Here is a 225,090-nt window from a genome sequence, read left to right on the forward strand (position 1 = left end):
ACTTGATGGCTCCCTGCGTGACCCCGGCCATCACCCAGCGCTGCGTGAACAGGTAGACGATGATCGCCGGGGCCATCGCCATGAGGTACGAGGCGAACGACACGTTGTAGTTGTTGCTGAACTGCGTCTGGAACATCTGCTGGAGCACCGGGAGCGTCTGCAGCGCCGGGTTCGAGGTGATGAGCGAGGGCATCACGAAGTCGTTCCACGAGGCGAGGAACGCGAAGATGCCGACCGTGGCGCTCATCGGTGCCAGCAGCGGGAACACGAGCCGCCAGAACACCTGGCCGGTGCTCGCGCCGTCGATCCTGGCGCTCTCCTCGAGCTCCGCGGGGATCGAGCGGAGGAACGCGGTGAACAGCAGCACGCTGAACGACAGCTGGAACATGACGTGCAGGATCGCGACGCCGATCGGGTTGTCCAGGTGGGCCAGGCCGGTGAGCTTCACCTGCGAGAGCGCGAGCACCGGGAACGGCAGGAACATCGCGGCGAGCAGGTAGAAGAACGACCAGCGGAACAGCCGGCGCTCCCAGTTCCGTGCGATCGCGTACGCCGTGAACGACGCCAGCAGGATCGTGCCGACGACGGTGATCGCGGCGACGAGCACCGAGACGCCGAACGCGCGCGGGAAGTCGGTCAGCTGCCAGGCCTGCACGAAGCCGTCGACGCTGAACGGCGCCGGCAGCGAGAACGCGTTGCCGTCGACCGCCTGGCTCGTCGTCTTGAAGGCCATCGTGATCGTCACGTAGAGCGGCACGAGCACGGACAGGGCACAGAGGACGAGGACGACCGTGACCGGCCAGTTGAAGCGCTCGCCGCGGCGGCCGGCGTTCCGGTCGGCGTCGACGGATCGGATCGTGCCGGTCGCGGTGGTCCCCGGCTGGAGGGGTGCCTGGATGGTCATCAGAGCGCTGCCTTCCCGCGGGTCGCCCGCAGCTGGATCACGGCGATGACCACCGCGATGACGAAGAAGATCGTCGCGTTCGCCATCTGGTAGGCGTAGTCGCCGCCGTTGAAGCCCTTGAAGATCGACATCGCGACGCTGGTGGTCGAGGTGCCGGGGCCGCCGTCGGTGAGGCCGACGATGATGTCGTACGAGTTCAGGAAGTTCTTGAACCCGATGATGAGGTTGATGAGGATGTAGCCCGCGGTGAGCGGCGCCGTGATCGACACGAGCTGCCGCCAGGCGCTCGCGCCGTCGAGGGCCGACGCCTCGTACACCTCGGCCGGGATCGAGAGCACGCCGGCGATGTAGATGAGCAGCGTCGACGGGATCGCCTGCCACGCGGTCACGACGACGACCGCGACCCAGGCCAGGTCCGGGTTCGCGAGGATGCTCTGTTCGAGCGGGGCGAAGCCGAGCGTGGTCGCGAGCGCCGGCAGGCTGTTCGCGAACAGGAACGAGAACACGTAGGCGATGACGATGCCCGAGATCACCATGGGCAGGACGAACACGGCGCGGAGCGCGATCTTGCCGCGGATCTTCGAGGTCAGGGCGATCGCGAGCAGGAACGCGACCGCGTTGACGACGAGGACCGTGACGAGCGAGAACCCGATCGTGAACAGGTACGCCTGCAGGATCGCCGGGTCGCTGAACACGGCGACGTAGTTCGTCAGGCCGATGAACCGGAAGTCACCGAACCCGACGGAGTCGGTGAAGCTCAGCACGATGCCCATCACGGCGGGGAGCGTGATCGCCAGCGTGAAGAGCAGGAGGGTGGGGATCAGGAAGACGAGGAAGAGCGGGTCGGTCCGGCTGCGCTTCGTGCGCCCGGCGCCTCGTCCGGCCTGGAGGCGCGGTGCGGCGCCGCCCCGTCGGCGGCTGCCCGCCGTCGTGACGGATTCTGTGGTCGTGGTGGCCAAGGTCGTCTCCTTACGCGGCCGTGCGGAGCGCGAGACGCGCCCAGTCGCCGTCGAGGGTGCGGAGTTGGGGAGCGGGGGCACCGCCGAAGGCGATGGACTGCAGGTAGTTCGCCACCGGGATCTCTGCGGGGATCAGCTGCGAGGCACCCAGGTAGAAGTTCGCCTGGTCGTACGAGTCCTGCATGCCGCGGAGCGCCGGGTTCGACGCCGGCGGCGAGTCCTTCCGGACGCCGAAACCGTTGTTGTCGGCGTTGTACTCGTCGCTCACGGCGGGGCTCATCAGGAACGACAGGAACTCGCGCGCCGCCTCCTTCTTGCGGGACGCCTCCGGGATCCAGAGGCCCAGGTCGACGTTCACGCGCACCTTGTTGTCGGCGGCGTCGTCGGTCGCCGGGAACGGGAACGTGCCGAGCTCGATGTCCTTGTTCGACTTCGCGATCTCGCCGAGCGCCCACGGCCCCTGCAGGTACATCGCGGCCTTCCCCTGCGCGAACGCGAGGTTGCCGTCGCCGTACCCGCGGCTCGCCGCGCCCTTCTGGTGCCACTGCAGGAGATCCACCATGCGGTCGACCGGTCCGGCGAAGTCCTTCTCGAACGAGACGCTCGAACCCGAGCCGACCTTCGTGCCCTCGCGGTCGAGTGCCGCGAAGGTCTGCTGCAGGTCGAGCATCCCGCCCACCGAGTAGTCGAACATGCCCTGGGCGATCGTCCAGTTGTCCTTGTACGTGCCGTACATCGGCGTGATGCCGGCCTTGGTGAGCCGTTCGCAGACGTCGCGGAACTCGCTCCACGTGGTCGGCACGTCGATGCCCTGGTCGGCGAAGATCTGCTTGTTGTAGATCACCGACGCCGCGGTCACCGAGTACGGCAGCACGCTCGTCCGACCCGGGTAGTCCGCGGTCTGCTTCATGAGCGGCCACAGGTCGGGGTTGATCGTGTCCTTCTCCGGCAGGTCCGACAGGTCCGAGAGGGCGCCGTGCTCGACGAACGAGACCATCGCGTAGTTGTAGTTCAGGCAGCCGAGGTCCGGCGGTCGGTTCCGGACGAAGTTGGCGGACATGTTGGACGTCGAGTCGCGGATGACGCGGATCTTCGACTGGCTGTCGTGGAACTTGGCGATGACCTCGTCGAAGTAGCCGATGACCTCGGGCTTCGACACGTAGAAGGTGATCGTCTCGGGGCGGCTGCTCGAGGAACCGAGCGGGGCACAGCCGGCGAGGGCCAGGCCCGCACCGATGCCGCCCGCCCCGAGCAGGAACCCGCGGCGGCTGAGCGCGGCGGCGTTCCTGGTGGTGGCGTGTGTCTGCACGTCGTCTCCGTCCGTCCGGACCCGGCGTCCCTGCCGTTCCGGTTCGCGGTCCGGCTCCGGTGCCGCCCGCACGACTTAATCTAGCGAGAAAATCTAATTCCGCAAGGAACTGGTTCCGCGGTAGTGTGCGGACATGCCGCCACCCCGTGGAACGAGCGCAGAGACGCTGCTCGCGTACGCCTTCTCGGTGCGGGCGTTCACCGCGACCGAGGCGATCGACGCCACCGGGCTGACCCGCTCCACCGTCCTGGCCGCGTGCGAGGAACTCGTCCGCCTCGGCTGGGTCCGCGAGCTCGACGACGCCCGCGCCGCGGGGGAGTACCGCATCGGCCGGCCGGCCCGTCGGTACGAGCTCGACACCACCGCCGGCGTCGTGCTCGGGATCGACGCCGGGCAGCACCGCGTCACCGTGCTCGTGGCCGACGTGCGCGGCACGGTGCTCGGTCGCGCCGAAGGGTCCCTCGGTGACTCCGGTCTCGACGTGCCGGTCCGGCTCGGGGTCGTGGGTGAGACCGTCGCGGCCGCACTCCTCGACGCCCGGGTCGACCACGACCGGGTCCTCGTCTCGGTCGTCGGCATCCCCGCGCCCGTGGACGCCGGCGGTGCGTCCCCCGGCGACGGCGGGTTCTGGGACCGGATGAACCCGGGCTTCGTCGATGCCGTCCCGGGGCACCTGGTCGTGGTCGAGAACGACGCGAACCTCGCCGCGCTCGCCGAACGGCCGTCCTCGGGCGACGCCTCGTTCGCGGCGCTGCTCTCCGGCGAGCGGTTCGGCAGCGGGCTCGTCGTCGACGGCGTCCTGCTCCGCGGTGCCCACGGTGGCGCGGGGGAGATGCGCGTGCTCGACCTCGTCGACGGCGTCGGCTCGTCCGACGGCATCGGCGCCACCGCACGTCGACTCGTCGCCGAGGCGCTCGCCGCGGATGCGGTCCCGGCGGACAGCCCCCTCACGGCGGACGCCGATCCCGCTGTCCTCTTCCGCGCGGCACGGGCCGGCGACCCCGTCGCCCTCGACATCGTCGACCGCCTGGGGGACCGGCTGGCGCGGGTCTGCGTCCTGCTCGTGAGCCTGCTCGACATCGACCGCGTCGTCGTGGCCGGCGCCATCGCCGAACCCGCCGCCGCCGTCATCGAGCGGGCACGCGTCTGGCTCGACGGCGCGGGGTTCGACCCCGTCCCCGAGATCGTCGCGTCGACGCTCGGCGCCGACGTCGTGGTGATCGGTGCGGTGGCGCACGCAGTCGACGCGGTCCGGGCGGCGCCGCTGTCGTTCGCGCTCACGACACGCCCGGCGGCCGCCGTGCTGTGACGATCGGACCGGTCCGGACACTGCTGGGGTGAAGGGGGTGGTCATGGACCGATCACGAGAACCGGACGCCGAACTGGTCCGGGCAGCGGGGAACGGCGACCGGGTAGCGGGCGTCGCGCTCTTCGACCGCTACGTGGCGACGGTGACCCGGTACGCCTGGGCGCTCGTCCCGTCGCGCCAGGACGTCGAGGAGGTCGTCCAGGACACGTTCGTGACGCTCTGGCGACGGGCGGGCACCGTCGAGCTCCCCGACGAGTCGATCCTGCCGTGGTTGCTCGTGGTGAGCCGGAACCACGCGGCGAACCTCCGCCGCAGTCACCGCAGGCACCAGGGCGACGACCTGCCGGACGACCTGCCGGCTCCGGTGGAGGACGACGACGCCCGTGACCGGCTGCGCTGGGTCAGCACGGAGGAGGTCGACAACCTCTTCCTCGCGATGGGTTCGACCTCCGAGGCGACCCTCGACGAACGGCTCGGTGCGGACGAACAGGCGGGTTGGACGTGCACCGACCGGCTCGGTGGGCGGGCCTGTCAGCACAGCGAGTCGTCGGACCACTACGGCGACCGGTTGGAGACCACCCACACGTTCTTCGTCCGGGGGGACACGTGGATCTCGGTGACGCAGACCAACACGCCGACGGACGGGCTGCTCGACGTGCTGGTCCGACAGACGTGGCGGTGAGACCGGGACGGCCGGGCGGTGCTGACGGCGTCGAGGACCGCCGGCATCCGCTCGGGCGCCGGCCGGTCAGCCGGCGTCGTCCGCGCTGATCGTCACCGGCAGGCTCGCGCCGGACCCCTCGCCGTCGTGGCTGCTCACGTCGAGGACGGCGTCGCCGACCGGCAGGTCGTCGGGCAGGTCGAAGCGCCCGGCGACCGTGAACTGCTCGCCCGTCGGGGTCGGACGTCCGAGCAGCACCGGGGCGCCGGTCGACGCGGGCGTGATCGTCACCGTGACGTCGTCGGACGCGCGGAACGTGCCACCGGTGTCCTCGCAGTCGCGGTAGAGCCAGTCGACGTGCAGGTCGACCGTGCCGCCGGGGCGCAGGTCCGAGTCGCCGAGGTCGATCGAGGTCCCGGCGCAGGACGCGGCGGCCCCGTTCTGCGCGCCGCATCCCGAGAGCACCCCGCCGGCCAGCAGCACCACGACCGACCCCGTCACCGCACGACCCCACCGCATGTGGTCATCCCACCACGGCGGACCGGCCGACGAGGTCACGATCTCGTTGCGTCCGGGCACCCGCTCCGAGCCTCGCTGACCCCGCCGGAACGACACCTGCGCCGAACCACGGATCCGACGTCGAACCAGCGGCGGTGCCCGGTTCGACGTCGGATTCGTGGTTCGACATCCACGTCGGCCCCGTCCGCGGCCACGTCGGACGGGGCCGCCGCCCGACCGCCGCGCCGGTCAGCCCCGCGGGACCGGGATCAACCGCTGCAACTGCGTCACGTGGCCCGGTTCGAGTTCGTCGAGCGACGCCACCCCGAGCAGCCGCATCGTGCGCTCGATCTGCTCGGACAGGATCTGGATCATCCGGTCGACCCCGGCCTCGCCGCCGGCCATCAGGCCGTACAGGTACGCCCGACCGACCATCGTGAACCGCGCCCCGAGGGCCACGGCGGCGACGATGTCCGCGCCGGACATGATGCCCGTGTCGAGGTGCACCTCGGTGTCCATGCCGACCTCCTTGACCACGGAGGGGAGCAGGTGGAACGGGACGGGCGCGCGGTCGAGCTGCCGGCCGCCGTGGTTCGACAGCGTGATCCCGTCGACGCCCATCGACGCCAGGCGCTTCGCGTCCGCCAGGGACTGCACGCCCTTGACGACGACCTTCCCCTTCCACTGCGACCGGATCCACTCGAGGTCCTCGTACGTGACGGTCGGGTCGAACATGTGGTCGAGCAGCTCCCCGACGGTGCCCGACCAGCGGTCCAGGGACGCGAACGCGAGCGGCTCCGTGGTCAGGAAGTCGAACCACCACCACGGCCGGGGGATCGCGTTCAGCACGGTGCGGGCGCTCAGCTGCGGCGGGATGGAGAACCCGTTGCGCTTGTCCCGCAGGCGGGCCCCGGCGACCGGGACGTCGACCGTGACGAGCAGCGTGTCGAACCCGGCCTTCTCGGCGCGGGAGACCAGCGCCATGGACTTCTCGCGGTCCTTCCACATGTAGAGCTGGAACCAGTTCCGCCCGTGCGGGTTCGCGTCGCGGACGTCCTCGATCGCGGTGGTGCCCATCGTCGAGAGCGAGAACGGGATGCCCGCGCGTCCCGCGGCCCGGGCCCCGGCGCGCTCGCCCTCGGTCTGCATCATCCGGGTGAAGCCGGTCGGGGCGATGCCGAACGGGTACGCGGTGGGCGCGCCGAGCACGTCCCGCGTCGTGAAGACCCGTGACACGTCGCGGAGGATCGCCGGGGTGAACTCGATGTCCTCGAACGCCTGGCGGGCGCGGGCGAGGGAGATCTCGGCCTCGGCGGCGCCCTCGGTGTAGTCGAACGCGGCCTTCGGCGTGCGCCGGGCGGCGATGTCGCGCAGGTCCCAGATCGTCAACGCCGACTCGAGGCGCTGCCGCCGCCCCGGCAGCGAGGGCTTCTTGAACTGCATGAGCGGCGCGAGGTCGCGCACCGTCGGCAGCTGGCGCTTGATCGGTGTCCGCCGGTTCGACGGCGTCCCCGGGGTCGCCGCGGGGGCGCCCGTCGCGGGGTCGACTCGGTGCTGGTCGTCGATCGAGGTCATACAGACATCCTACGTCTCGGAGGGGATTGTGGGGTGGTGTGCGCGGACCGCGGGGAGTACCGCACCGGGTCGACGGATCGGGCGGCCATCGCGCGCAGGGCCTCGAGCGACGCCCCACCGAGACCGCCGAGCCCGACCGCCCGCGCCTGGACGAGGACGTTGCCGAGGGCGGTGGCCTCGACGGGGCCCGCCAGGACCGGGAGCCCGGTGCGGTCGGCCGTCAGCTGGCAGAGCAACCGGTTCTGCGATCCACCGCCGACGATGTGCACCTGTCGGATGTCTTTTCCGGTGATGCTGCGGATCGTGTCGAGCGTGTCCGCGTACGCGGTGGCCAGGGACTCGAGGATCGACCGCACTGTCTCGGCCCGCGACGCGGGCGCGGCGAGCCCGTGGTCGCCGCACCAGGCGGCGATCCGGGCCGGCATGTCGCCCGGCGCGGTGAACACGTCGTCCGCGACGTCGAAGACGGGGACCGGGGCGGTGACGGCCGCGGCGGCGGCGAGGAGCGCCTCCAGGTCGACGGCGTCGCCACCTCGCTCCCAGGTGCGCACGCTCTCGGAGAGCAACCACAGTCCGGACACGTTCTTCAGGAACCGGACGCGGCCGTCGACGCCGCCCTCGTTGGTGCAGTTGGCCTCGCGCGCCGCGTCCGACAGGACGGGCGCGTCGAGCTCGACGCCGACGAGCGACCAGGTGCCGGACGAGATGTACGCGAAGTCCGGATCCGTGGCGGGTACGGCCACGACGGCCGAGGCCGTGTCGTGTGACCCGACGAGCGTGACCGGCGCGGTGCCGCCGACAGCGTCGGCGACGGCGGGCAGCAGCGGACCGAGTCGGTCGCCCGGGTCGCGCAGCGTGGGCAGGAGTCCGCTCGGGAGGCCCGCTGCTGCCCGCAACGCCGGATCCCACCCACGGGTGGTCGCGTTCAGGACACCGGTCGTCGAGGCGTTCGTCCGCTCGGCCGCCTCGATGCCGGTCAGCCAGTACCCGAGGAGGTCCGGCACGAGCAGCGCGCGCTGCGCGAGGCGCAGGGACGGGTCGGCGGCGAACTGGAAGAGGGTGTTGAACGGCAGGTGCTGCAGGCCGTTCCGGGCGTACAGCGCGGTGGCGTCCAGCCGCTCGTGCACCGGTGCGACGCCCTGCTCGTGCCGTGCGTCGCGGTAGTGGGACGGCAGCCCGAGCAGCCGACCGCCGCGCAGGAGGCCGTAGTCCACCGCCCACGAATCGATGCCGATGCTCGCGATCGCCGGGTGCGCGGTGAACGCCCGCCGGAGTCCCTCGGTCACCTGCCGGTACAGCTCGACGACGTCCCAGTGCAGGGCCTCGCGGTCGTGCTCGTGCAGGGTGACCGGGCCGTTCGGGAACCGGGTGACGTGCTCCATCCGGACGCCGGTGGTGTCGACGTGCCCGAGGATCACCCGGCCGCTCGTCGCGCCGAGGTCGACCGCGGCGACGGTGCCGCTGTTCGTCATGTGACTACCTCAGGAACGCCGCGGCGACGCCGGCGTCGACGGGCACGTGCAGTCCGGTCGTGTGCGAGAAGTCGTCGGTGCAGATGGCGTAGACGGCGTTCGCGACGTTCTCGGGCACGACCTCGCGCTTCAGGATCGTGCGCTGCGCGTAGAACTTCCCGAGGTCCTGCTCGTCGATGCCGTACGTCTTCGCGCGGTTCGCACCCCAGCCCGACGCGAAGATGCCCGAGCCGCGGACGACGCCGTCGGGGTTGATGCCGTTGACGCGGATGCCGTGCTCGCCGAGCTCGGCCGCGAGCAGCCGGACCTGGTGCGCCTGGTCGGCCTTGGTGGCGGAGTAGGCGATGTTGTTCGGGCCGGCGAACACCGAGTTCTTCGACGAGATGTACACGATGTCGCCGCCGAGGCCCTGCTCGATGAGGACCTTCGCGGCGGCCTTGGACACCAGGAACGATCCCTTCGCCATGACGTCGTGCTGCAGGTCCCAGTCCTGCTCGGTGGTCTCGAGCAGGCTCTTGCTCAGCGAGAGTCCGGCGTTGTTGACGACGAGGTCGAGGCCGCCGAAGTGCAGGAGGGTCTGCTGGATCGCCCGCTCGATGTCCGCCGAGCTCGTCACGTTCGCGGCGACGCCGATGGCCTGGTCCGGGCCACCGATCTCGGCGGCCGCTTCCTGGGCCTTCGTCAGGTCGAGGTCCGCGATCACGACCGCCGCGCCCTCGGCCGCCAGGCGCTTCGCGATGGCCTTGCCGATGCCGCTCGCGGCACCGGTCACGAGTGCGATCCGGGTGCTCAGCTTCGCCGGGGCGGGCATGCGCTGCAGCTTGGCCTCCTCCAGTGCCCAGTACTCGATGCGGAACTTCTCGGCCTCGTCGATCGGGGCGTAGGAGCTGAGGGACTCCGCGCCGCGCATGACGTTGATGGCGTTGACGTAGAACTCGCCGGCGACCCGGGCGGTCTGGGCGTCCTTGCCGTACGAGAACATGCCGACGCCGGGGACCAGCACGATGAGCGGGTCGGCACCGCGGATCGCCGGGCTGTCCGGGGTGGCGTGCCGGTCGTAGTACGCCTGGTAGTCCGCGCGGTACTGCTCGTGGAGTTCGTGCAGGCGGGCGGTCTGCTCCTCGACCGTGGCCGTGGCGGGCAGGTCGAGGAGGAGGGGCTTCACCTTGGTGCGGAGGAAGTGGTCCGGGCAGCTCGTCCCGAGGGCTGCGAGCTCGGGTGCCCGCGACGACGCGAGGAAGTCGAGCACGACGTCACTGTCGGTGAAGGTGCCGACGACGGGCTTGTCGTGCCCGGCGATGCCGCGGATCGTCGGGGCGAGGGCGGCCGCGCGGACGCGGCGGTCGGACTCGGGCAGCGCGTCGAAGCCCGGACGGACGGGGCCGAAGGGCTGGTCCCGGCCGTGCTCGCGGATGAACGCCTCCGCGGTGTCGATGATCCAGCGGGAGTTCGCCTCGGCTTCTCCGGACGAGGAACCCCAGGCGGTGATGCCGTGGCCGCCGAGGACCGTGCCGATCGCCTCGGGGTGCTGCTCCTGGATCGCCGCGATGTCGAGTCCGAGCTGGAACCCCGGCCGGCGCCACGGCACCCACACGACCCTGTCGCCGAAGATCCGCTCGGTCAGCGCCGGGCCGTCCGCAGCGGTCGCGATCGCGATGCCGGCGTCGGGGTGGAGGTGGTCCACGTGCGCGGCGTCGACGAGTGCGTGCATCGCGGTGTCGATCGACGGTGCGGCACCGCCCTTGCCGAACAGGGTGTGGTCGAACGCCGCGACCATCTCGTCCTCGCGGTCGGCGCCGGGGTAGACGTTCCGCAACGCGCGGACCCGGTCGACCCGGAGGACCGCGAGGCCCGCCGGGGTGAGGGTGCCGAGGTCGCCCCCGGAGCCCTTCACCCACAGCAGCTCCACCGGTTCGCCCGTCACCGGGTCGGTGTCGGTGCCCTTCGCCGAGGTGTTGCCGCCGGCGTAGTTCGTGATCCGCGGATCCGAGCCGAGCGCGTTCGACCGCGCGATGAGCGCCGCGACCGTCTCGTCTGCGGACGTGGCGTGCGGTGCGGGGTCCACCCGTGCCTCCAGTCCTGTGCTTGTCATGGTGTCTACGCGCCCCAGCCGGCCTGCACGCCGCCGACCCGGTCCTCGGCGATCTGCCGCTGGTAGCCGGAGTCGAGGTAGGCGCGCATCGGGTTCGCCGGCAGGCCGCGGGATTCGCGCCACGCGGCGAGGTCCGCCCGGACGTCGGTCTGGTACGCGTCCATGAAGACCTCGTTCGCGCCGAGGACGTCGTGCGCTTCCTGTGCGGCGGTGAGCGCGACGCGGTCGAGCAGCAGCGCCCGGGCCGTCATCTCCTGCACGTTGAGCACGGAGCGGATCTGCCCGGGGATCTTGTCCTCGATGTTGTGGCACTGGTCGAGCATGAAGGCGACGTCCGGGTTGTCGTACCCGCCGCCGCGGATGACCTCGACCAGGATGCGGAACAGCTGGAACGGGTCCGCCGCACCGACGATGAGGTCGTCGTCGGCGTAGAAGCGCGAGTTGAAGTCGAACGACCCGAGCTTCCCGAGCCGGAGCAGCTGCATGACGATGAACTCGATGTTCGTGCCGGGGGCGTGGTGCCCGGTGTCGAGGCAGACCATGGCCTTGTCGCCGAGCGCGGCCGTCTGCACGTAGCTCGTGCCCCAGTCCGGGACGTCCGTGTGGTAGAACGACGGCTCGAAGAACTTGTACTCGAGGACGAGGCGCTGGTCCGGACCGAGCCGGTCGTAGATCGTCGACAGGCTCTCGTGCAGGCGGTCCTGCCGACTGCGCATGTCCTCCTGCCCGGGGTAGTTCGAGCCCTCGGCGAGCCAGATCTTCAGGTCGCGGCTGCCGGTGGCGTCCATCACGTCGATGCAGCGCAGGTGGTGGTCGATCGCCTTCTGCCGGATCGTCTCGTCGACGTGGGTCAGGGCGCCGAACTTGTAGTCGTCGTCCTGGAACGTGTTCGAGTTGACGGTGCCGAGGGCGACGCCGTGCTCTTCCGCGTGGCGCTTCAGGTCGGCGAAGTCGTCGACGAGGTCCCACGGGATGTGGAGTGCGACGGTCGGCGCGAGACCGGTGTACCGGTGGACCTGGGCGGCGTCGGCGATCTTCTCGTAGGGGTCGCGCGGGGTGCCCGGCGTCCCGAACACCTTGAAGCGGGTGCCGGAGTTGCCGAACGCCCAGCTGGGCAGCTCGATCGCCTGGCGCGCGAGCTGGTCGGCGATGCCGGTGAAGGTCGGGGTCGATGTCATCGTGCACTTCCTCGTGGCTGATTGAATCGTTTCATACGGTACGGCCTGCGCGGGGTTCGCGCAAGCCGCGGTGAGCGACGAACCACGATTCCGACATTGAACCGGCCGGTGCGGCTGGTTCGACGTCGGGAACGTGGTTCGGCACGGGGCGGAGCGGGACCGCCGCGCCCCCTGCCCATCGCTACGCGGCCGGCACGGCAGCGGGCGCACGCAGCTCGTGCGTGCCCGCCGACACCCGCTGCTCCTCGGCGCCCGGCAACCGGACCACGGCCGTGACGCCCTCCGGCACCGTCACCCGCACGAGGAGCTCCCCGTCGATGAGCTCCCACCGCACCGCGACGTGCCCGTGCACCGTGTCGAGCGAGGTCGACGCCCACGTCAGGCCACCGCCCGGCTGCGGCGCGACGAGCACCGACGCGTAGCCGGGCTCGAGCGGCGCGAGCCCGCCCACCACCCGGTGCATCCAGTCGGCTACGGCACCCAGGGCGTAGTGGTTGAACGAGGTCATCTGCCCCGGGTTGATGGTGCCGTCCGGCAGCATCGAGTCCCACCGCTCCCACACCGTCGTCGCGCCCATCGTCACCGGGTACAGCCACGAGGGGCACTCGGTCTGCAGCAGCAGCCGGTACGCGTCGTCGACGTGTCCGGTCTGCGTCAGCGCGTCGGTGATGAACGGCGTCCCGGCGAAGCCCGTCGAGATCCGGTAGCCGGACTGCTCGACGAGCGCAGACAGACGGTCGCCGGCCGAGGCCCGCTCCTGCTCGGTCAGGATCCCGAAGACGATCGCCAGCGTGTAGACGGTCGTGCAGTCGGACAGGATCCGACCGTCGTCCTGCAGGTAGTGGGTCCGGAAGCCGGCCTGGAGGCGCGACGCGAGTTCCCGGAACTCGCCCGCTTCCGCCTCGTGGCCGCCCAGGAGCTCGGCCGCGTCCGCCGCGATGGTGGCGGACCGGTAGGCGCAGATCGTCGCGACGACGCCCTTGTCGGCCTTCGCCGCCGCGGGGTCCTCCGGCGGGGCGTCCGGGTCCAGCCAGTCGCCGAACTGGAACACGGTGTCCCACAGGTCCTCGGGGGAGAGGTGGTCGCGGATCCGCCGGAGGTGTGCGGCCATCGACGGGAACTGCTCCTCGAGCACCGCGGTGTCGCCGTACGCCTGGTAGAGCGTCCACGGCACCCACACCCCGGCGTCCGACCAGACGGCGGTGGCGTCGGGCGTGCCGAAGTCCTCGGCGGGGGAGTACTTCAGCACGTCCGGGACGACGAACGGGATGACGCCGTCGGCGTGCTGCTGCTCGAGCCAGACGTCCCGGAGCCAGTCGCCGAGGAAGGCCCTCGTGTCGAACAGGTACGACGCCGTCGGGGCGAACGCAGCGATGTCGCCGGTCCACCCGAGGCGTTCGTCGCGCTGCGGGCAGTCCGTCGGCACGCTGAGGAAGTTCCCCTGCATGCCGCGCACCACGTTGTCGTGGAACGTGTTGAGCAGCTCGTGGCTCGACGCGAAGGTGCCCGTCCTCGGCAGGTCCGACCCGACCTGCACCGCGGTGAGGGCGGTCCGGAGTTCGTCGAGCGTGCCGGGCCACCCGTCGACCTGGGCGTACCGGAAGCCGTGGAACGTGAAGCGCGGCTCGAAGACATCCTCGCCGTCCCCGCTGAGGGTGAAGTGGTCGGTGGCCTTCGCGGTGCGCAGGGGGCGCGTGCCGAGCTCGTCGTGCTCGAGGACCTCGGCGTGCTGCAGGGTCAGGACCGTCCCCGCCGGGCCGGACGCGGTCACCCGGACCCAGCCGACCAGGTTCACGCCGAAGTCGACCAGCGTGGCGCCGCCGGGGCTCGTCCAGACCTCGACCGGGGCGATCTCGGCGAGCGGGCGGACGGGCGGCACGGTGTCCGCGACGAGTTCGCGCTCCCCGAGGTCCACCGTGTGCACCCCGCTGGCGTGCTCGGGTGCCCCGGGGTGCTTCCACGCGGTGTCGTCGATCCGGGCGTCGACGTCCTCGCCGTCGTAGAGCTGGTCGGCCGTGATCGCGCTCGAGAGCGCCTGCCAGTCGGTGTCGGTCGCGACGCGCTGCTCGTGGCCGTCGGCGAAGGTGACGCGGAGTTCGGCGAACCCGGCGACCTCGTCGGCGTACCAGCCGCCGCCACCGCCCCACGCGAGGCGTCCGGCGGCCCAGCCCTTGCCGAGCACGAGCGCGAGGACGGCGGCGCCACCCGGCTCGGCATCGGTGAGGTGTGCCGTGACGTCGTGCGAGACGACGCGGACGCGCCACTCGTAGCTCGTCCACCCCGGTTCGAGCAGGTGGTCGGAGACGCGCTGCCCGCCGAGCCACGCCTCGACGACGCCGAGGGCGCTGACGTCGAGCGCCGCGCTCGTCACGGCACCGTGGCCGTCGTCGAGGGTGAACTCGCGGCGCAGGATCGGCGCGCTGGCGAGGTCGGCGTCGCTCGCGATGAACGGTGCGGTCCAGTCGGTCATGTGGTGTGTCCTTTCACGCGACCGGTCGTCGTCGACCGGTGCGGGGTCTGGGGTCCGGCCGCCCCGCCCGGGTGGGCGGGGCGGCGGAGGCAGGTCGCGCCTCCAGGCCGGTGGGCGTCAGCCCTTGACGGCGCCGCTGGTCATGCCGGCGACGATCTGACGGTTGAAGAAGACGTAGAGGATCAGCGGCGGGATCGTGATGAGCAGCACGTCCGTGAAGAGCAGGTTCAGCTGACTGACCGACTGGCTCTGGAACGCGTACAGGGTCTGCTGCACCGTGGCGTTCTCGGAGCCGGGCAGGAAGTACAGCGGGTTGGCGAAGTCGTTGAACACGGCCACCGACTGCACGAGCACGACCGTGATGATGACGGGCTTGAGCAGCGGCAGGACGACCCCGAAGAACAGGCGGATCGGGCCGGCGCCGTCGAGCACCGCGGCCTCGTCGAGCTCCTTCGGGATCGTCGCGACGAAGGCCCGGAAGAGCAGGATGCAGAACGACAGGCCGAAGGTCGCCTCGATGAGGATCATCCCGCCCATCGTCTTGAACAGGTTGAGTCCCTGCAAGACCCAGATCGTCGGGACGATCGCGGGCGGGACGATGAGGCCGGCGAGCACGAAGAAGCTGATCACGCCGTTCCACCTGCTCGGACGACGCTGCAGCACGTAGCCGACCATGGCGGAGAAGACCACCATGATGACCACGCTGCCGACGGTGAGGACGGCACTGTTCAGGAACGCCCGGACGATCCCGCTCTCCCCGGTGGCGAACACGGCCTGCAGGTTCTGCCACAGCTGCCACTGGGTCGGCAGCGTGAAGCCGAGCTGGTTCGCCTCGGCCGGGCTCTTCGCGGCCTGCAGGAAGACGAAGACGAACGGCACGAGGAACACGACGAAGCTGACGACGATCGCGATGATGCCGATGACCCACTTGCGGGTCGTCTGGCGGTTCCGTCGGCGGGCGACGGGGGTCGGTGCGGAGCCGGTGCGCCGGCTGGTGGTGATCGCGGTCACAGGTCCGCCTCCTTGCGGTTGAGCAGCCACGAGATGGGCACCATGATCGCGGTCACGACGACGAACAACACGACGTTGCCCGCGGTCGACAACCCGTAGAACCCGGCCTGGTACTGCTTGTAGATCACACTCGCGATGACGTCGCTCGTGAACCCGGGGCCACCGCCGGTCATCGCCCAGATGAGGTCGAACGACCGCAGGCCGCCGATGAGCGACAGGATGATGACCGTCCCCATCGCCGGACGCGACAGCGGCAGCGTGATGTTCCGGAAGATCGACCACGAGCTCGCGCCGTCGACCCGGGCGGCTTCGAAGTACTCCTGCGGGATCGCCACGATGCCCGCGATGAAGATGAGCGTGGCGATGCCGACGCCCTTCCAGACGTCCACCGCGGCGACGCTCCAGAGGGCGAGGGCCGGGTCGGTCAGCCACCCGGGGGTGGGGAGGCCGACCGCGCCGAGCGCGCCGTTGATGATGCCGTGGAAGGGGTCCATCAGCGCCTTGAACGTGATGCCGATGCCGATGGTCGACACCAGCACGGGGAAGAACACCACCGCTCGGAGGTAGCCGCGCCCGAGTACCGGGCTCGTGAGGAGCAGGGCGAGGGCGAGTCCGAGGACCACCTTCGCCGCGCTCGTCACGAACCCGTACTCGAACGTGTGCACGAACCCGGAGACGAGCTGCGGGTCCTGGAAGAACCGGACGAAGTTGTCGAAGCCGATGAAGGTCTGGTCGAACAGCGTCCAGCGGGTGAGCGAGAAGTAGAACCCCGCGAAGGTCGGGACCGCGAAGAACACGACGTACAGCGCGATCGCCGGGATGAAGAACCACGCCGGGTAGAACGAGCGCATGCGTCGGCGTGCCGGTCCGGGGCCCGCCTTCGTGGTCTCGGGCGGGGCGACCGCCGTCGTGAGCGTCGCGGTCACGCCGGTCACCAGCCCTTCAGTCCGAGCTGCTGCGCCTGCTGCACGACGTCCTGGTCGTACTGCTTCGCACCGACGGCCGCGCTGGAGATCCCGGAGCCGACCTGCACGCAGATCTTCTCGAGGTTCGGGCCCTTGATCGGCGAGAGGAACTCGAGCGCCGGCGTGGCCTTGCCGTCGTCGATGTACTTCTGCAGGTCGCTCAGCATCGGCGGCACCGAACTCGGAAGGGTGCAGGTGGAGATCACGTACGGGCCACCGGGGGTGCCGGTGTCGTTCTGCACCTTGCAGCCCTCGGACGAGTTCGCGAAGGCGACGAACTTCTTCGCGGCCGCGAGCTTGTCGCCCGTGGTCGTCTTGGGGATGTAGAGGCCGTTCGGCTCCCAGATGGTGAGGTTCGTGTCGTCGGCGTTCTGCGCGGGGAGGGCGAAGGCGCCGATGTCGTCGACGGCGTCCGGGTTGTCCTGCTGCAGCGTCGAGATGGCGTTGGTGAGCATCGGGTACTGCGCCCCGGTGCCCTCGGCGAGCATCTTCAGACCGTTCGCCTGGGTGGCGGAGGCGAAGTCCTTGTTGACCAGGCCCTTGTCCTGTACCTCGGCCAGGTGCTCGAAGCCGGCGAGGGCCGGCTCCTTGGCGTAGGACTCCTTGTTCTTCGTGTACTGCGTCGCCCAGTTGCTCTGCTGCGCGGTGATGTTCGCGAAGTCGCCGAGCACGAAGAGCTGGCTCGTCCAGGTGTCGCCGTAGGTCTGGATGATCGGGGCGACCTTGCCGGCGTCCTTGATCTTCTCGCTGTTGCTGATGAACTCGTCCCAGGTGGTGGGGACGCTCAGGCCGAGGTCCTCGTAGACCTTCTTGTTGTACATCACGGCGCCGCCGAAGCTCGTGCCGAACGGGGCGCCGTACATGCCCTTGTCGGTGCTCACCACCTTGACGAACTGCTTGTCGACGTCCTTCGCCCAGCTCTCCTTCGACAGGTCGACGAGGGTGTTGTCCGGGTTCAGGGCCTGCAGCAGCGAGCCGGAGTTGTAGTTGAAGACGTCGTCCATCTCACCGGTCGACAGCTGGGTCTTGACCAGGTTGTCGCCGTCGGTGCCCTGCGGCTTCGTGTCCACCTTGACGGTGATGTCCGGGTTGGCCTTCTCGAATGCCGACACGAGTGCCTTGGTGGTCACCGCGGTGGCGGTGGAGTTGTCGACCAGGTAGCTGATCTGCACCTTGCCGCCGCTGCTGCCGGTGTCGGCCGAGCCGCCGGACGAACAGGCGGCCAGGCTGCCGATGAGGACCGTGGCGCCGCCGATGGCGAGCAACCTGGTGGTCAGGGAACGAGCTGACATTCCTTACCTCCTCGTAAGGCCGGGGCGGGGTACCCCGGGTGAAACGGTGCCGGTCGCCGCGCCGGTGCGGCTTCCGGTGGTGCTGTTTAGAACGTTTCAATCGGAATGGAACCATGCGGATTGAAGCGTGTCAATCACCGATTCGGTTTCGTTACGCACGCACGGACCCCGTGCCCGGTGCGATGGCCAGGAGGCGCGGCCCGGCCCCGGTGGGCGGGCGTGCGGGCGGGGTGGTGGCGCGAGTCTCGGCTCGGCGGACTGTTTCGCGGCTGCGGGCCCGCGAAACAGTCCGCCCACGCGAGACTCGGGGTGCGCCGGGGCCGCCCAGGGGCGGGGCTCGCGGGGTTTCGCGCTGGCCGACACTTCACGGGGTCGCCGGCGCGTGAGGTGTCGCTCAGCGCGAAACGCGCGCGCGGAGTGGCTGCGCGAGACTCGGCTCGGCGGACTGTTTCGCGGCTGCGGACCCGCGAGGGTGTCCGCCCGGGCGAGACTCGGGGTGCCGGGGCTGCGCGATGGTGGGGCTCGCGGAGTTTCGCGCTGGCCGACACTTCACGGGGTCGCCGGCACGTGAGGTGTCGCTCAGCGCGAAACGCGTGCGCGGAGTGGCTGCGCGAGACTCGGCTCGGCGGACTGTTTCGCGGCTGCGGGCCCGCGAACGTGTCCGCCCACGCGAGACTCGGGATCGCGACGGCCGCGACGGCCGCGACGGCCACGACGGCCGCGACGGCCGCCCGGCCCCCGCCGCTCAGGCCTCGGTGCGCCGGGGGTCGCTCGGCGCCGTCCGGGCGGCCACCTCGGCGGCCCGCGCACGCCCGAGCGTGCTCTCCCGCGGGACCAGCTCGCTCCCGAGCATCACCGTCCGGTGCACGTGCTCCGCCGGGTCCTCGTCGAGCTCGGCCAGCAGCAGGTCGACCGCGACCGAGCCCATCTCGGAGCCGTGCATCGTCACCGAGGTGAGCGGGACCGCGCCGCCCCACGCGATCGAGTTGTGGTCGCAGCCGGTCACCGGGATGTCCTCCGGCACGCGGAGTCCAGCCGCCCGCAGCTCCGTCACCACGGCCATCGCGAGGAGATCGGTCACCCCGAGCACCCCGTCCGGCCGCGCGTCGGCGGGCATCGCGGCGATCCGGGCCCCCGCGTCCGTGCCACCCGGCGGGTCGATGTCGCCCGCGTCGACGTCCACGAGCTCGACTCCCGGGTGCTCCGCGATCGCCCGGAGCAGCCCCTGCCGACGCCGTGCCACGGGCTGCAGATCCGGACGCGCACTCACGAACCCGATCCGCCGGCACCCCTGCTCGATGAGGTGCGTCGTGGCGACGTAGCCGGCCTGCTCGTTGTCGACGATGACCGAGCAGGCATCGACCTCGGCGGGTTCGTAGTTGACGTACACGACGGGGAGCCCGTGCTTCCGGACGGTCTCGACCTGGTCCTTCGAGGCGGTCATCGACGCCAACAGGATCCCGGACACCCTGGTGCTCTCGAGGAACGCGAGGTGCTCGGCCTGCGCCTCCAGGTCGTTGTCGCTGTTCGTCACGAGCAGGGTGTTGCCCCGGGCCCGCGCGGTGGTCTGGGCGCCGCTGACCATGTCCGTGAACAGGGAGTTCCGGAGCGACGTCACCACCAGGCCGATCGCCCGGTTGCTCCCCGACGCGAGCGCACGCGCGTTGCGGTTCGGCGTGTAGCCGAGGTCGCTGATCGCGGACCGGACGCGGTCGGCCGTCGCGTCCGCCACGCGTTCCGGGTGGTTCAGGACGTTCGAGACCGTCGCGAGCGAGACGCCCGCCCGAGCGGCGACGTGGTGCACGCTCGGCGGTCCGTCGCGCCTGGGGACATGCACCATGCTCCGATCGTAGGCGGAGCGGGGTTCCGGGCCGGCCACCGTCGGACGGGAGGCGCGGTGCGGCGCCGACCCGCCCCTCCCGTCCGACGCGGCGCACCACCGGATCCGCGAGCGCGACCGCGGTCGACGCGCACCGCGCACCGCGCCTCAGCGCTCGACGACCGTGGACTGCCGCACGACGAGCTCGGGCGTGAACTCCACGTGCAGCTGGTCCGTGCCCTGCCCCGGGTCGACCTGGGCCGCGAGCAGCTCGATCGCCCTCCGGCCGAGGTCCTGCGCCGGCTGCCGCACCGAGGTGAGCGGGACGACCGCGGCCTCGGCGAAGGCGATGTCGTCGTACCCGACGATCGCGATCTCCTCCGGCACCCGGATCGACCCGCGCATGATGAAGGCCTGCTCGAGGCCGACGGCGAGCAGGTCGTTCGCGGCGAACACCGCGTCCGGACGTTCGGCGGCCGGTCGGGCCTGGATCTCCTCGCCGACGCGCCGGCCCTCGAGGACGGAGAGCGACGTGGTCGGTATCACCTCGAGTGCCGCACCCGCCGCCTCGGCGGCCGCGACCGCGCCGGTGTGGCGGTCGGTGACCTGCCGGATGCCGAACGGGCCACCGACGAAGGCGATCCGACGGCGCCCGACGGCGGTGAGGTGCTCGACGGCGATGCGGCCCCCGGCGACGTCGTCGACCGACACCGAGGCGAAGTGCTCGTCGTCGGCCCGGCGGTCCACGAGCACCACGGCGGTGCCCTGGTCGCGCAGCCGTTCGAGCCGGCTGAGGTCGTCGCCGGCGGGGGAGATGAGGAGTCCGGCGACGCGACGCTCCTCGAACAGCTCGACGTAGGTGTGTTCGCGGTCGACCGACTCGTCGGAGTTGCCGACGAGGACCGCGAGGCCACGCTGCATCGCCGCGTCCTCGGCCCCGCGGGCGACGTCGGTGAAGAACGGGTTGCCGCCGTCAAGGACGATGAGCCCGACGGTCGAACTGCGGCCGGCCCGGAGCTGCCGCGCGGAGTCGTTGCGGACGAAGCCGAGCTCGGCGATCGCGGACTGCACGCGTTCGACGGTCCCGGGGGCGACCTTGTCGGGGCGGTTGAGCACGTTCGAGACGGTGCCGAGGGACACACCGGCGAGCGCTGCGACGTCCCGAACGCTCACTGCCATGGGGCCATCCTGACATCGGGGCAGGCGTTCCGGTGGAGCGACTTGCCCTCCGGCCGAACGGCGAGTACCGTCTCCGCAGCACCGTTGAAACGATTCACAGTCGAACACGCGAACGGAGGACCAATGGCGGTCCGCATCGGAGCCCGGAACACCACGGGCTGGAAGGCGACCATCTCGGTCGCCATGTCGAACTACATCGAGTCCGGGTCGATCATCGCGATCGCCACGAGCCTCAGCCTCTGGCAGGCGCAGTTCCACGTCGGCGACCTGCAGGTCGGGCTCCTCGCGAGCCTGTCCGCGAACGCGTTCGGCGCCGCTGCCGGCGCGATCATCGGCGGCCCGCTGTGCGACCGCTACGGCCGGAAGTTCATCTACACCTACGACTTGCTGCTCTACATGCTCGGCATCCTGCTCGCCGTGTTCGCCGGCAGCTACGGGATGCTCCTCGTCGGCTTCATCCTCACCGGCATCGCCGTCGGCGCCGGAGTCCCCGCGAGCTGGACCTACATCGCCGAGCAGGCGCCCGCCGACAAGCGCGCCGCCCACGTCGGCACGGCGCAGCTCGCGTGGTCGATCGGCCCGATGGTCGGGTTCGCCCTCGCCATCGCCGCGGCCCCGCTCGGACTGCTCGGCAGCCGCTTGATCTTCGCGCACCTGTTCGTCGTCGCCGCGATCGTGTGGTGGCTGCGACGCGGCCTGCCCGAGTCCACGATCTGGAAGGACGAGCGCGCGGCCACCGGCTCCGCGAACTTCTTCCACGGCTTCGGCCAGCTGTTCAGCCGGCGCGGGAACCTCACCGCGATGCTGTTCCTGTTCGGCGTCTACGCGCTCTGGAACACCGTCGCCGGACAGGCCGGGATCTTCCAGCCTCGCGTCTACTCGGCCACCGGCGTGACGAGCGTCACCGAGCAGTACGGGCTGCAGATCCTCGTGTGGGGCTGCACCGTCGCCGCGACGTACTTCGGCTTCATGCGCTTCGCCGACCGGATGAGCCGTCGGCTGCTCTACGCGATCGGAGCCGCGCTCGCGGTCGTCGCCTGGGCCGTCCTCATCTACGCCCCCGCGACCCTCGGCACGCTGCTGTTCTTCGCGATCGCCTGGGGCATCTCCTCGGGCATCGGCGCGCAGGCGTTCTACGGCCTCTGGACGAGCGAGCTGTTCGCCACCCGGTACCGTGCGAGTGCGCAGGGCGTCCTGTTCCTGGCCGCCCGCGTCATGGTCGGCCTGCTGAGCATCTGGTTCCCGCTCCTGCTCGCCGACATCGGGCTCCGCGCGCTCGGCGGGCTCATCCTCGGACTGCTCGCGCTGTCGTTCCTGGTCGGCACGATCTGGGCGCCGAGGACGCAGGGCAAGACCCTCGAGGAGATCGAGGCCGAACGGTACGGCACCGTCACCAGCGCGACCGGCACGGTCCGCACCCCCGAGGAGCACGCCGCGCGCCAGCAGGCGCTGCGGGGGGCGCGAGCCGAGCGGACGCCCCGGTGAGCGACGCGGACCAGCGTGATCCGCGCCTCCTGGACGGTCCTGGAGGCGCGGATCACGTGACCCGCGTCTGCTTCCGCCTGCAGGTGGGGACCGCGCACCTCGACGCCTACCGCGAGCGGCACGCCGCGGTCTGGCCCGCGATGCTCCGGGCGATCGCGACCGCGGGACGGCGGAACTACTCGCTGTTCCTCGACGACGACGGCCTGCTCATCGGCTACTACGAGACGGACTCGGTGGCCGATGCCGACGCGTCGCTCGCCGCGTCCGAGGTGGCGGCCGCGTGGGAGGCGCACATGCAGCAGCTGTTCGACGGCACCACCGGTCGGGCGGACCAGACGGCGCGGGTCCTGCCCGAGGTCTTCAACCTCGAGGACCAGCTCGCGGCCGCCGCCGACTGAACGCTCCGCGAACGTCCACGGACCGTCCAGTCGCCTGATCGACGCCGTGGCTAGCGTGGGGCCATGCAGCCGCCCGCAGCCGGGACCCTCCGCGTCCTCCACCTCTCCGACACCCACCTCACGGGCGACGGCTCCCTGCACCAGGGGTCCGTCGACACGACCGCCGCGCTCGAGGGGGTGCTCGCACGCGCCGACGGCGTCCCGGGGGTCGGGCTCGTGGTGGTCTCCGGCGACGTCTCCGAGGACGGGTCGCCGGAGTCGTACGCCGCCGTCGTCGAACGCGTCGGCGGCTGGGCGGGGCGCCACGGTGCGGCGCTCGTCACCGTGCCGGGCAACCACGACCTCCGTGAGGGGTTCCGCCAGGTCCTCGCGAACGGGCACGTGCTCGGCGAGGGCGGCCGGCCGCTCATGCACACGATGGAACACCACCCGCCGACCGTGCCGGTCGCCGGGCAGTCCCTCGTCGCCGGGCGCCGGATCGTCACCGTGGACACGAGTATCCCCGGTGCCGGGTACGGCGAGATCGCCGAGGCGTCGCTCGAGCGACTCCGCGCCGCCCTCGCCGGCGACCACGCTCCGCACGGCACCGTCGTCGTCCTGCACCACCCGCCGCTGCCGGCACCGACCGCACTGCACGACGCCCTGCGGCTCCGCAACCCCGGGGCGCTCGCCGACGTGATCCGCGGCTCGGACGTCCGGGTCGTGCTCGCCGGGCACTACCACCACCACTTCGCCGGGTCCCTCGCGGGCGTCCCGGTGCTCGTGGCCCCCGGCGTCGCGAACGACACCGACGTCACCGGCCCCTACGAGGAGGAGTCGGCGTACGTCGACGCCGGCGCGCTCGTCGTCGACCTCGCCGAGGACGGGTCCGTCTGGTCGACGCCGATCCGGGTGCCGCGGCCCGACGCCGACCCGCTCGCCTTCGCGCTCGACGCGGACACCGTGACGCGCGTCATCGAGGCGTCCACCGGGCGGTAGGCGCACCGGCCGACGCACGGGGGACGTCCAGCGACCTCGCATTCGGGTCGCAGTCGGGAACTCCGAGTAGGAGAGGTGTCACACCTGGAGTGAAGGAGTACCCATGCGGATCGGCAGCGCAGTGCAGTACGACCGGTACGGCGACTTCGACGTCGTCGAACTCGTCCCGCAGGAGCGACCAGACGCGGGTCCCGGCGAGGTCGTCGTCGAGATCGTCGCGGCGGGGCTCAACCACATCGAGCGGTTCCTCCGCGAGGGCAAGCTCCGCGACCACATCGAGCTCGACTTCCCGGCACGACAGGGCGTCGACTTCGCCGGTATCGTCCGGGCCCGCGGTGAAGGGGTCAAGGACCTCCGGGTCGGCGACGAGGTGATGGGGCACGCGCCGAACGGCGGGTCGCACGCCACCTGGCTCGCCGTGCCGCGCAGCGCCGTCATCAAGAAGCCGGAGCACGTCGGCTGGGAGGTCGCCGGCGGCCTCTACCTCGCCGGCTGCACCGCGGTCTCGGTCGTCCGCGGCCTGAAGCTCGGCCCCCAGGACACCGTGGTGATCACCGCGGCGGCCGGCGGCGTCGGACACATCGAGTGCCAGCTCGCGCACGACGCCGGTGCCACCGTCATCTCGCTCGGCAGCGCGCGCAACCACGACTACCTGCGCCAGATCGGCACCCTCCCCGTCGTGTACGGCGAGGGCGAGGAGGAGCGCATCCGCGCCATCGCCGACGGCCGTCCGATCACGGCGTTCATCGACAACCACGGCGAGAGCCGGGCCGAGGAACTCGCGGAGCGTCTCGGCGTCGCACCGGGGCGGTTCGTGTCGTCCGAGGCGCGACGTGACATCGAGATCCGGTTCCTGCGGGCCCCGGCCGACGACGAGGAGCCGCGCGAGCTCCTGACGCTCCTGGCCAAGGCCGTGCAGGACCGACGCGTGCAGGTGCTCATCTCGGGGTTCTACCCGTTCGAGTACATCGTCGAGGCCTACGAGGACCTCGCCGAGATGAAGTCCCGCGGCAAGGTGGTCATCGGCATGCAGACCGTCGAGACCGGCGCACGGATGGACTGGTACCGGTCGGAGAAGGCCCGGGACCTGCGCGACCGGTACGCCGACGCGCGGGGGAGCGACACGGAGACCATGGCGGGCGGCTCCACGAGCTGACCCAGCCATCGACGAGCGGAGCGGCCGCGGCGCAGTGCGCCGCGGCCGTCGTCAGCTCAGGACGTCCTTCGTGGCGAAGCGGCTGTACGCCAGCGCGCCGAAGACCACGACGTAGCCGAGCTGCAGCAGGGCGTTCGAGCCGAAGGAGTCGAACGCGATCGGGTCGCGCAGCAGGTCCCCGAAGCCGAGCCACTGGTGCGAGAACAGGTACGGGTGCAGCCAGTCGAGCTGCGGCAGCTGGTCGAGCACCTGGGACGCGCCGGCGAGCACGACCGTCGCCGCCATCGCGCCGACGGGCACGGTGGTCAGGGTGGACGCGAAGAGCCCGATCGCCGACAACCCGAGCATCGACAGCGTCACGTACAGCGCCAGCAGCAGCGCGCGTCCGGCGTAGGACCAGCCGTCCACCTGCGTGCCCGACAGCAGCGTGACCGGACCGATCGGGAACAGCACGGCACCGATCGCGGCGCCGACCACCACGATGAGGAGCGTCGCCGCGAGGCAGAAGGCCACCGCGCCGACGTACTTGACGAGGATGAAGCGCACCCGGCCGGTCGGGGCCACGAGCAGGTAGCGGATGGTGCCGTGGCTCGCCTCGCCCGCGACGGTGTCGCCCGCGACGACCCCCACGGTGAGCGGCAGGAACAGTGGGATCGACACGGTCAGGGCCGTGAACGCCACGAACAGTCCGTTGTTCGTGATGTCGCCGAGGAACGCCGGACCGCCCGAGTCCCGCCCGGTCGTGATCCTGACCGCGACCGCGATGAGGATCGGCACGAGTGCGAGCGCCCCGAGCATCGCCCAGGTGCGACGGCGTCGGAAGACCAGGGCGAGTTCGGACCCGAGCAGCGCGAACGGGCGCTGGCGGGGACGCGGGGTGTCGCGCGCGTCGGGGGTCGCTGACCCGGCGGTGGACACGGTGACGGCGTCAGGCAGCGACATCGAAGCCCTCTCCGGTGAGGGCGACGAACAGGTCCTCGAGGGTGCCGCCGCCGACGGTCAGCCCGCGGACCCGGACGTCCGCGCGGACGAGCTCGGTCGTGATGGTCTCCGGCAGGACCTCGTGCGGCATGTCGGCGACGAGGACGTCGGCTCCGCCCTCGTGCCGCGGGGTCAGGCCGAGGCGGATCAGCACGGTGCCGGCCTGCCCGAGGTCCGGCGTGCGGACCGTGACCGTCCGGGCTCCGGCGGCGCGGAGTTCGTCGAGCGGACCCTGCGCGACGATCTTCCCGGTGCGCATCACCGCGGCGTGGGTGCAGACCTGCTCGATCTCAGCCAGCAGGTGGCTCGACACGAACACCGTCGTGCCGTCGTCCGCGAGGGACCGGATGAGGTTCCGGACCTCGCGCGTGCCCTGCGGGTCGAGGCCGTTCGTGGGCTCGTCGAGCACGAGCAGGTCGCGCGGGGCGAGCAGCGCGTTCGCGAGGCCGAGACGCTGCTTCATGCCGAGCGAGTACGCGTGTGCCTTCTTGCCCGCGGCGTGCGCGAGCCCGACGCGGTCGAGTGCGCTCGCGACGCGGTCCTTCCGGGTCCGCGGGTCCGACGTGGGGTCGGCCGCGTCGAACCGGAACAGGTTCGCGCGCCCGGACAGGTACGGGTAGAACGCCGGTCCCTCGACGAGCGCGCCGACCCGCGGCAGGACGTCGTGCAGGGCCCCCGGCATCGGTTGGCCGAGCAGCTCGATCGTGCCGTCCGTCGCGCTCGAGAGGCCGAGGAGCATGCGGATCGTCGTCGTCTTGCCGGAGCCGTTCGGCCCGAGGAAGCCGAACACCGAACCGCGCGGCACGGCGAGGTCGATCCCGTCCACCGCCCGCTGCCTGCGGAAGACCTTCGCCAGCCCGGTGGTGCGGATGGCGAGGGCCGCGTCGGACGTGCTCACTCGGCTGCGGCGACCAGTGCCGACACCGGGACCGCGCCCGCGAGGACCCGGCCGTCGTCGGTGAGGTAGACCGACACGAGTGAGGTCTGCACCGCGCGGCCGCCGTCGACCGATCGGGTCAGCTGGTCGAGCAGACCGGCCTGGTCGGCACCGAGCGCGGACTCGTCGACCGTGCCCTTCGGCAGCTCGGCGATGGCGCTCCAGCCCGTGCCGGTGACCGTCGGCTCGTCGCCCGGACGCCCGTGCCGGTGCTGCGCGCCCTCGTCGTGGGCTGTGGCGTCGGAGAGGTCCTTCGTCTCGACGGTCGCGTTCGCCGGCGGCGTGAAGTCGAACAGCCGCGCGGCCGGTGCGCCGTACTGCAGGCTCGTGAAGCCGACCTCGACGGCGGGGTCGCTCTGGCCCTTCGCCGCGATCGTGGCGCGGAGCGGCAGCCCGGTCTGCTGGTCGACCGCCAGGCGGACGGACCCGACGAGCGTGCCGGACGACTTCGGCGTGAGGGTGATCTGCCACGCGTCGTGCCCGGCGACCCGGACCTCGGTCGGCTTCGAGACGGTGGTGCTCGGCGTGATCGCGTCGATCGCCTGCTTCGCGACGTCGGCCGGCGTCATCGTGCCGGACTGCGGCGCCTGGGCGTCCTTCGGCAGGGTGACGTGCGTCGCCGTGCGCTCCTTCGAGTCCCAGGTCCAGACGTCGGTCCCGTTCCGGACGAGGTCCTGCTCGGCGAGCTGCTGCGTCAGCTGGACGCGCTGCTTGGACGCGCCGTCGACGTAGACGCGGGCGGTGTGCGACGAGGTCAGGAGTCCGAGGGCGTCCGAGGCGTCGCCCTCGAGCGAGGAACCGCCGGACCCGGTGGGGAGCTCGGGCAGCCCGAGGTCGCTCGTCTGCACGAGCTTGCCGGAGTACTTCGCGTCGGAGGACCCCGCGATGCTGGCGATGACGTCCGCCGCGCTCGGGTTCGTCCCCGCGACCGGGTCGCTCGACGCGTTCGCGATCATCGGTGCGGCGACGGCGCCGGCGACGACGACCGGTGCGATGACGGCGGGCAGCCAGGCTGACTTCTTCATCGGTTTCCCCTCGGTGGTTCGTGTGGGACGGCAGCACCGTACGTCCGGCAACCGACAGAACCCTGGGGGCGCTGCGACCTCCCTAGAATCGGTGCGCGGACGCGGTTCCGTGCGCGACGGCGAAGGAGACGGCATGCGGGCGGTGCTCGGACTGGACATCGGCACGTCGAGCACGAAGGCACTGCTCGCCCGGCTGGACGGGACGGTCCTCGCCGAAGCGAGCCGACGGCACGACGTCGACCGCCCGGAGCAGGGACTCGTCGAGATGGACGGCGACTCGTGGTGGACGGAGTCCACGACGCTGACACGCGAACTGCTCGCTGCGGTGCCCGACGCCGAGGTCGCGGCCGTCGGCGTGAGCGGGATCGGACCGTGCGTCCTGCTGACCGACGAGGACGACCGTCCGCTGCGGCCCGCAGTCCTGTACGGCGTGGACACGCGCACTGCGGACATGCTCCCCGGCGTGACGGCGGAGCTCGGTGGCGTCGACGTCGTGCGGGCACGGTGCGGCAGCGCCCTGAGCACCCAGGCGGCCGGTGTGAAGCTCGCCTGGCTGGCGCGGAACGAGCCGTCCACGTGGTCACGGGCCGCCCGGTTCACGATGCCGTCCTCCCGCGTGGTCGGACTGCTGACCGGCGAGTACGTGCTCGACCACCACTCGGCGAGCCAGACCACGCCGCTGTACGACGTGCACGAGAACCGCTGGATCCCCGAGTGGTGCGAGCAGCTCGCGCCAGGGCTCTCGATGCCACGCCTGGTGTGGTCGGGTGACCGGGCCGGAGTCGTGACGGCCGAGGCGGCCGCGGCCACGGGCCTCCCGGCCGGCATCCCGGTGACCGCTGGTGCGATCGACGCATGGGCCGAGGGCGTGAGCGTCGGCGAGACCGTGCCCGGGCGCATGTTCCTGCAGTACGGGACCACCATGTTCATGATCGCGCCGACGGCCGAGGCGATCGCGGTGCCCGGGATGTGGACGACGGTCGGAACGCACCCGGGGCAGCCGTGTGTGGCGGGCGGTACGGCGACGTCCGGGGCGATCACCGACTGGTTGCGGCGGCTCGTCGACGGTGACTGGGCGACGATGCTCGACGAGGCCGCGGTGTCCGGGCCGGGCGCCAACGGACTGCTCATGCTGCCGTACTTCGCGGGGGAGCGGACCCCGATCGCCGACCCGCACGCCCGCGGCGTCGTCGCCGGTCTGACCGTGCGGCACACACGGGGCGACCTGTACCGTGCGGCGCTCGAGGCCACGGCGTACGCGGTCCGGCACAACCTCGAGGCGCTCCAGGCCGCTGGCGTCGAGGTACGGGAGCTCGTCGGCGCGGGAGGGGGCCTGCGCGGTGCGCTCTGGCCGACGATCGTCACGGACGTCACCGGGCTGCCCCAGACCGTGCCGAGCGTGACCGTGGGTGCCTCGTACGGGTCGGCGTTCCTCGCGGCCGGCCTGGTGGCGGACGTCGACATCGCGACCTGGAACCCGCCGTCCGAGGTCATCCGTCCGGACCCGGATGCGCACCGGGCGTACGAGGAGGGGTACCGGGACTACCGCGATCTGTACGAGGCCACCGCCGCGGTGGTCCATCGGCTGGCGGAGCGGACGACGCGGTCGGCACAGCACCCCTGAGTGGGCCGACCGCGTCGGTCGTTCAAGCCCGTCGGGACGGGATGATCGAGACCTTGACGCTCGCACCGGCCGAGTCGCCGACCAGGTCGAGTGCTTCCTGGAAGTCCTCCAGCGCGAACTGGTGCGTGCAGATCTCCGACATCGGCAGGGTCTCCGACTCGAGGAGCTTGATGGCCGCCGGCCAGGTGTGCGGACCGAGGTGTGCCCCACGGACGTCGAGCTCCTTGTCGTCGGAGATGATCGACCAGTCCACCGAGACGTTGTCCTTGAAGACCGAGTACTCGACGAAGGTGCCGAGCTTGCGCAGCAGGTTCAGGCCCTGCGGCACGGCCGACGGGTGTCCGGTCGCCTCGATGTAGACGTCGGCACCGTAGCCGTCGGTGAGCTCCTTGACCCGCGCGACGGCGTCCTCCTGGGCGATGTTGATGGTGATGTCCGCGCCGACCTTACGGGCGAGTTCGAGCTTCGCGTCGACGACGTCGAGCGCGATGATCCGGAGCGGGTTCTTCTGGCGGGTCCCCGCGATCGCGGAGAGGCCGATCGGACCGGCGCCGGCGATGACGACCGTGTCGCCGAACTTGACGTCACCGCGCTCGACCGCGTGGAACGCGCAGGACAGCGGCTCGGCGAACGCCGCGACCTGGCCGGGCAGCTCGCTCGAGACCGGGTGCGTCAGGGCCTTGGTCGGGACGAGGACGAACTCGGCCATGGCGCCGTCGTATCCCTTGAACCCGAACATGTCGTGCACGTTGCACATCCAGTAGCTGCCTTCGAGGCAGTACCGGCACTCCCAGCACGGCACGATCTGCTCGCAGGCGACCCGGTCGCCGATGGACACCTTGCGGGCGGCGAGCGCTGCGTCGTCACCGGCGACCACCGTGCCGACGAACTCGTGGCCGGGGATGCGGTTCGTCTCGGCCCAAGCGGCGCGGTTCTCGTCGCCCCAGAACTTGGCTGCGCCGTGGTAGCACTTCAGGTCCGAGGCGCAGATGCCGACCGCGTCCGTACGGAGCAACAGCTCGCCGGGTCCCGGAGTCGGGACGGGTCGCTCCTCGAGTCGGTAGTCGCCAGGGCCGTGGACCACGACGGCGCGCATGGTCGCCGGGAAGGGCTCGGAGCCGGTGCTCGTGGGGGTCGCGGTCGTCGTGGACATGAGTTCTCCATCGGTCGTCGTCCTGCCGCGTCCTCGCGGCGAGGGCGACACTACGCGACGCAGAACAAAAGTCAAGAACAAGATTTCTGATGCGTCGGAACCGTCGCGCGGCCGGACGGATTCGGCGCGTCCACTTGCAGAAATTTCGTTACGCACATAATTTCTGCTTTGCGCCACATTCATGGAGCCGGTCCGCGCCAGCGGAACGACGCAACGGAGCGAACCACGAGGAGCACGCGATGACGCGAGCCGACCACAGCACGCGGCGACCCACGGTCGTCGGAGCCGTCACGGGTGACCGGACGGGGCGGACCGTCCGGGACGGAGCTGAGCGATGAGCGCTTCGGCCACCGTCCGCCGACCCGCCGCGAAGCGCAGGCCGACCAGGAGGATCGTGCTCGTCGCGGTCGTCATCGTCGTGGTCGTCGCGATGGCGCTCTCGACGAAGGTCGTCGGCAAGGGGTCGAGCGTCGGGGCGGGCCCAGCGGCGTTCTCCGCATCGGCCTGGGGCAAGACGAACTTCCCGAAGGTGCAGCAGGCGATCGCGAAGCGGGCCGTCCCCGCCACCGAGCTGGCCCCGGCCGTGCTCGCCGACTCCACCTCTGCTGCGAAGCGGTACGGCGTCGACGCCGGGACCGGTCCGGAGTTCTCCACGACCTTCACCGGGACGGTCGGGAAAGCCCAGGACGGCGTCTACCCCGTGACGGTCGACGGCGTCCCCAGCGGTCTGTTCATCCGGATCCAGACCGGCCCCGCCATCAACGGCACCGACCTCCGCGACGCCCCCGGCACGGTCGAGTTCGGCCAGTTCACGAACCAGATCGACTACCAGAACGCCGGCGCTGCCCTCAACGACCAGCTGAAGAAGCAGGTGCTGGCGAAGGTGGACACCACCGCGCTCGAGGGCAAGGAGGTCACCGTGACGGGTGCATTCCAGCTGATCAACCCGAAGGGCTGGCTCGTCACCCCGTCCGAGCTGGAGGTGCGCGGATGAGCGGCGACGACGCGATCGGGACGGTCGTCCTCGAGGCCGCCGACGTCGTGAAGACGTACGGTGCGACCCGGGCGCTCAAGGGGGTGGCGTTCGCGGTGCACCGCGGGCAGGTGACGACCCTGTTCGGCGAGAACGGCGCGGGCAAATCGACGCTCATGAAGATCCTGTCCGGCGTCGAGCAGCCCACCTCCGGGACCCTCACACTGCGCGGCGAGGCCGTGACGTTCGCCGACACCGTGGACGCCCGCGAGCACGGGATCTCGATCATCCACCAGGAGCTGAGCCTGGCACCGAACCTCACGGTGCGCGACAACATCTTCATGGGCCGTGAGCTGCGTGGACCGACCGGGGTCGACTACGCGGAGGAGGCCCGGCAGGCCGCAGTCGTCCTCGCCGAGCTGGGCGAGGACATCGACCCCGGGACACTCGTGTCCGACCTGCGCCTCGGGCAGCAGCAGCTGGTGGAGATCGCTCGGGCACTCTCCGTGGACGCGCGGATCCTCATCATGGACGAGCCGACGAGCGCGCTCTCGGCGTCCGAGGTCGAGGTGCTCTTCACGGTCGTGCGCGACCTGAAGGCCCGAGGTGTGTCGATCGTCTACATCTCGCACCACCTCGAGGAGGCCCTGGAGATCACCGACCATGCCGTGGTGCTCCGCGACGGTTCGGTCACCGCGACGGCCCGACGTGCGGACATCGACCTCGAGTGGGTCGTCCGCGCGATGGTCGGTGACGGTTTCGACCTCGGGTCACCGCCCAGCGGCTACGACTTCGGTGCGCCTGCGCTCACCGTCGAGGACGTCGTCGTCGCCGACCCGGACGTGCCCGGACGGAACGTCGTCGACCACGTCTCGCTCGAGGTCCGCGCCGGCGAGGTCGTCTGCATCTACGGCCTGATGGGCGCCGGTCGCACCGAGCTGCTCGAGGCGGTCGCCGGGCGGACGCCGATCGACGGCGGAGCGGTCCGGAAGGGCGACCGCGACCTTGCTCGACTGTCCATCGCCGAGCGCATCGATGCCGGCCTCGGGCTCGTGCCGGAAGACCGGCAGCGGGACGGCCTCGTCCAGACGATGACCGTCGGGTCGAACATGTCGCTGGCGTCCATCGGTGCCTTCGTTCGTGGGCTCTTCCTGTCCGGCCGGCGTGAGGTGGACCTCGTCACCGACTCGATCCGGACCGTGCACGTGAAGACGGCCGGCGGCGGCGCGATGATCGGCTCACTGAGCGGCGGGAACCAGCAGAAGGTCGTCATCGGCAAGATGCTCGCGACCGATCCGGACGTGATCCTGCTCGACGAACCCAGTCGCGGCATCGACATCGGGGCGAAGGCCGAGGTGTTCCGGCTCCTCGCAGAACGTGCCCGGCAGGGCCTCGCCGTCGTCTACACCACCTCAGAGGTCGGCGAGTGCCTGAGCATCGCCCACCGCATCGTCGTCATGAGCCGTGGGCGGATCGCCGCCGAGTTCGGCTCGGACGTGACCAAGGAAGCGATCATGGCCGCCTCGGGCGAAGCCGTGGTCGCATGACCGCCAGGAACGGAACAACCATGACCACCACGACCGCCGATCGACGGCGTCTCGCCCTCCCCGCCGAGGGCTTCAGCCTGGGACGGATCCTGCTGCAGGGCCGCGCCTACTTCGCCCTCGTCGTCATCATCGTCGTCTTCTCGATCCTGTCGCCGAACTACTTCACGGTGAGCAACCTGCTCACCATGTCGTCGCACGTCGCGGTGTACGCGATCCTCGCGCTCGGCATGCTCCTGGTCATCCTCAACGGCGGCATCGACCTGTCCGTCGGCTCCACCCTGGGCTTCTCGGGGGTGATCGCCGGCTTCCTCATGAAGGGTGTGGCGATCGGTGGGGTGACCCTGTACCCGAAGGTCTGGGTCGTCGTCGTGCTCGCCTGCGCCGCCGGAGCGCTCATCGGCCTCGTCAACGGTGTCCTCGTGGCACGGTTCCGGGTCGCACCGTTCGTCGCCACCCTCGGCATGCTCTACGTCGTCCGCGGCATCGGACTGCTGATGACCAACGGCTTGACCTACAACAACCTCGAGGGCAACGCGGAGCTCGGCAACACCGGGTTCGACTGGCTCGGCTTCAACCGGCTGCTCGGGCTCCCGATCGGTGTGATCGTGATGATCGTCGCCGCCGTCGTCGGATCGCTCCTCCTCAACCGGACCGTCTTCGGCCGCTGGCTGTACGCGTCCGGTGGCAACGAGCGCGCTGCGGAGCTGTCCGGTGTCCCGGTGAAGCGGGTGAAGATCCGTGTCTACGTGCTGTCCGGCCTGTGCGCCGCGATCGCCGGCCTCATCCTGTCGTCCGAGCTCACGAGTGCGAGCCCGACGGCCGGCAGCTCCTACGAGCTGACCGCGATCGCGGCGGTCGTCATCGGCGGTGCGGCGCTGTCCGGCGGCGTCGGCAACGTCCGCGGCACGCTGCTCGGTGCGTTCGTCATCGGCTTCCTGTCGGACGGGCTCGTCATCATCGGCGTCTCCGCCTACTGGCAGACCGTCTTCACCGGTGCCGTGATCGTGTTCGCCGTCCTCCTCAACGCGGTCCAGTACAAGCGTCGCCCCGCCAAGGCCGGCGGCGCGTCCGGACCCGACCAGACCTCTCCCACCGGCACGCAGCCCCCGGCAGCCGTCGGTGAGAAGACCGCCGTCTGACTCCTCCGTCACACGGTCCACAGCGAAAGGAAACCCACCATGAACCGCAAGCTCGCAACGGTGCTCGCAGCGGGAGTCGGACTCAGCCTGGCCCTGACCGGCTGCTCCGCCGGCGGTGCCGCATCCGGCGGCGACGGCTCGTCCAAGAAGGGCGGCCTCATCTCGATCATCGTCAACGACCCGTCGAACCCGTACTGGAAGACGGAGGGCGACGTCGCGTCGGCCGAGGCGAAGTCGCTCGGCTACAAGTCGAACGTCTCGGCGTCGAAGGGTGACACGAACACCGAGAGCAACCTCATCGACACCGCCATCACGAACAAGTCGGTCGCGATCATCCTCGACCCGGCCAACGCCAGCGGGTCCATCGGCGCCGTGAAGAAGGCCGACGCCGCCGGGATCCCGGTCTTCCTCGTGAACGCGGAGATCAACCAGGCGGGTCTCGCCAAGGCGCAGCTCGTCTCGAACAACGCACAGGGTGCCGCGATCGGCGCGCAGCAGTGGGTGAAGTCGGTCGGGGACTCGGGCAAGTACGCGGAGCTGTTCGGGGCGCCGTCGGACAACAACGCGCAGACTCGATCGAACGGCTACAAGACCGTCCTGACGCAGTACCCGGACCTCAAGGAGGTCGCCAAGCAGGTCGCGAACTGGGACCGGACGCAGGGCCACGACAAGACCCAGTCGATCCTGCAGGCGAACCCGGACATCAAGGGCATCATCTCCGGCAACGACGAGATGGCGCTGGGCGCGATCGCGGCGCTCAAGGAGGCCGGCAAGCTCGACCAGGTCAAGGTGGGCGGCTTCGACGGATCCCCGGACGCCGTCGACGCGGTGAAGGCTGGCGAGCTCCAGTACACCGTGCTCCAGCCCGTCGCGACCTTCGCGAAGAAGGCCGTCCAGGAAGCCGACGAGTACCTCCGCACCGGCAAGACGGGTGCGGCCCAGGAGAAGCAGGCGTTCGACTGCGTGCTCATCACGAAGGAGAACGCGGACAAGGTCACGCAGCCCTTCACCCTCGCGGAGTGACGCGGCCCTGACCGCGGGCGACGGCCCCGGTCCTGCACCTCGGTACAGGACCGGGGCTGTCCGTCGTCCCGCCGCTGCACGGGAACGGGCGGCGGGAGCGGGGACGGACAGCATCAGCGCCAGCGTCAGCGTCGGTGTTCTGGCAGGTCCGCAACCGACGCCAGGTCCGCGACCGACTCCGCGTCCGCGCACCCGTCCGCCCGCGCGTACCCGTCTGTCGGCGACCGCACGGAGGACCTGCCGGGACGACGAAGGACCGGAAGGGACGACGAAGGACCGACCGGGACGACGCTTCGTCGTCCCGGTCGGTCCTGGTGCGGGCGAGCCGCGGGCAGCCGCGTCCCGGCTACTCCGCCTCCGCCGTCGCGTCGGTCCCCACCGGAGCGGACCCGTCGTAGGAGCAGATCGCGGCGACCTTCTCGGCGCTCGCCGACGACGGGTCGAACTCGTACCCGAGCCACTCCTTCGCGAGTCGACGTGCCAGCTCGACACCGATGACCCGCTGGCCCATGCAGAGCACCTGCGCGTCGTTCGAGAGCACCGACCGCTCGACACTGAAGGAGTCGTGCGCGGTCACTGCCCGGATGCCCGGGACCTTGTTCGCGCTGATCGCCACCCCGAGCCCGGTGCCGCAGATCAGGATCGCCCGGTCCGCCCTGCCGTCGGCGACCATCCGTGCGGCGTCGACGGCCACGTGCGGGTAGGCGGTGTGTCCGTCGGCATCGACCCCGACGTCCTCGACCGAGGCCACCCGGTCGTCGGCGAGCAGATCGCGCTTGATGACCTCCTTGTAGTCGAAGCCGGCGTCGTCCGAGCCGATCACGAGTCGGTACGTCATGCGTGTGTTCCTTCCAGTCGGTCAGCACGGGTGGCGAGGACCTCGCCGACCCGGGTGAGGATCATCCCCATCGACGTGGCACCCGCGTCGGGGGTGCCCACGCTCTTCTCCGCGAGCGGTCGCGCGCGGCCGATCTTCGGACGCAGCTCGGCGGTCGCGGCCGCCTCGGTGACGGCGATCGCGGCGGCGGCGCGCCATGCGGTCGCGGTGTCCTGGCCGCCCTCGACCCCGGCGCGCAGCGCGTCGACGAAGGGGAGGAGGGCGTCGAGCAGCGTCTTGTCGCCGCGGGAGGCTCGTCCGAGGTGCACGATCGAATCGGCGAAGGCCTGCGCTGCGTCGACGACGTCCGCGGCCCGGTAGGTCTCGCGGTCGTCGCGGAGCGATCGACCGAACGCCTCGAGGGCTGCACCCCAGAGGACACCGGAGGTGCCGCCCGCGAACTCGGCCCACGCGTCACCGGCGCGTCCGATGACGAACGCGACTCCTGCCTCCCGGTCGAGACGGTCGACGGCCCTGCGGGCCGCGCTCGCGCCCTTGACCATGCCGCGGCCGTGGTCGCCGTCACCGGCGACGGCGTCGATGCGGCCGAGTTCCTCCTCGTGCTCGCGCAGCAGCGCCTCGACCGCGACGAGCGCGTCGCGCGCCGTGTCGGCGGCCTGCCGGGAGGCGGTGGTCGCGTCCGGCACCTCCATCGCCTCCGCCGCGGCGTCCTCCACCGCGTCGGCCGGCACGAGCGCTGCGACCGGCGCTGCCACCTTGCGGTACGCGGGCGTGTAGGCGTCGGCACGCCAGTAGCGCTCGAGCTCGTCGTCGAGCCACTGCAGCGTCAGCGAGCACCCGCCCATGTCCAGGCTGGTGACGAGTTCGCCGACCTCGGGCTCGACGACCTCGAGGCCGGCCTCGGTCAGCAGCGGGAGCACACGCCCCCACAGGAGGAAGAGTTCCTCGTACTTCGTGTCGCCGAGTCCGTTGAGGATCGGGGCCACCCGTGTGGCCCCCGCCGGGCGCTCGGCCAGCAGCCGGTCGACGAGGAGCGATGCGAGCTCGCGCGCCGGCAGCAGCGGGACGTCCTCGATGCCGGGCTCACCGTGGATGCCGAGTCCGAGTCCGAGGTGGCCCTCGGGGACGGAGAACAGCGGCTCGGCGGCGCCGGGCATGGTGCAGCCGGAGAACGCGACGCCGATGGTCCGGGTGGCGGCGTTCGCGGCGTTGCCGACGCGCTCGACGTCGTCCAACGATGCTCCCGCCGCGGCCGCGGCACCCATCGCCTTGAAGACCGAGAAGTCGCCCGCGATACCACGACGACGCGCGGGTTCTTCGGCACTCGCGACGTCGTCGGTGACGATGACGACCCGGGTCGGGATGCCCTCGGCGTTCAGCCGTTCTGCGGCGATCCCGAAGTTCATCACGTCACCGGCGTAGTTCCCGAACGTGAGCACGACGCCCCGGCCTTGGTCGGCGGCCTTCGCCACCGAGTACACCTGCGCGGTCGACGGCGAGGTGAAGACGTTGCCGACGACGGCACCGGTCGCGAACCCCGGTCCGACGATCCCGCAGAACGCGGGGTAGTGTCCCGACCCGCCGCCGACGACGACGGCGACCTGGGGCTCGGCTGCGGCGGTGGGGAGCGCCACCACGCCACCGTGGACACCGCGCACGCGGTCGGCGTAGAGCGCGGTCCAACCGGCGAACTGGTCGTCGGCGAAGTCCTCGGGATCGTCGTGGATGGTCGTCATGCTGGTCCTCCGGTGGTGGTGGGTCGTGGGGCCGGGCGGCGTCGGGACGGCCGACACCGCCCGGGGTCGTGCACCGGGTGGCGGCGGGACGGCCGCTGCCACCCGGGAGCTCAGTGGGCCTTGGTGCCCTGCGGGACACGCAGGAAGTGGACCATCACGAACGCGCAGGCGTACAGGCCGACGAAGGTCCACGTGACCGCCTGGCCACCGCCGCCGAGCGCGAACACCGCCGCGACGACACCGGTGCCGAGGAACGCGGCCCCGCCGGCCGCGGTGGTGTACATCGCCATCGCGGCGCCCTTGTGGTCGGGTGCCAGCGCCGGCATGATCGCGCCCATCGGCACGAAGCCGGCGAGCAGGCAGCCGAAGACGCATCCCGCCACGACCGAGAGCACGTACCCCCAGTCCGATCCGGCGGGGACGAGCTGCGGCACGTACCACCAGGCCACGAGTCCGGTCGCCGATCCGACGATGCCGAACCACTTGACGGTGCGCTGCCAGCCGATGCGGTCGCCGACCCAGCCGAACAGGGCGTTGACGAGGATGTTCGTCGCGTACACGCACACCGTCATCAGGAGCCAGCGACCCTGCCCCCACCCGCGGTCGTCGGCGATCACGGCGGGCAGGACGACGAACATGCCGAACTCGGGTGCCGTGTTGATCAGTCGGACGAGGAATCCCATCAGGACCTTCGGGCGGGTGAGGGTGAGGCGGATGCCGCTCGTCAGGACCCGCCAGGCGGTCTCGCCCTCGGGCGCGATCCGGCGGAACCCGTTCGGCAGGCGGACGCCGAAGAACATGACGAGGAAGCCGATCAGGACGAGGCCGATCGAGGCGATCATGGCGCCGGTCTCCCCGCCCGTACCGCCGCCGAACGCCGGGATCGCGCCGATGGCGAAGAGCGAGCCGAGCGTGGGGAGTCCGCCGGTGAACGCCACGTAGAACCAGCCGACGGCCGAGCCGTTCCGCTCGACGGGCGTGGTGATGTTCACCCACACGAGGAACGCGAACGCGAAGAGCGGGTAGCCGAATCCGCGCAGCGCGTACGACACTGCCGCGAACGGGACGCTGCCGAGCGCGAGGGCGACGAGGAACAGCACCTCGAAGACGACCCACACGCCGAAGCCGAGCACCATGACGCGGCGCGGACCGACCAGGTCGGACAGGGCACCGGACACGTACGAGCCGATGAGCGCAGCGAGGCTGTAGAAGGTCACGATCGTCGCGACGGTGGCCTCAGGGCTACCGAGCACGGCGACCATGTGCGGTGTGATGAAGTTCGACTCGACGCCGTTCCCGGTCATGAAGACCAGCACGGCGACGAACCCGAGCGCGAGCGGCTTCGGGATCCCCATCCGGTCCAGTCGCCCCTCTGGGGGGGTTGCTGGCGCAGTGGTCGGGCGTTGGGTCGTCGTCGACATCCTTGACTCCTGTGTCCTGGTGGTCTGCGAACTGCTGATGACTCTACACTGTTGGAACGTTTGTCCAGAACACAATTTCAACCGACGGTCACGGGATCTGCGAGCACGTCGCCGGGCGTGCGCTCCGGTCGGCACTCCACGCGGCGATACGATCGACGTGTCCGCGCGAACCGATCGCTCGTCGACCGGTGTCGGCGACGTCCCGAAAGGCAGTGCCACATGTCCTCCGACATCACCGCGCCGACGGAGGCCGGGCGCACGCGGTTCCCGCTCGACACCGTCTACCAGGCGGCAAGGATGTACTACCTCGAGGACGCCACCCAGGTGGAGATCGCGTCCAGGCTCGGTGTTTCACGGCCGACCGTGAGCCGGCTCGTCGCGGAGGCCCGCCGGGCTGGACTGGTCCGGATCGAGGTCGTCGACCCCTTCCAGGACGAGACCGTCGCGCTCGCCGAACGACTGCAGGTGGTGCTCGGGCTGCACGCCGTCCACCTCGCTGCGGTCACCCATCCGGCCACGCTCGGCGTCGACCTCGCGGGGGCGGTCGCCACGGCCTTCGAGGGCATGGGGCTCACGGCGGGGGACGCCGTGCTGATGTCGTCCGGCCGGACCGTCTACGACGTCGCGCGCGCCGGGATGCCGCGTCTGTCCGGTGTCCAGCTCGTCCCGACCGTCGGTGGTCAGGCCGACCCGATGCCGTGGTTCCAGACCAACGAGATCACGAGGACGGCCGCTGAGCACTCCGGTGCGATCCCCGCCTTCCTCTTCGCGCAGGCGATACCGTCCCCGGCCATGCGGGCCACACTCGACGAGGACCCTGCGTTCCAGCACGTCGTCGGTCTGTGGAGCAGTGCGAAGGGCGCCGTGCTCGGGATCGGCGCGCCGACCGCGACGCGGGACGCGATCGCACGGGGCGTCCCGGTGGAGGATGCTGCGTTCCAGTACGCGGCTGGTGACGTGTGTCTCAACTTCTTCGCGGCCGACGGCTCGGCGATCGAGTTCCCCGGGAGCGATCGGATGGTCAGGACGTCTCGCGAGGTCCTCGCCGGCATCCCGCACGCCGTCGGCGTCGCGGTCGGTGAGGCGAAGGTGGCGAGCATCATCGGCGCAGTCCGGGGTCGGCTGGTCAACGAGCTCGTGACGGACGCCGCCACGGCGCGAGCCCTCCTCGACGCGCTCGCCTGACGGCGGACCACGCCGGGGTCGGGTGGCGGCGGGCGACGGCACTGCCGTGGCGACCTGTCACGCGTCGCTCGGCGGTCCCGACGTGTGGGACGGGAGGCGCGGTGCGGGCCCGCACCGCGCCTCCCGTCCGCCGGGTGGTGCGTCTACCGCGTGCGCCGCACGTCCCACAGGTGGTGCACCGGGTCGTGCGCGTAGTAGGTGGCGAGCGTGGCGACGGTGAAGGCGCTGCCGTCGGACCGGAGGCCGGTGCGTCCCAACTGGTCGTCCCGCACGTCGTCGAAGGCGCGGGCAGCACGGTGCGCCGCCTCGCCGAGCTCCCGCACGACGGTGGCGGGGTCCTGCTCGCCGTAGCGGTCCTGGACGGCCGTGGCGTCCTGGTCCCAGTTCGGGAAGGTCGGGGCGTCCTCGGTGAGCATGAGCGCCAACCGCTCGGCCATCTTGCGGTGCACGTCGCGCACGTGCGCGGCGTACTCGAGCGGTGACCAGGTGTTCTCGTCGGGGCGGTCGCGCACGTCGTCACGGTCGAGGATCGCCGGCCACGCCGAGGTGTTCGCGTCGATGATCCCCGGGACGTCGCGGATCGTGACCGTGCTGCCGTCGTAGCCGCACTCGGGGCACGCGGACTCGATGACCCACGTCCAGTTCTTCGTCTCGGGTTCGATCGCCATGGCTGGATGGTACGGCCTGTCACCGTCCGCTCCGATCCGCGTGCCCGAGGCGATCGACGCCGACCCCCGTCCGGGGGACACGCCGGTCCCTGTGAATCACCGGTCAGTGATGTTCCGGTCGCTCGGTATCGTCGACGGCTGTTCCCGGGCCGGTACCCGTCGGCCCGCCGATCCTCCGAGGAGAAACGCATGGGTTCCGACCCCAGCAGTACCCCGACCCGACCGCACCGACGGCTCCGCGAGAGCGACGTCACCGTGGTCGACAAGAGCATGATGCGACGAGCCGTCAGTGGCATGGTCGTCGGCAACACCATGGAGTGGTACGACGTCGGCGTCTACGGCTACCTGGCCGTCACGATGGGGAAGGTCTTCCTCCCGACGGCCGAACCCGCGGTCCAGATCCTGTTCAGCCTCGGTGTCTTCGCGGCCACGTACATCGCCCGGCCGCTCGGCGGCATCGTGTTCGGTCGTCTCGGCGACCGCATCGGGCGGCAGAAGGTCCTCGCGACGACGCTCATCATGATGGCGACGTCGACGTTCCTCATCGGCGCGCTGCCCGCCTACGCCACGATCGGCGTGTTCGCGCCGGTCGTCCTGGTCGTGCTGAAGCTCGCGCAGGGCTTCTCGACCGGTGGCGAGTACGCCGGGGCGACGACGTTCGTGACCGAGTACGCGCCGGACCGTCGCCGCGGGTTCTTCGCGAGCATCCTCGACTTCGGCAGCTACTTCGGCTTCGCGCTCGGCGCGACGGTCGTCTCCGTCCTGCAGATCACCCTCGGCGACGAGGCTATGACCGCGTACGGCTGGCGCTTCCCGTTCCTCGCCGCCGGGGTCATCGGCGTCGTCGCGATCTGGTTCCGCCTGCGCATCGAGGAGTCCCCGGTCTTCCAGGCCACCCAGGCCGCGCAGGAGGCCGCGACCGAGACCCGCGCGTCCTTCGAGGGCGAGCGCCCCGCGAACGTGTTCGCCATGGTCCGCGACCACTGGCGGCCGATCGTCATCGCCGTGATGCTCGTCGCCGCGTCGAACACCGTCGGGTACGCCCTGACCTCGTACATGCCGACGTACCTCACCGACTCGCTCGGCTACTCGGCGCTCGACGGCACGCTGCTCACGATCCCGGTGCTCCTGCTCCTCGCGGTGATGCTCCCGCTCACGGGCAAGCTGTCCGACACGCTCGGCCGTCGCGTCGTGATGTGGATCGGGGCCGCGACGACCGTCGTGCTCGTCGTGCCGGCGTTCCTGCTGATCGGGCACGGCGCGCAGTGGTCGACGCTCGCGGGTCTCGGGCTCCTCGCGCTCATGACCGCGCTGTGGGTGTCGAACCAGGCGGCCTCGCTGCCGGCGCTGTTCCCCACGTCGACGCGCTACGGCGGCATGGGGTTCGCCTACAACATCGCGATCGCGGTGTTCGGCGGGACGACGCCCCTCATCGTGCAGGCCCTGCTCACGGCGACGGGCGACGAACTCGCGCCGGCCTACTTCCTGATGGCGACGAGCGTCGTCGGGGCGATCGGGGTGTTCTGCATGAAGGAGTCCTCGCGCCGCCCGCTGCCCGGGTCGATGCCGGCGGTGGAGACCGCGGAGGAAGCCCGCGAGCTCGTGCTGACGCAGGACACGAACCCGCACCTCGACCTGGGGGACCTGCCGTTCGCCGCCGAGGACGCCGCCCGCCGTGCCCGCGAGGCCGCGGGCGAGGGCGAGGTGGCCGCGGCGCGCTGACGCCGGGGTGACCGATCGCTCGACTCGGAACGACGAGGTCGATGTCGTACGACATCGACCTCGTCGTTCGTTGCACCCGCGGGTTGTTGCACGGCGGCGGGAACGACATCGCGGTCGTCGTACGACGTCGAGGATGTCGTTCGGCGTCGGGCAGCGCCCGCGTCGCTCGGCGTCGGGCAGCGCCCGCGTCGCTCCGCGTCGGGCAGCGCCCGCGACGGGCAGCCCCCGCGTCACTCGTGCCGGTGCTCCCCGGACGCGTCGAGCGCCGGCCACACCGGGAACGGGTCCGCCCACGCGCGCCAGACGTCCGGCCCCGCGAGGAGTTCGTCCGGCGTGAGGAGCGCCCCGTCCAGCGCGCGCTCGATCGCCGGCACGTCGAGTCGCTCGCCGACGAACCAGAGCGCCTGCCCGATCGGGGCGTCGGCGTCCCACGACGGATTCGCGGTGGGGTCGAGCGCGAGCATCGCCCCGAGGCTCGACCACGACCCGACGTGGTCCGGGCGCGAGGCCAGTCGGAAGAACCCCCGTGACCGCAGCACCCGGCCGTTCCGCCCCGCCGCGAGGTCCCGCTCGATGACCGACGCCAGCCGCCCGGGGTGGAACGGCAGCGGCTCGCGGTAGCGCATGGCGACGAGGCCGTCCCGGGGGTCCCGTCCGCCCGAGCCCGACAGCGCCCGCATCCAGCCCGCTCCGTGCGCGAGGACCCGTGCCGCACCGCCGTTCGACGCGGGCAGGTCGGCGGCGCCCCGGATCGACGATCCGGCCACGACGACCGCCTGCGGGGCGAGTCGGTGCAGCAGCGCGAGGAGGCTGCGACGCCGTCCCACCGGCACCGGGCCGACCCGGTCGAGGACGACGACCGTGGCGTACTCGACGAGGGCCGCCACGCGGTCGGCCGCGACGAACGCGTCGTCGACGTCGGACCAGAGCAGATGGGCGACGTCGTCCGCGCGCAGGACGCTGACGACGTGCCGGAGCACCCGGTCGTCGCCGGTCTCCGCGCGCGCGGCGTTCGCGAGCATCATCCCCACGGCGCGGGTGTCGGCACCGGGCGGCAGTGTGACGACGAGGCCGTGGTCGGCGTCCGGTCCGCACACCCGGTCGAGGTGCTCGGCGCGCTCGGCGACGGACCGGGCCGCGGCGACGGCACTCCCGGTGGCGTGCATCCGGTGGCCGACCGAGAGCCGTGCGGCCACCCGGTCGGCGTCGACGTCGTGCATGGCGGAGACGAGGGTGATGGCGGCGGGACGCATGTGGGCTAATCTACATGATCATCGTTCTCAACAACTAAGACGTCGACGAAGGAGAACCCCGTGAAGGTCCGCAACTCGCTCAAGGCACTCAAGAAGATCCCCGGGTCGCAGGTGGTCCGCCGCCGGGGCCGCGTGTACGTCATCAACAAGCAGAACCCGCGGTGGAACACCCGGCAGGGGTGACGTCACCGGCGTTCCGTAGGGTGGCTCCATGCGACTGCTGCTCATCCGCCACGGCCAGACCCCTGCGAACGTGAACGGTGTCCTCGACGCCGTCGTCCCCGGGCCGGGACTCACCGAACTCGGGCAGCAGCAGGCCGACGCCCTGCCGGCGGCGCTCGCCGACCGGGGGATCGAGCGGCTCTTCGCGTCGACGATGGTCCGGACGCAGATCACCGCGGCACCGCTCGCCGCGTCGCTCGGCCTCGAGCCGGTGGTGCTGCCGGGGCTCCGCGAGATCGAGGCCGGCGACACCCAGGGCAAGCGCGACCAGGTGTCCGTCCAGACGTACATCTCGACCGTGCACGGCTGGTCGCTCGGGGACCGCACGACCCGGATGCCCGGCGGCGAGAGCGGCACCGAGTTCTTCGCGCGCTACGACGACGCGGTCCGGCAGATCCTCGCGACCGGCGCCGAGGTGGCGGCCGCGGTCAGCCACGGTGCCGCGATCCGGACGTGGGCGAGTGCCGCCGCCGACAACACCCCGGACCACTTCGGCACGAAGCGCCACCTGGAGAACACCGGGATCGTCGAGCTCGAGGGCTCCTTCGACGACGGCTGGCGCCTCGTCGACTGGGAGGGCGAGCCCGTCGGCGGCGAGCAGCTCATCGACCGGACGGCGCAGGACCCGACCGGCGAGCGGTTCTGACGCGACCAGCAGACAGCGCGACCAGCAGGCGGACGGGAGGCGCGGTGCCAGCCGGCACCGCGCCTCCCGTTCCGTGGTCGGTCGCGTGGACTACGCGAGCTGCGACGCGGACGTCAGCGGCACGATCACCCGGTGCGCCTCGCGCAGGACGTCGAGCGTGTGCTGGACCTCGTCCGCACGCTCCTCGGGCGTCCAGCCGAGCGACCCGGCGAGCACGTCCGCCAGCTCGTCGAGCAGGTCGATCGTGACCCCGCCGACGAAGGCGAGGTTCGTGCGCCGGAGGACCACGTCGACCAGGTGCACGGCCTGCTCGCGCTCGGCGAAGTACGCGACCTCGGCGCGGGTGAGGCCCGGGTCGGACTCGAGGGGCTCGACGGGGCCGTCGACCAGGACGTCCACGACCTCGGCGGCACGGGTGCCGTAGCGCTCGAGCAGTCCCTCGACGACGGAGGCGTCGAGGCCGTCGCGGTGCGACTTGATCCACAGGGCACGCTGGGCGTCCGTGGTCGGGAAGTCCTTGCCGCCGCCGATCGGCATGCCGGTGGTGTCGACCGTGCGGGTCACGCCGAGCTTGGTCGTGACGTCGGTGGACAGGTGCGCGGCGAGGGCGCGGAAGGTCGTCCACTTGCCGCCCACGAGCGACAGCACGGTCGAGTGCGGCAGCCCGGCGATCGGGGTGTCGACGATCCGGTAGTCGCGCGAGACGAAGCCGGGCGCGGTGTCCTCGTGGCGGGGCAGCGGCCGGATGCCGGAGTAGCTGTAGACGATGTGGTCGCGGGTGAGCGCGATCTGCGGGAAGACGTGCTGCACCAGGCCGAAGAAGTAGTCGATCTCCTCGTCGGTGGTGACGACCGGCTTCGACGGGTCGGCGTCGATGTCCGTCGTGCCGATGAGGACCCGGCCCTTGAGCGGGTAGATGAGCACGATGCGGCCGTCGTTGTTCTCGAAGAACAGCTCGCGGCCCTTCGTCGCCTCGAGCAGCTCGGGGTTGTCGACGACGATGTGGGAGCCCTTCGTGCCGCCCATGAACGCCGTCTCGCCGCCGAACGCCTGGTTCGTCAGGTCGGTCCAGGGGCCGGATGCGTTCACGACGACGTCGGCGGTGAAGACGAACTCCTCGCCGGTCTCCTGGTCGCGGAGCAGGACGCCACCGTCGCGGGTGCCGGCGGCCTCGACGTAGTTGACGGCGCGGGCGGTCGACGCCGAGCCCTCGCCCTTCCCCGCGGCGAGCCCGTCCTTGAGCACGTCGAGCGCGAGGCGCTCCGGCTCGTGCACCGACGCGTCGTAGTAGGTGCCCGTGTACTTGAGGTCCTTGTTGAGCGCCGGCATGTCCTCGAGCGCCGCCTTCTTCGTGAGGAAGCGGTGCTTCGGGACGGAGCCGCCGTCGCGCGAGAAGGAGTCGTAGATCGTCATGCCGATCTTGATGAGCGCGGCGCCGCGCTCCTTCGTCGAGCGCTGCTTGTGCGTGAGCATCCGCAGCGGGGCGTTCATGATGCCCGAGAACGTCGAGAAGATCGGCATCGTCGTCTGCAGCGGCTTGACGTAGTGCGGAGCGATCCGGATGAGGCCGTTGCGCTCCTGCACGCTCTCGCGGACGAGACGGAACTCGCCGTTCTCGAGGTAGCGGATGCCGCCGTGGATCATGTGGCTCGAGGCGGCGGACGCACCCGAGGCGTAGTCGCCGCGCTCGACGAGGGCGACGTCGACGCCCTGCAGGGCGAGGTCGCGGAAGGTGGCGATGCCGTTGATGCCGCCACCGACCACGAGGACCTGTGCGTTCGGGCGCTCCGTGAGCGCGTTCACCGTGTTCCGGGGCTGCGTCTTCTTCGACATTGGTGCGTCGCTTCCTTCATGGGTTCCGTGGTGGTTCGTCATCGATCGTGCGCCTCCGTGAGAGGGCGGGCAACTTGCGTGCACGAACGTGCAGCACACGTGTCCGGAGTGGCCGGAGGAGGGCCGGGAGGCGCGACAGGGGTTGCAGAGGCCGTGCACGTCCGTGCATGCTCAGTTCCCATGAGTGACGCAGCGCAGCCCATGCGCACGCAGCAGGCGCTGCGCGCCGCGCACCTGTACTACCTGCAGGACCTGACGATGGACGCGATCGCCGACGAGCTCGGCACCTCGCGGTCCTCGGTCTCCCGCCTGCTCAAGTACGCCAGGGACACCGGGCTCGTCGACATCCAGATCCGATCGCCGCTCGACCAGGCCGCGGCGCTCAGCCGGAGCATCCGCTCCCGCTTCGGGGTGCACGCGCACGTCGTCCCGGTGCCGGACCACACGAGCGACGTCGACCGGCTCGAACGCGTCGCCCTGTCCGCTGCGCGCATCCTGACGCAGTACGTCGAGTCGAACATGGTGATCGGGATCTCGTGGGGTTCGACCGTGAGCGCGGTGAGCCGGTACCTCGTGCCGAAGACCACCCACGGCTCGACGGTCGTCCAGATCAACGGCGCCGCGAACACCCGGACGACCGGCATCGTCTACGCGTCCGAGATCCTCCGCCGGTTCGGCGAGGCGTACGGCGCGTTCGTGCAGCAGTTCCCCGTCCCGGCGTTCTTCGACGACCCCGCCACGAAGCAGGCGCTCTTCCGCGAGCGGTCGATCCGCCGGGTGCTCGACCTGCACGAGCGGATGGACCTGGTGGTCTTCGGCGTCGGGGCGCCCCAGGCGCCCGTGCCCTCGCACGTCTACTCCGGCGGGTACCTCGACCCGTCCGACCGCGACGAGCTCACGAAGGCGCAGGTCGTCGGCGACGTCTCGACGGTGTTCTACCGGGCGGACGGGTCGTGGAAGGACATCGGGGTGAACGCCCGCGCCGGTGCCCCGGACCTCGACACGATCAAGCGCGCGCCGCGCCGGGTCTGCGTCGTCGCCGGACGCTCGAAGGCCGCGTCGCTGAAGGGTGCGCTCGCCGCCGGGCTGATCACGGACCTCATCCTCGACGAGAGCGTCGGACAGGCGATCCTGCAGCCCTGACCGGTCCGGGGCCTCCGGACCGCGGGTCCGGATTGTCGGTGGTGCCCCGTAGGTTGCTCGACATGGTCGCCACGATGGACACCCGCCACGCCGCCGGCGTTCGCCGGTCCGGGGACACGCGGTACTCCCGGCGCATCGCCGGCACCGACGTCGACCAGGCGCTCGCCTTCTTCGCCGGTGACTACGCCTTCCGTTCGCCCGCCGTCCGCCGCACCCGCACCGACACACGCTGGGAGTTCGCGGGCGTCGGCGACGACCGGCTGTCCCTCCGCTCGTCGCGGTTCCTCGTCGATCTGCGGAGCGACAGCCGTGTCGACGACGCGTTCCTCGTCGCCTGGCTGCGGAGCGGGGCGAGCACGATCTCGTACGACGGCGCGGACGTCCACCTCGAGCCGGGCGTGCCGGTCGTGCTGCCCTTCGCCGACACCTACGCGCTCCACCACCGCGACATCGGGCTGAACCTCGTGCACCTCGACGCCGGGTTCGTGCGCTCGGTCGTCGGCGACGACGACTTCGCCTTCGAGCCGCTCCGCCGTCCGACGGTCGAGGGCATGCGCGCGTGGCAGTCGGTCGTGCGGGCCCACTCGGCGACGTGGCTCGACGTCGGGAACGAACTGACCGCCCTCGCCCAGCGGGACATCGCCGAGGCGTTCGCGCGCGCGGCCGTCTCGGCCTTCCCGGAACGGAGCCGCTGGCGCACGTCGGTCACCGGCAGCGGGCCCGAGCACGCCCGGCTCCGTCGTGCCCTCGAGTACGTGCACGAGCACGCCCGCGAGCCGATCGGCACGCCGGAGATCGCCGCCGCGGCCGGCCTGAGTCCGCGCGGCCTGCAGCAGTCGCTCCGGCGGCACCTCGACCAGACGCCGGGCGACCTGCTCCGCAGCGTCCGGCTCGACGGCGCCCGCGCGGACCTGGTGCGCGGCGACCGCGACGCGACCTCGGTGGCCGACATCGCGCGGGCGTGGGGGTTCGGACACCTCGGACGCTTCTCGGCGACGTACCGGGCGCGGTTCGGCGAGCTGCCGAGCGAGTCGCTGCGCGCGCACTGACCGCGGCGTCCGCCGCGCTGTCGTAGCGTGGCCGGATGGACACCGTCGTCACCGCCCTCCGCTCCGCCCTCGCCGATCCGGACGGCGCCCTCGTCCGCACCGAGCGGGACGTGCTCGACGCCGCGCGGACCGACAAGTCCGGCTGGGTCGCCCCGGGTGGCCCCGTCGCGGTCGTCGAGGCTCGGACAGTCGAGCACGTGCAGGCCACGCTCCGCACGTGCTCGGCGCTCGGGGTCCCCGTGGTCCCGCGCGGTGCGGGCACCGGCCTCGCCGGCGGCGCGAACGGCACCGAGGGCACGGTCGTGCTCAGCGTCGCCCGGATGGACCGCATCGTGCGGGTCTCGGTCGACGACGAGTACGCGGTGGTGGAGCCCGGGGTGCTGAACGGCGACCTCAACGCCGCGGTGGCCGAGCACGGGCTGCGGTTCGCCCCGGACCCGGCGAGTGCGGCCATCGCGAGCGTCGGCGGCAACATCGCCACCAACGCCGGCGGGCTGCGGTGCGTCAAGTACGGCGTCACGCGGGAAGCGGTGCTCGGGCTCGACGTCGTGCTCGCGGACGGACGACTCGTCTCGACCGGACACCGCACCGTCAAGGGCGTCACCGGACTCGACCTCACGGCGCTGCTCGTCGGGTCCGAGGGCACGCTCGGGGTGATCGTCGGCGCGACCGTCCGGCTCGTGCCGATCCCGGCGGGCGAGCCGGCCACCCTCGGCGCCGTCTACCCGAGCGTCGAGGCGGCGGCGCGTGCCGCGGCGTCCGTCGTGGCGGGAGCGGACCGGCCGTCCACGGTCGAGTTGCTCGACGCCGCCGCGCTCGAGGGGATCGCGGCCCACCTCGGGCCGCAGGTGATCGCCGAGACGGTGGGGAGCAGCGCGGCGGGCGGGGTGTTCCTCCTCGTGGAGTACGACGGACCGGGCGCGACCGAGGCCGCCCTGGGTGCCGTGCCGCGCCTCCAGGCCGAAGGCGGGACCGTGCACCTGGCCGGCTCCGCGGCGGAACGCGACCGCCTGCTGACGATCCGGCGGGCGTTCCACCCGGCCATGGAGGCGCGGGGCCGCGTCCTCATCGAGGACGTCGCGGTGCCGCGCAGCCGGCTGGCCGAGATGTTCGCGCGCGTCGAGGCGATCGGGCAGCAGTACGGCGTCGCGATCCCGACCGTCGCGCACGCCGGCGACGGCAACCTGCACCCGAACTTCGTGTTCGCGGGCGACGAGGTGCCGCAGCACGTGTGGGACGCCGCCGACGCGATGTTCCGCGCGGCGATCGAGCTCGGCGGGACGCTGACGGGGGAGCACGGGGTGGGCGTCCTCAAACGGCGGTGGATCGGCGACGAGCTCGGGGACGACGTGCTCGAGCTGCAGCGCGGGATCCGACGGGTGTTCGACCCCGCGGGGATCCTGAACCCGGGCAAGGTGTTCTGAGCGTTTCGCCGAATCCTGTCGGACGATTTCGCGCTCGATCGCTCGGATGTTCGGAGGAAACGTCGTCGTAACGAATCCGTCGCTCAATGGTGAGGACGTACGCACCGCCCACGAAGGAGTCCGCAATGCTCATCGGCGTCCCCACCGAGATCAAGAACAACGAGTTCCGCGTCGCCGCCACCCCGGCCGGCGTCGCCGAGCTGGCACTGCACGGCCACGAGGTGCTCGTGCAGTCGGGAGCCGGGGACGGGTCCTCGTTCCCCGACGCCGAGTACGCGGCCGCCGGCGCGACGATCGTCCCGACGGCCGCCGAGGTCTGGGCGCGTGCCGAGATGATCCTCAAGGTCAAGGAGCCGGTCGCCGCCGAGTACGCGTCGATCCGCCCGGGCCAGGTCCTGTTCACGTACCTGCACCTCGCTGCGGACCGACCGCTGACCGACGCGTTGATCGACTCCGGTGCGACGGCCATCGCGTACGAGACCGTCCAACTGCCGGACCGGTCGTTGCCGCTGCTGTCGCCGATGTCCGAGATCGCCGGTCGGCTGTCGGCGCAGGTCGGTGCGAACCACCTCATGCGAGCGCACGGCGGGCGCGGGCTGCTGCTCGGCGGCGTCCCCGGTACCCCGAAGGGCCGTGTCGTCGTCATCGGCGGCGGGGTCGCGGGGGAGCACGCCGCGACGATGGCGCTCGGCCTCGGCGCCGAGGTCACCGTGTTCGACATCAGCCTGCCGCGCCTGCGTGCCCTCGACGCCCGGTTCGACGGACGCATCACGACGCTGCGCTCCTCGGCGCACGCGATCGCCTCGGCCCTGCGCGACGCCGACCTCGTGATCGGGTCGGTGCTCATCCCCGGGGCCTCGGCGCCGAAGCTCGTGACCGACGCCATGGTGGCGGACATGCAGCCCGGGTCGGTGCTCGTCGACATCGCGATCGACCAGGGCGGCTGCTTCGAGGGCTCGCACCCGACCACCCACGACGACCCGACGTTCGCCGTGCACGACACCGTGTTCTACTGCGTGGCGAACATGCCGGGAGCGGTGCCGCGCACCTCGACGATCTCGCTGACGAACGCGACGCTGCCGTACGCCGTCGCGATCGCGAACCAGGGGTGGGAGGCGGCGACGGCGGCGGACCCGGCCCTGGCGCTCGGGGTGAACGTGCACGCGGGGCGGGTCGTGAACGCCGCCGTGGCCGAAGCGCACGGCCTGGCGGCCGCGGCGCGCTAGCCGCGCGGGCGCTGCGCGCCGCGCGCCGCGCTGCGCGCCGGCCGCGAGGCCGAGACTCGGCCCCGCGGACAGTTTCGCGGCTCCCGAGCCACGAAACTGTCCGCTCAGCCGAGTCTCGGCGCGCGCCGCGGGCGCGGCTGGCCGCACGCCGGGGCGTCGGCGCGCGGGTTTCGCGCTGAACGACAGTTCACGCGGCCCGCGGGCCGTGAACTGTCGCTCAGCGCGAAACCGTCAGCGGGTGGCCCGGTGGCAGCCGGCCGGCTGGCCGGCCGCCGGCCGCGCCGCCGCGTCAGGCGGCCGCGACGCGCGCCGGCGCAGCCGCGCCGCGCCACCCGGCACGGGCCCGCACCACGAGCGTCACGACGACGGCCGCAGCCGCCGCCACCACCGCCGCGACGGCGGTCGGCGTCGACACCAGCGGCCCGTCGAGCCGCGCCACCGCGACCCACGCCAGCCCCCACGCGAGCGACGCCGTCGGAGCCAGGCGCCCGCGACCCCACACGGCGAGGAGCACCCCGACCAGCCCGGCCACGAGTGCGACCACCACGCCCCACACGTCCTGCGACAGCCCGAAGCCCCGGAAGCCCGCGGCGGTCAGCACCGCGGCCGTGTTCGCCGCCGTGGCGACGCACACCCACCCGAGGTAGAGCCCGAACGTGCCGTCGGTGACGATCGCCTCGACGATGCCGGACGGCCGCGAGCGACGCAGCAGCACAAACGTCCAGACGAGCACGGCGAGCAGCGCGACGATGATCGGTTCGCTCAGCCACAGGAACCCGAACTGCACCGACAGGATCCACGCGGCGTTGAGCAGCAGTGACAGCACCGCCGGCACGGTCAGGCGGGCGTGACGCTCGTCGTCGGCGGTGCGGAAGCACTGCCGGACGGCGTAGGCGAGCAGCCCGACGTAGATGACGCTCCAGATCGAGAACGCCGGCCCGTCCGGCGCGATCGCCGTCGACGAGGCCGACAGTGCTCCGCCGGCAGCGTCCTGGATCGGCGTCCCGCCAGCGGCTCCCGAGCCGACGAACGCGCCGACCACCGCGACGACCGCGCTCACCGCGACCGCGATCCGCTTCCAGATCCTCTTCATGACAGTCCCTTTCGTCAGCATGCTGATGACCTGCACCGTAGGCGCGTGGCCGCGACCGGCGCGCAGCGCACGTCCAGCCGGCGGGGGACGGACCGGACTGGAGGCGCGGTGCGGGCCCGACCCGCGCCTCCAGGCCCGCACGTCGGTCGCGTCCGACCCCCGCGCGCTCACCCTGCGTACGGTGGTGTCGTGTCTGTCGAGCTGAACACCGTCTACGTCGACCGGATCGCCCCGATCGCGAGTCCGTCGCTCGACGACACCTTCCGGATGCTCGAGGACCAGGGCGCCAGCGCGTGCATCGTGCTGCACCAGCCCGACGCCCAGGAGCTCGGCGACGTCGCCGTGGCCCTCGGCCTGCACGAACTCGCGGTCGAGGACTCCGCCGAGGGGCACCAGCGCCCGAAGCTCGAGCGCTACGGCTCGACGCTGTTCGTCGTCCTGAAGCCCGCCCTGTACAACGACCAGCAGGAGGAGGTCGCGTTCGGCGAGGTGCACGCCTTCGTCGGCGAGGAGTTCTTCCTGGTGGTCGTGAAGGCCGATCCGCGCGGCAGGCAGACCGTCCCGCGGGCACTGCAGCGGATGAGCGGCAAGCCGGGCCTCGTGACCGTGGGGCCGCAGGCGCAGCTCTGGGCGCTGATGGACTCGATCGTCGACGGCTACCTGCCGGTGATCGACGGCCTCGAGGAGGACATCAACCAGATCGAGGACCAGCTGTTCGCGGGCGAGGCGGGGGTCTCGCGCCGCATCTACGAGCTGTTCGGCGAGGTGGTGGACTTCCAGCGCGCGGCCCGGCCGCTCATCCACATCATCGAGAACCTGCACCGCGGGGCCGAGAAGTACCACCTGCCGGTGGAGATGCAGCGCCGGTTCCGCGACGTCCTCGACCACGCAATCCGCACGGTCGAGCGGCTGGACACCTTCCGGCAGCTGCTGCAGAACGCGTTGACGGTCGACTCGACCCTCGCGGCGCAGAAGCAGAACGACGACACGAAGAAGATCTCGGGCTGGGCGGCGATCCTGTTCGCCCCGACGCTCATCGCGGCGATCTACGGCATGAACTTCACGCACATGCCCGAGCTGCAGTGGCGGTGGGGGTACCCGCTGGCGATCGTGGCGATGGTCGTGTTCGCGGCGGCCCTCTACGTCGCGTTCAAGGTGAAGCGCTGGTTCTGACGCGCATCCGTGTGCGACTCCTGGTCCAGTTCGTGTGCGCGCCCGGGGCATCTGCGCGCGTCGTGTTGCTGGGAGCGCTCCCAGAGCGCGAGACTGCTGGAGCCGTCACCGTCGCCGACTGGAGCCCACATGCCGAACGACCTCGTCCACCTCTCTGCCGGGGGCGTCTCGCTCATCCTCGACTGCCGTGACCACGCGCTGCCGGCCGTCGTGCACTGGGGTGCCGCGCTCGGGCCGCTCGACGCCACCGAGCTCGCGGCCCTCGCGGACGCCGACGTCCTGCCGCTCGCGGGCAGCGAGCCGGACCACCCCGTCCGCGTGGCCGTCCTGCCGGAGCCGCACCGCGGCTGGACGGGACGGCCGGGCCTTACCGGGCACCGGGACGGCCGGGACTGGTCACCGGCGTTCACCGTCATCGCGCTCGAGGTGACCGACACGACGGCGGACCCGGCCGGCTCCGCCGCCCGGGACACGACCGGCGCGTCGGACCCGGCCCGCCCCGCGGCCCGGGTCGGTACGGACGCCGAGGCCTCGGTCGGCCCCGCCGCCGGCGTCGTCGCCGACGCCGAGGACACCACCGCCGGGCTCCGCCTGCGCCTGACGATCGAGCTGCTCGCATCCGGACTCGTCCGCACGCGTGCCGCCGTCACGAACACCGCGGACGGCGTGTACACGCTCGACGACCTCACCGTCGCGCTGCCGGTCCCGTCCCGTGCCCGCGAGGTCCTCGACTTCGCCGGACGCTGGGGCAAGGAGCGCACCCCGCAGCGCCGCGAACTCGTCGTGGGCACGCACGAACGCGAGAGCCGCAAGGGGCGCACCGGCCACGACGCCGCGACCGTCCTGAGCGTCGGCGTCCCCGGGTTCGGCTTCGCCCGCGGCGAGGTCTGGGGCGTCCACACGGCCTGGAGCGGCAACCACCGGCACGCGGCCGAGCGCCTGGCCACCGGACGGCAGGTCCTCGGCGGCGGTGAGCTGCTGCTGCCCGGCGAGGTCCGGCTCGGGCGCGACGAGACGTACGAGGGCCCCTGGGTCTACGCCGCGTACGGGGACGGCCTCGACGACCAGGCCGCCCGCTTCCACCGCTGGCTCCGGAGCCGCCCGCAGCACCCGACGACCCCGCGCCCGACGACCCTCAACGTCTGGGAGGCCGTCTACTTCGACCACGACCTCGCCCGCCTGACCGATCTCGCCGAACGTGCCGCCCGGATCGGGGTGGAGCGGTACGTGCTCGACGACGGCTGGTTCCGGGGCCGCCGTGACGACCACGCCGGCCTCGGCGACTGGTACGTCGACGACGAGGTGTGGCCGGACGGGCTCGGCCCGATCGTCGACCGCGTGCGGGCGCTCGGCATGCAGTTCGGCCTCTGGTTCGAACCCGAGATGGTCAACGAGGACAGCGACCTCGCCCGGGCGCACCCGGAGTGGATCCTGCAGGCCGACGGGCGGCTGCCCGTGCGTGCCCGCGACCAGCAGGTCCTCGACCTCGCGGTCCCCGAGGCCTTCGCGTACGTGCTCGAACGGATGACCGCGATCATCGGCGAGTACGGCATCGAGTACGTCAAGTGGGACCACAACCGGGACCTCGTCGAGGCCGGGCACGCGGGCGGGGGCGCGGCCGTGCACGAGCAGACGCTGGCCGCCTACCGGCTCATGGCGACGCTCAAGGAACGGTTCCCGACGCTCGAGATCGAGTCCTGCGCGTCGGGCGGCGGGCGCGTCGACCTCGGCGTGATCGAGCACACCGACCGGGTGTGGGTGTCCGACGACATCGACCCGCTCGAACGACAGCAGATGCACCGGTGGACCCAGCAGCTCCTGCCGCCGGAGCTGCTCGGCGCGCACGTCGCCAGCGGGCGGAACCACTCCACCGGCCGCGTGCACGACCTGGCGTTCCGCGCCGGCACCGCGATCACGGGCCACTTCGGCATCGAGTGGGACCTCGTCGAGGCCACCCCGGAGGAGGAGTCGGCGCTCGCCGAGTGGATCGCCCTCCACCGCGAGTGGCGCCCGCTGCTGCACGGCGGGGACCTCGTGCGGATGGACGAGGTCGACGACTCCCGCCTCGTGTACGGCACCGTCGCCCCGGACCGGCAGCGTGCGGTCTTCTTCCTCGCGAGCGTCGGCCGGTCCGAGGTGTCCGGCTCCGGGCGCCTGACGTTCCGCGGGCTCGACCCGGACACCTCGTACCGGGTCGACCCGGTCGTCGTCGGCGCGGGGTTCGGCATCGTCGCACCGCCGTGGTGGTCGGGGGACCGGGTCTTCCGCGGCCGCACGCTCGAGACCGTGGGCGTGCAGCCACCGCTCGTCCCGGCGGACTGCGTGGTGCCGTTCCGACTCACGGCCGTCTGAGCAGCGGCCAGGAGGCGCGGTGCGGCCGGGCGGTGCGGGTCGCCTCGGCCGCGTGGCGCGCCCGGTAGGCTTCCGGTCATGCCGCACCCCGGACACGCGACACGTGCCACGCCGGTCTGGGCCCTGAAGCTCGCGGTCGTCACGGGACTCGTCGGGGTGGCCGGCGGGATCGCCGGCGTCTCGGTGTGGCTCGCGCTGCAGCTCATCCAGTTCGTCGCGTTCGGCTACCCGTTCGGCGGCCACCTCGAGGCGGCGGACGCCCCGAGCGCGCTGAACCGCTTCCTGGCGCTCCTCGCCGCCGGCGTCCTGACCGGTGTCGCCTGGTGGGCACTCCGACGCTGGGGCCGTCCGGTGGTCTCGGTGCCCGCTGCCGTCGGCGGGAAGCGGATGCCCGCCCTCGCGACGGTGGCGAACGCGGGCGTCCAGATCCTCGCCGTGGGGCTCGGAGCGTCGATCGGAAAAGAGGTGGCGCCGCGCGAGATCGGGGCGTGGCTGTCCCAGCTCGTCACCGCCCGGGCCGGACTGACCGCCCGCGAGACCAAGATCCTCGTCGCGTGCGGCGCCGCTGCCGGCCTGGCGGCGGTGTACGACGTCCCGCTCGGCGGTGCCCTGTTCGCGGTCGAGGTGCTGCTCGGCGAGCTCACGTTCGCGACCGCCCTGCCGGCCTTCGCGACGAGCGCGATCGCGGCCTTCGTGGCGCGCCTCGTGATCCCGGACGAGGTGCTCTACCACGTGCCCTCGATGCACCTCTCGTCGTCCCTGCTCGTCTGGGCCGTGCTCGTCGGACCGGTGCTCGGGTTCGCCGGCGTCGGCTTCGTGAAGCTCACGAACCGGTTGCAGGGGATCGCGCCGAAGGGGTGGCGGCTGCTCGTGGTGCTGCCGGTCGTGTTCGCGATGGTCGGCCTCATCGCCGTCCCCTTCCCGGAGATCCTCGGCAACGGCCGGGCGCTCGGCGTCCTCGCGATGAACACCTCGCTCGACGACGGATCGGTCGCGGGGCTGTCCCCGATCCTGTTCCTGCTCGCGCTCGGTGTCGTCCGGACCATCACGACCTCGGCGACCATCGGGGCGGGTGCGGTCGGCGGCACGCTCACCCCGTCCATCGCGATCGGTTCGGCCGTCGGCGGCGGCCTCGGCGGCCTGTGGCTCCTGCTCTGGCCGACCGACGGACCGAGCCTCACCGCGTTCGCGTTCATCGGCGCGGCGGCGTTCCTCGCGACGACCATGCGGGCGCCCTTCACCGCGCTCGTGCTCGTCGTCGAGTTCACCCAGCAGGGCACCGACATCCTCATCCCGTCGCTCCTGGCGGTCTCGGGCTCGGTCGCGGTCGGCTACGTGCTCGCCCGTCGTCGCAGCGCGCAGATGGTCTGAACAGTTCGTCACGATCCGGTGCGCGGCTCGTCCGGCGCGCCTACGATCGGCCGCACGACGGGGCGTCCGGTTCCGTCCCCGAGACGAGGAGTGACCGATGGCGGGGTTCGACGACATCACCAAGAAGGCCCAGGAGTTCCTGAAGGACGGCAAGGTCCAGGACGCCCTGAAGAGCGAGAAGGCCGAGGGGATCAGCGACAAGGTGCTCGACGGTGTCGCCGACGCCGTGAAGAAGGCGACCGGCGGCAAGTTCGACGACAAGATCGACGGCGCCCGCGACGCCGCGGACAAGCAGGTCGGCAACGAGTGACGCGCTTCCCGCGCACCGTGCGGACGGCCCCGGACCACGTGTCCGGGGCCGTTCGCCGTCAGCGGTGCCCGTCCGACTGGACTCCTGGCCGCGAGCAGACCACCATTGACGGGTGACTGTCGTGGCGCCGAACCAACCGCTCACCGAGTCCGAGGTCGAGGCGATCAAACAGGACTTCCCGATCCTCCAGCAGGAGGTCAACGGGTTCCCGCTCGCCTACCTCGACTCCGGGGCCACCGCCGAACGACCCCGGCAGGTCCTCGACGCCGAACGTCGGTTCCTCGAGCACGACAACGCCGCCGTCCACCGCGGTGCGCACACCCTCGCCGCCCTGAGCACCGACGCGTACGAGGACGCCCGTGCCACGGTCGCCGGGTTCATCGGTGCCGCGACGCCGTCCGAGGTCGTCTGGACCGCGAACGCCACCGACGCCCTGAACCTGGTCGCCTACGGCATGGCGAACGCCAGCCGTGGTCGCGGCGGCGTCGACGCCGAGCGGTTCCGGCTGGCAGCCGGTGACGAGATCCTCGTCACCGAGGCCGAGCACCACGCGAACCTCGTGCCGTGGCAGGAGCTCGCCGCGCTGACCGGCGCGACCCTCCGCTGGGTCCCGGTCGCCGACGACGGCACCTGGACGGCCGAGGCCGCAGCCGCACTGATCTCCGACCGGACGAAGGTCGTCGCCTTCGCCCACGTCTCGAACGTGACCGGCATGATCGCCCCGGTGTCGGCCGTCGTTGCCGCCGCCCACGCACACGGTGCGCTCGTGGTGCTCGACGCGTGCCAGTCGGCCCCGCACCGACCGCTCGACGTGCAGGAGCTCGGCGTCGACTTCGCGGCGTTCTCCGGCCACAAGATGCTCGGGCCGAACGGCATCGGCGTGCTCTGGGGCCGCCACGAGCTGCTCGACGCCCTGCCGCCGTTCCGCACCGGTGGCTCGATGATCACCACGGTGACGATGGAGGGCTCCGAGTACATGCCGGCGCCCGAGCGGTTCGAGGCCGGCACACAGCCCGTCTCGCAGGCCGTCGCCCTCGCCGAGGCCGTGCGGTACCTGCAGGGCATCGGCACGGAGCGGATCCGCGCGCACGAGGAGCACCTCGCGGAACGCATGCTGACCGGACTCGCCGCCGTGCCGGGGGTCCGCGTCGTCGGTCCGCCGGCCGGTGTGCCGCGCTCGGGACTCGTGTCGTTCGACGTCGACGGCGTGCACGCCCACGACGTCTCCCAGTACCTCGACGCCCAGGGAATCGCCGTGCGCTCCGGCCACCACTGCGCCCAGCCGCTGCACCGCCGCCTCGGCCTCGTCGCCACGAGCCGCGCGAGCACGTACGTCTACACGACCGAGCAGGACGTCGACCGGTTCCTCGCCGCCGTCGGCGAGGTCCGCCACTACTTCGGAGCCACCGCGTGAACGCCCTCGACTCGCTCTACCAGCAGGTCATCCTCGACCACGCGAAGGCCCGGCACGGCGACGGCGAGCTGCCCGACGCCGACGCCGAGCACTTCGAGCGCAACCCCACCTGCGGCGACGAGATCACCGTGCGCGTCCGGCTCGAGCCGGGGACCGAGCGCATCGCCGCACTCGCGTGGCAGGGGGACGGCTGCTCGATCTCGATGGCCTCGGCGTCGGTCCTCACGGACATGGCGGTCGGCCGCACGGTGCCCGAGCTCCTCGCCCTCACCGAGGAGTTCCGCACCATGATGCGGTCCCGGGGTGCCGGCGAGCCGGACGAGGACGTGCTCGAGGACCTCATCGCCTTCCACGGCGTCTCGAAGTTCGTCATGCGGGTCAAGTGCGGGATGCTCGCGTGGGTGGCGGCCGAGGCCGCCGCGCGCGAGGCGACCACGCGCTCCTGACGCGACCGGTCTGCGGTCCGGGAGGCGCGGGTCGGGCCCGCACCGTCCCTCCTGGACCGCAGTCCGCACGTCACGGTTCGTCACCATGCGTGACGCACGGGGGAACGAGCCGTAGCGTCACGGCCGTGAGCACGAACAGCGAGCACCGCCAGATCCGGTTCAACGCCTTCGACATGAACTGCGTGGCGCACCAGTCCTCCGGGCTCTGGCGCCACCCGCGCGACCGGTCCCGTCACTACAACGACCTGTCCTACTGGACCGGCCTCGCGCAGCTCCTCGAACGCGGGAACTTCGACGGCATCTTCATCGCCGACGTCCTCGGCACCTACGACGTGTACGGCGACTCGAACGAGGCCGCGCTCCGCACCGGGTCGCAGGTCCCGGTGAACGACCCGATCCTGCTCGTCTCCGCGATGGCGTCCGTGACCGAGCACCTCGGCTTCGGGATCACCGCCGGGACCGCCTACGAGCACCCGTACCCGTTCGCCCGGCGCATGTCGACGCTCGACCACCTCACGAAGGGCCGCGTCGGCTGGAACGTGGTGACGGGCTACCTGCCGAGCGCCGCGCGGAACATGGGCCAGACCGACCAGCTCTCGCACGACGACCGCTACGACGTCGCCGACGAGTACCTCGAGGTCCTCTACAAGCTGTGGGAGGGCTCGTGGGAGGACGACGCCGTGGTCGAGGACCGCGAGACCGGCGTCTTCACCGACCCCGCCAAGGTGCACCCGATCGAGCACCACGGCACGCACTTCGACGTCCCCGGGATCCACCTCTCCGAACCGTCCGTGCAGCGCTCGCCCGTGATCTACCAGGCCGGCGCTTCGCCGCGCGGTATCCGCTTCGCGGCCGAGAACGCCGAGGCGGTGTTCGTCGGCGCGCCGACCGTCGAGCAGCTCGCCGTGACGGTCGGGAAGGTCCGCGACGCCCTGGAGGCCGCCGGCCGCGACCGGTACGCCGCCCGCGTCTACACGCTGCTGACCGTGATCACCGACGCCACCGACGAGCTCGCCCAGGCGAAGTACGAGGACTACCTGTCGTACGCGTCGGAGCTCGGCGCGCTCGTGCTGAACTCCGGCTGGATGGGTGTCGACCTGTCGCAGTGGGACCTCGACGAGCCCCTCGGGGACGTCGAGTCGAACGCGATCCAGTCGGCGGCGGCCAACATCGCGGCGGCCACCGGGTCCGACGGGTCGAAGTGGACGATCCGGGACCTCGCCCGGCACACCGCGATCGGCGGCCTCGGCCCCGTCGCGGTCGGTGGCGGTGCGACCATCGCCGACCGGCTCGTCGAGATCCAGGAGCAGACCGACGTGGACGGCTTCAACCTCGCCTACGCGGTGACACCCGGCACGTGGGAGGACGTCATCGAGTTCGTCGTGCCGGAGCTCCGCGCCCGCGGCGTCTACCCCGACGGGTACGAGCCGGGCTCCCTGCGGCACAAGCTGCACGGCCGCGGCGACCGGCTGCCGGCGGAGCACCGCGGGGCGTCGTTCCGGGTCGGGGAGCGGGCGGTCGTACGCTGAACGGGTGACCGGGTCGTCGTTCGTCGTGCGTGCCGCCGCCCGGGACGAGGCCGCGGCCTGCATCGAGCTGTGGACGGCGGCGGTCGCGGCGCGGGACGGTGTGCCCCGGTCGGCGGCGGTCTGGGACCGTGCGCGGTCGAAGTTCGCGGCTGCCCGTGTCGCACTCGTCGTGGCGTCCTCGCCGTCGTCGGCCGCGCTCGCCGGCTCCGTGCCCGCGGGGTCTGCGCCCGCCGGCTCCGCGCCCGCCAGCCCCGCGCCCGCCGGCTCTGTGTCGGCGGCCTCCGCACTCGCCGGCTTCGCGCTCGTCACCGAGCCGGGGACGGGACTGCCGGGCGACCCGGACGATGCGGCGTACCTCTCGCTGCTCGCCGTCGATCCGCGCGCGCAGGGCCACGGACTCGGTCGGTCCCTGCTGCAGCGCGCCGTCGCCGAGGCCGGTGCCGCCGGGTACGCCCGGACCCTGCTGCACGCCCTCGACGACAACGCGCCGGCGCTCCGGCTGTACCGCGGCGCGGGGTTCGAACCCGTCGGCGAGCCCTTCCCGCACGCGCTGAGCGGCCGGCCCACCCGTGCGTGGGTCGCGGACGGCGCCCGGACGGCTCCGGCTACGCGGGTTCGGGCAGGGGCGACTGCAGCGCGTCCACCGCACTCGGCCACGGGGCCCACTTCGCCCGGGGCGCCACGAGCAGGTACGGCTGGGGCGTCGGGTAGCTGACGAGTTCGAGCGTCGATCCCCACGGGGTCCTCGTGTAGACGAACCGGTTCCCCTCGCCGGCCTCGAGCCCGCGCAGGTCTCGCGGGTCCGAGTTGCGGGTGCCCCCGGCGGCCTCGATGCGGGCGAGCGTGTCGTCGAGGTCGTCGGTGTGGATCGCGAGGTGCTGCCAACCGATGTCCGCGGGGTGCACCGCGCCGCGCTGGTCCGGTCCGAGGTACTCGAAGAGCTCCAGCCCCGGCCCCTCCGGGAGTGCGAGCATGCGCATCGCGCCCTGCGCCATCGTCGACGGGATCCCGAGGTAGCGGTGCGCCTCGGGGGTGCCGTTCGGCTCCTCCGAGCGGCACCGCATGTCGTACAGGACGACGGCGTCGAACGCCGCCTCGAAGAACGCCGTGGCTGCGTCGATGTCCGGCACCGTGACGCCCACGTGGTCGATCCTGATTCCCCTGTTCATACGACGATCGTGACAGCTCGGCGACCGGACGTTCCGGCCGGTGGCCGAGGGTGCGGTCCCGATGCGGCTTCCCGCACTCCGCACGAGGTGAGGTGAGGCTGTCCTCACCAGAAAACCCCTGATCAGGGTAGCCTCACCATGCTGGCGCCGCTCGCGACGGCGTGGCATCCTGACGTCCATGTCGACCGCAACCGACCTCGTCCTCCCCACCACCGACCACGACACCGCCAGCGCCGCCAAGCTGAACTGGCTGCGCGCCGGCCTCCTCGGCGCCAACGACGGCATCGTCTCGGTCGCGGCGGTCCTCGTCGGGGTCGCCGGTGCCGGGGCAGGGACCGGACCGGTCATCGCCGCCGGGACCGCTGCGCTCGTCGGCGGGGCCGTGTCGATGGCCCTCGGCGAGTACGTGTCGGTCAGCGGTGCCCGCGACGCGCAGCGCACCGGCCAGGCCGCGCAGCAGGCGCAGCTCGAGGCGGAGTCGGAGGACGCCGGCACGATCGCCGCGCACTACCGCGCGCTCGGGGTCGACCCCTCGGTGGCGAGCGCCGTCGCCGACGAGCTCGTGCGCCCCGAGGTCCGCAGCCGACGCGCCGCCGCAGCGCTCCGCGACGCCGAGGACGAGGTCGTCAGCCCGTGGCGTGCCGCCTGGGTGTCGGCGGCGACCTTCACGACCGGCGCCGCCCTGCCCTTCCTCGCGATGCTCCTCAGCCCGGAGTCCGCGCGCGTCGCCGTGACGGTGGTCGCGGTGCTCGTGGCGCTGGCCGCCACCGGGACAACCGGCGCGGCGCTCGGCGGTGCCCCGCGCACGCGGGCGACGATCCGCGTCGTCACCGGGGGCGCACTGGCACTCGCCGCGACGTACGCCGCCGGGGCGATCCTCGGGGCGCACGCGCTCTGAGGCGTCGACCGGCTCCGCTCCGCTACGGTGCGGCCGGACCGCCGGCGGCGAGCTCGGACGCCAGCGAGGCGTTGCGCTCCCGGATGAGCCGCGGCAGGTAGCGGGCCAGTGCGAGGCGTTCCGCGGCGAGTCCGAGCACACCGAGCGGTGCGCGGAACGCGATCTCGTCGACCATGCGCGTCCCGTCGGCCGTCGCCTCGAACCGGTGCTCGTGCCGGAACCGGGCGAACGGTCCACGCACCTGTTCGTCGACGAACCGGTGCGGCGCCTCCAGTGCCGTGATCCGACTCGTCATCCGCCACGCTATCCCGAAGTGCCGAGCGCGCCACGTGACGGACTCACCGAGCCCGATCGTCCCGGTGGTGGTGCCGTCGACGGCCCGCTCGCCGCTCGCGGCCATGGAGCGCTCGTGCGCGCCGATGTCGAGCGACAGCCGGAAGACGCGCTCCGGCGGGGCGGCGAGGTCGGTGACGACCCGGAACGCGACGGTCACGGGACCGGCCAGGCGGTGCGGACCGACCGGTCGTCGTCACGCAGGACGGCGGCGAGCAGCTGGTCGTGCCGCACGCCGTGCTGGAGCACCGCGGACCGCTGTCGGCCCTCGTACCGCAGCCCCAGGCGCTGGGCGACCGCGATCGAGCCGCGGTTCTCCGCCATCGCGCGCCACTGGACGCGGACCAGTCCGAGCCCCTCGGGCGCCGGCGCGAACGCCCACCGGAGCACCCGGTCCGCCGCCTCGGTCACGAGGCCCTGCCCGCGGGCGTCGGGGTGGGTGGCGTACCCGATCTCGGCACCGCCGGCGGCGAAGCCGAACAGCCCGACCGTCCCGAGCAGCCGGGGGTCGTCGGACCGTCGGATGGCGAACTCGTAGCGGACGTCCGAGGCCCAGCCCTCCTGCACCACGGCCGTGAGCCAGTGGTGGGCCTCGGCGTGGCCGTACGGTTCCGGCATCGGGATGAACGCCACGACGTCGGGATCGGTCGCGTACGCGACGACGTCGTCGGCATCGGAGAGCTCGGGGACCGAGAGGACCAGCCGCTCGGTCCGGAGCGTGACGGGGTCCATGAGGCGAGCCTAGCGAGCGGCCGGGCCGCGGTAGCGTCGAGGGCATGACGTTCGACGCGCTCCCGTTCCCGGTCATCGACGGACACAACGACCTGCCGTGGGAACGGCGGGAGACCCACGACTCCGGCGTCGAGGGCATCGACTCCGAGCAGGGATCGCTGCACACCGACCTGCCGAAGCTCCGGGCCGGAGGCGTCGTCGGCCAGTTCTGGTCGGTCTTCGTCCCGACGGACGTCCCCGACCCCGTCCGGGCGACGCTGCAGCAGGTCGACCTCGCGCACCGGATCATCGAGCGCTGGCCGGACGCCCTCGCCCTCGCCCGCACCGCCGCCGAGGTCCGCGCCGCGATCGACTCCGGCCGCACCGCGTCGCTGCTCGGTGCCGAGGGCGGTCACTCGATCGGCGACGACCTGGCGGTGCTCCGCGACCTCGCCCGCCTCGGGGTGCGGTACATGACCCTCACGCACAACGACGACACGCCCTGGGCCGACTCGGCCACCGGCTCCCACCCGCACGGCGGCCTGACCGACCGTGGGCGCGAGGTGGTGGCCGAGATGGAGCGGATCGGGATGCTCGTCGACCTGTCGCACACGTCGCCGGAGACGATGCGCGACGCCCTCGACGTCGCCACGCAGCCCGTCGTGTTCAGCCACTCGTCGACGATCGCCGTGAACGACCACCCCCGGAACGTGCCGGACGACGTCCTCGCCCGCCTCGGGGACAACGGCGGCGTCGTGATGATCACCTTCGTGCCGAATTTCGTGTCTGGCGCGTGGGCCGACTGGGAGGACGCCGGATCGGTCGGGGAGCCCCCGCTCGTGACGGTGTCGGACGTGGCGGACCACGTCGAGCACGCGCGGGACGTCGCCGGCGCGGCGCACATCGGGCTCGGTGGCGACTACGACGGCACGCCCGTGCTCCCGCCGGACCTCCGCGACGTGTCGCGCTACCCGGTGCTGGCGGCGGAACTGCAGCGGCGTGGGTGGGGTGCCGACGACCTCCGGGCGCTCGCCGGTGGCAACGTGCTGCGGGTGCTCGAGGCGACGGACGAGCGGTTCGCGCGGACGGCGCACGTGCGCTGACGACGGGGGCGCGGGCGCGGTGCGCCGTGCGCGGGTCCAGCACGCAGGGTTTCGCGCGCAGCGACACATTTCGCGATCGGGGACGCGAGAAGTGTCGGTGAGCGCGAACGGTTGCGGGCGGACCAGGCCGTTGGTCGGGAGGCGCGGTGCGCGCCGGGCGCGCAGCGCGCGTCACACAGGCAGCACCACCCGGGGTCCGATCGCTAGGATCGCAGCGCACGCCGTGCCTCCAGGGCGGAGGCACGCGACCTGACCCGATGAGGACGGTACCGATGAGCGGCACGATCCATGACGACATCTCGCAGGCGTTCGGGAACACGCCGCTGGTGCGGCTGAACCGCCTCCCGAAGGAGGGCGGCGCCGAGATCCTGGCGAAGCTCGAGTTCTACAACCCGGGTGCGAGCGTGAAGGACCGGCTCGGTGTCGCGATCGTCGACGCGGCGGAGGCGTCCGGCGAGCTGCAGGCGGGTGGGACCATCGTCGAGGGGTCGTCCGGCAACACCGGCATCGCGCTCGCCCTGGTCGGCGCCGCCCGCGGGTACCGGGTTGTCATCACGATGCCCGAGACCATGAGCGTCGAGCGCCGCGCGCTCATCCGCGCCTACGGTGCCGAGATCGTCCTCACCCCGGGGTCCGAGGGCATGAAGGGCGCCGTCTCGAAGGCGGAGCAGATCGTCGCCGAGACACCCGGTGCGATCCTCGCCCACCAGTTCGAGACGCCCGCGAACGCGGCGATCCACCGGAAGACCACGGCGGAGGAGATCCTCCGCGACACCGAGGGGCACGTCGACGTGTTCGTGGCGGGCGTCGGGACCGGTGGCACGATCACCGGCGTCGGACAGGTCCTCAAGGAGCGGGTCCCCGGCGTGCAGATCGTCGCGGTCGAGCCGAAGGACTCGCCGCTGCTGACCGAGGGCAAGGCCGGCCCGCACAAGATCCAGGGCATCGGCGCGAACTTCATCCCCGAGGTCCTCGACCAGAGCGTCATCGACGAGGTCTTCGACGTCGAGCTCGACGACGCGCTCCGGGTCGCCCGCGCCCTCGGCACCGAGGAGGGGATCCTCTCCGGCATCTCCTCCGGCGCGATCATCCACGCCGCCATCGAGATCGCCGCGCGTCCCGAGAACGTCGGCAAGCGCGTCGTCGCGATCGTCTGCGACACCGGTGAGCGCTACCTGTCGACGGTGCTCTTCGAGGGGCTCACTGCGTGACGTCAGCCCGACGTCGTGGCGTGCTGCGGACCGTCCGTGAGGACCTGGCCGCAGCACGCCGCGGTGATCCCGCAGCGCGCGGGGACCTCGAGAACGCCGTGGTGTACTCCGGCCTGCACGCGATCTGGACCTACCGGATCACGCACCGGCTCTGGCTCGCGAAGGGCCTGCCGGGATCACGCTTCGCGGCCCGGGTCATCGCGCAGATCGCCCGGTCGGCGACGGGCATCGAGATCCATCCCGGTGCGCGCATCGGGCGACGGTTCTTCATCGACCACGGCATGGGTGTCGTCGTCGGGGAGACCGCGGTGATCGGCGACGACGTCGTGCTCTTCCACGGGGTGACCCTCGGCGGCCGCGGAGGCGAGCACGGACCGGGCGCCCGTCGGCACCCGGCGGTGGGGGACCGCGTGGTCCTCGGTGCCGGGTCGTCCCTGATCGGGGCGATCACGGTCGGTGCCGACTCCGTCGTCGGGGCGAACACCGTGGTGACGAAGGACGTCCCGCCGGGGTCGGTGGTCACCGGGGTCGCCGGGACTGCCCGCCCACGCTCCGGACACGAGGGCGTCCCGCCCCTCTGACGGGCGCGGCGCGCCGCGCCGCGCCGCGCCCGCGCCGGGCGCGGGCCCGGGCCCGCGCCCGCGCCCGCGCGGGCCCGGGCCGAGCCCGAGACTCGCCGTGGCGGACACTTTCGCGGCACTGGGACCGCGAAAGTGTCCGCGGGGCCGAGTCTCGGCGTCGCGGGCCGCGCCGCGCGGGGAGCGCGGCGCGCAGCGCGCGGCGCGGCTGCGCTGCGTCAGCTCTTCTCGCAGGCGATCCCGTCGGCGTCGCGGTCGAGCTTCTTGTTCGCCGCGTACAGCGCGTCGTCCTTCTTCACGGTGCCCTTGAGCGCGCGGTACGTCACCTTGCCGGCCGAGGTCACCCGGTTCTTCGTGACGGACTTCTTGGCGATCCCGCCCGAGTAGACCTTCTGCACCGCGGTGCAGTTCTTGTAGACGGTTGGGGCGGCCTCGGCGGTCGAGGTGCCGCCGACGACGGCGGTCGCGGCGAGGACGGCGGTGGCGGCGGCGATGCTCAGGGTTCGGGTGATGTGCACGGACTGAGGATAGTTCGAGGATGGCGGCACCGGGTACCCCAGTCCGAGGCGCGTCGACGGCGAGACCGGTCCGAGGCGCGCCGACGGCGAGACCGGTCCGAGGCGCGCCGTCGGCGGTCGGGGGCATGCTGGGGCGCATGGACGGCGAGATGCTGCACGAGGTCGCGATCCGCACCGCGATGGGTCTGCCCGCGGTGGTGGAGACCCAGCCCTTCGGCGAGGGCGCCTTCGTCTACAAGGTCGTCGGGAAGATGTTCGTGATGACGTCCGTCCTCCGGGACGTCCCGATCGTCAACCTCAAGTGCGCGCCACCGCACGGCGCCGCCCTGGTGCGCGACCACGCCGAGATCACCCCCGGGTGGCACATGAACAAGCAGCACTGGATCACGCTGTCGCCGGGTGACGGCATCGACGAGACCCTCGTCGAGGACCTCGTCGGCAACGCGTACGACCTCGTCGTGGCGAAGCTCCCCGCGGCGAAGCGCCCGATCGACCCCGTGCGCCGCGCGCAGCAGGGCTGACGGTCGGCGCTCCGCTCAGGCGGTCGTCCGCGCGAGGACCTTCGACGCCTCGCGGACGACCTTCGGCGCGAGCCCACCCGTCCCCGGGCCGCCGGGCCCCGGACCGTGCCCGGACGCCAGCACGGCCTCGGCCTGCTCGGGCGTCAGCCCCCGGAAGAGCTGGCCGATCGTGACGCCGTGGTCGGGCCGGCGGGTGACGACGACGGGGTCACCGGCGGACACCGGCCCGGACCGCACCACGCGGAGGTACGCGCCCGGTCGGCCCTCCTCCGTGAACCGCTTCACCCACTTGTCGACGCGCATCCGGCGCGCGAAGGTGCCGCAGGGGATGCGCGGGATCGTGACCTCGAGCTCGAGGGTCTCGCCGATCCGCCAGCGCTCACCGGTGACGGCGCCGGTGACGTCGATGCCCGAGGTGCGCAGGTTCTCACCGAACAGCCCCGGCGGGACGTCGCGGTCGAGGAGATCGGCGAAGTACGCCGCGTCCTCGTCCGCGTAGGCGTACACCGCCTGGTCCGCGCCGCCGTGGTGCTTCCGGTCCGCCTGCACGTCGGCGTACAACCCGAGCGGGCGGATCCGGACGGGGCCGTCGACGGGACGCTTGTCGATCGCGGTCACGCCGATGGTCCCGGAGTCCGGCAGCAGGCGGTCGACGCGGCAGACGGCGGTGACGAGGGACATGCCCACAAGCCTGCCGCAGTTCTCGTGTGCGGAGAAGTGTGACGATCCGGGTGTCCGCTCCGTCCCATCGGTGGACGACACCGATGGAGGAACCCACCATGACCCGAACCGCACCTGCTGCCCACCCGGCGCACCCCGTGCGTCCGGCACCCGTCCGTGTCGGGGACGAGCACGTCCTGGCGCAGGTCCGCATCCGATCGCTGGCGGCGCGACCCGTCGGACCGATGAAGGTCCTGCACACACAGGAATCCCCGACCCCGCACCGGTAGAAGGAGACCGTGCCCCACCAGCCCCTCACCGACCTCGACGACGGCGTCCTCGCCGGTCGATCGGCCGACGGCGACGTCCGGGCGTTCGAGGTCCTCATCCGACGGCACACGCCGCTGCTCCGCGCCTACGCGCGACGGACCCTCGGGTCGACCGACGAACTCGACGACGTCGTGCAGGAGACGTTCATCACCGCCTGGAACCAGCTCGACACGCTGCAGGACGGCGCCCGGGTCAAGGCGTGGCTCATGCGCATCCTCAGCCGGAAGTGCATCGACCGCATCCGGGCCCGTCGTTTCCACGACGACGTGACCGAGCTCGAGGTCGAGGCGCCGTCGGACGACGCTCCGGACCGCGTAGCCGAGGCCCGTTCCCGCGAGGAAGCGGTCGAGACCGCGCTCGCGGAACTCCCCGAGGCGCAACAGCGGACGTGGCTGATGAAGGAAGTGCTCGAGTACTCGTACGAAGCGATCGCGGAGGAACTGCACCTCCCGCCCTCGACCGTCCGCGGCCTGCTGTCCCGGGCGCGCAAGAACATGATCCGTCTCATGGAGGGATGGCGATGACCGAATCCGATCCCGTCCGACTCGACTCCCTCGAACCCGACGACCTCGACGGCCACACGATCGACGAGCTGACCGACTACCTCGACGCCGGGATGCAGCCGGCCGACCCGAGCATCGACCACTCCGCCGCGTGCCAGAACGCCCTCGCGGCCATCGTGCGGCTCCGGCAGTCGTCGCTCGGCTCGCTCGAGGCCGCGGCCGAACAGGAGGCCCCGGCCGACGAGTCGTGGATCAGCGGCGTGCTCGCCAACATCTCGCTCGAGGCCCGCGCCGGGCGCGACGTCCCGCTCCGTCCGGTGGCGCCCACCGAGCGTCCCGTGATGACCGAGGGGGCCATCCGCTCTCTCGTGCGCACCGCCGGCGACGCGGTGCCCGACGCCCTCATCGCACGCTGCACGCTCGAGGGGGACGTCACCGAGCTCGGCGCGCCGGTCCGGGTCGTCGTCGAGATCGCGGTCCGCGCCGGGTCGACGATCCAGCGGGTGGCGTCGGACATCCGCGAGACCGTTGCCGAGGTCCTCGCGACCGAGACGGACCTCGTCGTGGCGTCCGTGGACGTCGTGGTGCGGGACCTCCTGCCACCCTCGACCGACGAGCCGGACGACGACGCCGAGGAGGACCGAGCATGAGCACCCAGGACGAGACCTTCGCCGAGATCGAGGCCGCCGTCCTCGCTGTCCCCGGGGTCGCCGAGCTGTACCGCGCACGCCCGACGCTCGGCAGCGCGGTCGACGCGGCGAAGCGCCTCGCGTCCCGCGCCTCGGTCGCGCACGTGGTCCTCGACGACGACGTGCTCCGCGTCGTGATCGGCACCGACGGTTCCGTGCCGGCCCCGGAGACCGCGCGTGCGGCGCACCTCGCGGCGCTCGACGCCGCGATCGCGCACGGCCTGCCGCTCAGCCGCGTCGACGTGCGGATCGCGCGCGTCGGCTGACGTTCCCCCTTGCAGGACGGGAGGCGCGGTGCGGGCCCGCACCGCGCCTCCCGTCCTGCAGTGGGTGCCGTCCACGGCACGGACCCGCGGGTCCGGCGTCGGGTCACGGCCGACGGTCGGCCACCTCGAGGACGACGACCACCGCGGCGACGAGCACGGCCGTCGTCACGAGGGACGCCGCCGGGACGGCGATGCTCGCGAGCACCGCGACGGCGAGGACCACGACCACGACGTTCCACCGGAGGCTGAGCGACGGTCGGAGCGCCAACGCCCAGATCGACAGCACGAACAGGGCGACCGGCACCGCGATCGTCGCGGCGACGGTCGCGTGCGACAGGTCGGCCTCGCCCGCGTCCGCGCTCACCGCGACCTCGATGCCCGCGGGGAGCGCTCCGGCCGCGGCGAACACGAGGTAGTGGCCGTAGCCGAACACGAGCGCGGTCGGCAGGGAGCGGATGCGGTCGTGCTGCTCGCGGGAGAAGTAGATCCACCACAGTCCGGCGACGATCACGAGCCCGCACGCGGCCAGGACCAGCAGCGAGCCGAGGTGGTCGGCGTGCGCGATGCCGTCGATGACCGCGTTCGCCGACGCGACGAGCCCCTCGCCGAGGACGATGAGCGTGAACAGCGAGTACCGCTCGGCGATGTGCCGGGTGTGCCAGGGGGTCGTCTGCGCGCGGGCCTCGGCGAACGGCGGGACGAGGACCTCGAGCAGGACGAGCACCGGGACCACGCCGAACGCGACGTCGTCGGGCAGGAGGAGGGCGAGCACCCAGAGCACCTGGACCACGACGATCCCGGCCGCGTACCGGAGCGCCGTCCGCCGGAACCGCGGCGACGAGACGGCGACCCGGAGCCACTGCCCGACCAGCGCGAGCCGCATGACGACGTACCCGAGCACCACGATCGTGGTCGACCCCTCGACCATCACGGCGTGCACCCCGGCGGCGAGCACGAGCACCCCCGCCATCTGCACGAACGTCATCACCCGGTAGAGCCAGTCGTCGGTGTCGAACGAGGTCGCGAACCAGGTGAAGTTGATCCACGCCCACCAGATGGCGAAGAAGACGAACGCGTACGCGAGGACGGCGGACGAGACGTGCCCCTCGACCTCGATCTCGTGCAGGTTCGTCGCGGCGAACCCGACCGCGACCACGAAGACGAGGTCGAAGAGGAGCTCGAGGGGACTGGCGGCGCGGTGGTCCTCGGTGGGGTCGCGCGGCGCCATGCGGCGGAGTCCGATGGTGGTCACGTGCGCATGCCTACACGACGAACGACCCCGGGTGCGGGACCCGGGGTCGTTCATCGTCGGTGCAGCGCGTCGACTCAGTAGAAGTTCGACGCCTGCGAGTGCGCCCACGCGGCGCAGGGCGTGCCGTACGCGTCGTTGATGTACTGCAGCCCCCAGGTGATCTGGGTGGTCGCGTTCGTCTGCCAGTCCGAGGCGATCGTCGCCATCTTCGAGCCGGGGAGCGCCTGCGGGATGCCCGTCGCGCCGCCGTTCGCGTTCACGGCCTGGTAGTTCCAGCCGGACTCCTTGGTCCAGAGGTTGTCGAGGCACTGGAACTGGTCGGCACCCCAGCCGTACTTCGACGAGGCCATCGAGCTCGCGGTCGCCTTCGCACCGGCGACCGTGTTCGCGGCCGCCTGCTTCCGAGCGGCCTCGGCTGCGGCGGCCCGTTCGGCGGCGGCGCGCTTCGCGGCGGCGGCCGCGGCGGTCTTCGCGTCGGCGTCGCGCTTGTCCTGCACGGCGCTGGCGTCCGCGACCTCGGTGGTGGCGTCGACCGTCGAGGAGATCCGCGAGGTGAGCGCGGCGCCCGAGAGCGACCGGTAGTCGTCGAGTGCGTCGATCCGGCGCTCGAGCGTCGCGGTGTCCGTCTTGTCGTTCGCCGCGTCGACGACCGTCTCGGCCGTGGCGATGGTCGCTGCGGCCTGCGCCCGGTCGAGGGCGGTGCCGGCGAGGGCCGGTGCCGCGGTGGCGCTGGCGGTCGGCATGCCGAGGGCCTCGCCGATCGCGGGCTGCGTGCCGACGGTGGCGATGCCTCCGGCGACGGCGAGGACGGCGGCTCCGCCCACGATGAGCGTGGTGGGGCGGCGGAGCGCACGACGGAGTCGCCGGGTGGGGGAGTTCAGGGCCTCACGTCTGGTCGAGGCCGTGGTGGTCGGGAGGTCGGTGTTGCGTCCTGTCATCGGTTCCGGTGGTCGGCCGACTCTGGGGTGCGTGCCGCGTGACGCTGCGTGCGGGGGATGGGGGAGCGCGCAGGGGGGGACGAGTCCACGTCCGTCGTCAGGGGCTCGCGAGCCGGGGGAGGACCGGACGGTGGTGTGGGGCCCGTCCGTCCGCCGACGTGCGGCCGTGGGGGTGGCCGCCGCGGGGCGAAGCCGCCACGATGACCGGTGTTGCTGGGCACACCGTCCAGTTTGGCTGGCAGAACCGTCCGTCCACCCGTTGGTAACGGTTCGGTAACGACCGGATCACGGAGCCGAGGTGTGAGCTTCCTGGGTGCGCTCGCCCTGGGCCACGCGCTCGAGTGCGTCGAGTGCGGCGGCGATGGCGTCGACGTCCGCCTCGGGGAGGTCGGCGATGAGCTCGGCGACGATGCCGGTGCGCGTGGACCGTGCCTGTTCGACCGCCGCGGCACCCTCTGGTGTGGCCGTCACCATGAAGGCGCGACCGTCCCGCGGGTCGGCCTCGCGCTCGATGAACCCGCGCTGCTCCAGCTCGGTGAGGATGCGGGTCATGGTCGGCTTCGTGACGACCTCGATCCGCGACAGGTCGCCGGGGCGCAGGGGTCCCTCGCGTTGGATCGTCGCGAGCGCGGACACGATGCCGTACCCGAGCGCGGCCGAGTCGGACCGGGCCCGTCGGTTGATCCGGCCGACCGCGGCGGCGAGGCGCGAGGCGATCTCGGTGCGGTCCGGCTGACGGTGGCTCATGCGGTGCTCCGTGGCGGTCGACGGGGTGGTCGGGGCGATGCTACCGGCTCGCCGGACCGTGTGACTGGGAGCGACGAGCGGCTGGGCGAGGCTCCGGCACGGACCGTCCGGAACGGGTCACGCCCGCCTCGCGAGTGCGGGACGGGCGTGTTCCTGTACGGGGACTCAGGCGAGCTCAGCGCTTCTCGCCCGGCAGCAGGTGGATGGCCTCGGTCGCGAGCTCGGCCTCGATGTTGTCGCCGGACGCCGTGGCCTCGCGCAGTCGTCGGAAGTCCGCCGTCATCCGGTCCCAGTCGACGAGTTCGTCGAGGTTCGGCAGACGCAGGCGGAACGCGAGACCGTCCATGGTGTCCCGGCAGACGCGCTGGAGGTTCTCGTTGCCGCACTCCTCGACGTAGCGGGCGAACACGGCGAGGGCGTCACGGTTCACCGCGGCGACGTCGTGCGCCTCGTAATCCGCGATCGTGGCGTCGAGCTGCGCGAGGATCTTCTTCTTCGCGCCCGCACCGAGCCGCGGGACCGCGAGTCGGACGACCCCGCCGAACAGGACGCCGAGGGTCTGCAGCGCCTCGACCACCTCGGCCGGGTTCGGGGTGGTGACGCGGGTGTACCGGTTCGGTGCCATCTCGATGAGGCCGGCGCGGGCGAGCTGGCTCAGGGCCTCGCGGATCGGGGTGCGGGAGACGCCGAGCCAGGCGATGAGCTCGTCGTCGTTCAGCCGTTCGCCGGGCTCCAGCGTGCCGTCCATGATCGCGGCGTGGATCTTCAACCGGACGGTGTCGCGGAGCAGCTGGTGCTCGGTGGGTGCACTGCTGGGGACCGGCATGCGGGTTCCTCCGGGATCGGGGCATCGGGTCGGTTGCTCGGCACCGGTGGGTGCGGGCGCACCGTTCACCGTACCTGATATGTGAACGGTGTCCCGCCCGGCCCGGAGCGGGTCAGTCGTGGGGTCGGAGCAGCCGGAGCGTCACCGGGTCCGCGGTCCCGCCGAACCACCGGTCGAGGACCGCCCGGAACGGCCGGGGGTCCGTCGCGGCCTCGGCGAAGAGGGTCATCGACGACCGGAGCTTCATCGCGTCGACACCGCCGAACAGCTCGTCGACCGACCGTGCCGGTGCTGCCAGGGCAGCGGCGGACGCCTCGAGCAGCCGGGGGCCGAGGACGGGGTGGGCGAGGTACGCCCGGGCTTCACCGAGGTCGTCGAGCGCGTACCGCTGGGCGGTGGGCGAGCGGCCGAGGCCGGTGAGCTGCGGGAACACGAACCACATCCAGTGCGAGGACTTCCGGCCGTGGCCGAGCTCGGCGACGGCGGTGTCGAACACCCCCTGTTGGGCGCGGACGAACCGCTCGAGGTCGTGCGGGTCCTCGCTCACCGCACCACGTCGCCCCACGCGTAGCGGACGGTGGTGCCGTCCACGACGAGGAGCGAGTCCGGATCGCGGCCGAGCAGCCCCGGCACTCCGACCGCGTCCGGCAGGTCGCCGGCGAGGCGCTCGAGCCGCGCCGACCGGATCGTCAGGGGCGGGTGCTGTCGCTGCCAGAAGATCGTCTGCGCGAGGTGTCGGGCATGGATGCCCTGCCGCGTCGTGAGCTCCGTCGCGAGCCGGTCGTCGACGACCTCGCCGGCCACGACCCGGACGGTGGCGTCGTGCCGGGGCCGCACCGCGCCTCCCGGTCGCACCGCGTCCCCCGAGCGCACCGCACCGTCCCCGCCCGTCGTGCCGTGCCGTGCCCGCAGCCACCGGACGGGGTGCAGGGACCGCGCCGGGTGCCGCACCGAGCGGTACGACAGGGTGTCGCCGCGTCGTCGTGCCCGTGCGTGCGCGAACGTGTACGGCACACCGAGCAGCGCGTGTGCGGCGACGATGGCCGGCACGTTCGCGGTGTCGACCGTCCGGTACGCGACGCCGTGGCGGCCGAGGTCGTCGACGGTGAGCACCTCGACCGTCACCTCGGTCATCGTGCCGAGCCGACCCGACGGCGGGAACGGCGGCACCCGGGTCTCGCGGAAGACGTACGCCGTCAGGCCCACCCACGCGCTCCCGTCCACGACGTCGGGACGGGTCCCGCGCGGCACCAGGCGCTCGAGCGACGCGGGGTCGTGGCGCCAGTGCGCGAAGACGACGTCCTCCCACGCGTGCACCGTCACCGGCCGGTGCAGCAGCGGGACGGCGGCGCGGTCCGCCGCAGCCCCGGTCACCGCCGCGGCGCGTGTCGGCCGACGCGCACGGCCCAGGCGACGAGCGGAGCCTGCAGCGGCAGGCGGAGCACCGAGACGAGCCGCATCGCCCGCGTCGACCGCGGGCTGTCCAGCAGGTCGCTCGCCATCTTCACGTTCGCGGGGAAGACCGCCAGGAACAGTGCCGCCGCAGCCCAGCCCGCGGCGCGGCGTGTGGCCGGGACCACCAGGCCGGCGGCGATCCCGAGCTCGGCGGCACCGGAGGCCAGCGTGGTCAACCGGGGCGGGAGGGCGTCCGGGACGATCCGGTCGTAGCCCCGCGGTCGCAGGAAGTGGGTGACGCCGGCCCCGCCCAGCACGACGGCGAGGAGGGTGGCGGTCCGGGTGGCGCGTCGTGCGCGCTCGCGTCGTCGCATGCGTCCATGCTGCCCCGTGCGGCGCCCGGCACGCACGGAGATCGCTCAGGTGGCGCGGTGTGGAACGGTGCGGGGCTCAGGTGCGTGCGGGGCTCGGGTGCGTGCGGGGCTCAGGTCAGTGCGGTCGCGACGAGGTCGAGGACGACCGCGGCCACCTCGGCCTTGCTGCCGGACGCCTCGCGCACCACGTCGCCGCCGGGGACGAGCACCTCGATGGCGTTCTCCTCGCGTTCGAACCCCGACGACCAGCCGACGTGGTTCACCACGAGCAGGTCCGCCGGCTTGCGGGCGATCTTCGCCCGTCCGAGCGCGATGCGGGAATCACGGTCCGGTTCGGTCTCGGCGGCGAACCCGACGATGATCTGCCCGGTACGGCGGGCCGCGACGAGGTCGGCCAGCACGTCGGGGTTCTTCACCAGCTCGAGCGTCATGGTCTCGCCCTGCGCCTCCTTCTTGAGCTTCTCGGCGCGCACCTCGCGGGGACGGTAGTCGGCGACCGCCGCCGTCATCACGACGACGTCGGCCTCGGCTGCTGCCGCGTGCACCGCGTCCGCGAGTTCCAGCGCGGACCCGACGGCGACGACCCGCACGTCGAGCCCGGCGGTGAGCGACGCCTCGACGTTCGCGCTCACCAGCGTCACCTCGGCGCCGCGCCGGGCCGCGTCGGCCGCGATCGCGATGCCCTGCCGACCGCTCGACCGGTTGCCGACGAACCGGACCGGGTCGAACGGCTCGCGGGTGCCGCCTGCGCTGACGACGACGCGGACGCCCGCGAGGTCACCGAGCTCGCCACGGGCTCCGGTCCCGGCGACCCCGGTGGTGCCCGCCCGCTCGGCGCCTGCGCGGTCGGTGCCCGCCCGCTCGGTGCCCGCTCGGTCGGTGCCCGCTCGGTCGGTGCCCGCGGGGTCGTCGAGCACCGCGAGCGCCGCGGTGACGATGTCCTCGGGCTCCGCCATCCGGCCGATCCCCGCGTCGTCGCCGGTCAGCGCCCCGACGACCGGGCCGACGAGGTGGACGCCACGGTCGCGCAGGGTCGCCACGTTCGCCCGGGTCGCCGGGTGCTCCCACATCTGCGGGTGCATCGCGGGTGCGACCACGACGGGAGCCTCGGTCGCGAGCAGCGTCGTGCCGAGCAGGTCCCCGGCGAGCCCCGCGGCCATCCGGGCGAGGGCGTCGGCGGTGGCCGGGGCGACCACCACGAGGTCCGCCCGGCGGCCGAGCGCGACGTGGCGCACCTCGGCGACGTCGTCGAAGACGCTCGTGGTCACCGGGTTGCGGCTCAGCGCCTCGAGGGTGGGGAGCCCCACGAACCGCAGGGCCCCCTCGGTCGGGACGACGTGCACGTCGTGGCCCCGCTTGACCAGGTCGCGGACCACCCCGACGGCCTTGTACGCGGCGATGCCCCCGGTGATCCCGACGACGACGGTCAGACGGCGCTCTGCTGCTGCGTTCACACCGGTCACGCTACCCGGGGCGTCGTGCGAGGATCGATCCCATGTGCACCGTCGTCGTCCGCGTCGAGCCCGGGTCCGCGTGGCCCGTCACCATGCTCGCCCTGCGCGACGAGTCGCCCGAGCGACCGTGGGACCCGCCCGCCGCCTGGTGGCCCGACCGCGACCCGTCGATCCGCGGCGTCCGCGACCGTTCGGCCGGCGGCGCGTGGCTCGCGGCCTCCGACGCGGCCGGGCTGGCCGTGGTGCTCAACCGCGGAGAACCGGTCGCGAGCGCCGACAGCACCTGGACCACCCGCGGGGTCGTCCCGCTCGACGCCGTCGCCGGCGTGCTGCCGGGACACGACGGCACGGTGCCGACGACCCGGGCCTTCAACCTCGTCCGTGCGACCTCGGACGGCGCCGAGGTCACGACGTGGGACGGCACCGAGGTCCGGACGACCGTGCTCGGCCCCGGCGTGCACATGGTCACCCACGGCGAGCCGGACGACCCCCGGGCGCCGCGCATCGAGCGCTGGCTCGAGGCCTTCCGCGCCGTGGACGCGCCGGTCGGACCGCCGGTGCTCGGCCCCTTCGACGAACTGCGGACGGCCGACGCCGGGGTCGATGCCGGTGACGGGTGGAGCGGATGGTTCGGCCTGCTCGCCGAGTCGGCCGCGCTGCCCGCGGACGATCCGGACGCGATCCTCCGGGACGCGCACGAGCACGACGGGCACGTCGCGACGCTGTCGATCGTCGCGGCGGCCGTCGGACCCGCGCGCACGGTGCTGCAGCACGCCCGGCTGACCGAGCCGGGGCGCCTTGACGGTTCGGTCGAGCTCCACCGCGCCTGAGCGCTCGGTTCGTCCCTCCGGAGCGCACCGCGCCTGAGCGCTCGGCCCGTCCCTCCGGAGCGCACCGCGCCTGAGCGCACCCGCAGCGCGATCGCGCCACCAGCCCTGGTCCGTGCGCGTACCGTCACCGTTCGTGACCACCGGAACCCGGACCGTGCTCGCCGTGCTCGCCGCCACCGTCGTCGTGCTCGGGCTCGGCGCGTGTGCCGCCAGCCCGTCGAGCGCGGTCGGCGCAACCGCACCGTCCGAGGCGACCAGCACCCCGTGGGACAACGCGGCCGGGACCGGCGTCGTGGTCATCGGCGACTCGATCACCGGCGGCCACGGGCTGACGACGGCCGAGGCGTGGCCGGCACTCGTCGCCGACCGGCAGGGGTGGTCGCTCACGAACCTGTCCTGCGACGGCGCCGGCGTCGCCGCGATCGGGGACGACGACGACTGCGCGAGCGCCTACGCGACGCTCGTGAAGCGCGCCGTCGACCTCCGGCCCGAGGTCGTCGTCCTGCAGGCCAGCTCGAACGACCTCGGGCTCGACACCGCCGAGGTCCGGAGCGCGACCGACCGGGTCGTCGAGGACGTGCACCGCCGACTCCCGCACGCGCGGCTCATCGGGCTCAGCGCGATCTGGGACCAGGACGCCCCGCCCACCCAGCTCGCGTCGATCTCGGCAGCGCTCCGGCACGCGCTCGCCCGGGACGGCGGCACCTACGTCGACATCGGCGAGCCGCTCCGTGGACACCCGACGTGGATGCAGTCCGACGACGTCCACCCGACCGCGCGGGGACAGCAGGCCATCGCCGCGGCGGTGACGGCCGCGTTCGCACGGGACCACGTGCGCTTCTGACGCCGCTGGGCCCGGCAGGGCCGGGGCTGGGCCGCGGTCGTCGGGCGTCAGGGGTCCGGCGTCGGGCGTCGGGCGTCGGGCGGAAGCTGTCCGGACGCGCACCCGGGTGACGGGTGCGCCACAGCCGACGGTCCTACCGTCGCAGCGTGCCCCCGATCGTCCGACGCGTCCTCGCCGCGGGGACGGCCGTCGTGGCGGCGCTGGTGCTGACCGCCTGCTCGCCGGACGTCACGACGATGGTGGCGCTCGCCGGAACCGACGGCGTCCCGTCACGGGTCGTGGTCATCGGGGACTCGATCACCCGCGGGCACGGGCTGGCGGCGGGCCTGGCGTGGCCGGAGCTCATCGCGACGCGGGACCACCTGCGGCTCACCGACCTCGGGTGCGACGGCGCCGGGGTGCTCGTCGAGGGGGACGACCAGTGTGCCGCGACGTACGACGAGCTCCTCGACCGGGCGGCCGCGCTGGACCCCGCCGTCGTCGTGCTGCAGGCGAGCTCGAACGACCTCGGGCAGGACGACGACGTGCTCGACGGGGCCACCGCACAGCTCGTCGCGGACGCGCACCGGACGATGCCCCGTGCGCGCATCGTCGGTCTCAGCGCGATCTGGTCGGACGAGGCGCCCCCGGCACAGCTCGCGGCGGTGTCCGCGGCACTCGGGTCCGCGGTGCGGCGGACGGGCGGCGCCTTCGTCGACGTCGGCCAGCCGCTCCGGGGGCACGCCGACTGGATGCAGGCGGACGACGTGCACCCGACCGCGCGCGGCCAGCGCGCGATCGCGGCGGCGGTGACCGCCGCCCTCGGACGCGACCACGTGCGGTTGTGACGCCCGACGGGCGGGGGTGCGCCGCGCCTCCGGGCCCACCCGACGGGCGGGACGTGCGCCGTGTCGCCATGCCCGCCCGATCCGCCGGTCAGACCGACGGCGTCGAGCCGGTCAGACCGGCGGCGTCGAGCCGGTCAGACCGGCGGCGTCGTGCCGGTGAGGTCCTCGGCGACCGCCCAGAGTGACCGGGCGAGGTCCGCGCTCCGTGCCGATCCGGGGATCGACGCCGTGGTCGTCGGACCGACCAGGCCGAAGGGACCGGACGGTCCGTAGTAGGCGCCGCCGACCGCGTTCGGCCCGACCGCTGCGTACAGCAGCGGTTCGGAGCCCTGCTCGACGCCCTGCGTGAAGGGCAGCGCGCGGTCGCTGGAACGGACGGGCTTCGAGCGGCCGAGGGACCGACCGGCCGACTGCAGGTTCGTCCGGGTGTACCCGGGGTGCGCGGCGGTGCTCACGAGCGGCCAGTCCAGCTCGACCGAGATCCGGTGCAGGTGCAGCGCCAGCAGCAGGTCGGCGAGCTTCGACTGCGAGTAGGCACGCCAGCCGTTGTAGCCGCGCTCCCACTGCAGGTCGTCGAACCGGATCCGGCCGGGGATCGCGGCGAGGCTCGACATCGTCGCGACACGGGCGTCGGGGGACCGGAGCATCGAGGGCAGCAGCAGGTTCGTCAGGGCGAACGGGCCGAGGAAGTTCGTGCCGAACTGCAGCTCGAAGCCGTCCACCGTCTCGAACCGCTTCGGCGGGGCCATCACGCCGGCGTTGTTCACGAGGACGTCGAGGGCCCGCTCGTCCGCCACGATGCCCGCGGCGAAGCGTCGGACGCTCGCGAGGTCGGCGAGGTCGAGCTCGCGCACCTCGACGTCGGCGCCGGGGTGTGCGGCGCGGATGTCGGCCGCGGCACGGTCACCCCTCTCCGTCGAGCGGACGGCCAGGACGACCGAGGCCCCGGCTGCGGCGAGGCGCGTGGCGGTCTCCTTGCCGGTTCCGCTGTTCGCGCCGGTGACGACGATGCGGCGGCCGGTCTGGTCGGGGATCTGGGGCATGCCCGCGACCGTACTCGCCGGGAGGTGCGGATCCGGTGCGCGCGTGGTAGATTCATACAAACGCATGGAACTGTCGACCAGCCGGTCACCACCGGTCGGTCGCCGTCCATCGCCGGCCGCCCACGGTCGGTCGTGATCAGGAGGACAGCATGAGCAACGCATTCGGCACCGACCGTCCCTCGGACGTGCCGCCGCCCGCACCCGAGCGGATCGGCCCCGTGCAGCTCGGCCTCGACACGTTCGGCGACGTCACCGAACTCCCCGACGGCAGCGTCAAGTCCGACGCGCAGAGCATCCGCGACGTCGTCGCGCAGGCCGTCCTCGCCGACCAGGTCGGCATCGACTTCATCGGCGTGGGCGAGCACCACCGCGCCGACTTCATCGTGAGCGCGCCCGAGGTCGTCCTCGCCGCGATCGCTGCGTCGACCCGCACGATCCGGCTCGGCTCGGCCGTGACGGTGCTGTCGAGCGACGACCCGGTCCGGGTCTACGAGCGCTTCGCCACCGTCGACGCGATCTCGGACGGCCGTGCCGAGGTCATCCTCGGCCGCGGCTCCTTCACCGAGTCCTTCCCGCTGTTCGGCTACGAGCTGCGTGACTACGAGGTCCTCTTCGAGGAGAAGCTCCAGCTCTGGGCCGCCCTGCGCGGCGGCGACAAGGTCACGTGGTCCGGCACGAAGCGCGCATCGCTCACCGACCAGGACGTCTTCCCGAAGCTCGAGCACGGCCCCATCCCGACCTGGGTCGGCGTGGGCGGCTCCCCGCAGTCCGTCATCCGTGCGGCGTCGTACGGCCTGCCGCTGTTCCTCGCGATCATCGGTGGGCAGCCCGCGCAGTTCGCCCCGTTCTCGCGCCTCTACCGCCAGGCGCTCGCGCAGCTCGACCTGCCGCAGCAGCCGATCGCCATGCACTCGCCCGGGTTCATCGCCGCCACCGACGAGGAGGCCGCCGAGCGCTACTGGCCCTACCACAAGGCCGTCACCGACCAGCTCGGCCGGGAGCGCGGCTGGCCGCCCCTCGACGTCGCCGGCTACCGGGCCGGGCTCTCGGCCGGCGGCTCGCTCTACGTCGGGTCGCCGGAGACGGTCGCCCGGAAGATCGCGCGGAACATGCGGATCCTCGGCGTCTCGCGGTTCGACATGCGGTACGCGACGGGTCGCCTGCCGCACGACGACATGATGCGGTCGATCGAGCTCTACGGCACGCAGGTCGCGCCGCGGGTGCGGGAGCTGCTCGCGGAGCCGGTTCCGGTCGCGTAGCGCGCGGCGTCGCCGGCCCCGGGTCGGCGGTGCCGCCGGCCGTGCTCCGGTGGTGCGCTCGGCTGCGTCTGCGGTGGCCGGGAGGCGCGGCTCGCCGCATCCGCGCCCCTCACGGGGTCGCCGGGTACGGTCCAGGGCATGACGTCACGCCCCGCTGCCCTCGAACGTCGGTTCCGTGGTCGGATCATGGGCGTCGGGACGACCTCCGGGGTCCGCATCGTGGTCGGCATGTGGGAACGCTCGCCGTTCGGTGCCTTCACGGACGTCTTCCTCGAACTCCCCGACGGCTCGTCGGTGCTGCTCGCGCCGGACGAGATCGTGGCCGCCTACGTCTCCGGCACCTACCGCTTCGACACCGTCTCGGTCGTCGACGTCTCGGCACGTCGGACCGCGAGGGGCCTCGAGCTCGCCGCCGGCGCCCTCGAGGCCTCGATCGACGTCGGTGGCATCTCGCCGCTCGGGCGCATCCTGCGCATCGTCCCGAAGCCGGTCGCCCGTGACCCCCGGTGGCTCGCCGCGATCGACCCGGTCGCGCGGCTCGTCGCGCCCGGATCGGGCACCGCGGGCTCGGCGGGCAACGGGCGGCGTGAGTACTACGGCGTGACCGGGGCGCACGACGTCACGGGCGTGAGGGGGACCTGGGCGGGGGAGCCCCTCGGGGAGCTCGCGCCGCTCGACCCGCCGGTGGCGTTCGGGTTCGCGTCGATGCCGCGCATCCCGCAGGTCGTCGACGTCGAGACCACGATCCGCGAGCCCGTCTGACGCCGGGGCCTCCGGGCGGGCGGGGCGACCCGGAACGACATCGTCGCTGTCGTACGATGTCCGCGAAGTCGCTCCTTGCGGGAGCAACGGTTGCACGCGCGCGGCGGCGACATCGTCGCTGTCGTACGACATCGGTGTTGTCGCACACTCCCGCACGCGACAGCGCCCGCACGGCTCCGCAGCCCTGTCCGCCGGACGCGCTCAGCGTCGCAGAGCAGACTGGCCGGAACGGACAGCGCCCGAGGGCCGGCCGAACGTCGAGCACAACGGGGCGCACGACGCGAGAGGAGCACCATGACCGACACAGAGGCAGACCAGCGCGCAGCCATCTCGGACATCGTCCACGGAGCCCGAACGGCACTGCTGACGACCGTGAGCGAGGACGGCGGACTCCACGCCCGGCCCCTCGCCGTGCAGGACAAGGCGTTCCACGGCACCCTCCGGTTCCTCGTGCAGGACGGGAGCGAGAAGGTCGAGGACATCGCCCGCAACCCGCACGTCAACGTGGCGATCGAGTCGCAGGGCGGGTACCTGTCGATCGCCGGCACGGCCAGGGTCACCCAGGACGACACCGTCATCGACGAGCTGTGGTCCCCGTTCGCCGAGGCCTGGTTCCCGGAGGGCCGTCAGGACCCCTCGATCCGGCTCCTCACCGTCGAGGGCGACTCGGTCGAGTACTGGACGCAGGACACCGGCCCGGTCGGCAGCCTCGTGCAGACGCTCAAGGCCGCGATCGGCAAGCAGAGCCAGCCGGACACCGGCGACCACGGGACGGTCGAGCTCTAGTCGGGCGACCGACGCACCGGACCCCCGCCCGCCGGACCCCGGCCCGCCGGACCCGTCCGACCGCACGCACCCGGCCCCGCACACCGCGGGCGCCGGGTGTGCCGCGTCAGGGCGGGCCGAGCAGCCAGAGGACGGCGACGAGCACCGGCTGCCCGAGCAACGCGCACACCACGAGGGTCCACCGCATCCACGGCTTCGCCACGAGCTCCGGCGATCCGAACAGCGGCGCGAGCGGCATGAGCAGCCGGGGGGTCGACGCCATCGGGAGCGACACCGCGAAGATGTAGAGCGCGTACGCGGCCGAGAACACCACGGTCGTGAACCCGAGGCGACGGGTCGACCGACGGAGCAGCCAGACCGGGTAGGACACGAGCAGGAACACCACGATGAGGATGCCGCCGACGCCCAGCCACCGGCCGGCGATCAGGAACCACGGCGTGAGCGGCAGGAAGTCCACCCGGCCGATGAAGTTCACCCACCAGGACATCTCGGTCTCGAGGTAGGCGTTCGGTGACCCGGTCACGTGCGCGGCGATGACCGGCCACGCGAACCCGGCCAGCGCCATCACGAGGCCAGCGGCGACGACCCGGACCCGCTCCGCCACGGGGAAGACGTCGAGCGAGCGGACCCCCTCGGTCCGCCGGGCACGGATCCACCGCACCAGCGCGACGACCCCGAGGACGAGCGGGATCGCGAGGGCCCCGGGCCGGGTGAACGACGCGACGACGCCGAGGACCGTGAGCAGCCCGTACCGCCGACGCTCCAGGGCGATCAGCGCCCCGAAGACGAGCGCCAGGAACATGCTCTCGGCGTAGCCGACCTGCAGCAGGAACGACAGCGGCCCGCACGTGAAGAAGAACACCGCCCACATCGCCGCGGACGACCCCGCGCGGTCGCGGACGAGACGGTGCAGCAGGTACGTGGCGAGGAGCCCGGCGAGCAGCGCGATCACGGGGGCGCCGACGTCGAACGGCACCCCCGTCGACGCGGTCAGCATCCGGATCGTGAAGGGGAACGCCGGCAGGAAGGCCCATGCGTTCTGTGCGACGTTGCCGGCGGCGTCGAGCGGCAGGCTCGTCGGGTACCCGTGCACCGAGATCTGCTCGTAGTACTGCCCGTCCCACGCGGTCAGGAAGTTGAGGAAGCCGTGGCCGTTGCCCCAGATCGCGTTCTCGGGCAGCGCGCGACCGATGAGCGGGTAGGCGAGGGCCAGCCAGAACGTCGAGACGATGCGGCCTCCGGTCCAGACCAGGAGCACCGCGGCCCACGCCGGCAGCGCGGTCGCGAGGTCGATGACCCGGCGGCGTCCGCTCGCGATCGACTCCGTCAGGGTCCCGTCCAGTCGACTCACCGCGGCGCTCCGCGGCGTTCGGGCAGGGCAGAGGGCACGGTACGAGCGTAGACGGACGATGCTTGGGTGTTCCTCACGGCGTGCCCGGGAGGCGCGACTGGCGTTGTGCAGAACGGAACGCGTCCGGTGGTGGGTCGGGTGCGGCGCGGGGCGCTCGCCTAGCCTGGTCGCGTCGTCCTCCGGCCGCGACGGCGCGGCCGGCCCGTCGGGGCGACGACCGAACGATCCCGATCGACACCGAGGAGCACCGTGCCGAACAAGACCGCCATCGTGACCGACGCCGCGCCGAAGCCCGCCGGCCCCTACAGCCAGGGCATCGTCGCGAACGGCTTCATCTACACCGCCGGCTTCGGCCCGCAGGACCCGGCGACCGGCGCGATCGCCGACGACGTGGCCGGCCAGACCGCCCAGGTGCTCGCGAACGTCGCCGCCGTCCTGGCCGAGCACGGTGCCACCCTCGACGACGTCGTGAAGTCGACCGTGCACCTCGAGCACTCCGACCGCGACTTCGCCGCCTTCAACGAGGAGTACGCGAAGCACTTCTCGCAGCCGTACCCGGTCCGCACCACGGTGCAGTCGCACCTGGCGAACATCCTCGTCGAGATCGACGTGGTGGCGGTGCTGCCCTCGGCGGAGTGACCCGCCCGGATCGCTGAGCGAAGCCTCATCGACCCCCGGCGCTCGCAGTCGCCGGACGGCTCCACGTCGTCCGACGGATGCCTGCACCGGGGGTCGCGTGCGTCAGGGCACCGGCGGTCAGCACGGGGACCCCGGCGACGAGGACGTCGTCGATGCCCTCGGCGAGCAGCATCGGCTCGGCGTACGAGGACCGTGCACGGACCCGCTCGGGATCGACGACGACGAGGTCGGCGATCCACCCGGGCGCGACGGCCCCGCGCAGCCCGAGGCCGAACCGCTCGGCGGGAACGGTCGACAGGTGCTGCTGGACGTCCCACCACGACAGCATTCCGGGTCGGGCGAAGTCGCCGAGGTACCGCGCGAACGTGCCGTACGCCCGGGGGTGCGGGTGCGTCCCCACGAAGATGCCGTCGGACCCGCCGGTGTGTCCGCCGGACCGGAACAGCTCCGCCAGCTGCTCGGGTGTCCGCGGGTGCGGGACGCGCATCACGACGGTGACCTGCAGGTCGGAGTCGACCAGCACGTCGAGCGCCAGGTCCACGGGGTCCGTTCCGGTGGCCGCGGCGGCGTCGGCGAGCGTGCGACCCTGCAGCGCGTGGAACGCAGGCGCGGGGACGTGCGACAGCGTGATCTGCTCGGCCCACCCCGGTCCGAGGTCCGCGCGCCCGAGGACCCGATCGAGGACGGCGGCCCGGACCTCGACACGACCGTCGTCCGCCGCGAGGGCCCTGGTGAGGTCGTCGGTGCCGGGCCGCGCCAGGTCTGCCGGCAGGAGCAGCATCGACAGGATGGTGCAGCCGCGCGAGTACGGGTACGCGTCGAACGACAGCGGCGCGCCGGCGGCCTCGGCCCGGGCGAGCTCCGCCAGGGCGAGGTCGACGGGAGCATGCAGGTGGGAGACGTGGGCCCGACCACCGCCGGCGCGCACGATCCGGACGATCTCCTGGATGCCGGCGCCCGCGTTCGCCTCGTAGCCGCCGCGCATGTGCGTGACGTAGACACCGTCGGCGGCGGCCGACTCGGCGGCGAGGGCGGCGATCTCCTCGGTGTCCGCGTGCAGTCCGGGGACGTAGTCGAGTCCGGTCGCGAGCCCCACCGCACCGTCCGCCATGCCCTGCCGGACGAGGGCGCGCATCGCATCGAGCTGCTCGGGGTCCGCCGGGGCGGGATCGTCACCCATGACCTCGTGCCGGACGGTGCCGGCGGGCACCAGGGTCGCCACGTTCAGCGCGGTCGTGCCGTCGTAGGTCGCCAGGAGTCCCGCGAGGCCGTCGCCGCGGTACGTCGGGTGGGAGCCGTCGATGGCCGCGAAGTACCGCGCGGCGTACGAGCCGTCGCCCGGTGCCGGTCCGACGCCGTCCTGCCCCGTGATGATGGTGGTGACGCCCTGTCGGAGGAGCGCGAGCTGGACGGTCTCGTCGAACACGAGGGACCCCGCGTGCGAGTGCGCGTCGACGAGACCGGGCAGGACGAGGCGGCCGGTGCAGTCGACCACGGTGGCTTCGGCGTCGGCGGTGATCCGGCCGGCGTCCCCCCGCTCCGTGACCACCCCGTCGCGGACGAGGACGTCCGTCCGGTGCGCCGACCCGTCGGTGTCGACGACCGCGCCGCCGGTGAGCAGGACCTCGGTCGTCACCGGCTGAGTCCCGCGACGAGCTGCTCGGCGCGGGTGCGGAGGCCGTCGAGGTCGCCGGTCGTCAGGGCGTCCCCGACGAGCGGGGACCCGAGGCCGACCGCGACCGCACCGGCCGCGAGGTAGTCGGACGCGTCGTCGACGCCGATGCCGCCCGTCGGGATGACGTCGACGAAGTCGAGCGGCGCGAGCACCTGCTTGAGGAAGGCGGGCCCGCCGAGCGGCGCGGCCGGGAACACCTTGACCGCGCGTGCTCCGAGTCGCCAGGCGCGGACGATCTCGGTGGGGGTCGCGGCCCCCGGGTACCACCCCAGCCCGCGCTCGTGTGCCCGCTCCCCGATGTCGGCGTCGAGGTGCGGGCTCACCGCGAAGACGGCACCCGCCGCAGCGGCCTCGTCGAGCTGGCTCGGTTCGAGCACGGTCCCGACGCCGATCGACGCCGCCGTGCCGTAGCGGTCGGCCGCCCAGGCGATGCCCTCGCGCCAACGGGGCGTGTTCGTGGTGAGCTCGATCGCCCGCACGCCGGCGTCGACGAGGGTCGCGATGACGTCCTCGACGTGGTCGCCGGTGCCACCCCGGAGGATCGCGATCGCGGGCCCGGCGGCGTGGCGGTGCCGGACGCGGGGCTCGGTCGCCGGGTCGGTGCTGGTGGTGTTCGTCATGGTCTTCGTTCCTCGCCTCAGCGGTCGACGCGGTCGTGGACGGCGTGGTCGACGTCCGTGGGGGTGGTCGGGTCGTGCAGTGCTGCCGGGTCCGGGCGGCGCCAGTCGCTCTCGATCGTGCAGGCGAGCGCTCCGGCGTCGGCGGCTCGGTCGAGCGCCTCGGTCGACGTGGCGCCACCGAGGGTCGCGGCGAGCCACCCCGCGACGAAGGCGTCCCCCGCGCCGACCGGGTCGACCACGCGCACCGGGGTCGCCGGGCGCCGGAGGAACACGCCGTCGACGGAGGCCACCGCTCCGCGCGAGCCGAGCTTCACGACCGCGCGGCCCCGGCCGAGGGCGGCGAGTTCGTGCGCGAGCGTCTCGTCGTCGCCCTCGTCGTCGGCGAGCCCGAGCACGAGCCGGGCTTCGTCGTCCCCGGCGAACACGATCGCGGACCGCTCGGCGACCGCTCGGTAGCGGGCACGGGCGGTCACGGCGTCGATGAGCTTCGGCCGGTGGTTCACGTCGAACGACACCGGCACCCCGGCGGCGTCGGCGCGGTCGAGTGCGGCCTCGACGGCGGAGCGGGCGTCGTCCGAGAGCGCGAGGGTGATGCCCGTGACGTGCACGAGCGCCGCACGTTCCACGACGCTGTCTGGCAGGTCGGTCGCCCGCAGTGCCGATCCCGCCGAGCCCCGGCGGTGGTAGGTCACCCGCGTCCGCCCGTCGGTCAAACGCTCCTTCATCATGATCCCCGTCGACCGGTCCGGGTCCGGCACGGCCACGACGTCGACGCCCTCGCTCCGGACGTCCCGGGCGACGCGGTCCCCGGCGGGGTCGGTGCCGACGCGGCCGATCCACGTCGTCGGGACGCCGGCGCGCACGAGGCCGATCGCGACGTTGCTCTCGGCGCCGCCGGTGTCGACCCGCATGTGGTCGAGGTCGGGGACCGCACCGATGCCCGGGCCGGTCAGGAGCAGCATCGTCTCCCCGAAGGTCACCACGCGGCCGGTCACCGTGTCCCCTTCGCCAGGGCGAGCTGCGCCGAGGAGGAGCCGAGTGCGACCGAGATCTCGCGTGCGGTCCGGACGACACCGTCGCCCAGTTCGCGGACCGCGGCGGCGGGGAACCGGGACGCGAGCCCCGAGATGCTCATCGCGCCGACGACCTGGTTCGCGTGGTCGAGCACCGGCGCGGCGACGCAGCGGATGTCGGGCTCGTTCTCGCGGTCGTCGATGCCGTAGCCGCGGCCGTGCGTCCGGTCGATCTCGGCCCGCCAGCGGTCGTCGTCGACGATCGAGTGCTCGGTCATCGCGGTGGCCGGTTCCGCGAGCACCCGTTCGAGCAGCTCCGGCTCGCCGAACGCCACGATCGCCTTGCCGGAGGCCGTGTTCCGCATCGGCAGCCGGTTGCCGATGCGCGACCCCATCCGGACCGTGCCCCGGGTCTCGACCTTGTCGACGTAGACGATGTCGGTGCCGTCCGGCACGACGAGGTGGCAGGTGAGCCCCGTGCGCTCGGCGGTGCGCCGGAGGAACGGTGCTGCGGCGGCGCGGAGGTCGATGCCCTCGAGGTAGCTCTGCCCGAGCAGCAGCGCGCCGAGTCCCAGCGTGAAGCCGGCGTCCGGGGTGCGGCGCAGCAGGTCGTTCTCGAGCATCGGCGCGGTCAGCCGCAGCACGGTCGACTTCGAGGTGCCGAGTTCTGCGGCGAGCACCGTCAGCGACACCGAGGGCTCCCCGTTCCGGGTGCGGTCGGCGATGCAGTCGAGCAGCCGCAGACCACGGCGGAGGGACAGGGCGGCGTTGCGGGCCGGCGCGTCGTCGCCGAGCGGCGCGACCGGGGTCGTGGCGCGCATCAGAACCACGTCTCGATCGTCTCGAGCACGGTCTCGTCGTCGTCGATGACGACCACCCGGCGCCACTTGTCGAACACGGTGCACGGGTGGGAGACGCCGAACACGACGACGTCGCCGGGCGTCAGCCCGGGTGCCCCGTCCGCCAGCGCGAGGTAGCAGTGCTGGTCGTCGAGGCGGGTGACGGTGACCGCCCCGGGGGCCGGGGTGACGGGACGGACGCCAGCCGCGCCTCCTGGACGGACGGACCGGACCACCGGCAGCCCCTCGTCGAAGGAGATGTCCCGCTTGCCGACCGCGACCAGCGCGAGCCCGGGCTCGGGGCACGACGTCACCCGGCCCCACACCTCGATCGCCGGGAGCAGCGAGCCCTCGTCCGGGTGCCGGTGGAACGGGGTGCGTTCGGCGTAGAAGCCGTCGTCGTGGGTCAGCGACGCACCGGAGCGGAGCACGACGTCCAGGTCGTCCGGGCGGTCCGCGACCGCGTCCACCACGCCGTCGAACCAGGCGCTGCCGCCCATGCTGAGCAGCGCACGCGGAGCGTCGACCAGCGGGCGAACGGCCGCAGCGACCTCGAGCACGCCGTCGACGTAGGCGCGGGCGGCGTCCACGTCCGGCAGGCCGCCCTCGTACCCGGCGACCCCGCGCAGCGTCAGTCCGACCTCGTGCACGTGCTGCGCGAGGTCGCGTGCCTGTCCTGCGGTGCGGACCCCGGTACGACCCCCGGGGAACCCGACCTCGACCACGACGTGCAGCTCGCCGTCGACCGCGTCCTGCGCGGCGCGACCGGCGTCGACGCCGGCGGGGGAGTCGACCCAGCAGAGGACGTCGGCGGCGGGGTCCTCGGCGCGGCGGGAGGCGAGCCAGGCGAGTCCGGCGGGGTCGAGGACCTCGTTCGCGACGAGGATCCGGTGGAACCCGTGCTCCCACGCGACCATCGCCTGCTGGACCGACGCGACCGTGACACCCCAGGCGCCGGCGGCGACCTGGCGGGCGGCGAGGGCCGGTGCCATGTGCGTCTTCATGTGCGGCGCGAAGGACAGGCCGTGGCGCTCGACGTACGCCTGCATCACCCGGGTGTTGTTCGCCAGGGCCGACTCGCGGAGCGTCATCACCGGCAGGTGCGCGTGGTCGAGGACGTGCCGGTCCGTCGGGGCGGCCGGGTCGGGAGCGCCCTTCGTGGTGACGGTGCCGGGTGTGGTCGTCATCGATCCTCCTGTGCGTCTGCGGTGCCTCCACGCTCCCGGGTGCCGGGTGTGGGTGGCAACGCGCTCCTCCTGCTCATTCTGCGTTGCAGAACGCCTGTCCGTCAGGGCCGTCCGAGCACGTCGGGGAAACCGATCGGGCATAGCCTTTGACGTGCCATGACGACGACGACGATGACGACACGACGACGGGGGAGCACGGCCGTGGCCGTGCTCGTCGCCGGGACCTTCTTCATGGAGCTCCTGGACGGCACGATCCTCGCGACCGCCGCGCCGGCGATGGGACGGGACCTCGGTGTCGACTCCGCCGCCGTCGGCGTCGCGATCACGGCGTACCTCGTCACCCTCGCGGTGTTCATCCCGGTGAGCGGCTGGTTGACCGACCGGATCGGCTCGCGGACGGTGTTCGCCGGGGCGATCGTCCTGTTCACCGTGGCCTCGGGCCTGTGCGCCCTCTCCACCGGACTCGTCGACCTGACGATCTGGCGCATCGTGCAGGGCCTCGGCGGTGCGCTCATGGTCCCCGTCGGACGGCTCGTCGTCCTGCGGAGCGCCGGCCGCGAACAGCTCGTGACGGCCATCGCGATCCTGACCTGGCCCGCCCTCGCCGCGCCGATCATCGCGCCGTTCGTGGGCGGGGTGCTCGTCGACACCCTGACGTGGCACTGGATCTTCCTCATCAACATCCCGCTCGGGGTCATTGCGTTCGTCGCCGCACTCGTGCTCGTCCCGCAGGAGCGGGCGTCCGAGCGTGTGCCGTTCGACTGGCTCGGGTCGTTGCTCGCCTGCTTCGGGCTCGGCTCGCTCGTCGTGATGGCGTCCCTGCTCGCCCTCGACCGTGTGCCGGTGCTCGCGGTCGTCGTGTCGGGCGTCGTCGGGGCGGCGTGCTGCTGGCTGGCGGTCCGGCACTTCCGCCGGGCGCCGCACCCGATCATGGGGCTCGACTCGTTCCGGCTCGAGACCTTCCGGGTGTCGCACGCCGGTGGCAGCCTGTTCCGCCTGGCCGTCTCCGCCGTGCCGTTCGTCCTCCCGCTGCTGTTCCAGGACGCCTGGGGGTGGAGCGCCGTGCTCGCCGGGTCCGCCGTGCTCTGGGTCTTCGTCGGGAACCTCGGCATCAAGCCCATGACGACGCCGTTCCTCCGCTGGTTCGGGTACCGGCCGGTCATCGTCGTGTCGAGCGCGGTGGCGGCGCTGAGCGTCGTCGCGATGGTGTTCATGACCGAGGACACCCCGTTCTGGCTCCTCGCGGCGCTGCTCGTCGTGAGCGGCGCGGCGCGGTCGGTCGGCTTCACGGCCTACAACACCATCGCGTTCGCCGACGTCGAGCAGGCGGACATGACCCCGGCGAACACGCTCTCGTCGACGCTGCAGCAGACCGCCGCCGGGTTCGGGGTCGCCGTCGGTGCCGTGGTCATCCGGGCCGCGTCGGGCCTCGGCGGCTCCGGGCCGTACGACGCCGCGTTCTGGGTCATCGCCGCGCTGCTCGCCGTGGCCTGCCTCGAGGGCGTGGTGATGAGCCGGACGGCCGGCGAGACCGTCCGACCCGCTCGCCGGGTGCGGGTCTGACGGCCGGGACCCGCGAGTCCACCGGCGTCGACCGACGAGCCGACGAGCCGACGAGCCGACGAGCCGACGAGCCGACGAGCCGACGAGCCGACGAGCCGACGACGCATCGTCCGTTTTCCCCGCGGTCACACGCACGAAACCGGGGCCGCGCTACAGTCTCAGCAACAGTCCGCGATGGCCGAGTACGGTTGCCGCGGCAGGGCGCCCCGAACCGCCCGGAACAGGAAGGCAGCATGGCCGCGCCAGAGCAGCAGGGAACGATCACCGCCGAGACGGCAGTGGAACCGACCGGGTTGCGCGTCGTCAGCTACAACCTCCGCGAGCACACCGCCAACGGCGAACTCGCCTCCCTGGCCGAGGCGTCCCAGGCCGACGTCATCTGCGTACAGGAGTGCGACAGCAACGACCTCGCCCCGTCGATCGCCGGGCTCTCCCTCGCCGCGTCGACCAAGGCGAACCGGCTCGGTCTCGCGATCTACAAGCGCGACGACCGGTTCGAGGTCGAGGACTTCAGCATCCACTCCCTGCAGAAGTCGCTGCACGACCGGGTCCTCGCACCCGCGCACGAGCGGCTCATCGCGATGCACCTGCGCGACAAGGAGGTCGACGCCGAGGTCATCGTCGCGTCCTTCCACGCCTCGCCCCTGACGGCGACGAACTCCCTGCGCCGCAAGCAGATCGAGGCCGCGCACCAGTTCGTCCGCGACCTGTCGGACGACGCTCCGGCGATCATGGTCGGCGACTTCAACTACCCGTGGTTCCAGACGAACCTGCGCCGGAAGATCGAGCAGCACGGATTCGCGCTGTCCCTCTCGGACCAGCCGACGTACCTGCGCTACCGCAAGTTCACAGGACACTTCGACTTCGCCACGAGCGTCGGGCTGCACATCGCCGGCGTCGAGACCCTGCCCGCGGGCATCTCCGACCACCGGCCGATCCTCGTGCGTGCGCACTACGAGCACCCGGGCGCCACGGGCACCGTCGCCACGGTGGAGTCTCCGGCGGCCTAACCGGCCGTCACCGCGCCGCGCGCGGGGTGCCGAGGTCGCACAACACGCCCTGCGCGGGGTGCCGACGTCGCACGAACTGCCGCGCGCGCGACGCGGAGGGGGCAGAACGTGCGACCTCGGCCGGCGTCCACGACGAACGCACGCACAGGAGGCGCGGTGCCGGTCTCGTGGACCGGCACCGCGCCTCCAGGCGGTCGCCTCCCGGGCGCCCTGCGCGCGTCAGCGGCGCAGCGTCGCCCGCGCCAGCCGGTTGCCGATGAACTGGCCGAGCTGGACGATGACGACGATCGCCGCCACCGACACGTACACGATCCACCAGTCGTACCGCTGCGACCCGTACGTGATCGCGTACTCGCCGAGACCACCCCCGCCGATCAACGCACCCTGCGCCGTCATGTCGACGATGCCGATGTAGATGAACGTGTAGCCGAGGATGAGCGGGCCGAGCCCCTCGGGGATGAGCACCGTCAGCAGGATCGACAGCGGGTGCGCACCGGAGGCCCGCGCCGCCTCGACGACGCCGGGGTCGACCGCGAGCAGGTTCTGCTCGACGATCCGGGACACCGCGAACGACGCCGCGAGCGAGATCGCGAACGTCACCGCGGGGACGCCGATCGTGGTCTGCACGACGACGCGTGACAGCGGGGCGATCGCGGCGAGGAAGATGACGAACGGGATCGGACGGACGAGGTTCACGACCACGTTGAGGATCGTGTACGCCGTCCGGCTGCCGAGCAGGTTGCCCGGACGGGTGGCGTACAGGGCGAGCCCGAGCGCCAGGCCGATGACGCCCGCGATGACGAGCGACACCAGGGACATCACGATCGTGTCGCGGATCGACGCGACGAAGACGTCGAACGTGTCGATCACGCTCTGGAAGGAGTTGTTCACGCTGCGCCCTCCTCGTCGGTGGTGATGCCCGCGGAGCGCAGAGCTGCGACGGCCTCGTCGACCGCACCCGGACCGGCCGCGCTCAACTCGTAGGTCAGTGACCCGATCCGGCGCTCCCGGATCTCCCCGACCCCGCCGTAGACGAGCTCGGCGGTCACACCGGCGGACCGGAAGACCTGGTCGATGCGGTTCTGCAGTCCGGCCTCGTCGGTGATCTGCACCGTGACGAGCCGACCGGGGTGGCGCTCGCGCAGCCGCGTGATCGTCTCGGCGGAGGGCCGGTCGTGCAGGGCGGTGCGGACGAACCGCTGGGCCGCTCCGGTCTGCGGGTCCGCGAACACGTCGTACACGTCACCGACCTCGACGACGCGACCCTGCTCCATGACGGCGACCCGGTCGGCGATCTGCCGGACGGCGTCCATCTCGTGCGTGATGACGATGATGGTGACGCCGAGCTCCCGGTTCACCCGGCGGAGCAGTCCGAGCACCTCGGACGTGGTCTCGGGGTCGAGCGCGCTGGTCGCCTCGTCGGCGAGCAGCAGGTCGGGGGAGGCCGCGAGCGCCCGGGCGATGCCGACGCGCTGCTTCTGTCCGCCGGAGAGCTGCTCGGGGTAGGCGTACGCGCGGTCGAGGAGCCCGACGAAGTCGAGGAGCTCGGCGACCCGGCGGTTCCGCTCCTCCTTCGCGACACCCGCGACCTTGAGCGGGTAGGCGACGTTGCCGGCGATGGTGCGGGACCGGAACAGGTTGAACTGCTGGAAGATCATGCCGATCTTCCGGCGGGCCTGTCGGCGGTCACGCTCCGGCAGGGCGGTGAGCTCCTGCCCGGCGACCGTGACGGAGCCCGACGACGGCAGTTCGAGCGCGTTCACCAGCCGGACCAACGTGGACTTGCCGGCACCGGAGTACCCGATGACGCCGAGGACCTCTCCCTGGTGCACGTCCAGGGAGACGTCCTCGACGGCCACCACGGTCTCGCCGGTGTCGGCGCGGCGGTAGTGCTTCGAGACGCCGCGGAGTTCGACGAGGACCGGCACTACTGCTTGGCCGCCTTCGCGTCCTGCTCGACCTTCGCGAGCTCGGCCTGCAGGCTCGCGGCGCTCTCGTCGCGGCTGACGGCCTCGGGCAGGTCCTTCTTGAAGACCTTCTGCACCGACTCGTCCTGGAAGAGCTTCGCGAGGTCGAGGTAGGTCTGGTTGTCCTTGTCGGCGTTCCGCACCGCGAAGACGTTGACGTACGGCGCCGCACTCGCGCTCGACGGGTCGTCCTGGTAGATCGCGTCGGAGATCGGCAGGCCGGCGGCGGTGGCGTAGTTGTTGTTCACCACGGCGGCCGCGACCGAGCCCTGCTGCAGGGCGTTCGCGGTCTGCGAGGCGTTCAGCGGCTGGACGTCGACCTTCGACGACTCGATGTCGGTGGTCGTCGAGAAGGGCGAGCCGCCGTCCTTCAGCGTGACGAGCTTCGCGGACTGCAGGATGAGGAGCGCCCGGGCCTGGTTGATCGCGTCGTCCGGGATCGCGACCTTGGCGTCCGACGGCAGCGCGGCGACGTCGTCGTACTTCGTCGCGTAGAGCGGCAGCGGGTAGACGGCCGTCGAGCCGATCGGCTGCAGGTCGTCGTCCGAGGTGACGTTGTAGTCGGCGAGGTACTGGATGTGCTGGAACTGGTTGATGTCCAGCTGCTCGTCCTTGAGCGCCGGGTTCGGCAGCGAGTAGTCCGAGAAGTTCGTCAGCTTGACCGTCACGTTGAGCTTCGACTTCGCGAGCTTCGTGTAGGTGTCCCAGTACGAGAGCGACTTGTCCGCGACGCCGATCGTGACGGTCTTCGGCGATCCACCGGCCGCGGCGCCGCTCTCGGAGCCACCGGAGCGGACGGCCCCGACGATGAGGGCGACGACGATCGCGACGACGACCACCGCGGCGGCGACGATCCAGCCGATCGGGCGCTTGCCCTTCGGCTTCTCGGGGAGTGCGGGTGCTGCGGACATGGCGGGGCTCCTCGTGGGCGGTGCTGGCGGTGCTGTGGGGACGCCGCGGTGGTCCGCGGCGTGCAGTCGAGTGTGACGGGCCGGTCGGGCGGGTGCGAGTTGCGTTCCGCCGTGTTACATCCGTGTCACACCGCTCGCTGGTTCACTCGGAGGGTGCGCAGCCTCGAACTCGTCCTCGGACCGTCGTCGGACGCCGCCGTGCGTGCGGCGTGGCAGGCGCTCGTCGACGCGGACCTGCCGAGCCTCGGTCGCTCGGACACGAACAGCCCGCACGTGACGCTGGCCGCCGGCGACGAACTGGCGGTCCCCGACGCGTTCGACGTGCCGGTGCCGTCGCGGCTCCGCCTCGGTGGGGTCCTGCTCTTCCCCGCCGGCACGGGCCGGAGCGTGCTCGCGCGGGCGGTCGTCGTCGATCGTGTGCTCGCCGCCTTCCACGAGGCCGTCCACCGGGCCGCTCCCGGCGCCACGGGCACCACCGCACCCGGCGCCTGGTCGCCGCACCTGACGTTCGCGCGGCGCGTCCGGGACGGCGACCTCGCGGCCGCGGTCGCCGCCCTCCGCGACGCGCCGCTGCCGGAGGAGCTGGTGATCGGTGGGGTGCGGCACTGGGACGGCGCGTCGAGGACCCTCACGCCGATCGGGTGAGGTGGCGATCCACCCGCGGACGGCGGAGGGCGGACCGCGGACGGCGGACGGCCTGGAGGCGCGGGTCAGGTCCCCAGGACCCGCTCGCCGAACGCGGACGCGAACGTCCGGTCGGGGTCCGCGGCCCGGACGAGGTCGCGGAAGTCCGGCAGGCGCGGGTACAGCCGCGCGATCGCGGCGCCGTCGAGCGAGCTCATCTTCCCCCAGTGCGGACGGCCGTCGAACGGTGCGAGCAGCGCCTCGAGGTCGGGCAGCAGTGCAGCGACCTCGGCCGGGTGCTTCTGCCAGGTGAACGCGATGCAGAGCACGTCCTCGCCCTGGGTCGGGCTGAGCCAGAACGGGTCCGCCGCCATCGTGCGGATCTCGCACACGTGCAGGTGCGGCTGGATGCGGTCGGCCATGGTCCGGACGGCGTCGAGTGCGGCGCCGGCGTGCCGGAGCGGGACGAAGTGCTCGCTCTGCACCTCGGAGCCGTGGCTCGGCACGGAGTCGATCGGGAAGTGCGGCAGCCGGTCCCACCACGGCCCGACCGAGCCGTCCCGGGCGGTGTGGTGCCCGTCGCCGGGCGAACCGGGCAGCCGGGGCGCGCCGAACAGGTCGTCCGGGACGGCCACGTCGTCCTCGCCGTCGGGGACGCGGGACTTCAGCAGCACCTCGGTCACCGCGTCGCCGAACACCGTGTACGAGCAGACCGAGGTCGCGGCGGCGTGGACCTCGGCGACGTGGGCCGTGAAGGTGTCCCAGGGGATCGGGCCGTAGGTGTCCTGGCGCATCCGGTACGTCGGCTGGACGTCGAGGGTGACGCGGGTGAGGACACCGAGCAGGCCGAGGTGGAGCACGGCGCCGTCGAACGTCGGGTCGTCGCGGTCGATCGTCCGTGCCGCGCCGTCGGGTCCGAGCACCTCGAACGACCGGACCGCGGTGCTGAGCGAGCCGAGGGCGGTGCCGGACCCGTGGGTGCCGGTCGCGATCGCGCCGGCGATCGAGATGTGGGGGAGCGACCCCGTGTTGTGCAGGGCGAACCCGGCGCGGTCGATCTCGGGCGCGACGACGCCGTAGCGCGTGCCGGCACCCATCGTGACCGTCCGCCGCCCCGCGTCGACCTCGAGGTCGACCGGGATACCGGTGAGGTCGAGCAGCACACCGGGCGCGTCCGGCGCGTCGTTGAACGAGTGCCGGGTGCCGAGACCGTGCACCCGGGGGGAGCGGGCGACGATCTCGGCGGCCTCGTCGATCGACGACGGACGGAGGACCCGTTCGGCCGTGTAGGTGACCGTGCCGGACCAGTTCAGCTCGCTCGTCGTCGACCGCATGTCGCCCACGATGCCACGCGCCCCCTGGCGGAGGCGCGAACCGTCAGTGCATCGACGGTGCCGGGGCGCCGTCCGGGGTGGCCGGTCGCCGCACGAGGGAGCACATCGCGATCCCGAAGAGCGAGATCACCGCGCCGACGAGGAACGCCGTCCGGACGCCGGACGCCGTCGCCTCGGCGAGGCCGGCGGCGCCGCTGCCCGCCGCGGCACCCGAGGCGCCGATGGTGAGCAGGGTGACGAACAGGGCCGTCCCGGCGGCTCCGGCGAGCTGTTGCGCCGTGCCGAGGACCGCGCTGCCGTGCGAGTAGAGCTTCGGGGGCAGGCCGCCGAGCGCCGCGGTGAACAGCGGCGTGAAGGTGAGCGCGAGCCCGATGCTCAGGACGACGTGGGCGCCGAGGACGAACCACACGCTGGTGTCCACGCCCACCGTCGAGAGCCCCCAGAGGACGGCGCTGACGATGATCGCGCCCGGGATGAGGAGCACCCGCGGGCCGCGGCGGTCGTAGATGCGCCCGACGACCGGGGACAGCAGCCCCATGATGAGCCCGCCGGGCAGCAGGAGCAGGCCGACGTTCAGCACGTCGAGCCCGAGGACCCGCTCGAGGTAGATCGGCAGCAGGATCAGGGTGCCGAACATCGCCATGAAGCTGAGGCCCATCGCGACGATCGGGATCGTGAAGCCCTTCGTCCGGAACGTGCGGAGGTCGAGCAGTGCCCGGTCCGCGCGCTGCAGGCGGGTCTGCCGGACGACGAACAGGGCGAGGGCGACGGCACCGACCACGAGCGACGCGACCGGCACGAGCGGACCGGTCGAGCCGGCCTCCCCGATGCTCGACAGGCCGTAGACGATCCCGCCGAACGCGAAGGCGGACAGCACGACCGAGAGCACGTCGAGCGGCGCCTTCCGGGGCGTCGAGACGTTGCGGACCTTGACCATGCCGAGCACCAGCGCGGCGAGCGCGATCGGCAGCACGAAGCCGAAGAGCCACCGCCACGAGAAGGCGTTGAGGATGAGGCCCGAGATCGTCGGGCCGATCGCCGGGGCGACGGAGATGACGATCGAGATGTTGCCCATCACGCGGCCGCGGTGCGCGGGCTCGATGAGCGTGAGCACCGTCGTCATGAGCAGCGGCATCATGATCGCGGTGCCGCTGGCCTGCACGATGCGGCCGAGGAGCAGCATCGAGAAGCCCGGCGCGAGCAGCGCGATCAGGGTGCCGGCGGAGAACAGGCTCATCGCCCAGACGAACACCGGCCGGGTGTTGAAGCGCTGCAGCAGGAACCCGGTGATCGGGATGACGACCGCCATCGTGAGCAGGAACCCGGTGGTGAGCCACTGCCCGGTCGCGGCGCTGATGTCGAGGTCGTCCATGAGCCGCGGCAGGGCGACGCCCATGATCGTCTCGTTGAGGATCACGACGAACGCCGAGACCAGCAGCAGCCCGATCACGAGTCGGGTCTCGCCGGCGGAGGGCTGCGCGACGCTCCCGGTGCGGGGTGCGGAATCGACGGCCTGGGTCATGCGGGGCTCCTGGTGGATCACGACTGGTGGGACGAGGGGGCGCGACGAGCGCAGACAGGGCAACCGCCTGAGTGGATTCGATTATTCCGCTTCCGTCCGACATCCGCGCCGCCGGGCGCGCGCCGCGGTCCCGCTCCGACGCGCCGCGGTCCCGCTCCCACGCGCCGCGGTCCCGCGAGGATCAGTGCAGGATCGCGAAGCCCTCCACGTCGCCGTGCGGCACCACCGGGCGGCAGGACACGTCGGTCACCTCGGCGGACGGCGGCCCGGTCCGGATGAACGTCATCAGCGCGTCGACCGCGGGCGCCGGCCCCTCCGCCTCGACCTCGACCGTGCCGTCGAACAGGTTCCGGGCGTACCCCGCGAGTTCGAGTCCGTCGGCCTTCCGCGCGGTCCAGTACCGGAAACCGACCCCCTGGACCGTCCCCGACACGACGGCGTGCATCCTCGTCACCGTAGTCATGCGGCTCAATGTAGGCGCGCGGTCCGACCAGGAGTTTTCGTGGCTGTTTCCGTCTCGTGAAACCCGGTGATAGTGTCATCGCAACCCGAACACTTCGAGTCATCATGACACTATCTGCCGAGCTCCCCATCCGCGTCGCGGTCTCGACCGTGATCGTCGCGCTGCGCCCGCACCCGGACACCGGGGCCCCGGCGCTCTGGATGCCGCTCGTGCGCCGGGTGGCCGAGCCGTACGAGGGATCATGGGCGCTCCCCGGCGGGTGGGTCCGGCCGGACGAGGGGCTCGAGGACTCCGCCGCCGCCCGCCTCCGCGAGACCACGAACGTCCAGCCGCGCTACCTCGAGCAGCTCTACGCCTTCGGCGACGTCGACCGCTCACCGAGCCGCGTCGTGTCGATCGTGTACTGGGCCCTCGTCCACCCGGACGAGGCGAGCACGGTGCCGGACGACTGGAACGTGCGGTGGTTCCTCGCCGACGAGCACCCGCCGCTCGCGTTCGACCACGACCGCATCGCCGAGTACGCGCTCTGGCGCCTCCGCAACAAGATGTCGTACTCCCGGATCGCGCAGGCGTTCCTGGGGGACCGGTTCACCCTCGCCGAGCTCCGCGGGGTGTACGAGGCGGTGCTCGGGCGTGCGCTCGACCCCGCGAACTTCCGTCGTCAGGTCGAGAAGACCGACGCGATCCTGCCGACGGACGAGACCACGAGCGGGGGTCGGCACCGTCCGGCTCGGCTGTACCGCTCGAACCCCGACCTCGCCTACGCGGACAACGGCCCGCTGCAGCAGGGCAAGAAGCCGTAGAACCGAAGGAACGCCCGTGTCCATCGCCACCACCATCGAACTGATCTCCAACGGTCAGGCCGCCGGCAGCACCTGCACGCCCGACCTCGCGATGCCGACGTGGGACTTCGACGCCCGACCCGGGTACGGACCCGGGTCGTCGATGTCCGACGTCATCCCCACCTCCGCGCCCCGGCAGGGCGTCATCCCGGACGAGTACCGGAACGCGCCGGTCGACGAGCTGCACGAGCGCATCGAGCGCGCGAAGGCGACCCTCGGCGACCGGGTCGTGGTGCTCGGGCACTTCTACCAGCGCGACGAGGTCGTGCGGCACGCGGACTTCCTCGGTGACTCGTTCCAGCTCGCGAACGCCGCGCTGACGAAGCCCGACGCCGAGGCCATCGTGTTCTGCGGCGTGCACTTCATGGCCGAGACGGCGGACATCCTCGCCCGCGACGACCAGCGCGTGATCCTGCCGAACCTCGCCGCGGGATGCTCGATGGCGGACATGGCCGACATCGACAGCGTCGAGGCGGCCTGGGCGGAACTCGAGCAGGTCTACGGCACCGAGCCCGATGCCGACGGCCGGGTGCCGGTCATCCCCGTCACGTACATGAACTCCGCCGCGGACCTCAAGGCGTTCTGCGGGCGGCACGGCGGGATCGTGTGCACCTCGTCGAACGCGGCCACCGTGCTCGAGTGGGCGTTCGAGCGCGGGCAGCGCGTCCTGTTCTTCCCCGACCAGCACCTCGGCCGGAACACCGCCAAGGCGATGGGCATCAGCACCGACCTGATGCCGATGTGGAACCCCCGGAAGCCCCTCGGCGGCAACGACGCCCAGACCCTGCAGGACGCCAGGGTCGTGCTGTGGCACGGCTTCTGCTCGGTGCACCGCCGCTTCACCGTCGACCAGATCGACCAGGCACGCCGCGAGCACCCGGGTGTCCAGGTGATCGTGCACCCCGAGTGCCCGATGGCCGTCGTCGACGCCGCCGACCACGCCGGCAGCACCGACCTCATCCGGAAGACCGTCGCCGCCGCCACCGAGCCGACGACCTTCGCGATCGGCACCGAGATCAACATGGTGAACCGGCTCGCCGCCGAGTACCCGCAGCACACGATCTTCTGCCTCGACCCGGTCGTCTGCCCCTGCTCCACGATGTACCGGATCCACCCGGGCTACCTCGCGTGGGTGCTCGAGGCGCTCGTCGACGGCGAGGTCCTCAACGAGATCGTCGTGCCGGCCGACGTCCAGGCCGACGCCAAGGTCGCCCTCGAGCGCATGCTCGCCGCGAAGCCGCGAGCCTGAACCCCGAGCCTGAACCCCGAGCCTGAACCCCGAGCCTGAACCCCGAGCCTGGAGAACCGAGGAAGCACCCGTGCACGTCGTCATCGTCGGCTCCGGCATCGCCGGACTCACCGCAGCGATCCGCGCGAGCGCCCGCCACGACGTCACCCTGGTGACGAAGGGGACGCTCGCCGACGGGGCGACGGCGTACGCCCAGGGCGGTGTCGCTGTGGCGCTCGGCGCCGACGACTCCGCCGCGCTCCACATCGCCGACACGCACGTGGCCGCCGCGGGCAGCGCCGACGTCCGAGCGGTCGAGGTGCTCTGCACGGACGGTCCCGCGCGGGTGCGGGACCTGCTCGCCCTCGGGGTGCCGTTCGACCGCACCGCTGACCCGGCGAGCCTCGACAAGTACGGTGACGACCTCGCCCGCGGGCGCGAGGCCGCGCACGGTCGGTGGCGCGTCGTGCACGCCGACGGCGACGCGACCGGCGCGGCCATCGAGGCGACCCTCATCGGCGCCCTGCACCGCCGACACGTCACGATCCTCGAACGGACCTGCCTCGCCGACCTCGTCGTCCGGGACGGCGCGGTCGTCGGGGTCGACGTCCTCGACCTGCTCGGCGAACCGCGGCGGATCGACGCCGACGCCGTCGTGCTCGCCTCCGGCGGCGCCGGGCACCTCTACCGCGAGACGACGAACCCGCTCGTCGCGACGGGCGACGGGCAGGCGGCCGCCTGGCGTGCCGGTGCGGTCCTGGCCGACCTGGAGTTCGTGCAGTTCCACCCGACCCGGCTCGCGGTCGCGGGCGGCGGGCTCGTCTCCGAAGCGGTCCGCGGCGAGGGTGCCGTGCTCCGCGATGCCCGCGGGCGCCGCTTCATGACCGACGTCCACCCAGACGCCGAGCTCGCCCCCCGCGACGTCGTCGCCCGGGGCATCGCGGCCGCCGTGCGCGAGCAGGGCGGCGAGCCCGTGCTCCTCGACGCGACCGGCCTCGACCCCGCCTTCCTCGTCCGACGCTTCCCCGGGCTCACCCGCGCCACCCGGTCGGCCGGGTTCGACTGGACCCGCGAGGGCGTCCCGGTCGCCCCCGCCGCCCACTACGCGATGGGCGGGATCGTCACCGACGCCGAGGGACGGACGAGCCTGCCGGGCCTGTTCGCGATCGGCGAGGTCGCCTGCACGGGTGTCCACGGCGCGAACCGTCTCGCCTCGAACTCCCTGCTCGAGGGCCTCGTCTTCGCGGTCCGCGCAGCGGACGCGCTCGCCGTCCCGCGACCAGACCGACTCCGCCTCCGCGGCGACGCGACGCTCCCCGTCGCCAGCGTGACCGGTGCGGTCGAGGCGAGCCGCGCCTCCCGTCCGGCCCGGCCAGGAGGCGCGGCTCGTCCGACCGACAGCACCGCCCTCCGGCAGGCGGTGCAGTCCGTCATGACGGACCGGGTGGGGCTCCTCCGCGACGCGACCGGTCTCGCGAGCGCGCGAGCGGACCTGGCCGCCCTCGTCGCCCCGGCACCGACCGGCGTCCGTGACCTCGAGGACCGGGCGCTCCTCGACCTCGCCCGCATCACCACCGTCGCCGCCGAGGCCCGGACCGAGTCCCGCGGCGCCCACGCCCGCACCGACCACCCCGACACCGACCCCGCAGCCCCCGCGTCCCGCGCGTGGGTCGCCCAGCACGCAGCCGTCCCGCAGGAGGTACCCGCATGACCGTCGACCCCGGCACGATCCCGCCGCACGCCCTCCGGCGCGTCATCGACACCGCGCTCGAGGAGGACGCCCCCTGGGGTGACGTCACGAGCGAGACGCTCATCCCGGCGGACGCCACCGCGACGGCGACCCTCACCGCGCGGGAGCCCGGCGTCCTGAGCGGCGGTGACGTGTTCGTCCAGGTCATGCACGCCGTCGACCCCACGATCGACGCGGTGCTGCACGTGCCGGACGGCAGCCGCTTCGCCGCCGGGGACGTCCTCGCGACGGTGACCGGGCCCGCGCGGTCGGTCCTCCGGGCCGAGCGCGTCGCGCTGAACCTCGCGCAGCGGATGTCCGGCATCGCGACCGCGACGGCGACCTTCGTGGCGGCCGTCGCCGGCACCCGCGCCCGGATCGTGGACACCCGGAAGACCACGCCGGGCCTGCGGGCGCTCGAGCGCTACGCCGTGCGGTGCGGCGGCGGCCACAACCACCGGACGTCGCTGTCCGACGCGGTGCTCGCGAAGGACAACCACCTCGCGGTGCTGCTCGCCGGCGGCATCGGCATCCAGGACGCGATCGCCACGGCGCGCGAACGGCTCGGCCACACCGTCCACCTCGAGGTCGAGGTGGACCGGATCGACCAGATCGAACCCGTCGTCGCAGCCGGGGTCGACACGATCATGCTCGACAACTTCACGACCGACCAGCTCCGGGACGGGATCGCCGTCGTCGCCGGGCGCGCCCTCGTCGAGGCCTCCGGCGGGGTCTCCCTCGACACGGTCGCCGCCATCGCCGCCACCGGGGTCGACGTCATCTCGGTGGGCGCGCTCACCCACTCGGCACGCGCGCTCGACCTCGGCCTCGACATCGACGTGTCCGTCGCCGCGACCGCCGGCGTCTGAGGTGTTCTACCTGGACCGAGCGGCCACGACGCCGGTCCGCCGCGAGGTGCTCGAGGCGATGTGGCCGTACCTGACCGGGACGTTCGGCAACCCGTCCTCCACGCACGCGGTGGGCGACGCCGCCGCACGTGGCCTCGCCGACGCCCGGGCGACGATCGCCGCGGTCCTCGGGTGCCGCCCGGCCGAGGTCGTGTTCACCACCGGGGGCACCGAGGGCGCGAACACCGCGGTGAAGGGGATCGCGCTCGCCGACCCGCGCGGACGCCACGTCGTCACCAGTGCGATCGAGCACGAGGCGGTGCTCGAGAGCTGCCGGTACCTCGAGCGCTTCCACGGGTTCGACGTCACCGTCCTGCCCGTGGACCGCGAGGGCGTCGTCACGCCGGACGTCCTCCGGGCAGGGCTCCGTCCGGACACCACCCTCGTCTCGATCGCGCACGCCGACAACGAGATCGGCACCGTGCAGGACGTGCCGGCGCTCGCCGAGGTCGCGCACGGCGTCGGGGCGCGGTTCCACACCGACGCGGTCCAGTCGGCGCCGTGGCTGCCCGTCGGACTCGACGTGCTCGGCGTCGACGCGGTGTCCGTCTCCGGCCACAAGCTCGGCGCGCCGAAGGGCACCGGGGTTCTCGCCGTCCGGTCCGGCGTGCCGCTCGAACCGCTGCTGCACGGCGGCGGGCAGGAGCGGGGGAGGCGGTCCGGCACCGAGGACGTCGCGGGAGCCGTCGGCGTCGCCACGGCCACGGCGCTCGTCGCCGCGACCCGGGACGACGCGGCCCGGACCGCGACCACCACCCGGGACGCCGTGCTCGACGGCGTGCTCCGGTCGGTCCCCGGTGCGTTCGTCACCGGGTCGCGGACGTCACGGCTGCCAGGGCACGCCTCGTTCTGCTTCCCCGGGGTGAACGGCGAGACGGTCCTGCTCGAGCTCGAGGAGCGCGACGTCGTGTCGTCGTCGGGGAGCGCGTGCGCGGCCGGCAGCACCGAGGCCTCGCACGTGCTGACGGCGCTCGGTCTGTCCGACGACGTCGCCCGGACGGCGCTGCGCCTGACGTTCGACGCCGGTCTCAGCGCGTCGGACGTCCCGGTGGTCGTCGACACCGTCGCGACCGCGGTCGGGACGGTCCGCGCGCTCGCTTGAACCCCGTCAGGGTGTACTAGACGTTCTACTCCATGAGTGGGGTGGTGTCCCCCCTTTTGCGGACCGACGAAGTGCGTCAGAGTGTTCACATGGCAAACGCGATGACGACTCGGGTCCGGCAGGAGGACCACTTCCGGGCGGTCCAGCTCCTCCCTGCACCCGCGACCGTCGTGGCGCTCGTCCTGGCCGCGCAGCATGACCTCGGCACCGCCCCGCTCGGGCTCATCGCCGTCGTCGGAGCCCTCGCGACCCTCGGGAGCGCCCTGCTCCCCATGGTCCGCCCCGCCGCGGCCCGACGGTCGATGCCCGCACCGACCGAGACAGACCGGTACCGAGAGGACACCGAACACCCTTGAGGACCAGCACCGTCGCGTCCGACCCCCTGCGGACGCCACGGTGCGACGAGCCGGACCAGGCCCCCTGACCTCGGTCCGGCGCGGGGCACGACACCCCCTGATCCGTCGTGCTCCGCAGCACCTGTGACCCGTCGTGGGCACGGGCGCCGCTTCCCCTGTGCGACGCCCGGAACCCCTGTGCCCACGGCGGGTCCGGGTGCGCCGCGCCAACGCGCACGAGCGCCCGAACGCTCGTGCGCGGCGGCAGCGGCGGCATCGGCGGCGCGCGCTAGCGTGGGCCCGTGCCCTCGTACCGCGTGACCCTCGCCGTCGGTGCGCTCGCGGCCGACACCGCCCCTGATGCCGTGCTGCCGACCGCCGCCGGGCTCGTCGCCGAGCTCGTGGTGGTCGAGGCCCGCGACGTCCGGCTACTGCGCGGTGTCCCGTGCGCCGTCGTCCGGTTCGAGGCGCCGTCCGACGACGTCGCCGAGGCCGTCGCGGAGCACACCGCCACCGGTCTGCGCACGACGGCCGAGGTGCGGTCCGTCGTGGTCACCCGCCGTGACGGCGGTCGCTGGACCCCGATCGCCTGAGGAGCGCCGGGAGGCTCGTCGTCATCGCGTGACCGGCGCGACCGTCCCCGGCCACACGTAGTCGAGGTCGTCCGGCACGTCCGGGAACAGCGGTCGGTAGTGCTCCGGCGCCTTCTGCACGAGCTTCGACCGGTGTGAGCGGTGGACGGCGGGGTCAGCGTTCCACGGCGGCACCGGGTACTCGTCACGCTCGTACGCCGCCAGGTCCGCGGGGACGAGCGCGAGGTCCGCGAGGGTCTTCGCGAGGCACGTGTCGGCGTGTCCGCGCTCGGTCCAGACGTCGCAGGTGGCCCGCTGGTACGCCATGAGTGCCGGTCGGTAGCCCCGCCACATCGCCGTGACGGGGTGGTGCTGCCAGCCGTAGTCCGGCAGCGTCAGTGCCCGCATGACCTGCAGCGTCTCGACGCGCTGCTTGCCGAGGCGCCGGTCGTCGAGGGCCTCGGCCGAGGCACGGAAGTCCGGGTACGGCAGGAACGTCTGCATGGCGCGGACGGTACGCGGCGCCCCTGGAACCCGACACATGCCGTCACACGCCGACCGCCGGGACCGCGGTCGTGTGAGCATCGACCCCATGAGCGGAGAACTCGTCGTCGGCGTCAGTGGCAGCCCCTCGGACCCCTCGCGGACGTCCACCCTGGTGGCGGCGACGGTGGCGCGCCTCGGGGAGGAGATCGACGACGCCCGCACCGAGACGATCGAGATCGGGCCGCTGCTCGCCGACCTCGGTGCCTCGCCGTCCCGCGAGGCGATGTCGGACCGCACCCGCCGCGCACTCGAGACCGTCGAGGCGGCGGACGTCCTCGTCGTCGGCAGCCCGGCGTTCCGCGCCGCCTACTCGGGCGCGTTCAAGCTCTTCTTCGACTGGATCGGGCAGTACGACCTCGTCGACACCCCGGTGCTGCTCACCGCGACCGGCGGGAGCGATCGGCACGCCCTGCTCGTCGAGCACCAGATGCGCCCGCTGTTCGGCTTCTTCCAGTCGACCACGCTGCCCATCGGCGTCTTCGGCAACGAGCGCGACTTCACCAAGCGCGACGGCGGCTACGACATCGCGAACGTCGACCTCGAGCTCCGCATCGACCAGGCCGTCCAGCGGGCGCTGCCGCTCATCCGCGGGGGCTTCGCCACCGCCGCCACGACCGACGTCCGGCGCCCCGCCGACTTCTAGCGCCCCGTCCGGGCGTACCTGGTCGATTCGGGCGTACCTGGTCGAACGTTCCGACCGAGTACGCCCGGAACGACGTTCCATCGCGCGCGTTCTGGGAAGAACCGGGCGCCGGGCGCCGGGCGCCCGGGTGTCAGGCGCGGGGTACCGGGCACGGACGCGGCCGTGCGTGGGACGGGAGGCGCGGTGCGGGCCCGACCCGCGCCTCCTGGACCCGACTCAGCCGACGAGCGACGCGACGTGCGCGACCGCCAGGCGGTACCCGTCGGCCCCGGCCCCGGCGATGACCGCCGTCGCGGCCGTCGCGACGTGGTCGACGTGCCGGAACGGCTCGCGCTTCCACGTGTTCGACAGGTGCACCTCGACCACCGGGACCGACAGCGCCTCGACCGCGTCGTGCAGCGCGACCGAGGTGTGTGCGTAGCCGGCCGGGTTGATGACGACGGCGGCGAAGTCGTCGAGCGCCTCGTGCAGCCACTCGACCAGCTCGCCTTCGCGGTTCGTCTGCCGGAAGTCCGCCTCGAGCCCGTGCACCGCGGCCTCGGTGTGCACGATCGCCTCGATCTCGGCGAGCGTCACCGTGCCGTACTGGTCCGGGTCGCGCCGACCGAGGATGTCCAGGTTCGGGCCGTTGAGGACGAGGATGCGCGACTGCTCGGTCATGCGGTGAGCCTACCGAGGGCCGTGGTCGCCACGCGCGCGGATGCATGCCTCGGCTATGTGAACGGTCACAAAGCGGTGTAACGTTCCCGTCCGGATCGGCAGAGTTGTCGATCGCAACACATCGACGTGGAGTGTGAATGGTTCTCGCTGCAGCGAACAACGGGATCCGGCTCGATCTGGGCTGGGTCGACTACCTGATGATCATCGTGTACTTCGCGGTGGTCATCGGCATCGGGTTCACCGCCCGCCGGCAGGTCCGGACGAGCATGGACTTCTTCCTCTCGGGGCGCTCGATGCCGGCGTGGATCACGGGCCTCGCGTTCGTGTCCGCGAACCTCGGTGCGACCGAGATCCTCGGCATGGCCGCCAACGGTGCCCAGATCGGCATGGCGACCCTGCACTACTACCTGGTCGGCGCCGTGCCCGCGATGGTGTTCCTCGGGCTCGTGATGATGCCGTTCTACTACGGGTCGAAGGTCCGCTCGGTGCCGGAGTTCATGCTCCGCCGCTTCGGCAAGGCCCCGCACCTGGTGAACTCGATCGCGTTCGCGGTGTCGAACGTGCTCATCGCCGGCATCAACCTGTACGCGATGGCCATCGTCATCGAGGCGATGCTCGGCTGGCCGGAGTGGCTCGCGATCATCGTGTCCGCGGGCTTCGTGCTCGTCTACATCACCCTCGGTGGGCTCTCGAGCGCCATCTACAACGAGGTCATGCAGTTCTTCGTGATCATCGCCGGGCTCATCCCGCTGACGATCGTCGGCCTGCACCGCGTCGGCGGCTGGGACGGCCTGTCGAAGGCCATCACCGAGACCCAGGGCGTGCAGCACCTGCAGGCGTGGGCCGGCACCGGCTTCGGCGACGTGACCAACCCGATCGGTGCGAACTGGCTCGCGATCGTGCTCGGCCTCGGGTTCGTCCTCGGCTTCGGCTACTGGACGACGAACTTCACCGAGGTGCAGCGCGCGTTCTCGGCGAAGAACATGTCCGCCGCCCGTCGCACCCCGCTCATCGCGGCGATCCCGAAGCTCTTCATCCCGGCCATCGTCGTGATCCCGGGCCTCATCGCCGCCGCGGTCGTCGGCAACCAGTTCGCCTCGGGCGCCCTCGACTACAACGACGCCATCCCGAAGCTCATCCAGATGTACCTGCCCACGGGCGTGCTCGGCGTCGCGGTCACCGGCCTCCTCGCCAGCTTCATGGCCGGCATGGCGGCGAACGTGTCGTCGTTCAACACCGTCTTCACGTACGACATCTGGCAGCGCTACATCAAGCCGAACATGCCCGACGTGCACTACCTGAAGACCGGTCGCTGGGTGACCGTCGTCGGCGTCCTCGTCGGCATCGCGACCGCGTTCATCGCCGCGCAGGCGTCGAACATCATGACCTACATGCAGACGCTGTTCTCGTTCTTCAACGCGCCGCTGTTCGCCGTGTTCATCCTCGGTCTGCTCTGGAAGCGGATGACGACCGCCGGTGCGTTGTGGGGGTACGTCCTCGGCATCGTGGCGCCGACCGTCACGTGGATCGCGTACCTCGTCAACCCGGACCTGTTCGCCACCGCGACCGCCGAGACCCTCTACGGCGCGATCATCTCGTTCGTCACCGTGCTGGTCGTCGGGTTCGTCGTGTCCATGCTGACGAAGCCGAAGGACGAGCGGGAGCTCGGAGGACTCGTGTACGGCGTCGGCAAGATCGACCTGCACGGCGACTCCGTCGCGACCGACACGGCCTGGTACCGCTCCCCGGCACTGCTCGGCACCGTCGCACTGATCCTGTGCGTCGTCCTCTACCTCCCGTTCCTCTAGGCCCGCGCTGACCCGCGAAGGAGATCTCCCATGAGCGACACCACCACCGCCATGACCGAGGAGCAGAAGGCAGCCCTCGTCCGTTCCACCCGTCGACTCGACCTGCGCAGGATCCTCGGCGGCCTGTTCGTCGTCTACGGCGTCATCACCACGATCGTCGGCATCGTCCACTGGGACACCGACGCGCAGAAGACCGGCGGCATCCACATCAACCTCTGGGTCGGACTGTCGATGCTCGTCGGCGGGCTGCTCTTCTTCCTCTGGGACCGGCTGGCCCCGGTCCCGGCGGAGGACATCATCGGCCAGGCCGAGGCGGAGGCGGACCAGAAGGCCGCCGGCGAAGGCCGCGACCACTGACCAGGCTGCGCTGATCGACGGACGGGAGGCGCGGTGCCGGCTGGCACCGCGCCTCCCGTCCGTCTCACATGCGGTCGGCGTGGATCCGGGACGCACGGACCGGTTGCTTCGCCGGTGGAACGGTTGCGCTCCGGCTCCGCGCGCGCCAGGTTGGGCAGGACGAAAGGATCTCCCGTGGACACGATGGTCTTCATCAACCTGCCCGTCGCCGACCTCGAACGATCGAAGGCGTTCTACGAGGCCCTCGGCTACTCGATCAACCCCGCGTTCAGCGACGACACCGCGGCGTGCGTCGTGGTGAGCGACACGATCTGCGTCATGGTGCTCACCCACCCGAAGTTCGCCGAGTTCACCACGAAGGCCATCGCCGACGCGGACACGATCGAGGTGATCAACTCGCTGAGCGCCCCCTCGAAGGACGAGGTGCACCGGATCGTCGACGCGGCGGTCGGCGCCGGCGGGACCGAGGACCGCCCCGAGATGGACCTCGGCTTCATGTACCAGCGGAGCTTCCTCGACCCCGACGGCCACCGCTGGGAGTACGTGTGGATGGACCAGCAGGCGGTCGAGGACGGCCCGCCCGCCGCATGACCGGGGGACGGGTGTCGGCGGCGACGGCCAGGATGGTGCCATGAGCTCCGAGCACGTCGCCGCACCCCCGTCCGACCTCGTCGTGGGTGACGACGGCCTCGCCCGGCCCGTGTGGGCGTCGAGCGACGCACTGCTCCGCGACTACTACGACACCGAGTGGGGCATGCCGGTGCGCGACGAGCGTGGCGTGTTCGAGCGGCTGTCGCTCGAGGCGTTCCAGTCCGGGCTCTCGTGGCGGACGATCCTGGCGAAGCGCCCCGCGTTCCGCGCGGCCTTCGCGGACTTCGACGTCGACACGGTGGCGGCCTTCGGCGAGGACGACGTCGCACGGCTCATGGCGGACGCGGGGATCGTGCGGAACCGGGCGAAGATCCTCGCGACGATCACGAACGCGAACGCCACGATCGCCCTGCGGCAGGACGGCGGCCTGTCGGACTTCGTGTGGTCGTTCCGGCCCCGGGCGACGCCGGAACCGGTCACCTTCGCCGACGTCCCGACGACCTCGGACGAGTCCGTCGCGCTGTCGAAGGCGCTCCGGAAGCGCGGCTTCGCGTTCGTCGGACCGACCACGATGTTCGCGCTGATGGAGGCGCTGGGCATCGTCGACACGCACCTCGTGGGCAGCCATCGGCGCGGGACCTCCGGCGTCTGGGCCTGACCCCGTCGGGTCCGGGCGAGCAGGGCTAGGGTCGCCCCATGAGCTCCGAGAACCCGCGCGTCCGCCCCGTGCACCCGGTCGGGTCCGAGGTGGTCGAGGTGCCGCTCGACGCCGAGGTCCCGACGCCCGAGCCGACCGGCGACGCCGATGCCCGCACCCCGGCGCACGACCCCGCCGAGGTCCGCATCGCGTTCCTGTTGTTCCCGGGCCTGACGCAGCTCGACCTGACCGGGCCCGCGCAGGTGCTGTCCCGCGTCCCCGGGGCACGCGTGGAGTACGTCGCGGCGACCCTCGACCCGGTCCCGAGCGACTGCGGCCTGTCCCTCGTGCCGACCACGACCATCGCGGACGCGAGCCCGGCGGACGTGCTGGTGGTCCCCGGTGGCGACGGAGCCTTCGACGCGATGCTCGACCCGGCGGTGATCGGCTTCGTCCGGCGCGAGGCCGAGCGGGCGACCTGGGTGACCTCGGTCTGCACCGGTGCCTTCGTCATCGGCGCGGCCGGGCTGCTGGCCGGCAAGCGTGCGACGACGCACTGGGCGTCGAAGCCGATGCTCGCGGCGTTCGGCGCGCAGCCCGTGGACGACCGCGTGGTCGACGACGGGGCGATCGTCACCGCGGCCGGGGTCAGCGCCGGCATCGACATGGCGCTGTGGCTCGCCTCCGAGCTCGCCGGGCGCCCCGCGGCCGAGGCCATCCAGCTCCAGATCGAGTACGACCCCCAGCCACCGTTCGACGCCGGCTCTGCCGTCCGCGCGGACACCCGGGTGGTGACGGCCGCCCGTGCCGCCGCCGAGGAGTCCCGTGGCGAGCGCGTCGCACGCGCCGCTGCGGCCGTGATGCGCTGAGTCAGTCGAGCGGCAGGCGCATCTGCGTCGCGGTCACGCCGTAGCCGAGATGCTCGTACAGCTCCTGCGCACCGGTGTTGTAGCCGAAGACGTTCAGGCCGATCGAGCGGGCTCCGTGTGCGCGGGCGGCCTCGTGCGCGAGCTCGAGTGCCCGGCGGGCGTGTCCACGGCGCCGGTACGGCTCGTGGATCTCGACGTCGAACACCCACCACTCGGCGCTGCCCGGGGCGAACGGCCCGATCCAGAGGTACCCGACGACGTCTCCCACGCCGTCGGTGACGTCCCAGACGAGGTGGTCCGGCAGCGGCGCACCGTCCGGGAACCACTTGTCGAGGGACTCCTGCTTGTTCGCTTCGGCGCGCTCCCGGGTCTCGCCGGCGCGCATCCGGGAGGCGACGTACTCGGTCATCGTGCTCTCGAGCCAGCCGGGCAGCCGCTCGGTCGGCATCGGGACGAGGTGCGTGTCGGTCACCGGTTGCCCTTCGACCCGCGCTTCGGCTTGCCCTTCATGCCGCGCTGGACGCGGCCGCGCCCGGTCGAGTTCTTCCCGCCGCCGCTCTTGCCACCGGTGCCCTTGGTGGCGCCCCGCTTCGCGACCGTCTTCGCGTTCGACGGTGCGGCCTTGCCGCCGCCCTTCGCCGGACGCGACCCGGTCTTCTCGTCCGGAGCCGCGCCTCCGGGCTGGTCCTGCTCGCCCCGCGAGCTGTTCGCGGTGCGTCCGCGCACGACGCCGATGAACTCCTCGGTCGTGTCGGTCGCGTCCTCGGTGCGCCAGACGAGCACGATCCGGGTGCCGGACGAGCCGACGAGCGTGCGGCTGACGAGTTCCTTGCGGCTCGCGGCTCGGAAGAGCGACTGGGGGAGGACGGCCACGCCGACGTTCGCCTCGACCAGGTCGAGGGTGGCGTCGACGTCGGCCGGCACCGGGCCGGGGTCCACCACGTGGACGTCGGTCGCGGCGAGGTCGACCTCGCCGAGGTCCGCGAGCGGGGAGTCCTTCGGCATCGCGACGACGGCGGTCTCGGTCCAGAGCGGGATGGCGTTGTGCACGTCGGAGACGGGGACCCGGGCGAAGACCATGTCGGCCTCGCCGGCGAGTGCGGCGTCGACCTCGTCCGCGCCGATCGGGCGGAGTCGGAGCTCGATCGTGGGGAAGCGTTCGCGCCAGACGCGGGCCCACTTCGCAGGGGACACCCCCGGCACGAAGGCGATGGTGAGTGCCGCGGTCATGCAACCGAGCATAGGGGCCGTACCCTTGTGTCCATGGCGCAGGAACAGACCATGAAGCCTGAGACGGCCGCGAAGAAGCTCGGCATCCTGCTGGCGGCCGCCCCGGAGACCTTCCGGGACGCGCCGATCAGCCGGACCGCGTTCGACGAACTCCGCACGGAACCCCCGACCTGGCTCGAGGACCTCCGTCGCGACGGACCGCACCCGCGACCCGTCGTGGCGCAGAAGCTCGGCGTGTCGATCTCCGGGTTGACCCGTGCGGGCATCGACGAACCGCTCACCACGGCCGAGATCAAGACGCTGCTCGAGCAGAAGCCCGAGTGGCTCGTCCGCGAGCGCGCGACCCAGGCCGCGGTGCACGCCGAGAACGCCCGCGTGAAGCAGGAGCGTGCCGCCAAGGCCGCTTCCCGCGCCGAGGACTGACCCGACCCCGCACCACCCCGCCGCCCGAGGACACGCCGTGCACGAGACCGTCGCCGACGCCATGCTCGTCGTGCCGCAGTTCGCGTCGGTGTGCTGCGTCGTGGGGGACCGGTACCGACCGCGCCCCGGCGTGATCGTGCCGGCGGCGGTGATGCTCGTCGCGATGCTCCTGCCCGTCGTGCACGCCGGGGCGGTGTGGACGCTCCTCGCAGCCACGGTGCTGCTCCTGCTCGCGCCGCTGCCGGTCATGCGCCGCCGCCGCGCCGACGGCCGCCGTGCCGAGCCGATGGACGTCCACCGTGCACTGTCGGCGGTCGTGATGTCGGGCATGCTCCTGATGGGGCACGCCACCGGTCTCGCCGACGACCACGCGGCGCACGGCATCGCGCTCAGTGCGGTGCTCGGCGCGGGCGTCATCGGCTACTGCGCCTTCAGCGGGTGGCTGCTCCGGTACGAGTGGGCACGGGACGACCGCCGAGCCGTCCGGAGCGGCGAGGTCTTCGCGATGACCGTCGCGGTCGTCGGCATGACGCTCGCGATGTAGTGACGTCGTTCAGGCCCCGGTGATCCGGTCCTTCGCCTCGTGGATCGTGTCCGTCGGCACGGGCGGGACACCGCGACGGATGCCCCGGACCCCGACCGCGGCGAGGACGGCGGTCACGACCGCGAACACGACGAGCGTGACCCCGGTCGCCGCCCACACGGGCAGCGCGAGGGCGAGCAGCGCCACCACGAAGCCGGCGAGCAGGACGAGCGTCGTCAGCGCGAAGGCCACGGCGACGCCGGTCAGCACGAGTCCGGACTTCGCACCGCTGACCCGCTCACCGATCTCACGTCGTGCCGATGCGACCTCGTCGCGGACAGCACGCAGCACCGGCTCGAGCGCCTTCTGCACGAGCCCGGCCGTGACGGTGTCACGGAAGGACGGCTTGCCGGTGGTCGTGTCGTCGTGGTCGGTGCTCATGGTGTCTCCAGTTCCTGGGGCGCGATCGTCCGCGCCCACCAGGGTGACGCGTCGGAGGTGGTGGTCGTCACAGGGGCGGTCCGCATGTTCGGCGGGTTCCCAGGAGCGGCGGGTTCCCAGGAGCGGCGCGGACGGGGAGGTTCCGTCCGGCGCGTGACGGTTCCGGTTCGCGGATCCCGAGGATCGCGAACCGGAACGGTCACACACCGAGAAGACCACGGTCTTGCCATGCGCTGGCGGGCCTGCCGGACGCGCTGACGTGTGGGGCGCGGACGTGTCGACGCGCGGTCGTGCGGGGGCGCGGTAGCGTCGAGCCGTGTCCGATCGCCACGTCCGCCGCCCCGACCCCGTGCCGCGCCTCGACGAGGTCGACGAGCGGATCCTCTGGACCCTGGCCGCCGACGCCCGCATCCCGAACAACCGGCTGGCCGCCGCGGTCGGCATCGCACCGTCGACGTGCCTGACGCGGGTCCGGGCGCTCGAGGACGCCGGGGTGATCCGCGGCTACCGGGCCGACGTCGACGTGGCCCGGCTCGGCTTCGCGATCGAGGCGATGGTCTCGGTGCGGGTGCACGCCGCCGCACGCCACGAGCTCCGGGACTTCGCGAAGCGCCTGCTCCGGGTGCCCGTCGTGCAGGACGTGTCGTTCCTCGCGGGCGACAAGGACTTCCTCGTGCACATCGCGTGCACGTCGACCGAGCAGCTGCGCGACTTCGTGGCCGACGAGCTGAGCGGCGACCCGTCGGTCGCGACGACGCAGACGAACATCGTGTTCGAACGGCTCGTCGCGGACCGTGCGCAGCAGGGCCGCTCGTTCGACGAGCTCCGGCGCTGGCGGGCCTGACCCGAGAGCCTCTGACCGGGGCGGCTCAGCGCGTCCGGGTCATCGGGAGGTGCGGGATCCCGTCCTCGTTGAAGTCGGCGCCCGAGCGCACGAACCCGAAGCGGGCGTACCACTGCTCGAGGTGTGCCTGCGCGTCGATCGCGATGCGCGCCGACCGTGCCTCGGCGATCGCGGCCTCCATCAGGCGCGAGGACAGACCCTGCCCCCTGGCGGCCTTCGCGGTGGCGACCCGGCCGATGCGCTCGGTCCCGTCCTCCTCGCGCAGGAGCCGGAGCGTCGCGTCGACCGAGCCCTGTCCCGCCCAGAACTGCAGCGTCCCGGGCTCGAGGTCGCGGCCGTCGATGTCCGCGTAGGCGGCGGCCTGCTCGACCACGAACACGTCCTGCCGGAGGCGCAGGATCTCGTGCAGCGTGACGACGTCCAGGTTGCGCGTGGGGGCGTTGAAGATCGAGACCAAGACCGGCCTTTCCTGACGATTTCTTCCGAAACGGGATGCGATCCGGAACCGAGTGGCGTACATTGCCGGACAACCACTCTACGTGCGCAGCCGAGATCAGGAGGTGAGCGCATGGACCAGCCGTTGCGCGCACCCTGGCGCGTGGTGCTCCGGTACGTCGTGTTCGGCGTCGGCATCGCGGCTGCCCTCGTGCTGCTCTCGCTCGTCCTCGGGGCGCGACCTGCCTCGGCGGCGTCCGCATCGACGCCCGCGCAGTCGCACGACCGCAGCCTGGTCGGCGGGGCCGTGGACGGCCTCGGCGACACGGTCCACGGGGTCGCCGGCGGGGTCGGGCACACCGTGGAGCGGGTCGTCGATCCGGTCCGGACGGCTGTCGCACCTGCCGCTCCGGCCCCGGCCGCACCGACGCACGCCGCCCCTGCCGCACCGACGCACGCCGCTCCCGCCGCGCCCGCTCCCGCCGCGCACGCGCCGGCTCCCGCCCTGCACGCGCCCGCCTCCGCCCAGTCGTCGAGCCCCGCTCCGGCAGCACCCGCACCCGCAGCGGCCCCCGCCCCGACCTCGGCCGCACACGCCGCGCCGGCAGACACAGCGCCCGCGGCGCCGACCGACACGGCGCCCGCGGCGCCGACCGGCGCGACCACCGCCGGGCCGCAGGCCGGACCCGGGGAGGCGAGCAGCGCCTCCAGGCCCGTCACCGACACGGTCGCGCGGGTCCTCGATCCCGTCACCGGCACCGTCCGGACCCTCGCCGACGCGCGCCCCGTCACCACCGTCGTGCACACGCTCGACGGCGTGGTCGGCGGCGTCCCGGTCGTCCGCTCCGTGCTCGGTGACGACACCCTCGGGACCGTCACCGGCCCGGTCGTCGGACTCGTGGACGACACCCTCGGCGGCGTCGGCGCGGTCGTCGGCTCGGTCCCGCAGGTCGTCACCGACCTGCCCCCGACGGTGGACGGCGTCCTGCCGGGAGGCGCGGATCCCGTCGTCGACGTCCCCACCGGCCCGGTGGGCGGCGGGTCCACGACCCCCGTCGCGTCCGTCCCGCCGCTGACGGCCTCCGCACCGCACACCGCGGCTGCCGGCGCCCGGGCCGTCGTCCCCGAACCTGCCGCGCACCGTCCCGCGTCCGGCGGCTCCGTGTCCGCGGACCCGACGGCCGCGGCCTCGGCCTCGGCGTCGACCGTTCGGGACGCGACGTACGGCGGGCGGGCACTCCTCGTCCCGGTGGGGCACGGCGTCACGTTCGACGGCCCCGCGGACCCCTCCGGAGCGGGTGCCCTCGGCGGCAGCGCTGCCGGTTCCGCCGGGTCGGCAGCAGCCGTCGGCATCGTCGGTTCCGACGACCAGGTCTCCCTCGCCGCGGGGTCACGCGGCACCCTCTCCGACGACGCCGTCCCCGCGTCGGTCGTCGGCGAGCACGACGTCGCCCCTGACTGAGATCGGTGCGCCTGTCCGGCACGGCAGGCACGCACCACCGGCCGCCTCCCGCGGTCGGCCCACATCTCATCTCGATCAGGGAGCAACGATCATGAACAAGTACGTCTCGAGAGGGCTCTGGTTCGCCCTCTTCGTCGGCGGTCTGACGCTCGGGGGTGCGGTCGCGGCGAACGCGGCGACGACCTCCGGTGCGGACGGCACCGCCTCGGGCACGCAGGTGGCGCCGTCGATCGACGCGCCGGTGTCCGCGACCGGCAACGCACTCGGGGTCCTCGGGGACGCCGTGTCGTCGGTCACCCGACCCGCAGCGCCGGCGACTCCGGCCGCACCGTCGTCCTCGGCTCCGGCTCCTGCCGCGTCGCCGTCCACGTCGGGCGCTGACGGCATCGCGTCCGGGACCCAGGTGGTGCCCGCGGTGACCGCGCCCGTGCAGGTCTCGGGCAACGCGATCGCGGTCGGTGGCGACGCTGCCGCTGCCGCAACACCCGCTGCTGCCCCGGCTGCTCCGGCTGCTCCGGCTGCAGCACCCGCCGCGGCGCCGACGACCTCCGGCTCGGACGGCACGGCGTCGGGCACGCAGGTCGCGCCGGTGGTGGCCGTCCCGGTGACGGTGTCGGGCAACGGCATCGGCCTCGTCGGCGACGGCACCTCGGTAGGGGCAACCGCTCCGGCGACCGGGACCAGGACGTCGACCGCGGGTGGTTCGACCTCCGGGTCGGACGGCACGGCCTCGGGCACGCAGGTGTCCCCGGTGGTGTCGGTCCCCGTGACGATCGGTGGGAACGGCATCGGCCTCGTCGGTGACGGGACGAGCACGGGTTCGACGAGCCCGGCGACCGGGACCACGACGCCGACCGCTGGTGGTTCGACCTCCGGCAGCGACGGAGTGCTCTCGGGGACGCAGGTCCTCGGTCCGGTCGCGGTGCCGGTGACGGTGTCGGGCAACGGCATCGGGCTGCTCGGCGACGGCACCTCGACCGGGGCAGCGACCCCGGCGACCGCGACGACCACACCGGCCGCGGGTGGTTCCACCTCGGGTGCGGACGGCACGGCCTCGGGCACGCAGGTGTCGCCGGTGGTGTCGGTCCCGGTGACCATCGGCGGGAACGGCATCGGCGTCCTCGGCGACGGCACGAGCTCGGGTTCGGGCTCGTCCGCCCCGACCAGCGGGACCACGACGCCCACCACGGGAGAATCCACCTCCGGTGACGGGGGACTCCTGTCGGGCAGCCAGGTCACGCCGGTCATCAGCCTCCCGATCACCGTCGGCGGCAACGGGATCGGCATCGTGGGCGACGGCACCAGCACCACCACCACGCCCGGTGGCGGCACGACCCCCGGTGGCGGCACCGACCCCGGTGACGGCACGACGCCCGGTGGCGGCACCGACCCCGGTGACGGTACGACGCCCGGTGGCGGCACCGACCCCGGCGACGGGACCACACCCGGTGACGGCACCACGCCCGGTGACGGCACGACGCCCGGCGGCGGCACCGGCACCGGCGCCGGCGACGGCACCACACCCGGAACGGTGACCGCCCCCGCGACGGTGACCGACGTCGCCGCGGTGACCAGCGCCTCCCGGACCGCGACGCTCGTCGCCACCACGACCGGCACCGCGACCGTCGCCCAGGCCGCCGCGGACGGGCCGGGCACGCAGCCGGCCCTGGCGTACACGGGAGCGCCGTCGCCGGCCCTCCCGGCGGCCCTCGCCCTGCTGCTGCTCCTCGCCGGAGCGGCGACCATGGTGCTGCGCCGGCAGCACTGACGTCGGGCGGACCGTGAGGGGCACCGTGCCGCGGTGCCCCTCACACCCGAGTCCGCGGACAGCTGGACGCATGCCGAAGGCTGCCTGGGAGCCGACAATGGTGAACCTGTGCGGAGCAGAAGCGCCTCCGGGGCCGCCCGGCAGCGGGGCAGCGCCACGATGAGAGCGTGTTCCACGACCTCCTGCGCATCCCCATCACGGGCTCCAACGTCCTCGTGCCGGTCGACGTCATCGCCGCCGCACTCGTCGTGTGGGCGCTCCTCGCCCGGCCGAGGTCGCTCGGCCGGGTGCTCGTCCGGGTCGCCGCCCTCGTGGTCGGTGCCGCCGTCGGGCTGGCGCTCGTCTGGTGGTTCGGGGACGTCCAGGACGCGTTCGGTGTCGCCTTCACCCCGGTGACCCGCATGTGGGTCGCCTTCGCGTGTGCCGGCCTGCTGCTGCTCGTCGTGCTGCTCGTGCAGGGTGGCTGGACCGGTCGGGTGGTCGCGGTCGCCGCGGCCGCGAGCCTGCTGCTCGCGGCGGGGCTCGGGGTCAACGTCGACTTCGGCTTCTACAAGAACGTCGAGCAGGCCATCGCGACGAACCCCTACAAGACCCGGGACCTCGCCGAGCGCAACCCGACGGTGCAGCGGCTGGTCGACCTGCACGACTGGCACGCACCCGCGGACATGCCGAAGCGGGGCGAGACCTTCAGCGTGAAGATCCCCGGCACGATCTCGCACTTCCACGCACGGAAGGCCGTCGTCTGGCTGCCGCCGGCCGCCCAGGTGCAGAACGCTCCGGCGCTCCCCGTGCTCGTGGCGCTCTCCGGGCAGCCCGGCGAGCCGTCGGACCTCTTCCAGACCGGGAACATGGGGCAGTACCTCGACCGGTACGCTGCAGCCCACGACGGCCTCGCGCCGATCGTCGTCGCGCCGGACCAGCTCGGCGCGCCGAACCGCAACCCGATGTGCGTCGACTCCCGGCGCCTCGGCCGCAGTGAGACCTACGTCATGACCGACACCGTCGACTGGATCCGCAAGCACCTCGCGGTCGCCACCGCGCCCTCGGGATGGGGCGTCGTCGGGTTCTCCGAAGGGGCGACGTGCGCGATGCAGTTCTCGTCGGCCCACCCGGACGTCTTCGGGTCGACCCTGGCGATCTCCAGCGAGCTCGCACCGAAGAACGGCAGCCTGCAGCACACCATCGCGGTCGGGTTCGACGGGTCCCGGTCGGCGTACGACGCGGCGACGCCGATCGCCGAGATGCGCGCGCACGGCCGCTACGCCGACCACCTCGTCGTCTTCGGGGTCGGTGGCGACGACGCCCCGTACAAGGCGTCCACCGCCACGCTCCGGGCAGCGGCCGAGGCTGAGGGCATCAGCACGCAACTGGTCGTGTCGCCGGGCTCGGCGCACGACTGGAACACCGTGCGGTACGTCCTCGCGCACGGTCTGCCGTCGGTGCTCGCGCACCTCGGTCTCCCCGCGAACGGTCCGCTGTGAGCGCCGCCACCGGCAGGGTGTCCCAGGCGGTGTCGACCGTCCGCCGCCTCGTCGTGACGCGTCCGGTCACCACCGCGATCGTCGTCCTGGTGCTCGCGACCTCGACGCTCGCGTTCGTCCTCCGCCTGCAGCACGGCGCGCAGGCGACGGTGTTCGGGCCGTTCCGCGTCTTCGCCGCCTCGACCGGCGTCCTCGCCCTGCTGATGACGCTCGCCGGGGTGGTCGTCCTCGTCGGGTCGTCGGAGCGGCTGATGGGATCGTGGCGGACGGCGCTGGCGTTCGTGGTGACGACGATCGTGGGCACGGGGATCGCCGCGTTCGCCGTGCTCGTCGACCTCGACGGTCGGGGTGCGGTGCCGATGGTGCTCGGCCGGGCCACGAGCTTCGACCCGTGGACCGCCATCGTCGGCACGGTCGTCACCGCGAGTGCCTTCGCGGGCACACTGTGGCGCCGCCGGATCCGGGTGAACGCGCTGGCCGTGGTGGCCGCGCTGCTGCTGTACGCCGGGCACGTCTCCGACCTGTCCGCCGTCCTCGCCGCGGCCGCCGGCTGGGTGCTCGGCGAGCTCCTCCGCCGCACCCCGAAGCGGCAGGGCTGGGTGCGGAGCTCGCACCGCGAGACCCGGGTGCTGCTCGGCACCGCCGTGCTCGTGTCCGCCGTCGGCCCGGTCATCGCGCTCGTCTCCCGCGCGCGCGTCGGGCTCCTCGCGCCGATCGCCGCGGTCGTCGGCCAGGGGCCGGTGTCGCCCGTGCGGGGCTGCCGGTCGGACGGGGTGCCGGGGGAGTGCCTCCGCGGCCTCCTCACGTTCCACACGACGAGCCCCTGGACCCTCCTGCTCGCCGTGGCGCCGCTCCTCGTGCTCGTCGTCGGCGGCCTCGGACTCTTCCGCGGCAGCCGGTTCGCGGTGTGGCTCGTGGTGGTCGTCGACACCGTGACCGCCGTCGCCGCGGCGATCACGTACGGCCTCGTCCCGGGGCGCACCGTCGCGCTGCACGGCGTCCAGGACCCATTCGTCACGGACGTGTCGATCGTCGCGTCCATCGTCGTCCCGCTCGGCACCGCCGTCGTCCTCGTCCTGCTGCGGCGGTCGTTCACGGTCCTCACCAGTCGACGCCGTGTCGTGACCTTCGCGGTGACCGTCGGGGCGGCGGCCATCGGCCTCGTCGTCGTGGTGCTCGTGGTCGCGGCGTCGTCGGCGCACCACGTCGAGGACCCGCTGCGCCTGGCGCTCGCCGTGCTCGGACCCCTCGCGCCGGTCAGCTCGTGGGACCGGCTGCCGTCCCTCGACCACGCGCTACGGCTCGTGCTCGGGCTGAGCGGACCGGTGCTCTGGACGGTCGTGGCGATCGCCGCCGTCCGGCCGACCGGCGCCGTCGAGCCCGACGCGGACGCCGACGCGACGCACGCCGACCGCGAGCGCGCCCGGGCCCTGCTCGTCGCCGGCGGCGGGGACGCCTTCGGCTGGATGACGACCTGGCAGGGGAACGCCTACTGGTTCGCCGAGGACGGTCGCGCCGGCGTCGCCTTCCGCCGGAACGGCCGGGTCGCGGTGACGGTCGGCGGGCCGTTCGGCTGGCCCGACGCGCGAGCGGCCGCGATGACCGCCTTCGCCCGGTGGTGCGACGACAACGGGTGGACCGCGGTGTTCTACGGGATCGGTGCGGAGACGGCCGGTGTCCTCACGGCGCAGGGGTGGGGCACCCTCCCCGTCGCCGAGGACGCCGACTTCGACCCCCGCACCTGGACCACGAGCGGGAAGAAGAAGCAGGACGTCCGGACCTCGGTGAACAAGGCGGCACGCGAGGGCCTCACCGCCACCTGGTCGAGCTGGCAGCAGCTGCCGGCGGCCACCACGAGGCAGATCGAGGCCATCTCGGAGGAGTGGGTCGCCGAGCGCGAGCTCCCCGAGATGGGCTTCACCCTCGGCGGGGTCGACGAGATGCGCGACCCCGCCGTGCGCACCCTCGTCGCGCAGGACGAGGAGGGCACCGTCCTCGCGGTCACGAGCTGGCTGCCCGGGCACCGCGACGGCCGGGTCGTCGCCTGGACGCTCGACGTCATGCGTCGCACGCCGGCCGCTCCGAACGGGGTGATGGAGTTCCTCGTCGCGAGTGCCGCCGACCGGATGCGCGAGGACGGGATCGAGCGGCTGAGCCTGTCGGCCGCGCCGCTCGCCCAGGCCGCCGAGAGCGCCCAGCCGGCGGACGGCGCGCAGAGCCTGCTCGACCTCGTCGGCGGCGTGCTCGAGCCGGTGTACGGGTTCCGGTCGCTGCTGCGCTTCAAGCAGAAGTTCGGTCCCGACCTGCACCCGCTCGTGCTCGCCTACCCGGACCCCGTCGCGCTGCCGTCGATCGGGATCGCCGTGGTCCGCGCGTACCTGCCCGACCTGTCGCTCCGGCAGGCGGTGGCGCTGGCCCGCGGACGCGGCTGAGCGCGCCACGCGGGGCCGGGAGGCGCGGCGGTGGCCCGCCCCGCGGCCCACGGCACCGACCGGGGGACGCGGGCCGTGTGGACCGGCCGCACCGCGCCTCCCGGCCCGCAGGCGCGGGCGCGCGACGTCCGGTTACGTCCGCGGAACCGGCGCAACGTGTCCGTCACCTGGTTGGGGTATCGTTCCCGGTACGCAAGCGCTCCGGGGTCGGTGCAAGTCCGAACCGGTGGTGACAGTCCACGAACTGATGACGGGTGCGAACCCGGCAGAGGTTGACCCGGTGGGATTCCGGGACCGACGGTGAAAGTCCGGATGGGAGGCGCGCTGGCGGACGACACGTGACCACGCAGGTGGTGCGTCCGTCCGTCGATGCCGACGATCGTCGAACACCCCCGGAGTCCCGTTGAGAGGACACCAGTGTTCACCGGCATCATCGAGGAACTCGGCACCGTCACCGCCGTCGAGCAGCACGGCGACTCCGTCGCGCTCACCGTCCGCGGGCCCATCGTGGTCCAGGACGCCCGACACGGCGACTCCATCGCGACGAGCGGCGTCTGCCTGACCGTCGTCGATCAGACCCCGGAGACCTTCACGGCCTTCGTGATGAAGCAGACGCTCGACATGAGCGCACACGGGGCGCTCGCCGTCGGCGACCGGCTCAACCTCGAGCGTGCTGCCTCGGTCGGCGACCGGCTCGGCGGGCACATCGTGCAGGGGCACGTCGACGGCACCGCCACCGTCCTCGAGACCGCGGACGGCGACGGCTGGCGGCGCGTCCGGTTCTCGCTCGCGCCGGACCTCAGCCCCCTGGTCGTCGACAAGGGCTCGATCGCGATCGACGGCGTCTCGCTGACGGTCAGCGCCGTGTCCACCGAGGACACCCCGGCCGCGGACGCCTGGTTCGAGGTCAGCCTCATCCCCGAGACGCTCGAGGCCACGACCCTCGGCGCGCGCGTCCCGGGGGACCGCGTGAACATCGAGACCGACGTCCTCGCCCGGCACGTCCGGCGGATGCTGCGGCTCGACGCCGCGGTGCGGCCGCTCGAGACGGCTGCGCTCGGCCAGGAGGCACGGTGATGGTCGCCGGGGCACGTCCGGTCCCGCAGGCGGCCACGCCCGGCGCCCTCGGGCTGTCGACCGTGGACGAGGCGATCGCCGCCATCGCGGCCGGGCGTCCGGTGATCGTCGCCGACGACGAGGACCGTGAGAACGAGGGCGACGTCATCCTCTCCGCCGAGCTCGCCACCCCCGAGTGGATCGCCTGGACCGTGGCGCACTCGTCCGGCTTCATCTGCGCGCCGGTGAGCGTCGAGATCGCCGACGCCCTCGACCTCCCGCAGATGGTCGTCCACAACGAGGACGTCCGCGGGACCGCCTACACCGTCACCGTCGACGCCGCGGTCGGCGTCACGACCGGCATCAGCGCGCACGACCGTGCCCGCACGTTGCGTGTCCTCGCCGACCCGGCGTCCGTCCGCGACGACCTGCACCGCCCCGGGCACGTCGTCCCGCTGCGGGCGCGGCCGGGCGGCGTCCGCGAGCGTGCGGGGCACACCGAAGCAGCGATCGACCTCGTCACCGCCGCGGGGCTGCGCCCCGCCGCGGCGATCTGCGAGATCGTCGACGAGGACGGCAGCATGATGCGCCTGCCGGGACTCCTCGGACTCGGGGCACGCGCCGGCGTGCCCGTCATCACCATCGCCGCACTCGCCGAGTGGCTGGACGCGGCAGACCGGGCGGCGGCGGAGTCCGCACCCACGGAAGGAACAGCACGATGAGCGGAGCAGGCGCGGCGGAACGCGACCACGTCGACGGCAGCGGCATCCGGGTGGCGATCGTCGCCGGGCAGTGGCACGACGAGATCGCCGGCGGCCTCCTCGCCGGGGCGCAGCGCGAGGTCGAACGCCTCGGTGCCTCGGCAGAGGTCATCCCCGTCCCTGGCAGCTTCGAGCTGCCCGTCGTCGCCAAGGCCGCCCTCGAGGCCGGCTTCGACGCGGCGGTCGCCCTCGGCGTGATCATCCGCGGCGGCACCCCGCACTTCGAGTACGTCTCGGACGCGGCGACCAGCGGACTCACGCGCGTCGCGATCGACACCGGCAAGCCGGTCGGCTTCGGCGTGCTGACCCTCGACGACGAGCAGCAGGGCATCGACCGTGCCGGGCTGCCCGGCTCGAAGGAGGACAAGGGTGCCGAGGCCGTGCACGCCGCCGTGTCGACGGCGGTGACCCTGCGCCGGCTGCGCGTGCTCGCGTAGCCGACCCGCGCCTCCTGGCCCCCCGCCGGTGGGTTATCGAACCACGTTTCCGACATCGAACAGCGGGTCGCGCCCGGTGCGATGTCGGAAACCTGGTTCGACGCTGCACGCCTGGACGACGAACGGCCCCGCACCTCGAGAGGTGCGGGGCCGTGCGTGTGCGGTGGTGCTGGCTACCGCTTGCCGAACACGTGGATCGGCAGGAAGAAGGAGAGGCACATGAGCAGGACGCCGCCCATGAAGATGAACGCCTGACCCGAGCTCACCTGGAACGCGAAGCCGAACAGGTACATCGAAACCAGCAGCAGCAGGATCGAGAAAACAGCGGCGATGACGCGGCCCACAGTGGTACCTCCGGAATCAGGCGGGTGGATCGGACCCAGTCTATCCCCAGGAGCGGGGATCGCGGTTCACGCGCCGGGACGGGTGGCGATCAGGCGGTCGACGACGGCGAGGAGCGACTCCATGTCCACCGATGCGCGGTCCGGTCGCACGTCGCTCGCGGCCCCGAGCGACGCCGCGTGGTACAGCCCGTCGCCGAGGAGCTTGATCGCCTGCGCGGTGGGTGCGTCCCCGAGCGAGTCGACGAGCGTCGCCAGCCAGGCGTTCTCGGTGTCGTCGAGGGTCCGGCCGGCCTCCTCGTAGCCGGCCTGCTGCAGGCGGCTCGCGGCGAGGAGGGCGAGGTCGAGCTCGCTGCCGACGAACTGGCAGTTCCGGACGAAGTAACGGGCGGCCCCGTCCTCGGCGTCACGCATGCGGTCGACGTCGATGGCGGAGAGGTCGGACAGGCGCTCGCACAGGCCCTCGACCAGGGCGGCCTTCGAGCCGAAGTGGTAGAGCAGTCCACCCTTGGAGACCCCGGCCCGGGCGGCCACGGCGTCGAGGGTCGCCGGACGCTCTCCTTCCTCGCACACGATGGCGACGAAGCTGTCCAGGACACGATCGCGGGCGCTTGCCATGCCGGAAGTCTGCCATGGGACGCGCGCGACGCGTGTGCAGCGCACGGGTGCGCAGGCGCCGCGGGCCATCCTCCGCGGCGCCTGCGGGTCTGGTCAGCCCTTCAGCGCCCCCGCCGCGATGTTCGCGATGAAGTGCCTCGAGCCGATGATGAACACCCCGATGAGCGGGAACACGCTGATCACCGCGCCGGCCATCACCGAGCCGAGGTCGGTCGCGTTCACCGAGCTCAGCGAGGCGAGCGCCACCTGCAGCGTCTGGCCCTTCGGGTCGATCAGCACGATGAGCGGCCACACGTAGTCGTTCCACGCCGTGATGAAGGTGAAGATGCCGAGGAAGGCCAGGCCGCCGCGGAGCATGGGCACCGCGATCGACCACCAGGTCCGGAAGAACCCGGCGCCGTCCACGCGGGCGGAGTCGATCACCTCGTTCGGGATGGACCCCGTCGCGAACTGGCGGAGGAGGAAGATGCCGAACGCGTTCGCCGCCCCGGGGACGATGAGCGCCTGGAGTCCGCCGATCCAGCCGAGGTTCGCCATGAGCACGAAGCTCGGCACGAGCGACAGGCTGCCGGGGACGAGGAACGTCGCCAGCATCACGGTGAACAGGGAGCGCTTGAACGGGAACTCGTACTTCGCGAACGCGAACGCCGCCAGCGAGTCGAACAGCATCACGAGGACCGCGGTGCTGCCGGCCACGACGACGGTGTTGCCGAGCGCCCGGAGCATGTCGACGCTGCTGAACACCGTGGCGAGGTTCTGCATGGTGTGGTCGCTGAACCACAGCGACGGCGGGTAGCCGAAGATCTGCGCGTTCGACGACGTCGACATGACGAGCAGCCAGTAGAAGGGGAAGATCGACAGCACGACGCCGACGACGAGGCACAGGTGCGTGACGAGCCGTCCGACCCAGCCGTGCCGGAACCCACGGCGGTGGTCGTCGGGCCGGTCGGTGACCGTGTTCGGTCGCCCGAGGGCGGCGGCGGTGTTCGTGGTCCGGGGTGCGGTGTCGGCGCTCATGCGCGGGATCCCTTCGCGCTGGTCGTGACGGTGCGCGGGGTGCGCAGTCGCCGAGGGGTCTTGAGCCCGTCGCGTTCACTGAGCAGTCGCCAGTTGATGATCGCGAAGACCACGGAGAAGAAGAACAGCACCCAGGCGATCGCCGAGCCGTACCCAAAGTCGAACTGGTTGAACGCCTGGTCGTACTGGTAGAGCACGATCGTCATGCCGGCCTCGTCCGGTCCACCGACAGCCTGTCCGTTGAACAGGATCTGCGGCTCCGTGAAGAGGCCGAGCCCGCCGATCGTGGACGTGATCACCGTGAAGAGGATGACCGGCCGCAGCATCGGGATCGTGATCCGCGTGAAGATCTGCCACGTGTTCGCGCCGTCCACCTTCGCCGCGTCGTACAGCTCCGTCGAGATCGACTGCAGCCCGGCGAGGTAGATGATCGCGTTGTACCCGGTCCACCGCCAGATGACCATCACCGCGATGGTCACCTTGATGCCCCAGTACGACGACAGCCAGCCGACCGGATCGGCACCGACGGCGCGGAGGGCGGCGTTGACGAGCCCGAACCCGTCCGAGAACACCGAGCCGAACACGATGGCCATCGCGACCATGCTCGTGACGTTCGGGATGAAGAACGCGACCCGGTAGAAGCCCTTCGCCCGGATGTTGCCGTGCAGCAGGAACGCGAGCACGAGCGCGAGGAACAGCATCGGGACGGTCGAGATGATCCAGATGATGAAGGTGTTCGCGACGGCGTTCCAGAAGCGCGGGTCGCTGACGAGGTACTGGTACTGCGCGAGCCCGACGAACGCGGGGGAGCCGACGCCGTCCCAGTCGGTGAACGACAGCACGATCGAGAAGACGATCGGGAACAGGCCGAACACGAGGAAGAGCACGTAGAACGGGGCGATCGCCACGTACTGCGGCCAGAAGCGGCGCAGGCTGAACCGGTGCCCGGTCGCCGCGGTCGAGATCGACGCGGTGGGGACGCCCCCGACGACGGGGTTCGCGGTGGTGGCGGTCTGCTCGCGGACCGGGGCGCTCATGCGGCGACCCCGCGCTTCGCGAGGACCCGGTCGGTCTGGTCGAGCGCGTCCTTCCAGGCGCGCTCCGGGTCCTTGCCGGCGGACTCGACGTTCGTGATCTCGGTCGCGAAGGCGCCGATGAACCGCTCGGAGTTCGAGATGTACGTCACGGGGACCTCCGGGGCCGCCTTGCTGAAGAAGTCGAGCGGGTTCTGGTCCCCGAAGAACTCGCCGGGGTTCCGCATGATGCCGTTCTCGAACGACGCGGGGGTCGACGGGAAGAGCTGGATGTCGTTGTAGGTGTGGGACTGGATGTCCGGCCGGGTGATCCACTTGGCGAACGCGACCGCGGCCTCGGGGTCCTTCGACGACTTCGGGACGGCCAGGAACGAGCCGCCGCTGTTCCCGGGTCGCTCGGGCTGGCGGGCGATCCGCCACTTGCCGGAGAGGTCCGGTGCGGTGTCGTGGATGATCTGCGTCCACCACGCGCCCTCGATCTGCCCGGCGACCCGGCCCGCGACCCATCCGGCGTTCTGGTCGGTGCCGGACTGCAGGTTGGCGGTGATGCCGGCGTGGATCGACTCGACGGCGTTCTCCCACGCCTTCCGGATCGAGCTGTCGTCGTCGTGGTAGAGCGGCTGGTCGTCGCGGTCGAAGTACCGCGTCGGGCTCGCGGAGACGAACTGGTTGAAGAGCTGTGTCGCGGTGATGATCGTCGCGGCGCCGGTCTGCTGCTTGATCTGCTTGCCGAAGGTCCGGAAGTCCGCCCAGGTCTGGATCGCCGCGCTCACCTCAACCGGGTCGGTGGGGAGGTCGGCCTTCCGCAGGACCTCCTGGTTGTAGAAGAAGCCGGTGGGACCGGTGTCGACCGGCCAGAAGCACTGCCGCCCGGACGGGGTCCGGCCGAGCGAGAGCTTCCAGTCGTAGTAGGCGGACTGCTCGGTGGCGGAGGGGGCGAAGTCGGTGAAGAGGTCCTCGTCGGGGAAGTAGAGCCAGCAGTTCGAGTTCACCATGAGGACATCGGGGATGAACGCGTTGCCGGCGAGCGCGGTCCGGAACTTCGTGTCGTAGGACGCCCCGCCGATGAGGTCCGGCCGGAGCCGCATCGGTTCGTGGCCGCTGATGCCCCCGGCGGCCTGCTGTAGGAACTTCGGGTCGAGGGACCGGTTCCAGTACCAGAGGACGAGTTCGTCCGGGTCCTTGGAGATGGCGGTGCCGGTGGAACACCCGGCGAGGAGGGTCGCGGAGGCGAGTGCGCCGAGCGCGCCTGCGCCGGCGAGGAACCCCCTCCTGCTGAGCCTGTGCGTTGGTGCTGTCACTGGAGTACCTGCTCTCGTCGTTGAGATGGTGCAGCCGTGGAGCGCTCGACCGTGAACGCTCACGAAGTGGTCAGAGCATGCCCCGGCCGACACGCCGTGTCAAGCATCCACATCGTTGCAGGGGCGGAGGCTGACAGGTACGGTCGTCGGGACCGTGAAGGTTCACGAGACGATAGGGATCCGCATGTCAGCGCAGACCGCGACCACCGCCAGCAGCAGCTCCACGAGCGAGCACGACACCCCGGGCTGGGCCGTCCTCGGCCCCGGTGGGATCGCCCGCCGCTTCCTCTCCCAGCTGCCTGCGAGCGCGGTCGGCGCCACCCTCGTCGCCGCCGGCAGCTCGTCGACCGAGCGTGCGGGCGCGTTCGCGGCCGAGGCCGGCGACCACGGGTTCGCCGACGTCACCGCGGCGTCCTACGACGAGGTGCTCGCCGACCCGCGCGTCGACGCGGTCTACGTCTCGACCGTCCACACCGGCCACGCCGCCCTCGTCCTGGCGGCGCTCGCTGCGGGCAAGGCCGTCCTGTGCGAGAAGCCGCTCTCGCCGAACCACGGCACCTCGATGGCGCTCGCCGATGCCGCACGCCAGGCCGGGCTGCCCCTGCTCGAGGCGTACATGTACCGCTTCCACCCGCAGACCGCGGCCCTGCTCGACCTCGTCCGCCAGGGCGCGATCGGCACCGTGACGCACGTCGATGCCTCGTTCGCGTTCCGCGCGGGCACCCGGTCCGGCCGGCTGTTCGACGTCGACACGGCCGGCGGCGGGATCCTCGACGTCGGCGGGTACCCGGTCACCATGACGGCCGCGATCGTGCAGGCCGCGACCGGTGTGGCCGTCGCCGAGCCCGTCGAGTTCGTCGCCACCGGCACGCTCGGTCCGACCGGGGTCGACGAGTGGACGACGGCCGACGCCACCTACCGCGGGGTCGGCGACCGGCGGATCACGGCCCACCTCCGCACGGGTGTCCGCGTGCAGGACGACAACGCCGTGGTCGTGCACGGCACCACCGGGAAGATCACGCTGACCGATCCGTGGACCCTCGGCGACGACCCCACCATCGAGGTCAGCACGGTGGACGAGGATCCGCGCACGCTGTCCTTCGCCGGCGCGCGCCCCTACGCGCTCGAGGCCGACGCGACCACGGCGGCCCTCGCGGCCGGTCGCGTCGACGCCCCCGAGTTCACGCTCGACGAGTCCCTCGCCACCGCGCGCACCCTCGACCGGTGGCGCGCGGCGATCGGCCTGCGCTTCCCGTTCGAGGCCGAGACCGCCGACATCCCCACCGTCAGCGGCCGTCCGCTCACGGTCGCCGCGCACGAGCCGGACCGCGCGGACAACCCGATGCGCTACGGCGACGTCGCCGGTGTCGGCAAGCGGATGTCCCGCCTGGTCATGGGCGTCGACAACCAGCCCGACCTGGCGCACGCGAGCGCCATCTTCGACCTGTTCGTCGAGCAGGGCGGCAACGTCTTCGACACCGGGTACATCTACGGCGGTGGTGTGCTCGAGGGACGGCTCGGCAAGTGGATCCAGAACCGTGGTGTCCGCGAGGACGTCGTCGTGATCACCAAGGGCGCGCACACGCCGTTCTGCGACCCGGAGTCGCTCAGCCGCCAGCTGCTCGAGAGCCTCGAGCGTCAGGGCACCGACTACGCGGACATCTACATGATGCACCGCGACGACGAGGACATCCCGGTGGGGGAGTTCGTCGACGTCCTCGACGAGCACCGTCGCGCCGGACGCATCCGCGTGTACGGCGGGTCGAACTGGACACCTGCGCGCTTCGACGAGGCGAACGCCTACGCCCGGGCGAACGGCAGGCACGAGTTCGAGGTCCTCAGCAACCACTTCGGGCTGGCCGAGGCGTACGACGTCCCGTGGGCCGGGTGCCGCCACGCGACGGACGCGGCGTCGAAGCAGTGGCTCGAGGAGCGTCAGGTGCCGCTGCTGCCGTGGTCCTCGCAGGCGCGTGGGTTCTTCACGGGCCGTGCGAAGCCGGAGGACACGAGCGACGCCGAGCTCGTGCGCTGCTACTACAGCGACGAGAACTTCGAGCGGCTCCGTCGTGCGTCGGAGCTCGGTGAGCGGTTCGGGGTGCCGGCGACGGCGATCGCCCTCGCGTACGTCCTGCACCAGCCCTTCCCCACCTTCCCGCTCTTCGGACCGCGTACGATCGCGGAAGCCCGGTCGTCCATGACCGGCCTCTCCGTCGACCTCACTCCGGAACAGGTGGCATGGCTGGACCTCCGCGACTGACCGAACCCGTTCCCGCACCCGGTGGCCGGGCGACGATCATCGACGTCGCCGCGGCCGCCGGGGTGTCCCGGCAGACGGTCACCCGCGCGATGAACGGCATGTCCGGCATCAGCGCGGCGACGAAGGAGCGCGTGCTCGCCGCCGCCGAGGCGCTGGACTACCGGCCGTCCCGCTTCGGCCGCGGACTCGTCACCGGCGGCGACCACCAGCTCGGGCTCGTCGTGAACGACCTGCGCAACCCGTACACCCCGCAGCTCGCCTCGGCCGTGTTCCGGCTCGCCGCCGAGCAGGGCTGGAACGTCATGCTCGCCGACGTCGACCTGGCGAGCGACGCCGACCGGATGGTGCAGGCGCTCGGCGCGCAGACCGACGTCGTCATCGGGTACCTCGGTTCGCGGCGCGAGCGCTGGCGGGAGCTCCTCGGCAGCGTACCCATGGTCGAGCTCGACCCCTACTCCGAGCCCGCGACGGGCGCCGTCTGGATCGACCCCGCCGACGCGATCGAGGTCCTCGCCGACCACCTGGTCGCCACCGGCGTCCGGCACCCGGTGGTGCTCGACAACTCGTCGCCGGGGCACGCGAGCGTCCGCGGGACCCTCATGATGGACGCCCTGGAGCGGCGCGGGTACCTCCCCGAGCTCGTGCACGCCGACCACGGCACGGCGGAGTGCGGTGCCGAGGAGACCACCCGGATCCTCGCGCGCCGGCGGCGGCAGGACGCGATCCTCGCCTTCAACGACGTCATGGCCCTCGGCGTGCTGCAGGCGTGCCGGCGAGCCGGCGTCGACGTCCCCGGAGACGTGCGCGTCGTGGGGGTGGACGGCCTGCCGCTCGGCTCGCTCGTGTCTCCGACCCTCAGCACCCTGGCCGTCGACCTCGACGCGGTCGCGCGCGAGGCGCTCGACCTCGCCCTCGGGATGCTCGCCGGCGAGCTGCCGCGTCAGGGTGACGCGGTGCAGCGCACGGTCCGGCACCGGCTGCTCCTGCGCGAGTCGGCCTGACGACCGGGCCCCGACCCGAACGCGACCAGCGACGGGCAGGAGGCGCGGTGCGGGCCCGCACCGTCCCTCCTGTCCGGCGGTCAGTTGCATTTGCAACCAACACCGTCCAGACGGTACACTAACGGAGTCCTGACGCGACGCGTGTCCACACCGCGCCCCGTCCGGTCCGTTCGTCAGTACCGCCGTCGACCTGGTCCGGCTCGAAGTCCCTGGAGTCACCGTGTCCGCCCTGCTCACCAGCCCCGTCGCCACCGCCGTCACCGGCAGCCGCACCCGCCGGTTCGCCGCCCTCGCGGTGCTCATGATGCCCGTCCTCCTCATCTCGGTGGACAACACCATCCTGAGCTTCGCGCTGCCGTCGATCTCCCGCGCCCTCAACCCGGACGCCACGACGCAGCTCTGGATCGTCGACGCGTACCCGCTGGTCCTCGCCGGACTCCTCGTCGTGATGGGCAGCATCGGCGACCGCATCGGGCGTCGCCGGATCCTCGTCATCGGCGCCAGCGGCTTCGCGCTGTTCTCCGTCGCCGCGGCCTTCGCGACCGACGCCTGGATGCTCGTCGCCGCCCGCATCGTGATGGGTGTCTTCGGCGCGATGCTCATGCCGGCGACCCTGTCGATCATCCGCAACGTCTTCGTGCACGCAGGGGAGCGGCGGATGGCGCTGGCCGTCTGGTCGACCATGTTCGCGGCGGGCAACGCGCTCGGACCGCTCGTCGGCGGCGCCCTCCTCGCGCACTTCCACTGGGGCGCGGTGTTCCTCGTCGCGGTGCCGATCCTCGTCGTGATGCTCGTCGCCGTGCCGTTCTGCGTCCCCGAGTCCCGCGACCCGAACCCGGGGCCGGTCGACGTGCCGAGCATGTTCCTGTCGCTCGGTGCCCTCGCCCCGATCGCCTGGGCCATCAAGTCCGTCGTGCACCCCGAGGAGCGGGGCTTCGCGATCGCGATGCTCGCCGTCGGCGTGCTGTGCGGCATCGCGTTCGTGCGTCGACAGCTCCGTTCACGGACCCCGATGCTCGACCTCCGACTGTTCCGGAGCACCGCGTTCACGGGCAGCGTGCTCATGAACATGACGGCGATGTTCTCGCTGACCGGGTTCCTGTTCTTCATCGCCCAGCACCTGCAGCTCGTCGCCGGGCTCGACCCGTTCGCCTCCGGCATCGTGCTCGTCCCGGGATCGGTCCTCACGATCGTCGCCGGGCTCGCGGTCGTGCCGATCGTCGCGCGGGTCGCTCCGCGCTGGGTCGTCGCGGTGTCGCTGCTGTTCTCGGCGGCCGCGTACGCCATGGTCGCGGCCCTCGGGCACCACGCCTCGATCGTGGCCCTGGCGTTCGCGTTCGTCCTGCTCGGCATCGGGATCGGTGCCTCCGAGACCGTGACGAACGACCTCATCATCTCGACGGCTCCGGCGGACAAGGCCGGTGCGGCCTCGGCGATGTCCGAGACGGCGTACGAGATCGGTGCCGTGCTCGGGACGGCGGTGCTCGGGACGATCCTCGCCACCGCCTACCGCGCGCACGTCGTGGTGCCGGACGGCCTGTCGTCGTCGGCGCACACCGCCGCGCAGGAGACCCTCGGCGGCGCGGTGTCGGCGGCGTCGTCCCTCGGCGGGTCGGCGGGGCAGGCGCTGCTGGAGTCCGCGCGGGCCGCGTTCGACTCCGGCGTCACGGTCACGGCCGGCGTCGCGGCGCTCCTGATGGTCGTCGCGGCCGCCGGTGCGGTCGTGATGCTGAAGCGCCGGTAGCCCCGCGCCGCCGCGCTCGGTGAGCAGCCGCGCTTGGTGAGCAGGAATGGTCGGGTCCCCGCGAGCGACCCGACCATTCCTGCTCACCACGTCGCGCTCGCGGTGCCGATCGTCACGTCACGCGGGGTCACACGGCACGCCCGGGATCGGACGAACCTGGGAATCGTTGACCTCAACCTTGGTTGAGGTCATACGTTGGGACGTGGTCGCGCAGCCGCGGCCATCCCCAGCGAAGGAACGACGACGACTCCCATGCCCGACGAAGCCCCGGCGACCATCGCGGACGCCTACAAGGCCGCCTTCCGTGGACACCCTGCCGGTGTCGCCGTCATCACCGCCGAAGGCCCCGACGGCCCGACGGGCCTCACCGCGTCGAGTGTCGCGAGCGTCGCGATCGACCCGCCGGTCCTCGTGTTCTCGCTGTCCACCAACTCCGGGTCGGCCGGTGTCGTGCTGGGGGCGCCGATCTTCGTCGTGCACCTCGTCGACTCGCTCGGCGTCGGCCTCGCCCGTCGCTTCGCCTCCACCGGCAGCCCGGCGGCCGACGACCCGATCTGGGGCACCCTGCCGTCCGGCGACCGCTACCTGCCGAGTGCCGCGAGCGCCCTGCGCTGCCGACCGCTGTCGACCACGCCGATCGGCTCGTCGACCGTCGTCGTCGCCGAGGTCCTCGACATCGTCGTCGGCCTCGAGCGGGGCGAGCCGCTGGTCTACCACAACCGGGAATTCCACTCCCTCACCGATCGTTCCCGGCTCTCGTGAGCCGCGGAGCACCATCCGCACACCACTGATCGAAAGGAACTCACATGGCTGAGTACACCCTGCCGGAGCTGCCGTACGACTACGCCGCACTCGAGCCGCACATCAGCGGCAAGATCATGCAGCTGCACCACGACAAGCACCACCAGACCTACGTGACGGGTGCCAACACCGCGCTCGAGCAGCTCGCCGAGGCCCGTGAGTCGGGCAACCTCGCGAACGTGAACAAGCTCGAGAAGGACCTCGCGTTCAACCTCGGTGGCCACGTCAACCACTCGATCTTCTGGACGAACCTCGGCCCGGACACCAAGGTCCCCGAGGGCGAGCTCGCCGCCGCGATCGACGAGTTCTTCGGCTCGTTCGAGAAGTTCCAGGCCCAGTTCACCGCCGTCGCCACGGGCATCCAGGGTTCCGGCTGGTCCGTCCTCGCCTGGGACACCGTCGGGCAGAAGCTCACGACCTTCCAGCTCTTCGACCAGCAGGCCAACGTGCCCTTCGGTCTCGTGCCGATCTTCATGCTCGACATGTGGGAGCACGCGTTCTACCTCGACTACCTCAACGTCAAGGCGGACTACGTCAAGGCCGTCTGGAACATCGTCGACTGGGAGAACGTCGCCGCGCGCTTCGCGAACGCGAAGTCGCAGCGCTTCGTCACGCTCTGAAGCGGACGGGGCGGGTCACGATGGTGACCCGGTGACGGACGGGAGGCGCGGTGCCGGCTGGCACCGCGCCTCCCGTCCGTCGTCGGTGCCGTCGACCGATCAGGCCGGCTGGAACTGCGTTCGTGCGACCAGCTCGTGGGCGATCGCGCGCAGCGCGGCGTCGGACGCGGTGTGTTCCGGGTCGACGAGCGTGCCCCACTGCACGCCCCGTGCGGCGAGGACGGCGCTCTGCGCCGCGTGCTCGGCGTCGGTGCCGTCGAAGCCGTGCTCAACGCACCAGGCGGCGATGGCGGCGACCTGCGCGCGGTGCAGCCGGTGCTGGTGATCGCGTCCGTCGAGCGACTCGACCGCGCCGAGTTCGAAGGTCAGCCGTGCGGCGAGCGACCGGTCCGGTTCGTCGAGTCCGCCGAACACCGCGACGAGGTGGTCGGCCAGACCGGCGTCGTCGGTGCGGGGGTCGAGCGTGGTGTCGGTGGCGGCTGCCGAGAGGTGGTCGACGACGGCGTCGATGAGCGCGTCGCGTGAGCCGAAGTGGTAGACGATCGGGTACGCGCTCGATCCGAGGACGCGGCCGAGGCTCCGGACCGAGACGTCCTCGAGCTTGGTGTCGTGCAGGTGCTCGACCACCTTCGCGATGATCGCCGGCTTGAGCGTCGGGTCGGGCTTGCGGGGCATGGCGTCTCCAACGAGCGAGATGGGCAGTACGCGACAGTTCACATACGAGTCACGAGTATATCACCGCACCATCCACGTGAGGGCCGCGGATCGGGCCCTGCATGTCCGATCGTGGTCAATAATCGGAGTTTTACTCGATTTCGCGTATGATGTGCGCGATGTCCATGCCTCCAGAGCGCCCTGCGGCCCCGTCACGGCCCGAGGCACCCCGTGCCGGACGGGCGGTCGCAGGCCGTCGTCGCGGCGCGGGGAAGCGCTTCCTCGTCGTCGGCGACGTCCTCGACGGCGTCCTGGTCCAGACCACCGCGGCGAGCATGGGGTCGCACGATCCGGCAGCGGTCATCCGTCACCGCCCGGTCGGCGCCGCGGGCAACGCGGCCACGTGGCTCGGTTGGCTCGGTGCCGAGGTCGACCTCGTCGGCCGGGTCGGTGTCGACGACGTCTACCGGCACGAGCGCTCCCTCGGTGACGCCGGGGTGCGGGCGCACATCCGCTACGACGCGCGGACGGCGACCGGGGCGGTCGTGTCGGTGCGCAATGCGAACGGTCGCACCGCGATGTCCGACCCCGCGGCCAGTGGCGTGCTCTCGGCGGAGGACCTGCCGCTCGACCTCGTCGCTCGGGCCGACATCGTGCACCTGACCGGCTCGGCGATGCTCGGCGGCGGCGGACCCGACCGGATCGCGGCGTTGATCGCCCGGGCCCGGTCCGGTCCGGCGCGGGTGACGCTCGACCCCTCGTCCGCCGCCGTCGTGCGCGCCGTGGGCCCGTCGGAGTTCCTCGAGGCCCTGTCCGGTCTCGACGCCCTCTTCCCGAGCGCCGAGGAGGCCGCGGCGCTGACCGGGGCGCCGACCGTCGACGAGGCGATCGCGGTGCTCACCGAACACGTGCCGCTCGTCGTGGTCACGATGGGGACCGACGGGGTCCTGCTCGGTCGGCGCGGGCGGAGTCCCCAGCCGGTGCCGATCACGCCGGCGACGGTGGTCGACACGCTCGGCGCGGGCGACGCGTTCGCGGCTGGGTTCCTCCGTGCCTGGGCGACGGACCCGGTGCGGGTCGCCGCCGCCGCGCGCGAGGGCACCCGGGTCGCGGCGCGGGCGCTCGGGTTCGTGGGCGGTCGCCCGCCGGTCTGACGTCCGGTCCCGGCGTCGTTCCACGCTGGCGCGTTCCGGCCGTCGCGGGTCAGCGCTCGCTGGGCTCGGCCCGGACCACCAGGGTCTGCACCAACCCGGCCGCGAGGGGCGCCAGCCGGATCTCGACGCGCAGTCGCCCGGTCGTCCCGGGCAGCCACCACCGCAGGTGCGACGGAGCCGACGACTGCTCGTCCACCGGTGCCGCGCCGAGGTCGGCACCGACCTGGGCCACGGCGTCCGCGATCACCCGGCGTCGCCGTTCGTAGGGCACGTCCATCGCCACGTTCGGCGTGCAGATCGCGTCCGCCAGGTCGTCGTCCCAGTCGGCCAGCAGCCGCGTCACGGCCGCCTGCGCCACCCGCGTCGCGTGGACGGTCGGGGTTGTGCCGGGAACAGGCGCGGAGGAACCGTCCGTCCGGGCGGCCAACACGACGTCGAGCGCACGGTCGGCGGCAGCCGAGACCTTCGCCTGCGTCGCGTTCTCGAACGCGACGACACCGATGCCGTCTCGGGCAGACCACCGCATGTGCGCCGAGAACCCCGGGTAGCCACCGGAGTGCGACACGAGTTCGCCGAACACCGGGTCCTGCTCGACGAAGAGGCCGAACCCGTACGCGGTCGCACGGGTCGAGGTCGGGACCACCGCTGCGGGGACGACGCGCATCGCCTGCTGCATGAGCCGGCGGTCGGCGGGGGAGACCGGTCCGGCCTCCGGGTCGTCGGAGAACGCCGACGCGAGGTGGCGTCCCCAGCGGGCGAGGTCGGTGACCGTCGAGAAGAGGCCGCCGATCGACGAGAACGCGCCGGGACCGGTCAGCGGCAGCGGCTCCCAGTCGCCCACACCCGCGCCGTCGCTGGCTGGGCGGACGCCCGTGACCACGTGGCCGTGGGCGTCCTCGGCGCGGAAGACGGTTTTCCCGAGGCCGAGGGGACGCAGCACGAGGTCCGTCGCGACCTCGGTGAAGGGCCGCCCCGCGACGACCGCGATCGCCCGACCGAGCAGCGCGTACCCGGTGTTCGAGTAGGCGAACCGTGTCCCCGGGACCGAGTCGAACAGCAGGCCGGCGCGGAGGACGTCGTCGAACTCGGCGTCGGAGAGGGACTCCTGCCGGTCCGCCCAGGGGTCGTCGGTGGGGAAGCCGCCCGACATCGTCAGGAGCATGCGGAGCGTCGGCACGGGGGAGTCGGCGGTGGGCAGCGCGACGTCGGCGAAGGCGGGCACGAAGTCGGTGATGGGGTCGTCCAGCCGGACCCGGCCGTCCGCCACCAGGGCGAGCAGGGTCGCCGCCGTCACGCTCTTCGTGCACGAGGCGATCCGGTGGACGGTGTGCGCGTCGGGGGCGAGGCCGTCGCCGCGGTCGCCGTGTCCGCCCGACGCCACCAGGCCCGCGCGGTCGAACACGCCCCAGACACTGCTGGGCGCGACGCCCCGTTCGACCCGGTCACGGAACAGCGTGTCGACCTCGGCGATCGTCCGCGCGTCGATCCCGCTCACGATCGACGCATCCGGTCGTACGCGTCGAGGGCCCGCTGCTGGGTCTCCTTGAGGTCGAGCATCGGCTCGGGGCGGTCTTCGTCGGCGGGGACCCACCGGTGCACGTACTCACGGTGCGGGTCGAACCGCTCGAGCTGGCGGTCCGGGTTGAACACGCGGAAGTACGGTGCCGCGTCGAACCCGGAGCCCGCGACCCACTGCCAGTTCGCCGCGTTGTTGGCGGAGTCGGCGTCCACCAGGGTGTCCCAGAACCACTGCTCGCCGACACGCCAGTCGACCAGCATGTTCTTCACGAGGAAGCTGGCCGTCGCGAGGCGGACACGGTTGTGCATCGCGCCCGAGTGCCAGAGCTCCCGCATGCCGGCGTCGACGAGGTCGAACCCCGTCGTGCCGTGCCGCCAGCGGTCGACCTCGGCGTCGGGTGCGTCCCGCCACGGGAACGCGTCGAACTCGCGTCGGACGTTCACCGAGGTGATGTCCTCGCAGTGGAAGTACTCGTGCCAGTTGAACTCGCGCCACGCGAGCTGCCGGAGGAACGCCGACGCGTTCTTCCGCTGCTCGGGCTCGAGCTCGCCGTGCAGGCGGTGCCAGACCTGGTAGGGGCTGACCTCGCCCCAGCGCAGGTGCGGGGAGAGGTCGCTCGTCGCTGCCATCGCGGGTTCGTCCCGCTGGTCGTAGTCCTCGAGCGCGTGGGTCACGAAGTGCTCGAGTCGCCGGTGCGCACCCCGTTCGCCGGGTTCCCAGGCATCACGGAGTCCGCCGGCCCAGTCCGGGTGGGTCGGCAGCAGCCCTCAGTCGTCGAGGTCGTCGCTCGCCGTGTCGGCGGGTGCCGGCAGGTCCCGCGGCTTCGGCAGGGGGTGGCGGGGTTCCGGCATGGCCTGGGCCGCACGCCAGAACGGCGTGAACACCTTGTACGGCTCGCCCTGACCGGTGAGGACGGTCCACGGTTCCCAGAGCAGGGCCGCGGCGAAGCTGTGCGCCTCGGTCCCCGCGTCGGTGAGGGCCGACTTGATCCCCGCGTCGAGGTCCCGTTCGGCCCGGCCGTAGCGTCGGTTCCAGAACACCGCGTCGGCGCCGGTGTCGGACACCAGCGCGTGGACGACGTCGGCCGCGGGCCCGCGGCGGAGGACGAGTCGTGACCCACGGTCGCGGAGCTCGGCGTCGAGCGCGGTGAGGGAGTGGTGCAGCCACCACCGGGCCGCCGCACCGATCGGGCGGATGCCGGCGGACTCCTCGTCGAGGACGTACACGACGGTGACCGCGCCGCCGTGGTCGATCGCGGCACGGAGGGCCGGGTTGTCCGCGAGACGGAGGTCGTCGCGGAGCCAGACCAGGGCGCCGGTCACCGTGCCGCCACGTCGACGTCGGACATCGTCCGGGGGCCGCGACGGGACGTCGACGCCCCGGCGGCGGTGCGGAGCTTCGTGCAGAGTTCGGTGAGTGTCCGGAGCTCGGCTTCGTCGAGCCCGGCACCGACCTGGTCGACGATGGTCTGCGCGTGCTGGACGGCGACCGCCCGGTAGACGTCGAAGCCGTGCGGGGTGAGGGCGACGATGACCCCGCGGGCATCGGCGGGGTCGGGCTGCTTCTCGACGATGCCGCGGGCGGTGAGCCGGTCGACCAGGCGGCTGACGCTCGGCTGGGTGAGCAGCAGGTGGCTGGTCAGTTCCCGCATCCGGCAGCGTCGCCCGGGCTGGGTGGAGAGGTTGAAGCAGACGTCGTACTCGTTGAACGAGATCTCGCCGCCGGGGAAGTCGGCGTTGAGTGCCCGCATGACGGTCACCTGTGCGCGGAAGAGCGCTTCCCAGGCGGCGACGGCGGTCGCCTTCTCGCTGCGGCGTGGCTCGTTCACGGTCCCGCTCCCTCTGGTCGTACGGTCATGCCACACTACCGACGGCCTCGGACACCGGATGCCGCTGACGCGCATCCGTGTCCCCCGCAACGCACGAGGGCCGCCCGCCGGTTGCCCGGCGGACGGCCCTCTCCCTTGCAGGACGGCGCAGTTCCGCCAACGCACGAGGGCCGCCCACCGGTTGCCCGGCGGACGGCCCTCTCCCTTGCACCAAGAGTGTCCTGCAATCACATTCCACAGGCGGTGCCACAGCAAACACTGCCTGCAGGGATGACTGTATAACGAACGGGTAACGGCGCGCTAGCGGACGCGGCGGTCGTTCGCTGCGAGTTCACCAAGAAGCAGCGATCAGGATCAGAAGAGGTCGGGCGACGGCGTCGAGGCGTAGCGCACCGCGACGTCCGCGTGCCGGTCGAAGCGGTAGCCCACCCCGCGCACGGTGCGGACGATCTCCTCGAAGGCGCCGAGCTTCGACCGGAGCCGTCGGACGTGCACGTCGATCGTCCGCTCGTTCGGGGTCTCGTCCTCGCCGTCGGACCAGAGCCCGTCGATGATCGCCGAGCGGTCCACCGTCTGGCCCTCGCGCAGCACGAGGAACTGCAGGAGCTCGAACTCCTTGTAGGTCAGGGGCGCGGCCTCGCCGTCGAGGGTGACGCGCTTGCGGGAGATGTCGATGACGACGCCGGTCTCCTCGGGCTCGGGCTTCTCCGCCTGCTTGCGGGCGGCCACGGCGGAGCGGTCCTGCAGGGCGAGCCGCACGACGTCGACGTCACGGCCGCCGGAGCCCTCGGCGGCGACGGCCACCGCGGCGTAGGTCTCGGACGTCGGCACGAGCTGCGCGGTGAGGGCCTTGAGCTGCTCGACGACCGCGGCGAGCGTCGTGCCGGCCGCGGCGGCCTTCGCCTCGTCGATGCCCACGTACAGGGCGAAGCCACGGGCCTCGGTTCCCTCGGGCAGGGCGCGGTTGCGCTGCGGGGCGACGACCGGGCTCGTCGGCACGCCGGCGGCGACGGGCGGGGCGGCGGGCTGGCGACGCGGACGGAGCGGGGTGACGGTACCGAGGTCGGTCGGCGCGGGGGCTGCGGTGCGGAGGGTGGTGCGGGGCTGGGCGATGGTGAGCGACATGGCGGTTCTCCGGGCGATGTGGCTGCGGTGTCGAGGTGTGCCGCGGCCGTGTCGAATGCGTCGGTCCGGGTACGGCGAGTGCCGTGGTGCCCTGCGGTCCTGCTGCGGACCGGGGCCGACCCGGGGGTACGGGGACGGACCTCGTGACGTGGTGCGTGTCGTCGACGTGGTCGTCACCCTGGGATCACGCTCGCGCGACGGGGGTGGTGTCGCGGGGGATCCGGCTGGAACGGGTGCTGATCAGGCACACATTCGACAACGCATGACGGCCATGGCCGGCATCATCATGCCGGCGGTCCCCAGTGCCTCGGAGAGGACGCGGGTGGACACGGTTGCAGTCATGGGACGAGTATCGGTGGGATACCAACGTCGTGTCAACCGTCCGCGCGGACGGTGCGTTCTGCGAACGCACGGGGAAGACAGACAGGAGGCGCGGTGCCAGCCGGCACCGCGCCTCCTGTCCGGTGGTGGTCGCGTCTACTCGGCGAGACCGTAGAGGCGGTCGCCCGCGTCACCGAGGCCCGGCACGATGTAGCCGTTCTCGTCGAGCTTCTCGTCGAGCGCGCCGAGCACGATCGAGACGTTGCGGTCGCCGACGGCGGCCTCGACCGCGGCGAGCCCCTCGGGGGCGCCGAGGATGCAGACGCACGTGACCTCTTCGGCGCCGCGGTCGAACAGGAAGTCGATCGCGGCCGCGAGGGTGCCGCCGGTCGCGAGCATCGGGTCGAGCACGAAGCACTGCCGGCCGGACAGGTCGTCGGGCAGGCGCTCGGCGTAGGTCTGCGGCTCGAGGGTCTCCTCGTTGCGCGCCATGCCGAGGAAGCCGACCTCGGCCGTCGGGACGAGCTTGACCATGCCCTCGAGCATGCCGAGTCCGGCACGCAGGATCGGCACGACGAGCGGGCGGGGCTTCGCGATGGAGACGCCCATGGTGTGCGCCACCGGGGTGTCGATCGGGGTCGCGGTGACCCGGACGTTGCGCGTCGCCTCGTACGCGAGGAGCGTGACGAGCTCCTCGGTGAGGGCGCGGAACGTGGGGGAGGGAGTGGTCCGGTCGCGGAGCACCGAGAGCTTGTGGGTGATGAGCGGGTGGTCGGCGACGTGGACTCGCATAGGGTCGAGCCTACCGTGCTGCCGACCGCCAGGAGGTCCCTGTGGAAGCACCCGCCGCCCGCCCGTTCGTCCCGGCGATGGAGCGCGCGCTCGACGAGGCGCGCGCCTGCCTCGCGACCGGGGACGTCCCCGTCGGCGCCGTCGTGCTCGACCGCGACGGCACGGTGGTCGCCGTCGGGCGGAACGAGCGCGAGGCGCGGCAGGACCCGACGGCGCACGCCGAGGTCCTCGCCCTGCGGGCAGCCGCGGCGGCGGTCGGCGACTGGCACCTGGAGGAGCACACCCTGGTGGTGACGCTCGAGCCGTGCCCGATGTGCGCCGGCGCGGTGATGGCGTCCCGGGTGCCGCGGATCGTGTTCGGTGCGTGGGACCCGAAGGCCGGCGCGAGCGGGAGCGTCTACGACATCGCGAGGGACCGCCGGCTCCCGCACCGGTCCGAGGTCATCGGCGGCGTGCTCGAGGGGGAGTGCGCCGCGCTGCTCGACGCGTTCTTCGCGGCGCGCCGCTGACCGGGCGGAGGCACGGTGGGCCGGAGGGGCCGGGGCGCAGCCCGGCGGCGACTCAGCTCCAGAGCACCGCGATCAGCACGTTGACGATCGCGAGCGCGCCGGCGGAGTGGAAGAACGGCAGCGCGGCCTTCGCCTTCGCCGCGCCGGCGTCCGCCCGCTTCTGGCGGGCACGGGCGACGAACGCGAGCACCAGGGCGACGGCGGCGATGACGAGCTTCACGCCGAGCTTGGCGTGGTTCGCGCCGCCGTCCTGGGTGGCGTCGATGATCCCCATCATCCCGAGGCCGGTGACGAGCTGCACGATGAGCCCGGTGATCGGCCAGGCGGTCTGGAAGCCGCCCTTGCGCCGCACCTGCACGAGGAACGCCCCGATGACGGCCGCGAGGCCGAGGAAGTGCAGGATGAGCAGGATGTTGAAGAGCGCCGACATGTCACCATCGTGGATGACCGGTCCCGGTGCCCGCCAGCAAGGTTCCCCTTAGTCCGCGGCGCGGATGACGATCGCCTCGGTGGGCGGCCGGGGTCCGGTCCGGAGGACGTCGGGCTCGACGTAGATCACCCGGGCGATCGGCACGGCCTGCCGCACCCGGTGCTCGACCGTGTCGATGCCGGCCGCCACGTCGCCCAGTCGTCGGTCGCCGTCGACCGCGACCTTGACGCCGACCATGAGCTCGTCGGGGCCGAGGTACAGGGTCTTGATGTGGATGATCGAGTCGACCTCGGGACCGTCGAGCACCGCGTGCTTGATGCGTTCGACGTCGGCGGCGGTGGCGCCCTCGCCGACGAGCAGGCTCTTCGTCTCGATGCCGAGCACGACCGCGACGGCGATGAGCAGCGCGGCGATGAGCATCGTGCCGATCGCGTCGAACAGCCCGTTGCCGGTGATGGCGGTGAGGCCGACGCCGAACAGTGCGAAGACGAGGCCGAGCAGGGCCGCGGTGTCCTCGAGCATGACGACGGGGAGCTCCGGTGCCTTGGCACGTCGGACGAACTGCACCCAGCTCTGCCGGCCCTTCTGCGGTCGGGCTTCCCGGAGCGCGGTGCGGAGGGAGAAGCCCTCGAGCCCGATCGCGATGACGAGCACCACCACCGGCAGCCACCAGTTCTCGAGCGGGTGCGGGTGGGTGGCCTTCTCGATGCCCTCGTAGAGCGAGAACACGCCGCCGACCGAGAACAGGATGATCGAGACGACGAAGGCGTAGACGTACCGCTCGCGTCCGTAGCCGAACGGGTGTTCTTCGTCGGCGGCACGGCGGGCGCGGCGGCCGCCCAGGAGCAGGAGGAGCTGGTTCGCGGAGTCGGCGAGTGAGTGGACGCCCTCGGCGAGCATCGACGCCGATCCGCTGATCGCCGCGGCGACGAACTTCACGATCGCGATGCCGACGTTCGCGCCGAGCGCGGCGAGGATCGCCTTCGTGCCTCCTGAAGCGCTCACAGCTGTCCCTTCTCCCGACCTGGAAGACGATCCTAGGCGAGGGCGCTCGGTAGGGTCTGGGGCATGACGATCGAACTGCCTCGCACCGCTCTGCTCGGCGTCGGCTCCATGTCCGGCGCGGTCCTCGACGGGCTGCTCGCTGCCGGTCTGGACCCCGCCACCGTGACCCTGACCACGAAGTCGGAGTCCTCGGCCGCGGCGCACCGGGAGCGTGGCCTCGACGCGACCGCGACCGACACCGACCCCGACGCGAACCGTGCCGCGGTCCGTGGCGCGTCGCTCGTCGTGCTCGGGGTGAAGCCCTACGCGATCGGGGAACTGCTCGACGAGGTGTCGGCCGACCTCGCACCAGGGACGGTCGTCGTGAGCGTCGCCGTCGGGACCACGACCGCCAGCATGGAGGCGCGGGTGCCGGCCGGGGTCCGCGTGGTCCGGGCGCTCCCGAACACCCCGATCGGCGTCGGCCGCGGGGTGACCGGGATCAGCGCCGGCCCGTCCGCCGACGCCGAGGCCGTCGCGCTCGCCTCGTCGGTGTTCGACGTCTCCGGCGTGGTGATCGAGGTGCCGGAGTCGCAGCTCGACGCCCTCTCCGCCGTGTCCGGGTCGGGTCCCGCCTACGTCTTCCTCCTCGTCGAGCAGTGGCAGCAGGCCGCCGAGTCCCTCGGGTTCACGGCCGAGCAGGCCGAGGCGATGGTCCAGGGCACGCTGCGAGGGGCGGTGGAACTCCTCGCCGCGTCCGGCAAGGAGCCGACCGTGCTGCGGAAGGCCGTCACGAGCCCGAAGGGCACCACCGAACGCGCCGTCGCGGTGCTGCAGGAGGCCGACCTCGCCGGGACGTTCGAGCGGGCGTCGCGCGCCGCGATCGCCCGCGCCGAGGAACTCTCCGAGGGCTAGCGGTCGACGGGCCGCCGACCAACAGCCAGCGTCCGGCGGGCCGCCGCCCGACGGGACGTCGGCCCGCGGGCTGCTGGTCCGAGGGTCAGCGACCCGCGGGCTGGTGGTCCGGGGCCCGGCGCTCCGGAACCACGACCTCGGCAGCCGGGGACGGCACGGTCGGCAGCGCGCGCCGGGCCCGGACCATCGCCCAGGCGACGAGGCCGCCCGCGAGCACGGTCAGGAGCGACCCGCCGATCGTCACCGCGTGGTCGAACGCGGCGCTCTGCGCGTTGCTCCACGGCGTCGCGGTGAGCGACCCGGTGAACACCGCGCCGAGCACCGTCCCGGCGATCGCGACACCGACGGCGGAGGCGACCTCGGACGACGTGTCCACCAGGGCCGCGCCGATGGTCGTGCGGTCCCCGGGCAGACCGCCGAGGACGTTCGTGCCGGCGACGACCCCGACGACCCGCATGCCCGCGGCGACGAGCACGAGTGCGAGGGCGATCCACCCGTAGCCGAGCGGCCCGAGCAGCGTGTACACCGCGAGTCCCACGACCACCGCGGCCGCGCTCGACCAGGCGGCGTGCCCGAGGCCGACCCGACGGACGAACGGCCCGACGAACGCGCTGCCGGCCACGAGCACGGCGACCTGCGGCAGCATGCCGAGCGCGGCGAGGGCCGGCGGCCACCCCCACGCCAGCTGGAGGTGCAGGGTCACCAGGTACCCGAGCCCGGCGACCGCGATGCCCGTGGCGGCCTTGTACGCGAGGCCACTCGACACCAGCGGCCGGGCGACGAGCGCGAGGTCGAGCAGCGGGTGCGCCGCGCGGCGCTGCCGGGCCGCGAACCACGCACCGCAGCCGAGGGCGCCGACCGTGGCCGCCCACGCCGTCCCGTCGGAGGGCCCGCCGTCGACGAAGCGCGTCGGCGCGACGAGGGCGAGGACGATCGTCGCCGTCCCGAGCACCGCGGACGTCCAGTCGACGGGGGCCCGGTGCAGCCCGCCCGGGTCGTCCGCGGCGACGCCGAGCCGGATCCCGATGAAGGCCAGCGCCGCGATCGGCACGTTGACGAGCAGGAGCACCTGCCACGGCCAGACGGCGAGGACGAGCCCACCGACCGTGGGGCCGACGGCGAGCCCGACGAGCCCCACGGTGGAGATGACCGTGATCGCGCGGACCCGCCGCTCGTCGTCGTCGAAGAGCCGGAACGCGAGGGCCATCGAGCCGGGGGTCGTCATCGCGGCCGCGATCCCGGTCGCGACCCGGACGGCGACGAGCCCGCCGACGGTCGTCACGAACGCGGTCGCGAGGCTCGCGAGGCCGAGGAGGACGAGCCCGGTGAGCATCACCCGTCGCCGGCCGTACCGGTCGGCGACGGCACCGGCGGCGAGCATCAGACCACCGAAGACGAGTGAGTACGCCGTCGTGACCCACTGCAGTCCCGTGGCTCCGGTGTGCAGCTCGCGAGAGATCGTGGGGAGGGCGACGTTCAGGACGGAGTTGTCGAGCATCTCGAACAGGAAGACCGCGGCGAGCCCGGCGAGGGCGACACGCGATCCGCGCAGGGATCGGGGAGAGTGGAGGCGACCGGCGTTCATGCGTCTAAGTTAAGTCACTCAACTCAGTCAGTCAACAAGCAAGGAGTCCGCATGCCCAGGAGCGCGCCCCGCGGGGGACCGGAGACCCGGGCCCGGATCGCCGAGACCGCGTCCGGCATGTTCGCGGAGCACGGGTTCGACGGCGTCACCGTCGCCCAGGTCGCATCGGCCGCCGGGGTGTCGAGCGTCACGGTGTTCAAGCACTTCCCGCGCAAGGAGGACCTCTTCCTCGACCGCTCCGCCGAGACGGTCGCGCTGTTCGTCGCCGCGGTCGAGGGCGTCGCACACGACGACGTGCTCGACACGCTCGAGGCGCTGACGCTCCGCGTCGCGGACGAGCGCGCGCCCGTCTCGGGACTCGCTCCCGGCGCCAGACGGTTCTTCCGGACCGTCGCGGACTCGCCGGCACTGCGGTCGCGGGCGCTCGAACTGGTAGCCGACGGGCAGCGCGCGCTCGGGGAGGCCGTCGGTGACCGGCTCCTCGCGGCGCTCTTCGTCGCGGGCTACGCCACCGTCTTCGTCCGGACGGCCGAGGCCGTCCTCGACGGCGAGGACGACGACACCGTCGTCGCAGCCCACCGTGCCGGTCTGACACGGCTCTTCCGCGCGCTGCGGGATGGGGTCCCGTCCGCGACGTGACCGGTCGACGGCCGGGAGGCGCGGTGCGGGGCCGCACCGCGCCTCCCGGCCGTCAGGGGGTCACTCCAGGGCGGCGAAGCGCTCCAGCGCGCGCTCCGTCCCGGAGACGATGATGACGTCGTTCTCCCCGATCACGCTCTCCGGGGTCGCCGGCACGAACGCCTCGCCCGGGGTCTTGATGCCGAGCACCGTCAGACCGAAGCGCGTGCGGATGACGGTGGTGGCGAGGTCCTTGCCACGCACCGACGCGGGCGGGAACATCTTGACGACGGCGAAGTCGTCGTCGAACTCGATGAAATCGAGCATCCGGCCGGACACCAGGTGCGCCGTGCGCTCACCCGCCTCGCGCTCCGGGTAGACGACGTGGTTCGCGCCGATCCGGGACAGGATCGTGCCGTGCGAACGGCTGATCGCCTTCGCCCAGATCTGCGGGATGCCGAGGTCGACGAGGTTCGCGGTGATCAGGACGCTCGACTCGAGGTCGCTGCCGGTGCCGACGACCGCGATCGGGAAGTCCTGCGCACCGATCTGCCGCAGCGCGTCGATGTCGGTCGCGTCCGCCTGCACCGCGTGCGTGACCCGGTCCGACCACTTCTGGACGAGTCCGGCGTCGGTGTCGACGACCAGGACCTCGCGGTCCTGGCGCTCGAGCTGTCCGGCGGTGGCGGCACCGAACCGGCCGAGGCCGATGACGAGCACGGGGGCGTCGTGGCTCACGGCGCCGAGCGGGTGCGGGCGGTTGCGGTCAGCCAACGATCGGCCTCTCCTCGGGGCGACGGAACAGTTGCCGGCTCTGGCTGGCGGCCAGTGCAGCGGCGATGGTCACTGTACCGACACGACCGAGGAACATCGTCGCCGCGAGCACGTACTTGCCGGACTCCGGCAGGGACGCGGACACCCCGGAGGACAACCCACACGTGGCGAACGCCGAGATCACCTCGAAGAGGACGCGGTCGAGGGACTCGTGGGTGATCTGCAGGAGCACGATCGTGGCGACGGCGACGATCGTGGCGCCCCAGAGGACGACGGCGACGGCCACACGCAGTACGTCGCTCGGGATGCGGCGGCCGAACGCCTCCATGCTCTGCCGTCCGCGCGCCTCGGCGACGGCCGCCAGGAAGAGCACCGCGAGCGTCGTGACCTTGATGCCGCCCGCGGTCGAGGCCGACCCGCCGCCGATGAACATGAGCATGTCCGTGACGAGCAGGCTCGAGCCGTTCAGCTGGTCGAAGTCGACGAGCGAGAAGCCGCCGGAGCGGGTCATGGTCGACAGGAAGAGGGCCTGGAACGCCGTGCGCCCGGCTCCTTCGCGGCCGAAGGTCGTCGGGTTGGACGCCTCGAGCGCGATGTACACGGCCGCGCCGCCGAGCAGCAGGACCGCGCTCGTCGCCAGCGTGAGCTTGACGTGGATCGGCCACCGGCGGGGCGTGCGGAGCTGCTTCGTGAGGGCGCGGATCACCGGGAAGCCGATCGAGCCGGCGACGACACCCACCATCAGCAGGGAGAGGAACCAGTAGTCGTGCGCGAACGGCTCGAGCCCGCTCGCGTTCGGCGAGAACCCGGTGTTCGTGAACGCCATCGCCGCGTAGTAGAACGAGTCGCCGACCGCCGTCCAGAACGGCATGCCGGCGATGAGCACGGACGGCAGCAGGAGCAGCCCGAGGACGATCTCGATCGAGAGCGTGCTCACCGCGACGGTCGCGAGCAGGGTACCCACCTCGCCGAGGCGGACCGCCTGCCCCTCGGGGACGGCGCCGTGGTGGGTCCGGAGCGGGTTCGAGTCGCCGGCGGCCATGAGCTTCGCGCGGAGGCCGAGCTTCCGCGTGACGAAGAGCCCGAGGATCGAGGCGAACGTCAGGACGCCCACCGCACCGATCTGCGTGCCGATGACCACGAGGGTCTTGCCGAACACCGACCAGTGCGTCGCCATGTCCACCGTCGCGAGCCCGGTCACGCAGACCACCGAGGCGGCCGTGAACAGCGCGTCCGCGAAGTGCGTCGACCGCCCGTCCGCCGCGGCCCACGGGGTCATGAACAGGCTCGTGAACACGAAGATGAGCGCCACGAACACCACGATCGCCAGGCGGGACGGCGACGAGCGCAGGGCGGTGCCCAGCCGGGAGGGCCGTCGACGCATCGTGTCCGCCGAGCGGGACGGCGGCTCGTGTCGGTCGAGCATCGTATGCCTCCGTGGACATGGGCAGGACGGTTCGTCATGGTACATCCGTGACGCCCCGGCTAGCCTTGCTGCATGGCCGACATCTTCAGCGTCGTGGCGGACCCCACCAGGCGTGAGCTGCTCGGGACGCTCCTGTCCGCGTACGGTTCCGACGTCACCGGCGGCGAACTCAGCGTCGGCCAGCTCGTCGAACGCCTGGGCGTCAGCCAGCCGACCGTGTCGAAGCACCTCCGCGTGCTCCGCGACATCGGTCTCGTCACCAGCCGCGAAGAGGGGCAGCACCGCTACTACCGGCTCGACCCGGAACCGCTCGTCGGCATCGAGGAGTGGGTCCTGCCGTTCACCGGCGCGGTGGACGCCGACGGCACCCCGGCCACCACGGCCTGGACGCTCGACGGGCAGCCGGTCTCGGTCCGGCGCTCGGGCGCGGCGGGCAAGGCCACCGTCGAGGTCGGCACCGAGCTCGGCCGGGTTATGGCCGAGGCGTCGTACCGCGCGACCGCGGCCCTGTCCGGTGCGCAGCAGGGCTGGGAACGGGTCGTCGACCGGAGCCGCAAGCGGTTCACCCGGCGGGGCGACGAGGACTGAGTCCGGCGGGGCGACGGCGACCGGGTCCGGCGGGGTGACCGGGCCTGTGTCCTCCCTGGACACCGGGTCGCACCGGCCCCTACAGTTGCCAGTGACCACACAGGTCACACCGAACATCCCGAAGGCGGACCATGACCGGCAGTTTCGACGACGTGCGCTTCCTCACCGTCGCTGAGGTCGCCGAGATGATGCGCGTCTCCAAGATGACCGTCTACCGCATGGTCCACGCGGGAGAACTCCCCGCCATCCGCTTCGGCCGGTCCTTCCGCGTCCCGGAGTCCGCCGTGGCGGATGTCCTGCGCGGCGGCATCGCCGACGTCGGCTAGGCGGGTCCGAACCGCGCCGTTCGACATCGCGTCAGCGCTCCGCTAGACTCGGCGGGGTTGTTTTTCCGCGGTCTCGTTGGCCCGGTGTCCACACAACATCAGTCCGAGTGAGGTCCGTTATGGGTTCTGTCATCAAGAAGCGCCGCAAGCGCATGGCGAAGAAGAAGCACCGCAAGCTGCTTCGCAAGACGCGCCACCAGCGTCGCAACAAGAAGTAAGTCCAGTACTTGCACCCGAAGCCCCGGTTCGCCGGGGCTTTCGTGTGTCCGGGGGCGGTGCGGCGAGGACGGTTAGGGTGGTCCCATGCCCGCCGTGACCCTGTTGACGAAGCCCGGCTGCCACCTCTGCGACGACGCCCGGCCGGTCGTCGAACGCGTCGTGGCGGAACACCCCGGGACGACCCTGCAGGAGCGCTCCATCCTCGACGACGACGCCCTCCGCGAGGAGTACGCAGAGGACATCCCCGTCGTCCTGGTCGACGGGCGTGTCCACAGCAACTGGCACGTCGACGCCGACCGGCTCCACCGTGCCCTCGAGAAGGCCGAGGCCCGCGCATGATCCACCACGTCGTCTCCTGGACCCTGCGCGAGGACGTCGACCGCGACGCCTCGATCGCCCGCGTCCGCGAACTCCTCACGGCCCTCGTCGACACCGTGCCGTCGATCCGGTCGCTCGAGGTCGTCGAGAACGTCGCCTACCCCGAGAAGAACAGCGACCTCGCCGTCGTGGCCACCTTCGACGACCTCGCCGGGCTCGACGACTACCAGGTGCACCCCGACCACCAGGCCGCGGCAGCGGAGATCCGCGGCCTCGTCTCGGGGCGGGCGGCCATCGACTGGCAGAGCTGAGCCGCGCCTCCGGGCCCGCGCCGCGCGCCGCGCTCGCGCGCCGCGCTCGCTTCGTGAGCAGAAATGGTCGCCTCCCGACTCGGGAAGCGACCATTTCTGCACACGAAGTGCGGGGGCCTACGGCGTGAGGCGCGTCGGGCCGCGGAACAGGTACGTGACCTCGCGGATGGACGGCTCGTGCAGCGCGAGCATGAGCACGCGCGCCAGGCCCATGCCGAACCCGCCGTGCGGCGGCACGCCGTAGCGGAAGAAGTCGAGGTACCAGCCGAGCTCCTCGGGGTCGAGGCCCTTCTCGACGGCCTGCGCCTCGAGGGTGTCCACGCGGTGCTCGCGCTGCGCACCCGTCGAGATCTCGGCACCGTTGAACAGCAGGTCGTAGCTGTTCGTGAGCGTCGGGTCGTCGGCGTGACGCATGTGGTAGTACGGCCGGATCGAGGCGTCGTAGTCGGTGACGAAGACGAACTCGGAGCCGTGCGTCTCCTTCGCCCAGGCGCTCACGCGACGCTCGCCCTCGGGGTCGAGGTCACCGTCGGCACGGACGACCTCGTAGCCGCTGTCGGCCACGATCTTCCGGGCCTCGGCCAGGGTCACGCGGGGGAACGGGGCGGTCGGCACGACGAACTCGAAGCCGAAGACCTCCTCGATCTCCGCGCCGTACTTCTCCTTGACGGCGGTGAAGCCGGCGACGAGGAGCTCCTCGTGCATCGCCATGACGTCCTCGTGCGACTCGACCCAGGAGATCTCGGCGTCGACGCTCGTGAACTCGGTCGCGTGGCGGCTCGTGAACGACGGGTCCGCGCGGAAGGCGTCCGCGATCTCGAACACCGCGCCGAAGCCGGCCGGCTGCGCCATCTGCTTGAAGTTCTGCGGCGACTGCGCGAGGTACGCGGTCGTCTCGAAGTACTCGAGCTGGAAGAGCTCGGCACGGGACTCCGACGCCGAGGCCATCAGCTTCGGGGTGTGGATCTCGATGTAGTCGCGCTCCACCCAGTACGTGCGGAACGCGTGCTCCATCGTCGTCTGGATGCGGAAGGTGAGGTTCTGCTTGCGGTTGCGCAGGTCGAGGAAGCGCCAGTCGAGCCGCTTGTCCAGCGAGGAGTCGTCCGCGATGGGAGTCTCGGGGATGGCGGCGCTGACGACGGTCAGCTCGCCGACCTTGACCTCGAGCCCGCCGAGCTTGACGCGCTCGTCGTGCTTCAGGGTGCCCTGCACGTGCACGAAGGTGCCGTGGGCGAGGCCGGAGATGGCCTCGGTCGTCGCCAGCGCGGCGGCGGAGGCGTCGTCGCCGTCGACCGCTTCGCGCGTGGCGGGGTTGACGAGCTGTGCGGCGCCGGACTCGTCACGGAGGACGACGAACTGCACCTTCTTCTGGTCTCGGACGGTTTCCACCCATCCGGCGACGGACACGGGGCCGTCGGGGCGTGCGGCGAGGTCGGCGATGCGGGTGCGTTCGATCACGGTGGTCGAGTCTACCGGGTGCGCCTCGGGCGCCGTCGTCGGGTGCGGTCGTCCCTCCACAGGTCGGCTTCCGTCCGGCGGCGTCCACAGGGCGGGCCCGGAGGCGCGGTTCGCCCCCGGCGTTCCGTAGCGTTCTCGACGTGGCCGGGTCGCGAGCTGGAGGGAGGCCCCGCATGGCCGCAGGGGTCGAGGGGCTCGCGGCGTGGCCGCCTGCGGCGGTGGCGACGGTGGTCGCGGCGGCGCCGGCCGTCGCGCTGACCGCGATCGCAGGGTTGGTCGGCGGCCTGTGGGCGGTGTTGCGGTGGCGGCCGGACGTCGCGCGTGAGGAGCGGGATCGAGCGTGGTCGCGATTCGTGTGGACGGTCGACCAGGCGTGCGACGGGGACGTGGTTCGGAGCGAGGTCGGGCTCGCGAGCGCCAGAGCGATGTCCAACATGCAGATCCTTCGCGATCACGACGCCGCGTTCGGCACGATCGTGCTCGAACGCATCACGGGAGGGGAAGACGATGGCGGCGCGCGACCCGGTCAAGGTGCTCATCGAACGGCGGCGTGAGGAGTGGCGGCAGGAGGTCCGCCAGCGGTACCGGTTTCGTCCGTGGAAGGCTCGTCGGCTCATCGAGATGCACGACGACGTGATCCGTTTCATCGAGGAGACCCGTGCTGCGCGTCGCGAGCGCAGGCGGCTCATCGAGGCGGGGGAGCTGTCACAGGCGAGGCGGGGGAGCTGTCACAGGAGTGAGGCGCGCAGGGTGCCGAGCGTGCCGATGAACTCCTCGGCCATGCCCGCACGCTCGACGAGCTTCGCGTGCCGCGCTCGTGCATCGGCCAGGAACTCGTCGAGCCGCGCCGCGAGCGCTGGTGCGTGCTCCGGGTCCTGGTCGGCGAGTCCCTCGACGACCCGGAGCAGCTCGGCCATCTCGTCCAGGGTGAAGCCCAGCGGCTTCATCCGCCGGATCACGAGCAGCCGCTCCAGGTCCTCGTCCGTGTAGACACGGAACCCGCCGGTCGTCCGACCGCTCGGCACGAGCAGGCCGACCTCGTCGTAGTGCCGGATCGTGCGGAGGGACATCCCGGCGCGTTCGGCCAGTTCCCCGATGTGCATGGTGCTGCTCACGGCGACGACCCTACCCTCACGCGAGGGTAGGGTTCTGAGCGATGTCCGTGATCACCCACGCTCCCTCCGCGCCCAGCGTCCTCAGCGCCCTGCGCTCGCCCCGTCTCCTCACGCGCGAGGTCCTCGCCGGGGTCGTCACCGCGCTCGCCCTCATCCCCGAGGCGATCTCGTTCTCGGTCGTCGCCGGCGTCGACCCGGCGGTGGGGCTGTTCTCCAGCGTCGTCATCGCCGTCGTGATCTCGATCGTGGGCGGTCGTCCGGCGATGATCTCCGCCGCGGCGGGGTCGGTCGCCCTCGTGATCGCGCCGCTCGTGCGTGACCACGGGATCGCCTACCTCGTCCCGACGATCGTCCTCGGCGGCCTCGTCCAGATCGTGCTCGGCTTCCTCGGCGTCGCGCGGCTGATGCGGTTCATCCCGCGGAGCGTCAACGTCGCGTTCGTGAACGCCCTGGCCATCCTCATCTTCACCGCCCAGCTCCCGAACCTGTTCGGCCCCGACGTGCCGCCGGTCGTCTGGGCGCTGACGGCCCTCGGCGTCGCCGTCATCATCGGGTTCCCGTTCCTCACGAAGGCGGTCCCCGCGCCGCTCGTCGCGGTGGTCGTGATCACCGCGATCACCATCCTGTTCGGCGTCGCCGTGCCGACGGTCGGCGACGAGGGCGCGCTGCCGACGGCGCTGCCGGGGTTCAACGGGATCACAACGCCGTTCTCGCTGGAGACGCTGCAGATCATCGCGCCGTACGCGTTCGGGGTGGCGATCGTGGGCCTGATCGAGACGCTGCTCACCGCCCAGCTCGTCGACTCGATCACCGAGACCGGGTCGAGCAAGTGGCGGGAGTCCTGGGGGCAGGGCATCGCGAACGTCGCCTCCGCCTTCTTCGGCGGGACCGGCGGGTGCGCGATGATCGGCCAGACCGTGATCAATGTGAAGACGGCGGGGGCCAGGACGCGCATCTCGACCTTCGCCGCCGGAGCGTCGGTGCTCGTGCTGACGATCGTCCTGCACGACGTCGTGGCCGAGATCCCGATGGCCGCGCTCACCGCGGTGATGATCATGGTCTGCGTCGCGACGTTCGACTGGCACAGCATCCGGCCCCGCACCCTCCGCCGGATGCCGCTCGGCGAGACCGCGGTGATGGTCATCACGGTCGTGGTCGTCGTCGTGACCGACAACCTCGCGACCGGCGTGCTCGTCGGGGTGGTCGTCGCGGCGCTCGTCTTCGCCCGGCGGGCAGCACACGTCGTGAGCGTCGCGCGCGAGGTCGTCGACGAGCACACGGTCCGGTACCGGGTCCGTGGAGCGCTGTTCTTCGCGTCCTCGAACGACCTCGTCACCCGGTTCTCCTACGCCGAGGACCCGGAGCACGTGGTCATCGACATGTCCGACGCGCGCGTCTTCGACGCCAGCACGGTGGCGGCCCTCGACGGCGTCGAGCAGCGCTTCGCCAAGCACGGGTCGAGCGTCGAGGTGGTGCACCTCAACACCGGGTCCACGGCGATCCACGGGCGGCTGTCCGGCGAACTGGGCTGAGTGGTTCCGCATCCGGTGAATCCCCTGTGCGGCCGGTGGGAACGGCTGGGCGACCTACACTGGAACCCATGCCCGCGACCCGAATCCACCTCGTCCGTCACGGCGAGGTGCACAACCCGGACCGTGTGCTCTACGGGCGACTCCCCGGTTTCGGACTGAGCGACCTCGGCAAGCAGATGGCCAGCGCCTCCGCGATCGCGTGGAAGGACGCCGGTGTCGACGTCCGCCGCATCGTCGCGTCGCCCCTGCAGCGCACGCAGGAGTCCGCGGCGCCCTGGGCCGAGGCCTACGGGCTCGACGTCGCCCTCGACGAGCGGCTCATCGAGCCGACGAACCGGTACGAGGGTCAGCCCCCGGGCTTCACGAAGCGCTCGTTGGCGCGTCCGGCCGAGTGGCCGTGGATCGCGAACCCGTTCCGGCCGAGCTGGGGCGAGGCGTACGAGTCCATCGCGAACCGCATGGTCGCCGCGATCGCGACGGCGTGGGAGAGCGTCGACGAGGGCGACGTCGTCCTCGTCAGCCACCAGCTGCCGATCTGGATGGTGCACCGGCGCCTCGCCGGCGAGCAGCTCTGGCACGACCCGAGGAAGCGACGCTGCGACCTCTCGAGCATCACCACCGTCGAGCGTGTGCCCGCCACCTCGTCCGGTCGGTTCACCGAGGTCGGGTACGCGGATCCGGCGCAGGCGTTGCGCGCGACCGCGATCGACGAAGGAGCAGTGTGATCAGCAGCAGGAAGCGGCTCGCGGCCCTCGCGGCGACGGCGGTCGCGGCAGCCCTCGTCCTCACGGGGTGCTCGTCCGACAACGACTCGCTGTCGAAGCAGTACGGCAGCGGGACGACCCAGAACTACATCTCGGGCAACGGCGCGGTGACCGAGGTCGCCACCGACAAGCGCACCGACGCGGTGGACTTCCGCGCGAAGGACATCGACGGCCAGACCCTGTCCTCCAAGGAGCTCAAGGGCAAGGTCGTCGTCCTGAACTTCTGGTACGCCGGCTGCCCGCCGTGCCGAGCCGAGGCCAAGTACCTCAACACGGTCCACGACCAGTTCCAGGGCAAGGACGTCCAGTTCATCGGCGTGAACGTGCGCGACGAGCAGGGCACCGCCGAGGCGTTCGAGCGCACCTTCAAGGTCGACTACCCGACCGTGCTCGACCAGCAGACCGGCACCATGCAGCTCGCGCTCTCCGGGCAGATCGCCCCGAACGCGGTCCCCGCGACGATCGTCCTCGACAAGCAGGGCCGCGTCGCCGCGCGTGTGCTCGGTGCGGTCGACGGCCCGGGCATCCTCAACACGCTCGTCTCCGACGAGTTGTCGGGCAAGGCCTCCTGACCCGTGTCCAGCAACCCCTTCGCCGACGCGATCCTCAGCGGGCAGATGGCCGTGGCGCTCCCCGTCGCGGCCCTCGCCGGCCTCGTGTCGTTCCTGTCCCCGTGCGTACTGCCCCTCGTGCCGGGGTACCTCGGCTACGTCGGCGGCGTCGCCGAGGGCGGGCAGCGACGGGGTCGTGTCGTGCTCGGGGTGCTGCTGTTCATCCTCGGCTTCACCGCGGTCTTCGTGGCGTACACGACGGTCTTCGGCGCGCTCGGCTTCTGGCTCGTGCGGTGGCGTGACCTCATCACGCAGGTCCTCGGCGTCGTCGTGATCGCGATGGGTCTCGTGTTCGTCGGGCGCTTCACGTTCCTGCAGCGCACGATCAAGCCCGGCTGGACCCCCGCGACCGGCCTCGTCGGCGCGCCGTTGCTCGGCATCGTCTTCGGCCTCGGCTGGACGCCGTGCCTCGGCCCGACCCTCGCCGCGATCAACCTGCTCAGCGTGCAGTCGGGCAGTGCCTGGCAGGGCATGTGGCTCGGCGTCGCGTACTGCCTCGGGCTCGGCATCCCGTTCGTCCTCGTCGCGCTCGGCGCCGGCTGGGCCACGGGCGCGATCCGTGTCGTGAAGCGCCACATGCGCATCGTCAACATCATCGGAGGAGCGATCCTGATCGTCATCGGTCTGCTCATGGTCACCGGCATCTGGTCGGCCGTCATGTCGAGCGTCGGGGCGGTGATCCAGACCTTTGTCCCGGCAGTCTGAACCGTCCCCCGACACCGGAGCGTCGTCGCGGCCGGAACCCGACATCGACGCCGGAACGTCCTCGCGGCCCGAACCCGACATCGACGCCACCGACACCTCGGCGGACCCCCAGCGACCGTCGGACCACGTCGACGGGTCCGGCCCCGAGGCCGCCGCAGGTGGCTCGGGCGACGCCGGTGTGAACCAGCCGAAGCTCGGACCGCTCGGGTACCTCCGCTTCTTCTGGCGACAGCTCACGAGCATGCGCACGGCGCTGTTCCTGCTCATGCTGCTCGCCCTCGCGGCGATCCCGGGCTCGCTCGTCCCGCAGCGCACGGCCGACCCCAACGGCGTCGTGCAGTACAAGTCCGACCACCCGCAGCTCTTCCCGGTGCTCGACAAGCTGCAGGTCTTCGACACCTACACCTCGGTGTGGTTCTCGGCGATCTACCTGCTGCTCTTCGTCTCCCTGATCGGGTGCATCGTCCCGCGCACGAAGCACCACTGGCAGGCGCTCCGCACCCGCCCGCCGAAGACCCCGGTCCGTCTGAGCCGTCTGGCCGGCTACCGCTCGGTCGCCGTCGACGGCGTGGGCGTCACCCCGGAGCACGCCGTCACCCGCGCGATGGCGATCCTCAAGCGTTCCGGCTACCGCGTCGAACGGTTCGGCGACTCGGTGAGCGCCGAGCGCGGGTACCTGCGCGAGACCGGCAACCTGGTGTTCCACGCGGCGCTCGTCGGCGTGCTGCTCGCGGTGGGCGTCGGCGGTGGCTTCGGCTACACCGGTCAGCGCCTGCTGGTCGAGGGGCAGACGTTCTCGAACGTGCTCGGCTCGTACGACTCGTTCAACCCCGGTCGCTGGTTCCGGCAGACCGACCTGCAGGGCTACAACTTCACGCTCGACAAGTTCGTCACGAAGTACGAGGAGCGGAACCTCGACGCCCTCGGGCAGGCACTCGACTACTCGGCCACCGTGACGACCCAGCAGAAGGGCGGCGCGAAGAAGACCAGTCGCCTCGGCGTCAACGACCCGGTGAGCGTGGGCGGCACGAACGTCTACCTGCTGGGCAACGGCTACGCGATGGACGTGACGGTGCGCGACGGCGACGGCAACGTGGCCTTCAAGGACACCGTGCCGTTCCTGCCGGAGGACGCGAACTACACCTCGACCGGCGTCATCAAGGTCCCCGACTCGAAGCCGGACCAGCTCGGCATGGTCGGCTTCTTCTACCCGACGGCCTCGAAGCTCTCGACGGGCGCCTACGCCAGCGCGTACCCCGACGACCAGAACCCGCTGCTGACCCTGCAGGTCTACACGGGTGACCTCGGGCTGAACGACGGCGTCCCGCAGAGCGTCTACACGCTCGACACCAGCGGCCTGCAGCAGATCGCGGGTCGGCAGTCCACGACCGCGAGCGTCGAGCTCAAGCCCGGGCAGACCAAGACGCTGCCGGACGGTGCCGGATCGATCACGTTCGACGGCGTCAAGCGCTACGTCTCGCTCGACGTCCACCACGACCCGTCGCAGCTGTGGGTCGGCGGGTTCGCGGTCCTGTCCGTGCTCGGCCTGCTCACCTCGCTGTTCGTCCCGCGTCGCCGGGTCTGGGTCAAGGTCGTGGAGCGCCGCGCGGGCGACGGCGTCGAACCGGGCTTCGACCTCGAGTACGCGGGCCTCGCCCGCGGCGAGGACCCGAACCTCGAACGTGCCGTGGCGGACATCGCCCAGCGCCACACGTCGGACCTCGGAGTTAGGATGCCCCAGTGAACGACATGACCACGAACCTCGCGACCTACTCGGTCGTGCTGACGTACTCCGCGATGGCGGTCTACGTCATCGCGTTCATCGCGTTCGCCCTCGACATGGCCAAGCGGGCCGGCAACGTGGCGGCGGCGTCCGACGCGTCGAGCAGCGCCCCCGCGGTCCAGGCGGAGCGGACCGTCGCGACCGTCCAGGGCGGCACCGTCGTCCTCGAGAAGGTCGCGACCACCGATGCACCGTCCGGTCGTCGCGGCACGAAGTTCGAGCGCGTCGGCATGGCGATGACGATCCTCGCGCTGGTGCTGCACGTCGCCTCGGTCGTCCTGCGCGGCATCGCGGCCGACCGTGTGCCGTGGGGCAACATGTTCGAGTTCTCGCTGACCGGCACGGCGCTGATCGTCCTGATCTTCCTGCTCGTGCAGTTCTGGCAGAACCTGAAGTTCCTCGGCGTCTTCATCACCGGCCTGACGATCATCCTGCTCGGCATCGCGACCGTGAACTACTGGGTGCCCGTGGTCCCGCTGCAGCCCGCGCTGCAGTCGTACTGGCTCGTCATCCACGTGTTCGTGGCCATCGCCGGCACGGGCTTCTTCGCCCTCGGTGCCGGCCTCGCCGTGGCGCAGCTCGTGCAGACGTACCGGCAGGGCCGCACCGCCTCGGGCAAGCTCCGCTTCATGGAGACACTGCCGGACGCCGACCGCCTCGAGGTCCTCACCTACCGCGTCCTGCTCGTCGGCTTCGTCCTCTGGACCTTCACGCTCATCGCCGGTGCGATCTGGGCCGAGCGAGCCTGGGGACGGTACTGGGGGTGGGACACCAAGGAGGTCTGGACCTTCATCATCTGGGTGGTCTACGCCGGGTACATCCACGCGCGGGCGACCCGCGGCTGGCGCGGTGCGCGCTCGTCGTGGCTGGCCCTCATCGGCTTCGCCGCGGTGATGTTCAACTTCTCCGTCGTCAACGTCTTCTTCAAGGGCCTGCACAGCTACTCGGGGCTCTGATCACCACCGGTCGCTGACGCGACCACGTGCGGACGGGAGGCGCGGTGCCAGCTGGCACCGCGCCTCCCGTCCGTCGTCCGGTCACGCGGCGGCGAGCACGGCGTGCACCCGCTCGAGCCGTCGGAACCACCAGTCGGTCCGTTCCGGCGACGCGGCGTTCCGGTCGAGCAGCTCTGGCGAGACGTCCGCCCGCCGCACCGGTACGCGACCACCGACCGGCAGCAGCGGCGTGGTCGTGACGTCCGAGGTGAACATGGCCGCGGTGCCGAGCCCGGCGGCGTACCCGGGCGACATCGCACGTGCCGCGAGGAACGCGCCCATCCCGAGCCCGACGGACGTGTCGAGCGCACTCGACACCACGCAGGGCAGTCCGGCGTCGGCGACGACCGCCTGGGCAGCGGTGATCCCGCCGAGGGGCTGCGCCTTCACGACGAGGACGTCAGCGGCACCGGCACGGGCGACGGCGAGCGGGTCGGAGGCGCGGCGGACGCTCTCGTCGGCGGCGATCGGCACGCCGAGGCCCGCGATCCGCTGCCGGAGCCGGGCGAGCTCGGGAACGGTCCGGCACGGCTGCTCGGCGTACTGCAGGTCGAGGGGTGCGAGGCGTTCGAGGGCCTCGACGGCCTGGTCGACGCTCCAGAGGCCGTTCGCATCGACCCGGACCGCGGCGGAGGGACCCATCACCCGACGGACCTCGGCCACCCGAGCCACGTCGTCGTCGATCGTCGTGCCGGGCTCTGCGACCTTGACCTTGGCGGTCCTGCAGCCCGGGTACCGCGCGAGCAGGTCCGCGACGGCGTCCGGTGCGATCGCCGGCACCGTCGCGTTCACCGGCACGCTGTCCGCGGCGGGGTCGTGCTCGGACCAGCCGAAGTCGACGGCCGCCCGCAGCCACGCCGCGGCCTCGGTGTCGTCGTACTCGACGAAGGGCGAGAACTCGGTCCAGCCCGCCGGGCCCCACAGGACCAGTGCCTCGCGCACCGTGATGCCGCGGAACCGCACCCGCATCGGCAGGGCGATCACGTGCGCGTCGGATCGGAGGTCGGCGAGGTCGGGGAGCACCTGGCCATCATCCCAGGAGCACCCAGGGCACCCCACGGTTCCTCGGAGGGGACCGCCAGCACCGCGCACTAGCATGCATCGGTCGGCCACGGTCGGCAGCAGCCAGGACGAGCACCGAGGACGAGGGAGGGCCTGTGGCGCGGGAACCGCAGCAGCGTGTGTCGCAGCGATCCGCAGCACCCTCCGCGGCGCGGGCCGACCCACCCGGTCGTGACACCGGCGAGTTCGCCCGGCTCATGCAGCGCAACACCGTCGACGTCCGGCAGCAGGCCCAGGGAGCGCGGAAGCGCCGCAACCCGGTGGTCGGCAAGATCGCCCTGGGACTCGCGGTCGTCTCGGCCGCGGTCGACGCGAGTGCGTTCGCGGTCTTCATGGGCGGCGACACCGACTTCGCGTTCGGCATCTGCTTCGTCGTGGTGTTCCTCACGCTCATCGCGGCCGTGCTCGGTTTCGTGGCGGCGGTCGGGTCGTTCGGTCGCTGGTACGGCGCCGTCGGGGTCGTCGTGGCGTTCTTCGCGAACCCGGTGATCCTCATCGTGCTGCTCGTGATCGTGGCGCCGGAGCTGCTCACCGACATGGGCGGTTCGGCCGCCACCAGCGGCACGGGGCTGTAGCCCGCGGCGGTAGCGTTGGGGCATGGCTGCCGAAGTCTCCGACCTGTTCGACCCCGACGTCTGGACCGCGGCTCCGATCGCGGAGCGGTTCACCGACATCACGTACCACAAGCACGTCTCGAAGGGGATCGTCCGGGTGGCCTTCGACCGGCCCGAGGTGCGGAACGCCTTCCGCCCGCGCACCGTCGACGAGCTGTACCGCGCGCTCGACGACGCCCGGCAGGACCCCCGCGTCGGCGTCGTCCTGCTCACCGGCAACGGCCCGAGCCCGAAGGACGGCGGCTGGGCGTTCTGCTCCGGCGGCGACCAGCGGATCCGCGGGCGCAGCGGCTACCAGTACGTCGGTGACGAGGGCGCTCCGCCCGAGGGTGTCGACCCGGCCGCGGCCGAGGCGTCGATGGGACGGCTGCACATCCTCGAGGTCCAGCGGCTCATCCGGATGATGCCCAAGGTCGTCATCGCCGTCGTCCCGGGTTGGGCGGCCGGCGGCGGCCACTCGCTGCACGCGATCTGCGACCTCACGATCGCGAGCGCCGAGCACGGCCGGTTCAAGCAGACCGACGCCGACGTCGGGTCGTTCGACGGCGGGTACGGCAGCGCCTACTACGCCAAGCAGATCGGCCAGAAGTTCGCGCGCGAGGTCTTCTTCCTCGCCCAGGAGTACTCGGCCCAGCGTGCGTACGAGATGGGTGCCGTGAACGCCGTCGTCCCGCACGCGGACCTCGAGCGCGAGGCGATCCGCTGGGGCGAGATCGTCCTCGGCAAGTCGCCGACCGCGATCCGGATGCTGAAGTACGCCTTCAACGCCGTCGACGACGGCATGGTCGGGCAGCAGGTCTTCGCCGGCGAGGCCACGCGCCTCGCCTACGGCACCGACGAGGCCGTCGAGGGCCGCGACTCCTTCCTCGAGAAGCGCGCCCCCGAGTGGACCGCGTTCCCCTGGCACTACTGATGACCCGTCCGCTGGTCGCGACCGGCACGTCGGACCCGTCGGCCGTGCTGCGCGGCCTGGAGGCGGCACTCGCCGGCGGCCCCGCCCTGCTCCCGGTCGCGGACGCGGCCCCGGCGCTGCCGACACCGGCTCCGGCCACCGTCCCGCAGCGGGTCGCGCTGGTCGTCGAGACGAGCGGGTCCACCGGGACCGGCAAGCGGGTGGCGCTGTCGTCGGAGGCGCTCCTCGCCGGGGCCGCCGCCGCGGACGCGGCGCTCGGCGGCCCGGGCGGCTGGGTGCTCGCACTGCCCGTGCACTACATCGCGGGGCTCAACGTCCTGACCCGCTCGATCACCGCGGGGACGTCGCCCGTCGTCGTCACCGGCGGGCACTTCACGGCGGCGGCGTTCGCGGACGCCGCCGACCGGCTCGCCACCGGACCCGCGGCCCCGCGTCGCTACACCTCGCTCGTCCCGGTGCAGCTCGCCCGGATCCTCGACGACGACCGGGCCACCCGGGCCCTCGCCGGCTTCGACGCCGTCCTCGTCGGCGGGCAGGCGACACCGCCGACCCTCCGCGACCGTGCCCGGTCCGCCGGCGTCCCGATCGTGACGACGTACGGCGCGAGCGAGACGAGCGGTGGGTGCGTCTACGACGGGGTCCCGTTCGGCACGGTCCGCACCGACCTCGACGACGGCGAGCTGCTGCTGTCCGGGCCGATGCTCGCCGACGGCTACCTGGGCGACGACGCGCGCACCGCCCGGACCTTCACCGAGCGGGACGGACACCGCTGGTACCGGACGGGGGACGCCGCCGAGCTCGTCGACGGCGTCGTCCGCGTGCTCGGCCGGCTCGACGACGTCGTGATCTCGGGCGGCGAGAAGGTCCCGCTCGGCGCCGTCGAGCGGATCGTGCGCGGCCTCGACGGGCAGGAACAGGCCGTCGTGACCCGTCGGGCCTCGGGGGAGTGGGGCGAGGTGCCCGTCGTCGTGACCGACCGGCCGCTCGACCTCGACGCCGTCCGCCGCGCCGTCGGCGACGCCCTCGGGCGTGCGGCGCGACCGGACGAGGTCATCGTCGTCGAGCGCCTGCCGATGCTCGCGTCCGGCAAGCCGGACCGACGGGCCGTCCGGGCGATCGCCGACCCCACCGCCTGACCGACGCGGGTCGACCGCCGAGCGCGATCCGTTCCTCCTGGACGGACGTGCCGGACGCACGGCCGACGCCGATACCATGGACGGTCGTGGCACGCACGAAGAACACGAACCGGTCCAGGAACCGCTCCGGCAACCCGGCGAAGGCCGCGGCACCCCAGCGCACGAAGCGCCGGGCGACCGCCCGCGACTGGATCGGCGGGGCACGTCTGCGCACCCTGACGCTCGGCGTCGTCCCCGTGGTGCTCGGCACGACCGTCGGGTTCGTCGACAGCGGCGAGGCGGGTGACTTCGGCGACTGGATCGCCAAGGACCACCACCTCCCGGTCGCGATCCTCGCGCTGCTCGTCGCCCTCTTCCTGCAGATCGGCGTGAACTACAGCAACGACTACTCCGACGGGGTGCGCGGCACCGACGAGTTCCGCGTCGGACCGGCCCGACTCACGGGTGCCGGGCTCGCGAAGCCCCGCACCGTGCTGACCGTCGCGCTGACGTTCTTCGGACTCGCCGCCGTCGCCGGGATCGTCATCGTGCTGCTCACCGGGCTGTGGTGGCTCCTGCTCGTCGGCGCCGCTGCCATCGTCGCGGCCTGGTTCTACACCGGTGGCAAGAAGCCCTACGGGTACAACGCCCTCGGCGAGGTCTTCGTGTTCGTCTTCTTCGGCCTGGTCGCCGTGCTCGGCACCCAGTTCGTGCTCATCGACCAGGTCACCCCGAGCGGCTGGGCGGCAGCGATCGCCGCCGGGTTCTTCGCCTGCGCGGTGCTCATGGTGAACAACATCCGCGACATCGACGAGGACCAGCTCGCCGGCAAGCGCACCCTCGCGGTCGTGGTCGGGCGGCCCGTCGCACGCGTGCTCTACGGCCTGTTCCTGATGCTGCCCTACGTGGTGCTGCTCTGGTTCGTGCTGCTCTACTTCCGCACCGGCTTCACGTACTTCTCGCTGCTGCTCGCCCTGCCGGCGCTCGCGATCGGGGTGTCGTCGCGGAAGCCGCGGGAACTCATCACGGCACTGCAGCTCTCGTCGTTCGCGTCGCTGGTGTTCGGCGTGGTGCTCGGCATCACGCTCGCCGTGCAGCCGTAGCGCGCGGGGATCAGCCCTCGCGGTGCTCGCGGCGCGCCGCGTGACGGTCGGCGTCGGAGACCGCCTGCCCGGTCGGTAGGTCGGTGTCCGCCGCGTCGACGAAGTCGTCCTCGAAGTCGGAGTCGACGTCGTGCTCCGGGGCCGGGCGGCGGTTCGCCAGGCTCTCCGTCACGCGACCGCGCAGCTTCGGCAGGGCGATGTACGAGATGAGCAGGGCCACGAGCGCAGCGACGATCGTCGCCCAGGCCGCCGTCATCGGCGTCAGGAGCAGGAGCAGTGCCAGCACCGCGGCGAAGATGCCGAGGCGGGCCAGGGTGTACACGAGCCACGCTTTCACCTGCGCAAGTCTACGGAAGCGCAACCGGCAGGGACCCCACAGGCTGCCGACCTAGACTCCCGGCCATGATCCGACTGTGGCTGATCGTCGTCGTCGCCGCCGTGGCGTTCACGGTGTACGCGGCCATCGACTGCGCCACGATGCCCCGGGAACGTGTCCGTTCCCTCAGCCGTGGCGTCTGGGTCCTCCTCGTCATCGTGCTGCCCGTGCTCGGCGGCGTCCTCTGGTTCCTGCTCGGCCGGGCACCGGCGACCCGTCCCGGCGGCGGCTCCGGGTACCGTGGACCCGAAGACGACCCGGACTTCCTCGGCGGCCCCAGCGGCCCCGATCAGCACCGCACGGACAAGGACCAGGACGACGAGACCCTCCGAGACCTCGAACAGCAGTTCCGCGAGCGGGAACGACGCGCCGACCGTGACCGCCGCGACGACGACGGACGCGCCGATCGCTGACGGTCCAGCGGGTTCCGGCAGCCCCGCGACCGACTTCTCCGTCGCGCTCCTGACCGAGCTCGCCCGGGCCGGTGTGACTGACGTCGTGGTGAGCCCCGGCTCCCGGTCGCAGGCGCTCGCACTCGCCGCCGTCGCGCTCGAGCGGGTCGGCGGCACCACCGTGCACGTCCGGCTCGACGAGCGCACGGCCGGGTTCTTCGCGCTCGGGCTCGCCGTCGAGTCCGGTCGTCCCGCTGCCGTCGTCACGACCTCGGGCACGGCGGTCGCGAATCTGCACCCCGCGGTGCTCGAGGCGCACCACTCCGGGGTGCCGATGATCGTCGTGAGCGCGGACCGGCCCGGCGAACTCCGCGGGATCGGCAGCAACCAGACCACCGTCCAGCCCGGACTCTTCGGACCGGCCGTCACGGTCGTCCGCGACGTCGAGGCGCCGACCGCCGCCGGTGTCGACGCGGATGCCGTCCGGGGACTCGTGCGCGAGGTGGTCGCCGCGGCCGCCGGGCACACGGGGCAGCCCGGTCCGGTGCAGCTCAACGTCGCGTTCCGCGAGCCGCTCTCCGCCGGGCTCGGCGAGGGGGCGGTCCAGCCGGTGCCCGACGACGAGGTCGACCTCGCCTTCGCCACCCGGCGGGTGCACACGGGTCTGCCCGTGGTCGACCTCACGCCGGACGACGAGCCCGCGACCATCGTCATCGCCGGGCACGACGCCGGGGCGGACGCCGAACGGATCGCCTGGGAGCTCGGTGCGCCGCTCATCGCCGAGGTGTCGAGCGGTGCGCGGTTCGGGCGGAACCTCGTCGTCGCCTACCGTGCGCTCCTCGGCGACCCGGACTTCGGCGGCGCGGTCCGCCGCGCGGTCGTGCTCGGGCACCCCACCCTCAGCCGCGAGGTCCCGGCCCTCCTGCAGCGCGCCGACGTCGAGACGTTCGTGGTCCGCGGACCGGGGGCCGACCCGTACGACCCGGCCCGCGCCTCCCGGCCGGACGCCGCGACCACCGTCGTGTCCGACGTCCGCGTGACGGGCCGCACCCGGCCGGAGCACCGTGCGTGGGTCGGCCGGTGGGTCTCCGCGAGCCGCGCGCTGCTCGGCGGGGGCGACGCCGGTCCCGACCTCGACGCCAAGCGGTCCAGCGACCGTGCCGAGCGGAACAAGTTCCTCCGCGACGAGGTGGCGCTCCGCCGCCGCGCGGTCGACCGCACGATGCTCGCGGACGCCGTCTGGGGTGCGACCTGGCCGCACGACCGCCTGGTGCTCGGCGCCTCGCAGATCATCCGCGCCGCCGACGGGCACGTCCCGGGCAAGGCGATCCGGGTGCACGCGAACCGGGGGCTGGCGGGCATCGACGGGACGATCTCGACCGCGCTGGGGATCGCCGCCGCCCTCGAACGGTCCACGGCCTCGGTCGGCACCACCCGTGTGCTGCTCGGCGACCTGACGCTCCTGCACGACCTCGGGGCGCTCGTCACCGGCACCGAGGAGCACCGGCACCGCGTGCAGGTCGTCGTCGGGAACGACGGCGGGGGAGCGATCTTCCGCGGGCTCGAGGTCGCGGCGACCACGCCGGAGGCCGACATGCGCCGGATGATGACCACCCCGCAGCACGTCGACGTCGAACCGGTGGTGACCGGGCTCGGGTGGACGTACCGGCGTGCCGAGACCTGGGGCGACCTCGAGCGGGTGCTGACGGACCCCGCCGAGCGCGTCGTCATCGAGGTGCCGTTGGCCGACTGAGCGGACCTGTCGGACCGGCACCGCGTCGAGCGGCGGCCGACGTGCCGGGTCGGCACCGCGCCTCCTGGCCCGACTAGGCGAGCGCGTCGGTGACCGGGCGGAACTTCAGGGTCGTCTCGGCGACCTCGCGGGCCGGGTCGGAGCCCGCGACGATCCCCGCGCCCGCCCATGCCCGCACGGTGCCGTCCTCGGTGATCCGTGCGCTCCGGAGGGCGAGCATCCACTCGCCGTCACCGTTGGCGCCGAGCCAGCCGACCGGTCCGGCGTAGCGCCCGCGGTCGACTCCCTCGAGCTCGGCGACGAGCCGGACGGCCACGTCGGTCGGGGTCCCGGCGACGGCAGCCGTCGGGTGCAGGGCGTCCGCGACGTCGAGCGAGGTCGTCCCGACGGGCAGCGTGGCCTGCACGTCGGTCGCGAGGTGCCACAGGTTCGGCAGCTGCAACCGGAACGGCTCCGGGTCGGCGCGCAGCTCGGACGCGATCGGGGCGAGCGCGGCGAGCAGGCTCTGGATGGCGAACCGGTGCTCCTCGACGTCCTTCGTGCTCGCGGCGAGGGCCTCGGCGGCGGCCCGGTCGGACACCGGGTCGGTGCCGCGCGCCGCGCTGCCGGCGAGCACGCGAGCCGAGAGCCGGGTGCCGTCGGTCCGGGCGAGGGTCTCCGGTGTGGCACCGACGATCCCGTCGACGGCGAACGTGACGCACTGCGGGTACGCCTCGGCGAGGTCGAGCAGGATCGCCCGGCGATCGGCCCCGTCGGGCAGCGTCCCGACGAGGTCCCGCGCGAGCACCACCTTCTCGGCGTCGCCGGCCGCGATCCGGCGGACGGCGTCGGCGACCTTCGCGGCGTAGGCGTCCTCGTCGACGGCGCCGGGGCCGAGCGTCACGGACACGTGCGGCCCGACATGCGGGACCGGCACCGAGGTGCGGGTGAAGGCGAGGGGCTCCGGGGCGAGCGTGGTGTCGACGGCGGTGAGCCAGGCCTTCCCACGGCGCCGACCGATCACGACGCGCGGGACGATGAGCACGCTCGTCTCGGCCGAGTCGTCGGCGAAGGCGAAGGACCCGAAGGCGACGAGTCCGGTGCCGCGCAGCTGCACGGGGTCGTCGACGACGGCCTCCTGCACGAGCGACCGCCACGCCGCCGAGGCCTCGCGCATCCGGTCCGGGCCGGTGAACGTCCACCGCACCGCCTCGCCGATCCCGACGATGCCGTCGCCGTTCCGGACGAACGCGAGCGGGCTGTCCCGGAGGGTGTGGCGGAGGACGGCGCCCGGATCGTCGAGGATCCGGGTCGAGACCGTCAGCGGTGGGGCCGCCGTGGTGGTTCGGGTCACGCCACCGATCGTACGCGCCACGCGGGGAACGTCCGGGCGCGACCTCTAGGATGTTGTGGGTGAGCAGAGCGGACCTGAACAAGCGGCCGGACGAGGTGGCGGCCATGTTCGACGACGTCGCCGCGAAGTACGACCTCACGAACGACATCCTCTCGGCGGGCAACGCTCCGCTGTGGCGTGTCGCGACGGTCCGCGCGGTCGATCCCCAGCCCGGCGAGAAGGTGCTGGACATCGCCGCGGGGACCGGCACGAGTGCGGCGGCGTTCGCGAAGAAGGGTGCCGACGTCACGGCGCTCGACCTCTCCGCCGGCATGATCGCCGTCGGTCGTGAACGCCACCCCGAGATCACCTTCGTCGAGGGCAACGCCGAGCAGCTGCCCTTCGACGACGACACCTTCGACGCCGTGACGATCTCCTTCGGGCTGCGCAACGTGAACGACCCGATGCAGGCCCTCGGCGAGATGCTCCGGGTCCTGAAGCCCGGCGGCCGCGTCGTCATCTGCGAGTTCTCCACGCCGCCGCTGGCGCTGCTCCGCTTGGGGTACGGCACGTACCTCAAGCGCGTGCTCCCGGGCGTGGCCCGGCTGTCCAGCAGCAACCCGGCGGCCTACCGCTACCTGGCCGAGTCGATCGAGGCGTGGCCCGACCAGCAGGTCCTCAGCCAGTGGCTGCGCGGCGTCGGGTTCTCGGTCGTCGCCTACCGGAACCTCACGGCGGGTATCGTCGCACTGCACCGTGGTCGCAAGCCGGTCGCGGGCGAGGTCCGTGAATCCGTCGCACGACGCGCCAAGGCCCGTCGTGCGCACCAGCACACCGGTGAGCAGCCGAGCGTCGACCCGACCGACGCCTGACCGGTCCCTCCACCCCCGAACACGGAGCAGCACTTGAATCCGAGCGTCCCGGTCGCACGTCGCGCACCGAGTCTCCGCGCATCGCTGGGCATCGGCGAGCGACTGTTCGCAACGCCCGCGGAACGCCGGTTCATCGCCGCGGTCGACGACGGTCTCGAGCTCGTCGAGCGGGGGCTCGAGGACGCCATGCGCTCCACCGACACCCTCGCCGACACCACGAGCCGGTACCTGCTGTCGGCGGGTGGCAAGCGGATCCGTCCGACGCTGACGCTCCTCATCGCCCAGCTCGGCGACGGCGTCACGGACGCGGTCGTCAAGGCCGCCGTGAGCATCGAGACGACGCACCTGGCGTCGCTGTACCACGACGACGTGATGGACGAGGCGCCGGTCCGGCGCGGCGTCCCCGCGGCGCACGTGACCTACGGCAACAACGTGGCGATCCTGACCGGCGACCTGCTGTTCGCGCGCGCCAGCCTCATCACGGCGGACCTCGGCACCGAGGGCATCCGGATGCAGGCCGAGACCTTCCAGCGGCTCTGCATGGGCCAGCTCCACGAGACGACCGGCCCGCAGCCCGAGGACGACCCGGTCGAGCACTACATCCAGGTGCTCAGCGACAAGACCGGTTCCCTGATCGCGACGGCCGCCCGCGCCGGCGTCATGTTCTCCGGAGCGGACCGCGCCTACCTCGACGCCGTCGGCACCTTCGGCGAGAAGGTCGGCGTGGCGTTCCAGCTCGTGGACGACGTGATCGACCTCGCCCCCGCGAAGGACAAGACCGGCAAGATCGCCGGCAACGACCTGCGTGCCGGCGTGGACACCCTCCCGCTCCTGCAGCTCAAGCGGCTCGCCGCGACCGGTGCGCCCGACGCGGTGGACCTGCTCGAGCGCATCGAGCGTGACGTGAACGCCGCGCCGGACGACGTCGTCGACTCGACGCCGTACCAGTCGGCGGTGGCGGCACTGCGCGAGCACGAGGCCACCGCCGCCACGCGCGCCGTCGCGGTCCGCTGGGCGATGGACGCCGTCGACGCCCTCGAACCCCTGCCGGACGGCACGGTCAAGCGGGCCCTCGTCCGCTTCGCCGAGTCCGTCGTCGAACGCAGCCGCTAGCGCGGCACCACCGCGGTGGCCGACGGCCCCGCCCCTCGACCCCCTCGACCACCTCGGGAGCACCGCACCCGAACGAACTGGAGACGATCAGTGCCCACCCTCCGAGTCGCCATCGTCGGCGCAGGCCCCGCCGGCATCTACGCCGCCGACATCCTGCTGCGCGAGGCCCACGGCCACGACGTGTCGATCGACCTGTTCGAGCAGCTGCCGGCCCCCTACGGTCTGGTCCGCTACGGCGTCGCCCCGGACCACCCGCGCATCAAGGGGATCATCAACGCCCTGCGTGACGTGCTCGACCGCGGTGTCGTCCGCCTGTTCGGCAACGTCCGCTTCGGCGAGGACATCACCCTCGACGACCTCAAGCAGCACTACCACGCGGTCGTGTTCTCGACCGGCGCGATCAAGGACGCCGACCTCGACGTCCCCGGGGTCGAGCTCGACGGGTCCTACGGGGCCGCCGAGTTCGTCAGCTGGTTCGACGGGCACCCCGACGTCCCGCGCACCTGGCCGCTCACCGCCTCGAGCGTCGCGGTCATCGGCAACGGCAACGTCGCCCTCGACGTCTCGCGCATCCTCGCCAAGCACGCCGACGACCTGCTGCCGACCGAGATCCCCGCGAACGTGTACGAGGGCCTCAAGGCGTCCCCGGTCACGGACGTGCACGTCTTCGGTCGCCGCGGTCCGGCGCAGGTGAAGTTCACGCCGCTCGAGCTCCGCGAGCTGGGCGAACTCCGCGACGTCGACATGATCGTCTACGACGAGGACTTCGACCACGATGAGGCCTCGAAGACCGCCATCGCCACGAACAAGCAGGTCATGGTGATGAACCGCGTGCTCGAGCAGTGGCGCACCCGCGAGACGGGCCAGGCGAGCCGCCGGCTGCACCTGCACTTCTACGCGAAGCCCCTCGAGATCGTCGGCGAGGACGGGTCCGTCACCGCGATCCGCTACGAGCGCACCCGGCCCAACGGCCAGGGCGGCGTCGAGGGCACCGGCGAGGTCCGCGAGATCCCGGTCCAGGCGGTCTACCGCGCGGTCGGCTACTTCGGCTCACCCCTGCCCGGCGTCCCGTTCGACGAGCGGCACGGCGTCATCCCGAACCACGAGGGCCAGGTCCTCGGCGACGATAACCAGCAGATCCCGGGGGTCTACGCGACGGGCTGGATCAAGCGTGGACCGGTCGGGCTCATCGGCCACACCAAGTCCGATGCGATGGAGACCGTGCAGCACATCGTGAACGACCAGGCGAGCTGGTGGACGCCCGCCGACCCGTCCGAGGGTGCCATCCCGGCGCTGCTCGCCGAGCGCGGTGTCGAGTACACCGACCTCGACGGCTGGCACAACCTCGATGCCCACGAGCTCGCCCTGGGCGCACCCGAGGGTCGCGAGCGCATCAAGGTCGTCCCGCGCGACGAGATGGTCGACGTGTCCCTCGGTCGCGTCGACGCGCGCACGGGCTCGGCGACGAGCTGACCGGCACGACGCGCACGCCATGACGACCGCACGCCCCGCACCGCCCACCGCGCTGCGGGGCGTGTCCGCGTCCGGGGTCCGGCTCGACGGTGTCGACGTCGCGCGCGCGCTGGCGCTCCTCGGGATGATGGCGACCCACGTCGGCGGGATCGCCGACCAGGTCGACTGGTCCGACCCCGGCACCTGGGCGGCCGTCGCACACGGCCGGTCCTCGTCGCTCTTCGCCGTGCTCGCCGGCGTCTCGATCGGCCTGACGAGCGGTCGGACCGCACCGCCCGGCCCGCCGAGGATCGGCCGCGTCCGCGCCAGGCTCGCTGTCCGCGCGGTCGTGGTCGTCGCCGTCGGGCTGCTCCTGATGGCCCTGGGGACCCCGGTCTACGTGATCCTCCCCACCTACGGCGTCCTGTTCCTGCTCGCGGTCCCGGTGCTCCGGGTCCGCGCCCGCTGGCTGCTCGTGCTCGCCGCGGTGTGCGCCGTGGCCTCGCCGGTGGTCGCGATCGGCATCGCCCCGCTCTACGCCGGCGCGGGCACCTGGGAGGTCCAGCTCGGGCTCGTCTACCCCCTGGTCACCTTCCTGGCGTACGTCCTGGTCGGTCTCGCCCTCGCCAGGGCGGGACTGGAGGCGCGGCGCACCCAGGTGGTCGTCCTCGCGTCCGGCACGGTGGCGGCCGTCGTCGCGTACCTCGTCGGCAACGCGGTCGCGCCGGTGCCCGCCGATGCCGGGTTCGCGTTCCCCGGTGTGCCGTACGCGGGGGAGGGGAGCACCGCCGCCGAGGGCGCCGCGCAGCTGTTCCTGTCGCCCCGGGACCACTCGTCGTCGATCGTCGACGTGGTGGGCACCGCGGGGGTGGCCGTGGCCGTCATCGCGCTCTGCACGCTCGTGTTCGACGGTCGGGGCGAGGTCGTGCGCCGCATCGGGTACCCGCTGGCGGCGGTCGGGTCGATGCCGCTCACGGTGTACGCGGGGCACCTCGTCGTGCTCGCGGCGCTGCCCGAGTACCCGGAGTCAGCGGCCGCGTGGGGGTGGTTCGCGATCGGCTCGGTCCTGTTCGCGATGTTCTGGCGGCGGTTCTTCGGGCGTGGCCCCCTCGAACGCCTGACCGCCCGGCTCACCCGCATGGTGCCCGAGCCGCGCTGACCGGCCGCGCTGGCGGGCGACGTCGCACGGGGTGGCCAGCTCCGCACGGTGCTGCTTCGGCGATCCGGTGCGCCGTCGGTTGCCCGGTGCGGCGTTGTAGCTCCGCACGGTGCGGTCACCGGCGCACGGCGTGGCCGACCTCGCACCGGCTGGTCGACTCCGCACGGTGCGGCTTCGGCGATCCGGTGCCGCGTCGGTCGCCCGGTGCGGCGTTGTAGCCCTGCACGGTGCGGTCACCGGCGCACGGCGTGGTCAACCTCGCACGGGCTGGTCGACTCCGCACGGTGCGGCTTCGGCGATCCGGTGCGCCGTCGATCGCTCGGTGCGGCGTTGTAGCCCCGCACGGTGCGGTCATCGGCGCACGGCTTGGCCGACCTCAGGCGGGGTGGTCGACTTCGCACGGTGCGGTCACCGGCGCACGGCTTGGCCGACCTCGCACGGGCTGGTCGACTCCGCACGGTGCGGGTTCGGCGATCCCGTGCCCGGGCGATTGCTCGGTGCGGCGTTGTAGCTCCGCACGGTGCGGTCACCCGCGCACGGCTTGGTCGACCTCGCACGGGGTGGCCAACTCCGCACGGTGCGGCTTCGGCAATCCGGTGCCCCAGCGATCGCTCGGTGCCGCGTTGTAGCCCCGCACGGTGCGGTCACCGGCGCACCGGCCGAACAAACTCGCACCGTGCTGGGCGCGAGACGCCCCCGCGACCCAGCCGCGCCCCGCGCCCCGCCCGCGCCCCCGCGCCCCCGCGCCCCGCGCCCCGCGCCCCGCGCCCCCGCGCCGGGGCCGACCCGCGCCTCCTGGCCCGCCCGCTACTGCAGCGCCGCCGTGAGCCGCGCGACGTTGTCGAGCACCTTCGACCGCCGCGGCCGGTCCTCCCACGCGTCCAGCGTCAGCTCGAAGCTGTGCTCCTTGTAGGCGGCCTGGACCTCGCGCAGGGCGTCCACGAACCGGCTGCCCCGCACCATGACCGAGACCTCGAGGTTGAGGCTGAACGACCGCATGTCCATGTTGCTCGACCCGATGACGGCCACGTCGTCGTCGATCGTGAAGTGCTTCGCGTGCAGGATCGTCGGCGCGCGGTACAGCCAGATCTTCACGCCGGCCCGGAGCAGCCCCTCGTAGTAGGAGCGCTGTGCGTGCCACGTCATCGCGTGGTCGCCCATCTCGCCGACGAAGAGCTCGACCTCGACTCCGCGCTGCGCCGTGGTGGTGATGGCGTAGAGCATCGAGTCGTCCGGCACGAAGTACGGCGAGGTGATCGACACCTTCTGCTGCGCCGAGTAGAGCAGCGCGTTGAAGAGGCGCAGGTTGTTCTCGCCGTCGAACCCGGGGCCGGACGGCACGACCTGGCAGTCGAGTGCGTCGCCGCGGTCGGCCCGCTGCACGGGATCGCTCTCGCGGAGGAGCAGTTCGTCGGTCTCGCTGTACCAGTCGGTCACGAACAGCGCGTTCAACCCGGCGACCACCGGCCCCTCGAACCGGGCGAAGAGGTCCTTGTACTGCATGCCCTTGTCGATGTGGGACTTGAGGTCGTACGACTTGTCGATGAGGTTCTGCGACCCGGTGAACGCCACCCGGCCGTCGATGACCATGATCTTGCGGTGGTTCCGCAGGTCGGGGCGCTGGAACTTCCCCTGCAACGGCAGGAGCGGCAGCATGAGGTGCCACTCGATGCCGGCGCGGTCCATGAACGCGAGGGTGTCCTTGTAGCCCGGGTAGCCCCGGCTCGCCCAGTGGTCGAGCAGGAAGCGCACGGTGACGCCGCGGGCCTGGGCCCGCGCGAGTGCCTCGAAGAACGGCCGCGTGGTGTCGTCGAGCGTCGCGATGTAGAACTCGACGTGCACGAACCGCCGGGACTCGTCGATCGCCCGGGTCATCTCGGCGATGGACTCGTCGTAGTCGGGGTAGAGCTCCGCGGAGTTGCCGCCGACGAGGGGCATGGCGCCCAGCTCGCGGTTCAGACGGGTGACGCTGTCCAGCCACGCCGGCCACGGGTGGTCCCGCCGCACGCGCTCGATCCCCTCGGTCTGCTCGAGGATGTACGCGTTGATCTCGGTCTGCTTCTCACGCCGGGCGTGCGGGAGCTTCGTCGACCCGATGACCAGGAAGACGATGAACCCGATGTAGGGGATGAGGAAGATCGCCAGGAGCCAGGCCGTCGCGGTCTGCGGCTTCCGGTTGATCGGGACGTAGATGATCGAGAAGACGCGGATCGCCAGGTCCAACAGGACGAGGAGGACCGTGATCAGGACGCTGAGCCAGTGCTCCACGACGACGGTCGGCGGATCAGCGGAAGTTGATGAACTGCAACGGCACGTCGAACTCTTCACCCTTGAGGAGCTGGATCGTGTTCTGCAGGTCGTCGCGGCTCTTCGAGGAGACGCGCAGTTCGTCGCCCTGGATCTGGTTCTTCACGCTCTTCGGGGCGTTGGCCCGGAGGAAGGCGCCGATCTTCTTCGCGACGTCCTGCTCGATGCCGTTCTTGAACTTCACCTCGATGCGGTACTCCTTGCCGGACGGGTAGGGGTCACCGGCGTCGAGGCTCTTCAGGCTGATGTTGCGCTTGATCGCCTTGCTCTGGAGGACGTCGAGGACGGCCTTGGCGCGCTCCTCGGAGTTCGCCTTGATGAGGACGTCCTCGCCGCTGAAGGCGATCGACGCGTCGGCACCCTTGAAGTCGTACCGTTGTTCGATCTCCTTGGCGGCCTGGTTGAGGGCGTTCTCCGCCTCCATCTTGTCGACCTTGCTGACCACGTCGAAGGAACTGTCTGCCATGCGGGACAGCCTATCGGCGGACGGGAGGCGCGGTTCGGCACCCACGGACCGGCCTGCGGTGGTCACGAGCACCGTCCCGGATCGGCTATGCTTTCTTGCGCGCCTCCGGTTGGTGACCACACCGGCTGGGAGCGCACACGGCAAGTTACCCAAGCGGCCAAAGGGATCTGACTGTAAATCAGCCGGCGTAGCCTTCGGGGGTTCGAATCCCTCACTTGCCACCATCGGAACGGCCCCGTCCACATCGGACGGGGCCGTTCCGTTTCCGCGAGGATGGTCGCATGCCCTCCGACCTCACTCCTGCCCGATTCGCCGACCTCGCCGAGTCCATCGCCCGCGAAGCGGCAGCGCTCGCCGCTCGCCGCAGAGCCGAGGGGGTCGAGGTCGCCGACCGGAAGTCGAGCGTCGTCGACGTGGTGACGGCGGCGGACCGCGAGGTCGAGGCGCTCATCCGGGCGCGGATCGCGACGGCCCGGCCGGACGACGCCTTCTTCGGGGAGGAGTCCGGCACCGGCTCCGGGACCTCCGGGGTCACCTGGGTCGTGGACCCGATCGACGGGACCGTCAACTACCTCTACGGCAGCGCCGAGTACGGGGTGAGCATCGGCGTGGTCCGCGGCCCGGCCGACCCGACCAGCTGGGAGCCGATCGCCGGCGTGGTCGTCGCACCCGCCACCGGCGTCGTCCACCGCGCCGCCGTGGGTGAGGGCGCCACGCGGGACGGTGCACCGCTCCGTGTCGGCGCTCCGGCGTCACTCGCCGAGACGCTCGTCGCCACCGGGTTCGGGTACACCGCCGAGCGTCGCCGGCAGCAGGTCGGGGTGCTCGCCGGACTCATCGGCGAGGTGCGCGACATCCGCCGCGGGGGAGCGGCGTCGCTCGACTGCTGCGCGGTCGGGGCGGGCACGGTGGACGCGTACTACGAGCGGGGGATCAACCCGTGGGACATGGCCGCCGGGTCGATCGTCGCGCGCGAGGCCGGGGCCGAGACCCGCATCTGGGAGGCCGGCGGGACGCGGTCGTTCCTCTTCGCCGCACCCGCCGTCGTGGACGAGCTCGCGGCGCTCCTCCAGCGCCTCGAGGAGTCCGTGCTCGGGGCGTGAACACCCCGTCCCCTCGCTCTGGGGGAGCCGTGTGGTCCGGGCGAGGACTGGCGACACGGTAGGCGTCCTGCTACCGTTCTCGGGTCCCGTTATCTGCTCGTTACCAACGAGCGCACATCGCCCCGATCAGGATCCACGCCGAACACATGCCCCACTCTCCCCTCTCGCCCGTGCACACCGACGGCCCAGCGGACGCTCCCGCACCGGTCGTCCACCTGACCCGACGGGCCCGCATCGAGGCGGAACGCGCGGCGGCGACGGCGGGGGGAGTGCCGGCCGACGTCGAGCACGCGACGGTCGTGGCGGAGGCGAGCAGCGCCTCCCGGCCCGCCCTCGCCGAGCCGGCCTTCGACGAGCTCGTCACGCCGGGGACGCCCGTGACGCCGGCCGCTCCGGTGTCGCCCATCGACCTCGCGCCGGCGTCGCCGGCCATGCCCGCGTCGACGGCCTCGCCCGTGACGCCGCCGGCACCATCGTCGCCGGTCGTGGCCACGGGGCCCGCGGTCGCGGCGACCGTCCGCTCCGCCGCCGGCACCCGACGTGTGCTCGGCCAGGTGCCGGCGTCCCGTCGCCCCGCGCGCGCCGCGGCTCCCGTCGCACCCCACGTCGACCGCGCCACCCGGCACATCGCCCGGACGGACCGGTCCACCCGGCCCGCCGGGGCTGCTGCATCGTCGACCGTCCCGCACACGCGGACGCAGGGGGCGTCGTTCCGGCGAGCAGCCTCGCGCGTGACCGCCGTCGGTGCCCTGCTCTTCGTCGCGGGCCTCGTCGTCTCGACCTCCCTGCCGGCCCAGGCGCTCTACACGCCGGAGCCCGGCTCGTCGTCCGCGCGGACCTCGGTGTCCGGTGCCACGCAGTCCCTCAGCGTCGGTGCGGGCGCGGCCGACGCCGAGACGAACCGCGACCAGTACTCGGTGTCCTCGGCCACGCAGTACAAGAACGTCGACGCCTCGAGCTTCACGAACGACCCCAACGGCACGATCCAGTGGCCGTTCCTCACGGGTGTCCCGATCACCTCCGGGTTCGGCGGACGCCAGGTCGAGGGGTGCTCGTTCTGCTCCACGAACCACATGGGCGTCGACTTCGCGCCGGGCGAGGGCACCCCGATCCGGGTCATCGCCGGTGGCACGGTCATCAAGGTGCAGGCGAACGACGGTGGCTTCGGCAACGACGTCTGGGTCGAGCACGACGTCGACGGCAAGCAGTTCGTCAGCGTCTACGGCCACATGGAGGACAACTCCTTCAAGGTCGTCAAGGGCCAGCAGGTCGAGGTCGGCGACGAGCTCGGCCTGGTGGGCAGCACGGGCAACTCGACGGGCCCGCACCTGCACCTCGAGGTCCACGTGGACGGCGTCCCGGTGGACCCGCTGGCGTGGCTCAAGGCGAACGCGAACTAGCGGTTCCGCGCGGCACGCCCGGGCGTCACGCCCGGTTCCTGACCACCGTCGCGGGTCTGCTATCCTCGTGTGGTGCCGCCGAGCGGCACATGCCCCGATAGCTCAGTGGTAGAGCACTTCCATGGTAAGGAAGGGGTCGTCAGTTCAATCCTGACTCGGGGCTCCGACCCGGCGCGGCAGTCGCGCCGGATCCTTGGCGGGGTAGCTCAGTTGGTTAGAGCACACGACTCATAATCGTGGGGTCGCGGGTTCAAGTCCCGCCCTCGCTACCGCAAGCCCGGCGATCCGTTCGCCGGGCTTTCGTCGTTCCCGGGGCATGGTCGCGCGCCGTGCTGGGCGCGCGCGACCCACCGGTGTCGCGTGCCTGCTCGGCGGGTGCCGGCTGCCGGCGGGTGCCGGCTGCCGGCGGGTGCCGGCTGCCGGCGGGTGCCGACGTCGAACCACGTTCCGGACATCGAGCCAGGGCCGCGACCTGGTTCGACGTCGTCTCCCTGGTTCGAACGCGCGCGGGCGCGCCGGGGTCCGCCGAGTGCATCGGCCCGAGTCCGCACCCCGCTCCGAACATCGCGCCCCGCCGGGACGGGGCGCGGTGTTCGTCACGGGGCGCAGCGCGCAGCGGTGGCAACCGTCCATCCGGCCGGCCGGGCCGCCTGCTCGCGCTACCTGCCGCCGATCGGCCGACGTCGATCGCGGCCGCCGACGCCGATCGGCGCCGCGCCTGCCGCCGGCCGGCCGATGCCGATCGGCGCCGCGACCCGCGCTACCGCCCGCTCAGGACGCCCGCCTGCCGCAGCGCCCGCTCGATCACGCCCGCCGTGCTGCGCCAGGCGTCGTGGCGCCGCTTCGCACCGATCTCCCCGCCCGACACCGCCGTGCCGTGCCCGGAGTGCCGCAGCGTGATCGTGGTCGACGTCCCCGTGACGGTCGTCGACAGCTCGTACCGTCGGAACTCCCGCGACGGGTGCACGAGCGCCCCGAGCAGGATCGTGAGCAGCCGGTTCCCGGTCGTGGCCGTGAGCGTGCCGCCGGTCGACTCGACGTGGTGGCCGGCCCGCTGCAGTGCGGCACCAGCGGCTTCCATCGCCGTGCACCGATCGCCCGTGTGCACGGCGAACTCGGTCGTGTGGTCCATCGTTCCTCCCCATCCCCAGAAGACCGGCGTCGGTTCCCCCGAACCGCGTCCCACCAGCATAGCCGATGCATACTCATCAACACCGGCCCCCGAGTGGGCGTCGGTAGACTGCCGGACGTGTCAGTGAACCCCGAGCTCGTCGGCAGGACGTTCCCGCCGGCTGCGCCCTACCTCGTCGGTCGTGAGAAGGTGCGCGAGTTCTCCCGCGCCGTGTTCGCGACGAACCCGATCCACCACGAGCCCGACGCCGCCCGCGCCGCCGGGTACGACGACGTCGTCGCCCCGCCGACCTTCGCGGTCGTCGTGCAGGAGGCCACGCTCGCCCAGCTCCTCGCCGAACCCGACGCCGGCATCGACTTCTCGCGCGTCGTCCACGGCGAGCAGGCCTTCACCTACGAGCGGCCCATCGTCGCCGGTGACGAGCTCACCGCGACGCTGACGGTGACGAGCGTGAAGACGCTCGGCGGCAACGCCATGGTCACCGCCGAGAGCACCATGAACGACGCCGCGGGGGAGCACGTCGTCACGGCGACCTCCACCCTCGTGGTCCGAGGAGACGACGCATGACCGCCGCACCCGTGACCGCGCTCGAGGTCGGGACGGTCGTCGCCGAGCGCGAGGTCCACATCACCCGCGACTCGCTCGTCCGCTACGCCGGTGCGTCCGGCGACTTCAACCCGATCCACTACCGGGACGACGTCGCGGCCTCGGTCGGGCTCCCCGGCGTCCTGGCGCACGGCATGCTCACCATGGGCCTCGCCGTCCAGCCGGTGTCCGAGTGGCTCGGCGACCGCGGCTGGGTCGTCCGCTACGGCGTGCGCTTCACCCGTCCCGTGGTCGTCGACCCAGAGCTGGGCGCCACCGTCGGCGTCGTCGCCACGGTCGGGACCGTCGACGACGACGGCCGCCCCCAGCGCATCGACCTCACCGTGACCGCCGCCGGGCAGACCGTGCTCGGCAAGGCGCAGGTCACGGTGGCGTTCCGCTGACCGTGACGGAGCCGGTGCTCGCCGACCTCACGACGCTGCGCGTCGGGGGCTCCGCGGCGCGGCTGCTCACCGCGACCACGACCGACGAGTTCGTCGCACACGTGACCACGGCGTGGGACGACGACGAATGGCTCGTCCTCGGAGGTGGCAGCAACCTCCTCGTCGCTGACGACGGCTTCGACGGCACCGTCGTGCTCGTCCGCACGACCGGCGTGGAGCACGAGTCCGACGGCAATGGCGTCACCGTCCGCGTCGCGGCCGGCGAGCCGTGGGACGCGTTCGTCGCGACGACCGTCGAGCGCGGCTGGACGGGCCTGGAGGCGCTGAGCGGCATCCCGGGCACCGTCGGCGCCGCCCCCGTGCAGAACATCGGCGCCTACGGGGTCGAGCTGTCCGACGTGCTCACCCGGATCGAGTTCCTCGACGCGGCGACGGGGGAGCGCGCGTGGGTGCCAGCGGCCGAGCTGGCGCTCGGCTACCGCACCTCGACGCTCAAGCACGGGCGACGGGGCGCGGTGCTGACGGTCGAGTTCCGGCTCGGCACGGCGTCCGACGCCGGGGTCGCGGTCCGCTACGCCCAGCTCGCCGGGTCGCTCGGCGTCGAGCTCGGGGCGTTCGTCGACCCGGTGACCGTGCGGTCCGAGGTCTTGCGGCTCCGCGGGTCCAAGGGCATGGTGCTCGACCCCGACGACCACGACACGTGGAGCGCCGGGTCGTTCTTCACGAACCCGATCGTCTCCGCCGCCTTCGCCGAGACGCTGCCGGCCGAGGCACCGCGCTGGCCGGCGGGCGGCGACGTCAAGCTCAGTGCCGCCTGGCTCATCGAGCACGCGGGCGTGCACCGGGGGTACGCCGTGCCCGGGTCCCGCGCGGCGATCTCGTCGAAGCACACGCTCGCGTTGACGAACCGGGGCGGAGCGACCGCCGCCCAGGTGGCGGAACTCGCCCGCTACGTCCAGGTGACCGTCCTGAACCGCTTCGGGGTGGCGCTCGTGCCGGAACCCGTCGTGGTGGGTGACCTGCTCGCCTGAGCCGAGCCGCGCCTCCTGGCCCCGGACGTGACGACGGCCCACCTCGACGAGGTGGGCCGTCGCGGCGTCCGGGGGACTAGGCGAAGAACTTCGCCAGGCGGGCCACGCCCTCGGCGATGTCGTCGTCACCGAGCGCGTACGACAGGCGGAGGTAGCCCGACGGGCCGAAGGCCTCGCCCGGGACGACCGCGACCTCGGCGTGCTCGAGGATGAGGTCGGCGAGCTCGAGGGTCGTGGTCGGTGTCGAGCCGGCCCACTCGCGGCCGAGGAGCGCCGTGACGTCGGGGTAGACGTAGAAGGCGCCCTGCGGGGTCGGCGTGACGAAGCCCGGGATCGCGTTCAGACCCGCGACGATCGCCTGACGACGACGGTCGAAGGCCTCGCGCATCGCCGTGACGGGCTCCTGCGGGCCGTTCAGCGCGGCGATCGCGGCGCGCTGCGACACGTTGGACACGTTGCTCGACAGGTGCGACTGCAGGTTCGAGGCCGCCTTCACCGCGTCGGCCGGGCCGATGAACCACCCGACACGCCACCCGGTCATCGCGTACGTCTTGGCGACGCCGTTGACGAGGATCGTCGTGTCGGCGAGGGCGGGGACCGCCTCGAGGATGCCGGTGAACCGGACGCCGTCGTACACGAGGTCCTGGTAGATCTCGTCGCTGATGACCCAGATGCCGTGCTCGAGGGCCCACTCGCCGATGGCCTTCGTCTGCTCGGCGGAGTACACGGCGCCGGTCGGGTTCGACGGCGAGCAGAACAGCAGCGCCTTCGTCTTCGGGGTGCGTGCGGCCTCGAGCTGCTCGACGGTGACGAGGTAGCCCTGGTCGCTGCCGGCGAAGACCTCGACCGGTTCGCCGCCGGCCAGGCGGATCGCCTCGGGGTAGGTGGTCCAGTACGGGGCGGGGAGCAGGACCTCGTCGCCGGCGTCGACGATCGTCTGGAACGCCTGGTAGACGGCCTGCTTGCCGCCGTTCGTGACGATCACCCGCGACGGGTCGAGCGTGATGCCGGACTCGCGTGCGGTCTTCTCGGCGATGGCCTGCTTGAGTTCCGGCAGGCCGGTCGCGGGCGTGTACCGGTGGTTCTTCGGGTCCTGCGCGGCCTCGACCGCGGCGTCGACGACGTGCTGGGGCGTCGCGAAGTCCGGCTCACCGGCGGCGAACGAGATGACCGGTCGGCCGGCGGCCTTCAGCGCCTTGGCCTTGGCATCGACCTTGAGCGTCGCGGACTCCGCGATCGCGGCGATGCGGGACGCGATGCGCGGCCGATCGGTGGACGCGGCAGCGGGGTTGGCGGTGGACTCGGGGCCGGGGGCTTCGGTGCTCACGGGTCCCAGCCTATCGGCGCGGCACGCCGGAGCATCCGTCAAGTGGACACCGTGTGACGGACTCCCGTACACTCGACCACCGGAACACGGATCGGTGACGAACCGTGTCCGAAGGGCGGTGGCTCAATTGGTAGAGCAGCGGTCTCCAAAACCGCAGGTTGCAGGTTCGAGTCCTGTCCGCCCTGCACATCTGGAAGGGTAGAAGTTGGCGAGCAAAGACATGGAGACGACGGCGGATGACGTCGTCGCCAAGGCGAAGCAGGACCGGGCCGAGCGCCGCGGTCCGTTCGCTGCCATCGTGCTCTTCATCCGTCAGGTCCTCGGCGAGCTCCGCAAGGTGGTCACGCCGACCCGCAAGGAGCTCTTCAGCTACACGGGCGTCGTCCTGGTCTTCGTCGTCGTGATGATGATCCTGGTGTCGGTCCTCGACTTCGTGTTCGGACTCGGCGTCGGGTACGTGTTCGGCAACGGGCCGACGGCCTGACCCGGACGCCGGCTGTCCTGTCCGCCCACGGACAGGAGTACGGTCGCCCGAGACGGCGCCGGTCGTGAACCGATCCGCCCGCCAACCCGATCCGCATCACCGAACGGAAAGATTCGACAGTGTCTGACAACTCCCGCGACGACATCGACCTCGCCACGGCTGCCGAGCAGTCCTCCGAGGTCGAGGAGAACCAGGAAGGCGACGTCGAGACCGGCGAGGAGCGTTCGGCCGAGTCCGCCGAAGAGCGAGCCATCGAGATCGAGGACGAGGACGACGAGTCCCTCGGCCTGAGCGACGAACCCGACGACGGCACCGTCGACGCCGGCATCGACGAGGCGCTCACGGCCCTCGCCGAGTCCCGCGACCCCGAGGCCGACGCCGTGGTGGACGACGCGCTCGAGATCGACACCGCCGACGAGGCCGAGGCCGCCGTCGAGGCCGTCGAGGACGAGGAAGAAGTCGAGCTGGAGTCGGAGACGGCAGCCGAGGCCAACGCCACCCTCGCCGCCGACGAGGCCCTCGACGCCGACGACGACGAAGAAGCGGCTGAGGTCGACCCGTACGAGGCCTTCAAGGCCGAGCTGCGGATGAAGCCGGGCAAGTGGTACGTCATCCACTCCTACGCGGGCTTCGAGCGCCGCGTGAAGTCGAACATCGAGAACCGCATGGTGTCGATGTCGATGGAGGACTACATCTACCAGGTCGAGGTCCCGATGGAGGACGTCGTCGAGATCAAGAACGGGCAGCGCAAGCTGGTCACCCGCGTCCGGATCCCCTCGTACGTGCTCGTCCGCATGGACCTCAACGAGGACTCGTGGTCCGTCGTCCGGCACACCCCCGGTGTCACCGGCTTCGTCGGCAACGCGCACAACCCGACGCCGCTCCGCTTCGACGAGGCCTTCGGCATGCTGAAGTCCCTGGTCCAGGTGGCCGAGGCCGCCCCGACCAAGGGCGGCGCGAAGGGCTCCGGCGGCGCGCAGTCCCAGCCGGCGGCCGAGGTCGACTTCGAGATCGGCGAGACGATCACCATCAAGGAAGGCTCGTTCGCGGGTCTGCCCGGGTCGATCTCCGAGATCAAGCCGGAGAGCGGCAAGCTCACGGTCCTCGTCTCGCTGTTCGAGCGCGAGACCCCGGTCGAGCTCAGCTTCGACCAGGTGACGAAGCTCTAGCGCGCACCAACACCAGCTACACTTATCGAGTTTGGCCCCGCACGCTTCGTGCGTGCGGGGCTTCACCGCGGTCCGGAACGGCCGGGCCAGCGGGAGAGTGCACGGATCCCCGTGCGTTCGATTCCAGGAGGAAGACAAGTCATGGCACCGAAGAAGAAGGTCACGGGCCTGATCAAGCTGCAGATCAACGCGGGCGCCGCCAACCCGGCCCCGCCGATCGGTCCGGCGCTCGGTCAGCACGGCGTCAACATCATGGAGTTCTGCAAGGCGTACAACGCGGCGACCGAGTCGCAGCGTGGCAACGTCGTGCCGGTCGAGATCACCGTCTACGAGGACCGTTCGTTCACGTTCGTCCTCAAGACCCCGCCGGCGGCAGAGCTGATCAAGAAGGCCGCGGGTGTGCAGAAGGGTTCCGCGACCCCGCACACGGTCAAGGTCGCGAAGATCTCGATGGACCAGGTCCGTCAGATCGCCGAGACCAAGCAGGCCGACCTGAACGCCAACGACATCGAGCAGGCCGCGAAGATCATCGCCGGCACCGCACGCTCGATGGGCATCACGGTCGAGGCGTAAGCCCCACCTGCTCAGGCACACACCCAAACACCCTTCCGTGGGAGAGCCGCGCCGGCTCGTCAACCACGTAGCTCCCAAGGAGAACACCATGGCGAAGAAGTCCAAGGCCTACCAGGCCGCGGCCGCGAAGATCGAGGCCGACAAGTTCTACACCCCCGCCGAGGCCGTCGCCCTGGCGAAGGAGACCGGTTCCACCAAGACCGACTCCACCGTCGAGGTCGCCCTCAAGCTCGGCGTCGACCCGCGCAAGGCGGACCAGATGGTCCGTGGCACGGTCATCCTGCCGCACGGCACGGGCAAGACCGCCCGTGTCATCGTCTTCGCCGTGGGCGCTGCGGCTGAGGCCGCCATCGCCGCCGGTGCCGACGAGGTCGGTGGCGACGAGCTCATCGCGAAGGTCGCCGAGGGCTACACCGCCTTCGACTCCGCCGTCGCGACGCCGGAGCTCATGGGCAAGGTCGGTCGTCTCGGCAAGGTGCTCGGCCCGCGTGGCCTCATGCCGAACCCGAAGACCGGCACCGTGACCCCGAACGTGGCGCAGGCCGTCAACGACATCAAGGGCGGCAAGATCGAGTTCCGCGTCGACAAGCACGCCAACGTGCACTTCGTCGTCGGTAAGGCCTCGTTCACGCCGGAGCAGCTCGACGAGAACATCTCGACCGCGCTCGAGGAGATCAACCGCCTCAAGCCGAGCGCCTCGAAGGGCCGCTACATCACGAAGGGCGCCGTCTCGACGACCTTCGGCCCGGGCATCCCGCTCGACGTCAACAGCATCTGATCCACTGATCAGTCCCGACAGGACCCGTACCGGTTTCGGTGCGGGTCCTGTCGCGTCCCCGGCGTGGTCTGCCGGTAGCGTGGCACCGTGCGCACCCTCGTGAACTCGCTCCGGCTGATCGCGGTCATCGCCGTGGTGGCAGCCATCGTCGGGCAGTGGCTCGTCAGCTCGAAGCTCCCGAGCTACAACCCGTGGAACTTCTTCGGGTACTTCACGATCCAGTCGAACATCCTCATCGCGGCGGCGTTCGCCGTGACGCTCGTCGCCGCTGCTCGACACAAGCGGGGTGACCTGCGGGTCAGTGTGTTCCGCGGTGCCTCGACGGTGTACATCGCCACGACCGGCATCGTCTACAACACCCTGCTGACCGGCGTCGACGTCTCGGCGAACGTGCAGTGGTCGAACGACATTCTGCACAAGGTCATGCCGGCGTACGCGGTGCTCGACTGGCTGCTGTTCTCGGATCGCTCGAAGCTGCTGCTCCGGCACGTGTGGTGGTTCCTGCTCTACCCGGCGGTGTGGACGGTCGTCGTACTGGTGCGCGGGGCGACGGACGGCTGGGTCCCGTACCCGTTCCTGAACCCCGACCTCGGCTACGGCGTCGTCGCGCTGTACTGCGTCGGCGTGGGGGTGTCGATCGTCCTGCTCGGCGTGCTCGTCATCGGGATGAGTCGCCTGCGGCTCGTGAAGGTCTAGCTCCGGAAGTCGCGCAGCCGGTCGAGCACGAGGTCGGCGAGCTGGATCAGTCCGCGGATCTGGTCGTCGTCGCGGTCGACCCACCGGCACTCGGGTTCGTCGGCGACCGGGACGAAGCCGTCGTGCCGTTCCCAGACGAACAGGGTGCGGTCCGCCCCGAGGACGTACTGCTGCCACCAGATCTGGCGGAGGTAGTGGCGGGGGATGCTCCGCCAGGCCTTGCCGGTGGTCTTGATCTCGGCTAGGACCACCCGCGACGAGCCGTCGACGCCGACGCCGTCCGGGGTGGCCAGGTGCGCCCGGTTCGTGGCGGCGTGGAAGAGGTGCGCGGACGGCTGGATGCCGTGCGTCGCGGCGACCCAGGCGGCGATGACCGGTTCGCGTTCCTTGCCGTGCTCGGTGAACGAGTTGCCGGAGAACCGGGAGCCGTACCGCTTGTCGGTGACGACCGCCTCGACGGCGTGGTGCGAGGCGAGGCGGGCCACGTCGGTCGCGGTGATCCCCATCGCCCGGGCGCGCAGCCAGGCGACGCGGTCGGACGAGTGCGCGACGATGCGCTCGGTGTGGCCGCGCAGCGCGGTGAAGGCGTCGTGCGCGACGGGTCCCGCCGCCGTGGAGCCAGCCACGGGTGCGACCGACGCCGGAGCTGCGGAGGCGGGTTGCGCCTCCAAACCCGGGTCGAGGTCGCCCCACAGGGTGGGCTGCACGATCGTCACCCGACGATTGTCTCCCCGCGCACCGACGAGACGAAACCGACGCACCGGTGGGACCGGGTCAGGAGACGAGCTGCCGCCCCTCGGCGAACGTCACGAGCTCGTCGATCCCTGCGGGGGAGAGCGCGTACCCGATGGCGAGCGCCGCCGCCCCCTGCAGCGCCGCGAGCGAGCCCGCGCGGGACTGCGCGATCACGAGGTGCTCCGTGGCGAGGGGCATCGAGCGGGAGTACACCACCTCGCGCACCCCGGCGAGCAGGTGTTCCCCTGCCTGCGTGATCGATCCGCCGAGCGTGATGACCGACGGGTTCATGAGCGAGACGCAGGTCGCGAGGACCTCGCCGATGTCCCGCCCCGCCTGCCGGACGGCCTGGATGGCGTCCAGGTCCGACCGGTTCACGAGCTCCAGGACGTCCGCGCTCGAGTGCACGTCATGGCCCTTCGCGCGGAGCCGCCGGGCGATCGCGGGCCCGGAGGCGACGGCTTCGAGGCACCCGGTGTTCCCGCAGTGGCACGGCACGTCGCCTGCGCTCGAGACCCGGACGTGGCCGATGTCCCCAGCGGTGCCCTGGGCGCCGCGCCGGAGCTCGCCGTCCGAGACGATCCCGGAGCCGATGCCGGTGGCGACCTTGACGAAGAGCAGGTGGTCGACACCGGGCCAGGCGTGCTCGCGTTCGCCGAGGGCCGCGATGTTCACGTCGTTGTCGAGCAGCACGTGGGCCGCGATGTTCGCGCGGAGCCAGCCGGGCACGTCGAAGCCGTCCCAGCCGGGCATGATCGGGGGGTTCGCGGGGCGGCCGGTGGAGAACTCGACCGGCCCCGGCACGCCGATGCCGATCGCGATGACGTCGTCCCGGGCGCGACCGACCTCGTCGAGGAGCGAGTCGATGGTCTCGACGAGCCACGTGAGCGTGGGGACCGGGCCAGCGGCGATGTCGATGCGGGCCTCGCGGGTGGCGAGCGGCCGAGCGACCAGGTCGGTGACGGCGACGCGGCCGTGGGAGGCGCCGAGGTCGGCGGCGACCACGAGGCGGGCGCGGGGCATCAGCGCCACCTGCGCAGGCGGGCGTCCGCCCGTGGACGCCGCGGTGTCCACGGGTCCGACGAGTCCGACCTCGATGAGGGCATCGAGGCGCACGCCGATCGTGGAGCGCGCGAGTCCTGTCAGGCTGGCGAGTTCGGCCCGGGTCCGTGGCACGCCGTCGCGCAGGATCTGGAAGAGCTCGCTCGTCCCGACCGGAGGCGACGCTGCCGTCCGGTTCAAGTCGACCATGTGGGGGAGTGAAGCACACATCGAACGCGCCACGCAACGAAGTCCGTCGAACGTGATCGAACTTCTGCTTGACCGCCGACAAAAGTGGTCATAGTGTGACGCTCGGTCGACGACGACCACACCATCTCGACGAGGAGAACCCCTGGTGACCCAACCGCTCTCGGTCCAGCTCTACACAGTCCGTGACGCCCTCGCTGCCGATCTGCCCGGCACGCTGCAGCGCATCGCCGACATCGGCTTCACGAACGTCGAGGCGTTCGGCTTCGTCGACCGTGCCGAAGCGCTCCGCGACGCCCTCGCCGCGGCGGGACTGCAGAGCCCGAGCGGCCACGCGCGGCTGCTGGACGCCGGCGAGCAGGACCTCGAGCAGATCTTCCACGCGAGCGTCACCGTCGGTCTCACGACCCTGATCGACCCGCACATCGACGAGGCCCGCTGGACCACCCGCGAGGACGTCGAGGCCATCGCCCGCGAGCTGAGCGCCCTCGCGCCCCGTGCCGCGGACCACGGTCTCGCCCTCGGCTACCACAACCACGCGTTCGAGTTCTCGAACCGCATCGACGGCGTCTCCGCCTACGAGGTCTTCGCCGACGCGCTGTCCGACGACGTCGTGCTCGAGCTCGACACCTACTGGGTGCAGGTCGGCGGGGACGACCCGGTCGCGATCATCCGCAAGTACGGCGAGAAGGTCCAGTTCCTGCACGTCAAGGACGGCGACGGCTCGCACGACGACAAGAAGCAGGTCGCCGTGGGCAACGGCATCATGCCGATCCGCGAGATCATCGCCGCGGCGCCGGACGCGCTCCACGTCGTCGAGCTCGACGACCACGAGGGCGACGTCTTCCAGGCCGTCACCGACTCCTACACGTTCCTCGAGGGGGCCCGCGCATGACCGACACCACCACCACGACCGAGACCGGCGCGACCCGGCCCACCCGCACCGGTCCGGTCGGCGTCGGCGTCATCGGCGCCGGGGTCATCTCGGACCAGTACCTCTCGAACCTCACCGTCTTCCCCGACGTCACGGTGCACGCCATCGCCGACATCGACCTGCCCCGTGCAGCGGCGCAGGCGGAGAAGTGGGGCGTCGCCGGGTCCGGCACCGTCGAGGAGCTCCTGGCGAACGACGACATCGAGATCGTCGTCAACCTGACGATCCCGGCCGCCCACGTCGAGGTCGCCCTCAAGGCCCTCGCCGCCGGCAAGCACGTCTGGGGCGAGAAGCCCTACGCCCTCGACCGCGCGAGCGCCGCCGAGCTCCGGGACGCCGCCCGCGCCGCCGGCAAGACCGTCAGCGTCGCACCGGACACGTTCCTCGGTGCCGGCCTGCAGACCGCGCTCCGGACCATCCGCGACGGCCGCATCGGCACGCCGCTCAACGGTCTGACGCTGTTCCAGAGCCCCGGCCCCGAGTCGTGGCACCCGAGCCCCGAGTTCCTGTTCGCGTACGGCGCCGGTCCGCTCTTCGACATCGGCCCCTACTACATCACGACCCTCGTGCAGGCGTTCGGCCCGGTGAAGAAGGTCACGGCCACCGCGTCGAAGTCCCGCGCGACCCGGACGATCGGTTCCGGCCCGAAGGCCGGCACCGAGTTCCCGGTCGAGGTCCCGACGAACCACTCGGCCCTCATCGAGTTCGAGAACGGCGGGAGCGCGCAGAGCGTCTTCTCGTTCGAGTCCGACCGTGGTCGCACCGGCTTCGTCGAGATCGCGGGCGAGACCGGCACGGTCGTGTTCCCGGACCCGAACAACTTCGACGGCGACACCGAGCTCTACGCGTACGGCGCCGACGAGCCCGAGACGATCCCCGCCGTGGGGTCCACCTACTCGCGCGGTACCGGCGTGGTCGACCTGGCCCGCTCGCTCCGCGCCGGTGAGGAGAACCGGGTCCCCGGTGCCCTCGCCTTCCACGTCCTCGACGTGATGGTCTCCATCGCCGAGGCGGCCGAACGTGGTGAGGCGGTGCTCGTGGAGAGCACCGTCGCACCCTCCCCGACCCTCCCCGAGGGCTGGGACCCCGCGGCGTCGACCCTGGCCTGACCGCCAGGCCCGGTCGGTGGCCGTCCGACGACGGACGTCCGCCGACCGGGACCGACACCGCTGCACACAGCAGCACCCGACAGCACGACCAGCACCACCACCTGCACCATCTCAACGACGAGAAAGTAGAGAGTCATGCGCACTGCCATCCGCGCACTGGCCATCACCGCGGCCGCGGCACTCACCGTGACCGGCCTCGCAGCCTGCTCCTCCGGATCGTCCGGTTCGTCCGGCGACTCCAAGACGCTCACCTACTGGGCGTCCAACCAGGGCACGTCGCTCCAGAACGACAAGGAGGTGCTGACCCCCGTCCTCAAGAAGTTCACGAAGGAGACCGGGATCAAGGTCAACCTCCAGGTCATCGGCTGGAACGACCTGCAGAACAAGATCCAGACCGCCGTCACCTCGGGTCAGGGCCCGGACGTCGTCAACATCGGCAACACCTGGGCGACCTCGCTCCAGGCCACCGGCGCCTTCCAGGAGTTCGGTGACTCGGAGATGAAGGCGATCGGCGGCGCCGACAAGTTCGGCAAGGTCGCGCTCTCGACCGGTGGCGCACCGGGCAAGACCGTCACGAGCGTCCCGCTCTACGGCCTCGCCTACGGTCTGTACTACAACAAGCAGATGTTCAAGGACGCCGGGATCGAGGCGCCGACGACGTGGGAGGACCTCGTCTCGGACGCGAAGAAGCTCACCACCGACGGCAAGTACGGCTTCACCATCGCCGGTGGCTCGTACACCGAGAACGCGCACTTCGCGTTCATCAACTCGGCGCAGAACGGTGGCGAGTGGTTCGACTCGAAGGGCAACCCGACCTTCACCCAGAAGGCGAACGTCGACGGCATCCGCCGGTACCTCGACCTGATGCAGAGCGACAAGGTCGTCAACACCTCGAACGCCCAGTACGACAACGGCACCCAGGCGGTCTCGGACTTCGCGAACAAGAAGGCCGCGATGATGCTGACGCAGAACAACGCCAACTCGACGATCACGTCGAACGGCATGTCCGCCGACGACTTCGGCGTGGTGCCCTTCCCGGCGCCGCAGGGCGGCAAGGACATCGCGTCCTTCCCGGCTGGCATCAACCTGTCCATCTTCAAGAACACGAAGAACAAGGACGGCGCCCTGAAGTTCGTCAAGTACATGACGAGCGAGGACACCCAGGCCACGCTCGACAAGCCGTACTCGGCCCTGCCGGTGCTCGCCTCCGCTGCTGACTCGGTCACCGACGAGCAGACGAAGACGTTCCTCGACATCTACAACAACAAGGCGAAGCCGCTCCCGCTGGTCCCCGCCGAGGACCAGTTCGAGTCGACGGTCGGCAAGGCGATGAACGACATGTTCGCCAAGATCGCCACCGGCGGTTCGGTGTCCGACAGCGACATCAAGACCGCGCTCAAGACCGCCCAGGACCAGGTGTCCCAGGCGAACGGCTGATCGAGCCAGGAGGCCCGGGTCGCGTCCGACAGGACGCGCCCGGGCCTCCACCCCTCAGGTCCACGGCCCGACCACTCGGGTGGACGACCTGCGGTTCCGCACCCGGCCACGCGCCGGGCGTGAGCCGATCGGCTCACGCATGCCGCGCCTCCCGACCGCTGCCACGGTCCGCGCGAAGCACCCGATCCCCTTCCTGCCGAAAGGCCCCCGCTCATGTCCACCTCGGTCCTGCCTGACTCCGAGCGCATCGACCTGACCCACACGAAGGCCCCGACGACGTCGGGCCGTCCGCCAGGTCGGAAGCGCAAGACCCACTGGCTGCCCTACGCGCTCGTCGCCCCGGCCATCCTCTTCGAGCTGCTGATCCACATCGTGCCGATGCTCACCGGCATCTGGATCTCGTTCATCCAGCTCACCAAGTACTTCATCGCGAACTGGGGCGCCGCTCCGTTCGCCGGGCTGCGCAACTACTCGGTCGTCGTCGACTTCAACCAGGCGATCGGACAGGGCGTCCTCAACTCGTTCCTCATCACCTGCGCCTTCACGGTGCTCGTGGTCGGGCTCTCGTGGAGCTTCGGCATGGCCGCCGCGGTCGCGCTGCAGAAGCCGTTCCGGGGCCGCGGGCTCTTCCGCACGCTCTTCCTCGTGCCCTACGCGCTGCCGATGTACGCCGGCATCATCACCTGGAAGTTCATGTTCCAGCGTGACTCCGGTGCGATCAACCACATCCTGGTCGACCAGCTGCACCTGTTCGGCGGCCAGGGACCGTTCTGGCTGATCGGCTCGAACGCCTTCGTCTCGGTCGTCGTCGTGGCGATCTGGAAGACCTGGCCGTTCGCGTTCCTGATGCTCATGGCGGGCCTGCAGTCCGTGCCGAACGACGTGTACGAGGCGGCTTCGGTCGACGGCGCGAAGCCCTTCCGCCAGTGGCGCTCGATCACCCTGCCGATGGTGCGTCCGGTCAACGTGACGCTCGTGCTCGTGATGTTCCTCTGGACGTTCAACGACTTCAACACGCCGTTCGTCCTGTTCGGCTCGACCGCCCAGCCCCCGGCCGCGGACCTGCTGAGCTTCCACATCTACAACGCGTCGTTCATCACCTGGAACTTCGGCTCCGGTGCCGCGATGAGCGTCCTGCTCCTCATCTTCCTGCTCATCGTCACGGGCATCTACCTCGCCGTGACCAACCGGAGGTCCGTCCGTGCGTGAGACAGTCGGCGCCAAGTCCTTCAAGGTCGTGACCCTGGTCGTCCTGACCCTGTTCACGGTCGTCCCGCTCTACGTGATGATCACCACGGCCATCAAGCCGCTCGGTGACGTGCAGAACGACTTCACGTGGATCCCGACGCACATCACCCTGCAGCCGTTCATCGACATGTGGTCGACGGTCCCGCTCGGGCAGTACTTCATCAACTCCCTGGTGGTCTGCACCGTCGCGACGGTGTTCTCGCTGATCATCGCGACCTTCGCCGCCTACGGTGTCTCGCGCTGGAACTTCAAGGGCAAGAGCACCTTCACCACCGCGGTGCTCTCCACCCAGATGTTCCCCGGCGTGCTGTTCCTGCTCCCGCTGTTCCTCATCTTCACGAACCTCGGGAACGCGCTCGGCATCCAGCTCGTCGGGTCGTGGCTCGGCCTGATCATCACCTACCTGACGTTCACGCTGCCGTTCTCGATCTGGATGCTCGCGGGCTACTTCGAGACCATCCCGCGGGAGCTCGACGAGGCCGCGATGGTGGACGGCTCCGGACCGATGGGCGCCCTGTTCCGGGTGATCCTGCCGTCCGCCCGTCCGGGCCTCGTCGCGGTCGGGATCTACTCGTTCATGACGGCGTGGGGCGAGGTGCTCTTCGCCTCGGTGATGACGAACGGCAACGGGCAGACGCTCGCGGTCGGTCTGCAGCAGTACTCGACGCAGACGAACGTGTACTGGAACCAGATCATGGCGGCGTCGCTCGTCGTGTCGATCCCGGTCGTGATCGCGTTCCTCATCGTGCAGCGCCAGTTCGTCGCCGGTCTGACGGCCGGTGCGGTGAAGTAGGCAGGACCGCCTGACGGGAGGCGCGGTGCGGGTCGGACCCGCACCGCGCCTCCCGTCCGTGCGTGCGCCGGTGCGCGCGTGCGTGCGGTGCGCACGCGGCGTGCGTGTGCCGAGACTCGGCGGTGCGGACAGTTTCGCGCCGCCGGAGCCACGACGGTGTCCGCCGGGGCGAGACTCGGCGGCCGGAACCGGGACAGGATGGGACCATGAGCGAGCCACGCGGGCGGCAACTGCTGCCGGGACAGACCAGCCGAGTGCACGTGTACGACGTAGCGAGCCGGACGAGCCGGATCGTGTTCGAGTCGAGCACCCTGCTCGTCGAGGCGCCGAACGTGCTGCACGACGGCACCCTCGTGCTGAACGGCGGCGGCGACCTCTGGCTGCTGCGGCTCCCTGCCGCCGGTGACGCCGTCGTCGACGAGACCGCACTCGTGCGCGTCCCGGTGCCCGGCGTCCCCGAGATCAACAACGACCACGTGCTCGACCCCTCGGGCCCGTCCGTCGTGGTGAGTGCTCGCGACGGAGACCTGTACCGGGTGCCGGTGCCGGCCGGGGGAGCGGCGGCGACCCTCACCGACGTCACCACCGCCCTGCCGGTCGTCCGGAAGTTCTACCTGCACGGCATCTCTCCGGACGGGGAGACCCTCGCGGCGATCGTCGGGGAGCGCACCGAGGCCGGCGTCTGGACCACCGACGTCGCCCTCGTCGACCCCGCCACCGGGGACCCGACGTTCCTGACCCGCGACGAGCACCCCGACGACGGCGTCTCGTTCGCGGGGGATGTGCTCGTGTGGAACTCGGAGCGGTTCACGCCGGGCACCGCGCAGCTCGTCGCGCTCTGGCCGGGGGCGACCGACCCGGTCCGGATCACGAACGACGATCGGGTGAACTGGTTCCCGCACGTCTCGCCGGACGGGGCGCACCTGCTCTACCTGTCGTACGAGCCCGGCGTGCAGGGGCACCCGGCCGACCACCGGGTGGAGCTCCGGCTCCTGCCGGGTTCGCTCGTGCGCGGTGCCCGGATCGCCGTCCAGCCGGAGACCCTCGTCACGCTCGACGGCGGGCAGGGCACCGTGAACGTGCCGCCGTGGTCGCAGGACTCGAGCTGGTTCGCGTACTGCGACTACCCGGTGACGCCGTAGGGCCGCGACGCCGCCGCGACCTCACGCGCTGAGCGACAGTTCACGCGCTCGGTGGTCCGTGAACTGTCGCTCAGCGCGAAACACCGGCTGCGCCGCCGGCCGGGCTAGACCTCGCGCACCTGGCCCTGCTTGATGTGCAGCCGGCGCTCGGCCCGCTTCGCCACCCACGAGTCGTGCGTGACGATGACGACCGTGAGCCCGCGCTCCCGCCACTGCTTCTCGATGAGCCCCATGATCTCGTCACGGGTCGCCTCGTCGAGCGCACCGGTCGGCTCGTCCGCCAGCAGCACGCTCGGGTTCTTGACCAGCGCCCGCGCGATCGCCACGCGCTGCTGCTGACCGCCCGAGAGCTCCGCCGGCAGGTGGTCCAGTCGTTCGCCGAGCCCGACCTCCCGGAGCGCCGCCGTCGCCCGCTCGCGGATCTCCACCCGTGATCGGTTCGCGAGGGACCCGGCGAACGCGGTCTCGACGTTCTCCAGCGCGGTCAACGTCGGGATGAGGTTGAAGCTCTGGAAGACGAAGCCGATCTCGGTGGCGCGCAGGTTCGTCAGCGCCCCGTCCCCGAGCTTCGCGACGTCCTGGTCGCCGAGCAGCACACTCCCGGCACTCGGCCGATCGAGCGCGCCGAGCATCTGCAGCAGCGTCGACTTGCCGCCGCCCGTCGGGCCCTGGACCGCCACGAGCTGCCCCTGCGGGATGGTCAGGTCGACGTTCGTCAACGCCGTGACGGTCCGGTTCTTCTGCTTGTACGTCTTGCTCACGTTCTTCAGGGCGTAGATGGGCCGGGAGGCGCGGCTCGCCTCCGCCGCGGAGGGCGCGGTGTCGATGCTGGTCACGGGTGCTCCTGTCGGTTCCGGTGTCGATGCGGTGATGTCGGGGCCGGCGACGACGGGGGTCGTGCCGGTGGTCGGTCCGGGCATCAGGCCACGCTCCGCAGCGCCTCGGCGGGACGGAGCCGGCTCGCGCGCCAACCGCCGAGTGCGCCGGCGATGAGGCCGCCGAGGACGGCGAGGCCGATCGCGAGCAGGATGACCTCGACCGTGACCGGGGCGTGCAGGACGACGTCGGTCGTCGAGGCCGTGCTCGCGCCGCCGCCGAACCCACCGGCCGGGGCACCGCCGGTCGTGCCGCTGCCGGCCGCCGCGGTCGCCGCACCGCCGGGCATCCCACCGCCCATGCCGCCGCGGGTGGTCCCGGAGGAGGCGCTCGCCGAGATCGTCGGCGAGATGACGTTCACCACGAGGATGCCGATGAGGCCCACCGCCGCACCGATCACGCCGCCGATGACGCCTTGCACGAGCGACTCGCCCGCGACCTGTCGCGTGATGCGGCCGTTCGACCACCCGATCGCCTTGAGGGTGCCGAACTCCCGGGTGCGGCGGGTGACGCCGGAGATCGTGAAGAGGATCGCGATGAGGAACGCCGCCGCGAGGACGACGATCGAGAGCCAGGTGCCGAGGTTCGAGACGAGGCTCGACGCGGTGCTCAGCGACCCCGAGACGCTCGACGCGAGGTCGGACTCGGTCGACACCGTGGCGCTGGTGAGCTGCTTCTGCAGGGCGGTCTTGATCGTGCCGACGTCGGCGGACGACGTCGCCGAGACGTAGATCGAGGTGACCTTGCCGTCCAGGTCGGCCAGTGCCTGCGCGGTGTCCAGCGGGATGTACGTGTTCGAACCGGTGGTCGACGACGAGCCGGTGGACGACACGGTGCCGATGACCGTGAAGTCCTTCCCGCCGATGGAGACGGTGTCGCCGACGGCCTTCGACTCGCTCTTCGCGTAGGTGGCGTCGAGCACGACGACGTCCTTGCCGGCGTCCTTCGCCGTGAACGTGCGGCCCGTCGTGAGCTCCGTGCTCGTGAGCGGCCCGACCGTGTCGCCCGAGACCGGGATGCCGGTGACGGTGAACGAGTCGACGCTGAACGAGCCGCCGCCGAAGCCGCCGCTCTCGCCGCCGCTCGGCGGCCCCTGCTGGGCCCCGGTGCCGCTGCTGCTGTCGCTCGAGCTGCTGCTGCTCGAGCTGCTGTCCGACTGCTGCTGCACCTGGCCGGAGAACGTGCTGTTCTCGAGGGTCAGGACACCGGTCGCGGCCTTCACCCCGCTCGTGCTCGTGACGGTCTCGAAGTCGGTGGCGCTCAGCGTGCTCGACCCGCGGGACACGGCGAGGCGGGACTGCGAGAGGTCGGTCGATCCGCTGCTGCTGCCGGAGCTGCCCTGGCTGCCGAAGTCGAAGCTCGGGCGGCCTGTGGCGGAGCCGGTCGGGGTCTCGGTCTTCGTCACGGTGATGTCCGTGCCGACGCCGTAGACCGACTGCAGCACGCTCGCCTGCGCGGCCTTCACGCCGCCCGCGATCGAGGAAACGATGACCACGAGGGCGATGGCGAGCGCCATGCCGATCGCGATGATGACGGTCTGCTTCTTGCGGTTCGTGAGTTCGCGCCTGAGGTAGGTCAGGAACATGGTTCTCCTCGGTGTTGGGGTCGAGGAGACCGTAGGAAGGCAGTCGATGAGCGGCGCTGCCGGATCCGAAGAACTTCCGATGAAGCCTCAGCCGGCGTCGCCGTAGGTGCGGCGCAGGTGCTCGGCGTAGCCGCCGGGCGTCCGGCCGTCGAACCGGCCGCTCGTCACCACGGGGAGCGCCGTCGTCGCCCGGACGTCGAAGCCGAGGGCACGCGCCCGTCCGACCAGCCGGACGTCCTCGTGCTCGGGCACCGGGTCGAAGCCGCCCAGCGTCAGGCAGACGTCGCCGCGGACCCCGAGGTTGGCGCCGTGCACGTGGCCGAGCGTCGACCCCGGCGGGTGCGCGTGCACCCACCGCGCGAGCACCACGGGGTCGAGGTCGACCGGGTCCGGGACGACCGCCCCCACCAGGACGTGCGCGCCGTCGTCGTGGGCATCGACCTGCTGCACGAGCCACCCCGGGTCGACCCGGGAGTCCGCGTCCGTGTGCGCGGTCCACCGTTCGGCCGGCGGCGGACCGCTCGCGAGGGCGCTGCCGGTCCCGACCGCCCGGGCACGACCGACGCCGACGTGCGCGGTCTCCACGACGTCCAGGGGCACCACCTGCCAGAGCGGGTCCGCGGCGACGGTGGACCGGAGGACCGCAGCCGTGGTGTCCGAACAGCCGTCGAGCACCACCGTGACGGCGACGCCCACCCCGGGGTGCACCCGCCCGAGGACCCGGATCGCGTCGGCGAGGGCCAGGACGCACCCGGCGACCCCGTCCTCCTCGTCGTGGGCGGGGACGACGACGTCGATGCGTCCGGGCAGCGTCACGGTGTCAGGCCCTCGACCGCGGCGACGGAGCGCACCGCGGGTCCGGGGAGGACGCTCAGCACGAAGTCCTCCTCGACGTGCCGGACGAGCGCCGGACGCGGCCACCGCTCGGCGATGCGGGCGTCGACGGCGTCGCCCGAGGTGACCGCGTCGTCGTCCGGGTGTCGCCAGTGGCAGGCGACGAGGACCCCGTCGTCGTCGAGCGACCCGAGGACCCGGTCGATCGTCGCGTCGAGGTCCGCCGGCGACAGGTAGTAGCCGACCTCGGAGACCACGACGAGGTCCCACCGGCCGTCCGGCCACTCCGAGGGCAGCGCAGCCTGGACGAACCGGGCCGCCGGGGCGCGCAGCCGTGCGCGGGCGAGGGGCGCAGCCGCGATGTCCGTCCCGAGGACGTCGTCGGCACGTTCGGTCAGCGCCGCGGTGAGGACCCCCGTCGCACACCCGAGCTCGAGCGCCGACCGGTACCGCTCGCGGGGGAGCGCCGCCAGGGTCACGGCACGCTTCCGCCGCTCGTACCAGGAGCCGTCGAAGTCCCAGCCCTCGGGCTTCCGGTCGTAGTGGGCGTCGAACGAGGCGCGGGAGCGCGAGGACGGAGTGTCGGACACGGCGAAGAACCACTCGGTCGACCGGAGGTGGTGCGCGGCGTGCCGGGCGTCGACGACGGCCTCGTCGCCCGGTGCCGGCGACAGCGGACGAGTCTGCGACGGGTACGCGTCGAGCGCCGCACGCTTCCGGTCGAGCACGGCCGGCGGGAGCACCAGCGCGCAGGCACGGTCCCACGGCGCCGCGGGGGCGGCCGGGCCGTCCCAGTGCCAGGCCCACACCGGGTACTCGAGCAGGCGTGCTCCGGGTGTTCCCGCGACGATGTCCGCCGCCACCTCGCCGGCGATCCGGTGGTCCCGGTGCCCGTCCCCGCGCCACGGTGCGACGACCAGAACGGGACCGTCGACCGCTGCGAGTCGCTCGGTGAGCGCCGCCCGGAGCACGTCCGGGTGCTCGCGCAGTCCACCGTCGGGGACGCCCAGGACCGAGGCGCTCGCCGCGGGGTCGAGCAGCCGCACCGCCGCACGGAACTCGGCGTCTCGCACCGTGCGCAGTCGCTCGGGCGAGGTCGTCGAGGAGTGCGGGTGCGATCCCTCGCCCCGGGTCGCGAGGAGCACGTGCACGGGGATGCCGGCGTCCGCCGCGGAGGCGATGAGCCCGCCGGCACCGAGGGTCTCGTCGTCGGGGTGCGGTGCGACGACCACGATCGCGGCGAGGCCGTCGAGCCGGACGGGGAGCGGGTCGACCGACCGCAGGAACGTCGTCCAGTCCTCGGGGTCGGTGCCCGGTTCCCGGTGGTCGAACGTCACCACGCGACACCGCCGTCCTCGACCACGATCCGGCCGATGCGGGCGAGGTCCCGGTCGCCGTGGTCCTGCAGGACGTAGAGCTCGAGGTCGGCGACCCGTGCTGCGACCGACGCGTCCGCGGTCAGCGGAGCGGGGCCGAGGGTGCGGACGACCCGTTCCCGGACGGCGTCGACGGAGCGGCGGACGCGGGAGCGCACCACCTGGGCGAGCAGCACCCACTCGCGGTCCGTCGTGGCGTCGGGGCCGGGGTCGTCGATGCGGGCGGCGGCGCCGGCGAGGGCGTCCTCGGCGTCCGCGAGGTCCGCGACGGTCGCACCGAGGGCGACCTGCAGGAGTTCGGACCCCCGGTGCCCGGCGGCGCGGTCGCGCAGGAGGCGGGCGAGTCCGACGGCACCGCCCCACCAGCACGCGGCGACGCCGATCCCGCCCCACGCGAACCCGGGGCGTGCGGTGTACCACCCGGGCTCGCCGACGGGTGTCGCACGCACCCCGGCGAAGTCGACCGGGCCACTCGGCACGTCCGGCATGCCCCGGGCGACCCAGGCCTCGTCGTGCACCGTGACGCCGTCCTGACGGAGGTCGACGGCGAACAGCTGCCGGTCCTCGCCGACGTGCGCCGTGACGAGGGCGTGCGAGAGGACGGACGCGAGCGAGCACCACGGCTTCGTCCCGTGGAGCAGGACCGAGCCACCCGAGCCGGTGCCGACCGGGCCGGTGGCGCCCGCTCCGGCTCCCTCCGCGGTCGCCGTGAGCCGCAGCCCCGGCGCCTCGGCAGCGAAGACGCCCCACGTCGAGCCCTCCGGCGCGGTGGCACCGGCCTGCGCCAGGATCGCGAGGGCGTCGAGGTGCGGCTCCACGGCACGGGCGAGGGCGACGTCGGCCGCCGCGACCGCGGCGAGGGCTGCGAAGGACCCGCCGGCCGTGCCCGCGGACAGCAGGGGCGCCGTCGCGGCGACCGCACGCACCGACGCGAGCCGGTCCGACGGGGCCGAGCCGCGCCTCCAGGACCCGGCCGCGACCCGTGCGGAGTCCTCGACCCCGTCGGCGTCGACGGAACGGGCGGAGGCCGGCCAGGCCGAGGATCGGAGCATGGCGGCCACGGTACGGAGCGGCCGCCGAGTGCCTGCTCGGGAATCCACAGAGCGCCGAGGGCCGCTCCACAGACGGCTCATAGGAAACTCTCGATACTCGAAGACGTGACCATCTCCCAGCCTGCAGCAGCCCCGCGCCTCACGCGTGCCGACGGAACCCCGTTGCGCATCCTCGTCGTCGACGACGAGGCCAGCCTCACCGACCTGTTGTCCATGGCGCTCCGCTACGAGGGCTGGGACGTCAAGAGCGCCAACGGCGGCCAGGACGCGCTGAGCACGGCGCGTGAGTGGAAGCCGGACGCGATGGTGCTCGACGTGATGATGCCGGACCTCGACGGCCTGCAGGTCCTCAGCCGGCTGCGGCAGAACAACGACGACACCCCGGTGCTGTTCCTCACCGCGAAGGACTCCGTCGAGGACCGCGTCACCGGTCTCACCGCGGGCGGCGACGACTACGTCACGAAGCCGTTCTCCCTGGAGGAGGTCGTGGCACGGCTCCGCGGACTCATCCGCCGCTCGCAGATCTCGATCTCCGAGGCCGGCGACTCGCGCATCGTCGTGGGCGACCTGGTGCTCGACGAGGAGTCGTACGAGGTGTCCCGTGCCGGTCGGCCGATCGAGCTGACCGCCACCGAGTTCGAGCTCCTCCGGTTCCTGATGCGCAACCCCCGCCGCGTGCTGTCCAAGGCGCAGATCCTCGACCGCGTGTGGTCGTACGACTTCGGCGGCAAGTCCTCGGTCGTCGAGATCTACATCTCCTACCTGCGCAAGAAGATCGACGCGGGCGAGACCCCGATGATCCACACCGTGCGCGGCGTCGGGTACGTCATCAAGCCCACCGCGTGAGGTCGGCCGCGTGACGCTCCGTCGACGGCTGGTCCTCAGCATCGTCGCCCTCGTCGTGGCCGTCAGCGCGGTGATCGGCGCGGGCAGCATCATCGCGCTTGCGTCCATCCAGACGGGTGCGATCGACAGCCAGCTCTCGAAGGCGACTGACCGCGCGAGCACCAAGTTCGGCGAGGGGCAGCAGAACCCGAACGGGCAGCGCCCGAACGACGACGCCCTGCAGCCGCTCGGCCAGGCCGCCGGGACCCTCACCGCCTACTACTTCTCCGGGGGCGGTGCAGGCGGCATCGTCCTCACCGACAACAGCTCGCGGCTGCAGCTCTCCGCGACGCAGCTCGACCGCCTGGGCACCGTGAAGGTCGGCGTCGACCCCGCGACGATCGACCTCGGCGGGACCCTCGGGCGCTACCGGGTGGCCGCCGTGCAGGTCGACAACCCGGTGCTCGGCAACGCCGTCCTCGTCGTCGGGCTCCCGATGTCGCCGGTGTACGAGAGCGTCCGGTCGCTGCTGGTCGTCGTGATCATCGTCGTCGTGGCCGCCCTGGTCGCCGCGTCCGTCGTCGCCGCGGTCGTCGTCCGACGGTCCCTGCGGCCGCTCGAGCGGGTGGCGGAGACCGCGTCGACCGTGGCCCGGATGCCGCTCGAGCGGAGCGACGCACTGCAGGACGTCCGCGTCCCCGACACCGATCCACGCACCGAGGTCGGACGCGTCGGCAGCGCCTTCAACCGCATGCTCGGGCACATCGCCGGTGCCATGCAGGCCCGCGAACGCTCGGAGCAGAAGGTCCGGCAGTTCGTCGCCGACGCCTCGCACGAGCTGCGCACCCCGCTCGCCTCGGTGCGCGGGTACGCCGAGCTGACCCGCCGGATGGGCGGCGACCTGCCGAAGGACGTCGTCTACGCGATGGGTCGCATCGAGTCCGAGTCCGTCCGCATGACGAGCATGGTCGAGGACCTGCTGCTCCTCGCCCGGCTCGACGAGGGCCGCGAGATCCAGTTCGACGACGTCGACCTGACCGGGCTCGTGCTCGACGCGGTGAACGACGCGCACGCGGCGTCGCCGGACCACCCGATCGAGGTGGACGTCCCGTCGACCCCGGTGACGGTCGTCGGTGACGCGGCACGCCTGCACCAGGTGATCGTCAACCTCGTCACGAACGCCCGCACCCACACCCCCGACGGCACCCGCATCACGGTCGGGATCGCGCCGTCGACCACGGGCACCGGTGTCGACCTGACCGTGCGGGACACCGGGCAGGGCATCGACCCGGAGTTCCTGCCGAAGCTGTTCGAACGGTTCGCGCGTGCCGACAGCTCGCGCTCCCGCACCGCGGGCTCGACCGGGCTCGGGCTCGCCATCGTCGACGCGGTCGTGCAGGCACACGGCGGGTCCGTGGACGTGACGAGCGAGCCGGGGGACACCGTCTTCACCGTGCACCTGCCGGCCGAGCGGCCCGCTGGCGCGGACTGGTCGACGACACCCGAGGTGGCTCCGGCGAGCAGCTGACGGACGGGAGGCGCGGGTCGGGCCCGCACCGCGCCTCCTGTCCGGTGGGCGGTCCGGTCCGGTCCGGGCCGGGTCCCGGTGCCGGTGGGCGGTCCGGGCTGTCCGCCTGGTGCGGTGGTGGGGCCCCGGCGGGTGCGGCGGCCGGGTCCTCCGCCTGGGGCGGTGGTTGGTCGGGGGCGTCTCGCCGTGCTACAGTTCTCGAAGCCAAAGACCGCCGGTTGTCGTGCTGCTCGCAGCGTGACCGAAGGTCCTCACTCATGAGGCAGCCCGCGCAGGTGTTCCGAACCACTCCTTCCGTTCGCGGGGGAGCAGCTCCGAGCCTCTGCGCCGGAGCTTTTTTCATGTGGTGGGGCTGTGCTTGCCGCAGCCACGGACCTGGGGCTAGCCGGCAAGAACCCCAAGGAGAACCATGGCGAACAAGGAAGCTGCGGTCGCCGAGCTCACGGAGTCCTTCCGTAGCTCGAACGCCGTTCTGCTCACCGAGTACCGCGGTCTCACGGTCGCGCAGCTCAAGGAGCTCCGCAACTCGATCCGTGAGCACGCCACGTACGCCGTGGTGAAGAACACGCTGACCAAGATCGCGGCGAACAACGCCGGCATCTCGTCGTTCGACGACGAACTCGCCGGTCCGTCCGCTCTCGCCTTCGTCCACGGTGACACCGTCGCCGTCGCGAAGTCGCTGCGTGCATTCGCCAAGGCGAACCCTCAGCTCGTGGTGAAGGGTGGTTACTTCGACGGTAACCCGCTCTCCGCGACCGAGGTGGACAAGCTCGCCGACCTCGAGTCCCGTGAAGTCCTGCTCGGCAAGCTCGCCGGCGCCTTCAAGGCCTCGCTGTTCGGTGCTGCGTACCTGTTCCAGGCACCCCTCTCGCAGGCCGTCCGCACCGTGGACGCCCTGCGCGAGAAGCAGGAGTCCGCGGCCTGATCCGGCACGCGTTCCACAACCACACGATCTAGCTAGTAGTAGGAGAAAATCATGGCGAAGCTTTCGCAGGACGAGCTCATCGAGGCCTTCAAGGAGCTCACGCTCATCGAGCTCTCGGACTTCGTGAAGAAGTTCGAAGAGGTCTTCGAGGTCACCGCGGCCGCCCCGGTCGCCGCTGCCGCTCCGGCCGCCGCTGGCGCCCCGGCCGAGGCCGCTGAGGAGAAGTCGGAGTTCGACGTCGTCCTCAAGTCCGCTGGTGACAAGAAGATCCAGGTCATCAAGGAGGTCCGTGGCCTGACGTCGCTCGGCCTCGGTGAGGCCAAGGCGCTCGTCGAGACCGCCGACGCCAAGATCCTCGAGGGTGTCAACAAGGAGACGGCCGACAAGGCGAAGGAGGCCCTCGAGGCCGCCGGCGCCACGATCGAGCTCGCGTAGTCTCGACCGTTCGGTCACGAAGGCCGCTGCCCCTCGGGGCGGCGGCCTTCGTCGCGTGCGGGGCCGGGCGGCGGCCGGTGCGGCTTCGCCGAGTCTCGGCTGGGCGGACGCGCGGGGTGCGGGGCGTGCGGGTACGTTTCGCGGTGAGCGACACTTCACGCCGCTCGACGCCCGTGAGGTGTCGCTGAGCGCGTGAGCTCGCCGCCGTCAGAGTCGCACACCGTGTGCCCGGAACAACGCGCGGAGCCGGTCGAGATCGACGAGGTGCCACCACGTCACCCGGATGACGGTCCGGACAGCCGGGAGCGCCCGGAGCCGGTCTTCGCGCCGCTTCTCTGCCCAGAGCGCGTCAGACGGACGACGTCCGTCGAGCATGGTCGGATCGACGTACTTCTGGCGACCGTCGAACTCGACGACCACTCCGAGCGACGGGAACCAGAAGTCGACGCGGTCGACGGAGCCGTCTTCGTACCGGAACTCGACCTGCGGCTCGCACGGCGGGAGTCCGAGTTGGACGAACCGGATGGCCGTGAACGACTCACCGACCGAGTCGTGGCGTCCGTGAAGCGCTGCCAGCACCGTCTCGGCGCGCACGGAACCCCGGGCGGGACGCGACGGGAGGGTGTGCCGCAGGTCGGCGATGTCGAGTGTGCCTGCCCGGACGCCTGCGTCGACGGCGACCGCGGCGACGTGCACCGGCTCCGTCGTGATGACCGCTCGCGCCGTCTCGAGCGGATTGGTGACCGGGACGCCTTGGAAGGTGCGGTCGTGCACGCGGGGTGGCCGGCGGCCCGGATGACGGATGAGCCCGGCACGGTGCTGGATGGCCGGGGTGGCGGGATCGATCACGTGCACACGATCGGGTGCGTCGCCGACCAGCGGCCAGCCGTGCATGAGGGCGGCACTGATGTGGGAGAAGACCGATCCCGGTCTAAGCCGCGGTGCCACCGCCCGGGCACGTGCGAGGTGTCGCCCGGCCGGGTCGAGTTGCTCCCAGTCCGCCGTTGCGATGTACACCCCGGCGAGGAGTCGCACGAGCGCGCCCGACGCGTGGCCCCGCTGGAGTGATCTCGCGTGTGACGGATCCGTGGCCATCGCTCGGTGGAGGACGGGCGGCTGTGCTGGCGCGTTCATGGGGGAAGGTTCGCCCATCGCGGGCGACGCGGTCGTGGTGGGCCGCCATCTGTGGACGATCGGGCGCGCCGACGATGCCTGTGGACGGATGACGTCACGCGCTCAGCGACACCTCACGGACGCCGGTGCGCGTGAGATGTCGGTGACCGCGTGAAGTTGCGGGCGCGCAGCGCGGGCGCGGGCGCGCAGCGCGGGCGCTGCGGCGCGCGCCGCGTCAGCGCAGGGTGCTGTGGCGGCGGCCGTAGGCCAGGTAGAGCACAGCACCGGCGATCATCCAGATGCCGAAGGCGATCCACGTACCGACGCCGAGGAACACCGCGAGCAGCACGCAGCAGAGCGCCCCGAGGATCGGCACGACGGGGAACAGCGGGACGCGGTACGACCGCTCGAGCGACGGCTGGGTGCGACGGAGCACGATGACCGACACGTTCACGAGGGCGAACGCCACGAGCGTGCCGATGCTCGTGGCGTCGGCGAGCTCGCCGAGCGGGACCAGCGCGGCGACCACCGTCACGACGAGCCCGATGATGAGCGTGTTCCAGACGGGGGTGCCGGTGCGGTGCGACACCCGGCCGAACACCTTCGGCACGAGTCCGTCGCGGGCCATCGTCAGCAGGATGCGGGTCTGCCCGTAGAGGACGGTGAGCACGACGCTCGCGATCGCGACGACGGCACCGATCGAGAACACGAGCGCGACCCACGGCTGCCCGGTGACGTCGACGACGATGCGGACGAGCGACGCCTCGGTCGACGAGAACGACGTCCACGAGCGGGCGCCGATGGCCGCGATCGCCACGAGGATGTAGAGCGCCGTGATGAGGGCGATCGACCCGATGATGGCGCGGGGGAGGTCGCGGCGGGGGTTCTTCGCCTCTTCCCCGGCGGTCGAGGCGGCGTCGAACCCGATGTACGAGAAGAACAGCCGGGACGCGGCGGCGGTGACCCCGGCCGCACCCATCGGCGCGAGGGGCTCGAAGTTCTGCGACCGGAACGCCGAGAACGCCACGACGACGAAGAACACGAGCAGCGCGATCTTCACGATGACCATGACCGTGTTCACCCAGGCGCTCTCGCGGGCTCCCGGCAGCAGGACCGCCGTGGCGAGCAGCACCAGGACGGCCGCCGGCAGGTTGATCACGCCGCCCTCGCCCGGAGGCGCCGACAGCGCCGCGGGCAGGTGCAGCCCGAACACCCGCAGGGTCTCGTCGACGTACTCGCTCGCACCGACCGCGACGGCGGCGACCGACACCGCGTACTCGAGCACGAGGCACCACCCGCAGATCCAGGCGATGCCCTCGCCCATCGTCGCGTAGGTGTACGAGTAGCTCGACCCCGACGTCGGCACGGCCCCGGCCATCTCGGCGTAGGACAGCGCCGAGAGCAGCGCGGCGACACCGGCGACCACGAACGAGATCCACACGGCGGGGCCGGCGAGCGGCACCGCGGTCCCGAGGACGACCAGGATGCCCGTCCCGAGCGTCGCACCGACGCTGATCATCGTGAGGTGCCAGACCCCGAGCGACCGGCGGAGCGGCTCGCCGTCCATCCCCGTCGAGGCCTCGGCCTGCAGCTGCTCGATCGGCTTCCGACGTGCGAGCTGTGCGCGGAGGGACGTGGGGCGGGTGGGCGCGGACGTCATGGGACCTCGAGTGGTGCGGGGAAGGGGACGGGAAATGGTCGCATGCACCCTGAACGGGGTCAAATGAGCGACGAGGACACGATGTCCGACCCCGGGGCTAGGTTTGCAGCATGGACCGAGGCGACGCACCGTGAGCATGCACGGCGGCATGCGCGGTGGCGGCGGACCGCGCGGCGGCGGGCGGATCTCGAGCGGCGACTTCGACGCGCAGAAGGCCGCCAACGCCGAGGCGCCGAAGATCCCGCACCTGCTGCAGCGCATCGCCGGGCTGTTCGTGCCGCACCGGAACGCGATCGTCCTGACCGTCGTGCTGGTGCTCGTCGGCGCCGCGATCTCGGTGATCCCGCCGCTGCTCACCCAACGGGCGTTCGACGAGGGGCTGTTCCCGAAGGGCGGCGGCGGGCCGGACCTGCCCGTGCTGTACGTCCTCGTCGGTGCCATGGTGGCCCTGTGGATCGCGAGCGCCGGACTCGGGGTCTGGCAGACCTACCTGACCGCGACGGTCGGCAACAAGGTCATGGGCTCGATGCGCATGCGACTGTTCGGGCACCTCCAGCGGATGGAGCTCGCGTTCTTCACCCGCACGAAGACCGGTGTGATCCAGTCGCGCCTGCAGAACGACGTCGGTGGCGTCGCGAGCGTGCTGAACAACACGATCTCGTCCGTGCTCGGGAACACCGTGACCGTCATCGCCGCGATCGTGGCGATGCTGCTGCTGAGTTGGCAGATGACCCTCGTCGCGGTGGTCCTGCTGCCGCTGCTCGTCATCGCGCAGCGCCGCGTCGGCCAGGTCCGCGCCAAGATCGCCGCGCAGACGCAGGAGTCGCTGTCGGACATGACCGCGATCACGCAGGAGGCGCTGAGCGTCTCGGGCATCCTGCTCGCGAAGAGCTTCAACCAGCAGCGTGCCGAGACGAAGCGCTACGGCGACGAGAACCGCAACCAGATCCGTCTGCAGGTCCGCCAGCAGATGTCCGGCCAGTGGTTCTTCGCGATCGTGTCGATCTTCCTGTCGATCATCCCCGCGATCATCTACGTGGTCGCCGCGTACCTCATCGTCGGCGACGTCCCGATCACGGCCGGCACGATCGTGGCCTTCACGACCGTGCAGTCGCGGTTGCTCTTCCCGACGGTCGGGCTCCTCCGCGTGGTCCTCGACCTCCAGACCAGCGGTGCGCTGTTCGCGCGCATCTTCGAGTACCTCGACCTCACACCGGCGATCACCGACTCGCCGACGGCGAAGCGGGTCGACGAGTCCCGGGTCGGTCACGTCGCGTTCGACGACGTGACCTTCACGTACCCCGACGGCGAAACGGACAAGCCGACGCTCCGCGGGGTCTCGTTCGAGCTGCAACCCGGCCAGTTCGCGGCGTTCGTCGGGCCGTCCGGTGCCGGCAAGACGACCGTGTCGTACCTCGTCCCGCGCCTGTACGAGGCGACCGCGGGGTCCGTCCGGTTCGCCGGGCAGGACGTCCGCGACCTCGAGCACGAGGACCTCATGCGGCACGTCGGGATCGTCAGCCAGGAGACCTACCTCTTCCACGCCTCGATCGGCGACAACCTCCGCTACGCGAAGCCGGACGCGACCGACGACGAGATCGAGCGGGCGGCCCGGGCGGCGAACATCCACGAGACGATCGCCTCGTTCCCGGACGGGTACGAGACCATCGTCGGGGAGCGGGGCTACCGGCTGTCCGGCGGCGAGAAGCAGCGGATCGCCATCGCGCGGGTGCTGCTGAAGGACCCGCCGGTGCTGGTCCTCGACGAGGCGACGAGTGCGCTCGACTCGATCTCCGAGCGGGTGGTCCAGGCCGCGCTCGACAACGCCGCCGCCGGTCGCACGACGGTCTCGATCGCGCACCGGCTCTCGACCATCCGCGACGCCGACGTCATCTTCGTGCTCGACCACGGACAGATCGTCGAGCGGGGCACGCACGAGGAACTCCTGGAGCGGGACGGCACCTACGCGATGCTGCACCACCAGCAGAACGCCCCCGCGGACACGGTCGGCAGCTGACCTCGCGAACACGGTCGGCAGCTGACCTCGCGGACGACGGCATCGACAGTTTCCGGACGACGCGGCTGACATGAACGATGCTCGCGTGGTAGCTGTGGAAAGGACCACCTGCCAGCGCACCTCGTCCCTGAGCGGAGTCCGACGTGACCGCAGTCCCACCGACCTCCGACCCCATCCCGCCGACGGGCCCGATCGAACCCGACGGACCACGCGTCGTCGAGGACGCGCCCCGCAGGACCGGCAAGTTCCGTGCCTTCCTGACGAGCGGCTCCCTGGACATCCAGTCGAAGCTGCTCGTGATGCTCCTGGCGGTGAGCATCGTGGCCGCCCTGGTCGTGGGCGTCGTCGGCTACCTGAACGGGCGGAGTTCGCTCGAGGCGGCCGCGCTCAACCAGGTCACGTCGCTGCGCGAGGCGAGGATCACCGAGCTGAAGCGCTCGTTCGGGCAGTTCACCCAGACGGTCGTCGCGCAGACCCGGAACGCGAGCGTGATCGGTGCGACGAAGGCCTTCGAGTCCGGGTGGGACGAGCTGCAGTCGCGGCCGGTGTCCGACGCGGACCACACGAAGGTCGAGGGCTGGTACCGGGACTCCTTCGTCCCGCAGCTCGACGAGCGCAACGGCGGCACCGCGAACCCCGACCAGTTCGCGCCGACCGAGGATCCGCAGGCGTACCTCCAGGCGCGCTACACCGCACCGTTCACCGACTACGACAAGGCCATCGAACAGGACGACGCCGGTGACGGCAGCGCCTGGTCGGCCGCGCACGCCGGGTACCAGCCGTACTTCAAGCAGGCGGTCGAGTCCGCCGGGTACGAGGACCTGCTGCTCATGAACACGGACGGCGACGTGGTGTACTCGGCGTACTCCGGAGCGGACCTCGGCACGGACCTCGAACGCGGTCCGTACCGTGACTCGAACCTCGCGGCCGGGTACCAGCAAGCCCTGCAGCTGACGAGTTCGGACGACTTCGTGGTGACGGACTTCGCGCGGTACGTGCCGAGCCTCAACGTCCCGACACTGTGGGTGATGTCGCCGGTGGGCGAGGACGGCAGGATCATCGGCGTGATGGCCGTGCAGGTGCCGGTCGACCTCATCACCCAGGTCATGACGGGCAACGAGCAGTGGAAGGCCGACGGTCTCGGTGACACCGGGGAGTCGTACCTCGTCGGTGCGGACCACCTGATGCGCTCGTACCCCCGGCAGCTGCTCCAGCACCCGGAGGAGTACCAGCGGGACGTCGTTGCCGCGGGGACGGCCCCGTCGACCGCGGCGCGGCAGGTGCAGGTCAAGGGGTCGGTGCTGCTGCAGGAGGTGAACACCACACCGGTGACGCGGGCGCTGCAGGGGAAGTCCGGCACCGTGATCGCGAACGACTACCGCGGCAAGGAGGTGCTCGCCGCGTACGCCCCGCTCGAGGTGGACGGCCTGCGGTGGGTCGTCGTCGCGCAGATGGACACGTCCGAGGCGTTCGCTCCGGTGAACGACTTCGCCCGGAACATCGCCCTCGCGCTCGTCGGCATCATCGTCCTCGTCAGCCTGCTCTCCCTGCTGCTGGCGCAGGTGTTCGTCCGCCCGATCCGACGGCTGCAGACCGCCGTGAACCGGGTGTCCTCCGGCGACCTCGGCGTCGAGGTGCAGACGAAGGCGGGTGACGAGATCGGCGACCTCGGTCTCGCGTTCAACGACATGAGCCGGAGCCTGCAGGTGAAGCAGGACCTGCTCGACGAGCAGCGGCGGCAGAACGACACCCTGCTCCTGACCCTGATGCCGGAGGAGGTCGCCCGGCGGTACAAGCAGGGCGACGAGACCATCGCGGCCGACCACCAGGACGTCGCCGTGGTCTACGCGGACATCATCGGCATCGACGAGTTCGCGGCGGGCCTCACCGCCGAGGAGTCGCTCTCGCTCGTCAACGACGTCTGGCGCTCCCTCGACGAGGCCGCCACCCGGCACGGCGTCGAACGGGTCCGCACGACGCGGAGCGGGTACCTCGCCAGTTGCGGCCTGAGCGTGCCGCGCGTGGACAACGTCCGTCGGGTCGTCGACTGGGCGGCCGAGGCGCAGGGCGTGCTCGAACGGTTCAACGCGCAGCACGGGTCGAGGATCGGCCTGCGCGCCGGCATCGACACGGGGCAGGTCACGAGCGGTCTCGTCGGCCGGTCGAGCATCGTCTACGACATGTGGGGCGACGCCGTGAGCCTGGCGTACCGGGTGCAGGGGATCGCTCCCGCGCCGGGTGTCTACGCGACGCAGCGGGTGGTCGACAAGCTCGGCGACCGCGGCGGCGTACAGGACGCCGGCGAGGTGCAGACGAAGGCCGGACCGCAGCGGGTCTGGAAGCTCGAGGGCACCGGGGCGTCGTCGTGACCGCGTTCTGGGAGCAGCCGTGGTTCTGGCCGGCGATCAGTGTCATCGTCGGGTTGCCGCTGCTGCTGCTCGTCCTGACCGAGCTGCAGTCGAACCTCGAGCGTCGCGGCAACCCGCTGCACAAGGTGATCGGTCTGCTCCGGAACGCCGTGGTGCCGATCATCGCGATCCTCGTCCTGTCCGTGCAGGTCACCGACGCGGTCGACCCGGGCAAGCCCGTCGTGAACCAGGTCATCGGCACGGTGCTCGGGTTCCTGGTGATCGTGTTCGTGCTGAACGGCCTGAACATCGTCCTGTTCACGAACGCCCGCAAGGGGTCCTGGCGCGAGAAGATCCCGTCGATCTTCGTCGACATCGCCCGCATCGTGCTCATCGCGCTCGGCCTGGCGCTCGTGTTCAAGATCGTCTGGGGCGCCGACGTCGGTGGGATCTTCACCGCGCTCGGCGTCGGGTCGCTCGTCATCGGCCTCGCCCTGCAGTCCGCGGTGGGTCCGGTCATCGCCGGCCTCTTCCTGCTGTTCGAGCAGCCCTTCCGGTTGGGGGACTGGCTGGACGCCGGCGGCGTGCGCGGGCGGGTCGTCGAGGTGAACTGGCGGTCGGTGCACATCGACACCGGGGCGGGCATCCTCATCATGCCGAACTCCTCTTTGGCGGGGGCGTCGTTCACGAACCTCAGTCGCACGGGAGGCACGTTCCCGGTCTCGACGGAGGTCACGTTCACGACGGACGACCCGCCGGCAGCGGTGGTCGCGTTGCTGCAGCGGGTCGCGTCGGGCCTGCCGCAGCGGTACCCCGGCACGCAGCCGGTGGCGGTGCCGTCCGGCGGCGCGTCGTACACCGTCTCGTTCGAGGTACGCGGCCCGTCCCAGGAGGGCGACGCGCTCGCCCAGTTCCGGATGTGGCTCTGGTACGCGGCCCGTCGCGCGGGCCTCGGTCTCGACGGCGACACCACGGACGACTTCACCACCGACGAGCGCCGCGACGCGGCCCTCGCCTCGATCGCTCCGACGCTGTACCTGACGGGCGACGACGGCGCGGCGCTCGCGTCGCTCGTCCGACTGGAGCGGTACGCGGCCGGCGAGACGATCGTGACGGCGGGATCGGTGCCGGACGCCGTGCGCTTCGTCCTGTCCGGCAGCGTGGACCTGCGGGTCCCGTTCGAGGACGCCGAGTTGCCGACGTCCCGCGTCGAGGCCGGCGACTACCTCGGGCAGACGGCGCTGACCCGGGAGGCGCTGCTCACCTCCGCCACGGCCCGCACCGAGGTCGCGGTGCTGGTCGTGCCCGCCACCGCGCTCGACCAGATCGTGCGCAGCACACCGGCGCTCGCGAAGGACATGGGCGAGGTCATCGACCGGCGTCGGCAGGAGGTCTCGACCGCCGTGTCCGCGCACGTCGCATCCCAGCAGAAGACGGTGTCCGCCGCCTAGACTCGGCCGCGTGCGTTACGCGAACTCCGTGGTCGACCTGGTCGGCGACACCCCGCTCGTCAAGCTCAACCGGGTCACCGAGGGGGTGCGCGCGACCGTCCTCGTGAAGGTCGAGTACCTGAACCCCGGCGGCTCCTCGAAGGACCGCATCGCCACGAGGATCCTCGACGCGGCCGAGGCTTCTGGCGAGCTGCAGCCCGGCGGCACCATCGTGGAACCCACGTCGGGCAACACCGGGGTGGGCCTCGCGCTCGTCGCCCAGCAGCGCGGGTACCGCTGTGTCTTCGTCCTGCCCGACAAGGTCGGCGAGGACAAGCGGAACGTGCTGACCGCCTACGGTGCCGAGATCGTGGTGACGCCGACCGCCGTCCCGCCGGAGCACCCGGAGTCCTACTACTCGGTGTCCGACCGGCTGGTCCGCGAGATCCCCGGCGCCTACAAGCCGAACCAGTACGCGAACCCGAACGGACCGCGCAGCCACTACGAGACCACCGGGCCGGAGATCTGGCGCGACACCGAGGGGCGCATCACCCACTTCGTGGCGGGTGTCGGCACCGGCGGCACCATCTCGGGCACCGGCCGCTTCCTCAAGGAGGCGTCCGACGGCGGCGTCCGCATCGTCGGCGCCGACCCGGAGGGCTCCGTGTACTCGGGCGGCACGGGGCGCCCGTACCTCGTCGAGGGCGTCGGCGAGGACTTCTGGCCGGCTGCCTACGACGCCGGCGTCCCGGACGAGATCATCGCCGTGTCGGACGCCGAGTCGTTCGCGATGACCCGCCGGCTCGCGCGCGAGGAGGGCCTGCTCGTCGGTGGCTCGAGCGGCATGGCGGTCGTCGCGGCGCTCCGCGCGGCACGCGACCTCACCGAGGACGACGTGGTCGTCGTGCTCCTGCCGGACGGCGGCCGCGGCTACCTCGGCAAGATCTTCAACGACCGGTGGATGCGCTCGTACGGCTTCGCCGAGACCGACGACGAGCGCACAGTCGGGTCGCTCATCGCGGGCAAGGACGGTCGTCTGCCGGACCTGGTGCACGCGCACCCGGCGGACACCGTGCGGGACGTCGTCGACATCATGTCCACGTACGGCGTCTCGCAGATGCCCGTGCTCACCGCCGAGCCGCCCGTCGTCATCGGCGAGGTCGTCGGCGCGGTCGAGGAGAAGGCGCTGCTCGAGCACGTCTTCACCGGGGCCGCGAAGATGTCGGACGCCCTGACCGACTTCGTGGGGGAGCCGCTCCCGCTGATCGGCGTCGGCGAGTCCGTCTCGTCGGCCCGTCGTGCGTTCGGGTCGGCCGACGCCCTGCTCGTCGTCGAGGACGGCAAGCCGGTGACCGTCCTCACGCGCCACGACCTGCTCAGCTACCTGTCCGAGTGACCCCGACGGTGCGCGCGACGTGACGCGTGCACCCAGCGCGCCCGGCGCGCCGCGTCCGATCCGACCTGGAGACCAGACCCCATGACCGAGTTCAGCACCCGCGCGATCCACGCCGGCCAGGAGCCAGACGGCCCGACCGGCGCGGTGATCCCGCCGATCCACCTGACGTCCACGTACGTGCAGGACGGCGTCGGTGGCATGCGCAACGGCTACGAGTACTCCCGCTCCGGCAACCCGACGCGCGACGGACTGCAGACGCTGCTCGCCGACCTCGACGGCGGGGTCGCCGCGTACTCGTTCGCGTCCGGCCTGGCCGCCGAGGACGCCCTGCTCCGCGCCACGCTCGCACCCGGTGCCCGCGTGGTGATGGGCAACGACGTGTACGGCGGGACCCACCGCCTGGTCAGCCGACTGCACGTCCCGTGGGGCGTCGAGCTCGTCGTCGTCGACATGAGCGACACCGACCGGGTCCGTGCAGCGCTCGAGGGCGCTCCGGAGCGGACCCTCCTCTGGGTCGAGACCCCGACGAACCCGCTCATGAAGATCGCCGACATCGCGGCCCTCGCCGAGATCGGGCACGCGGCCGGTGCGGTCGTCGTCGTGGACAACACCTTCGCGTCGCCGTACCTGCAGCAGCCGCTGTCGCTCGGCGCCGACGTGGTCGTGTACTCCACCACGAAGTACCTCGGCGGGCACTCGGACGTCGTCGGCGGTGCCGTGGTGCTGGCCGACGAGCGACTCGCCGAGCAGGTGCAGTTCCTGCAGTTCGGCGCCGGGGCGATCTCGTCGCCGTTCGACGCGTTCCTGACCACCCGCGGCATCAAGACCCTCGCGGTCCGGATGGAACGGCACTCCGCCAACGCGCAGGCCGTCGCCGAGGCGCTCGTCGGCGCTCCCGGGGTCGAGCGCGTGTACTACCCGGGTCTCGCCGATCACCCCGGGCACGACGTGGCGGCGCGGCAGATGCGCGGCTTCGGCGGCATGCTCTCCGTCGCCCTCTCCGGTGGCCCCGAGGCGGCCCGGCGGTTCGCGGAGTCGACCGAGGTGTTCGCGCTCGCCGAGTCGCTCGGCGGGGTGGAGTCGCTCATCGGCTACCCCTCCGAGATGACGCACGCGTCGGTGAAGGGCACGGAGCTGGCGGTGCCGGAGAACGTCGTGCGCCTGTCCGTGGGCATCGAGGACGCCGGCGACCTGGTCGCGGACCTGCGGCAGGCGCTCGCGCGCTGACCCGACGGCGGACGGGAGGCGCGGTGCGGGCCCGCACCGCGCCTCCCGTCCGCCTCGTCCCGCCACGGACGTCGGTGGCCGGCCCTACGATGATCGGGTGAGCACCGCGGCGACGAGGACCAGTCTGTTCAGCGGCCCGTACGCCCTCGCCACCATCGGCATGGTCGCGATCGTCGGGGTCGCCGCGTTCCAGAACCTCGCTATGACGACGGTCATGCCGGAGATCAGCCGCGACCTCGACGGCGAGACCCTGTACGCGCTCGCGTTTGCCGCGCCCCTGGCCGCCGGTGTGCCGGGCATGGTCCTCGCCGGCAACTGGACCGACCGCGCGGGCGGACGCATCGTCGCGTGGGTGTCCGCCGCCCTGTTCGCGGTCGGGACCGCCGTGGTCATGCTCGCCCCGACGATGGAGGTGTTCCTCGTCGGCCGACTCGTCGAGGGCTTCGGCGCCGGCGCGATCGACGTGGTGCTCTACGTGCTCGTCGCCCGGATCTTCCCCGAGGAGCTGCACGGCCCGGTGTTCGCCGGGTTCGCCGCGGCGTGGGTGGTGCCGGCGCTCATCGGGCCGGCGCTCGCGGGCATCGTCACCGACGTCTGGAACTGGCACTGGGTCTTCGCCGGCGCGCTCGTCATCGCCCTCGGCGCCTTCTCGCTGCTCGTCCCCACCCTCGGCCGGCTGCACCCGCCGGCACCCGAGCTGCGACCGCCGTGGCAGCGCTCGCGGATCGGCTGGTCGGTCGGGGCCGCCGTGGCGATCCTGCTGCTCAACGTCGCACCGGACCTCGGCGCCTGGGCGCGGGTCGCCGCCGTGGTGATCGGCCTGGTCGGGACGTGGTTCGCCCTCCGCCCGCTGCTGCCCGCCGGGACCTTCCGTGCCGCGCCCGGGCTGCCGTCGGTGATCCTGTTGCGCGGCCTCGTCGCGGCCTCGTTCTTTGGCAGCGAGGCGTACGTGCCGTTCCTGCTGCAGGCGAAAGATGGCCTGTCCGCCTCGGCCGCGGGGCTCGCACTCACGGTCGCGGCGCTCAGCTGGGCCGGGTCGAGCTGGGTGCACGGGCGCCTGGGCGAGGACCGCGCCACCGCCACCAGGACCTTCGCCGTCGGCCTCGCGCTCGTCCTCGTCAGTCTGCTCACCGCGCTGACCGTCGCCACCTTCGGGTTGCCGTGGTGGCTGCTCGTCGTCGGCTGGTTCGTCGGCGGCGCGGGCATGGGGGCGATCTACCCGCGGACCTCGATGCTCACCCTGCGGTTCTCGGGCGAGGGCGACGACGGCTTCGCGAGCTCGGCCCTGACGATCGCGGACGCCTCCGGTAGCGTGATCGGACTCGCCGTCACCGGCCTGCTGTTCATCGGCACGGGCGGTGCGGACGGTGCGGTGTCGTTCCCCCTGGTGTTCGGCGGCATGACCGTCATCGCGGCGCTCGCGGTCGCAGCGGTGCGTCGGCTCGGGCCCGTCCCGGCACCGTCGGCCGTCCCGGTGGGCGGGTAGCGTGGCCCTCGTGCCCCTCCGCTTCGTCACCGCCGCCGTGGTCGTCGGCGTGACCATCGCCCTGGCCGGGTGTCAGGGCACGACGTCGGCGGCGCCCTCGCCGGTGCAGAGCACGGACCTGACGAGCTCCGACGGCGGGTTCGACCGGCACGCGGTGATCGGCGTCGTCCTCGAACCGGGGCAGGACACGCTCGGCGACGACCTCGAGCGCGGGTTGAGGGACGCCGGCTTCAGCCCGGACGTCCGCGTCGCCCCCGCCCGTGGGGCCGCCGCCGCACAGCGCACCGCGGTGGACCGGCTGGTCCGGACCGGCGCGAAGGCGCTGCTCGTGCGCCCGGTCGACGCCTCGGCGCTGACCGGGGTCATCCAGACGGCGCACGACGCCGGGGTCGTCGTGGTCTCCCTCGGCGAGCCCCTGCCGACCAGCGGTACCGGCGGCGACGGGGTGTCCGCCGACTACCGGGTGCCGGCGGGCGACGACCAGGCGGACCTCGTCAGCGCGGCGGTCGACGTCGTCGGGTCACTGCAGCGCGGCGAGAAGCCCACGACCGACTGACGGGTCGGGCGGGTTCAGCGCCACCAGGACGGGAACGACAGCACGATGGTGTCGACGAGTGCCTTGCGGGACCGGCGCGGTCCGGCGAGCCACGCCTCGATCGCCCCGACGAACCCCTGGGCGACGAACCCCGCGGCGACGTCGTCGAGCAGCTCCGGTCGGTGCTCGCCGTCGAGCGACCGGATGTGCTGCTCGCTCGACACCGTGAAGTGCTCGACGAGCAGCCGGTGCAGCGAGGCGTCGTTCGGGTCCGGCAGCGCCTTGCCGTAGATGTCACGGTGCGCGACGACGTGCTCGACCACGGCGTTGATTCCGCGCCGGGTGATCATCGCGAGTTCGTCGAGGTCCGCGCCGCGGCTCGCGGCCACGCGCCGGGCGTCGGCGTCGTCCTGGCGGATGCGGTCGAGCTCCGGCGTCAGCACGTCCGCGAGCAGGGACCCGGGGGAGACCGCGTGCGAGTAGAAGGTCGCGCGGTTGATGCCGGCTGCACGGGTGACGTCGGCGACCGTGATCTCGGACACCGGTCGATCGGCGGCGAGGCGCAGGATCGCTTCGCGCAGGGCGGCGGTCGTGTGCAGGATGCGGGCGTCCACCATGACGCCACCCCCTTCTGATCCGGTTCCCCCCGCCGGTGTTCCGACGGAACGTGCGGGACGGCTCGGCTGCGCGGACGAGCGCTGACGAGCAGTCCGACGGTACCGCATGGGCCGCGTCGGAACCGGGCGGCGGCCGTGGCAACACGCGGGCGGACGCGCGGAACTGCTGCGGCAGGGCTCGGGAGGGCCGTAGGATGGTACCGCGGCCGAATCGATTCGATCGATGCCGCGATCACCTCCCACACCCCCTCACCGTCGAAGGACCCCTGCTCGTGACCGCGCCCGCAACCACCGGTTCGCTCCGTGTCGTCCTGCACCCCGGAGACGCGCTCTCCCGCAGCCAGCGACTCGTCTACGTCTTCGTCCTCGGTGCGCTCACCGCGCTCGGGCCGTTCACGATCGACCTCTACCTGCCGGCCTTCCCGTCGCTCAAGGACGAGTTCGGCATCAGCGACGGGGCGGTGCAGCTCACCCTGACGGCCACGACCCTCGGGTTCGCGGCCGGGCAGCTCCTCGTCGGCCCGTGGAGCGACAAGGTCGGTCGTCGCCTCCCGCTCATCATCGCGACGACCGTGCACGTCGGCGCCTCGATCGGGGCCTCGCTCGCGCCGAACGTCGAGGTGCTGGCGGTGTTCCGCGTCCTGCAGGGCATGGGCGCGTCGGCCGGCGGCGTCGTGGCGATGGCGACGGTGCGCGACCTGTTCGGTGGCAAGCCGCTCGTGCGGATGCTGTCCCGGCTGGCGATGGTGAACGGCCTCGCGCCGATCCTCGCCCCGCTCATCGGCTCGCAGATGCTCCGGTTCGTCAGCTGGCGCGGCGTGTTCGTCTTCCTCGCCTGCTACGGCGCAGCGGTGGTCATCGCGTCGATCCTCCTCATCGTCGAGACGCTCCCGCCGGCCCGTCGGCACGAGGCCGGCCACTCCACCATCGGACAGCGGTACCGCGCGCTCTTCTCGGACCGCGTCTTCGTGGGGGTCGCGCTCATCGGGGCGATGGTCTTCAGCGGACTGTTCTCGTACCTCAGCTCGTCGCCGTTCCTGTTCCAGGGGCTGTACGGGCTGGACGCGCAGCAGTACGGGCTGCTGTTCGCCGTGAACTCCGTCGGCGTCGTCGTCGGGGTGCAGGTGTCGGCACGGCTGGCCCAGCGCGTCGGGCCGCAGTGGATCCTCGCGTGCTCGACCGCGACGCTGTTCCTCGCCGCCGTCGCGATCATCGTGCTCGACCAGCTCGGCGCCGGGCTCGTCGGTGTGCTCGTGCCGCTGTGGTTCTTCATCGCCGCGTGCGGGTTCTCGTTCCCGCTCGTCCAGGTGATCGGCCTGGCCGCGCACGGCAAGGAGGCCGGCACCGCCGCGTCCCTCCTCGGCGCGCTGAACTTCGGCGTGGCCGGGATCATCTCGCCCGTGGTCGGGTGGATCGGCATCACCACCGCGACGCCGATGGCCGCCGTGATGGCGTGCACCTCGGCCGTCGCGATCGCGCTGCTGTGGGCGGTCGTCCGACCGCGGACGGTCCCGGCGCTCACGCACTGAACCGGCCGGTCGGCGCCCGGTCCGCGACGGGCCACGCGTCGATCGACCGGCGCGTCGTCGCGGATGCGGTGGGGCCGGACAGGGGCAGTGCCGCGTCCATATGCTGTGGGCATGAGCGACGTGGTGGCGCAGGCACGGGCAGCGGCAGAGGCGGCGAAGCAGGCGGCCGACGAGGCCCGGCGCCTCGCGGACGAGGCGGTGCAGCGCGCGGAGGAGCTCGCCGCTCGCGTGGCCGAGCAGCAACAGGCGGGCCAGGAGGCGCAGCCCGCCTCCGCCACGGAGCCCGCGGTGGTCGACTCCCCGGCCCCGACCCAGACCCCGGCGATGGACGCGAGCGCCCCGGCGGTGGACGCGACCGCCCCGCACGCCGAGCCGGCGTCGCCGGCCCCAGCCGCGCCTCCCGAGCCGGCCACCGCCGACGGGCCGCTCGGAGCAGCCGCCGTGGACGCGATCCGCACCGGCTACGGGGTCGAGGGCAGCGCCCTGGAGCTCGGCGCCCTGGTGAACGGTGCCCCGCAGCCGGACGTCCAGGTCCGGATCCCGCTCGGGATGCTGAACCGGCACGGCCTCGTCGCGGGGGCGACCGGAACGGGCAAGACGCGCACGCTGCAGGTCCTCGCGGAGCAGATCGCCGCGAACGGGGTGCCCGTCTTCGCGGCCGACATCAAGGGCGACCTGTCCGGGCTGGCGGTGGCCGGCACGCCGAACGACAAGCTGCTCGCGCGGACGGCTGGCATCGGGCAGGACTGGCGTGCCGCGGCGAGCGAGGCGGAGTTCTACTCCCTCGGCGGGCAGGGGACCGGCGTCCCGATCCGGGCGACCGTGTCCGGGTTCGGACCACTGCTGCTGTCGAAGGTCCTCGGCCTGAACGACACGCAGGAGTCGTCGCTGGGGCTCGTGTTCCACTACGCGGAACAGGCCGGGCTGCCCCTCGTCGACCTGTCGGACCTCCGGAGCGTGCTGACGTTCCTGACGAGCGACGCGGGCAAGGGGGAGCTCGCCGAGCTCGGCGGGCTGTCGAAGCAGACCGTCGGCGTGATCCTCCGCGAGCTGATCACGTTCGCCGACCGGGGCGCCGACCAGTTCTTCGGCGAGACCGAGATCGACACGACCGTGTTCCTCCGCACCGCCGCCGACGGCCGGGGGATCGTCAGCCTGCTCGAGGTGCCCGGCGTGCAGGACCAGCCCGAGGTGTTCTCGACGTTCCTGATGTGGTTGCTCGCCGACCTCTTCAACGAGCTCCCCGAGGTGGGTGACCAGGACAAGCCGAAGCTCGTGTTCTTCTTCGACGAGGCCCACCTGCTGTTCAGCGGCGCGTCGAAGGACTTCCTCGACCAGATCGTCCGTACCGTCCGGCTCATCCGGTCGAAGGGCGTCGGCATCTTCTTCGTCACGCAGACCCCGAAGGACGTCCCGAACGAGGTGCTCGCCCAGCTCGGGTCACGGATCCAGCACCAGCTGCGGGCGCACACCCCGGACGACGCGAAGGCCCTGCGGGCGACGGTGTCGACCTACCCGTCGAGCGACTACGACCTCGGCGAGGTGCTGACCTCGCTCGCCACCGGCGAGGCGATCGTCACCGTGATGAACGAGAAGGGTGCACCGACACCCGTCGCGTGGACCCGACTGCGCGCCCCCGAGGGCTCGATGGACCCGATGCCCGCGCCCGAGATGACCGCGCGCGTGCATGCGTCCCCGCTCCTGGCGACCTACGGCGCACGGCTCGACCCCGACTCGGCGTACGAGATGCTCGCCCGTCGGATGGAGGCCGCCGCGGCGGACGCTGCGGCCGCCGACGCCGAGAAGGCCGCGGCCACCGCCGCCGCCGAAGCGGAGAAGGAGGCCGCGCGGGCAGCTGCCGCCGCGGCGAAGGAGGCGGCGGCGAAGGACAGGGCCGAGGCACGGGAACGGGCCGCGGCGCAGCAGGAGTACGAGCGGGCGCAGCGCGAGTTCGAGCGGGCCGAGCGCGCGGCCGAGGCGCGTCGGTCGAAGCGGACCTCGTCGCGGACCACCACGTCACGGAAGGCGGAGGACC

The 225,090-nt window shown here is 72.1% G+C and carries 219 protein-coding genes, 4 tRNA genes, 2 pseudogenes and 1 riboswitch (2 of these 226 only partly in view); of the genes and pseudogenes, 133 read left to right on the forward strand and 92 right to left on the reverse strand.

From position 1 onward, the window contains the following. The 3 genes in view from ACQXVK_RS10710 to ACQXVK_RS10720 are tightly spaced (at most 10 nt apart) and all read right to left on the reverse strand, a layout consistent with a single transcriptional unit that may run on beyond the window. Positions 1-904, reverse strand: partial view of a carbohydrate ABC transporter permease gene (locus ACQXVK_RS10710; RefSeq protein WP_430853561.1) — the 5' portion only. The gene continues 2 nt to the left of window position 1, outside the view; the window shows 904 of its 906 coding nt (coding positions 1-904); its start codon is at positions 902-904; the stop codon is cut by the window's left edge — 1 of its three bases falls inside, at position 1. Then, positions 904-1,863, reverse strand: coding sequence for a carbohydrate ABC transporter permease (locus tag ACQXVK_RS10715; protein WP_430853562.1), 960 nt, complete (start codon positions 1,861-1,863; stop codon positions 904-906). Before ACQXVK_RS10715 ends, ACQXVK_RS10710 begins: the two co-directional genes overlap by 1 nt. A 10-nt stretch (positions 1,864-1,873) precedes the next feature. Beyond that, the gene (locus ACQXVK_RS10720) at positions 1,874-3,172 is read right to left on the reverse strand and encodes an ABC transporter substrate-binding protein (protein ID WP_430853563.1); all 1,299 of its coding nucleotides are present in this window, start codon (positions 3,170-3,172) and stop codon (positions 1,874-1,876) included. A gap of 133 nt (positions 3,173-3,305) precedes the next feature. On the opposite strand from ACQXVK_RS10720, the gene ACQXVK_RS10725 reads away from it, so the two are divergent. Both ACQXVK_RS10725 and ACQXVK_RS10730 read left to right on the forward strand, forming a co-directional pair. Continuing rightward, positions 3,306-4,481, forward strand: coding sequence for an ROK family protein (locus ACQXVK_RS10725; RefSeq protein ID WP_430853564.1), 1,176 nt, complete (start codon positions 3,306-3,308; stop codon positions 4,479-4,481). Positions 4,482-4,524: 43 nt separating this feature from the next. Continuing rightward, complete coding sequence (locus ACQXVK_RS10730; RefSeq protein ID WP_430853565.1) at positions 4,525-5,163, forward strand: RNA polymerase sigma factor; 639 nt, start codon at positions 4,525-4,527, stop codon at positions 5,161-5,163. 66 nt (positions 5,164-5,229) lie between these two features. Here ACQXVK_RS10730 and ACQXVK_RS10735 read toward each other — a convergent pair whose 3' ends face one another. The 11 genes from ACQXVK_RS10735 to ACQXVK_RS10785 all read right to left on the reverse strand — a co-directional run bounded on the left by ACQXVK_RS10735 (position 5,230) and on the right by ACQXVK_RS10785 (position 20,693). Beyond that, a complete protein-coding gene (locus tag ACQXVK_RS10735; RefSeq protein WP_430853566.1) occupies positions 5,230-5,721 on the reverse strand; it encodes a hypothetical protein in 492 nt (163 codons plus the stop codon). Positions 5,722-5,889: 168 nt separating this feature from the next. Continuing rightward, positions 5,890-7,083, reverse strand: a complete 1,194-nt coding sequence (locus ACQXVK_RS10740; protein ID WP_430853772.1) for an alpha-hydroxy acid oxidase — start codon at positions 7,081-7,083, stop codon at positions 5,890-5,892. Positions 7,084-7,211: 128 nt separating this feature from the next. Then, positions 7,212-8,687, reverse strand: a complete 1,476-nt coding sequence (locus ACQXVK_RS10745) for a rhamnulokinase (protein WP_430853567.1) — start codon at positions 8,685-8,687, stop codon at positions 7,212-7,214. Positions 8,688-8,691: 4 nt separating this feature from the next. Continuing rightward, positions 8,692-10,779 (reverse strand): bifunctional aldolase/short-chain dehydrogenase, encoded by a 2,088-nt coding sequence (locus ACQXVK_RS10750; RefSeq protein ID WP_430853568.1) that lies wholly within the window; start codon positions 10,777-10,779, stop codon positions 8,692-8,694. A gap of 5 nt (positions 10,780-10,784) precedes the next feature. Further along, complete coding sequence (gene rhaI / locus ACQXVK_RS10755; RefSeq protein WP_402269066.1) at positions 10,785-11,957, reverse strand: L-rhamnose isomerase; 1,173 nt, start codon at positions 11,955-11,957, stop codon at positions 10,785-10,787. Positions 11,958-12,138: 181 nt separating this feature from the next. Beyond that, on the reverse strand, positions 12,139-14,427 hold the full coding sequence (locus ACQXVK_RS10760) for a family 78 glycoside hydrolase catalytic domain (protein WP_430853569.1): 2,289 nt from the start codon (positions 14,425-14,427) through the stop codon (positions 12,139-12,141). A 117-nt stretch (positions 14,428-14,544) separates the two neighbouring features. Beyond that, positions 14,545-15,429 (reverse strand): carbohydrate ABC transporter permease, encoded by an 885-nt coding sequence (locus ACQXVK_RS10765; RefSeq protein ID WP_402269304.1) that lies wholly within the window; start codon positions 15,427-15,429, stop codon positions 14,545-14,547. Positions 15,430-15,434: 5 nt separating this feature from the next. Beyond that, positions 15,435-16,289 (reverse strand): carbohydrate ABC transporter permease, encoded by an 855-nt coding sequence (locus ACQXVK_RS10770; RefSeq protein WP_083857841.1) that lies wholly within the window; start codon positions 16,287-16,289, stop codon positions 15,435-15,437. Between the two features lie 80 nt (positions 16,290-16,369). Beyond that, positions 16,370-17,695: an ABC transporter substrate-binding protein gene (locus tag ACQXVK_RS10775; protein WP_416393804.1), complete on the reverse strand. Its 1,326-nt coding sequence runs from the start codon at positions 17,693-17,695 to the stop codon at positions 16,370-16,372. Positions 17,696-18,440: 745 nt separating this feature from the next. Then, positions 18,441-19,535, reverse strand: a complete 1,095-nt coding sequence (locus tag ACQXVK_RS10780; protein WP_430853570.1) for a LacI family DNA-binding transcriptional regulator — start codon at positions 19,533-19,535, stop codon at positions 18,441-18,443. 147 nt (positions 19,536-19,682) lie between these two features. After that, entirely contained in the window at positions 19,683-20,693 is a 1,011-nt protein-coding gene (locus ACQXVK_RS10785) for a LacI family DNA-binding transcriptional regulator (RefSeq protein WP_430853571.1), read from the reverse strand. A gap of 123 nt (positions 20,694-20,816) precedes the next feature. Between ACQXVK_RS10785 and ACQXVK_RS10790 the strand changes: the two genes are divergently transcribed. The 4 genes from ACQXVK_RS10790 (at position 20,817) to ACQXVK_RS10805 (ending at position 24,710) form a co-directional block, all read left to right on the forward strand. Further along, positions 20,817-22,178, forward strand: coding sequence for an MFS transporter (locus tag ACQXVK_RS10790; protein WP_430853572.1), 1,362 nt, complete (start codon positions 20,817-20,819; stop codon positions 22,176-22,178). Positions 22,179-22,234: 56 nt separating this feature from the next. Then, entirely contained in the window at positions 22,235-22,576 is a 342-nt protein-coding gene (locus ACQXVK_RS10795) for an L-rhamnose mutarotase (RefSeq protein WP_402269078.1), read from the forward strand. A 63-nt stretch (positions 22,577-22,639) separates the two neighbouring features. Next, entirely contained in the window at positions 22,640-23,554 is a 915-nt protein-coding gene (locus tag ACQXVK_RS10800) for a metallophosphoesterase (RefSeq protein ID WP_430853573.1), read from the forward strand. A gap of 103 nt (positions 23,555-23,657) precedes the next feature. Beyond that, positions 23,658-24,710 carry an NADP-dependent oxidoreductase gene (locus tag ACQXVK_RS10805; protein WP_402269082.1) on the forward strand — a complete coding sequence of 351 codons (1,053 nt, stop codon included), beginning with the start codon at positions 23,658-23,660 and terminating at the stop codon, positions 24,708-24,710. 51 nt (positions 24,711-24,761) lie between these two features. On the opposite strand, the gene ACQXVK_RS10810 is transcribed toward ACQXVK_RS10805, so the two are convergent. From ACQXVK_RS10810 to ACQXVK_RS10820, 3 genes are read right to left on the reverse strand one after another with little or no spacing between them, the layout of a single operon-like run. Next, positions 24,762-25,652 (reverse strand): ABC transporter permease, encoded by an 891-nt coding sequence (locus ACQXVK_RS10810; RefSeq protein ID WP_416395576.1) that lies wholly within the window; start codon positions 25,650-25,652, stop codon positions 24,762-24,764. Further along, a complete protein-coding gene (locus ACQXVK_RS10815; RefSeq protein ID WP_430853574.1) occupies positions 25,639-26,589 on the reverse strand; it encodes an ABC transporter ATP-binding protein in 951 nt (316 codons plus the stop codon). The genes ACQXVK_RS10810 and ACQXVK_RS10815 overlap by 14 nt, the downstream gene beginning before the upstream one ends. Continuing rightward, positions 26,586-27,653 carry a LolA family protein gene (locus ACQXVK_RS10820; RefSeq protein ID WP_031261248.1) on the reverse strand — a complete coding sequence of 356 codons (1,068 nt, stop codon included), beginning with the start codon at positions 27,651-27,653 and terminating at the stop codon, positions 26,586-26,588. The genes ACQXVK_RS10815 and ACQXVK_RS10820 overlap by 4 nt, the downstream gene beginning before the upstream one ends. A 133-nt stretch (positions 27,654-27,786) precedes the next feature. Between ACQXVK_RS10820 and ACQXVK_RS10825 the strand changes: the two genes are divergently transcribed. After that, entirely contained in the window at positions 27,787-29,277 is a 1,491-nt protein-coding gene (locus tag ACQXVK_RS10825) for a xylulokinase (RefSeq protein WP_031261247.1), read from the forward strand. 22 nt (positions 29,278-29,299) lie between these two features. Here ACQXVK_RS10825 and ACQXVK_RS10830 read toward each other — a convergent pair whose 3' ends face one another. Beyond that, the gene (locus ACQXVK_RS10830) at positions 29,300-30,430 is read right to left on the reverse strand and encodes a zinc-binding dehydrogenase (protein ID WP_022905636.1); all 1,131 of its coding nucleotides are present in this window, start codon (positions 30,428-30,430) and stop codon (positions 29,300-29,302) included. A 334-nt stretch (positions 30,431-30,764) separates the two neighbouring features. Between ACQXVK_RS10830 and ACQXVK_RS10835 the strand changes: the two genes are divergently transcribed. Genes ACQXVK_RS10835 through ACQXVK_RS10850 form a run of 4 tightly spaced genes read left to right on the forward strand, consistent with a single transcriptional unit; the run spans position 30,765 to position 35,112 of the window. Continuing rightward, complete coding sequence (locus ACQXVK_RS10835) at positions 30,765-31,424, forward strand: DUF2291 family protein (protein WP_430853575.1); 660 nt, start codon at positions 30,765-30,767, stop codon at positions 31,422-31,424. Beyond that, complete coding sequence (locus ACQXVK_RS10840) at positions 31,421-32,950, forward strand: sugar ABC transporter ATP-binding protein (protein ID WP_022905633.1); 1,530 nt, start codon at positions 31,421-31,423, stop codon at positions 32,948-32,950. Before ACQXVK_RS10835 ends, ACQXVK_RS10840 begins: the two co-directional genes overlap by 4 nt. A gap of 20 nt (positions 32,951-32,970) precedes the next feature. Beyond that, on the forward strand, positions 32,971-34,089 hold the full coding sequence (locus ACQXVK_RS10845; protein WP_022905632.1) for an ABC transporter permease: 1,119 nt from the start codon (positions 32,971-32,973) through the stop codon (positions 34,087-34,089). Positions 34,090-34,128: 39 nt separating this feature from the next. Then, positions 34,129-35,112 carry a D-ribose ABC transporter substrate-binding protein gene (locus tag ACQXVK_RS10850; protein ID WP_402269091.1) on the forward strand — a complete coding sequence of 328 codons (984 nt, stop codon included), beginning with the start codon at positions 34,129-34,131 and terminating at the stop codon, positions 35,110-35,112. A 346-nt stretch (positions 35,113-35,458) separates the two neighbouring features. Here the strand turns inward: ACQXVK_RS10850 and ACQXVK_RS10855 are convergent, their stop codons facing one another. The 3 genes from ACQXVK_RS10855 to ACQXVK_RS10865 form a co-directional block, all read right to left on the reverse strand. Next, a complete protein-coding gene (locus ACQXVK_RS10855) occupies positions 35,459-35,950 on the reverse strand; it encodes a ribose-5-phosphate isomerase (protein WP_402269093.1) in 492 nt (163 codons plus the stop codon). Continuing rightward, entirely contained in the window at positions 35,947-37,686 is a 1,740-nt protein-coding gene (locus tag ACQXVK_RS10860) for a dihydroxyacetone kinase family protein (protein ID WP_022905629.1), read from the reverse strand. Before ACQXVK_RS10860 ends, ACQXVK_RS10855 begins: the two co-directional genes overlap by 4 nt. Before the next feature lie 110 nt (positions 37,687-37,796). Then, positions 37,797-39,041 (reverse strand): RbtT/DalT/CsbX family MFS transporter, encoded by a 1,245-nt coding sequence (locus tag ACQXVK_RS10865; RefSeq protein ID WP_083857838.1) that lies wholly within the window; start codon positions 39,039-39,041, stop codon positions 37,797-37,799. Positions 39,042-39,326: 285 nt separating this feature from the next. Between ACQXVK_RS10865 and ACQXVK_RS10870 the strand changes: the two genes are divergently transcribed. After that, on the forward strand, positions 39,327-40,292 hold the full coding sequence (locus ACQXVK_RS10870) for a sugar-binding transcriptional regulator (protein WP_402269096.1): 966 nt from the start codon (positions 39,327-39,329) through the stop codon (positions 40,290-40,292). A 143-nt stretch (positions 40,293-40,435) separates the two neighbouring features. On the opposite strand, the gene ACQXVK_RS10875 is transcribed toward ACQXVK_RS10870, so the two are convergent. Then, positions 40,436-40,960 carry a DinB family protein gene (locus ACQXVK_RS10875; protein WP_430853576.1) on the reverse strand — a complete coding sequence of 175 codons (525 nt, stop codon included), beginning with the start codon at positions 40,958-40,960 and terminating at the stop codon, positions 40,436-40,438. Positions 40,961-41,149: 189 nt separating this feature from the next. Between ACQXVK_RS10875 and ACQXVK_RS10880 the strand changes: the two genes are divergently transcribed. After that, entirely contained in the window at positions 41,150-42,682 is a 1,533-nt protein-coding gene (locus tag ACQXVK_RS10880; protein WP_430853577.1) for an MFS transporter, read from the forward strand. 230 nt (positions 42,683-42,912) lie between these two features. On the opposite strand, the gene ACQXVK_RS10885 is transcribed toward ACQXVK_RS10880, so the two are convergent. Next, positions 42,913-43,935: a GTP-binding protein gene (locus ACQXVK_RS10885; RefSeq protein WP_430853578.1), complete on the reverse strand. Its 1,023-nt coding sequence runs from the start codon at positions 43,933-43,935 to the stop codon at positions 42,913-42,915. 60 nt (positions 43,936-43,995) lie between these two features. Between ACQXVK_RS10885 and ykgO the strand changes: the two genes are divergently transcribed. Together ykgO and ACQXVK_RS10895 are read left to right on the forward strand one after the other, a co-directional pair. Further along, a complete protein-coding gene (gene ykgO / locus ACQXVK_RS10890; protein ID WP_022905672.1) occupies positions 43,996-44,118 on the forward strand; it encodes a type B 50S ribosomal protein L36 in 123 nt (40 codons plus the stop codon). 28 nt (positions 44,119-44,146) lie between these two features. Beyond that, positions 44,147-44,803 (forward strand): histidine phosphatase family protein, encoded by a 657-nt coding sequence (locus ACQXVK_RS10895; protein ID WP_430853579.1) that lies wholly within the window; start codon positions 44,147-44,149, stop codon positions 44,801-44,803. A gap of 90 nt (positions 44,804-44,893) precedes the next feature. On the opposite strand, the gene ACQXVK_RS10900 is transcribed toward ACQXVK_RS10895, so the two are convergent. Continuing rightward, positions 44,894-46,636, reverse strand: coding sequence for an FAD-dependent oxidoreductase (locus ACQXVK_RS10900; RefSeq protein WP_430853580.1), 1,743 nt, complete (start codon positions 46,634-46,636; stop codon positions 44,894-44,896). A 180-nt stretch (positions 46,637-46,816) separates the two neighbouring features. On the opposite strand from ACQXVK_RS10900, the gene ACQXVK_RS10905 reads away from it, so the two are divergent. The 4 genes from ACQXVK_RS10905 to ald all read left to right on the forward strand — a co-directional run bounded on the left by ACQXVK_RS10905 (position 46,817) and on the right by ald (position 51,478). Further along, positions 46,817-47,779, forward strand: a complete 963-nt coding sequence (locus ACQXVK_RS10905; protein ID WP_022905765.1) for a sugar-binding transcriptional regulator — start codon at positions 46,817-46,819, stop codon at positions 47,777-47,779. 62 nt (positions 47,780-47,841) lie between these two features. Further along, positions 47,842-48,828: a helix-turn-helix transcriptional regulator gene (locus tag ACQXVK_RS10910; protein ID WP_430853581.1), complete on the forward strand. Its 987-nt coding sequence runs from the start codon at positions 47,842-47,844 to the stop codon at positions 48,826-48,828. Positions 48,829-48,863: 35 nt separating this feature from the next. After that, positions 48,864-50,252, forward strand: a complete 1,389-nt coding sequence (locus ACQXVK_RS10915) for an FAD-binding oxidoreductase (RefSeq protein WP_430853582.1) — start codon at positions 48,864-48,866, stop codon at positions 50,250-50,252. A 125-nt stretch (positions 50,253-50,377) separates the two neighbouring features. Beyond that, entirely contained in the window at positions 50,378-51,478 is a 1,101-nt protein-coding gene (gene ald / locus ACQXVK_RS10920) for an alanine dehydrogenase (RefSeq protein ID WP_430853583.1), read from the forward strand. 289 nt (positions 51,479-51,767) lie between these two features. Here the strand turns inward: ald and ACQXVK_RS10925 are convergent, their stop codons facing one another. Then, positions 51,768-52,571, reverse strand: a complete 804-nt coding sequence (locus tag ACQXVK_RS10925; protein WP_022905669.1) for a tryptophan-rich sensory protein — start codon at positions 52,569-52,571, stop codon at positions 51,768-51,770. Positions 52,572-52,760: 189 nt separating this feature from the next. Between ACQXVK_RS10925 and ACQXVK_RS10930 the strand changes: the two genes are divergently transcribed. From ACQXVK_RS10930 to ACQXVK_RS10965, 8 genes are all read left to right on the forward strand, one after another. Then, a complete protein-coding gene (locus ACQXVK_RS10930) occupies positions 52,761-53,744 on the forward strand; it encodes a magnesium and cobalt transport protein CorA (protein ID WP_416395015.1) in 984 nt (327 codons plus the stop codon). A 129-nt stretch (positions 53,745-53,873) separates the two neighbouring features. Beyond that, positions 53,874-56,096 (forward strand): alpha-galactosidase, encoded by a 2,223-nt coding sequence (locus ACQXVK_RS10935; protein WP_430853584.1) that lies wholly within the window; start codon positions 53,874-53,876, stop codon positions 56,094-56,096. Positions 56,097-56,174: 78 nt separating this feature from the next. Beyond that, positions 56,175-57,467, forward strand: coding sequence for a chloride channel protein (locus ACQXVK_RS10940; RefSeq protein WP_402269117.1), 1,293 nt, complete (start codon positions 56,175-56,177; stop codon positions 57,465-57,467). Between the two features lie 97 nt (positions 57,468-57,564). Next, a complete protein-coding gene (locus ACQXVK_RS10945) occupies positions 57,565-57,777 on the forward strand; it encodes an antitoxin (protein WP_402269119.1) in 213 nt (70 codons plus the stop codon). A 121-nt stretch (positions 57,778-57,898) separates the two neighbouring features. Further along, positions 57,899-59,191 carry a SufS family cysteine desulfurase gene (locus ACQXVK_RS10950; RefSeq protein WP_430853773.1) on the forward strand — a complete coding sequence of 431 codons (1,293 nt, stop codon included), beginning with the start codon at positions 57,899-57,901 and terminating at the stop codon, positions 59,189-59,191. Continuing rightward, positions 59,188-59,637 carry a Fe-S cluster assembly sulfur transfer protein SufU gene (gene sufU, locus ACQXVK_RS10955; RefSeq protein WP_430853585.1) on the forward strand — a complete coding sequence of 150 codons (450 nt, stop codon included), beginning with the start codon at positions 59,188-59,190 and terminating at the stop codon, positions 59,635-59,637. The genes ACQXVK_RS10950 and sufU overlap by 4 nt, the downstream gene beginning before the upstream one ends. Positions 59,638-59,762: 125 nt before the next feature. Continuing rightward, positions 59,763-61,166: an LLM class flavin-dependent oxidoreductase gene (locus tag ACQXVK_RS10960; protein WP_022907121.1), complete on the forward strand. Its 1,404-nt coding sequence runs from the start codon at positions 59,763-59,765 to the stop codon at positions 61,164-61,166. A 4-nt stretch (positions 61,167-61,170) separates the two neighbouring features. Then, on the forward strand, positions 61,171-61,881 hold the full coding sequence (locus ACQXVK_RS10965) for a GNAT family N-acetyltransferase (protein WP_430853586.1): 711 nt from the start codon (positions 61,171-61,173) through the stop codon (positions 61,879-61,881). On the opposite strand, the gene ACQXVK_RS10970 is transcribed toward ACQXVK_RS10965, so the two are convergent. Continuing rightward, a complete protein-coding gene (locus tag ACQXVK_RS10970) occupies positions 61,772-62,335 on the reverse strand; it encodes a VOC family protein (protein ID WP_430853587.1) in 564 nt (187 codons plus the stop codon). The genes ACQXVK_RS10965 and ACQXVK_RS10970 overlap by 110 nt on opposite strands. A 178-nt stretch (positions 62,336-62,513) precedes the next feature. Here ACQXVK_RS10970 and ACQXVK_RS10975 point away from each other — a divergent pair, with 178 nt between their 5' ends. After that, a complete protein-coding gene (locus tag ACQXVK_RS10975) occupies positions 62,514-63,233 on the forward strand; it encodes a VIT1/CCC1 transporter family protein (protein ID WP_022907124.1) in 720 nt (239 codons plus the stop codon). A 22-nt stretch (positions 63,234-63,255) separates the two neighbouring features. Here ACQXVK_RS10975 and ACQXVK_RS10980 read toward each other — a convergent pair whose 3' ends face one another. Both ACQXVK_RS10980 and ACQXVK_RS10985 read right to left on the reverse strand, forming a co-directional pair. Then, positions 63,256-63,726, reverse strand: a complete 471-nt coding sequence (locus tag ACQXVK_RS10980) for an SRPBCC family protein (protein WP_430853588.1) — start codon at positions 63,724-63,726, stop codon at positions 63,256-63,258. Beyond that, positions 63,723-64,298, reverse strand: coding sequence for a GNAT family N-acetyltransferase (locus tag ACQXVK_RS10985; RefSeq protein WP_430853589.1), 576 nt, complete (start codon positions 64,296-64,298; stop codon positions 63,723-63,725). The genes ACQXVK_RS10980 and ACQXVK_RS10985 overlap by 4 nt, the downstream gene beginning before the upstream one ends. A gap of 44 nt (positions 64,299-64,342) precedes the next feature. Between ACQXVK_RS10985 and ACQXVK_RS10990 the strand changes: the two genes are divergently transcribed. From ACQXVK_RS10990 to epsC, 3 genes are all read left to right on the forward strand, one after another. Next, entirely contained in the window at positions 64,343-65,380 is a 1,038-nt protein-coding gene (locus tag ACQXVK_RS10990) for a dipeptidase (protein WP_430853590.1), read from the forward strand. Positions 65,381-65,652: 272 nt separating this feature from the next. Beyond that, complete coding sequence (gene cysK, locus ACQXVK_RS10995; protein ID WP_022907128.1) at positions 65,653-66,591, forward strand: cysteine synthase A; 939 nt, start codon at positions 65,653-65,655, stop codon at positions 66,589-66,591. Next, a complete protein-coding gene (gene epsC, locus ACQXVK_RS11000) occupies positions 66,588-67,172 on the forward strand; it encodes a serine O-acetyltransferase EpsC (RefSeq protein WP_261974923.1) in 585 nt (194 codons plus the stop codon). Before cysK ends, epsC begins: the two co-directional genes overlap by 4 nt. Positions 67,173-67,387: 215 nt before the next feature. On the opposite strand, the gene ACQXVK_RS11005 is transcribed toward epsC, so the two are convergent. Beyond that, positions 67,388-67,687 (reverse strand): excalibur calcium-binding domain-containing protein, encoded by a 300-nt coding sequence (locus ACQXVK_RS11005; protein WP_022907130.1) that lies wholly within the window; start codon positions 67,685-67,687, stop codon positions 67,388-67,390. A gap of 137 nt (positions 67,688-67,824) precedes the next feature. Between ACQXVK_RS11005 and ACQXVK_RS11010 the strand changes: the two genes are divergently transcribed. After that, complete coding sequence (locus ACQXVK_RS11010) at positions 67,825-68,208, forward strand: MmcQ/YjbR family DNA-binding protein (protein WP_022907131.1); 384 nt, start codon at positions 67,825-67,827, stop codon at positions 68,206-68,208. Between the two features lie 15 nt (positions 68,209-68,223). Here the strand turns inward: ACQXVK_RS11010 and ACQXVK_RS11015 are convergent, their stop codons facing one another. After that, positions 68,224-68,889: an MOSC domain-containing protein gene (locus tag ACQXVK_RS11015; protein WP_031262315.1), complete on the reverse strand. Its 666-nt coding sequence runs from the start codon at positions 68,887-68,889 to the stop codon at positions 68,224-68,226. A gap of 98 nt (positions 68,890-68,987) precedes the next feature. Between ACQXVK_RS11015 and ACQXVK_RS11020 the strand changes: the two genes are divergently transcribed. The 4 genes from ACQXVK_RS11020 to ACQXVK_RS11035 are packed head-to-tail and all read left to right on the forward strand — an operon-like array spanning position 68,988 to position 70,656. Continuing rightward, positions 68,988-69,158, forward strand: a complete 171-nt coding sequence (locus tag ACQXVK_RS11020) for a hypothetical protein (RefSeq protein ID WP_187290500.1) — start codon at positions 68,988-68,990, stop codon at positions 69,156-69,158. A gap of 9 nt (positions 69,159-69,167) precedes the next feature. Further along, positions 69,168-69,722, forward strand: a complete 555-nt coding sequence (locus ACQXVK_RS11025; RefSeq protein ID WP_430853591.1) for an RNA polymerase sigma factor — start codon at positions 69,168-69,170, stop codon at positions 69,720-69,722. Further along, positions 69,719-70,351, forward strand: coding sequence for a hypothetical protein (locus ACQXVK_RS11030; RefSeq protein WP_402269138.1), 633 nt, complete (start codon positions 69,719-69,721; stop codon positions 70,349-70,351). The genes ACQXVK_RS11025 and ACQXVK_RS11030 overlap by 4 nt, the downstream gene beginning before the upstream one ends. Continuing rightward, positions 70,348-70,656, forward strand: coding sequence for a hypothetical protein (locus ACQXVK_RS11035; protein ID WP_430853592.1), 309 nt, complete (start codon positions 70,348-70,350; stop codon positions 70,654-70,656). Before ACQXVK_RS11030 ends, ACQXVK_RS11035 begins: the two co-directional genes overlap by 4 nt. 103 nt (positions 70,657-70,759) lie before the next feature. On the opposite strand, the gene ACQXVK_RS11040 is transcribed toward ACQXVK_RS11035, so the two are convergent. The 8 genes from ACQXVK_RS11040 to ACQXVK_RS11075 all read right to left on the reverse strand — a co-directional run bounded on the left by ACQXVK_RS11040 (position 70,760) and on the right by ACQXVK_RS11075 (position 77,618). Continuing rightward, positions 70,760-71,908 (reverse strand): low temperature requirement protein A, encoded by a 1,149-nt coding sequence (locus tag ACQXVK_RS11040; protein ID WP_430853593.1) that lies wholly within the window; start codon positions 71,906-71,908, stop codon positions 70,760-70,762. A gap of 74 nt (positions 71,909-71,982) precedes the next feature. Continuing rightward, positions 71,983-72,846, reverse strand: a complete 864-nt coding sequence (locus ACQXVK_RS11045) for a hypothetical protein (protein WP_022907138.1) — start codon at positions 72,844-72,846, stop codon at positions 71,983-71,985. A gap of 285 nt (positions 72,847-73,131) precedes the next feature. Further along, positions 73,132-73,593, reverse strand: a complete 462-nt coding sequence (locus tag ACQXVK_RS11050) for a MarR family winged helix-turn-helix transcriptional regulator (protein WP_022907139.1) — start codon at positions 73,591-73,593, stop codon at positions 73,132-73,134. Positions 73,594-73,768: 175 nt separating this feature from the next. Beyond that, positions 73,769-74,419: a GntR family transcriptional regulator gene (locus ACQXVK_RS11055; protein ID WP_402269141.1), complete on the reverse strand. Its 651-nt coding sequence runs from the start codon at positions 74,417-74,419 to the stop codon at positions 73,769-73,771. 112 nt (positions 74,420-74,531) lie between these two features. Beyond that, entirely contained in the window at positions 74,532-74,966 is a 435-nt protein-coding gene (locus ACQXVK_RS11060) for a DUF1810 domain-containing protein (RefSeq protein WP_430853594.1), read from the reverse strand. Continuing rightward, positions 74,963-75,793, reverse strand: coding sequence for a YqjF family protein (locus ACQXVK_RS11065; protein WP_402269143.1), 831 nt, complete (start codon positions 75,791-75,793; stop codon positions 74,963-74,965). The genes ACQXVK_RS11060 and ACQXVK_RS11065 overlap by 4 nt, the downstream gene beginning before the upstream one ends. Then, positions 75,790-76,188: a DoxX family protein gene (locus tag ACQXVK_RS11070; protein WP_430853595.1), complete on the reverse strand. Its 399-nt coding sequence runs from the start codon at positions 76,186-76,188 to the stop codon at positions 75,790-75,792. The genes ACQXVK_RS11065 and ACQXVK_RS11070 overlap by 4 nt, the downstream gene beginning before the upstream one ends. A gap of 110 nt (positions 76,189-76,298) precedes the next feature. After that, the gene (locus ACQXVK_RS11075) at positions 76,299-77,618 is read right to left on the reverse strand and encodes a bifunctional phosphopantothenoylcysteine decarboxylase/phosphopantothenate synthase (protein ID WP_430853774.1); all 1,320 of its coding nucleotides are present in this window, start codon (positions 77,616-77,618) and stop codon (positions 76,299-76,301) included. A gap of 65 nt (positions 77,619-77,683) precedes the next feature. Between ACQXVK_RS11075 and ACQXVK_RS11080 the strand changes: the two genes are divergently transcribed. The 3 genes from ACQXVK_RS11080 (at position 77,684) to ACQXVK_RS11090 (ending at position 80,143) form a co-directional block, all read left to right on the forward strand. Further along, entirely contained in the window at positions 77,684-78,472 is a 789-nt protein-coding gene (locus tag ACQXVK_RS11080; RefSeq protein ID WP_430853596.1) for an NRDE family protein, read from the forward strand. A 133-nt stretch (positions 78,473-78,605) separates the two neighbouring features. Next, positions 78,606-79,316, forward strand: a complete 711-nt coding sequence (locus ACQXVK_RS11085) for an SGNH/GDSL hydrolase family protein (RefSeq protein WP_430853597.1) — start codon at positions 78,606-78,608, stop codon at positions 79,314-79,316. Positions 79,317-79,462: 146 nt separating this feature from the next. Beyond that, entirely contained in the window at positions 79,463-80,143 is a 681-nt protein-coding gene (locus ACQXVK_RS11090; RefSeq protein ID WP_430853598.1) for an SGNH/GDSL hydrolase family protein, read from the forward strand. A 134-nt stretch (positions 80,144-80,277) separates the two neighbouring features. Here ACQXVK_RS11090 and ACQXVK_RS11095 read toward each other — a convergent pair whose 3' ends face one another. Next, positions 80,278-81,186 carry an SDR family oxidoreductase gene (locus tag ACQXVK_RS11095; RefSeq protein WP_430853599.1) on the reverse strand — a complete coding sequence of 303 codons (909 nt, stop codon included), beginning with the start codon at positions 81,184-81,186 and terminating at the stop codon, positions 80,278-80,280. 149 nt (positions 81,187-81,335) lie between these two features. Here ACQXVK_RS11095 and ACQXVK_RS11100 point away from each other — a divergent pair, with 149 nt between their 5' ends. From ACQXVK_RS11100 to ACQXVK_RS11110, 3 genes are all read left to right on the forward strand, one after another. Next, positions 81,336-82,445, forward strand: a complete 1,110-nt coding sequence (locus ACQXVK_RS11100; RefSeq protein ID WP_416394866.1) for an LLM class flavin-dependent oxidoreductase — start codon at positions 81,336-81,338, stop codon at positions 82,443-82,445. A 138-nt stretch (positions 82,446-82,583) separates the two neighbouring features. Next, positions 82,584-83,207, forward strand: coding sequence for a hypothetical protein (locus tag ACQXVK_RS11105; protein ID WP_416394863.1), 624 nt, complete (start codon positions 82,584-82,586; stop codon positions 83,205-83,207). Between the two features lie 294 nt (positions 83,208-83,501). After that, a complete protein-coding gene (locus ACQXVK_RS11110; protein ID WP_402269159.1) occupies positions 83,502-83,993 on the forward strand; it encodes a pyridoxamine 5'-phosphate oxidase family protein in 492 nt (163 codons plus the stop codon). Positions 83,994-84,099: 106 nt separating this feature from the next. Here ACQXVK_RS11110 and ACQXVK_RS11115 read toward each other — a convergent pair whose 3' ends face one another. After that, complete coding sequence (locus ACQXVK_RS11115) at positions 84,100-85,344, reverse strand: hypothetical protein (RefSeq protein ID WP_430853600.1); 1,245 nt, start codon at positions 85,342-85,344, stop codon at positions 84,100-84,102. Positions 85,345-85,593: 249 nt separating this feature from the next. On the opposite strand from ACQXVK_RS11115, the gene ACQXVK_RS11120 reads away from it, so the two are divergent. Continuing rightward, entirely contained in the window at positions 85,594-85,983 is a 390-nt protein-coding gene (locus tag ACQXVK_RS11120) for a RidA family protein (RefSeq protein ID WP_430853601.1), read from the forward strand. A gap of 25 nt (positions 85,984-86,008) precedes the next feature. On the opposite strand, the gene ACQXVK_RS11125 is transcribed toward ACQXVK_RS11120, so the two are convergent. The 5 genes from ACQXVK_RS11125 to ACQXVK_RS11145 are packed head-to-tail and all read right to left on the reverse strand — an operon-like array spanning position 86,009 to position 91,317. Then, positions 86,009-87,619 (reverse strand): N-acyl-D-amino-acid deacylase family protein, encoded by a 1,611-nt coding sequence (locus ACQXVK_RS11125; protein ID WP_430853602.1) that lies wholly within the window; start codon positions 87,617-87,619, stop codon positions 86,009-86,011. Then, complete coding sequence (locus ACQXVK_RS11130) at positions 87,616-88,278, reverse strand: bifunctional 4-hydroxy-2-oxoglutarate aldolase/2-dehydro-3-deoxy-phosphogluconate aldolase (RefSeq protein WP_402269167.1); 663 nt, start codon at positions 88,276-88,278, stop codon at positions 87,616-87,618. Before ACQXVK_RS11130 ends, ACQXVK_RS11125 begins: the two co-directional genes overlap by 4 nt. A gap of 17 nt (positions 88,279-88,295) precedes the next feature. Continuing rightward, a complete protein-coding gene (locus ACQXVK_RS11135; protein ID WP_430853603.1) occupies positions 88,296-89,273 on the reverse strand; it encodes a sugar kinase in 978 nt (325 codons plus the stop codon). Next, the gene (locus ACQXVK_RS11140) at positions 89,270-90,112 is read right to left on the reverse strand and encodes an IclR family transcriptional regulator (RefSeq protein ID WP_022908270.1); all 843 of its coding nucleotides are present in this window, start codon (positions 90,110-90,112) and stop codon (positions 89,270-89,272) included. The genes ACQXVK_RS11135 and ACQXVK_RS11140 overlap by 4 nt, the downstream gene beginning before the upstream one ends. After that, complete coding sequence (locus ACQXVK_RS11145; RefSeq protein ID WP_430853604.1) at positions 90,112-91,317, reverse strand: alanine racemase; 1,206 nt, start codon at positions 91,315-91,317, stop codon at positions 90,112-90,114. The genes ACQXVK_RS11140 and ACQXVK_RS11145 overlap by 1 nt, the downstream gene beginning before the upstream one ends. A gap of 156 nt (positions 91,318-91,473) precedes the next feature. Here ACQXVK_RS11145 and ACQXVK_RS11150 point away from each other — a divergent pair, with 156 nt between their 5' ends. Together ACQXVK_RS11150 and ACQXVK_RS11155 are read left to right on the forward strand one after the other, a co-directional pair. Continuing rightward, positions 91,474-92,880 carry an MFS transporter gene (locus tag ACQXVK_RS11150; protein ID WP_430853605.1) on the forward strand — a complete coding sequence of 469 codons (1,407 nt, stop codon included), beginning with the start codon at positions 91,474-91,476 and terminating at the stop codon, positions 92,878-92,880. A 233-nt stretch (positions 92,881-93,113) separates the two neighbouring features. Continuing rightward, the gene (locus ACQXVK_RS11155; protein WP_022908267.1) at positions 93,114-93,890 is read left to right on the forward strand and encodes an endonuclease/exonuclease/phosphatase family protein; all 777 of its coding nucleotides are present in this window, start codon (positions 93,114-93,116) and stop codon (positions 93,888-93,890) included. Between the two features lie 219 nt (positions 93,891-94,109). Here the strand turns inward: ACQXVK_RS11155 and ACQXVK_RS11160 are convergent, their stop codons facing one another. The 3 genes from ACQXVK_RS11160 to ACQXVK_RS11170 are packed head-to-tail and all read right to left on the reverse strand — an operon-like array spanning position 94,110 to position 96,768. Continuing rightward, entirely contained in the window at positions 94,110-94,781 is a 672-nt protein-coding gene (locus ACQXVK_RS11160) for a methionine ABC transporter permease (protein ID WP_022908266.1), read from the reverse strand. Beyond that, positions 94,778-95,818: a methionine ABC transporter ATP-binding protein gene (locus ACQXVK_RS11165; RefSeq protein ID WP_402269174.1), complete on the reverse strand. Its 1,041-nt coding sequence runs from the start codon at positions 95,816-95,818 to the stop codon at positions 94,778-94,780. The genes ACQXVK_RS11160 and ACQXVK_RS11165 overlap by 4 nt, the downstream gene beginning before the upstream one ends. Further along, positions 95,818-96,768, reverse strand: a complete 951-nt coding sequence (locus ACQXVK_RS11170; RefSeq protein ID WP_430853606.1) for a MetQ/NlpA family ABC transporter substrate-binding protein — start codon at positions 96,766-96,768, stop codon at positions 95,818-95,820. The genes ACQXVK_RS11165 and ACQXVK_RS11170 overlap by 1 nt, the downstream gene beginning before the upstream one ends. Before the next feature lie 153 nt (positions 96,769-96,921). Here ACQXVK_RS11170 and ACQXVK_RS11175 point away from each other — a divergent pair, with 153 nt between their 5' ends. Beyond that, on the forward strand, positions 96,922-97,413 hold the full coding sequence (locus ACQXVK_RS11175) for a 2'-5' RNA ligase family protein (protein ID WP_430853607.1): 492 nt from the start codon (positions 96,922-96,924) through the stop codon (positions 97,411-97,413). A 65-nt stretch (positions 97,414-97,478) separates the two neighbouring features. Here the strand turns inward: ACQXVK_RS11175 and ACQXVK_RS11180 are convergent, their stop codons facing one another. From ACQXVK_RS11180 to ACQXVK_RS11190, 3 genes are all read right to left on the reverse strand, one after another. Beyond that, on the reverse strand, positions 97,479-98,726 hold the full coding sequence (locus ACQXVK_RS11180) for a D-arabinono-1,4-lactone oxidase (protein WP_430853608.1): 1,248 nt from the start codon (positions 98,724-98,726) through the stop codon (positions 97,479-97,481). Between the two features lie 43 nt (positions 98,727-98,769). Next, complete coding sequence (locus ACQXVK_RS11185; RefSeq protein WP_022908254.1) at positions 98,770-100,248, reverse strand: MDR family MFS transporter; 1,479 nt, start codon at positions 100,246-100,248, stop codon at positions 98,770-98,772. A 181-nt stretch (positions 100,249-100,429) separates the two neighbouring features. Next, a complete protein-coding gene (locus tag ACQXVK_RS11190) occupies positions 100,430-100,693 on the reverse strand; it encodes an acylphosphatase (RefSeq protein ID WP_083858049.1) in 264 nt (87 codons plus the stop codon). A 122-nt stretch (positions 100,694-100,815) separates the two neighbouring features. Here ACQXVK_RS11190 and ACQXVK_RS11195 point away from each other — a divergent pair, with 122 nt between their 5' ends. The 7 genes from ACQXVK_RS11195 to ACQXVK_RS11225 all read left to right on the forward strand — a co-directional run bounded on the left by ACQXVK_RS11195 (position 100,816) and on the right by ACQXVK_RS11225 (position 107,448). After that, a complete protein-coding gene (locus ACQXVK_RS11195) occupies positions 100,816-101,514 on the forward strand; it encodes an NUDIX hydrolase (RefSeq protein ID WP_402269183.1) in 699 nt (232 codons plus the stop codon). A gap of 16 nt (positions 101,515-101,530) precedes the next feature. Then, positions 101,531-102,802 carry a quinolinate synthase NadA gene (gene nadA / locus ACQXVK_RS11200; protein WP_416394836.1) on the forward strand — a complete coding sequence of 424 codons (1,272 nt, stop codon included), beginning with the start codon at positions 101,531-101,533 and terminating at the stop codon, positions 102,800-102,802. Positions 102,803-102,872: 70 nt separating this feature from the next. Next, a complete protein-coding gene (nadB, locus tag ACQXVK_RS11205; RefSeq protein ID WP_430853609.1) occupies positions 102,873-104,492 on the forward strand; it encodes an L-aspartate oxidase in 1,620 nt (539 codons plus the stop codon). Next, positions 104,489-105,379, forward strand: coding sequence for a carboxylating nicotinate-nucleotide diphosphorylase (gene nadC, locus ACQXVK_RS11210; RefSeq protein ID WP_430853610.1), 891 nt, complete (start codon positions 104,489-104,491; stop codon positions 105,377-105,379). Before nadB ends, nadC begins: the two co-directional genes overlap by 4 nt. Before the next feature lies 1 nt (position 105,380). After that, complete coding sequence (locus ACQXVK_RS11215) at positions 105,381-106,520, forward strand: cysteine desulfurase family protein (protein ID WP_022908248.1); 1,140 nt, start codon at positions 105,381-105,383, stop codon at positions 106,518-106,520. Between the two features lie 89 nt (positions 106,521-106,609). Next, positions 106,610-106,876 (forward strand): hypothetical protein, encoded by a 267-nt coding sequence (locus tag ACQXVK_RS11220; RefSeq protein ID WP_148287045.1) that lies wholly within the window; start codon positions 106,610-106,612, stop codon positions 106,874-106,876. A 281-nt stretch (positions 106,877-107,157) separates the two neighbouring features. Further along, complete coding sequence (locus tag ACQXVK_RS11225) at positions 107,158-107,448, forward strand: hypothetical protein (RefSeq protein ID WP_022908246.1); 291 nt, start codon at positions 107,158-107,160, stop codon at positions 107,446-107,448. A gap of 21 nt (positions 107,449-107,469) precedes the next feature. On the opposite strand, the gene ACQXVK_RS11230 is transcribed toward ACQXVK_RS11225, so the two are convergent. After that, a complete protein-coding gene (locus tag ACQXVK_RS11230) occupies positions 107,470-107,931 on the reverse strand; it encodes an MSMEG_6728 family protein (RefSeq protein ID WP_430853611.1) in 462 nt (153 codons plus the stop codon). Between the two features lie 88 nt (positions 107,932-108,019). Here ACQXVK_RS11230 and ACQXVK_RS11235 point away from each other — a divergent pair, with 88 nt between their 5' ends. Beyond that, on the forward strand, positions 108,020-108,616 hold the full coding sequence (locus tag ACQXVK_RS11235; RefSeq protein ID WP_430853612.1) for an NAD(P)H-dependent oxidoreductase: 597 nt from the start codon (positions 108,020-108,022) through the stop codon (positions 108,614-108,616). 216 nt (positions 108,617-108,832) lie between these two features. On the opposite strand, the gene aroQ is transcribed toward ACQXVK_RS11235, so the two are convergent. Next, complete coding sequence (gene aroQ / locus ACQXVK_RS11240; RefSeq protein WP_402269197.1) at positions 108,833-109,276, reverse strand: type II 3-dehydroquinate dehydratase; 444 nt, start codon at positions 109,274-109,276, stop codon at positions 108,833-108,835. A gap of 137 nt (positions 109,277-109,413) precedes the next feature. On the opposite strand from aroQ, the gene ACQXVK_RS11245 reads away from it, so the two are divergent. The 5 genes from ACQXVK_RS11245 to ACQXVK_RS11265 all read left to right on the forward strand — a co-directional run bounded on the left by ACQXVK_RS11245 (position 109,414) and on the right by ACQXVK_RS11265 (position 113,538). After that, positions 109,414-111,084, forward strand: a complete 1,671-nt coding sequence (locus ACQXVK_RS11245) for a sodium:solute symporter family protein (protein WP_022908242.1) — start codon at positions 109,414-109,416, stop codon at positions 111,082-111,084. 30 nt (positions 111,085-111,114) lie between these two features. Beyond that, complete coding sequence (locus tag ACQXVK_RS11250) at positions 111,115-111,441, forward strand: hypothetical protein (protein WP_430853613.1); 327 nt, start codon at positions 111,115-111,117, stop codon at positions 111,439-111,441. 183 nt (positions 111,442-111,624) lie between these two features. Beyond that, positions 111,625-112,032, forward strand: coding sequence for a VOC family protein (locus ACQXVK_RS11255; protein WP_416394892.1), 408 nt, complete (start codon positions 111,625-111,627; stop codon positions 112,030-112,032). 40 nt (positions 112,033-112,072) lie between these two features. After that, on the forward strand, positions 112,073-112,690 hold the full coding sequence (locus tag ACQXVK_RS11260) for a DNA-3-methyladenine glycosylase I (protein WP_022908239.1): 618 nt from the start codon (positions 112,073-112,075) through the stop codon (positions 112,688-112,690). Positions 112,691-112,728: 38 nt separating this feature from the next. Next, positions 112,729-113,538, forward strand: coding sequence for a DJ-1/PfpI family protein (locus ACQXVK_RS11265; RefSeq protein WP_430853614.1), 810 nt, complete (start codon positions 112,729-112,731; stop codon positions 113,536-113,538). 1 nt (position 113,539) lies between these two features. Here ACQXVK_RS11265 and ACQXVK_RS11270 read toward each other — a convergent pair whose 3' ends face one another. After that, positions 113,540-114,010 carry a GNAT family N-acetyltransferase gene (locus ACQXVK_RS11270; protein WP_430853615.1) on the reverse strand — a complete coding sequence of 157 codons (471 nt, stop codon included), beginning with the start codon at positions 114,008-114,010 and terminating at the stop codon, positions 113,540-113,542. Next, a complete protein-coding gene (locus ACQXVK_RS11275; protein ID WP_430853616.1) occupies positions 114,007-114,768 on the reverse strand; it encodes a LysR family transcriptional regulator substrate-binding protein in 762 nt (253 codons plus the stop codon). The genes ACQXVK_RS11270 and ACQXVK_RS11275 overlap by 4 nt, the downstream gene beginning before the upstream one ends. Positions 114,769-114,801: 33 nt before the next feature. On the opposite strand from ACQXVK_RS11275, the gene ACQXVK_RS11280 reads away from it, so the two are divergent. Together ACQXVK_RS11280 and ACQXVK_RS11285 are read left to right on the forward strand one after the other, a co-directional pair. Next, on the forward strand, positions 114,802-115,191 hold the full coding sequence (locus ACQXVK_RS11280; protein WP_022908236.1) for a DUF5997 family protein: 390 nt from the start codon (positions 114,802-114,804) through the stop codon (positions 115,189-115,191). A 37-nt stretch (positions 115,192-115,228) separates the two neighbouring features. Beyond that, positions 115,229-115,735 (forward strand): hypothetical protein, encoded by a 507-nt coding sequence (locus ACQXVK_RS11285; protein WP_022908235.1) that lies wholly within the window; start codon positions 115,229-115,231, stop codon positions 115,733-115,735. 9 nt (positions 115,736-115,744) lie between these two features. Here ACQXVK_RS11285 and ACQXVK_RS11290 read toward each other — a convergent pair whose 3' ends face one another. Then, entirely contained in the window at positions 115,745-116,155 is a 411-nt protein-coding gene (locus tag ACQXVK_RS11290; RefSeq protein ID WP_402269207.1) for a phage holin family protein, read from the reverse strand. Between the two features lie 316 nt (positions 116,156-116,471). Here ACQXVK_RS11290 and ACQXVK_RS11295 point away from each other — a divergent pair, with 316 nt between their 5' ends. Next, a complete protein-coding gene (locus ACQXVK_RS11295; RefSeq protein WP_022908233.1) occupies positions 116,472-116,999 on the forward strand; it encodes an Lrp/AsnC family transcriptional regulator in 528 nt (175 codons plus the stop codon). Between the two features lie 25 nt (positions 117,000-117,024). On the opposite strand, the gene ACQXVK_RS11300 is transcribed toward ACQXVK_RS11295, so the two are convergent. After that, on the reverse strand, positions 117,025-117,456 hold the full coding sequence (locus ACQXVK_RS11300) for a GNAT family N-acetyltransferase (RefSeq protein ID WP_022908232.1): 432 nt from the start codon (positions 117,454-117,456) through the stop codon (positions 117,025-117,027). Positions 117,457-117,567: 111 nt separating this feature from the next. Between ACQXVK_RS11300 and ACQXVK_RS11305 the strand changes: the two genes are divergently transcribed. From ACQXVK_RS11305 to ribH, 7 genes and pseudogenes are all read left to right on the forward strand, one after another. Continuing rightward, positions 117,568-118,896: a hypothetical protein gene (locus tag ACQXVK_RS11305; protein ID WP_430853617.1), complete on the forward strand. Its 1,329-nt coding sequence runs from the start codon at positions 117,568-117,570 to the stop codon at positions 118,894-118,896. A 91-nt stretch (positions 118,897-118,987) separates the two neighbouring features. Further along, entirely contained in the window at positions 118,988-120,664 is a 1,677-nt protein-coding gene (locus ACQXVK_RS11310) for a chaplin family protein (protein WP_430853618.1), read from the forward strand. A 167-nt stretch (positions 120,665-120,831) separates the two neighbouring features. Then, a complete protein-coding gene (locus ACQXVK_RS11315) occupies positions 120,832-122,145 on the forward strand; it encodes an alpha/beta hydrolase (protein WP_416396273.1) in 1,314 nt (437 codons plus the stop codon). Next, positions 122,142-124,577, forward strand: a complete 2,436-nt coding sequence (locus tag ACQXVK_RS11320) for a bifunctional lysylphosphatidylglycerol flippase/synthetase MprF (RefSeq protein WP_430853619.1) — start codon at positions 122,142-122,144, stop codon at positions 124,575-124,577. Before ACQXVK_RS11315 ends, ACQXVK_RS11320 begins: the two co-directional genes overlap by 4 nt. 193 nt (positions 124,578-124,770) lie before the next feature. Next, a riboswitch (FMN riboswitch) is annotated at positions 124,771-124,905 on the forward strand. Positions 124,906-124,994: 89 nt separating this feature from the next. Next, positions 124,995-125,654: a riboflavin synthase gene (locus tag ACQXVK_RS11325; RefSeq protein WP_430853620.1), complete on the forward strand. Its 660-nt coding sequence runs from the start codon at positions 124,995-124,997 to the stop codon at positions 125,652-125,654. Further along, a pseudogene (gene ribB / locus ACQXVK_RS11330) lies at positions 125,654-126,322 on the forward strand (3,4-dihydroxy-2-butanone-4-phosphate synthase); the annotation flags it as partial. The gene ACQXVK_RS11325 and the pseudogene ribB, both read left to right, overlap by 1 nt. Positions 126,323-126,351: 29 nt before the next feature. After that, positions 126,352-126,831, forward strand: a complete 480-nt coding sequence (gene ribH, locus ACQXVK_RS11335; protein WP_022906225.1) for a 6,7-dimethyl-8-ribityllumazine synthase — start codon at positions 126,352-126,354, stop codon at positions 126,829-126,831. Between the two features lie 173 nt (positions 126,832-127,004). Here the strand turns inward: ribH and ACQXVK_RS11340 are convergent, their stop codons facing one another. The 5 genes from ACQXVK_RS11340 to ACQXVK_RS11360 all read right to left on the reverse strand — a co-directional run bounded on the left by ACQXVK_RS11340 (position 127,005) and on the right by ACQXVK_RS11360 (position 131,142). Further along, the gene (locus tag ACQXVK_RS11340) at positions 127,005-127,175 is read right to left on the reverse strand and encodes a hypothetical protein (RefSeq protein WP_022906224.1); all 171 of its coding nucleotides are present in this window, start codon (positions 127,173-127,175) and stop codon (positions 127,005-127,007) included. A 66-nt stretch (positions 127,176-127,241) separates the two neighbouring features. After that, on the reverse strand, positions 127,242-127,790 hold the full coding sequence (locus ACQXVK_RS11345; RefSeq protein WP_022906223.1) for a TetR/AcrR family transcriptional regulator: 549 nt from the start codon (positions 127,788-127,790) through the stop codon (positions 127,242-127,244). 93 nt (positions 127,791-127,883) lie between these two features. Continuing rightward, positions 127,884-128,807, reverse strand: a complete 924-nt coding sequence (locus tag ACQXVK_RS11350) for a carbohydrate ABC transporter permease (RefSeq protein WP_022906222.1) — start codon at positions 128,805-128,807, stop codon at positions 127,884-127,886. Then, entirely contained in the window at positions 128,804-129,844 is a 1,041-nt protein-coding gene (locus ACQXVK_RS11355) for a carbohydrate ABC transporter permease (RefSeq protein WP_430853622.1), read from the reverse strand. The genes ACQXVK_RS11350 and ACQXVK_RS11355 overlap by 4 nt, the downstream gene beginning before the upstream one ends. Next, complete coding sequence (locus tag ACQXVK_RS11360; protein ID WP_430853623.1) at positions 129,841-131,142, reverse strand: extracellular solute-binding protein; 1,302 nt, start codon at positions 131,140-131,142, stop codon at positions 129,841-129,843. The genes ACQXVK_RS11355 and ACQXVK_RS11360 overlap by 4 nt, the downstream gene beginning before the upstream one ends. Before the next feature lie 184 nt (positions 131,143-131,326). Between ACQXVK_RS11360 and ACQXVK_RS11365 the strand changes: the two genes are divergently transcribed. The 5 genes from ACQXVK_RS11365 to ACQXVK_RS11385 all read left to right on the forward strand — a co-directional run bounded on the left by ACQXVK_RS11365 (position 131,327) and on the right by ACQXVK_RS11385 (position 137,565). Further along, the gene (locus ACQXVK_RS11365) at positions 131,327-133,399 is read left to right on the forward strand and encodes an aldo/keto reductase (RefSeq protein ID WP_430853624.1); all 2,073 of its coding nucleotides are present in this window, start codon (positions 131,327-131,329) and stop codon (positions 133,397-133,399) included. Then, positions 133,378-134,400: a LacI family DNA-binding transcriptional regulator gene (locus ACQXVK_RS11370; protein WP_430853625.1), complete on the forward strand. Its 1,023-nt coding sequence runs from the start codon at positions 133,378-133,380 to the stop codon at positions 134,398-134,400. Before ACQXVK_RS11365 ends, ACQXVK_RS11370 begins: the two co-directional genes overlap by 22 nt. A gap of 220 nt (positions 134,401-134,620) precedes the next feature. Then, a complete protein-coding gene (locus ACQXVK_RS11375) occupies positions 134,621-136,144 on the forward strand; it encodes an MFS transporter (protein WP_402269228.1) in 1,524 nt (507 codons plus the stop codon). Between the two features lie 252 nt (positions 136,145-136,396). After that, positions 136,397-136,906, forward strand: a complete 510-nt coding sequence (locus tag ACQXVK_RS11380; RefSeq protein ID WP_402269230.1) for a flavin reductase family protein — start codon at positions 136,397-136,399, stop codon at positions 136,904-136,906. 44 nt (positions 136,907-136,950) lie between these two features. Then, on the forward strand, positions 136,951-137,565 hold the full coding sequence (locus tag ACQXVK_RS11385) for a superoxide dismutase (protein WP_079236628.1): 615 nt from the start codon (positions 136,951-136,953) through the stop codon (positions 137,563-137,565). Positions 137,566-137,664: 99 nt separating this feature from the next. On the opposite strand, the gene ACQXVK_RS11390 is transcribed toward ACQXVK_RS11385, so the two are convergent. After that, positions 137,665-138,240: a TetR/AcrR family transcriptional regulator gene (locus tag ACQXVK_RS11390; protein WP_022908643.1), complete on the reverse strand. Its 576-nt coding sequence runs from the start codon at positions 138,238-138,240 to the stop codon at positions 137,665-137,667. A 158-nt stretch (positions 138,241-138,398) separates the two neighbouring features. On the opposite strand from ACQXVK_RS11390, the gene ACQXVK_RS11395 reads away from it, so the two are divergent. Beyond that, entirely contained in the window at positions 138,399-139,373 is a 975-nt protein-coding gene (locus ACQXVK_RS11395; protein WP_402269235.1) for a carbohydrate kinase family protein, read from the forward strand. A 49-nt stretch (positions 139,374-139,422) separates the two neighbouring features. Here ACQXVK_RS11395 and ACQXVK_RS11400 read toward each other — a convergent pair whose 3' ends face one another. The 5 genes and pseudogenes from ACQXVK_RS11400 to upp all read right to left on the reverse strand — a co-directional run bounded on the left by ACQXVK_RS11400 (position 139,423) and on the right by upp (position 144,958). Further along, positions 139,423-140,868, reverse strand: a complete 1,446-nt coding sequence (locus tag ACQXVK_RS11400; RefSeq protein ID WP_430853626.1) for a serine hydrolase domain-containing protein — start codon at positions 140,866-140,868, stop codon at positions 139,423-139,425. Beyond that, positions 140,865-142,214, reverse strand: a pseudogene (locus ACQXVK_RS11405) (cryptochrome/photolyase family protein). The gene ACQXVK_RS11400 and the pseudogene ACQXVK_RS11405 overlap by 4 nt, the downstream one beginning before the upstream one ends. After that, complete coding sequence (locus ACQXVK_RS11410) at positions 142,211-142,720, reverse strand: MarR family winged helix-turn-helix transcriptional regulator (protein ID WP_430853627.1); 510 nt, start codon at positions 142,718-142,720, stop codon at positions 142,211-142,213. Before ACQXVK_RS11410 ends, ACQXVK_RS11405 begins: the two are co-directional and overlap by 4 nt. Positions 142,721-143,074: 354 nt before the next feature. Beyond that, positions 143,075-143,845, reverse strand: coding sequence for a winged helix-turn-helix domain-containing protein (locus tag ACQXVK_RS11415; protein ID WP_430853628.1), 771 nt, complete (start codon positions 143,843-143,845; stop codon positions 143,075-143,077). Positions 143,846-144,322: 477 nt separating this feature from the next. Then, on the reverse strand, positions 144,323-144,958 hold the full coding sequence (upp, locus tag ACQXVK_RS11420; protein ID WP_070418346.1) for a uracil phosphoribosyltransferase: 636 nt from the start codon (positions 144,956-144,958) through the stop codon (positions 144,323-144,325). Positions 144,959-145,035: 77 nt separating this feature from the next. Here upp and ACQXVK_RS11425 point away from each other — a divergent pair, with 77 nt between their 5' ends. Next, positions 145,036-145,467, forward strand: coding sequence for a nucleoside deaminase (locus ACQXVK_RS11425; protein WP_031261905.1), 432 nt, complete (start codon positions 145,036-145,038; stop codon positions 145,465-145,467). A 52-nt stretch (positions 145,468-145,519) separates the two neighbouring features. Here ACQXVK_RS11425 and ACQXVK_RS11430 read toward each other — a convergent pair whose 3' ends face one another. After that, complete coding sequence (locus ACQXVK_RS11430) at positions 145,520-145,897, reverse strand: hypothetical protein (RefSeq protein WP_430853629.1); 378 nt, start codon at positions 145,895-145,897, stop codon at positions 145,520-145,522. 48 nt (positions 145,898-145,945) lie between these two features. Continuing rightward, positions 145,946-146,902 carry a cation diffusion facilitator family transporter gene (locus ACQXVK_RS11435; protein ID WP_402269244.1) on the reverse strand — a complete coding sequence of 319 codons (957 nt, stop codon included), beginning with the start codon at positions 146,900-146,902 and terminating at the stop codon, positions 145,946-145,948. 63 nt (positions 146,903-146,965) lie between these two features. Here ACQXVK_RS11435 and proC point away from each other — a divergent pair, with 63 nt between their 5' ends. After that, complete coding sequence (gene proC / locus ACQXVK_RS11440; protein WP_416394634.1) at positions 146,966-147,796, forward strand: pyrroline-5-carboxylate reductase; 831 nt, start codon at positions 146,966-146,968, stop codon at positions 147,794-147,796. Between the two features lie 85 nt (positions 147,797-147,881). On the opposite strand, the gene ACQXVK_RS11445 is transcribed toward proC, so the two are convergent. Further along, positions 147,882-149,381 (reverse strand): MFS transporter, encoded by a 1,500-nt coding sequence (locus ACQXVK_RS11445; protein ID WP_430853630.1) that lies wholly within the window; start codon positions 149,379-149,381, stop codon positions 147,882-147,884. A gap of 51 nt (positions 149,382-149,432) precedes the next feature. Here ACQXVK_RS11445 and ACQXVK_RS11450 point away from each other — a divergent pair, with 51 nt between their 5' ends. Continuing rightward, entirely contained in the window at positions 149,433-150,020 is a 588-nt protein-coding gene (locus ACQXVK_RS11450) for a TetR/AcrR family transcriptional regulator (protein ID WP_430853631.1), read from the forward strand. A 60-nt stretch (positions 150,021-150,080) separates the two neighbouring features. Here ACQXVK_RS11450 and ACQXVK_RS11455 read toward each other — a convergent pair whose 3' ends face one another. Both ACQXVK_RS11455 and ACQXVK_RS11460 read right to left on the reverse strand, forming a co-directional pair. After that, a complete protein-coding gene (locus ACQXVK_RS11455) occupies positions 150,081-150,773 on the reverse strand; it encodes a potassium channel family protein (RefSeq protein ID WP_022906569.1) in 693 nt (230 codons plus the stop codon). Then, positions 150,766-152,199: a TrkH family potassium uptake protein gene (locus ACQXVK_RS11460; RefSeq protein ID WP_022906570.1), complete on the reverse strand. Its 1,434-nt coding sequence runs from the start codon at positions 152,197-152,199 to the stop codon at positions 150,766-150,768. The genes ACQXVK_RS11455 and ACQXVK_RS11460 overlap by 8 nt, the downstream gene beginning before the upstream one ends. A gap of 72 nt (positions 152,200-152,271) precedes the next feature. Between ACQXVK_RS11460 and ACQXVK_RS11465 the strand changes: the two genes are divergently transcribed. The 5 genes from ACQXVK_RS11465 to ACQXVK_RS11485 all read left to right on the forward strand — a co-directional run bounded on the left by ACQXVK_RS11465 (position 152,272) and on the right by ACQXVK_RS11485 (position 153,961). After that, positions 152,272-152,787 carry an ArsR/SmtB family transcription factor gene (locus ACQXVK_RS11465; protein ID WP_083857910.1) on the forward strand — a complete coding sequence of 172 codons (516 nt, stop codon included), beginning with the start codon at positions 152,272-152,274 and terminating at the stop codon, positions 152,785-152,787. Positions 152,788-152,918: 131 nt separating this feature from the next. After that, positions 152,919-153,113, forward strand: coding sequence for a helix-turn-helix domain-containing protein (locus ACQXVK_RS11470; protein ID WP_022902482.1), 195 nt, complete (start codon positions 152,919-152,921; stop codon positions 153,111-153,113). Positions 153,114-153,232: 119 nt separating this feature from the next. After that, positions 153,233-153,331: a 30S ribosomal protein bS22 gene (locus tag ACQXVK_RS11475; RefSeq protein ID WP_003792170.1), complete on the forward strand. Its 99-nt coding sequence runs from the start codon at positions 153,233-153,235 to the stop codon at positions 153,329-153,331. Positions 153,332-153,416: 85 nt separating this feature from the next. Beyond that, complete coding sequence (locus ACQXVK_RS11480; protein ID WP_022906572.1) at positions 153,417-153,671, forward strand: glutaredoxin family protein; 255 nt, start codon at positions 153,417-153,419, stop codon at positions 153,669-153,671. Next, entirely contained in the window at positions 153,668-153,961 is a 294-nt protein-coding gene (locus tag ACQXVK_RS11485; protein ID WP_022906573.1) for a Dabb family protein, read from the forward strand. The genes ACQXVK_RS11480 and ACQXVK_RS11485 overlap by 4 nt, the downstream gene beginning before the upstream one ends. Before the next feature lie 117 nt (positions 153,962-154,078). On the opposite strand, the gene aspS is transcribed toward ACQXVK_RS11485, so the two are convergent. Continuing rightward, the gene (aspS, locus tag ACQXVK_RS11490; protein ID WP_430853632.1) at positions 154,079-155,419 is read right to left on the reverse strand and encodes an aspartate--tRNA(Asn) ligase; all 1,341 of its coding nucleotides are present in this window, start codon (positions 155,417-155,419) and stop codon (positions 154,079-154,081) included. 173 nt (positions 155,420-155,592) lie between these two features. On the opposite strand from aspS, the gene ACQXVK_RS11495 reads away from it, so the two are divergent. Continuing rightward, positions 155,593-155,973, forward strand: a complete 381-nt coding sequence (locus ACQXVK_RS11495; protein WP_430853634.1) for a hypothetical protein — start codon at positions 155,593-155,595, stop codon at positions 155,971-155,973. Between the two features lie 174 nt (positions 155,974-156,147). Here the strand turns inward: ACQXVK_RS11495 and ACQXVK_RS11500 are convergent, their stop codons facing one another. Next, complete coding sequence (locus ACQXVK_RS11500) at positions 156,148-156,522, reverse strand: MerR family transcriptional regulator (RefSeq protein ID WP_430853775.1); 375 nt, start codon at positions 156,520-156,522, stop codon at positions 156,148-156,150. Positions 156,523-156,575: 53 nt separating this feature from the next. Here ACQXVK_RS11500 and ACQXVK_RS11505 point away from each other — a divergent pair, with 53 nt between their 5' ends. From ACQXVK_RS11505 to ccsB, 6 genes are all read left to right on the forward strand, one after another. Continuing rightward, positions 156,576-158,066: a SulP family inorganic anion transporter gene (locus ACQXVK_RS11505; RefSeq protein WP_430853635.1), complete on the forward strand. Its 1,491-nt coding sequence runs from the start codon at positions 156,576-156,578 to the stop codon at positions 158,064-158,066. A 68-nt stretch (positions 158,067-158,134) separates the two neighbouring features. Then, positions 158,135-158,791: a histidine phosphatase family protein gene (locus tag ACQXVK_RS11510; protein ID WP_022908133.1), complete on the forward strand. Its 657-nt coding sequence runs from the start codon at positions 158,135-158,137 to the stop codon at positions 158,789-158,791. Next, on the forward strand, positions 158,788-159,402 hold the full coding sequence (locus tag ACQXVK_RS11515; protein ID WP_022908134.1) for a TlpA family protein disulfide reductase: 615 nt from the start codon (positions 158,788-158,790) through the stop codon (positions 159,400-159,402). The genes ACQXVK_RS11510 and ACQXVK_RS11515 overlap by 4 nt, the downstream gene beginning before the upstream one ends. Before the next feature lie 45 nt (positions 159,403-159,447). Next, positions 159,448-160,146, forward strand: a complete 699-nt coding sequence (locus ACQXVK_RS11520; protein WP_402269313.1) for a cytochrome c biogenesis CcdA family protein — start codon at positions 159,448-159,450, stop codon at positions 160,144-160,146. A gap of 79 nt (positions 160,147-160,225) precedes the next feature. Beyond that, positions 160,226-161,890, forward strand: coding sequence for a cytochrome c biogenesis protein ResB (gene resB, locus ACQXVK_RS11525; protein WP_430853776.1), 1,665 nt, complete (start codon positions 160,226-160,228; stop codon positions 161,888-161,890). A gap of 5 nt (positions 161,891-161,895) precedes the next feature. Further along, positions 161,896-162,885 (forward strand): c-type cytochrome biogenesis protein CcsB, encoded by a 990-nt coding sequence (gene ccsB / locus ACQXVK_RS11530; RefSeq protein WP_031262425.1) that lies wholly within the window; start codon positions 161,896-161,898, stop codon positions 162,883-162,885. A gap of 81 nt (positions 162,886-162,966) precedes the next feature. Here the strand turns inward: ccsB and ACQXVK_RS11535 are convergent, their stop codons facing one another. After that, on the reverse strand, positions 162,967-163,947 hold the full coding sequence (locus ACQXVK_RS11535; RefSeq protein WP_430853636.1) for an o-succinylbenzoate synthase: 981 nt from the start codon (positions 163,945-163,947) through the stop codon (positions 162,967-162,969). Positions 163,948-164,081: 134 nt separating this feature from the next. On the opposite strand from ACQXVK_RS11535, the gene ACQXVK_RS11540 reads away from it, so the two are divergent. From ACQXVK_RS11540 to ACQXVK_RS11555, 4 genes are all read left to right on the forward strand, one after another. After that, positions 164,082-164,561, forward strand: a complete 480-nt coding sequence (locus tag ACQXVK_RS11540) for a hypothetical protein (protein ID WP_430853637.1) — start codon at positions 164,082-164,084, stop codon at positions 164,559-164,561. 22 nt (positions 164,562-164,583) lie between these two features. After that, positions 164,584-165,513 (forward strand): 1,4-dihydroxy-2-naphthoyl-CoA synthase, encoded by a 930-nt coding sequence (locus ACQXVK_RS11545; protein WP_022907206.1) that lies wholly within the window; start codon positions 164,584-164,586, stop codon positions 165,511-165,513. Beyond that, on the forward strand, positions 165,513-166,649 hold the full coding sequence (locus ACQXVK_RS11550) for an AMP-binding protein (RefSeq protein ID WP_430853639.1): 1,137 nt from the start codon (positions 165,513-165,515) through the stop codon (positions 166,647-166,649). Before ACQXVK_RS11545 ends, ACQXVK_RS11550 begins: the two co-directional genes overlap by 1 nt. An 86-nt stretch (positions 166,650-166,735) precedes the next feature. Beyond that, entirely contained in the window at positions 166,736-167,731 is a 996-nt protein-coding gene (locus tag ACQXVK_RS11555; protein ID WP_416394666.1) for a 1,4-dihydroxy-2-naphthoate polyprenyltransferase, read from the forward strand. Between the two features lie 10 nt (positions 167,732-167,741). Here ACQXVK_RS11555 and ACQXVK_RS11560 read toward each other — a convergent pair whose 3' ends face one another. Continuing rightward, positions 167,742-168,068, reverse strand: a complete 327-nt coding sequence (locus tag ACQXVK_RS11560) for a DUF4229 domain-containing protein (RefSeq protein WP_022907203.1) — start codon at positions 168,066-168,068, stop codon at positions 167,742-167,744. Between the two features lie 65 nt (positions 168,069-168,133). Here ACQXVK_RS11560 and ACQXVK_RS11565 point away from each other — a divergent pair, with 65 nt between their 5' ends. Together ACQXVK_RS11565 and menD are read left to right on the forward strand one after the other, a co-directional pair. After that, positions 168,134-168,520, forward strand: coding sequence for a PLDc N-terminal domain-containing protein (locus ACQXVK_RS11565; RefSeq protein WP_022907202.1), 387 nt, complete (start codon positions 168,134-168,136; stop codon positions 168,518-168,520). After that, positions 168,483-170,252, forward strand: a complete 1,770-nt coding sequence (menD, locus tag ACQXVK_RS11570) for a 2-succinyl-5-enolpyruvyl-6-hydroxy-3-cyclohexene-1-carboxylic-acid synthase (RefSeq protein ID WP_430853640.1) — start codon at positions 168,483-168,485, stop codon at positions 170,250-170,252. Before ACQXVK_RS11565 ends, menD begins: the two co-directional genes overlap by 38 nt. Before the next feature lie 73 nt (positions 170,253-170,325). Here the strand turns inward: menD and ACQXVK_RS11575 are convergent, their stop codons facing one another. Continuing rightward, positions 170,326-171,585, reverse strand: coding sequence for an isochorismate synthase (locus ACQXVK_RS11575; RefSeq protein WP_430853641.1), 1,260 nt, complete (start codon positions 171,583-171,585; stop codon positions 170,326-170,328). 59 nt (positions 171,586-171,644) lie between these two features. Here ACQXVK_RS11575 and ACQXVK_RS11580 point away from each other — a divergent pair, with 59 nt between their 5' ends. From ACQXVK_RS11580 to ACQXVK_RS11595, 4 genes are all read left to right on the forward strand, one after another. Beyond that, positions 171,645-172,436 carry a demethylmenaquinone methyltransferase gene (locus ACQXVK_RS11580; RefSeq protein WP_430853642.1) on the forward strand — a complete coding sequence of 264 codons (792 nt, stop codon included), beginning with the start codon at positions 171,645-171,647 and terminating at the stop codon, positions 172,434-172,436. A 33-nt stretch (positions 172,437-172,469) separates the two neighbouring features. After that, positions 172,470-173,549, forward strand: a complete 1,080-nt coding sequence (locus ACQXVK_RS11585) for a polyprenyl synthetase family protein (RefSeq protein ID WP_402269278.1) — start codon at positions 172,470-172,472, stop codon at positions 173,547-173,549. A gap of 90 nt (positions 173,550-173,639) precedes the next feature. Continuing rightward, positions 173,640-175,022, forward strand: a complete 1,383-nt coding sequence (locus ACQXVK_RS11590; protein ID WP_022906445.1) for an FAD-dependent oxidoreductase — start codon at positions 173,640-173,642, stop codon at positions 175,020-175,022. Between the two features lie 19 nt (positions 175,023-175,041). Further along, complete coding sequence (locus ACQXVK_RS11595; RefSeq protein WP_430853643.1) at positions 175,042-176,160, forward strand: heparan-alpha-glucosaminide N-acetyltransferase domain-containing protein; 1,119 nt, start codon at positions 175,042-175,044, stop codon at positions 176,158-176,160. Between the two features lie 807 nt (positions 176,161-176,967). Here the strand turns inward: ACQXVK_RS11595 and cls are convergent. Continuing rightward, positions 176,968-178,428 carry a cardiolipin synthase gene (gene cls, locus ACQXVK_RS11600; RefSeq protein ID WP_402269283.1) on the reverse strand — a complete coding sequence of 487 codons (1,461 nt, stop codon included), beginning with the start codon at positions 178,426-178,428 and terminating at the stop codon, positions 176,968-176,970. A 16-nt stretch (positions 178,429-178,444) separates the two neighbouring features. Continuing rightward, complete coding sequence (locus tag ACQXVK_RS11605; protein WP_022906448.1) at positions 178,445-178,933, reverse strand: YajQ family cyclic di-GMP-binding protein; 489 nt, start codon at positions 178,931-178,933, stop codon at positions 178,445-178,447. A 139-nt stretch (positions 178,934-179,072) separates the two neighbouring features. Between ACQXVK_RS11605 and ACQXVK_RS11610 the strand changes: the two genes are divergently transcribed. From ACQXVK_RS11610 to ACQXVK_RS11630, 5 genes are all read left to right on the forward strand, one after another. Next, positions 179,073-179,157 (forward strand) — tRNA-Tyr (locus ACQXVK_RS11610). Positions 179,158-179,214: 57 nt separating this feature from the next. Then, complete coding sequence (locus ACQXVK_RS11615; RefSeq protein ID WP_022906449.1) at positions 179,215-180,036, forward strand: inositol monophosphatase family protein; 822 nt, start codon at positions 179,215-179,217, stop codon at positions 180,034-180,036. Between the two features lie 146 nt (positions 180,037-180,182). Next, complete coding sequence (locus tag ACQXVK_RS11620; protein WP_430853644.1) at positions 180,183-181,436, forward strand: peptidoglycan DD-metalloendopeptidase family protein; 1,254 nt, start codon at positions 180,183-180,185, stop codon at positions 181,434-181,436. A 91-nt stretch (positions 181,437-181,527) separates the two neighbouring features. Further along, positions 181,528-181,599: transfer RNA gene (locus ACQXVK_RS11625), tRNA-Thr, on the forward strand. Positions 181,600-181,631: 32 nt separating this feature from the next. Beyond that, positions 181,632-181,705 (forward strand) — tRNA-Met (locus ACQXVK_RS11630). Between the two features lie 491 nt (positions 181,706-182,196). Here ACQXVK_RS11630 and ACQXVK_RS11635 read toward each other — a convergent pair. Continuing rightward, positions 182,197-182,568, reverse strand: a complete 372-nt coding sequence (locus tag ACQXVK_RS11635; protein ID WP_022906452.1) for a hypothetical protein — start codon at positions 182,566-182,568, stop codon at positions 182,197-182,199. A gap of 117 nt (positions 182,569-182,685) precedes the next feature. On the opposite strand from ACQXVK_RS11635, the gene ACQXVK_RS11640 reads away from it, so the two are divergent. From ACQXVK_RS11640 to ACQXVK_RS11650, 3 genes are read left to right on the forward strand one after another with little or no spacing between them, the layout of a single operon-like run. Continuing rightward, the gene (locus ACQXVK_RS11640) at positions 182,686-183,135 is read left to right on the forward strand and encodes a MaoC family dehydratase N-terminal domain-containing protein (RefSeq protein ID WP_083857901.1); all 450 of its coding nucleotides are present in this window, start codon (positions 182,686-182,688) and stop codon (positions 183,133-183,135) included. Further along, entirely contained in the window at positions 183,132-183,557 is a 426-nt protein-coding gene (locus tag ACQXVK_RS11645) for a MaoC/PaaZ C-terminal domain-containing protein (RefSeq protein ID WP_430853645.1), read from the forward strand. Before ACQXVK_RS11640 ends, ACQXVK_RS11645 begins: the two co-directional genes overlap by 4 nt. 2 nt (positions 183,558-183,559) lie before the next feature. Continuing rightward, positions 183,560-184,588, forward strand: a complete 1,029-nt coding sequence (locus tag ACQXVK_RS11650) for a UDP-N-acetylmuramate dehydrogenase (RefSeq protein WP_430853646.1) — start codon at positions 183,560-183,562, stop codon at positions 184,586-184,588. A 76-nt stretch (positions 184,589-184,664) separates the two neighbouring features. Here ACQXVK_RS11650 and ACQXVK_RS11655 read toward each other — a convergent pair whose 3' ends face one another. After that, positions 184,665-185,846, reverse strand: coding sequence for a pyridoxal phosphate-dependent aminotransferase (locus tag ACQXVK_RS11655; protein ID WP_430853777.1), 1,182 nt, complete (start codon positions 185,844-185,846; stop codon positions 184,665-184,667). Between the two features lie 181 nt (positions 185,847-186,027). Here ACQXVK_RS11655 and ACQXVK_RS11660 point away from each other — a divergent pair. From ACQXVK_RS11660 to ACQXVK_RS11685, 6 genes are all read left to right on the forward strand, one after another. Further along, positions 186,028-186,100, forward strand: a tRNA-Trp gene (locus ACQXVK_RS11660). 35 nt (positions 186,101-186,135) lie between these two features. Continuing rightward, positions 186,136-186,399, forward strand: coding sequence for a preprotein translocase subunit SecE (secE, locus tag ACQXVK_RS11665; protein ID WP_370871658.1), 264 nt, complete (start codon positions 186,136-186,138; stop codon positions 186,397-186,399). A 119-nt stretch (positions 186,400-186,518) separates the two neighbouring features. Next, entirely contained in the window at positions 186,519-187,568 is a 1,050-nt protein-coding gene (gene nusG, locus ACQXVK_RS11670) for a transcription termination/antitermination protein NusG (RefSeq protein ID WP_022906458.1), read from the forward strand. A gap of 141 nt (positions 187,569-187,709) precedes the next feature. Beyond that, entirely contained in the window at positions 187,710-188,141 is a 432-nt protein-coding gene (rplK, locus tag ACQXVK_RS11675) for a 50S ribosomal protein L11 (RefSeq protein WP_022906459.1), read from the forward strand. Positions 188,142-188,229: 88 nt separating this feature from the next. Continuing rightward, the gene (gene rplA, locus ACQXVK_RS11680) at positions 188,230-188,919 is read left to right on the forward strand and encodes a 50S ribosomal protein L1 (protein ID WP_022906460.1); all 690 of its coding nucleotides are present in this window, start codon (positions 188,230-188,232) and stop codon (positions 188,917-188,919) included. A gap of 87 nt (positions 188,920-189,006) precedes the next feature. After that, positions 189,007-189,615, forward strand: coding sequence for a Pr6Pr family membrane protein (locus tag ACQXVK_RS11685; RefSeq protein ID WP_042723687.1), 609 nt, complete (start codon positions 189,007-189,009; stop codon positions 189,613-189,615). On the opposite strand, the gene ACQXVK_RS11690 is transcribed toward ACQXVK_RS11685, so the two are convergent. Both ACQXVK_RS11690 and ACQXVK_RS11695 read right to left on the reverse strand, forming a co-directional pair. Further along, positions 189,612-190,331 carry a YqaJ viral recombinase family protein gene (locus ACQXVK_RS11690; RefSeq protein WP_430853647.1) on the reverse strand — a complete coding sequence of 240 codons (720 nt, stop codon included), beginning with the start codon at positions 190,329-190,331 and terminating at the stop codon, positions 189,612-189,614. The two genes, ACQXVK_RS11685 and ACQXVK_RS11690, sit on opposite strands and share 4 nt — an antisense overlap. Positions 190,332-190,389: 58 nt before the next feature. Continuing rightward, positions 190,390-191,601, reverse strand: a complete 1,212-nt coding sequence (locus tag ACQXVK_RS11695; RefSeq protein ID WP_022906461.1) for an ROK family transcriptional regulator — start codon at positions 191,599-191,601, stop codon at positions 190,390-190,392. A 145-nt stretch (positions 191,602-191,746) separates the two neighbouring features. Between ACQXVK_RS11695 and ACQXVK_RS11700 the strand changes: the two genes are divergently transcribed. The 6 genes from ACQXVK_RS11700 to ACQXVK_RS11725 all read left to right on the forward strand — a co-directional run bounded on the left by ACQXVK_RS11700 (position 191,747) and on the right by ACQXVK_RS11725 (position 198,261). Further along, positions 191,747-192,493: a sugar phosphate isomerase/epimerase family protein gene (locus tag ACQXVK_RS11700; RefSeq protein ID WP_430853648.1), complete on the forward strand. Its 747-nt coding sequence runs from the start codon at positions 191,747-191,749 to the stop codon at positions 192,491-192,493. Further along, positions 192,490-193,641 carry a Gfo/Idh/MocA family protein gene (locus ACQXVK_RS11705; RefSeq protein ID WP_430853649.1) on the forward strand — a complete coding sequence of 384 codons (1,152 nt, stop codon included), beginning with the start codon at positions 192,490-192,492 and terminating at the stop codon, positions 193,639-193,641. The genes ACQXVK_RS11700 and ACQXVK_RS11705 overlap by 4 nt, the downstream gene beginning before the upstream one ends. A gap of 135 nt (positions 193,642-193,776) precedes the next feature. Then, positions 193,777-195,078 (forward strand): extracellular solute-binding protein, encoded by a 1,302-nt coding sequence (locus tag ACQXVK_RS11710; RefSeq protein ID WP_022906464.1) that lies wholly within the window; start codon positions 193,777-193,779, stop codon positions 195,076-195,078. A 213-nt stretch (positions 195,079-195,291) separates the two neighbouring features. Then, positions 195,292-196,287: a carbohydrate ABC transporter permease gene (locus ACQXVK_RS11715; protein WP_022906465.1), complete on the forward strand. Its 996-nt coding sequence runs from the start codon at positions 195,292-195,294 to the stop codon at positions 196,285-196,287. After that, positions 196,280-197,119, forward strand: a complete 840-nt coding sequence (locus ACQXVK_RS11720; RefSeq protein WP_022906466.1) for a carbohydrate ABC transporter permease — start codon at positions 196,280-196,282, stop codon at positions 197,117-197,119. Before ACQXVK_RS11715 ends, ACQXVK_RS11720 begins: the two co-directional genes overlap by 8 nt. Before the next feature lie 206 nt (positions 197,120-197,325). Beyond that, entirely contained in the window at positions 197,326-198,261 is a 936-nt protein-coding gene (locus ACQXVK_RS11725) for a TolB family protein (RefSeq protein ID WP_430853650.1), read from the forward strand. 104 nt (positions 198,262-198,365) lie between these two features. Here ACQXVK_RS11725 and ACQXVK_RS11730 read toward each other — a convergent pair whose 3' ends face one another. The 5 genes from ACQXVK_RS11730 to ACQXVK_RS11750 all read right to left on the reverse strand — a co-directional run bounded on the left by ACQXVK_RS11730 (position 198,366) and on the right by ACQXVK_RS11750 (position 203,984). After that, complete coding sequence (locus ACQXVK_RS11730) at positions 198,366-199,040, reverse strand: ABC transporter ATP-binding protein (protein WP_416395747.1); 675 nt, start codon at positions 199,038-199,040, stop codon at positions 198,366-198,368. 140 nt (positions 199,041-199,180) lie between these two features. Beyond that, positions 199,181-200,722: an ABC transporter permease gene (locus ACQXVK_RS11735; RefSeq protein ID WP_430853651.1), complete on the reverse strand. Its 1,542-nt coding sequence runs from the start codon at positions 200,720-200,722 to the stop codon at positions 199,181-199,183. An 87-nt stretch (positions 200,723-200,809) separates the two neighbouring features. Then, positions 200,810-201,538, reverse strand: coding sequence for a glycosyltransferase (locus tag ACQXVK_RS11740; protein ID WP_430853652.1), 729 nt, complete (start codon positions 201,536-201,538; stop codon positions 200,810-200,812). Continuing rightward, complete coding sequence (locus tag ACQXVK_RS11745; protein ID WP_430853653.1) at positions 201,535-202,896, reverse strand: PIG-L family deacetylase; 1,362 nt, start codon at positions 202,894-202,896, stop codon at positions 201,535-201,537. The genes ACQXVK_RS11740 and ACQXVK_RS11745 overlap by 4 nt, the downstream gene beginning before the upstream one ends. Beyond that, the gene (locus tag ACQXVK_RS11750; RefSeq protein WP_430853654.1) at positions 202,890-203,984 is read right to left on the reverse strand and encodes an acyl-CoA dehydrogenase; all 1,095 of its coding nucleotides are present in this window, start codon (positions 203,982-203,984) and stop codon (positions 202,890-202,892) included. The genes ACQXVK_RS11745 and ACQXVK_RS11750 overlap by 7 nt, the downstream gene beginning before the upstream one ends. Positions 203,985-204,089: 105 nt before the next feature. On the opposite strand from ACQXVK_RS11750, the gene ACQXVK_RS11755 reads away from it, so the two are divergent. From ACQXVK_RS11755 to rplL, 4 genes are all read left to right on the forward strand, one after another. Then, the gene (locus tag ACQXVK_RS11755; RefSeq protein ID WP_031262639.1) at positions 204,090-204,830 is read left to right on the forward strand and encodes a response regulator transcription factor; all 741 of its coding nucleotides are present in this window, start codon (positions 204,090-204,092) and stop codon (positions 204,828-204,830) included. Positions 204,831-204,840: 10 nt separating this feature from the next. After that, positions 204,841-206,337 carry a sensor histidine kinase gene (locus ACQXVK_RS11760; protein ID WP_430853655.1) on the forward strand — a complete coding sequence of 499 codons (1,497 nt, stop codon included), beginning with the start codon at positions 204,841-204,843 and terminating at the stop codon, positions 206,335-206,337. 409 nt (positions 206,338-206,746) lie between these two features. Continuing rightward, positions 206,747-207,262, forward strand: coding sequence for a 50S ribosomal protein L10 (rplJ, locus tag ACQXVK_RS11765; RefSeq protein WP_022907352.1), 516 nt, complete (start codon positions 206,747-206,749; stop codon positions 207,260-207,262). 51 nt (positions 207,263-207,313) lie between these two features. Further along, positions 207,314-207,697, forward strand: coding sequence for a 50S ribosomal protein L7/L12 (rplL, locus tag ACQXVK_RS11770; protein ID WP_022907351.1), 384 nt, complete (start codon positions 207,314-207,316; stop codon positions 207,695-207,697). 207 nt (positions 207,698-207,904) lie between these two features. Here the strand turns inward: rplL and ACQXVK_RS11775 are convergent, their stop codons facing one another. Both ACQXVK_RS11775 and ACQXVK_RS11780 read right to left on the reverse strand, forming a co-directional pair. Continuing rightward, entirely contained in the window at positions 207,905-208,714 is an 810-nt protein-coding gene (locus ACQXVK_RS11775) for a hypothetical protein (RefSeq protein WP_430853656.1), read from the reverse strand. 331 nt (positions 208,715-209,045) lie between these two features. Beyond that, positions 209,046-210,470: an amino acid permease gene (locus ACQXVK_RS11780; protein ID WP_430853657.1), complete on the reverse strand. Its 1,425-nt coding sequence runs from the start codon at positions 210,468-210,470 to the stop codon at positions 209,046-209,048. Positions 210,471-210,606: 136 nt separating this feature from the next. Between ACQXVK_RS11780 and ACQXVK_RS11785 the strand changes: the two genes are divergently transcribed. From ACQXVK_RS11785 to ACQXVK_RS11815, 7 genes are all read left to right on the forward strand, one after another. Further along, positions 210,607-212,487 carry an ABC transporter ATP-binding protein gene (locus tag ACQXVK_RS11785; RefSeq protein WP_430853778.1) on the forward strand — a complete coding sequence of 627 codons (1,881 nt, stop codon included), beginning with the start codon at positions 210,607-210,609 and terminating at the stop codon, positions 212,485-212,487. A 143-nt stretch (positions 212,488-212,630) separates the two neighbouring features. Then, positions 212,631-214,856 carry an adenylate/guanylate cyclase domain-containing protein gene (locus tag ACQXVK_RS11790; protein WP_430853658.1) on the forward strand — a complete coding sequence of 742 codons (2,226 nt, stop codon included), beginning with the start codon at positions 212,631-212,633 and terminating at the stop codon, positions 214,854-214,856. Continuing rightward, entirely contained in the window at positions 214,853-216,286 is a 1,434-nt protein-coding gene (locus tag ACQXVK_RS11795) for a mechanosensitive ion channel domain-containing protein (protein ID WP_430853659.1), read from the forward strand. The genes ACQXVK_RS11790 and ACQXVK_RS11795 overlap by 4 nt, the downstream gene beginning before the upstream one ends. A 10-nt stretch (positions 216,287-216,296) precedes the next feature. Continuing rightward, positions 216,297-217,661, forward strand: a complete 1,365-nt coding sequence (locus ACQXVK_RS11800) for a cystathionine beta-synthase (RefSeq protein WP_402268411.1) — start codon at positions 216,297-216,299, stop codon at positions 217,659-217,661. A gap of 81 nt (positions 217,662-217,742) precedes the next feature. Beyond that, positions 217,743-218,888 carry a cystathionine gamma-synthase gene (locus ACQXVK_RS11805; RefSeq protein WP_402268408.1) on the forward strand — a complete coding sequence of 382 codons (1,146 nt, stop codon included), beginning with the start codon at positions 217,743-217,745 and terminating at the stop codon, positions 218,886-218,888. 97 nt (positions 218,889-218,985) lie between these two features. Then, the gene (locus tag ACQXVK_RS11810) at positions 218,986-220,374 is read left to right on the forward strand and encodes an MFS transporter (RefSeq protein ID WP_430853660.1); all 1,389 of its coding nucleotides are present in this window, start codon (positions 218,986-218,988) and stop codon (positions 220,372-220,374) included. Positions 220,375-220,384: 10 nt separating this feature from the next. Then, a complete protein-coding gene (locus tag ACQXVK_RS11815; RefSeq protein WP_187290527.1) occupies positions 220,385-220,930 on the forward strand; it encodes a substrate-binding domain-containing protein in 546 nt (181 codons plus the stop codon). A 14-nt stretch (positions 220,931-220,944) separates the two neighbouring features. Here the strand turns inward: ACQXVK_RS11815 and ACQXVK_RS11820 are convergent, their stop codons facing one another. Beyond that, positions 220,945-221,526, reverse strand: a complete 582-nt coding sequence (locus ACQXVK_RS11820; protein ID WP_430853661.1) for a TetR/AcrR family transcriptional regulator — start codon at positions 221,524-221,526, stop codon at positions 220,945-220,947. Between the two features lie 272 nt (positions 221,527-221,798). Between ACQXVK_RS11820 and ACQXVK_RS11825 the strand changes: the two genes are divergently transcribed. Both ACQXVK_RS11825 and ACQXVK_RS11830 read left to right on the forward strand, forming a co-directional pair. Next, positions 221,799-223,055, forward strand: coding sequence for a multidrug effflux MFS transporter (locus ACQXVK_RS11825; protein ID WP_430853662.1), 1,257 nt, complete (start codon positions 221,799-221,801; stop codon positions 223,053-223,055). Positions 223,056-223,166: 111 nt separating this feature from the next. Next, positions 223,167-225,090, forward strand: the 5' portion of a protein-coding gene (locus tag ACQXVK_RS11830) for a helicase HerA-like domain-containing protein (protein ID WP_430853663.1). The gene runs 92 nt beyond the window's last position; 1,924 of the gene's 2,016 nt are visible here — the first part of the coding sequence; the start codon lies at positions 223,167-223,169; its stop codon lies beyond the right edge, outside the window.

This window comes from Curtobacterium sp. AB451, from assembly GCF_050585845.1.
In the GTDB taxonomy this organism is placed as follows: Bacteria; Actinomycetota; Actinomycetes; order Actinomycetales; family Microbacteriaceae; genus Curtobacterium.

What these genes read in the sequence shown, in the direction of transcription:
- ACQXVK_RS10725 (WP_430853564.1), top strand. Translation starts at nt 3,306, where the DNA reads ATGCCGCCACCCCGTGGAACGAGCGCAGAGACGCTGCTCGCGTACGCC.
- ACQXVK_RS10730 (WP_430853565.1), top strand. Translation starts at nt 4,525, where the DNA reads ATGGACCGATCACGAGAACCGGACGCCGAACTGGTCCGGGCAGCGGGG.
- ACQXVK_RS10740 (WP_430853772.1), bottom strand. Translation starts at nt 7,083, where the DNA reads ATGCAGTTCAAGAAGCCCTCGCTGCCGGGGCGGCGGCAGCGCCTCGAG.
- ACQXVK_RS10745 (WP_430853567.1), bottom strand. Translation starts at nt 8,687, where the DNA reads ATGACGAACAGCGGCACCGTCGCCGCGGTCGACCTCGGCGCGACGAGC.
- ACQXVK_RS10750 (WP_430853568.1), bottom strand. Translation starts at nt 10,779, where the DNA reads ATGACAAGCACAGGACTGGAGGCACGGGTGGACCCCGCACCGCACGCC.
- rhaI (WP_402269066.1), bottom strand. Translation starts at nt 11,957, where the DNA reads ATGACATCGACCCCGACCTTCACCGGCATCGCCGACCAGCTCGCGCGC.
- ACQXVK_RS10760 (WP_430853569.1), bottom strand. Translation starts at nt 14,427, where the DNA reads ATGACCGACTGGACCGCACCGTTCATCGCGAGCGACGCCGACCTCGCC.
- ACQXVK_RS10770 (WP_083857841.1), bottom strand. Translation starts at nt 16,289, where the DNA reads ATGCGCTCGTTCTACCCGGCGTGGTTCTTCATCCCGGCGATCGCGCTG.
- ACQXVK_RS10775 (WP_416393804.1), bottom strand. Translation starts at nt 17,695, where the DNA reads ATGTCAGCTCGTTCCCTGACCACCAGGTTGCTCGCCATCGGCGGCGCC.
- ACQXVK_RS10780 (WP_430853570.1), bottom strand. Translation starts at nt 19,535, where the DNA reads ATGGTGCATGTCCCCAGGCGCGACGGACCGCCGAGCGTGCACCACGTC.
- ACQXVK_RS10785 (WP_430853571.1), bottom strand. Translation starts at nt 20,693, where the DNA reads ATGGCAGTGAGCGTTCGGGACGTCGCAGCGCTCGCCGGTGTGTCCCTC.
- ACQXVK_RS10790 (WP_430853572.1), top strand. Translation starts at nt 20,817, where the DNA reads ATGGCGGTCCGCATCGGAGCCCGGAACACCACGGGCTGGAAGGCGACC.
- ACQXVK_RS10800 (WP_430853573.1), top strand. Translation starts at nt 22,640, where the DNA reads ATGCAGCCGCCCGCAGCCGGGACCCTCCGCGTCCTCCACCTCTCCGAC.
- ACQXVK_RS10805 (WP_402269082.1), top strand. Translation starts at nt 23,658, where the DNA reads ATGCGGATCGGCAGCGCAGTGCAGTACGACCGGTACGGCGACTTCGAC.
- ACQXVK_RS10810 (WP_416395576.1), bottom strand. Translation starts at nt 25,652, where the DNA reads ATGTCGCTGCCTGACGCCGTCACCGTGTCCACCGCCGGGTCAGCGACC.
- ACQXVK_RS10820 (WP_031261248.1), bottom strand. Translation starts at nt 27,653, where the DNA reads ATGAAGAAGTCAGCCTGGCTGCCCGCCGTCATCGCACCGGTCGTCGTC.
- ACQXVK_RS10825 (WP_031261247.1), top strand. Translation starts at nt 27,787, where the DNA reads ATGCGGGCGGTGCTCGGACTGGACATCGGCACGTCGAGCACGAAGGCA.
- ACQXVK_RS10830 (WP_022905636.1), bottom strand. Translation starts at nt 30,430, where the DNA reads ATGTCCACGACGACCGCGACCCCCACGAGCACCGGCTCCGAGCCCTTC.
- ACQXVK_RS10835 (WP_430853575.1), top strand. Translation starts at nt 30,765, where the DNA reads ATGAGCGCTTCGGCCACCGTCCGCCGACCCGCCGCGAAGCGCAGGCCG.
- ACQXVK_RS10840 (WP_022905633.1), top strand. Translation starts at nt 31,421, where the DNA reads ATGAGCGGCGACGACGCGATCGGGACGGTCGTCCTCGAGGCCGCCGAC.
- ACQXVK_RS10845 (WP_022905632.1), top strand. Translation starts at nt 32,971, where the DNA reads ATGACCACCACGACCGCCGATCGACGGCGTCTCGCCCTCCCCGCCGAG.
- ACQXVK_RS10850 (WP_402269091.1), top strand. Translation starts at nt 34,129, where the DNA reads ATGAACCGCAAGCTCGCAACGGTGCTCGCAGCGGGAGTCGGACTCAGC.
- ACQXVK_RS10855 (WP_402269093.1), bottom strand. Translation starts at nt 35,950, where the DNA reads ATGACGTACCGACTCGTGATCGGCTCGGACGACGCCGGCTTCGACTAC.
- ACQXVK_RS10860 (WP_022905629.1), bottom strand. Translation starts at nt 37,686, where the DNA reads ATGACGACCATCCACGACGATCCCGAGGACTTCGCCGACGACCAGTTC.
- ACQXVK_RS10865 (WP_083857838.1), bottom strand. Translation starts at nt 39,041, where the DNA reads ATGGGGATCCCGAAGCCGCTCGCGCTCGGGTTCGTCGCCGTGCTGGTC.
- ACQXVK_RS10870 (WP_402269096.1), top strand. Translation starts at nt 39,327, where the DNA reads ATGTCCTCCGACATCACCGCGCCGACGGAGGCCGGGCGCACGCGGTTC.
- ACQXVK_RS10875 (WP_430853576.1), bottom strand. Translation starts at nt 40,960, where the DNA reads ATGGCGATCGAACCCGAGACGAAGAACTGGACGTGGGTCATCGAGTCC.
- ACQXVK_RS10880 (WP_430853577.1), top strand. Translation starts at nt 41,150, where the DNA reads ATGGGTTCCGACCCCAGCAGTACCCCGACCCGACCGCACCGACGGCTC.
- ACQXVK_RS10885 (WP_430853578.1), bottom strand. Translation starts at nt 43,935, where the DNA reads ATGCGTCCCGCCGCCATCACCCTCGTCTCCGCCATGCACGACGTCGAC.
- ACQXVK_RS10895 (WP_430853579.1), top strand. Translation starts at nt 44,147, where the DNA reads ATGCGACTGCTGCTCATCCGCCACGGCCAGACCCCTGCGAACGTGAAC.
- ACQXVK_RS10900 (WP_430853580.1), bottom strand. Translation starts at nt 46,636, where the DNA reads ATGTCGAAGAAGACGCAGCCCCGGAACACGGTGAACGCGCTCACGGAG.
- ACQXVK_RS10905 (WP_022905765.1), top strand. Translation starts at nt 46,817, where the DNA reads ATGAGTGACGCAGCGCAGCCCATGCGCACGCAGCAGGCGCTGCGCGCC.
- ACQXVK_RS10910 (WP_430853581.1), top strand. Translation starts at nt 47,842, where the DNA reads ATGGTCGCCACGATGGACACCCGCCACGCCGCCGGCGTTCGCCGGTCC.
- ACQXVK_RS10915 (WP_430853582.1), top strand. Translation starts at nt 48,864, where the DNA reads ATGGACACCGTCGTCACCGCCCTCCGCTCCGCCCTCGCCGATCCGGAC.
- ald (WP_430853583.1), top strand. Translation starts at nt 50,378, where the DNA reads ATGCTCATCGGCGTCCCCACCGAGATCAAGAACAACGAGTTCCGCGTC.
- ACQXVK_RS10925 (WP_022905669.1), bottom strand. Translation starts at nt 52,571, where the DNA reads ATGAAGAGGATCTGGAAGCGGATCGCGGTCGCGGTGAGCGCGGTCGTC.
- ACQXVK_RS10935 (WP_430853584.1), top strand. Translation starts at nt 53,874, where the DNA reads ATGCCGAACGACCTCGTCCACCTCTCTGCCGGGGGCGTCTCGCTCATC.
- ACQXVK_RS10940 (WP_402269117.1), top strand. Translation starts at nt 56,175, where the DNA reads ATGCCGCACCCCGGACACGCGACACGTGCCACGCCGGTCTGGGCCCTG.
- ACQXVK_RS10945 (WP_402269119.1), top strand. Translation starts at nt 57,565, where the DNA reads ATGGCGGGGTTCGACGACATCACCAAGAAGGCCCAGGAGTTCCTGAAG.
- ACQXVK_RS10970 (WP_430853587.1), bottom strand. Translation starts at nt 62,335, where the DNA reads ATGAACAGGGGAATCAGGATCGACCACGTGGGCGTCACGGTGCCGGAC.
- ACQXVK_RS10975 (WP_022907124.1), top strand. Translation starts at nt 62,514, where the DNA reads ATGTCGACCGCAACCGACCTCGTCCTCCCCACCACCGACCACGACACC.
- ACQXVK_RS10985 (WP_430853589.1), bottom strand. Translation starts at nt 64,298, where the DNA reads ATGGACCCCGTCACGCTCCGGACCGAGCGGCTGGTCCTCTCGGTCCCC.
- ACQXVK_RS10990 (WP_430853590.1), top strand. Translation starts at nt 64,343, where the DNA reads ATGACGTTCGACGCGCTCCCGTTCCCGGTCATCGACGGACACAACGAC.
- cysK (WP_022907128.1), top strand. Translation starts at nt 65,653, where the DNA reads ATGAGCGGCACGATCCATGACGACATCTCGCAGGCGTTCGGGAACACG.
- ACQXVK_RS11010 (WP_022907131.1), top strand. Translation starts at nt 67,825, where the DNA reads ATGGACGGCGAGATGCTGCACGAGGTCGCGATCCGCACCGCGATGGGT.
- ACQXVK_RS11015 (WP_031262315.1), bottom strand. Translation starts at nt 68,889, where the DNA reads ATGTCCCTCGTCACCGCCGTCTGCCGCGTCGACCGCCTGCTGCCGGAC.
- ACQXVK_RS11020 (WP_187290500.1), top strand. Translation starts at nt 68,988, where the DNA reads ATGACCCGAACCGCACCTGCTGCCCACCCGGCGCACCCCGTGCGTCCG.
- ACQXVK_RS11030 (WP_402269138.1), top strand. Translation starts at nt 69,719, where the DNA reads ATGACCGAATCCGATCCCGTCCGACTCGACTCCCTCGAACCCGACGAC.
- ACQXVK_RS11035 (WP_430853592.1), top strand. Translation starts at nt 70,348, where the DNA reads ATGAGCACCCAGGACGAGACCTTCGCCGAGATCGAGGCCGCCGTCCTC.
- ACQXVK_RS11045 (WP_022907138.1), bottom strand. Translation starts at nt 72,846, where the DNA reads ATGACAGGACGCAACACCGACCTCCCGACCACCACGGCCTCGACCAGA.
- ACQXVK_RS11050 (WP_022907139.1), bottom strand. Translation starts at nt 73,593, where the DNA reads ATGAGCCACCGTCAGCCGGACCGCACCGAGATCGCCTCGCGCCTCGCC.
- ACQXVK_RS11055 (WP_402269141.1), bottom strand. Translation starts at nt 74,419, where the DNA reads ATGCCGGTCCCCAGCAGTGCACCCACCGAGCACCAGCTGCTCCGCGAC.
- ACQXVK_RS11070 (WP_430853595.1), bottom strand. Translation starts at nt 76,188, where the DNA reads ATGCGACGACGCGAGCGCGCACGACGCGCCACCCGGACCGCCACCCTC.
- ACQXVK_RS11080 (WP_430853596.1), top strand. Translation starts at nt 77,684, where the DNA reads ATGTGCACCGTCGTCGTCCGCGTCGAGCCCGGGTCCGCGTGGCCCGTC.
- ACQXVK_RS11095 (WP_430853599.1), bottom strand. Translation starts at nt 81,186, where the DNA reads ATGCCCCAGATCCCCGACCAGACCGGCCGCCGCATCGTCGTCACCGGC.
- ACQXVK_RS11100 (WP_416394866.1), top strand. Translation starts at nt 81,336, where the DNA reads ATGAGCAACGCATTCGGCACCGACCGTCCCTCGGACGTGCCGCCGCCC.
- ACQXVK_RS11105 (WP_416394863.1), top strand. Translation starts at nt 82,584, where the DNA reads ATGACGTCACGCCCCGCTGCCCTCGAACGTCGGTTCCGTGGTCGGATC.
- ACQXVK_RS11110 (WP_402269159.1), top strand. Translation starts at nt 83,502, where the DNA reads ATGACCGACACAGAGGCAGACCAGCGCGCAGCCATCTCGGACATCGTC.
- ACQXVK_RS11130 (WP_402269167.1), bottom strand. Translation starts at nt 88,278, where the DNA reads ATGACGAACACCACCAGCACCGACCCGGCGACCGAGCCCCGCGTCCGG.
- ACQXVK_RS11140 (WP_022908270.1), bottom strand. Translation starts at nt 90,112, where the DNA reads ATGCGCGCCACGACCCCGGTCGCGCCGCTCGGCGACGACGCGCCGGCC.
- ACQXVK_RS11145 (WP_430853604.1), bottom strand. Translation starts at nt 91,317, where the DNA reads ATGACGACCACACCCGGCACCGTCACCACGAAGGGCGCTCCCGACCCG.
- ACQXVK_RS11150 (WP_430853605.1), top strand. Translation starts at nt 91,474, where the DNA reads ATGACGACGACGACGATGACGACACGACGACGGGGGAGCACGGCCGTG.
- ACQXVK_RS11155 (WP_022908267.1), top strand. Translation starts at nt 93,114, where the DNA reads ATGGCCGCGCCAGAGCAGCAGGGAACGATCACCGCCGAGACGGCAGTG.
- ACQXVK_RS11170 (WP_430853606.1), bottom strand. Translation starts at nt 96,768, where the DNA reads ATGTCCGCAGCACCCGCACTCCCCGAGAAGCCGAAGGGCAAGCGCCCG.
- ACQXVK_RS11180 (WP_430853608.1), bottom strand. Translation starts at nt 98,726, where the DNA reads ATGCGGTCGACGACGAGCGAGCTGAACTGGTCCGGCACGGTCACCTAC.
- ACQXVK_RS11185 (WP_022908254.1), bottom strand. Translation starts at nt 100,248, where the DNA reads ATGACCCAGGCCGTCGATTCCGCACCCCGCACCGGGAGCGTCGCGCAG.
- ACQXVK_RS11190 (WP_083858049.1), bottom strand. Translation starts at nt 100,693, where the DNA reads ATGCACGCCGTCGTGTCGGGGACGGTCCAGGGGGTCGGTTTCCGGTAC.
- ACQXVK_RS11195 (WP_402269183.1), top strand. Translation starts at nt 100,816, where the DNA reads ATGACACTATCTGCCGAGCTCCCCATCCGCGTCGCGGTCTCGACCGTG.
- nadC (WP_430853610.1), top strand. Translation starts at nt 104,489, where the DNA reads ATGACCGTCGACCCCGGCACGATCCCGCCGCACGCCCTCCGGCGCGTC.
- ACQXVK_RS11220 (WP_148287045.1), top strand. Translation starts at nt 106,610, where the DNA reads ATGGCAAACGCGATGACGACTCGGGTCCGGCAGGAGGACCACTTCCGG.
- ACQXVK_RS11230 (WP_430853611.1), bottom strand. Translation starts at nt 107,931, where the DNA reads ATGCAGACGTTCCTGCCGTACCCGGACTTCCGTGCCTCGGCCGAGGCC.
- ACQXVK_RS11235 (WP_430853612.1), top strand. Translation starts at nt 108,020, where the DNA reads ATGAGCGGAGAACTCGTCGTCGGCGTCAGTGGCAGCCCCTCGGACCCC.
- aroQ (WP_402269197.1), bottom strand. Translation starts at nt 109,276, where the DNA reads ATGACCGAGCAGTCGCGCATCCTCGTCCTCAACGGCCCGAACCTGGAC.
- ACQXVK_RS11245 (WP_022908242.1), top strand. Translation starts at nt 109,414, where the DNA reads ATGGTTCTCGCTGCAGCGAACAACGGGATCCGGCTCGATCTGGGCTGG.
- ACQXVK_RS11250 (WP_430853613.1), top strand. Translation starts at nt 111,115, where the DNA reads ATGAGCGACACCACCACCGCCATGACCGAGGAGCAGAAGGCAGCCCTC.
- ACQXVK_RS11255 (WP_416394892.1), top strand. Translation starts at nt 111,625, where the DNA reads ATGGTCTTCATCAACCTGCCCGTCGCCGACCTCGAACGATCGAAGGCG.
- ACQXVK_RS11260 (WP_022908239.1), top strand. Translation starts at nt 112,073, where the DNA reads ATGAGCTCCGAGCACGTCGCCGCACCCCCGTCCGACCTCGTCGTGGGT.
- ACQXVK_RS11265 (WP_430853614.1), top strand. Translation starts at nt 112,729, where the DNA reads ATGAGCTCCGAGAACCCGCGCGTCCGCCCCGTGCACCCGGTCGGGTCC.
- ACQXVK_RS11275 (WP_430853616.1), bottom strand. Translation starts at nt 114,768, where the DNA reads ATGACCGCGGCACTCACCATCGCCTTCGTGCCGGGGGTGTCCCCTGCG.
- ACQXVK_RS11280 (WP_022908236.1), top strand. Translation starts at nt 114,802, where the DNA reads ATGGCGCAGGAACAGACCATGAAGCCTGAGACGGCCGCGAAGAAGCTC.
- ACQXVK_RS11290 (WP_402269207.1), bottom strand. Translation starts at nt 116,155, where the DNA reads ATGAGCACCGACCACGACGACACGACCACCGGCAAGCCGTCCTTCCGT.
- ACQXVK_RS11305 (WP_430853617.1), top strand. Translation starts at nt 117,568, where the DNA reads ATGGACCAGCCGTTGCGCGCACCCTGGCGCGTGGTGCTCCGGTACGTC.
- ACQXVK_RS11310 (WP_430853618.1), top strand. Translation starts at nt 118,988, where the DNA reads ATGAACAAGTACGTCTCGAGAGGGCTCTGGTTCGCCCTCTTCGTCGGC.
- ribH (WP_022906225.1), top strand. Translation starts at nt 126,352, where the DNA reads ATGAGCGGAGCAGGCGCGGCGGAACGCGACCACGTCGACGGCAGCGGC.
- ACQXVK_RS11345 (WP_022906223.1), bottom strand. Translation starts at nt 127,790, where the DNA reads ATGGCAAGCGCCCGCGATCGTGTCCTGGACAGCTTCGTCGCCATCGTG.
- ACQXVK_RS11350 (WP_022906222.1), bottom strand. Translation starts at nt 128,807, where the DNA reads ATGAGCGCCGACACCGCACCCCGGACCACGAACACCGCCGCCGCCCTC.
- ACQXVK_RS11355 (WP_430853622.1), bottom strand. Translation starts at nt 129,844, where the DNA reads ATGAGCGCCCCGGTCCGCGAGCAGACCGCCACCACCGCGAACCCCGTC.
- ACQXVK_RS11365 (WP_430853624.1), top strand. Translation starts at nt 131,327, where the DNA reads ATGTCAGCGCAGACCGCGACCACCGCCAGCAGCAGCTCCACGAGCGAG.
- ACQXVK_RS11370 (WP_430853625.1), top strand. Translation starts at nt 133,378, where the DNA reads ATGGCTGGACCTCCGCGACTGACCGAACCCGTTCCCGCACCCGGTGGC.
- ACQXVK_RS11380 (WP_402269230.1), top strand. Translation starts at nt 136,397, where the DNA reads ATGCCCGACGAAGCCCCGGCGACCATCGCGGACGCCTACAAGGCCGCC.
- ACQXVK_RS11385 (WP_079236628.1), top strand. Translation starts at nt 136,951, where the DNA reads ATGGCTGAGTACACCCTGCCGGAGCTGCCGTACGACTACGCCGCACTC.
- ACQXVK_RS11390 (WP_022908643.1), bottom strand. Translation starts at nt 138,240, where the DNA reads ATGCCCCGCAAGCCCGACCCGACGCTCAAGCCGGCGATCATCGCGAAG.
- ACQXVK_RS11395 (WP_402269235.1), top strand. Translation starts at nt 138,399, where the DNA reads ATGTCCATGCCTCCAGAGCGCCCTGCGGCCCCGTCACGGCCCGAGGCA.
- ACQXVK_RS11415 (WP_430853628.1), bottom strand. Translation starts at nt 143,845, where the DNA reads ATGTCGCTCACCATCGCCCAGCCCCGCACCACCCTCCGCACCGCAGCC.
- upp (WP_070418346.1), bottom strand. Translation starts at nt 144,958, where the DNA reads ATGCGAGTCCACGTCGCCGACCACCCGCTCATCACCCACAAGCTCTCG.
- ACQXVK_RS11425 (WP_031261905.1), top strand. Translation starts at nt 145,036, where the DNA reads ATGGAGCGCGCGCTCGACGAGGCGCGCGCCTGCCTCGCGACCGGGGAC.
- ACQXVK_RS11430 (WP_430853629.1), bottom strand. Translation starts at nt 145,897, where the DNA reads ATGTCGGCGCTCTTCAACATCCTGCTCATCCTGCACTTCCTCGGCCTC.
- proC (WP_416394634.1), top strand. Translation starts at nt 146,966, where the DNA reads ATGACGATCGAACTGCCTCGCACCGCTCTGCTCGGCGTCGGCTCCATG.
- ACQXVK_RS11445 (WP_430853630.1), bottom strand. Translation starts at nt 149,381, where the DNA reads ATGAACGCCGGTCGCCTCCACTCTCCCCGATCCCTGCGCGGATCGCGT.
- ACQXVK_RS11450 (WP_430853631.1), top strand. Translation starts at nt 149,433, where the DNA reads ATGCCCAGGAGCGCGCCCCGCGGGGGACCGGAGACCCGGGCCCGGATC.
- ACQXVK_RS11460 (WP_022906570.1), bottom strand. Translation starts at nt 152,199, where the DNA reads ATGCTCGACCGACACGAGCCGCCGTCCCGCTCGGCGGACACGATGCGT.
- ACQXVK_RS11465 (WP_083857910.1), top strand. Translation starts at nt 152,272, where the DNA reads ATGGCCGACATCTTCAGCGTCGTGGCGGACCCCACCAGGCGTGAGCTG.
- ACQXVK_RS11470 (WP_022902482.1), top strand. Translation starts at nt 152,919, where the DNA reads ATGACCGGCAGTTTCGACGACGTGCGCTTCCTCACCGTCGCTGAGGTC.
- ACQXVK_RS11475 (WP_003792170.1), top strand. Translation starts at nt 153,233, where the DNA reads ATGGGTTCTGTCATCAAGAAGCGCCGCAAGCGCATGGCGAAGAAGAAG.
- ACQXVK_RS11480 (WP_022906572.1), top strand. Translation starts at nt 153,417, where the DNA reads ATGCCCGCCGTGACCCTGTTGACGAAGCCCGGCTGCCACCTCTGCGAC.
- ACQXVK_RS11485 (WP_022906573.1), top strand. Translation starts at nt 153,668, where the DNA reads ATGATCCACCACGTCGTCTCCTGGACCCTGCGCGAGGACGTCGACCGC.
- ACQXVK_RS11495 (WP_430853634.1), top strand. Translation starts at nt 155,593, where the DNA reads ATGGCCGCAGGGGTCGAGGGGCTCGCGGCGTGGCCGCCTGCGGCGGTG.
- ACQXVK_RS11500 (WP_430853775.1), bottom strand. Translation starts at nt 156,522, where the DNA reads ATGCACATCGGGGAACTGGCCGAACGCGCCGGGATGTCCCTCCGCACG.
- ACQXVK_RS11505 (WP_430853635.1), top strand. Translation starts at nt 156,576, where the DNA reads ATGTCCGTGATCACCCACGCTCCCTCCGCGCCCAGCGTCCTCAGCGCC.
- ACQXVK_RS11510 (WP_022908133.1), top strand. Translation starts at nt 158,135, where the DNA reads ATGCCCGCGACCCGAATCCACCTCGTCCGTCACGGCGAGGTGCACAAC.
- ACQXVK_RS11520 (WP_402269313.1), top strand. Translation starts at nt 159,448, where the DNA reads ATGGCCGTGGCGCTCCCCGTCGCGGCCCTCGCCGGCCTCGTGTCGTTC.
- ccsB (WP_031262425.1), top strand. Translation starts at nt 161,896, where the DNA reads ATGACCACGAACCTCGCGACCTACTCGGTCGTGCTGACGTACTCCGCG.
- ACQXVK_RS11545 (WP_022907206.1), top strand. Translation starts at nt 164,584, where the DNA reads ATGGCTGCCGAAGTCTCCGACCTGTTCGACCCCGACGTCTGGACCGCG.
- ACQXVK_RS11550 (WP_430853639.1), top strand. Translation starts at nt 165,513, where the DNA reads ATGACCCGTCCGCTGGTCGCGACCGGCACGTCGGACCCGTCGGCCGTG.
- ACQXVK_RS11565 (WP_022907202.1), top strand. Translation starts at nt 168,134, where the DNA reads ATGATCCGACTGTGGCTGATCGTCGTCGTCGCCGCCGTGGCGTTCACG.
- ACQXVK_RS11595 (WP_430853643.1), top strand. Translation starts at nt 175,042, where the DNA reads ATGACGACCGCACGCCCCGCACCGCCCACCGCGCTGCGGGGCGTGTCC.
- ACQXVK_RS11605 (WP_022906448.1), bottom strand. Translation starts at nt 178,933, where the DNA reads ATGGCAGACAGTTCCTTCGACGTGGTCAGCAAGGTCGACAAGATGGAG.
- ACQXVK_RS11615 (WP_022906449.1), top strand. Translation starts at nt 179,215, where the DNA reads ATGCCCTCCGACCTCACTCCTGCCCGATTCGCCGACCTCGCCGAGTCC.
- ACQXVK_RS11620 (WP_430853644.1), top strand. Translation starts at nt 180,183, where the DNA reads ATGCCCCACTCTCCCCTCTCGCCCGTGCACACCGACGGCCCAGCGGAC.
- ACQXVK_RS11635 (WP_022906452.1), bottom strand. Translation starts at nt 182,568, where the DNA reads ATGGACCACACGACCGAGTTCGCCGTGCACACGGGCGATCGGTGCACG.
- ACQXVK_RS11645 (WP_430853645.1), top strand. Translation starts at nt 183,132, where the DNA reads ATGACCGCCGCACCCGTGACCGCGCTCGAGGTCGGGACGGTCGTCGCC.
- secE (WP_370871658.1), top strand. Translation starts at nt 186,136, where the DNA reads ATGGAGACGACGGCGGATGACGTCGTCGCCAAGGCGAAGCAGGACCGG.
- rplK (WP_022906459.1), top strand. Translation starts at nt 187,710, where the DNA reads ATGGCACCGAAGAAGAAGGTCACGGGCCTGATCAAGCTGCAGATCAAC.
- rplA (WP_022906460.1), top strand. Translation starts at nt 188,230, where the DNA reads ATGGCGAAGAAGTCCAAGGCCTACCAGGCCGCGGCCGCGAAGATCGAG.
- ACQXVK_RS11695 (WP_022906461.1), bottom strand. Translation starts at nt 191,601, where the DNA reads ATGGTCGACTTGAACCGGACGGCAGCGTCGCCTCCGGTCGGGACGAGC.
- ACQXVK_RS11705 (WP_430853649.1), top strand. Translation starts at nt 192,490, where the DNA reads ATGACCGACACCACCACCACGACCGAGACCGGCGCGACCCGGCCCACC.
- ACQXVK_RS11710 (WP_022906464.1), top strand. Translation starts at nt 193,777, where the DNA reads ATGCGCACTGCCATCCGCGCACTGGCCATCACCGCGGCCGCGGCACTC.
- ACQXVK_RS11715 (WP_022906465.1), top strand. Translation starts at nt 195,292, where the DNA reads ATGTCCACCTCGGTCCTGCCTGACTCCGAGCGCATCGACCTGACCCAC.
- ACQXVK_RS11725 (WP_430853650.1), top strand. Translation starts at nt 197,326, where the DNA reads ATGAGCGAGCCACGCGGGCGGCAACTGCTGCCGGGACAGACCAGCCGA.
- ACQXVK_RS11735 (WP_430853651.1), bottom strand. Translation starts at nt 200,722, where the DNA reads ATGTTCCTGACCTACCTCAGGCGCGAACTCACGAACCGCAAGAAGCAG.
- ACQXVK_RS11750 (WP_430853654.1), bottom strand. Translation starts at nt 203,984, where the DNA reads ATGCTCCGATCCTCGGCCTGGCCGGCCTCCGCCCGTTCCGTCGACGCC.
- rplJ (WP_022907352.1), top strand. Translation starts at nt 206,747, where the DNA reads ATGGCGAACAAGGAAGCTGCGGTCGCCGAGCTCACGGAGTCCTTCCGT.
- rplL (WP_022907351.1), top strand. Translation starts at nt 207,314, where the DNA reads ATGGCGAAGCTTTCGCAGGACGAGCTCATCGAGGCCTTCAAGGAGCTC.
- ACQXVK_RS11780 (WP_430853657.1), bottom strand. Translation starts at nt 210,470, where the DNA reads ATGACGTCCGCGCCCACCCGCCCCACGTCCCTCCGCGCACAGCTCGCA.
- ACQXVK_RS11785 (WP_430853778.1), top strand. Translation starts at nt 210,607, where the DNA reads ATGCACGGCGGCATGCGCGGTGGCGGCGGACCGCGCGGCGGCGGGCGG.
- ACQXVK_RS11805 (WP_402268408.1), top strand. Translation starts at nt 217,743, where the DNA reads ATGACCGAGTTCAGCACCCGCGCGATCCACGCCGGCCAGGAGCCAGAC.
- ACQXVK_RS11820 (WP_430853661.1), bottom strand. Translation starts at nt 221,526, where the DNA reads ATGGTGGACGCCCGCATCCTGCACACGACCGCCGCCCTGCGCGAAGCG.